Raw genomic sequence first — 227,570 nt, 5'->3', positions numbered from 1 at the left:
CTATGCCTCGGCCGACATGCTCGCCTCGCTGGCCGCGTCGAGCAACCTCGCGGCGCGCACATCCGGCAAGGACGCCAACGCCATTCCGACCTGGGCCTCGACCCATCCCAACAGCGCCGACCGGGTCCGCCGCGCCGCTTCGCTTGCACAGCAAACTGGCCGCCCGGAGACTACGCCGCCCCAGGACACGGCATTCCTGCGGATGCTCGACGGCATGCCTTACGGCGACGATCCCAAGGAAGGCATTATCGACGGCCAGACCTTCCGCCATCCCGGCCTCAAGCTGAAGTTCACCGCGCCCAGCGGCTATGCCATCGCCAATGGTAGCGATGCCGTGACCATCGTCGGCCAGGGCGGACAGGCGGAGATGCGTCTCGCGCAAGGCAGCGATCTGGGCCAGGCGATCACGCAGCGTTTCCGCCAGCTCGGCACCGGCACCCCCTCTGGCCAGTTGCAGAACGGGACGGCCAACGGCATCCCCTATGCCTATGTGACGACCCGCGCCGCCGCCAATAATCGCGCGGTGGATGCGACGGTGGTCGCCTATCGCTTCCCCGCCGCGACCTATACCTTCACGCTGGTCACCCCCGCCGGCAGCGGCATCGGGCCTTTCCAGCCGCTGCTCGCCTCCGTCGCGCCGCTCTCGACCGCCGAAGCCAATGGCATTCGTGGCAAAAAGATCAGCATCGTCACCGTTCGTCAGGGCGATACGATCGACAGCCTGTCGGCGCGCATGGCCTTTCCCGATTACAAGCGCGAACGGTTTATCACGCTCAACGGCCTCGACCCGGAACAAGCGCTGACACCAGGCCGTTTGGTCAAGTTGGTCGTGAATGGGTGACGGACGCGCTCGACGCCGCTAAACCGGCGGCGTCATGAAGCGCCCTGCCCTGTCCGTCGTCGTCCCCTGCTATAACGAAGCCGCCTGTCTGGACGTGCTGCACGCCCGCATCTCCGGCGCGGCGCGCGCGGCGGTGGGCGAGGATTATGAGATCGTCCTGATCAACGACGGTTCGAAGGACGATAGCTGGCCGGTGATGCAGCGGCTCGCCGCCGCCGATCCGCATCTGGTCGCGATCAACCTGTCGCGCAACCACGGCCACCAACTGGCGCTGACGGCGGGCCTCGACCTGTGCGCGGGCGAGCAGATCCTGATCATCGACGCCGATCTTCAGGACCCGCCCGAGCTCCTCACCGACATGCGCGCGACGATGGCGGCGCAGGGGGCGGACGTGGTCTATGCCGTGCGCCGCAAGCGGGCGGGCGAGACATTGTTCAAAAAGGCGACGGCGGCGATCTTCTACCGCATGCTCGACCGGCTGACCGACACGCCGATCCCGCTCGACACCGGCGATTTCCGCCTGATGAGCCGCCGTGCGCTCGACGCGTTGCAGTCGCTGCCCGAACAGGCGCGCTTCATTCGCGGCATGGTCGCCTGGGTCGGCTTCCGCCAGGTCCCCTTCCCCTATGACCGCGCCGAACGTCATGCGGGCGAGACCCATTATCCGCTGGGCAAGATGATCGCGCTCGCCTTTGACGCGGTGACCGGTTTCTCGACCGCGCCGCTTCGCTGGGCCAGCCATATCGGCTTGGCGCTGACGGCGGCCTCGCTGTTGCTGCTGGTCTATATCGCGATCGGGTGGCTGACGGGGACGGCAGTGCAGGGCTGGACCTCGACCATGCTGGTCACCGTCATTCTGGGCGCGGTGCAGATGTTCGTGCTGGGCATGATCGGCGAATATCTGGGGCGGCTCTATATCGAATCGAAGCGGCGCCCGCTCTATCTGGTCGCCGATGTGGCGGGGCCGGTGCAGGGCCATGCCCGGCTAGGCTATAGCGCGCATGAGGGAGCCAAGGACCCGGCCTGACCGCCATCGCACGGGTCCGGCGCGGGCGCTTCCGCTCCTGCGGGACTCCCCCGGCGTTCGTCGGGGTGGTGGTAGCAGGCTAACTTTCGCACGGGAATCTTGACTCCGGAACGCACGCGGCGGGGGTCGGGGCGTGGCCTTCGAATTCGCTCAGGCTGAACGGATTTTTGTGTCCAGGCCCATTCCCGAACGCCGTTCAGCCTGAGCGAAGTCGAAGGCCACGGGACGCTCCCAACGAAAAAGGGCCCGGGGTTTCCTCCGAGCCCTTGTCCGTCATCCGAAGATAAGGATCAGTCGCGATCGCCGGTCAGGAAGGCCGGAGCGGCGAATTCGGACGAACCGCCCTGCTCGCCGCCTTCGCGACGGGGACGGTCGCCACGGTCGCGACGCGGACCGCTGCGGCCTTCGCCACCGCGTTCACCACCACGATCGCCACCGTCACGGCGCGGACCGCGACCGCCTTCACGGTCACCGCGCGGACCACGGTCACCGCGCGGTTCACGCGGTTCGCGGGCCGGACGATTGTCCTCCAGCTCGGCACCGGTTTCCTGGTCGACGACGCGCATCGACAGGCGGACCTTACCGCGCGGATCGATCTCGAGGACCTTGACCTTGACTTCCTGGCCTTCGCTCAGGACGTCCGAGACCTTCTCGACGCGCTCGTTCTTGATCTCCGAGACGTGGACGAGACCGTCCTTGCCGCCCATGAAGTTCACGAACGCACCAAAATCGACCAGGTTGACGACCTTGCCGTTGTAGATCTTGCCGACCTCGGCCTCTTCGACGATGCCCTTGATCCAGTTCATCGCGGCTTCGATCTGCGCACCGTCCGACGAGCTGATCTTGATCACGCCCTCGTCGTCGATGTCGACCTTGGCGCCGGTGGTGGCGACGATCTCGCGGATCACCTTGCCGCCGGTGCCGATCACGTCGCGGATCTTCGACTTGTCGATCGTCATCGTCTCGATGCGCGGGGCATGGGCGGACAGCTCGGTGCGGGTCTCGCCCAGCGCCTTGTTCATCTCGCCCAGGATGTGCGCGCGGCCTTCCTTGGCCTGCGCCAGCGCGACCTTCATGATCTCCTCGGTGATACCGGCGATCTTGATGTCCATCTGGAGCGAGGTGATGCCCTCGGAGGTGCCGGCGACCTTGAAGTCCATGTCGCCCAGGTGATCTTCGTCACCCAGGATATCGGACAGGACCGCGAAGTCCTTGCCTTCCAGGATCAGGCCCATGGCGATGCCCGAGACCGGACGCTTCAGCGGAACGCCCGCATCCATCAGCGACAGCGAGCCGCCGCAGACGGTGGCCATCGACGACGAGCCGTTCGACTCGGTGATGTCGCTGGTCACGCGGATGGTGTAGGGGAATTCCTCCTTCGACGGCAGCACCGGGTGCAGCGCGCGCCATGCCAGCTTGCCATGGCCGATCTCGCGACGGCCCGGCGCGCCGAAGCGGCCCACTTCGCCGACCGAATAGGGCGGGAAGTTATAGTGCAGCATGAAGTGCTGGTACGACAGGCCGTTCAGACCGTCGATCATCTGCTCGGCATCGCGGGTGCCCAGCGTCGTGGTCGCGATCGTCTGGGTCTCGCCGCGCGTGAACAGCGCCGAGCCGTGCGAACGCGGCAGGAAGTGGACCTCGGCCTCGATCGGGCGGATCTGCGTGGTCGAGCGACCGTCGATGCGGCGGCCGTCCTTCAGGATCGCGGTGCGGACAATCTCGGCTTCCAGCTTCTTGACGAGCTTGGCAGCGACGAGCTGTTCCTGCGGGGTGCGCTCGGCCATGGCGGCCTTCGCCTTGGCGCGGGCCTCGCCCAGCGCGGTCTGGCGCGCCTGCTTGTCGGTCAGCTTATAGGCGGCGGTGATGTCCTTGCCGACCAGCTTCTTCAGCTCGGCCTTCACGGTCTTCTGGTCGTCGCCGACCTTCAGCTCCCACGGATCCTTGGCGGCCTGCTCGGCGAGATCGATGATCGCGTCGATGATCTGCTGCGACGCCTTGTGCGCGAACATGACCGCGCCCAGCATGACCTCTTCGGAGAGCTCCTTGGCTTCCGACTCGACCATCATCACCGCATTGTGGGTGGCGGCGACGACCAGGTCCAGGTCACCGGCCAGCGCCTCGGCGTCGGTCGGGTTCAGCTGATACTCGCCATCGACATAACCGACGCGCGCCGCGCCGATCGGACCCATGAAGGGCACGCCCGAGATGGTGAGCGCGGCCGACGCGGCGACCAGCGCCAGGATGTCGGGCTCATTCTCGCCGTCATAGGAGAGCACCTGGCAGATGCAGTTGATCTCGTTGTAGAAACCTTCGGGGAACAGCGGGCGGATCGGACGATCGATCAGGCGGCTGATCAGCGTCTCACGCTCGGTCGCACCGCGCTCGCGCTTGAAGAAACCGCCGGGGATGCGGCCCGCCGACGAGAACTTTTCCTGATAGTGAACGGTCAGCGGGAAGAAGTCCTGCCCTTCCTTCACATTCTTCGCGGCCGTCACGGCGCACAGCACCACCGTCTCGCCCAGCGTCGCGATCACCGCGCCGTCGGCCTGACGGGCCACCTTGCCGGTTTCGAGGGTCAGCGTCTTGCCGCCCCACTCGATGGCCACTTTCTTGGTATTGAACATGGAATATCCTTCACTCCGACGGGCCTATCCCGCCGGGGCCTATGGGTTGAGCCAAAATTGGCTCTGGAGGTCGACCGAATTGCCGATCCTCCGATCCTACCCGACCCTGTCGTCGGGTTTCATGACATAGAGGCTTTGGGGATGCGCCTTTGCGGCATCCGGTCGGCCCGGTGCTTCATACACCAGCCGATAAAAAAAGGGCACCCCCGCAGGGGTGCCCTTTTTCGTGGCTTTCGCCCGTGGCTTACTTGCGCAGGCCGAGCTTGGCGATCAGCGCCAGATAGCGGTCGCCATCCTTGTGACGCAGATAGTCGAGCAGCGAGCGGCGCTTGTTGACCAGCATCAGCAGACCGCGACGCGAATGGTTGTCTTTCGCATGGGTCTTGAAGTGGCCGGTCAGGTTCTGGATCCGCTCGGTCAGGATCGCGACCTGGACTTCGGGCGAACCCGTGTCACCCTCGGCGCGGGCATGATCCTTGATGATTTCCTGGCGGCGTTCAGCGGTGATCGACATCGTGGTCCTTTCTTAATCGAGGTTGAAACCGCGAACGACCCGGACATTTGCGTCCAGCGCCTCCACCAGCGCCACCGGGCGGTCGCCCAGCATCGCGAAATATTGGCCATCATCCACGGCAATCCCGGCCAGCACACGCCCCTGACGGAGCGCCCCTGCCTGGTCGGGGTCGAGCGCAAGAGCCGGGATGTCGTCCAGCCCCGCCCTCAGCGGCAGGAGTATCTCTTCAAGCCCGCGCGCCTGCCCCATTTCGTTCAATTTGTCCAGCGATATCGCCGAGGCCAGGGTGAACGGCCCCGCCTTGATCCGGCGGAGCATGGTGACATGGCCGACCGTACCCAGCGCCAGCGCGATGTCGCGCGCGAGGGAGCGGATATAGGTGCCCTTGGAGACATGCGCGGTGAGGGTGATGTCCTGAAGCTCCTCCCCGGAACGGGGAGGGAGACCATCCGCAGGATGGTGGAGAGGGGCTTCCGCAGGCGACTCGCCCAGTGGCGCGCCCCCTCCACCATTCGCTGACGCGAACGGTCCCCCTCCCCGTTCCGGGGAGGATATGAGCGAATGAATCGTCACGCTGCGACTCGCCAGCACCACCTCTTCCCCGGCCCGCGCCAGGTCATAGGCGCGCTCGCCATCCACCTTCAGCGCGGAATAGGCGGGGGGCACCTGCTCGATCGAGCCGGTGAAGCGCGGCAGCACCGCCTCCAGCGCCGCGCGAGTCGGGCGGACATCGCTCTCGGCGACCACCTCGCCCTCGGCATCCAGCGTCGATGTCTGCGCGCCGAAGCGGATGGTGAAGTCGTACACCTTGTCGCTGTCGAGCATCCGCCCGGCCAGCTTGGTCGCCTCGCCCACCGCGATCGGCAGCACGCCGGTCGCCAGCGGGTCGAGCGTGCCGCCATGGCCGACCTTGATCCCCTTGCCATAGCCGCCCTGGCGCAGCACGCGCTTGACCGCGCTCACCCCTTGCGTCGAGCCGAGCCCCAGCGGCTTGTCGAGTATGATCCATCCATGCATCGGACGGGCGTTAGTCGGGCTTGGCCCCTATCTCAAGGACGGCGCCTCAAGCACCGTGCCGCCCGCCAGCGCCTCGCCGAAATGGCGGCGGCACAAGGCGATGTAACGGTCATTGCCGCCAATCTCGGTCTGTGCGCCCTCGGCGATCGCCTGGCCCTGGCCATCGACGCGCAGGTTCATCGTCGCCTTGGCGCCGCAGACGCAGACCGATTTGATCTCGCTGAGCGTGTCGGCGAGCGCTAGCAACCGCGCCGATCCAGGGAAGAGCTGGCCCTTGAAATCGGTCCTCAGGCCATAGCAGAGCACGGGAATCCGGTGCCGGTCGGCCAGCCGGGCCAGTTGATCGACCTGTTCGGGCGTCAGGAACTGCGCCTCGTCGACCAAGATACAGGCCAGCGGCGTCTGCCCGTGCCGGTCGAGCGCGCAGGCCTCCAGATCGGTGGTGGCCTGGAACGGCGTCGCGGGCTGCGACAGGCCGATTCGCGAGGCGATGGTGCCATAGGCGAAGCGATCGTCGATCGCGGCGGTGAACAGCATCGTGCTCATCCCCCGCTCGCGATAGTTGAAATCGGCCTGCAGCAGCATGGTCGATTTCCCTGCATTCATGCTGGCATAGTAGAAATAGAGCTTGGCCATATCCCGCCCTTATCGGAAGGGAGCCGCCATTTCGAGCATGGGACGAACCGGCATGTGGGTTGGCACGCGGATGGCGATGGCGGTGGCGGCCATAGGGATGGGTGGCGCCGGATCGGCGACTGCACCCGGCTCGTTCGCCTATGGCATCGACCCCGCCCATGCACGCGTGCAAGCAAAGGTCGGCTTTTTCGGCTTGGGCAGCAAGACGGCGCGTTTTCCCCGGCTGGAGGGTCGCATCGCCTTGTCGGACCGGGACGCGCAAGCCGTGACGCTGGACGTGCGGATCGATGCACAGGCGCTGGAGGCGGGGGATTCGCTGACCCGCTCCCGCCTGCGCGGGCCCGACTTCTTCGATGTCGAGCGATACCCCCGCGTGATCTTCCATGGCTCGACCATGACCCGGACCGGACCGCATAGCGCGCAGGTCGCAGGGACGATCACCGCGCGCGGCGTCACCCGCCCGGCGACACTGGCGGTCGACTTCTCACGCGACTTCGCCGCGATGACCGGGCGCGAGCCGGTGCATATCGCAGCGTCGACGCGGATCGACCGGCGGGATTTCGGGATGACCGCCTATCCGCTGATCGTCGGGCGACAGGTGACGATTACGATCGATGCGGACCTGATGCCCGGGCAGGATTAGGGTGGTTCCCGCCTTCCGTTCTTCTCGAGTCAGGTTCGCGCAGAGGCGCGGAGGACGCAGAGAGGCTGCCCCCAACGCTTCCACCCCGGCGAAGGCCGGGGTCCAGTTGCCATGGACGGGCGGCGGCGTAGTACATCTGCCCTCCCCCGCCTCGGCGCAGCGCGCCATCTATGACAAGGAGACTGGGCCCCGGCCTTCGCCGGGGTGGGCGACGTTTAAAGGTGGGGCGCTTCTTCTCTGCGCCCTCTGCGCCTCTGCGCGAACCTTTCCCTTGGCCTTCGACTTCGATCAGCCTGAACGGAGGCAGGGTGTCAGTCCTCGGAGGGCTCCCCCTCCTCCAGATCGCGCGCCACCTTGGGCGAGCGGAGGAGCGAATCGATATGGCTTCCCTCGTCGAAGCTCTCGTCCGCCAGGAACTTCAGCTTGGCGGCATATTTCATCTTCACCCGCGTCGCGACCTCGCGCTGGAGATAGGCGGTGTTGGTGCGCAGCGCCTTGATCACCACCTCCTCGTCCTTGCCGAGCAGCGGCTTCACGAAGACGGTGGCGTGGCGCAGGTCGGGGGACATGCGCACCTCGGTCACGCTGACCATATGCTTCGCCAGCGTCTCGTCATGCACGTCGCCGCGCGCGAGGATTTCGGACAGGATGTGACGCACCTGCTCCCCGACGCGGAGCAGGCGGACCGAGGGTTCGGCGGGGTTTTTGGCTTGGACCATGATAGTTCTTCTTCAAACGGAAATCGCGGCCGCCCGACGGGCGACCGCGATCATGTCCGGCAGAGGCGGGCGGCAGGAGCGATCCCACCACCCTGCCCGCATCAGAGCGAACGCTCGCGCAGTTCGACCTCGAAGGTTTCGAGATAGTCGCCCGCCTTGATGTCGGTGAAGTTCTGCGTGAACGTCACACCGCATTCCAGGCCAGCGCGAACTTCGGCGACATCGTCCTTGAACCGGCGGAGCGAGTTGATCTCGCCCTGGTAGATGATGACGTCGTTGCGCGTGATGCGCGCCTTGAGCGCCTTGCGGATGACACCCTCGGTGACCAGCAGACCGGCGGCCTTGCCGGTCTTGCCCGCCGAGAAGACCTCGCGGATTTCGGCGCGGCCGACGACCGTTTCGAACGCCTCGGGGCCCAGCTCGCCAGCCATACCCGCGCGGATCTCGTCGATAAGGTCATAGATGACGTCGTAGTATTTGAGCGCCACCTTGTTCCGCTCGGCGATCTCACGCGCCTTGGCGTTCGCACGGACGTTGAAGCCGATGATCGGCGCACCGCTGGCGGCGGCGAGCGTCACGTCCGACTCGGTGATGCCACCGACGCCCGAGTGCAGGATACGCGCCTTGATGAGGTCGGACGCGATCTTGTTGATCGACGCCAGGATCGCCTCGACCGTGCCCTGCGTATCCGCCTTGACGACCAGCGGATATTCCTTGGCCTGGTTCGCCTTCAGCGCCGAGAACATCGACTCCAGGCTGGCCGGGGCCGAGGTGGTGCGCTTCTGGAGCAGCACGCTCTGGCGATACTCGGCGACCTCGCGGGCACGCGCCTCGTTCTCGACGACCTGGAGGAGGTCGCCCGCCTGCGGCACGCCGGACAGGCCGAGCACCTCGACCGGCATCGCAGGCCCTGCTTCCTTCACCTGACGGCCCTTGTCGTCGACCAGCGCACGGACCTTGCCGCTTTCCGCGCCAACGACGAACACGTCGCCGACCTTCAGCGTGCCGCGCGTGACCAGCACGGTCGCGACCGGACCACGGCCCTTGTCGAGCTTGGCCTCGATCACGCTGCCTTCGGCCGGACGATCGGGGTTGGCGGCCAGTTCGAGCAGTTCGGCCTGAAGCTGGATCTTCTCGATCAGCGTATCCAGACCGATCTTCTTGAGCGCCGAGACTTCGACGTCCTGGGTTTCGCCGCCCATTTCCTCGACCTGCACGTCATGCTCGAGCAGACGCTCGCGGACGCGCTGGGGATTGGCGTCGTGCTTGTCGATCTTGTTGATCGCCACGATCATCGGCACGCCGGCCGCCTTGGTGTGGTTAATCGCCTCGATCGTCTGCGGCATCAGCCCGTCATCGGCCGCGACCACCAGCACCACGATGTCCGTGATGTCGGCACCACGCGCGCGCATCTGGGTGAAGGCCTCGTGGCCCGGCGTGTCGAGGAAGGTGATCTTCGACTTGTCCTTCAGCGTGACCTGATAGGCGCCGATATGCTGGGTGATGCCACCCGCCTCGCCACGCACCACATCGGTGCCGCGCAGCGCGTCGAGCAGCGAGGTCTTGCCATGGTCGACATGGCCCATGATCGTCACCACCGGTGCACGCGGCTTCAGCGATTCCGCTGCATCCTCGCTGGTGTCGAGCGCCAGATCGATGTCGCTGTCCGAGACGCGGACGATGTTATGGCCGAACTCGGTCACCAGCAGCTCGGCCGTATCCTGGTCGATGGTCTGCGTCATGGTGACGGGCATGCCCATCTTGAACAGCGCCTTGACCAGATCCGCGCCCTTCTCGGCCATGCGGTTGGCCAGTTCCTGGACGGTGATCGCTTCAGGCACCTGCACGTCGCGGACCTGCTTGACCTGCGGCTCGCGCGGGCCACCAAAGCCACGCTTTTCCTTCTCGCGGGCACGCTTCAGCGCAGCGAGCGAGCGGGCGCGAGCGCCGTCCTCGTTCAGCGCGCGGTTGACGGTCAGCTTGCCGCCGCGACGCTCGTCACCCTTGCGGTCGCGCTGCTGCGGACGGCCCGGAGGCGCGTTGCGCGGCGTCGGCTGGCCCGAGGGCATCGAACGCGGTGCGCCACCCGACGGAGCGGAGGCGGTGGTGTTGGTCGGCGCGCTGGCGGCCGGAGTCGCGGCTGCGGCGGGCGCAGGCGCGGGCTTGGGCGCAGGCTTCGGAATCTCGGGACGCTGCACCGGCGAGAAACGGCGCGGCGCGGGCATCGAGGGATCGCGACCCAGGACCGGCGGCGTCGGCACCACCGGAGCGGGCGCAGGCGCGGGCTTCGCCGCTACCGGAGCAGGAGCGGGCGTCGGGGCCGGCGCGGGGGTAGGAGCCGGTGCCGGGGGGTGCCTCGACCTTGGGCTCTTCCGCCTTGGGCTGCGGCGCCGGGATTACCGGACGCTCGACCGGACGGAAGGGACGCGGCTGAACCGAGATGGTCGGCGCGGCCGGAGCCGGGGCGGGTTCCGCCGCAGCGACAGGCGCAGGTGCCGGGGTCGGCTCGGGCGCAGGCGCAGGCTCGGGTGCCGGTTCCGGCGCGGGCGGCGGGGCGGCGGCAGCCTCGGCGGCGGCACGTGCACGCTCTTCGGCCCGCACACGCTCGTCTTCGGCGCGCTGCTGACGCTCGGCGTCCTCGCGACGACGAATCTCTTCCTGCATGGCGAGGCGCTGTTCCTCGGCTTCACGCAGCAGGCGCGCCTGGCGCTCCTGTGCCGTCTCGTTCGACGGCACCGGGCGACGCGGTGCGACCGGCGCCGCGGCGACGGGCGCTGCGGGTACGGGTTCGGGGGCCTGCGCGGGGGCGGTCGTCTCCGGCGCTCCCCCCTGCGGGCCCAGGACGCGACGGCGCTTCGTCTCGACGATCACGGTGTTCGAGCGGCCGTGGCTGAAGCTCTGCTTCACCTTGCCGGTCTCGACCGTGCGCTTCAGCCCCAGGGGCTGGCGCATTCCGAGTTTCGGCTTGTCGTTGTCGGTCTCGCTCACTCAAAATCCTCGTGTACGGTCACGGCCGGTCGGTCACCAGTAAGGTCGGACGCCGATGCGCCTTGCGAGGCCGTTTCGCAAGGCGTTGCCACAGGGTCGGGTCCGATAAAATGCAGCCAGCGGTCGAGCGCTTCGCTCACCCGCTTTGCCGCGTTACGATCTGTCAGGCCGATGTGTACCACATTTTCGCGGCCCAACGCCAATGACAATATGGGGCGTGTGGCGGGCAGTGCCAACCCCTTCAGATCGGAACCTTCACGGTCCGATCCGACGCGCCACGCCTGCGCCAGCTTGCGACAGCCATCCTCACCCGCATCGGCGGCGTGATAGAGCGCGTGCAACTGGCCCGAGCGCGCCGCCGTCGCGATCTTGTCCGATCCGGTCAGCAGCATGCCCGAGCGCGACTCGAGGCCCAGCCGGTCGAGCGCGTTGCGCTCCAGCGCGGCGGTGATCAGCGCGGGCAGGTCGTCGGGGATCGCAAACTCGCCGGTCTTGAACGCGCGCGCCAGTGCTCCCTTCAACCGCCCCTTCGCGATCGCGGTTTCCAGCTCGGCACGAGTCACGCCGATCCAGCCGCCCCGTCCCGGCGCCTTGGCGCGGACATCGGGCAGCACCCGCCCATCGGGCGCGAGCGCCAGACGAATCAGATGCGGACGCGCGTCATGCTCGCCCGACAGGATGCAGCGGCGGACCGGTCCATCGATCGAGTCGCGGGCCGCTTTCGCCGAAGCTCTGGGGCTCCGGCCCTTGGGGGCCGGAGCGGTGTTTACACCACCGCGCTCATTGTCCCGGTTCCGCATGCGCGTCTCCCCGGGTGCTAGGAGCATCACGGTCGGCGATCAACTGACCGCCCGCCCCGTAATTTTCGGTGGAGACCTCCTCGATCACGATCTGGACGGCGGCCGGGTTCTTGCCCAGCCGCTCCACCAGCGAACGAGTCACGTCGGCGACGATCTCGGCCTTTTGCTGCTTGGTGGCGGTGCCCGCCATACGGATCGAGACGAACGGCATCAGGCTTCGTCGCCCTCCGCATCGGCAGCTTCGGCGGCCACGGGCTCTTCCTCATCGGCGAACCAGTGGGCGCGCGCGGCCATGATGATCTCGTTGCCCTGCTCGTCGCTCAGGCCATATTCGGCCAGGATGCCGCCCTTGGGGGCCGGACGCGGGGTATCGTCGCCACGACGACGCGGCTCGGCGCGCTTCTTCTCGACCAGTTCGTCGGTCGCCAGGTCGGCGAGATCGTCGAGCGTCTTGATGCCCGCCTTGCCCAGCGTGACCAGCATCGCCTCGGTCAGATAGGGAATGTCGGCCAGCGCGTCCTCGACGCCCAGGCCACGACGCTCGTCGCGTGCAGCCTGTTCGCGGCGGTCCAGCGCTTCCTGCGCACGGCTCTGGAGCTCCTGCGCCAAGTCCTCGTCGAAGCCCTCGATCGCGGCCAGCTCGTCGAGCTCGACATAGGCGACCTCTTCCAAAGCACCGAAGCCTTCGGCGACCAGCAGCTGGGCCAGCGTCTCGTCCACGTCCAGTTCGTTCTGGAACATCTCGGAGTTGGCCACGAATTCCTTCTGGCGCTTCTCGGACGCGTCGGCCTCGGTCAGGATGTCGATCGCCTTGGCGGTCAGCTGGCTGGCGAGGCGGACATTCTGGCCGCGACGGCCGATGGCGAGGCTGAGCTGATCGTCGGGGACGACGACCTCGATCCGGTCCTCTTCCTCGTCGATCACGACGCGGCTGACGTTCGCGGGCTGAAGCGCGTTCACCACGAAGGTCGCAGTGTCGGGCGACCAGGGGATGATGTCGATCTTCTCGCCCTGCATCTCCTGCACGACCGCCTGGACGCGGCTGCCCTTCATGCCGACGCAGGCGCCGACCGGGTCGATGCTCGAGTCGTGCGAAATCACGCCGATCTTGGCGCGGCTGCCCGGATCGCGCGCGGCGGCCTTGATCTCGATGATGCCGTCATAGATTTCGGGCACTTCCTGCGCGAACAGCTTCTTCATGAAGTCGGGGTGCGCGCGGGACAGGAATATCTGCGGGCCACGGTTTTCGCGGCGCACGTTCAGGATCAGCGAGCGGATGCGGTCGTTCACACGGACGACTTCGCGCGGGATTTGCTGGTCGCGACGGATCACACCCTCGGCGCGGCCCAGATCGACGACGATGTGGCCGAACTCGACGCGCTTGACGACGCCGGTGATGATCTCGCCCTGGCGGTCCTTGAACTCGTCATACTGACGGTCGCGCTCGGCGTCGCGGACCTTCTGGAAGATGACCTGCTTGGCGGCCTGCGCCGCGATGCGGCCGAATTCGATCGGGGGCAGCGGGTCGACGATGAAGTCGCCAATCGCGGCACCCTTTTGCAGCTTCTCGGCGCCCTTCAGGTCGATCTGCTTATAATAGTCGTCGACCTGCTCGACCACCTCGACGACGCGCCACAGACGCAGATCGCCCGAATTGGGATCGAGCTTCGCGCGAATGTCGTTCTCGGCACCATAGCGGGCACGGGCGGCGCGCTGGATCGCGTCCTCCATCGCCTCGATGACGATGCCCTTGTCGATCATCTTTTCCGACGCGACCGCATTCGCGATCGCGATCAGTTCCGCCTTGTTGGCGGAAATGGCGGTAGCCATCAGTGCCGTCCTTCCGTCGTGGCGCCGTCCGTGTCGGGCGCGTCCTGATAATAAACCTCTTCCGCGCCATCCAGGGACAGCGGCACCGTCGCGGCGATCAGCCGGTCGGTCATGACGAGCTTGGCGTCCTCGATCGCGGCGAAAGGCAGTTCGTGGCGAACCTCTTCCCCATCGACGATGATGACGGTCTCGCCCTCGACCCCGGCCAGATCGCCCTTGAACTGCTTGCGGCCGTTCAGCTTCTCGGCGAGCGTGATCCGCGCCTCATGCCCCGCCCAGTCGGCGAAATCCTTCAACCGGGTCAGCGGACGGTCGATACCGGGCGAGGAGACCTCCAGCCGGTACGCATGGTCGATCGGGTCGCGGCCCTGCTCCTCCAGCGCGTCCATCACGTCCGAGATGCGGCGCGACAGATCAGCACAGTCGTCGATATTGAGCTGGCGTGTGTCGGGACGTTCGGCCATCACCTGGAGCGTCGGGTCCGACGTGCCGCCATACATCTTCACGCGCACGAGCTCGAAGCCGAGCGCTTTCGCCTCGGGTTCGATGAGTTGCGTCAGAAGGGCGATGTCCGCCATGAAAGCTCCAGATGTGCCGGATCGGTGCCGCGGAACCCGTCCTGCAGCCTCTTTCACCCGACGATGTAAGAGAATGTCGCAGTATATACGCGCAACGCTCTTGCGAAACAAGCACGCATATCGAAACGTTAGCCCGGATGATCGGGACCGTTCCAGGCCCCGGACGGGAGAGACGACCATGAAATTGCCGCTGCTCGCCACCCTTCCGGTGGCGCTGATCGCCTGTTCGGGCAATGGCCCCGCCCCCGACGAGACGGGCGGCACGCCCCCCGTCACAATATCGCCGGGCAGCACGCCCTCCCCCTCGCCCTCCGCATCCGCCACGCCGCCCGCGACGGTGGTCGACGGCCAGCCCTTCGGCCGGACCGTCATCGCCGATTTCGACGCGCCCTGGGCGATGACCTTCCTGCCCGACCGGCGGATGCTGGTGACCGAGAAAGACGGGCGGATGCTGCTGGTCAGCGCGGACGGGCAGCAGCGGCAGGTGATCGCGCGCATCGGTGTCGATTCGGCGGGCCAGGGCGGCCTGATGGACGTGGTCCTCGCCCCCGATTTCGTCCAATCGGGCCATGTCTATTTCAGCTATTCGGTCGCGACCGAAGGCGGCAAGCATGTGGTGCTGGCGCGCGGTCGCTTGCAGGAGGCCAACGGCGCCGCGCAGCTGACCGGGAGCGAGACCTTGTGGGGCGCGAGCCCCGCCGTCACCGGCGACGGCCATTATTCGGGCCGCATCGCCTTCTCGCCCGACGGCCAATATCTGTTCTTCACGGCGGGCGAACGGCAGAAATTCACCCCTGCCCAGGATCCCAAGGCGACGCTGGGCAAGGTCCTGCGCCTGACCCCTGACGGCAAGCCGGCGAACAATCCGCTGGCGGCGCAGGGATTCGATCCGGCGGTCTGGTCCTATGGGCACCGCAACCTGCTCGGCATCGCCTTCGACGCGAGCGGCAATCTTTGGGAACAGGAAATGGGCCCCAAGGGCGGCGACGAGCTCAACCTGATCCTGCCGGGGCGCAATTATGGCTGGCCCAACGCCTCCAACGGATCGCATTATGACGGACGCGACATTCCCGACCACCGGGCGGGCGATGGCTATGAGGCGCCCAAGGTCTGGTGGAACCCGGTGATCTCGCCGGGCGGGCTGATGATCTATTCGGGATCGCTGTTCCCGCAATGGCGCGGCGACGCCTTTATCGGCGGCCTGTCGAGCAAGTCGCTGGTCCGCGTCGACCTGAACGGCACCAGCGCGACCAAGGGCGATCAATGGGACATGGGCGCGCGCATTCGCGAGGTCGAGCAGGGGCCGGACGGCGCCATCTATGTGCTTGAGGATGGCGGCGATTCGCTGGGACGCCTCATCAAGCTGACTCCGGCCACCGCATCCTGACCGCTTTGCCGCCCCTTCCCACCCGTCGGGGCGGCCATATTGGTCCGACAATTCACTTGACCGCCACCGACGGCAGGTCGATCCTGTCCGCGGGAGGAGAGGGACGATAAAGCTTCGCTCCACCAATATGGGGGAGACGAGCCAGATGCCATCGCCGCACAGAATGTCGCCCGGACGCGCGCGCGCCGTCGAGGCGCATTCGCGCGATGCGCGACTGTCGCGCGGCCTGTCGGGCACCAATTTGGAGCGCGCGGGTGACTATAATCTGCGCACCGTGCTCCAGGTGATTCGCCTTCACCGCGAAACGACCCGAATCGCCATCGCCAACCAGACCGGGCTGACCCCGCCGACAATCGCCAACATCACCGGGCGGCTGACCGCGATGGGGCTGATCCGCACCGCCGGGCGGCTGCACAACGGGCGCGGCCAGCCGGCGCTGAAGATTGAGCTTTGCCCCGATGGCGCGTTCGGCATCGGCCTGACCATCGATCGCGACCATCTGGCGATCGCGATCCTGGACCTGAGCGGCACGGTGCGCGCCCGCGCCACGCGGGAGATCGGTTTCGCGAGCCCCGACGACGTGCTGGCCTTCATCCGCGACACGCTCGACCCCGCTTTGGTCGAAGGAGGGATCGACCGATCGCGCGTGCTGGGGGTCGGGGTGGCGATGCCGGACGGGCTCGATCGCTCGCTGCCCAATCAGACGCGGGGCTATGATGCCTGGGTCGGGGTGGACCTGAACGCGCTGCTCGCCCCGCTCCTGCCCTGGCCGATCCACCGCGACAATGATGCCGCCGCCGCCGCTTTGGGCGAGGCGCAATATGACCAGGACTTCGAATGCCCCAGTTTCTTCTACCTGCTGATCACGGCGGGCCTGGGGGGCAGCCTGGTCATCGACCGCAGCTATCATCGCGGCGCGCATCGCCGGTCGGGTGAGATCGGGCTGATGCCAGACCCCACCGCCGACCGCCCCGGCGCGGTGGTGCAGGACACGGTATCGCTGGCGGGGCTCCAGGTACGGCTGGCCGCGGCGGGACACAGGCTGGAATCGCCCGAGACGCTGGGCGAGCGCGACGATCCGAAGCTGTCCGCCATACTCGACCCGTGGATCGCGGATTCGATCGCCTCGCTCGTCCAGCCGTTCGTCGCGGTCACCACCCTGTTCGATCCGCACGCCATCCTGATCGGCGGGCGGCTCCCTGCATGGCTGCTCGACCGGCTGGCGGAGGGGTTGCGAAAGGCGCTTGCGGGGATCGAACTGCCCGCCCGCCCGATCATCCGCGCCGCCCGCACCGCGCAGGACGCCCCTGCGATCGGCGCGGCTATGCTGCCCTTCATGGACCGGCTGCTGCCCTCCGACTCGATCCTTATCCAGGCCGGGCGCGGGTAAACGCCCCTCTCATTCCCCTCCTCCGTTCAGCCTGGACGGAGGTAAAAGCCAAGCGCGCAGCGTCAAAAAAAGGCCCGCCTCCCATCGGGAAGCGGGCCTCAAAGGCATCTCGCATGTTCGGGGCTATCAGCCCGCCATGTCCTCCAACTCACGACCGCGCGTTTCGTTGACCATCGCGCGGACAAAGAAGAACGAAGCCGCCGCAAAGAAGGCATAACCGAAATAGGTCACGCTCAATCCCGGCGACACGGCCAGCGCCGGGAAGCTGACCGAGATGGCGGCATTGGCGATCCACTGCGCAAAGCCCGACACCGCCAGGCCCGAGCCGCGAATCTGGTTCGGGAACATCTCACCCAGCATGACCCACATGACTGGGCCCCAGCTGGCGTTGAAGAAGATGACGTAGAGATTCGCCGCGACCAGCGCGATCACGCCATTGTTGCCGGGCAGGGTCACGCCGCCGTTCGCGCCGGTGACGGCGGTCGAGAAGGCATAGGCGACGATCGCCAGCGTCACCGCCATGCCCGCCGAACCGATCAGCAGCAGCGGCTTGCGCCCGATCTTGTCGACGGTCGCGATGGTGAACAGACACGCCGCGATCGACAGCACACCCGACAGGATGTTGGTCTGAAGCGCATAGTCTTCCGAAAAGCCGACCGCTTCCCACAGGGTCGCGCCATAATAGAAGACGACGTTGATGCCGACCAGCTGCTGGAAGATGGCCAGGCCGATACCGGCCCACAAAATGGGGCGGATCTTGCCCGTGGTCTTGTCGACCAGATCTGACAGCTTGGGCTTGTGGTGATCGGCGGCCAGGGTCGCGCGAATCTCGGAGACCTTGCGGGTCGCCTCCGCCTCACCGAACAAGCGGGTCAGCACGGTATGCGCCTCGGCATCGCGGCCCTTGGCGACCAGGAAGCGCGGGCTTTCCGGGATGATCGACAGCGCCGCGAAATAGACCGCCGCCGGGATCGCCTGAAGCCAGAACATCCAGCGCCAGGCGGGATAGCCCAGCCAAAATTCGGCGGTCGAACCACCGGCATAGCGCGCCAGCGCGAAGTTCGCGACGAAGGCGCCGGTCAGGCCGGTGATGATCATCACCTGCTGTACGCTCGACAGGCGTCCGCGAATCGCGGCGGGGGTGACTTCGGAGATATAGACGGGCGAGATGACGCTGGCCGCGCCGACGCCCAGGCCGCCGATGATCCGCGCGAAGATGAAGACGGCCGAACTGCCCGCCGCACCGGCCAGCAGCGCGCTGACCAGGAACAGCGCCGCGGCCAGCATCATGACGTTGCGACGGCCGATCGCGTCCGCCAGGCGGCCTGCACCGAACGCGCCGATCGCCGATCCGACCAGGATCGCGCCGACATTGACGCCCACGCCCAGGCGGCCGAGGTCGAATGCGGCCTCCAGCCCCTTCTGGGTGCCGTTGATGACGCCTGAGTCATAGCCGAACATGAAACCGCCGATGGTCGCAACGGCGACGATCGCGGTGATGAAACCATGATTGACGCTGCCAGCGTCCAATCCCCTTGTCGTATCGGTCACCTCGGGCCCTCTCCTGATCCGTGCATGGCGTCTTCGCCTATCCGCACGGCAATGTCCTGTCACCGGCGCAATATGCCACCGGTTATCAATGGTAACGCTATCTTAAAACACCGCGCCGTCAAGCATGTGGATTCGCGCCCCATCCCCGATTGCGACGGAATGCGCCCCCGCATCAGATTTCACGCGGGCGGCGGCGCGGCGCGGCATCCGACTGGCGGCGAATCAGGCTGTAATCGAGCAGCCGATGCGTGGCGGCATCGAGATTCTTCTGGCGGATGACGGTCGCCATCATCTCCACCGCCGCGCGCGCCATGTCGGCGATCGGCTGGTGAATCGTGGTCAGTTCGGGCCAGATCGTCGTCGACAGGGTGGTATCGTCGAACCCGCAGACCGTCAGGTCGCTGGGCACGTCCAGCCCGCGCCGATGCGCCACCGCGACGCTGGCCGCCGCCATGTCGTCATTGGAGGCGATGATCGCGGTCGGCGGCTCGGGCAGGTCGAGCAGCCGTTCGGCGGCGTCCAGCCCGGAGCGATAGGTGTACAGACCCGGTACGACCAGATTCTCGTCGAACGGCACACCCACCGCCTCCAGCGCGGCACGGAATCCTTCGTATCGCCGCGCACTGGCGGTCAGGTTGGGGTTGCCGCAGATAAAACCGATCCGGCGATGGCCCAGCGTCATGACGTGCCGGGTCATCTCCTCCGCCGCCGCCCGGTCGTCGATCTGCACCGCCATGGTGGTGTCGGGCATGTCCTCGGGCGCGCGGCCGGTCGCCACCACCACCGAGGGGACCCCCGCCTCGCGCAGCAGCGTCAGCACCGCCTCCGCCTCGCACAGCGGCGGGGGAAGGATGACGCCGTCGATCCCGCCGGCGATCAGGTGGCGCGCCACCTCCACCTCGTGATCGCCGATCTCGCACTTCTCGACCACCATCTGCACGTCCAGCCGCGACGCCTGGTCCAGCGTGCCGAGCAGGAATTCGCTGAGGAAACCCTGGCTGGGGTTGCTGTAGAGCATGCCGATGCGGATCTGCGCCGCCCCCGCCAGGCTGCGCGCGGCAGGATTGGGGGCATAGTTCAGCTGGGCGATCGCCGCCTCCACCTTTTCACGGGTGGCGGGGCGGACATTGGCCTCGTTGTTGATCACGCGGGAGACGGTCATCAACGAAACACCGGCGGCGCGGGCGACGTCGCTGATCGTGGGAGCGCTGCTGCCGCGGCGCGAAGTCCTGATGCTCATAACGTTTACGCTTCCAACTTTCGGGCGCGAGACGCAATGCTTTGCGGCACGGCGCGCATGTTTCTGTAACGAGCACCCCTATGGTAACGCTTGATTCCTCCCGGCCGGGCGACTAGGGGCGGCCTCAGCATCAAGAGTCGGGCCGTCGCCCGGCACCAACCTGCCTCCCGGCAAGGTGGTGCCTCTCCGACACGGAGGGGGATGTGGCCAGACCGGCAACAACGGGACGATCAGCCACCTTCTCCTTCATCCGCCTCGCCAGACCGGACGAAGGATATGCAATGACCGTGGCCCCCCAGCAATTTGCGAGCGACAATTACGCGGGCATCTGCCCCGAAGCCTGGGCCGCGATGGACGAAGCCAATCGCGGCTATGTCCCCGCTTATGGCGAGGACCCCTATACCGACCGCGCCGCCGACGCCTTTCGCACGCTGTTCGAGACCCAGTGCGAGGTGTTCTTCGCCTTCAACGGCACGGCGGCCAATTCGCTGGCGCTGGCCGCGCTCTGCCAAAGCTATCACAGCGTCATCTGCTCGGCCTCCGCGCATGTCGAGACCGACGAGTGCGGCGCGCCGGAATTCTTCTCGAACGGCTCCAAGCTGCTGGTCGCGCAAACCGAGGACGGCAAGCTGACCCCGGAGGCCGTGCGCGCGCTCGCCACCGGCCGGTCGGACATCCATTTCCCCAAGCCGCGCGCCGTGACCATCACCCAGCCGACCGAGACCGGACAGGTCTATACGCTGGCCGAAATCCACGCCCTGTCGGCGACATGCCGCGAACTGGGGCTTAGGCTGCACATGGACGGGGCACGCTTCGCCAATGCCTGTGCCGCGCTGGGTTGCTCGGCCGCCGATATGACGTGGCGGGCAGGCGTCGATGTGCTGTGCTTCGGCGGCACCAAGAACGGCATGGCCGTCGGTGAGGCGATCCTGTTCTTCGACCCCGCGCTGGCGGAGGATTTCGATTATCGCTGCAAACAGGCCGGACAGCTGGCGTCCAAGATGCGCTATCTGGCCGCCCCGTGGATCGGGATGCTGGAAAGCGGGGCGTGGCTGTCCAACGCCGCGCACGCCAATGGCTGTGCGCAGCGGCTGGCCACGCGGGTCGCCGGGCTGCCCGGCATCGCCCCGATGTTCCCGGTCGAGGCGAATGCGGTGTTCCTCAGCGCGTCGCCCGCCATTCTGGACGCATTGCGGGCGCGAGGCTGGCGATTCTATACGTTCATCGGCGGCGGTGCGCGCTTCATGTTCGCTTGGGACGCCGACCCGGCGCGGGTCGACGAGCTCGCCGACGATATTGCTGCCGTGGCGATGGAGACGTTGCAGGCGGCGTGACGCGGATCCAGCCGGGGGGCGCGCGTCGTCCGGTCAAATGCTTGATAAGTCTGAAATACTGTCGCATTATCCCGATCGTTGAGGGAGGAACATCGGAATGAACCGTCATTGGGCAGCGGTCGCTATGACCGCCATCATCCTGTCTGCCGTGCCGGCGGGCGCACAATCGACCGAAACCCCTCCCCAGCCCAAGGAAAAGAAGACGTGTCGCCGGCTGATGCCGACGGGCTCTTTCCTGCCCACGCGCGTGTGCAATACCGAGGCGCAATGGCGTGAGTTCGACGGCGTCAATCAGCAGGGCGTGGGGGAATTCCGCCGCGCCCTCAACATGACCAGCACCAACGAACGCAACCGGCCCCGGTAACGGGTGCTACGGGCTGGCGGCGGGGCGGCATTCGATCAGATCGCCGCGTTGCAGGTCCGACGGGGGCATGGGATAACGGCCCGCATGCCCACCCGAGCCGAAGACTATGGGCGATCGGCAGGCGCCAGCGCGATTTCCACCCGGCGATTGCGCGCACGGCCTGCGCTGTCGTCGCTGCCGTCGGGGCGCGCATTAGGAGCGATGGGCCGCGTCTCGCCCAGCGCGATGACCGTCATGGCAGTGCGCGCGATACCCTTGCCCGCCAGATAGTCGCGCACCGCCTCAGCCCGTTTGCGCGACATGCGGCGATTGGCCTCGTCATCCCCTTCGCTGTCCGAATGACCGCGCAGGACGAGACGGCCGCTCCTGACCCTGGGATCGGCGGCGACCCGGTCGAGCGCCGCGCGCGCCTCACGATCCAGCGCGTCGCCTCCTTGTGGGAAACCGATGGTCGACAGGCTCCCCCCCGGATTGGCCGCGACTTCGCCCGGCAGCGTATCGGGCCCGGCCGGGGTGCGAGAAGCCGTGTCGGCCGAAGGCGACGGGTCGGGGACGGGCAACTCGATCGATGCGCCATTGGCCCCCGCCGCACGGGCAACCGTGGTGTCGCGGGAATCGCAACCGGTCAGCGCCAGCCCGGCGATCGCCACCAAGGCCATCGGTCGCATCCGCATTCCCATTCGCCCGCCCCATCGATCCTGCCCGTTCGGCGCGGGACCATAGGGAGGCGATTGCTGCGGCGCAAACCGGTCATCACGTCCCGGCGGGTGGGATCACGCCGCGTTCCTCGCTCAGGATCCGCCATCCCGCCAGGAACAGCGCGGCGACCACCGGGCCGACGACGATGCCGCTCAGCCCCAGCAACTCGATTCCGCCCAGCGTGGTCAGCAACACGATCCAGTCGGGCAGACCGGTGTCGCGACCCACCAAAATGGGACGCAGGATATTGTCGGCCAGTCCGATGACCAGCACGCCCGAGGCAACGACCACCGCCCCCTGCCAGATCGCACCGGTCGCCAGCAGATAGATCGCCACCGGCCCCCAGATGATCGCCGGACCGATCGCGGGCAGCAGCGCCGCGATCGCCATCAACAGGCCCCAGAGAAGGGCGGCAGGCAGTCCGACGATCCAAAAGGTGATCGCGCCCAGCCCACCCTGCACCAGTCCGACGATGACCGACCCCTTGATCGTGGCGCGGACGACCGCGACGAAGGTTTCGACCAGCCGCTTCGCCACGCCATGATCGAGCGGGAGCGCGCGGACGAAATCGGGGCCCAGCCGGTCACCGTCGCGGATCAGGAAGAAGGCGACATACAGCCCGACGCCAAAGGCCAGCGCGAAGGCGAAGGCGTTGCGCCCGATCGACAGCGCCTGGGTCGCAATCTGGCTGACGCTGCTGCTGAGCGTGCGCGAGATGCGCGATTGCAGCCCTTCGAAACTTCCGACACCCGAACTGTCCATCGCCTGACGGAGGCGGTTGGGCAAGGCGTCGCGGACCTGTTGGAAATATTGCGCGAAGTCGATCTGGCCGCTGCGCATCTTCATATAGACGCCCGATGCCTGATCCACGACCATGCTGCCGATCAACAGGGTCGGCACCACCACCGCGAAGGTGATGATGAGCATGGTCAACCCCGCCGCCAGATTGCGCCGTCCTCCGGTCTTCTCCAGCAGCCATTGGAACAGCGACCGGAACAGGATCGCCGCCAGTCCTGCCCAGAGCAGCGCGAGCAGAAAGCCCGAGATGACCGCGATCAGGCCGATCGTAATCAGTGCGAGGAAGAGGATGAATCCCCCTCGCTCGATCCTCTGGCGGTCGATGTTCATATGGCCCTCCCCTAAATGCATCGCGGCGTAACCGTCACGATCACGCAACGGTTCCGCGATACCATATTGGCGAGATGGCGGGGATAAAGGGGCAGAAGAGGGTGTTGCCCTGCCCCGCACCCCGACGCCCCGTTCAGCCTGAGCGAAGTGCGTCGCTATTCCTCCCCTACAAGGGGAGGTGGCAGCCCGAAGGGCTGACGGAGGGGTGTCGCGCTCTCAATAGGGTGACACCCCTCCACCATGCTGCGCATGGTCCCCCTCCCCTTGCAGGGGAGGAAGGATATGGTCCGTTACTCCGCCGCGACCGCCTCGACGCTGTCGTCAAGCGGATGCGCCAGACGGGTCAGCATTTCCTTCGGGCAGACCTGCCAGAAATGCCCGGCGACCCGGTCCCAGTCCTCCAGCAGGCCCTTCGACCATTTGCTGTCGGTCGCGGCGGCATGCTGTTCGACCAGATCGCGCAGCACCCCTTCCCAATGGGCGGAGGCCAGGCGCTGCCACACGATATTCTCGGGGTTGGCGCGGCGGGCGAAGCGGTCCTCTTCGTCATAGATGAACGCCATGCCGCCGGTCATGCCCGCGCCGAAATTCGCGCCGACCTGACCCAGCACCACCGCGACGCCGCCGGTCATATATTCGCAGCCATTCGCGCCGCAGCCCTCGACCACCACGGTCGCGCCCGAGTTGCGAACCGCGAAACGCTCGCCCGCCTGGCCCGCCGCGAACAGCTTTCCGCTCGTCGCGCCGTACAGGACGGTGTTGCCGATGATCGTGTTGTTCTGGCTGGCCAGCGGCGAGCTGACCGCCGGGCGCACGATGATGGTGCCGCCCGACAGGCCCTTGCCGACATAGTCATTGGCATCGCCGAACACTTCCAGCGTCACGCCCTTGCACAGGAACGCGCCCAGCGACTGGCCCGCCGACCCGCGCAGCCGCACGGTGACATGCCCGTCGGCCAGCTTGCTCATGCCGAACTTGCGGGTGATCTCCGACGACAGGCGCGTCCCGACCGCGCGGTGCGTGTTGCGCACCGAATAGGTCAACTGCATCTTCTCGCCGCGCGAGAAGACGGCGCTCGCATCCTTGATGATCTGCGCATCCAGGCTGTCGGGCACTTCGTTGCGGAAGGTCGACAGGCTGAACCGCCGCTCGGCATCGGTCGCATCGACCTTGGCGAGCACCGGGTTGAGGTCGAGATCGTCGAGATGCTCGGCACCACGGCTGACCTGACGCAGCAGCTCGGTCCGCCCGATCACCTCGTCCAGCGACCGCACGCCGAGGCGCGCCAGGATGTCGCGGACTTCCTCGGCGATGAAGGTCATCAGGTTGATGACCTTTTCCGGCGTGCCGGTGAACTTGGCGCGCAGGCGCTCGTCCTGCACGCAGACACCGACCGGGCAGGTGTTGCTATGGCACTGGCGCACCATGATGCAGCCCATCGCGACGAGGCTCAGCGTTCCGATGCCGAACTCCTCGGCACCCAGGATCGCCGCGATCACGATGTCGCGCCCGGTCTTCAGGCCACCATCCGCCCGCAGGCGGATGCGACCGCGCAGGCCGTTGAGGGTCAGCGTCTGGTTGACCTCCGACAGGCCCATTTCCCAGGGCGTGCCGGCGTACTTGATCGAGGTCTGGGGCGACGCGCCCGTGCCGCCGACATGGCCCGACACCAGGATGACGTCGGCATGGGCCTTGGCCACGCCCGCCGCGACCGTGCCGATGCCCGCCGAGCTGACCAGCTTCACGCAGACGCGCGCGCGCGGGTTGATCTGCTTGCAGTCATAGATGAGCTGCGCGAGATCCTCGATCGAGTAGATGTCGTGGTGCGGCGGCGGCGAGATCAGCGTCACGCCCGGCGTCGCGTGACGCAGCTTGGCGATGAACTCGGTCACCTTGAAGCCGGGCAGCTGCCCGCCCTCGCCGGGCTTGGCGCCCTGCGCGACCTTGATCTCGATCTCGTCACAGGCGTTCAGATATTCCGCCGTCACGCCGAAGCGGCCGCTCGCGATCTGCTTGATCGTAGAGTTGGCGTTGTCGCCATTGTCGTAGGGCTGATAGCGCAGCTTGTCCTCGCCGCCCTCGCCCGACACGGCCTTCGCGCCGATCCGGTTCATCGCGATCGCCAGCGTCTCATGCGCTTCTGGGCTCAGCGCGCCCAGCGACATGCCCGGCGTCACGAAGCGCTTGCGGATTTCGGTGATCGCCTCGACCTGATCGACCGGCACGCCCTCGTTCGGGAAGTTGAACTGGAGCAGGTCGCGCAAATAGACCGGCGGCAGGTCGCCGACGCCGCGCGCAAATTGCAGATACGTCGAATAGCTGTCGGTCGCGACCGCCGTCTGCAACAGGTGCATCAGCTGCGCCGAATAGGCATGGGTCTCGCCGCCGTCGCGCTGGCGATAGAAGCCGCCGATCGGCAGCGTCGCGACATGCTGATCCCAGGCCGCCTCGTGACGGACCATCGCCGAGTAATGGAGCGAGTTATAGCCCTCGCCCGAAATCTTGGCGGGCATGCCCGGGAACAGGTCGTTGACCAGCGCACGGGACAGGCCGACCGCCTCGAAGTTGTAGCCGCCGCGATAGCTGGAGATCACCGCGATCCCCATCTTCGCCATGATCTTGAGCAGACCGTCCTCGATCGCGGTGCGATGGTTGGCCAGGCACCTGTCGATGGTCATGTCGCCGAACAGGCCACGGCCATGGCGGTCGACGATCGCGGCTTCGGCCAGATAGGCGTTCACCGTGGTCGCACCGACACCGATCAGCACCGCATAATAATGGGTGTCGAGGCATTCGGCCGAGCGGACGTTGATCGACGCATAGGAGCGCAGCCCCCGGCGAACGAGATGCGTATGCACCGCCGCCGCCGCCAGCACGCCCGCGATCGCGACCCGGTCTTCGGAGACATGCTCGTCGGTCAGGAACAGCTCGGAGCGCCCTTCGCGCACTGCCTGTTCGGCCTGGTTGCGGATGCGCTGGATCGCGGCGCGCAGGCGGTCGGGACCGCCATCCGCCTCAAAGGTGCAGTCGATCTCGGCCGCCGAACGGCCGAAATGTGTCTTCAGCCTATGCCAGTCCGCCCCAGTCAGGACCGGGGACGGCAGGACCAGCACCCGCTCGCGCCGATCCTCGGTGTCGAGGATGTTGGCGAGATTGCCGAACCGGGTCTTGAGCGACATCACATAGCGTTCGCGAAGCGAGTCGATCGGCGGGTTCGTGACTTGGCTGAAGTTCTGGCGGAAGAACTGGCTGATCAGGCGCGGCTTGTCGGAGATGACGGCGAGCGGCGTGTCGTCGCCCATCGAGCCGATGGCTTCCTTGCCGCCCTCGGCCATGGGGGACAGGATCAGCTCCATATCCTCCATGGTCTGGCCTGCCGCGACCTGACGGCGCAGCATTTCGGCGCGCGGCATCCGCACCAGCGCTTCCTCTTCGGACGGCGCGGGGAGCTGGTCCATGGTCAGGAACTCGCCGATCATCGCGGCATAGTCCTGCTCGCCCGCAATCTGGTCCTTGATCGCGCGGTCGTCGTACAGCTTGCCCTCAGCCAGATCGACCGCGATCATCTGCCCCGGCCCCAGCCGGCCCTTGGCGGTGACGGTCGCCTCGGGCACCACCACCATGCCGCTTTCCGACCCGACGATCAGCAGCCCATCGGCGGTCAGCGTGTAGCGAAGCGGGCGCAGCGCGTTGCGGTCCATGCCCGCCACTGCCCAGCGGCCATCGGTCATCGCCAGCGCGGCGGGGCCGTCCCACGGCTCCATCACCGAGGCGAGATACTGGTACATGTCGGCATGCGCCTTGGGCGCGTCGAGGTCCTTCTGCCACGCCTCGGGCACCAGCATCAGCTTGGCGGTCGGCGCGTCGCGGCCCGAGCGGCAGATCGCCTCGAACACGGCGTCGAGCGCGGCGGTATCGGACGCGCCCGCCGGGATCACCGGCTTGATGTCTTCCGAATTGTCGCCGAACGCGATCGAGGCCATGCGGATCTCGTGGCTGAGCATCCAGTTCTTGTTGCCACGGATCGTGTTGATCTCGCCATTATGCGCCAGGCAGCGGAAGGGCTGCGCCAGCCACCATTGCGGGAAGGTGTTGGTCGAATAACGCTGGTGGAAGATCGCCACGCGGCTCTCGAACCGGTGATCCTGCAGGTCGGGATAGAAGACCGACAGGCTCTCCGCGAGGAACAGCCCCTTGTAGATGATCGAGCGGCAGGACAGCGAACAGATATAGAAGCCGCTGATCTGTGCCGCGATCACCCGCTTTTCGATGCGACGGCGGACCAGGTACAGATTCTTCTCGAACTCGGCGGCATCGACCTCGTCGGGCATCGGCCCGGCGATCATGATCTGCTCGATCTCCGGCCGGGTCGCCTGCGCCTTCAGCCCGATGACCGAGACGTCGACCGGCACCTGGCGCCAGCCGTAGATGGTGTAGCCCGCCTCGATGATGACGCTCTCGACGATGGTGCGGCAAGTCTCCTGCGCGCCCAGGTCGGTGCGCGGCATGAAGATCATGCCGACCGCCAGCCGGTTCGGCAGCACCTTATGCCCCGACGCGGCGATGGCGTCGTCGAAGAAGCGATGCGGCAGGTCGACATGCAGCCCCGCGCCGTCGCCGGTCTTGCCGTCGGCATCGACCGCGCCGCGATGCCACACCGCCTTCAGCGCGTCGATCGCCGACTGGACGACCCGGCGCGAGGGCTGGCCATCGGTGGCCGCGACCATGCCGACGCCGCACGCATCGCCCTCGAATTCGGGGCGGTACATGCCATGCTCGGCGAGATATTGGCGTTGGTCGGTCATCACTTCTTGTCCTGCTGGGTCGCTTCGATGTCCTTGGCCATCGCGGCGATATCGTCCTGCATGTTGGTCATCGCCTGGCTCATCAGCTTGCGCTGCCAAGCGGCGATGTCGGGGTCGGCCATGATCGAGAAGGAGTTGGCCACATAGGCCTGGCCGCTCGGGGTCGCGAAAAACCGCTTCAGGTCATCCAATTGGGCGACGTCGAAGCGGCGGGCATAGGCCCGCGACATCGCATCGACCATGCCGGGAAGCGATTCCCGCAACATCGTTCCGGTCCGCGCATCCTGCTTCGCCAGGAACCGGTCGAACACGGCCTTCGCCTTCAGGTTACCCAACGCCTTTTGCATGCCCGGAGACTGCATGATGCCCTGACGCATATTGGCCTGCATCGGGGTCAGCATCGACTGGATCATGGCTTCGCGGGTCGCGGGCGGCATGATCTGGTCGAGCAACTGCCGGGCCGAGGCAAGGCGCGCCGCATCGGGTTCGGCGGCCACGACCGCCGGGGCGGCCTGAGCAAAGGCCACGCTAGGCGTGAGGATCGCGGTCAGCGCGATCAGAAGAGCGCTGCGCATCACGCTGCCACCTTCTCACGCGCACCCGTCTTGGCGCGAGCCTTCAGCCACTGGTGCATCGCCTTGGCCACATCGCGGCCGTCACGGATCGCCCACACCACCAGCGAGGCACCGCGCACGATGTCACCGGCCGCGAACACGCCGTCCAAGCTGGTCATCAGCGTGCGGCCGTCGACCAGCACCGTGCCCCAGCGGCTGACGCCCAGTTCGGCGGTGCCGAACAGGCTGGGCAGGTCCTCCGCGTCGAAGCCCAGCGCCTTGATGACCATGTCCGCCTCGAGCAGATGGTCGGCACCCGGCTCGGCCTCCGGCGCCCGGCGGCCGCTGGCGTCGGGCGCGCCCAGGCGCATCTTGGCGGCGCGCACACCCGTCACCGTCTCGCCACCCTCGAAGCCCAAAGGCGCGGAGAGCCAGACGAACTCGGCGCCTTCCTCTTCCGCATTGGCGACTTCGCGCTGCGAGCCGGGCATGTTCGCACGGTCGCGGCGATAGAGGCACTTCACCGACTTGGCGCCCTGGCGGATCGCGGTGCGGACGCAGTCCATCGCGGTATCGCCGCCGCCGATCACGACGACATTCTTGCCCTCGGCATTGAGCGAGCCATTCTCGAACGCCTCGACCGTATCGCCGAAGCTCTTGCGGTTGGACGCGGTCAGATAGTCGAGCGCGGCAATCACGCCATTGGCGCCCCCACCGTCCACATCGACATTGCGCGCCTTATAAACGCCGGTCGCGATCAGCACCGCGTCATGACGGCGGCGCAGATCCTCCAGCGTGGCATCCTCGCCAACCGCAAAGCCCTCATGGAAAACGATGCCGCCCGCCTTCAGCCGCTCGACCCGGCGCATGACGACGGGCTTTTCCAGCTTGAAGCCGGGGATGCCATAGGTCAGCAGCCCGCCCGCCCGGTTGTGCCGGTCATAGACATGGACCTCGTAACCCGACACGCGCAGATATTCGGCCGCCGTCAGGCCCGCGGGCCCCGCGCCGATCACCGCGACCGATTGGCCGCGCGCGGGTCCGGGGACCAGCGGCTCGACCCAACCCTCTTCCCAGGCGGTGTCGGTGATGAATTTCTCGACCGATCCGATCGTGACCGCGCCGTGGCCCGAAAACTCGATGACGCAATTGCCCTCGCACAGCCGGTCCTGCGGGCAGATGCGGCCGCAAATCTCGGGCATGGTCGAGGTGGCGTTGGACAGCTCATAGGCCTCGCGCAGCCGCCCTTCGGCGGTCAGGCGCAGCCAGTCGGGGATATGATTGTGCAGCGGGCAATGGACCGAGCAGTAGGGCACGCCGCATTGGGAGCAGCGCCCCGCCTGATCCTCCGCCACCGGGGGCGCATAACGCTCGGCGATCTCGCGGAAATCGTCCGCGCGGTCCGATGCGGCACGTTTGGCCGGATAGGCCTGATCACGTGCCACGAATTTCAGCATAGAATCGTTCGCCATATGCGCCTCCAAGGAGCCGGATATTGCGCAAACGATCCCATGTCACGGCGGAATCGACATTTAGGTAAGCAATGATGCCACAGTTTTAGGGGAACCGCACCGTCAAACCCCCTTATTGCGAGCGGCCCGCAATAAATTGTGGCCGATACGGTATCAATGCATGGTCAGCAGGGCGAGCGCGACGCTCCCAGCCACGATTCGGTACCAGGCGAAGGGACCGAATCCATGCTTGCCGACGATCCCGACAAACCAGCGCACCACCAGCAGGGCGACGACGAATGCCACCACGAACCCGATCGCGATTTCCAGAGGCCCGACGCTATTACCTGCGCGCATCGTGTCGAGATGCCCGGCCGTCTCCACGACGCTTGCGCCCAGCATGGTGGGAATGGCGAGGAAGAAGCTGAACTCCGCCGCCGTCCGCCGCTCGACGCCCAGGGTCAGCGCGCCCAGGATCGTCGCGCCTGATCGGCTGACGCCCGGGATCATGGCCAGACATTGCAGGAAGCCGACGCCCAGCGCCGTCCTGGCGGGGACCGCCGCGATGCCGCGCGTATTGCCCGGCTTGACCAGCCGCTCGATCACCAGGATCGCGACGCCGCCGACGATCAGCGCAATCGCGACGACCTTGGGCTGGAGCAGCAGCGCCTCGATATGTTTCTTGGCCAGCACACCGATCACGGCGGCGGGGATGAAGGCGATCAACAGGTTGCGCACGAAGCGGATCGAACCCGGATCGCGCCGCGCCAAGCCGACCAACACCGTCCAGAAGGTCCGCCAATACAGGACCACGACCGCCATGATCGCGCCCAGCTGGATGACGATGTTGAACATCTGCCACCGCGCATCGTCATAGCCGAGCAGCGCGCCCGCCAGGATCAGATGCCCGGTGGACGACACCGGCAGGAATTCGGTGACCCCCTCGACAATGCCGAGGATGATGGCCGCTATCAGATCGTTCACGCGAGTCCCCAAAAAATAAGCCCCGCCGCCATAGGGCGGCGGGGCCGTCAGCGAAACGACAAACAGGCCGAACGTGGGACGACTTAGGCCGCCAGCGTCTCGGTCCGTCGTCCGAACCGGCCCGCCTTGCGGAAGCGGACGAGATATTCGGGCGCGATCGCCGCAAGCGGTTCGGCGGTAACGCCCAGTTCGGCCAGACCCGGCGCACCGGCGGCGACGACATTGTCCTGTTGCAGCATCAGCCATTGATCCCGGCTGATCGGCGAGCCCGGCAGCCGGGCCAGCATCGCCCCCGCAAAGTCCGGCAACTCGACGAAATTGGGCTTGCGGCCCAGCGTCTTGGCGATCCAGCGGACGAGTTCACCCATCGCAATCACGTCCGGCCCGCCCAGCTCGTAGGTGCGGCCGCCATGCGATTCGGGATCGCGCAACGCTGCGGTCACCGCCTCGCCCACGTCACCCGCAAAGACCGGCTGGAATTTCACGCCCGCGCGCAGGATCGGCACGATCGGCGCCGAGACCATGCCCGCGAAGCGGTTCACGAACTGATCCTCGCGCCCGAACACGATCGAGGGACGAAGGATGGTGGCGTTCGGGAAAGCCTGGCGCACCGCCGCCTCGCCCTGCCCCTTGGAGCGGGCATAGGCCGCCGCGCCATTCTCGTCCGCGCCGATCGCCGAGACATGGACCAGCGCGCCAGCACCGGCGTTGTGCGCCGCCTCCGCCACCGCACGCGCACCATCGACATGGATGCGTTGCATGTTGCCGCCCATCACGCCGACCAGATTGACGACGGCATCCGCCCCCTCGACCGCGCGCGCCACCGTTTCCGGGCGAGCGATGTCGACCGCGACGAACTGGGTCTGACCGAGCCCCCCTTGCGTGCGCAGGAAATAGGCCTGGCGCGGATCGCGCTGCGCTATCCGCACCCGCGTCCCGTCGCGCATCAACTCGCGTGCGACATAGCGGCCCAGAAAGCCCCCGCCGCCGATCAGCGTCACCAGCTTGTTCGTCATGACCGTCCTTATTCGCCAGATTTTTTGTGCACCGCCCCTTTGCCTCGCAAAAAAGCCGTTGACAAGGATTCGAACCCTCCCCTAAAGGCGCGGGCCTACCCCGTGCCCAGATGGCGGAATTGGTAGACGCACCAGCTTCAGGTGCTGGCGATCGCAAGGTCGTGGAGGTTCGAGTCCTCTTCTGGGCACCACCCCCCTCTCATGCGGAGGGATCGCAGAAAACCGTGACTATCAGCCGCTCAGGCGGTACATCACGGGGTACATGCGAGCATGGGTCTTTCAGTGGAATATCAGCACGTACAGGCCGACAAACGTACCGGCCGCTTGAGCTATCGGCGGGTCTATCCGCCTGAGCTTCGCCCCTTCATTCCAGGCAGTCCGATCGAGTTGAAACGCTCGCTTGCGGGGACTGATTTGAGCAATCCTGCGACGGTCGCACGTTACAGCGAGGCCGCTCGCCTATGGTTTGACACGGTCGAAAAGGCCGAGAAGCTTGCGACGCAGAAGTACGACAAGCCCACCCCCGCCCAGATTGCGCACCTTGCTCACGTCTTTGAGGTAGACTGGCATCAATACGAAGAGGCCAACCTAACAACGGGCGGCGGCGAATATGCCGATCAGGTTTTAGCGGGATGGGAAGAGCTTCTATCCGACTTCAAGCGCTGGAAGATCGATCGCGACCACGAGGCTCTAGTTGAGAAGTGGGGGGCGTCGGCACGGGCCCTTTTCGAAACCTCAGGCATCATGATCGCGCCCGACGACATTCATTCGGTCGAGGCGCTGAGCTTCGCGCTCAACGATAAGGCCATTGCGCTTCACCCGGACTCCGTGCGCCGCATGAAGGGTGACGTGGTGGCAGTGCCCATGATCCCTGAGAGCCCTGCGGAACTCGCTAGTCCGCCTCCAGCACCCCGAGCACGTAACGGCCAAAGCTTCGAGCAAATGTAAGCGTGGCCTGCGGGCCGCCTTGCCCGTTTTGCCGTGGCTGGGATGTTTGTCGCCTTTGACGAGGGCGATAGCGGTGCGGGAAGTTTTCGGGTCCGAGACTGGTCATACGAGCGCTCGTATGACTGGTCGCGTGGAGGTGGTCGGCCGGGTGTCGGGCCGGCGGAGTTGGTCGGACGAGGAGAAGCTGGAGATCCTGGCCGAGGCGTTCCGGCCTGGCGTCCGAGTTCGCGATGTTCTTGAGCGGCGCGAGATATCGAGCGGGCTGGTGTATACGTGGCGCAAGCAGGCGCGGCTGGGCAAGCTGGGCGGCATAGCGCCCGCGCTGCCAACATTCGCCGAGGTGTGTGTGGCTGAGGTTCCTGCACCACAGCCGGCGACATCCACGCCCGGCCTCATCTGCATCGAATTGGCGGGTGGCGTGCGGGTGAGCGTGGACGGCTCGGTGGACGCCGGCGCGCTGGCGCGGGTGCTGTCGGTGCTGAGGTGAGTCCGACGCCGTTGCCGACGCGAGTGTTCCTGGCCTGCGGCGTGACCGACATGCGCAAGGGCTTCGATGGGCTGGCGGTGCTGGTCCAGCAGGTGCTGCGCGAGGATCCGCATTCCGGCGCGCTGTTCGCGTTCCGGGGCAAACGCGGTCATCTGGTCAAGCTGCTGTGGTTCGATGGCCAGGGGCTGTGCCTGTTCTCGAAGCGGCTGGACCGGGGCCGCTTCGTCTGGCCGGTGACCGCGACCGGCGCGGTGACGCTGACGCCGGCGCAGCTGTCGATGCTGCTGGAGGGCATCGACTGGCGCCGGCCCGAGCGCACGTTCGTGCCGACACTGGCGGGCTGAAAACGGCGGTTTCGCGTGGCTTTTGCTCGCCCGTCGGCATGCGATCTGCTATGCAATTCTGGTGTCGGAAGCGCCCGTTTCCTCAGCTGATGTCATCGCGCGGATCGCCGCGCTGGAGGCTTCGCTCGCCCGGGCCAATGCCGCGCTCGTCGCCCGCGACCTGCTCATCGACACCCTGCGCGGGCAGATTGCCTGGCTGCGGCGGATGCAGTTCGGCGCCTCATCCGAGAAGCTGGGCCGCGAGGTCGAGCAGCTCGAACTGGCACTGGAAGAGCTGGAAACGGAGCGGGATGTTTCCGCAGTTGAGACCGCCGCGCCCGACATGATGCCCCGACCGGCGCCGGTCCGCAGCCTGCCCGGTCACCTGCCGCGTGAAGAGATCATCCACGAGCCCGCGTCCGGCGTCTGCACCTGCCCGGACTGCGGCGGTGCGCTGCGCCGGCTGGGCATGGACGCGCACGAGATGCTCGACATCGTGCCGGTGCGCTGGCGGGTCGTGCGCAACGTCCGTCCCAAATACAGCTGCCGGGCCTGCGAGAAAATCGTCCAGGCACCCGCGCCGATCAGCGCCGTGGCGCGGGGCAAGGCGACCTTCGCGACGCTGGCGCACGTCGTCGTCGCCAAGTTCGACCACCACCTGCCGCTGTACCGCCAGGCCGAGATGATGGCTGCGCAGGGTCTCGACATCGACCGCTCGACGCTCGCGGGCTGGAGTGGGCAAGCCGCAGCGCTGCTCGACCCGGTGGTCAGCCGCATCCGCGATGCGGTGCTCAAGGCCGACAAGATCCACGCCGATGACACGCCGGTGCCGGTGCTCGATCCCGGCCGGGGCAAGACTGCGACCGGGCGACTATGGGTTTACGCAACCGACGACCGGGCGTCGGGCAGCACGGCGCTGCGCGCGACATGGTATCGCTTCACGCCCGACCGCACCGCTGCACACCCGCTGTCGCATCTCGCCGGCTTCCGCGGCTTTCTCCAGGCTGACGCCTATGCCGGGTATGACGGCCTTTACCGGGGCGGCGCGACCGAGGTGGCGTGCTGGGCCCACTTCCGTCGCAAGGTGTTCGACCTGCACGAGCGTGTCCCCACGCCGCTGAGCACCGACATCCTCGAACAAATCGGCGCGCTCTATGCCGTCGAGGCCGAGGTCCGCGGCCAGCCGCCGGATGCACGCCATCATGCCCGGCAGGAACGAAGCAGACCGCTGGTCGACGCCTTGCGCGAGGTGCTCGACGCCGGCTTACGCCGCCTGTCGCCTAAGTCCGACATGGCCAAGGCCATCGCCTATGGCACCAGGCGCTGGCCGGCGCTGTCCCGCTTCCTCGAAGACGGACGGTTGGAGATCGATAACAACATCGCCGAACGCGCGCTGCGCGGCATCGCTGTCGGTCGCCGCAACTGGTTGTTCGCCGGCTCAAAAGCAGGCGGTGAACGAGCTGCCGCGATCTACACCGTCATCCAGACCTGCAAGGCCAACGGCGTCGACCCGCAAGCCTATATCGCCGACGTCATCGCCAAGGTCGCCGACGACTGGCCCGCAAGCCGATGGGATGAGCTCATGCCGTGGAACTGGTCTCGCGAACCTGTCAGATTGGCGGCATGACTGCCGAAACCGTCGCTCGCCTGCATATCGTCCTCAACGACATCGACCCCGCCATCTGGCGCCGGGTCGACATGCCGGTCACCGCCAGCCTCAAGATGCTCCACGACGTCGTCCAGGCTGCGATGGGCTGGGAGAACTATCATCTCTGGCACTTCGAGGCCGGCGACCGACGCTACGGCGTGCTGGACCCGATGTGGCCCGACAGCGGCATGGCGGCCACCAAGAACGTGAAGCTCGCCGCCCTCCTCGACCGGGGCATGAAAGAACTCGTCTACACCTACGACATGGGCGACGACTGGCGGCACACCATCACCGTGGAAACGGTCGGCCCCGGCGAGCCTGACGTCAAATACCCGCGCTTCGTCGCCGGCGAACGGCGCTGTCCACCCGAGGATGTCGGTGGCTTGCCCGGATACGAGATGTTCCTCGACGCCATGGGCGACCCCACTCACGAGGAACACGACCGACTGCGCAACTGGTATGGCGGCCCTTACAACCCTGACGACATCGACGAACGCTTCACCCGGCGCGCCGTCGCCGCCATCGCCATCCGCCGCCATGCTGGCAAGCTCGCCTACCAGAAGAGCCGGCCGCAATAACAAGGCGGCCTACCGGCCACGCTTACGAGCAAATCGCTCAGGCCATCTTGGATAGCCCTGCCCACAACATGGGCGCGTCCCTGAAGCAAGCGTCGAACACGGCCTTGCGGTCCTTCCGGGATGCCTTTGGCCTGCTCGCCCCTAATCAGATTACCAAAGCTATGGTCACTGATTGGATAGCGCTACTGTTCCAGCGCCCCTCCAAGCTTCCGGCTTCTCAGCGCACTATGCCCCTCCGGGACGTGGTAGCTCTTTACGATGGTCAGAAAGACTTGCCGCGACTGACGGCCAAGACCGTTCGGACCCTCTTGGGCATGCTTTGCTCCCTCTGGAACAAGGCCCAGGAGGACGGGAAGATAGATGAAAGCATCCCGAACCCCTTCGCTGCCCGAAAGTCCCTTTCGACCCATCGGGCGGACGATCCTATCGAGCTGTCGATAGACGAACTGAATGCCATATTCCGTCTCCCTGTGTTCACGATCGGGGAGCGCCCTAAGCGCGGGAAGGCCGAAGCGGCCTATTGGATACCCATGCTTCTTCTATGGACCGGGGCGCGCCCTGAGGAGATTGCGCAGCTCATGGTGGCAGACGTTTATATGGACCCTGACGATCCGGGAGGCCGTTGGCTGCTAAGGATCACTGATGAGGGCGTTCACCCCCATAAGGGGCGTCGAGGCCTCAAGACGACAAAGTCGCAGTCAGGGCGGCGCACATTCCCAATCCCCAAACCGCTCCTTGAGCTGAACTTTATGGCCTATGTGGATCATATCCGCGCATCGGGCGAAACGGCTCTATTCCCGGCATTGCGAACCAAGGGGGCCAGCAAGCTCCTCTTCCCCGGCTGGGGCGAATGGTGGTCGAAGTACCTTCAGGACAAAGGGGTCTTGCCTGCAAACGCCAAGCGCCGCGCGGCCCGTGAGTTCCGCCACGTTTGGACGACTGTCGCAAGGCGCTGCAAGGTGCCCGAGGACGCGCGAGAGTACATTCAGGGGCACCGGTCGGGCGGGAAGAGTGCAAACGTCCTGTATGGCTCTCAGAGTCCATTAGGAGCCCGTATCGATGAGATACGCTTCGATGGCCTCGATCTGTCCCATGTAAAACCGTGGCATCCCAGGAGCTAGAGACCCTCCACAAATGTAAAACGTCATCGCGCGTCCAGCCCGTTCCCGTATCGAGAGCGAAACGACACTTTGGCTCTACGAGGCGGCTCATGACGACAATGACGGAAGACGATAAGGTGAAATTGCAGTCGCTGGACAAGGCGTTGGAATACGTTATCGACATTTTCGGCCCTCGCACACCGCTACGCCAACTCAAGCTCTTCTGTTCATTAGTAAATGACCCCGTCCCGCCCCGTACGGTCCAAGAACTCAGCGAAGGTATTGGGGCACCTCAAACCACGGTTTGGGCCGATATGCAGCGTTTGGGGACTACCGACCGTCACGGAGCACCAGGGCTTGGGTTGGTAGCCGCAATCCCAACAAGTTACGCTTTACAAACAGCTTTCGTTGTAAACCGCACGGGCATGGCCGTTGCGGGTAGGATCGCGGAGCTATTAGCGTCACACTCCGCCTGACCGGCTCCCCGAAAATCATGCCATCGCCAAGCTCGCTAGGTCCCGAGCCGCCCTGCAAGCCTCACCGCTGGCGAGCGGGAAGGATGGGATGCAACGGCTAGGCGCTCAGCGGCCCTTGGAGCAACTTGCTGCCGACTTGGAGGTCAGTGCGGCGCATGTCGGGGGTGAGGGGGAAGATGATAAGGCGTAACTGGCCGAAGGTACCGGCGCTCTATACCCCCGGCGTTTCAACGCGCCGTATCAGCCATCCTTAAATTTAATTGTATCCTTGCCCTCACGATCAACAATGTATCCCCATTTGCTAGCGGCTTCTGCTAAATACTGGCGTGCAGACCCCGGCGCGAGCTTAAGATCGGTGTCAACATCGCTGAAACGTATCGCGCTTTTATTGGACCCCGACGAGCGCCTACCCATCCAGCTCTCAATTAGCGATATACAATCTTTTCTATCGTCAGTCAGTTGCTCACCCTGATCTAACTTTACAGGCTGTTCAACTGGCACCGCACGAGGTCCAAGTTGCCTGATACTTTTTCGAATTCGATTACACGCCGCCCCGAGAGCGGCCACAAGGTTCTTATCCTGACGATCCGCATCATATTCAGCGGGCGTGATACCTAATAGGTCAGTTGGCAAATGTAAGTCGTCCGAGTTACGAGGAGTAACTATGAAGCACCTCTCGTGCCCGTAACGCCCCGAAAACAGCCCTAATTCAAATATCACGTTATCGCGAACTGATGATACCGTCTCCTTACGCATTAACGTAAGATCATCAGGCGCCAATACGAATATTGCAAAATCGTTTACATCCAATTGGTCAACTAAGGCTGCCATCGTCGTCCTGGAGGGCTGGAATACGCCTTGCGTCCAGACGGTGGCCTCTACGTCATATTCAAGCGACTCTTGAACGGCATAGGCAAGATCGACCTGCTCCACCGAGGAGCCTATAAATACGCGCGGTTTCATTCCTGTAAGCTAACGTCCAGCCTATCCATTTAGCAAGCCTCAATGGCCGCCCCGTAATAATTCACGCAAGCGTCAGCCAAAGCCCAAAAAAATTCATCCTGCCACACAAGCATGCCACCTATATCACACCAGATTCATACCGGGTTGATACCACAAGTGGTCAACAACGGGCCATAAACGCAATAATCATTCAAAAGCTTTTGAATGTTCATTAATCCATAATGCTCCCTTATGTATGGCATATAATGCTATTGCCTTGGGATCACGGCCCAAGCATATTAATGAATATACATGATCTCATACTACTTTGAAATTGTCTTTTGCCAAATTTTAGATTGAGACAGCAATGATAGGATACGGATATGGTGGAAACGATGAACGTGAATGGTACGACCTACAAGAGGTATGCTTAAATGGACACGTCATCACTAATTATGCTGAGAGTCAGCCAGAATCTAGGGTCAGGACCCATTGATGTGAGCGTCGCGATCTGATTCAGGCTCCGCAAGGAGACCGAGATGAGTGACCTGTTTTGGCTGACGGACGAGCAGATGGAGCGGCTGCGGCCCTTCTTTCCCAAGAGCCATGGCAAGCCGAGGGTGGACGACCGGCGGGTGCTGAGCGGCATCGTATTCGTCAATCGCAACGGGCTTCGCTGGCGAGATGCGCCTAGCGAGTATGGCCCCCACAAGACGCTGTACAATCGGTGGAAGCGTTGGGGCGAGGCCGGCGTGTTCACGCGAATGATGGAAGGTCTGGCTGCAGCTGGCGCCGAGCCGCAGACGGTCATGATCGACGCAACCTATCTGAAGGCGCACCGCACGGCATCAAGCCTGCGGGTAAAAAAGGGGATCTTGGCCGCCTGATCGGCCGCACCAAAGGCGGTATGAATACCAAGCTACATGCCGTCGCCGATGCAAACGGGCGCCCCTTAAGCTTTTTCATGACCGCGGGCCAGGTCAGCGACTACACCGGCGCGGCAGCGCTGCTGGATGACATGCCGAAGGCGCAGTGGCTGCTCGGCGACCGCGGCTACGACGCCGACTGGTTCAGGGACGCCCTCCAGGCCAAAGGCATCCAGCCCTGCATCCCGGGCCGGCGATCACGCAACGAGCCGGTCAAATACGACAAGCGCCGCTACCGGCGCCGCAGCCGCATCGAGATCATGTTCGGCCGCCTCAAAGACTGGCGTCGGGTCGCTACCCGCTACGATCGCTGCCCCACTGCCTTCTTTGCCGCCGTCACCCTCGCTGCCACCGTCATCTTCTGGCTGTGATCAACGAGTCCTGACCCTAGGGGGAGACCCCGCCGATAAAAGAAATTGGAAAGCCCAGTGATGCTCGAAAAGAAGCCATGGGAAATGAATTGGGATGGCGTCCAAGCGGAAGCAGCACCAACGAGCAAAGCAGCCCCCAACGGCCCGATGGACCTGAACGCTCCAGCGAGGCCCCCAAAAAGCGCAGCCGAGCAAGCGGCATACGCCAAGATCGCCGCAATCCGGTCGATGCGCCGTGCAAGCAATCGGGCTCATGAACTCTACGATCGCGACATGTCCGCGACCGGCGCGGCGGGCCTCAAGGAATACAATCCATTCCGAACGGAAAATCAGCGTTTCGACGGTGCCGTGGCCGCTGTGCCACTCTTGGCTCGGCAAGCCTTCCGGGTAGCGGGGTCCGGCTCAGACTCCAATGCAGAGCTCAAACTAATAACGGATGCCCTCCCAAACCGGTGGGCAACTGATGCCTCCAACCGGCAGAGGTTCGAAAATCTGGGCTCGGTCTTCAGCGACATGATCGGGAATTATGGCTACCAAGCTGGCTACTCCCCCGAGCAGATTGCAGCTCTCCGCGCTGAGGACGGTTACCGCCCCACGGCACGAAAGGGGCTTCCAAAGCCCCCGCCCAGTTCGCGCCGCACCACATCGGGACGCGTCGTGGTCGATATTACCGGAAAGCGCGTAAATTGAGCGTCGTAGTCCGGCTCCCCAACGGCCAAGAGATCGAGGTGGACACTGACGATGAAGCGGCCGCCGCCTCAGCCGGTCGAGCTTATTGGGGAAGCCTGTCCGAAGAGGAGCGTTCGGCACCTCCCGCCCGCCAGGAGCCGTCCGCCCCCGCGAAGCCCCGTACGGCCCTCCAAACGGCCGGAGACTTCCTCGGGGACACGATAGACAACGTCCTACCCAACTGGGGCGATGAGGTCGCAGCGATCCCTGACGCCGCCAAGGCGCTCTTCAAGGGCCAGGATGTCGGCGAAGCGTTCGACAAGGGACGCCACGAGTTCCGCGAGCATCAAACCCAGTACGACGAAGAGCATCCATGGCTTGCCTGGGGATCGACTCTAACGGGCCTAGGAGCCTCACTGGCGCTTCCTGCGGGCCGTCTGGCCTCTGGGGCCGGGATGGCGGCTAAAGTCGCTCATGGGGCCGCTGTTGGCGCTGGGTACGGTGCTGTGGGAGGCCTAGGCGCCGGAGACTCTGTTTCCCAGCGTGCAAACAACGCCGCGACTGGAGCCGCATTCGGTGCCGCCATGGGCGGGGCGGCTTCACCGCTTATCGCCGGGGCGTCGTCAGTAGCGAAGAAGCTGGGGCAGTTCGTGCCCGGCGCGGACTTTGTGACCCGGAAGCTGCCCAACGTCCCTCGCGCCGTCATGAGGCGACCGCTCAGGACCAAGGAGGAGGTTGCTCGCGACCAAGCCTTCAGCCTCCTCAACAAGAAAATGGGGGAGGGCAACCTCGCTACCGGCTTTGGCCGGACGGGGCCCCAGTCAACTCCGCAGGCAGTCTTTGATGAAGTGGCCTCCCGCCAGGCAATGAACGTTCCTGCGATGCCGGGCGACGTTTCTGAGCCTATGCGTGCCGTGACGAGCTGGGCTTCCCGTGGCGCGGGCCCTGGGCAAACCCTAGTCCGCAACGCCCTGGATGCTCGGAAGGCTACCGAGGCCAATCGCGTCCGACAGCACCTCACAGAGACCTTAGGGCCCACCACGGACTATCTTGAACAGGCGGAAGCCCACTCAGCCCGTGCCCGCCGTGAGGCCGCGCCAATGTACGCTGAGGCCTACGCGCAACCCATGGTCCTTACGCCGGAAATGCGTGGGATCATTCAGACGCCCGCGTTCCAGGACGCCGTACCGCACGCTGTGCGTAACATCCGGAATGCCCAGCGAAATCCCGAGGCCATGGGCTTCGTGATGCGGAACGATGGCACCCTCGACCCCGAGGCCTATCAGTACCTTTCGACCGAAGGGTTCGACCAAGTCATCCGTGCGATGCGAGATAACGGCCGTGCAGCGGCGCATATTGATCCGCTGACGGGCCGAGTCATCAACAATACCAACTCGGTCCACATCAACGCCCGCGCCGCCGACCTTCGCAACGAGCTTGCAAGTCAGAACGGAGCCTATCGAGATGCGACCGGGACGTACGCGGACGAAATGGCCCTGAAGGATGCCCTTCTCAGCGGTGCAGACGTAACGAAGCTCTCCGGCAGTGAGCTACGCCAAGTTGCCGCGAACCTACCCGCAAATGCTCGCGAAGCGTGGTCCATCGGGGCACGCTCCCGGTTAGCGGACGAAGCCTCAACGTACGGTGCCAACTTCGAGACGGGAAGCACCGCTCGCCACATCCGGAAGGCTCTAGGCGACGAACAAAAGCAGGCGGCCTTGTCTGATATGTTTGGGCCACAGGCCGATGTCCGAAGCCTTCAGTCCCGGTTGGAAGCCGAGCACCAAGGCAACATCCTGTGGAGTGAAGTCCAGGGCAATTCAAAGACCGCTCAGCGCCAACAGGTCGATAAGGACATGGAAACGACTTTGGGCCTTCCCCTCCCTTCCAGCTTTGGTTGGCGTGGCCTTGTCGGCATGGCCGGGGACGCTCTCCAAGCCGCAGGCATCGGCAATGCTCGACAGGGCATCAAGGATCAGGTGGCCCAGGTGGTGACGGAGCAGAACCCTGACAGGCTTGCCAGCATCATGGAGGGGCTGAGAGCCCAAGCGCAGCGAGAAGCGGCGGCGGGGGCCTCAATGCACCGTGGGGCCGTACTGGCCACAAAGGCCGCGCCACGCCTCAACAGCGTCCCGGAGCCCGGAATGTTCAGCGCTGACGGCACCCGGTGGCATCAAGGCGCAGACGGAATGATGTACAACGACGACGAGACCTTCGGGTACGATCCGGGCGCCCTACGCTAAACGCGCTACCGACCCTTCCAACCACCTCAAACACTTAACGCCGCGCTGGGGCCCACACGCCTCGGCCGGTTCCATTCTAACACCCATTCAATCCAAGGATTACCCTATGCGCATCTCCGATGGCGCCTCCCTCTTCGAGCTTCTCGAACTCAGCGGGGGTAATAGCCCCGAAATGGAAAACTTCCGGAAATGGCGCGACCGCATCGTCCTTCCCGCTATCTTCGCGACGGGTGGTTACGTGCTGAACTCCGAGTTTCGTGATCGGGCCGTTGTGTCTGACATGTGCCGTATGCCGCTCCCGCCTGAAGCAGGGGCCATGCTAACCGCGCTTGCTGCGGACCCTTCACCATATCGTACCCACGATAACGACAAGTGGTGGGCGGCCGACGAACTGGTCCCCGAGGGCGATACGGATACCCTAGAAATCTGATTGCACCTTCCGGCCCTCAGGCTCCCTAGCGGGCGCTTGGGGGCTTCCTTTTCACCTTTCAGGGCAGACGATGCGAAAAGGGCCCGAGGTTTCCCCCAGGCCCAGTGCGGTCTTCCAGCGTACGCTTAGCTCATCGCAAGTTCGATGAGTTTCCGAAGGTCCTCAGCAGTCAGCACAACGCTTTGCGGACCGTACTCACTCGTCTGTCGAATAGCTACGACCCCCTCCCCCATCAAAACGGCATCCCCGTCAATCAGATCGATAGTATCCGACATATAAGACCTGTCCCTGTCATCTCGGAAAGTGAACGCCTCACCGATTCAGCGGAACTAAATCAGTCAAAGTACTTTCGTCAACGGGACAACAAGCAATTATAAATATTACTTTTGGCTAGTATTACTGGCTGTGGATTGTCTACTTCCGGCAACTATCCCCTCATCTCGTTAGCCGCGCCGAGCGTTCGGGGCGCAGCGCGTTGCATGTTTGCCGTGCCCGCCCCTTGTCCAAGGTACATGAGGAGGGTACAAGCCTCGCCAAAGAAGCCTATTTTGTCGCGGAAAACTGCGGATTTCAGAGGTGGGGACCCACTCCTCTTCTGGGCACCATTTCTTCGCATAGCGATGAAATCGCTCGGGGATCATCCAACGGATGGTCCCCGAGAGCGTCTGCTACGGAAAATAGTCCGTCGTCAGGCCATAAAGTCCCGGAAAACCGTCTATACTGAGAGCGGCGACTGCTACAGCAAGCCGCTACGCGATCTTTCCAGAGCCTGACCGGATCAGGTTGGCGAACTGCTCATTACGACCTGTCGCCCCATGCTGCGATCCATGTCCCGCATAGTCGAGAGGCGATGCTCCGCCTCAGTGGTGCACCCATCGCGGAGCGGCCGGACGCGATCGCTACCGCACGGCGGAGCGCTGGCGAAACTCTCGGTACCATCGCTGATCCGGAACGGGAGCGCTTGGCGGGCGCCATTGGCCGTCCCCGACAGACGCCTCGTCTCCGGCCGGCGCGGCGAGACCAGCGCTGTCCGGCGAGGCTTATTTCGCCATCGCGTTGACGTTGCGTGATACGCTGCTGTCGGTCAGTTGCTCGGGATGCGGTGCGATGGGGGCTTTGCGCGTCGCCACCACGACCTCGCCATCGCCGAGATCGAAGCGACGCCGGGTCACGCGATAGACACCGCCTTCCACCGTCCGCAACAGGATCGCGCTATGCGGATAGGCATCGCGGCCCCGGTCGCGAACGATCACCGCGCCCGCCACGCCGATCCGGTCGAGGATCGCCGCCGCCTGCTCCGGGGTCCGAGCGATCAACTGATAGCCTCGGCCCATGAAATCGCTGCCCGACAGCCATTGCGATGCGCGCGCCGACCACAGCCTGTGTCGCCCACGATCCTGATAAGCGGCTTCGGCGATGATCGCCCCCTCGCCGCCCGCACGCCCATCGACCAACCAGATGCCAGGCGAGATGCGCATCGTCGTGACGATGGCGGGGGCGCCCATATCGCGCTTCGGGACCAGACGGGTCAGCGCCGTCACGGGGGGGATCAGTATGGCCATGCCCAGCGTCACCGCAGCGATGCGCCCCAGGCGCCCGTGCCGCCAGACGATCAGGATCGCCATTGCGATCAGCGTCACCGCCCAGGGAATGACCGGCAGGATATAGCGCGGATCGAGCGCGACCGGGATGATCGACTGGAACGCCAGGGTGGCGACGATGACGGCCAGCGCGAGCCGCACGACCGGCCTCGCACGCGCATCACGCCATCCGAACGCCGCTCCCGCTACCATCAGGACGACACCGAGCCATCCCAGATCGGCGATCAGCGCCCCGATATTGGTCGACAGGGCAGTCCAGGCATAATCGAGCCCCGGCGCATAGTTGAACCCCCCTGCCGAAATCCGGAACGACACCGCATACCAGGGCGCAACGACCATCAGGGTCGCGGCCGCCACCACCCATAATCGCCGGTCGCGCAGGATCGCCCAGCGCCGCGCCAGCAGGATTTCGATCGCGGGCACCAGGGCGATCAGGGCGCCATTGCCCTTCACCAGCGGTGCAAAGGCCGCCAGGGCGCCGAACAGCGCGAACCGCCGCCAGCCCGGGACTTCCGTTGCCCGGAGCCAGGCGATCGCGCCCAGTCCGACGACCAGCGCCACCGGCTGATCGAGCAGGAAATTCCACGCGCTATCGATCACCAATGGCGAGACCAGCATGGCGAACGCCGCCGCCAGCCCGAGCCGCCAAGCGCCGATCCGGTTCAAGGCCCACAGGATCAGGACAGCAGGAAGGCCCGCAACGAACGCACTGAAGATGGCCGCGGCGAACGGCGAAGGCCATAGCAAGGCGAAGAAGGGCGCCAGCATCGCATACCAGCCCGGCGGCCAATGCCCGATCGAAAGCTTGGGGTAATGGGCATAAAAGTCACGCGCGAACGCCATCGGGCTGGGCAATCCAGCGCGCAGCCAGTCCGCAAGGAACAGCGTGTTGACATAATGGGCCGATTCGTCGGGGCCCAGAAAGCTGTGCGTGATCCCGCCGGTCGCCCATGCCAGCGCCAGCGACGCCAGCCCCAGCATCACGGCCACGCCGACCGCCCCCGCATATCGAACCATAGACCTTCGATCCCCCGTCACATGACGAGCGATAAAGCGGTGCGGTCCGGCGATATAGGGAAATCTGGATGCCCCGTGAGGATTCGAACCTCAATTAACGGAGTCAGAGTCCGTGGTCTTACCTTTAGACGACGGGGCATCGAACAGGGGCGTGCCTCTAGGCGGGCGAATCAAGCTTGTCAACCGGATTTCCGCCGATCGGGGTCGCGGCGTCTTGTCGCGCGGACGCCGACTCGCTACCTTGGTCTTCAAGCACCGGCGGACGCTCATGTCCGTGACGGATAGAACAGAATAAGCGAGATACGGCGATGGGGGATGTTCCCACCCGAAGGCCGTACCGGCAGGCCAAACCCCCTGCCCGTTCGGCACCGCCCCGGCCCCAGCGCGGCCGCTGGTCCGATGCGCAGGCCTATGCCGCGCTCGACCTGGGCACCAACAATTGCCGCCTGCTGATCGCGCGGCCGCAGGGCGGCGGCTTTGCGGTGGTCGATGCCTTTTCGCGCATCGTTCGGCTGGGCGAAGGGCTGGCCACGACCGGACGGCTGTCCGACGCCGCGATCGACCGTACCATCGCCGCGCTGCGCGTCTGTGCGGACAAGCTGAAGCGGCGCAACGTCACCTTGTCGCGCGCGGTCGCGACCGAGGCGTGCCGCCGTGCCGCCAACGGCCCCGCCTTCATCGCGCGCGCGCTGGCGGAGACGGGCATTCACCTCGACATCATCTCCGCTGAAGAGGAAGCGCGGCTCGCCGTGCTGGGCTGTCATGCGTTGATCGAGCCGGGGGAGGACCCCGCGCTGGTCTTCGACATTGGCGGGGGATCGACCGAACTGGTGCTGGTCGACACGCATGGGCCGCTCCCGCGCATCCTGGACTGGCATTCGGCCCCCTGGGGTGTCGTCTCGTTGACCGAAAGCGCGGGCGGCGGCGAGGGAGAGGCGGGGCGGCTGGCCGCCTATGCCCGGATGCGCGGGATCGTGGCGGACAGCTTCGCCGATTTCGCCGCGCGCCTGCCGCGCGAGCTGAAGCGGCCCCGGCTGCTCGGCACCAGCGGTACGGTGACGACGCTGGGCAGCGTCCATCTGGGGCTCAGCCAATATGACCGGGCCGCGGTCGACGGGCTGATCGTACCCACTGCGGCGATGCGCGAGATCAGCGCCAGCCTGTCGCGCAAGAGCCTAGCCGCGCGCGGCAAGGTGGCGTGCATCGGCCCCGAACGCGCCGATCTGGTGGTGGCGGGCTGCGCCATCCTGGAGACGATATTGGACCTTTGGCCCGCCGAGCGGCTAGGGATCGCAGACCGTGGGATTCGCGAGGGAATCCTGCGCCGTTTGATGGGAATCGCCAGACCGTGAGCAGAGGAAATTCGGGCCTGCACCAGCGCGTGCGCACCGCCCGGAACCGCACCGCCCAATCGACCCGCTGGCTGGAGCGCCAGCTGAACGATCCCTATGTCCGCCGCGCCAAGGCGGAGGGGTTTCGCAGCCGCGCGGCCTATAAGCTGATCGAACTGGACGAGCGGTTCGGGTTCTTGCGCGGCAAGAAGCGGATCATCGACCTGGGGCTGGCGCCGGGCGGCTGGAGCCAGGTGGTGCGGCGCAAGCTGCCGAACGCCAGCGTGGTCGGCATCGACCTGTTGCCGGTCGATCCGATCGACGGCGTCACCATCTTCGAGATGGACTTCATGGACGATGCCGCGCCCGACACGCTGATGGAGGCGCTGGGCGGCACGCCGGATCTGGTGATGTCGGACATGGCGGCCAACACCGTCGGCCATCCACAAACCGATGCGCTGCGCACCATGGGTCTGGTGGAAACGGCCTTCGCCTTTGCCTGCGACGTGTTGTCGCCGGGCGGGGTGTTCGTGTCGAAGGTGTTTGCGGGCGGCGCCGACTCGCAACTGGTCGCCGAGATGAAGCGCCACTTCGCCACCGTGAAGCACGCCAAGCCGCCGTCCAGCCGCAAGGGTTCGGTGGAATGGTTCGTCGTGGCGCAGGGGTTCAAGGGGCGGAAGGCCGTGGCGGTGGAGGATTGAGCGTAGTGCGGTGGGGTCCGCTAACGCTCACCTGCGGGCATTTAGAACTACCGGCGCGTTGGACATAATTTTACGGGCTTAAGCGTTCCCCGATACGGCCTGCTCGAGAGGGATTGAAATCAACCTTTCTTGGCCGACCATCAGACTTCGTCTCTGCAACTCGCACATATGCTTGCAGAAGTACGCCATAGGTAGTCCCACCGACCTTCGTTTGTGCCTCTTCCGGGGAAATATCGAAAGCGTAAACGATTTCGGGGCCTTCCAAGCCTTGGTCAAAGTCTATTGCCATGAAGAACTGCCTAACCCTGCTACTATCCATGCAAAGGTCGATCAGCGTCCCTTGGCGTATTGACGCGCTGCGCAATTCAAGATGCCCTTCCTTGGACCGCCATGCATGTGCGTCGACCTTGACGAGTTCGATCGAGCTCTCGTCCGGTTTGACCCTGCATTCTTCAAGGACTGCCGCCGCCTCCAAATCCTTGGCCAACTGCTGCAGCACGCGCTGCGCGCCGCCTCGCGCCATACCATCAAACGTAGGGTCGGACTTACTCTCGATGGCCCTTGATTGGGCTACGCGCGCAACGCGGCGGAGGGTCTCTGGATCAAGATGCGGCATAGTTTTCTCGTACATCAATATAAGGCACGCATCCAAAAATTCATGTGCGATCGGCCTCCAGCACCAAGCCTCGCCGAATGCGGCCGGCCCGCTTCACGCCCAAAGTAGACATTGGCTCCATTCCTACCTCCGTTCAGCCTGAGCGAAGTCGAAGGCCACGAGATGACGTTCGTGACGGAGGTTCGGGGTGTGCACTTCGACTTCGCTCAGTGCGAACGGAGGGTGGCAAGCGGGCCGAACGGAGGCAGGGCAAGCCCCCCCCTCACAACAACCCGTTCACCGCCTCCATGAAGCGCATCAGGCTGATCGGCTTCGACACATAGGCGTCCGCCCCCGCCGCACGGATTCGGTCCTCGTCGTCGCGGCCGGCATAGGCGGTGACGGCCATCACCGGGATGCGGCGCAGGTCCTCGTCGGCCTTCAGCTCGAGGATCAGTTCGTATCCGGTCACATGCGGCATCTGAATGTCCATGATGATCAGGTCGGGCTGTACCTCGCGCGCGCGCGCCACCGCCTCGCGCCCGTCGCGCACCGGCTCGGCGATGAAGCCGTGGGCGCGCAGCAGGTCGCAGAAGAGTTTCAGATTGAGTTCGTTGTCCTCGACAACGAGCACCTTTCTTGTCACGCGGGCTCCACCATTAGCGAGGGGACGATAGGCAATGCCCGGACCGGATACAATCGAGCGCGCGATGCCGCTGGCGCTTCAGGCACTGGTCTGGACGCTGCAAAGCCCGTCGCGGGCCGAGCGGCTGCTGGCGCTGACCGGCCTGTCGGTCGAGGAACTGCGCGGCGGGGCGGGCGAGCCGGGCGTGCTCGCCGCGATCCTGTCGTTCCTGGAAGGGCATGAGGCCGACCTGGTCGAATGTGCCGATTCGCTGGGCGTCCGCCCGGAGGCGCTGGTCGCTGCGCGTCGCATGCTGGAGGGCGCATGAAACCGCTGCTGATCTGTGATTGTGACGAGGTGCTGGTCCATATGGTGCGGCATTTCCGCACTTGGCTGGACGAAGCGCATGACATCGATTTTGCGCTGGATCGTCACGACTTTTTCGGGGCGATGACGCGGCGGGACGGCGGGCCCGCGCTCAGCCAGAGCGAGGCATGGGATCTGCTGCACGGCTTTTTCCCCGGTCAGATGGACCGCCAGACGCTGGTCCCCCATGCTGCCGAAGCGCTGGCCGAGCTGGCGAAGACCGCCGACATCGTCATCCTCACCAATTTGATCGAGGAATGCCGCCAGCCGCGCATCGAGCAACTCGCGCGTTTCGGCATCGCGCACCATGTCCAGTGCAACAATGGCGGCAAGGGCGAACCGGTGGCCCGGCTGGTCGCCGAGCATGGCAATCCCGTCACCGTCTTCGTCGACGATCTGCCGCAGCATCACGCCTCGGTCGCGGAACATGCGCCGCAGGTTCACCGGCTGCACATGGTGTCGGAGCCGGAAATGGCCCCGCACGTCCCCCCGGCTCCCGATGCCCATGCGCGGATCGACGACTGGCGCCGGGCGGAGGCTTGGATTGCCGCACGATTTGCCGGGGGGCACGCCGCCACCGCTTGACCGGTACCGCCCGCCCGCGCCATGTCTCGCCCATGACCACCCATATCGATCGCGCGCTCGAGCAGCTCGGCCTCGCCTTGCCGGAGGCTGCCGCCCCCGTCGCCGCCTATGTCCCCGTCGTCGAGGCGGGCGGGCTTCTCCACATTTCGGGCCAGTTGCCCTTCGTCGATGGCCAGCTCGTCACCGGGCGGCTGGGCGAAGGCGTCTCGCTGGAGGACGGGCAGAAGGCGGCGCAGGCGTGCGGCCTGATGCTGGTCGCGCAGATCAAGAAATATCTGGGCGGTGACCTGTCGCGCGTCGGCCGCATCGTGAAGCTGGGCGTATTCGTGAACTCGGCCGCCGACTTCACCGACCAGCCCAAGGTCGCCAATGGCGCGTCGGAGCTGATGGTTTCGCTGTTCGGCGAATCGGGCCGCCATGCCCGTTCGGCCGTCGGTGTGCCGGTGCTGCCGCTGGGCGCCGCCGTCGAGGTCGATGCGATCGTCGCGCTCGCCTGATCGCAACCGTCGCCCCGGCGCAGGCCGGGGCCTTTGGCGATGAGGGGCCTGCCGTTCGCGATTCCCGGCCTTCGCCGGATCGAGCCATCGATGGGCAGCCCCTTGTCCCGCTCCACTTCGAACCGCATATTCGACGGCGATGACCACCGCCATCGCGCGTATCCTGTCCGGCGTCGCCGCCCTGTCTCCCGAAGAGTGGGACGCCTGCGCGGGGACGGCCAATCCCTTTATCGGCCATGGCTTCCTCACCGCGCTGGAGGATTCTCACAGCGTCGGCGGGCGGTCGGGATGGACCCCCGCCCCGATCGTTATCGACGGAGCGGATGGCCGCCCCGCCCCCATCGCCCCCGCCTATCTGAAGGCGCATAGCCAAGGCGAATATGTCTTCGACCATGGCTGGGCCGATGCGTGGGAGCGGGCCGGCGGGCGTTATTATCCCAAGCTCCAGATCGCGGCGCCCTTCTCGCCCGTGCCGGGCCCGCGGCTGTTGCTGCGCGATCCCGCGCTCGCCCCCGCGCTGATCGCCGCGATCGAGGCGGTAACCGACCAGAACGAGCTGTCCTCGGCGCATGTCACCTTCGTCGCGCCCGAGCAGCTGCCGCATTTCGAGGCGGCGGGCTGGCTGATCCGGGAGGGGGTGCAGTTCCACTGGCGCAATAAGGGCTATGCCCGCTTCGACGATTTCCTGGACGCGCTCGCCAGCCGCAAGCGCAAGGCGATTCGCAAGGAACGCGCCGCCGCGGTCCAGGGGCTGACCATCCGCCACCTGAGCGGCCCCGACATTCGGCCGGAGCATTGGGACGCCTTCTGGACCTTCTATCAGGATACGGGCAGCCGCAAATGGGGCCAGCCCTATCTGACCCGCGCCGCCTTTGACCGGATCGGCGAGCGTCTGGGGGACAAGGTGCTGCTGATCCTGGCCGAGCGGGACGGCGTGCCGATCGCGGGGGCGCTCAACCTGATCGGGGAGGATACGCTCTTTGGCCGCTATTGGGGCGCGACCGAGGAGGTGCCCTTCCTCCATTTCGAGCTTTGCTATTATCAGGCGATCGACGCGGCCATCGCGCGCGGGCTGTCAACGGTCGAGGCCGGGGCACAGGGCGAGCACAAGCTGGCGCGCGGCTATGGTCCGGTGCCGACCTGGTCGGCGCACTATATCCCCCACCCCGCCTTCCGCCGTGCCGTCGCCGAGTTCGTCAACCGCGAGCGCGAGGCGATAGAGGCGGAAAGTGCGTTTCTGGACGAACTCACCCCGTTCCGGCGGGGCTAGAGCGGTCTCCGATCAGCCTGGTCGAAGATCGCCCTGGTCCTTAGTCCCCGTTCTTGTCCGGCGGCGTGCTGCGCCGCGCGGGCGGGGCGCGGCGGTCATCGCCGGGCGAGGGACGGCTGAGCAGTTCATAGGCCGCCGGATCGATAATCGGGCGGCGATCGTCGATCCGGTAGAGGACATCGCGTCCCGACCGCCAGATCGGCGTCAGGCCGCGCGTCAGGCTTTCATCATAGCGCGGCGGATGGACCAGCCAGACATAATCGAACGCATCGCGCGGCAATAGCTTGAGCGCGGTATCGACCGGGCGCCACCACTGGCCCCGGCACCGCCGCTGGGTCACGATCTCGGACGGATCATGCGCGAACCGTTTGGCGGGGGCGTAGCGCACCGTCAGCAATTGCCCACCCGCCATCGACCATTGGTCGTTGGCATAGGCCAGCTTGCGCTCCAGCGCGAGGCCGGCGACATGCTCCAACCGGCTCGACGGCCAGACATCGGCGCAATATTGGCGGCCGACAAAGGTCAGCAGCCGGGCGCGCGGCGGCACATGATCGAGCGCGGCGAGCACCCGGTCATAGTCGTTGCTGTACATCACATAGCTGACCGTGGTCGCGCCGATCCGCACCACGAAGAACAACAGGCCGACCACCGCGAGCGTCGATGCCCCGCGCAGCGACAGCCCCCGCCGGGGCCGCAGCGCGATCAGCGCGATGGCGAGGACGTACGGCGCCAGCCGCATATCGGCATAGGCCGAACCGAAGACGATGCGCGGCAGCAGCAGATAGACCACCGCCAGGAACGCCGCCGACAGCACCAGATTGCGCGAATATTCGACCCGCTCGTCGCGCACGCCCTTGAGCAGCACCAGGAACAGCACCGTGACCGAGGCGAGGTCGAACGCCATCCAGCGATCGCGCAGCGCCATCGTCACCCAGTTGATCTTCCACCGCCAGTTGAACCAGTCGGTGGTCTGGCCGGTGACATCGGCCCCCGATCGCCACAGCACCATCAGCACCATGGGCAGCGCCAGCGGGATACAGCCGATCCCGGCATGGAAAGCCGAGACGATCCAGCCCTTCACGCCCCGCGCGCCCTTGGCCCGGCGAACATCGTGCTGGCGGATCAACTCGGCGGAAAAGGCCAGCACGCCGAGCACGCCCCAGCCAAAGGTATGCGCGACCCACAGGATGCAGGACAGCGGCACGAAGAGCCATGCGCGCCGCCGCACCGTGCCCAGCCGCCCCATGCGCAGCCAGAGCGCGAACAGGTTGAGCGCCAGCGCCATCGCCAGCGCGAAATTCACGAAACCGAACTGGAAGGGATAGCTATAGGCCAGCGGCAGCGCGAACAGCGCGGTCGCGGGGATCCGCCCCTGCACCTCGCGCGCGATCCAGAGCAGGCCGGTGACGGTCAGCACCGGAATGGCGATGACGATCAGCTTGACCGCCAGCTCCAGCCCGAAGATCGGCGTCAGCGGCTCGATCAGCAGGTCGATGCCCAGATTGCCGATCATCTGCCATTCGAAATGATACCAATTGGCCAGCCAGGGCTGATGGGCATATTCCAACTGGACCCGGTACCGGCCCATATGGCCCGGCAGGTCGACCAGCGGCGGCACCGTCGGCCAGAGCAGCGGCAGCGCGGCGAGCAGGGCCATCGCCACCACGAACCACCGCGTCTGCCACCAGTTGAGCTTTCCCCCATTCATGGCGAAAGTGCCTAGCGGACCGAAGGGGCGTCCGACAAGCATCGGTCGCGCCGAACGCGATAGACGGCGGAATCGCGGTCGGACCATGTGCGGATCAGGTCGGGCGACTTCGCCCGCCCCGCCGGGAAACCGATCGTCCACACCGCATCGAAGGCGCAGCGATCGAAGTCGCGGATCGCGGCGTCGAAATCGACCCATCCGCCCAGACTGCCCGGCGCGAACACCAGGCTGGAGGGATCGCCGTCATAGGGCGCGGCCCCGGCGACCCGGGGCCGAATCAGATGCTGGCCGGGCACGCTCCACTGGGTATTGGTGAACACACGCCGCCGCGCGATCGCGATCCCCGCAATATGCCAGCGCCGGGTGCCGCCCCAGCCGCCTTCCGCTTCGGCATCGGTCAGCACCAGCACCCGGCCGCCCGGCGGCAAGGCCGACAGCGCCCGCCAGTCGCGCTCCTGCGCCGCAGCCAACTGGGCGAAGGCGATGGTGGTGCCGATAATACGAACGAGGAAGAAGCCGGTCGTCGCCGCCGCGATGCGCCCATGATCGCGGCCGGGCGACACGCGCACCGACAGGATCGCCAGGATCACCGCCGGACACAGCATCCGCATGTCGAGATAGGCGCCGCCGCGATAGACATAGGGCAGGATCAGGAAGATCAGAAAGCCCAGCCCCGCCGGTATCGCCAGAAGCGGCAGGACCGACAGACGGCGCGACCGGATCACCGCATAGCCGAAGAGCAATATGACGATCAGCGCCGCGATGTCCCAGATCGCCCATTGCTCGCGGAACAGCGTCAGGATCCAGCGCATCTTGTAGACGATGAACCAGCCGCCGGTATCGCCCGCCACCTGGTCCCCGCCGCCCTTCAGCATCAACAAGGCTGGCGAGGCCATCGGCGCCACCGCCAATCCGGCCCGCAGCATCGCCTGCCTCCAGGACCGCCCCGCGCCGCTCAGCCGCATCGCCTCCATCGCAAAGACATTGGTCAGCAACAGCGCCCAGCCCAGCGCATGGGTCAGCCAGATCACCGGCGCGATCAGCGCGAAGAGCAGGATTCGCCAGCCGGCGCTCCACCGCCGCGCCAGATACAGCCACAGCGCCATGGCGAGCAGTACCAAGGCCTGGGCCAGGCTGAAATTGACGAACCCCATCTGGAGCGAGGGGCCATAGGCCAGCGGAAGGGCGAGCATCGCGGTCGCCGGAATCCGCCCATGCGCAGCGCGCGCCAAGGCGAAAATTCCCGCGACCGTCAGCGGCGGGATCGCCAGTACGACCAGCTTGGCCGCCGGTTCGATGTCGAGGGCAAACAGCCGGTGGAGCGCCAGCACCAACCCCTCGACCCCCAAATTGCCGACCGCGGCCCAATGCACGTCATAATGACGCCCCAACGGTCCGCGCCCCGCCTCGGCCAGGATGCGATAGCTGCCGATATGGTCGCCCATGTCACTCAGCGGCGGCACGGCGGGCCAGAGCAGCGGCACCGCCGATACGATCACGCACAGCCACAAAAAGAGGCGGGACTGCCACCACAGCCCCGCCTCTTCGTCAGTTCTTCCGTCCCGTCGGCGATCCATGGCGATGGCTCCTGTCAGGACGGGATCGGATCAGGCCCGGTCGCGACGGCCCAGCAGGCGCAGGCGCAGCGCGTTGAGCTTGATGAAGCCCGCCGCGTCGCGCTGGTCATACGCGCCCTGATCGTCCTCGAAGGTGACGACCTTTTCCGAATACAGGCTGTAAGGCGACTTGCGCCCCGTCACGATCGCCTGGCCCTTGTACAGCTTCAGGCGGACGGTGCCGGTCACCTTCTCCTGGCTGTAGTTGACGGCGGCCTGGAGCATCTCACGCTCGGGCGAGAACCAGAAGCCGTTATAGACCAGCTCGGCATAACGCGGCGCCAGTTCGTCCTTCAGATGCGCGGCGCCGCGATCGAGCGTGATCTGCTCGATACCGCGATGCGCCAGCGCATAGATGGTGCCGCCCGGCGTCTCGTACATGCCGCGGCTCTTCATGCCGACGAAGCGGTTCTCGACCAGGTCGAGGCGGCCGATGCCATGCTTGCGGCCCAGTTCGTTCAGCTTGGTCAGCAGGGTTGCGGGCGAGCACGCCTCACCGTTCAGCGCGACGCCGTCGCCACGCTCGAAATCGATGGTGATCGTCTCGGGGACGTCGGGCGCGTCCTCCGGGTTGACGGTGCGCGAATAGACGTAATCGGGGACCTCATCCCACGGGTCCTCCAGCACCTTGCCCTCGGACGAGGTGTGCAGCAGGTTCGCGTCGGTCGAGAAGGGCGCTTCGCCGCGCTTGTCCTTCGACACCGGGATCTGGTGCGCCTCGGCGAATTCGATCAGCTTGGTGCGGCTGGTCAGGTCCCATTCGCGCCACGGTGCGATGACCTTGATGTCGGGGTTCAGCGCATAATAGCCCAGCTCGAAGCGGACCTGGTCGTTGCCCTTGCCGGTCGCGCCATGGCTGACCGCGTCGGCGTTCACCATCTTGGCGATCTCGATCTGGCGCTTGGCGATCAGCGGCCGCGCGATCGAGGTGCCCAGCAGGTACAGCCCCTCGTAGAGCGCGTTGGCGCGCATCATCGGGAAGACGTAATCCTTGACGAATTCTTCGCGCAGATCGTCGATGAAGATATGCTCGGGCTTCACGCCTGCCATCTCGGCCTTCTTGCGCGCGGGCTCCAGCTCCTCGCCCTGGCCCAGATCGGCGGTGAAGGTCACGACCTCGCAGCCATAATGCTGCTGCAGCCACTTGAGGATGACGCTGGTGTCGAGGCCGCCCGAATAGGCGAGGACGACGCGCTTGATATCTTCGCTCATGGCAAAGTCCTTGATGAAGAGGGGATGGATTTGCCCCGCGCCCTATGCGCTGTGGCGGCCGCACGCAACCTTCGCTTGGGGTCGTTCCCCCACTCGTTCATTGCCCCGACAGCCAAAGGCCGTCAGGAGCGGCCATGATGTCCCGTTCAGGAGTGTCCCGCATGACCCGTTTCCTCGTCGCCGGCCTGATCGCCGCCACGCTCGCCGTGCCCGCCGCCCCCGTCCTGGCGCAGCAGGACACGCGCGCGTCGGCCGCCGCCAAATTCTCCCGCGAGTTCAAGGCGCGCGATACCAATCACGACGGCGCACTGACCAAGGCCGAGGTGAAGGCCGCCATCATGAAGATGGGCAACGGCCAGAAGAAGATCGACGACGTCCATGCCGGACGCCTCGCCGATCTGTGGTTCGGCAAGGCCGATGCAAACAAGGACGGGAAGGTGACCGAGGCGGAGGCGCAGGCGCTGCTGTCGCGCACCTTCGATGAATATGAAGCGGCCAAGGCGGCCCAGCGGTCGCAGCAACCGGCGGGTCCGAAGGGGCGGTAAGCGCCCCAACCCACGACCCTGCCGCCGCCGTTCAGCCTGCCAACCTCCGTTCAGCCTGAGCGAAGTCGAAGGCCACGCCCCACCCTCCGGGTAAGCGATTCCCGTGCACGTCGACTTCGCTCAGTGCGAACGGAGGGTGGTCCCATTTTCTACCCCGGCCTGCGCCCTGTCGGTGCGGTTTCTCGCCAACATAAAAAAGGCCCGGTGCGTTGCCGCACCGGGCTTAGGTCGTCCGCAGGAGGAACGTCGTGGGGTGCGGGGGTCTCTCGCCCCGCTCCCGATCAGTTGTAGGCGCGCTCGCCGTGCTCGCCGAGGTCGAGGCCTTCCTGCTCGACTTCCTTCGAGACCCGCAGGCCGGTCAGGGCCTTGGCGACGAACATGGCGATGACGGTGCCGATGGTGGCCCAGACGATCGTAGTGGCGACCGCGCCGAGCTGCACCAGCAGCTTCGGCCCAATCGCATAGTCGGCCGCGCCCGGACCGCCCAGCGAGGGGGCGTAGACCACGGCGGTACCGATCGCGCCGATCATGCCGCCGATGCCGTGCACGCCGAAGGCGTCGAGCGCATCGTCATAGCCGAGCTTGGGCTTCAGGACCGACACCGCATAGAAGCAGACCACGCTGGCGATGGCACCCAGCACGATCGCACCGAACGGACCGGAGTTACCAGCGGCCGGGGTCACCGCGACCAGGCCGGCGACAATGCCCGAGCAGAAGCCCAGCGCCGAACCCTTATGCCCCGCCAGACGCTCGGCGAGCATCCAGAACAGGCCGCCGGACGCCGTCGCGACGAAGGTGTTGATCATCGCCAGACCCGCCGAGCCATTGGCCTCCAGCGCGGAGCCCGCGTTGAACCCGAACCAGCCGACCCACAGCAGGCCGGTGCCCACGCCGGTCAGCGTCAGCGAGTGCGGGGGCATCGGGGTCGTCGGGTAGCCCATGCGCTTGCCCAGGATCAGCGCGGCGACCAGCGCCGAGACGCCGGCGTTGATGTGCACCACCGTGCCGCCCGCAAAGTCGAGCGCGCCCGCCTTGAAGAACAGGCCCGACGATGCCCACACCATGTGCGCGATCGGGAAATAGACGATGGTCAGCCACACGGCGGTGAACGCCATGACCGCCGAGAACTTCATCCGCTCGACGACCGAGCCGAGCACCAGGGCAGCGGTGATCGCGGCGAAGGTCATCTGGAAGCAGATGAAGACATATTCGGGGATTTCGACGCCGGCGGTGAAGGTCGCCGCCTGGCTGGCAGGCGTGACGCCCGAGAGGAACGCCTTGCCCAGCCCGGAGATGAAGTTGGACGCGCCCCCCGACACGTCCGGCCCGAAGGCCAGGCTATAGCCGTACATCACCCAGATCAGCATCGCGAGACATGCGGCCGCGCCGATCTGCGTCATGGTGGACAGCATGTTCTTCGCGCGGGTCAGACCGCCATAGAACAGCGCCAGACCCGGCAGGATCATCATCATGACCAGCACGGTCGAGGTGAGCATCCAGGCGGTATCGCCCTTGTTCACGGTCGCGGCCGGCGCGGCGGCGGCGGGCGACTGGAGCGCGGCGGCATCCTGGGACCAGGCGGGCAGCGCGGCGAAGAGCGCCAGGCCGAGGCCCGTCGCACCGGTCGCCAATTTGGTGACATGCTTCATCGAAATCCCCCCCTCTCTCAGAGCGCCGATTCGTCGGTTTCGCCGGTGCGGATGCGCACGGCCTGGCCGACATCGAGCATGAAGATCTTGCCGTCGCCGATCGCGCCGGTGTTGGCGGCGGCCTGGATCGATTCGACGACGCGGTCGGCGATCTCGGACGCGCAAACGACCTCGATCTTGATCTTGGGCACCATGTTGGTGCTGTATTCGGCACCGCGATAGATTTCGGTCTGGCCCTTTTGCCGCCCGAAACCCTTCACCTCGGTCACCGTCATGCCCGCCACGCCCAAAGTGGTGAGCGCCTCGCGCACCTCGTCGAGCTTGAACGGCTTGATGATAGCGATGATCAGCTTCACCTGTGCCCCCTTTGCGTTTCCCGCCCACAAGCGTTGCAAAGGGTGTGCCAGTTACGTTTTCGCGACATTTTCGCGCTATGATGGGGCGGCGCGATCCGTTTCGCCTGCCGGACGGCATCAATTTTTAGGCATTGGCAAGGATATGCTTAAATTTTGGGCAGCCTTTCCTCCCCTGTAAGGAGGGGGGACCCGCTATCGAGAGCGTGACACCCCTCCGTCAGGCCTGCGGCCTGCCACCTTCCCCTTCCAGGGGAGGAAGGGAAATCACGCCGCCAGCGCGGTGCCGCCGACGGTCAGCCCTTCGACCAGCAGGCTCGGCTGGCCGACGCCCGCAGGCACGCTCTGCCCGCCCTTGCCGCAGACCCCCACGCCCTCGTCCAGCGCGAAGTCGTTACCGATGCCCTTCACCTTGGTCAGCACGCTCGGCCCGTCGCCGATCAGCGTCGCGCCCTTGATCGGCGCGCCCAGCTTGCCATTCTCGATCCGATACGCCTCGGTGCAGGAGAAGACGAACTTGCCCGACACGATGTCGACCTGGCCGCCGCCGAAGGACTTGGCGAAGATGCCGTTCTTGACCCGCGACAGCAGCTCGGCCGGGTCGTCCTGCCCGCCCTTCATGAAGGTGTTGGTCATGCGCGGCATCGGCGCATGGGCAAAGCTCTCGCGGCGGCCATTGCCGGTCGGCGCGACGCCCATCAGCCGCGCGTTGAGCCGGTCCTGCATATAGCCCTTGAGGATACCGTCCTCGATCAGCACGACCTCACGCGTCGGCGTCCCCTCGTCATCGATCGACAGCGAGCCGCGCCGGTCGACAGGGCTGCCGTCATCGACCACGGTGACGCCGGGCGCCGCGACCCGCTCACCGATGCGTCCCGAAAAGGCCGAGGTGCCCTTGCGGTTGAAGTCACCCTCCAACCCATGCCCGATCGCCTCGTGCAGCAGCACGCCCGGCCAGCCGGGCCCCAGCAACACCGTCATCTCCCCCGCGGGCGCGGCAACCGAGTCGAGATTGACCAGCGCTTGGTTCAACGCGACGTCGATGCCGCGCTCCCACGTCTCGCGCGCGACCAGTCGGTCGTACAGGTAACGACCGCCAATCCCGAAACTGCCCGTTTCGCGCCGCCCATTCTGTTCGACCACGACCGAGATGTTGAGCCGGACGAGCGGGCGGACGTCGGTGGCGACGAAGCCGTCGGGGCGAACGATCTCCACCACGCTCCAGCTTCCCGACAGCCCGACCGACACCTGCACGACGCGGGGATCGCGCGCACGGGCAGCGGCGTCGATCGTCTGGCAGAGCGACACCTTCTCGGCGAAGGGCATCAGGTCGAGCGGATCGGTCGCGGTATAAAGATGGCGATTGGTCCCCTGCGGCGGGGGCGCGGCGGTGCCCTTGGCGGGGTCGATCAGCGCCATGGTCTCCGCTGCGCGCTTGATCGCCGCCTCCGAAAGCTCATTGGCATGGGCGAAGGCGGTCATCTCGCCCGATACCGCGCGCAGGCCGAAACCCGAATGCGTGTCGTAGCTGGCCGTCTTTAGCCGCCCGTCGTCGAAGCCGAACGCTTCGGATCGCTTATATTGCAGGTACAGCTCGCCATCGTCCGCCCGCGACAGCGCATTGGCGGTCAGCCGAAGTGCGGCCTCCGGATCGAGCGTGTCACGGTAGAGGAACGAGCGGGGATCGGTGGCGGATGTCATGCCACCGATATAGGGGGCTCAGCGGCCCGCGCCATCCCCATGGTCGGGAAGCTGCGACTGATCCGCACCATCCGCCGGGCCACCGATCAGCACGAAGCGGCGATCGCAATAGCCGCAATCGACATAGCCGGTCTCATCGATCTGCAGCCAGACGCGCGGATGGCCGAGCGCAGCGCCCCCGGGAATGTCGGTGGCACCGTCGCAAGCGACGCGGGTCTGGGTGACGCGGGTGGTTTCGGGCGGCGGCAACATAGGGTTGGGCGATAGCAAGGCGTAGAGCCCCGTGCAATTGCCCAAAACAGGGCAAAACCGGCTTGGCCTCTCTGCGTCACGCGCCTATCGCTGGCACCATGACCTCCTCGACAGAAGCCGCCATTTCGATCCAGGGCATCGCCAAGACCTATCAGGGCGGCAAGCGCGCGCTCGACGGGGTCAGCTTCGACGTGCCGCGGGGGCAGATCTTCGGGCTGCTGGGGCCGAACGGTGCGGGCAAGTCGACGCTGATCAACATCCTGGCGGGCCTTGTCATGAAGACCGAAGGATCGGCATCGATCTGGGGCTTCGACATCGACCAGCATCCGCGCAACGCCAAGGCGTCGATCGGCATCGTCAACCAGGAAATCCTGTTCGACCCCTTCTTCACGCCGTTGGAGACGCTGGAGATCCAGGGCGGGCTGTACGGCGTGCCCAAGGGGCAGCGCCGCTCGATGGAATTGCTGCGCGCGGTGCATCTGGAGGACAAGGCGAACGCCTATTCGCGCACCCTGTCGGGCGGTATGAAGCGCCGCCTGATGGTCGCCAAGGCGATGGTGCATTCGCCGCCGGTGCTGGTCCTGGACGAACCGACGGCGGGCGTCGATATCGAGCTTCGCCAGCAGCTCTGGGCCTATGTCCGCCAGCTCAACGAACAGGGCGTGACGGTGGTGCTGACCACCCATTATCTCGAAGAGGCCGAGGAGCTGTGCGACCGGATCGCGATCATCAACCATGGTCGCCTGGTCGCCAACGAGCCGACCCGCGAACTGGTCGGCAAGGCGCAGGAAAAGATCGTCGCGGTGACGGTGGACCGCGATGTCGCGGCGGTGCCCGACCATGCCAGCTTCGGCAAGATCGTGCTGAAGGGCAGCCGCACGCTGGAGATCACCTATGCCAAGGACAAGGTGAATGCGGGCCAGGTGCTCGCGGCGGTGCAGGCGGACGGATATGGGATCGTCGATGTCTCCACCAAGGAAGCCGATCTGGAAGACGTGTTCCTGTCGTTGACGCGGAGTGTTGGGGCGTAGGGTTTCCCTTGGCCTTCGACTTCGCTCAGGCTGAACGGGGTTCTGGGGGAGAAGAAATTTTGGGTTCGCGCGGAGGCGCAGAGGACGCGGAGGTGTACCACTCCACTCATTCTACAGTCCGCTCCAACAGGCCATGATAGGTAAGGGATGCGCAATCCACGCACCGAACAGCTCTGCGTCCTCCGCGCCTCTGCGCGAACCCAAATATCCCGACCTCCGTTCAGGCTGAGCGAAGTCGAAGCCCACGCCCCGCCCTCACCGCTCGTCCCGCACCCGCTCCAGCACCCAATCCTGATTCACCACGATGATCGAGCGCACCGGCCGGCCATCGGCATCACGCGACGGATCATAGCGGTATCGCTGCTCGATCAGCCGGCACGTCGTCTCGTCGAGCGCGGCGTTGCCGCTGCTCTGAGTCACCACACAGCCGCTGACCCGACCATCGACATTGACGAAATAGCGGACCTGCACCGTCCCGCTCGCGCCCGCATCGGCGGCAGCCTCGGGATAGTCGGAGTCCTTGATTCGCCCCTTGATCCGCCGGGGCGGGGTTTCCTCACCATAGCCGTCACCGTCGCCCGACCCGCCGCTGCCCGTGCCGTTGCCGATCCCGCCCGCACCGGTGCCCGGACCGGGCTTGTCGGACGCGCCCTGGCTGGCATCCGCCCCCGTCCCCGCGACCGGCGCGACGATGACGGGCGAAACGGGCAGCAACACCACGACCGGCGGGGGTGCCACCACTTGGGTCGCCTGCGACCGGATATTGGGCGGCGCCGCCGCGCCGCGCGGGCGGTGGGTTTCGACCTTTTTGGGCTGAATCCGGAGCGGTGGCGGCGGAGCGGGAGGCGCCACGTCAAAGCTGTCGAGCGCTTGCGACGGGGCCGGGAGGCTCGGGGCGAAGCCCAGCCCCAGAATGAGCGCATAGCCCATGCCGCCCACGATCAGCCCCGTGGGAATCGCGGCGCGCAGACGGTCGCGCCAATCGGGCCGGGCCAGCGTCATAGCGCAGGAGGTGGGAAGCCCCTTCCCGCAAGACAAGCGCTTACCCCCTGTCCCAACCCTCTCGTCCGTGCCAGAGGGTACGCCATGACCCCAGCGCCCCAAGGAGCCCGCGCATGACCGATTCCGATATTCTGATCGTCGGATCGGGCGCGGCCGGGCTGACCGCCGCGCTCAATCTGGCGGACCGGTTCAAGGTGACGGTGCTGGCCAAGGGCAAGCTGAACGAAGGCTCGACCGCCTGGGCGCAGGGGGGCATCGCCGCCGTGCTGGAACCCGGCGACACCTTCGACAGCCATATCGAGGATACGATGGTCGCGGGCGCGGGGCTGAACGACCGCGCCACCGTCGAATTCGTGGTCGAGAATGCCCCCGCCGCGATCGAGCGCCTCCAGAAACTGGGCGTCCCCTTCGCAACCGAGGGCAATATGCTGCACCTGACGCGTGAGGGCGGGCATTCGCACCGGCGCATCGTGCATGTGGCGGACGCGACCGGATGGGCGGTGCTCGACGCGCTGTTGAAGGCGGCGGACGCGCATCCCAACATCACCATGGTCCCCGATCAGGTCGCGATCGACCTGGCGACCAGCCGCCACGAGATGCGCTATTCGGGGGCGGGCCATGTCTGGGGCATCTATGCGGTTGACCGGCGGACGGGCCGCGTCGTGGTGCACAAGGCGCGCGCGACGATCCTGGCGACCGGGGGCGCGGGACGCACCTATCAATTCTCCACTGCGCCCAAGGGGGCGACCGGCGACGGCATCGCGATGGCGTGGCGCGCGGGCGCGCGCGTGTCGAACATGGAATTCATGCAGTTCCACCCGACCTGCCTCTACAACACCCAGGTCAAGAATTTCCTGATTACCGAGGCGGTTCGCGGCGAAGGCGGGCATCTGAAGATCCCCGAAACCGGGCACCGCTTCATGCCCGATCTCGACCCGCGCGCCGAACTCGCGCCCCGCGACATCGTGGCGCGCGCGATCGACCATGAGATCAAGCGGCTGGGCCTGGACTATGTCCATCTCGACATCAGCCACCAGTCGCCCGCCTTCGTCCGCGAGCATTTCCCCAATATCCACGAAAAGCTGCTGTCGCTGGGAATCGACATGACCGTGCAGCCGATCCCGGTCGTGCCCGCGCAGCATTATACCTGTGGCGGCGTGATCGTGGACCGCGACGGGCGCACCGACCTGCCCGGCCTCTATGCGGCGGGCGAGGTGACCCAGTCGGGGCTGCACGGCGCCAACCGGCTGGCCTCCAATTCGCTCCTCGAATGCTTCGTCTATGGCGAGGCGTGCGCGAACCATATCGCGGCGCATTGGGACGAGCTGCCCCCCGCCCCCGCCATCCGCCCCTGGGACGAGAGCCGCGTCACCGATTCGGACGAAGAGGTGGTCATCAAGCAGAACTGGACCGAAATCCGGCGCTTCATGTGGAATTATGTCGGCATCGTTCGCACCACCAAGCGGCTGGAGCGCGCGCAGCACCGCATCCGCATGCTGACCGACGAGATCAACGACTATTACGGGCATTTCCGCGTCACACCCGACCTGATCGAGCTGCGCAACCTGCTCCAGACCGCCGAGCTCATCGTGCGCTGTGCGCTCCACCGCAAGGAAAGCCGGGGGCTGCATTACACGCTGGACTATCCCGAGACCTTGCCCGAAGCGGTCGACACGATCCTGATTCCGTGAAGCAAGCCTTGATTCCTCCCCTTGCAGGGGAGGAATTCAGAATGTTTCGCGTCTTGTCGTGCAGGTGCGACCTTTCGTCGCAAGCCCCGTGCGGGGGGATTTCCCCCACCCGGTCAAGACGTAAGGATACCCCTGTGTTGCGGGGTATTGCGGTGGCGAAGCGAGTATTGAGCGGCGGGCTGCGTTCATGGCCTGCCGGATTTCTTCTCTTGGGGCTCGCAGGCTGTGGGGCGGATTCACGCCCCGGTGCGACGTCCCATGCTCCCAGCATGCCCGATCCCCAGGTTTCGGTGTCGATGCCGCTTCCCCCGCCCGCCCCAGCCGCGCGCCCGCCGCGCCCGCCGGGCTGGTCAGCACGATCGATCGGCTGTCCGCCGGTTTTTCGGGCAAGAAGGGCATCGCCATCCGCGCGGTCGATGACGGCTGGACGGTCGAGGTCGGCGGCCGTCAGCGCCTGCCGCAGCAATCGGTATCGAAGCTCTGGGTCGCGATCACCCTGCTCGACCTTCGCGACCAGGGCCGCGCGCGGCTGGACGAACCGGTGGTGGTCCGCCACGAGGACCTGACCCTGTTTCACCAGCCGATCGCGATGCTGGTCAAGGGCGATGGCTATCACACCACGGTCGGCGAACTCCTGACCCGCGCGCTGACGCAGAGCGACAATACCGCCAACGACCGGCTGCTGACCTTTGTCGGCGGACCGCAGGCAGTACGCACGATGATCGCCAACAAGCGGCTGGGCGACATCCGCTTCGGTCCGGGTGAGCGGCTGCTCCAGGCGAAGACCGCCGGGCTGACGTGGCAACCCGCCTTCGCGATGGCGGGGGCGTTCCAGGCGGCGCGCAACCGGCTCGATCCGGCGGCACGGACCGCCGCGCTCGACGCCTATGTCGGCGATCCGCCCGATGGCGCCGCCCCGATCGCGATCGCCGATGCGCTGGCCCGGCTGGCGCGGGGCGAGTTGCTGTCCGAAACCTCGACCCGCATCCTGCTCGACACGATGGAGGCCTCGCGCACCGGCCATGCCCGGCTGCGCGCCGCCGTGCCGTCCGGGTGGAAGATCGCGCACAAGACCGGTACCGGCCAGGATCTGGGTCGTCGCAATGCGGGCTTCAACGATGTCGGCCTGCTGACCGCCCCCGATGGCCGCCGCTTCGCCATCGCGGTGATGATCGGCGACACGACCGAGGATATCCGTCAGCGCCAGTTGCTGATCCAGAATGTCGCCGCCGCCGTCGCCAGCTACGCGGGTCCCCCACGCGGGCCGGTCGCCGTCGCGAACTGAGCCCTGTCCCTACCCGTCAAGGCCGCGATCCTGCTGCCGTTGAGGGGAGGACGACCTTACCGCGTGATTCCGCCCGAATGGGGCAATGTGGCCTCGTCCGCGCTAGGGGCCTTGCCGAACAGCGCACGGTCCGCCGGGCCGAACGCCCAGCGCCAGAGTATGAACAGATAGGTCGCCGCGATCGTGGGCTCGCCGAACAGCAGTTCCGCCCATTCCAGCCGCTGCGGCAACAGCGTAAAGATGGCCCCCACCGCCGTCGCCGCCGCCGCCGCCCAGACGAGCGGCCAGCGAAAGGGGGAAACCGGGGCCTTCAGCATGCCCGACAGGACGCGCGCCTTGATGACCGATGTCATGGTCACGCTGGCCGCCAGCGCCACCGCCGGCCCCGCTGCGGCCCAGGTTTCCGGCCAGCTCAGGGCACGCATCCCCAGGATCAGCGCGAAGCTCAAGCCGATCTGCACCCCCAGCATCGCGATCGAGATCATCAGGTTGCGGTGGCGTGCGGTATAGACCAGCGCCGATTCGCACACCGCGCCGGTCGAGGCCAGCACCTCGGCGAACAGCAGAAAGGCCAGCGCGGCGGTGCCCGACACGAATTGCGGGCCGACCACGCCCATCACGCCTTCGCCCGGAATCGATCCCATCAGCGCCAGGCACCCCTGCGCCGCCATGATCCAGAAGGCGACCTGTCGCACCTGCCGCGCGATCGCGCCCATATCGCCATTGGCCAGGCTCTGGGTGATGACCGGGCCCAGGATCGGGTCGAAACTGGTCTTCAGCTTTTGCGGCAGCGAGGCGACCTGCTGCGCCATATAATAGATGCCGACGATGCGGGGTTCGAACATCACGCCCAGGATGAAGCGGTCGACATTGCGCGTGCCCCATTCCAGTGCGTCCGCCCCCGCCAGCGGCGCATTGGCGCGGGCGAGCGCGAACACGGCGGCGAGCCGGGGGCTCCAGCCATGGGGCAGGCCATAGCTGCGCAAGAACGGCACCAAGCTGGCGATCAGCGCCGCCGTCATCGACGCGACATAGGACAGCACCAGGCCGTCGCGGATCGTGAAGAAGGAAAAGACCCAGGCGGCGATCGAGATGGTCCAGGGCTCGACCACCGCGCGCGCGGTAACGGTCGCCTTGACGTTCAGGCGATAGGCGAGCGCGGCGAGGCTGACGTCCGACCAGGCGATGGCGACGATGATGCAGGGCAGCCATCGGTCCAGCCCGGTGATGGCGCTGTTGGGATAGAGTAGCTCGGGGAAGGACCATAATAGGCCGCTGGCCACAACCGAGGCCAGGAAGGCCAGCGCCATCGCGTCCCACACGACATGGACATGCGGCCGATCGGTCGAGGACAGCGCCTGCGCCAGCCCACGCTTGAGACCCAGCGTCGCGATCAGCGCCGCCAGTTCGACGACGACCACCGCGATGGCGAAGCGCCCGACCAGATCCGGGCCATAGATCCGCCCGGCGATGAACAGGAAGGGGATGCGCGCCGCCAGCCGCAGGATGAACCCTGCGATATTGGTCCGCCCGCCCTTGGCGAGCGCATCGATGTCCTTGGTTTCGGCCATCAGCGGCAGAGCGGCTGGAAAAGGCGGGACGCGACGGTCAATGCGCCGCGCCCCAGCTCTTGCCGAACCCGATCTCGACGCCCAGCGGCACCGACAGCGACACCGCCGGTTCGGCCGCGCCCGCCATCACTTCGCGGATGACCGCGCCCGCCGCTTCGGCATCCGCCTCTGGCGCTTCGAACACCAGTTCGTCATGCACCTGGAGCAGCATCCGCACATGGCCGAGGCCAGCGGCGGCGAGCGCGGGTTCCATGCGGACCATGGCGCGCTTGATGATGTCGGCGCTGGTGCCCTGGATCGGTGCGTTGATCGCGGCGCGTTCCGCTCCCTGCCGCTCGCCCTGGTTGCGCGAGGCGATGCGCGGGAAATGGGTCTTGCGGCCGAACAGCGTGCTCGTGAAGCCCTTCTCGCGCACGCTCGACAGCGTCTCGGCGATATAGCGGTTGATGCCGGGGAAACGCTCGAAATAGCGGTCGATCATCGCCTGCGCCTCGTCCGCCGACACGTCGAGGCGGCCCGCCAGGCCCCAGCGCGAAATGCCGTAGAGGATGGCGAAGTTGATCGTCTTGGCCCGCCCGCGCGTGTCGCGATTGACCTCGCCGAACAATTCCTTGGCGGTCAGGCTGTGGATGTCGTCGCCGTTCGCGAACGCCTCGCGCAAGGCGGGCACGTCCGCCATATGCGCGGCGAGGCGCAATTCGATCTGCGAATAGTCGGCGGCGATCAGGACATGGCCGTCCTCGGCGATGAACGCCTCGCGCAGCTGCCGCCCAACCTCGGTGCGGATCGGAATGTTCTGGAGGTTGGGTTCGGTCGAGGACAGGCGGCCGGTCTGCGCGCCGGTCAGGCTGTAGCTGGTATGGACGCGGCCGGTCTTCGGGTTGATCTGCGCCTGGAGCGCATCGGTATAGGTGCTCTTCAGCTTGGAAAGCTGGCGCCATTCCAGGATCTTGCGCACGATCTCCGCCGCCTCGCCGCCGTCGCGGGCCAGGCGTTCGAGTTCGGTCACGTCGGTCGAGTACACACCCGACTTGCCCTTGCGCCCGCCCTTGAGGCCGAGCCGGTCGAACAGGATCTCGCCCAGCTGCTTGGGGCTGCCGATGGTGAAGGGCGTGCCCGCCATCGTGTGGATCTCGCCCTCCAGCGCGGCGATCTGCCCGGCGAATTCGGTCGAGAGCTGCGACAGGCGCTCGCGATCGACCTTGATCCCGCGCCGCTCCATGCCCGCGATCACGGGGACGAGCGGGCGGTCGACCATCTCATAAACGCGCGTCGCCTGCTCCATCGGAAGCCGTGCCTTGAAGCGCTTCCACAGCCGCAGCGTGACGTCGGCATCCTCGGCGGCGTAGCGGGTGGCGGTTTTGAGATCGACTTCGTGGAAGCCGAGCTGCTTCTTGCCGGTACCGACCACTTCCTTGAAGGCGAGGCAGGTGTGCGACAGATGGGTCGCAGCCAGCTCGTCCATGCCATGGCCGTGCAGCCCGGCGTCGAGGTCGAAGCTCAGCACGATCGTGTCGTCATGCGGCGCCACGGAAATGCCCCGCTCGCCCAGCACGATCATGTCGAATTTCAGGTTCTGGCCGATCTTGAGGACCGACGGGTCCTCGCACAGCGCCTTGATCCGATCGAGCGCTTCGGCGACCGGAATCTGTACCGGCATTTCCGAAAGCAGGTCGGTGCCGCCATGCCCCAACGGGATGTAACATGCCTTGTTGGGCGCCAGGCACAGGCTGACCCCGACCAGTTCGGCCTGGGTCGCGTCGGTCGAGCTGGTCTCGGTATCGATCGCGATAAAGCCCTGGTGACGTGCGTCCGCCACCCATTGGTCGAGCGTCTCCAGGTCCTGCACCGTGGTATAGCCGTCGAGATTGCACGGCTCGTCATCGTCCATCGGCGCGGCGGGCGCGGCTTCTCCGGCAGCGGGGGCGGGCGCGGCGTCATCGGTGATCTGGCCCATCTTGGCGATCAGCGAGCGGAAGCCATGATGCTCCAGGAACGCGCGCAGCGGCGCATCCGGGATGGTCGGATGCAGCGCCAGTTCCTCCAGCGGCTGCGGCAGCGGCGCATTGCACTCCAGCGTGACCAGCCGCTTCGACAGCCGCGCATTCTCGGCATGTTCGATCAGATTGTCGCGCAGCTTGCCCTTCTTCATCTCGGGCGCGGCGGCGAGGACGGATTCCAGGTCGCCATGCTCGACGATCAGCTTGGAGGCGGTCTTCGGACCCACGCCCGGCACGCCCGGCACGTTATCGACGCTGTCGCCCATCAGCGCGAGCACATCGCCCAACTGCTTGGGGCCGACGCCAAACTTCTCCTGCACGTAAGATTCGCCCAGACGCCGGTTGTTCATCGTATCGAGCATGTCGAGGCTGCCATCCTCGACCAGCTGCATCAGGTCCTTGTCGCCCGATACGATCGTGACCTGCCACCCCTCGGCCATCGCGGCGCGGGCATAGCAGGCGATCAGGTCGTCGGCCTCCAACCCGGCTTCCTCGATGCAGGGCAGCGAGAAGGCGCGGGTGGCGTCGCGGATCATCGGGAATTGGGGGACCAGATCGGGCGGGGGCGGGGGCCGGTGCGCCCGTTATCCAGTTATGTCGTTTTTTTTTTTTTTTTTTTCAAGCAGAAGACGGCATACGAGATTCATGAGCGTCTCGTGGGCTCGGAGATGTGTATAGAGACAGACTTGTCGAGGACCACCGCCATATGGGTCGGCCCATCGGCGGCATTGATCTCGTCCACCAGCTTCCAGAGCATGGTGGTATAGCCGTAAACCGCCCCCACCGGCTCGCCATGCTTGTTGGTCAGCGGCGGCAGGCGGTGATAGGCGCGGAAGATATAGCCGGAGCCGTCGACGAGATAGAGATGGGGCATGACCAGCGCGGTTTAGCGGAACAGAGAGAGGCTAAACAGCCCCTGTTATCACCCCGTTCCCCGAATGTTGCCGATGGGCCACGCTGGATATGATCTTTCCGCCCCCGCAAGGCCGGATCGAAAAAGCCCCTCCCGAATGCGTCGAGAGGGGCCCCCCAATCATCAATGCCGGAAGTGGCGCATGCCGGTGAACACCATCGCCAGCCCGGCTTCGTCCGCGGCCGCAATGACCTCGTCGTCGCGGATCGAGCCGCCCGGCTGGATCACCGCGGTCGCCCCCGCCTCGACCGCCGCAAGCAGGCCGTCGGCGAAGGGGAAGAAGGCGTCCGACGCGACCGCCGAACCGATGGTGCGCGGCTCGGCCCAGCCCGCCTTGTCGGCGGCGTCCTTGGCCTTCCACGCGGCGATGCGCGCCGATTCCAGACGGTTCATCTGGCCCGCGCCGACGCCCGCGGTCGAACCGCCCTTGGCGTAAACGATCGCGTTCGACTTCACATGCTTGGCGACCGTCCAGGCGAAGCGGCAATCGGCCAGCTCCTGCTCGGTCGGGGCGCGCTTGGTGACGACCTTCAGCATGTCGTCGGTCAGGCGGCCATTGTCGCGGCTCTGGACCAACAGACCGCCCGCGATCGACTTCAGCATCAGGCCGGCACGCGATGGATTGGGCAGTTCGCCCGACAGCAGCAGACGGAGATTCTTCTTCTTGGCGAAGATCGCGCGGGCCTCTGCCGAAGCGTCAGGTGCCACCACCACCTCGGTGAAGATGCCCGAGATGGCTTCCGCCGTCTCGGCGTCGAGCGGACGGTTGCAGGCGATGATGCCGCCGAACGCCGACACCGTGTCACAGGCGAAGGCCGCCTGATAGGCCTCGAGCAGCGTCTCGCCGCTCGCCACGCCGCACGGGTTGGCGTGCTTGACGATGACGACCGTGGGCGGGCCGTCGATGAATTCGCTGACCAGCTCCAGCGCGGCATCGGCGTCATTGAGGTTGTTGTAGCTCAGCGCCTTGCCCTGCAGCTGCTCGGCCTGGGCGATGCCCTGCCCACCCCGCTGCGGCAGATAGAGCGCGGCGACCTGATGCGGGTTCTCGCCATAGCGCAGGGTTTCGGGATGCTTGGTGAAGGCGAGCGGCAGGGTGGTCGGGAACGCCTCGCCCTGATCGGCGAAGGCGAACCATTGGGCGATCGCCGAGTCATAGGCGGCGGTGGCGGCAAAGGCCTTGGCGGCGAGACGCTGGCGGGTCTTCAGCGTCGAGGCGCCGTCATTCGCCGCGAGTTCGGCGAGGAAATCGGCATAATCGTTCGGGTCGGTCAGGATCGACACGTAACCGTGATTCTTGGCGGCCGAACGGACCATGGACGGACCGCCAATGTCGATATTCTCGATGATTTCGGGGCGTTCGGCGCCCTTCGCGACCGTCTGCTGAAAGGGGTAGAGGTTCACGACCACCAGGTCGATCGCACCGATGCCATGCTCGGTCATCGCGGCGGCATGGGCGGGATCGTCACGCACCGCGAGCAGGCCGCCATGGACCATCGGGTGCAGCGTCTTCACCCGGCCGTCCATCATCTCCGGGAAGTTGGTAACCTCCGAAATGTCGCGCACCGGCAGGCCCGCATCGCGGATCGCCTTGGCCGTGCCGCCGGTCGAGACCAGATCGACTCCGCGCTCGGCCAGCGCACGCGCCAGGTCGATGACGCCGGTCTTGTCGGACACCGACAACAGCGCGCGGCGAACCGGCACCTGATCAACGGAGGGAGCGGTGGGGAGCGAAACGGCCATCGGGCAGCGGGTCCTGATACTGGGAGGAGTTTGCGGACCCGATAGACTCCGATTCGCCGAAGCGCAAAATGTGATTCGGGAAAGACCCATTCCTCCCCTGTAAGGAGAGGGGGGCCATGCGCAGCATGGTGGAGGGGTGTTACCGGTTGCGAGGGCAGGCTTTACTTGCCGGGCGGGACACCCCTTCGTCAGGCCTTCGGCCTGCCACCCCCCTTGCAGGGGAGGAATTTGAGTCTTTGCGCCTCCGCGCGCACGCCCCCCCCTTAAAGCGCGCGCTTAAAGGCCCAGCTGACATGCGCGCCGCCTGCCGGGGTCTCGCCGGTCACGACAAGCTGCTGAGTCGCGACCGGACGACCGGTGCCGTCGATCCACAGCGATTCCTCGATCGCCAGCGTGCCGCCGCGACAGCGGAACTGCCACAGCGCGCCATCGTCGAGGCGCAGGATCGCCTGGCCACTCTCGGCCGTCACCATCGCCTCCACCCCGTCGCCGAGATGGAAACGCAGGCTGAAATGGGTGCTGCCCGCCTGGCGCTTACGCCCCTCGGGCAGCAGCGCATCCTCGCCGCGCAACTCGCGCCCGTCGCCGGTCAGCAGCAGCTGGCGGCGATGGGTGAAGCCATAACGGCGGACATAACCGTCATGGCTCGCCTCGATCCGGCTAGCGGCGTCCGATTCCTGACGGCTCAGTTCCACCTCGGCCACGCCGCGGCCCAGCGTGCCATCGGCATGGATGGCGGTGGAGTTGCTGTCGCCCAGCGTCAGCGTCGAATGCGCCGCCGTGGTGCGAAGGCCGTGCGCCAGGCTGGCGGGCACCTGCGCCACGGTTGCCCGCGCGCCGCCGCAATTGACGACGATCCGCTGCGCGCCGTCCGAAAACTCGAACGCCAGGGTCGAGGCACAGCCACCCTCGATCGCGCGAGCGATCGGCGGGGGCGCGGCGTCCATGACCAGCACCGCCTGCGCCGCCGCGAGCCGCTGATAACCCCAGTCACCCGCCTGGCGCAGCGGCCGGGTGCGCACGCCCGACGCTTCGATCACGGCGGCGATCTTTTCCGGCGTTTCGGGGCCCGAGCCCTGCCAGCTCGACAGCGCGCGGTCGCCATGCATGACGCCGAGCAGCGCCGAGATCATCTTCTGCAACCGCGCCTGGAATGGATCGGGGAAGGCCAGGCCACGCGCGTCATAGACCTCACGCATCATGGTCAGCAGCATGACCGCGTCGAGCTGCACCGACGGGCTGCGCGCGATGACGCCGCCATCGGCGAACAGCCCGGTATCGAGCGCCCGCGACAGCCCCGTCTCGCCGAACGCCTGGCGCGGATCGCCCCCGGCCAGCAACAGCCCCGCCGCGATCACCCCGCACCAAGACGCGATCCGCGCGACGCCCGCCGGTGCCTTGTCGGCACCGCGATCCAGATGCCGCGCCCCCCGCGCCATCGTATTCAATACGCGCGAGCGATAGACGAGGTCGGTGGAGGACAGGATCAGCGGCGCATGCGCGGTCCAGAACAGGATGCGCCGTCCCCACAGATCGGGCCGCCACGCCGTGGCATCGACCGTCTCGGCAAAGGCGTCGAGCCAGCGGCCCATCAGATATTCGGCGATCGGCGCGCCCTGTTGCCGGGTGGCGACCGACGACAGGTCGCGCAGCCAGGCAAAGCTGTGCAGATGGTCGGCGAAACCCGTCGACCAGTCGGGCCGTGCGAAGTCGATCGATTCGACCCCCCGCTCTTCGCCACGCCAGTCGAGCACCCCTCCGAGCAGCGCATGACCGCGCTCGATATCGCCCAGGATCGGGTCCTCGGGCACCGCCATCAGCTTCAGCGGATGCCGCCCCTTCAACCGCAGCGAATGGAGCGGCGTGCGCCAGGTCAGGCGGTGGAGATGCTCGCTCAACCGATCGGCGAGCGACAGGCCCCCGGTCTGGACGCGGACGAGGCGCTTGCCCTCTTCGATGCTGTCGGCGGCGGGCGGGGCGACATCGCCCCCGATACGGTCACGCATGTCGTTCGATCGCCCGCTCAGCCGCGCAGCGCGGCGATATTGGCGGCGTAGTGCGCCGGGCCGCCCCGGAACGCCGCCGTCCCCGCGACCAGCGCATCCGCACCCGCCTCGATACAGCGCTTCGCATGAACGGCATCGACGCCGCCATCGACCTCCAGATCGATTTCGCGGCCCGAATGGTCGATCATCTTGCGGATCGCGGCGATCTTCTTGAGCTGGCTGTCGATGAAGCTCTGTCCGCCGAAACCGGGGTTGACGCTCATGACCAGGACCAGGTCGACCATGTCGATCAGATAATCCAGCATCTTGGCGGGCGTGGCGGGGTTCAGCACCACGCCGGCGCGCTTGCCCAGCCCCTTGATATGCTGGATCGTGCGATGGATGTGCGGCCCCGCCTCCGGGTGCACCGTGATGGTGTCCGCCCCCGCCTCGGCAAAGGCGTCCAGATAGGCGTCGATCGGCGAGATCATCAGATGCACGTCGAAGGGCTTGGCCGTGTGCGGGCGCAGCGCCTTCACCACCGCCGGGCCGATGGTGATGTTGGGCACGAAATGCCCGTCCATCACATCGATGTGAATCCAGTCGGCGCCGGCGGCGTCGATGGCCCGGACTTCTTCGCCCAATTTGGCGAAATCGGCGGAGAGGATGGAAGGAGCGATACGCACAGGAAGCATGGTTTTCCCCTCTACTCCCATATCGCGCCCAAGTCAGCCTTTGCGTTGCAGCCTGGCGATGAAGAACCCGTCGAGCCGCCCTTCCTTTGCGAGCATCGTCGGCAGGGTGCGGATCGTGCCCCTCTCCGTGATGCCGGGCCAGTCGCCAGCGATCGGGACCAGCGTATAATCGGGGCGCGCTTCGAGGAACGCCTCGATCTGCCGCTCGCCCTCTTCGGGCTCCAGCGAGCAGGTGGCATAGACCATGGTCCCACCGGGCTTCAGCCAGTCGGCCGCGCGCGCCAGGATCACCCGCTGCAATTCCGCCATCTCGGCGATGATCGCCGGGCGAACGCGGTAGAGCACGTCCGGATGACGGCGGAAGATGCCGCTGGCGCTACACGGCGCGTCGACCAGGATCGCGTCGGCCGGGGCCGGGGGCGCCCATTCGCGCAGGTCGGCGGTGACGATCTCGGCGGATTGCCCGGTCCGCTCCAGATTCTCGCTCAGGCGGGCGAGGCGCGATTCGGATTGGTCGATCGCGGTGACCTTCCAACCGGCGGCGGCGAGTTGCAACGTCTTGCCGCCCGGCGCGGCGCACAGGTCGAGCACATCGCCCTTCCCCTCGCCCAGCAGACGCGCGGGGATCGAGGCGGCGAGGTCCTGTACCCACCAGGCGCCTTCGTCAAAGCCCTGCAATTCCATCACCGAATGGCCCGAGGGCAGACGGACATGACCGGGCAGCAGGCTGACCCCGCCCAGCTTTTCGACCCATTCGGCGGTCGCAGCCGGATCGGCCAGCGTCAGGTCGAGCGGCGGCGGTGCGGCGATGGCATGGGCGGCGGCCTCGACCATCTCGTCACCCCAATTCGCTTCCCAGCGCGCTTCGGTCGCGTCGGGCAAAGCGGGGATTTCGGGGAGCAGCACGCCGCTTTTGGTGATGGTGCTGAATACGCCGTGGACCAGCTTGCGCGGGCCGCCATCGACCAGCGGCAATACGGTGGAGATCGCCGCATGGGGCGGCGTGCCCAGCGCCAGCAACTGCACCAGTGCGATACGGAGCGCGAAACGCGCCTTGGCATCGTCGGGCAGCCGCTGCTTGGTCGCCGAGTCGATCAGCGCGTCGAGATCGGGCAGGCGTCGCAGCGTCTCCGCCGCGATGGCGTGCGCGAGGCCCCGATCCGGTCCCCCCGGCAGCGCACGGGTCGCCGAGGCGAGCGCGGCCTCCAGCGGCTCACCCCGGCGCAGCACCGCATCGAGCAGGCGGATGGCGGCGCGGCGGGCGGCGGTGCCCAGCGGCTCGGTGGGGCGCTGCTGTCGTCCGCGCCGGTCCTCACCCTTGGGCGCACCCCGGCGATCGGGACGGCCACGGGTCGGCGATTGGGGAGGACGTGTCACTTGGCAAAACTCCTGTCAGCCCCGACATGGGCTGCAATCATTGCCCCTTAGTCGAAAGGACCGCCCATGGGCCAGCGCCCCGACCATGTGAAGCCGCCCGCCTATCTGTCGCAGAATACCCCGGTGCCGCAGCCAGAGGCCAAGCCGGAGCCGCAGGATGACCCGTTGGGGAAGAATCCGGTGCGCTATGGGGATTGGGAATTGAAGGGCGTCGCGGTCGATTTTTGACGGCCCTTGCGGTCGGCGTTGGAGGCGTGGGCTTCGACTTCGCTCAGCCTGAACGGGGTCTGGGGACATGCCCACTCTTCAACAGCCGTTCAGCCTGAGCGAAGTCGGAGGCCACGCCCCGACCTCGCCTCAGACCAGAAATTACCGGCGGACTAACGTTCCCGCACCCTGCTTGGTGAAGATTTCCAGCAGCATCCCGTGCGGCACCCGCCCGTCCAGAATCACCGCCGCATCCACGCCCGCCTCGACCGCGTTGACGCAGGTTTCCAGCTTGGGGATCATCCCCCCCGAAATCGTCCCGTCGGCCCGAAGCTCCGCGATCCGCACGGGGTTGAGGTCGGTCATCAACTCGCCCTGCTTGTCGAGCACGCCCGCGACATCGGTCAGCAAGAAGAAGCGCGACGCGCCCAGCCGCGCGGCGATCGCGCCCGCCATGGTGTCGGCGTTGATGTTATAGGTATGCCCGTCCAGGCCGATGCCGACCGGTGCGATCACGGGGATGATGCCATCGGCGCACAGGCTTTCGATCAGGCGCGGATCGACCGAAACCGGCTCTCCGACGAAGCCCAGATCGACATGCCGCTCGATGCCCTTCAGCGGATCGGCCTCGCGCCCCTGCACCTTCTCGGCGATGACCAGGCCCGCATCCTTGCCCGAAATGCCGACCGCGCGGCCCCCGGCGGCGGCGATCCAGCTGACGATTTCCTTGTTGATCGATCCCGCCAGCACCATTTCGGCGATCTGCGCGGTTTCCTTGTCGGTCACGCGCAGGCCGTTGACGAACTGCGACTCGACGCCGAGGCGCTTGAGCATCGCGCCGATCTGCGGACCGCCGCCATGGACCACGACCGGGTTGATGCCGACCGCCTTGAGCAGCACCATATCCTCGGCAAAGTCGCGCTGACGCTCGGGATCGCCCATGGCGTGGCCGCCATATTTCACCACGAAGGTCTTGCCCGCATAACGCTGAAGATAGGGCAGCGCCTCGGTCAGCGTCTCGGCCTTGGCGAGCAGGGCGGCGTCGGGATCGTGGTTGGTCATGAGCGGCCCTTTATCGCGGGTCGGGACCGGGGAAAACCGGCAATATGGATCAGCCGCGATCCAGCCGCCGCCCGATCCCCACGAACACATAGATTAGCGGCGGCACCAGCACGGCCGACAGCGTGACCTTGGCGATCATCTGCCCCACGATCAGCTGCCCGATCGGAAAGGCGCCGTAAAAGGCGATGGTCACGAACAGCAGCGTATCGACGATCTGGCTGAGCATGCTGGCCACCGCCGCGCGCAGCCAGAGCAGCTTGCTGCCCTCCTTGCCCTTGAGCGCGGCGAAGATGGTGACGTTCAGCGTCTGCGACACGCCGTAAGCGATGATCCCGCCCAGCCAGATCCGCCAGGTCGACCCCAGCACCAGCTGGATCGCGTCGCGATTGGCGGGGATCATTTCGGGCGAGGGCGGCAGTATCCACACGACCCAGGACAGGCCAAGCGACACGAGCAGCGGCACGAAACCCACCCGCACCAGCCGCCCGGCGGTGGCGGCGCCGTGCAGTTCGGCGACCGCGCTCGACGTGACGACCAGAAGCAGGAAGGCGAAGATACCCGCCTCTACCGCCAGCGGCCCCAGCGCGACCTGCTTGTTACCCAGTACGCCGGCGATGCACACCATGCCGCCATAGAAGATCGACAGCGCGAACAGTGAGGGGGAGATCAGGCGGGGGCGGAAAACGGTGTCGGGTCGGTCCATCGGCGACTGCTAGCGCGAAATCGGTCCGGGGCAAAGGGATAGCCGCTCCACGCTCCTCCCCTTTATGGGGAGGTGGCGCGTGCAGCGCGTCGGAGGGGTGTCACCCTCTCGATAGCGGGACACCCCTCCGTCAGGCCTGTCGGCCTGCCACCTCCCCTTCCAGGGGAGGAATGAAGGAACTCAATCGCTTGCACCTGTCCTCATGACGCGCTCTATTCCCATCGAAACCAGAATAAGGGGGACAGAAGATGCGGTTGGCGAAATGGATCGGCGGAGCGCTGGCGGGTTGCGCCCTGCTGCCTGCCATCGTGGCGGCGCAGGATCGGCCGGACCAGAAGGCGTTCTTCGACCTCTACAAGCAACTGGTCGAAACCAATACCAGCCTGTCCGTCGGCAGCTGCACCCAGGCATCGGCGCAAATCGCGGACCGTCTGAAGGCGGCGGGCTATCGCGATGCCGACATCACCCTGTTCTCGGTGCCTGAACATCCCAAGGACGGCGGCATCGTCGCGGTGCTGCCCGGCACCGACAAGAAATTGAAGCCCATGCTGCTGCTCGGCCATCTCGACGTGGTCGAGGCCAAGCGCGAGGACTGGACCCGCGATCCGTTCAAGCTGATCGAGGAGGACGGGTTCCTGTACGGTCGCGGCACCGTCGACGACAAGGCGATGAGCGCGATCTGGGCCGATACGCTGATCCGCCTCAAAAAGACCCCGCCCAAGCGGACGATCAAGATGGCGCTGACCTGCGGCGAGGAGACGACCTTCGCGTTCAACGGTGCCGAGTGGCTGGCCAAGAACAAGCCCGATCTGATTGCCGCCGAATTCGTCCTGAACGAGGGCGGCGGCGGGCGGCTGGACGCCGATGGCAAGCGCGAATTGCTGGCGGTGCAGGTCGGCGAAAAGGCCGCGCAGAACTATACGTTCCTGGCGACCAATCCCGGCGGACACAGCTCGCAACCGACGCCGGAAAACGCGATTTACGAACTCGCCGATGCGGTGAAGGCGGTGCAGGGTTATGAATTTCCCGTCGTCCTGACCGACACGACCCGCGCCTTCCTGACCGCGACCGCGCAAAAGGTCGGTGGGCAATTGGGCGATGCGATCACCCGGCTGCTCGCCGATCCGAACGACAAGGCGGCGGACGCCATCGTCAGCCAGGACAAGGCGCTGCACTCGACGCTGCGCACCACCTGCGTGGCGACGCTGCTCCAGGCGGGCCATGCCGAAAACGCCCTGCCCCAGCGCGCGACCGCCAATATCAACTGCCGCATCTTCCCCGGCGAGACGGTCGAGGGGACGCTGGCCAAGCTGAAGGAACTGGCCGGGCCGAAGATCACCGTCACCGCCAACCAGCCGGTGCGGCCGACCGCCATCCCGCCCAAGCTGGACCCCAAGATCATCGGCCCGATGAAGGCAATCGCCGCCAGGCATTTTCCCGGCGTGCCGCTGGTCCCGATGATGTCGACGGGCGCGACCGACGGCATATTCTTCCAGGTGATCGGCATCCCCGTCTACGGCGCGCCGGGCATCTTCATCGAAAAGGACATGTCGGGCATCCATGGCCTGAACGAGCGGATTCGGGTGACGTCGCTCTATAACGGCCGCGACTATCTCTACGATCTGGTACGTGCCTACGCCTATTGATGGCAGGACGGGATGATGGCGGGGGGAGCCGGTGGCCGCCAGGGACGGCGACCTTCTCCCCCACCCTGCTGAATCCCCGTCTCCTGCCGGGAGCGGCCTTCGATGATCGTCGTTCAAAACTTCATGCTCGCCCTGATCGGCATCGGCCTGCTGTTGGCGATCGGCTTCGTCCTGGAGCGCCGTTTCGGCGTGCCGCCGGATAGCAGCTACCGAGTCGCCTGCGCGGGCGTGTGTCTCGTTTTCATCGCCAAGCTCGATCGGGACAGTGGCGGGGAGCGATGGCTTCGGATCGGGCTCGCCTTGTCCGCGCTGATCAATATCGCGCTGTTCGCGACGCCGATCTTCGACCGACCGGCCTCACGCGGCGAGATTCTGTTCTTTGCCTTTCCCGATCTCGTGATCGTGATGATCGCCCGCATCGTCACCTATCCGGTGACCGACGGCCATCAGCGTGCCGTGCGACAACAGCTCGTCGTCGGGCTGCTCCTCGCCATCGCCTTTTGCGCGCTGGTGATGGCGTCGGCCCTTGTCCCGCGGACGTGACGCGACCCATGGGGGGCATCGGCTTGACTCTTAAATCTACATATGTCGTATTGCGGCCATGCTTCGCAATAGACCGCCCTCGCAACAGATGCGTGCCCTGTTGGCCGCCATGATGACCGATCCGGCGGCGTGGCGGCATGGCTATGAGTTGATGAAGGATACCGGGCTGTCGTCCGGCACACTCTATCCGCTGATGATGCGAATGACCGAAAAGGGGCTGGTCGAGGCGGAGTGGCGCGATCCGTCGCAGCCGGGGCGCCCCGCACGGCATGTCTATCGCCTGACCGCCGCCGGTATCGCGCTGGCGCGGTCACAGGAGGCTGGCGGCGAACCAACCACCCAATGGTCACCCGCATGAGCGCGTCGCTACCCCAGCGGATCGTGGCGATCGCGGCACGCTGCCTGCCGCCCGATGAATGGGCCTGGGGGCAGGCGATGCGCGCCGAACTGGAGGCGGCGGCGGCGGATGGACGTGCCCTGCCCTTTGCGCTGGGTTGCCTGACGACGGCATGGCGACGCCTGCCTTTGCATCGCAACGGCCGATCGCTCCTGGCCCGCCATGGGCTGACGATCGGGCTGATCCTGCCCTTTGCCGCCTTTCACTTCCAATGCGGTCTTCGCGGGGCCTATTTCCTGATCTCCGGTCATGACCCCTATTATGCCGTGCTGACCCATGGGGGTGCGGCGCAGCGGGCCAGGGCCGAACTCTATCGCGATATGACACCCGCCGTGACGGCCCTGCTGTTGCTGCTGGGGCTGGCGCATATGGCGATCGCCTGGACCGTGCTTCAGCGCCGCTGTCATCAGGCCGCAATGCTTTGGCTGATAACGGCGGCGATCGTCGGGGCCGTCGTCATCGTCATCGCCCCGATCGCCACGACGACGGGGCTCGTGGTGCAGGCTGTCGCGCTGTCCATCGAGTTGATCGCCATTCCCCTTCTCGCCCATCGGCGGAGCGAATCCACCCCCTGACCTAGATGGAGGTTCCATGACGTCACTGCTTCTGCTCGCGGCCTTGGTCGGGGGCGATATCACCCCTGCGCGGATGGAAGGCGACAGGCTTCGCCCCGGCTCGGTCTGCTACACCATGACCGCCGACGGGAAAGCCATGGGTACGACCGCCCAGACGATCGCCGCGACCCGCATCGGCGGCAGGCCGGTCTGGGACATCGTCATTCATCAGAAGGTCGCGAACGGCGTGTTCGACATGCGCGATCATTTCGTCGTCGACCGCCGGACACTGCTGCCGCTGCACATGGACAGCCAGCGCGGCGTCGCGCGGACCGATCGCGGCTGGCACCGGATCACGATCGACTATGCCAAGGGTCGGATCACCGGCACGCGCGAGACCGCGACCGCGACGACGCCGATCGACGTGGCAGCGGATCATCCGGTCTGGGATGGCAATTTATGGGGCGTGACCTTCGCCGCGCTGCCGCTTCGCCAGGGCGGGCGCTACACCCTTCCCTTCTGGCAATATGACAAGGGCTTCGGCCAATTCACCCTACAGGTCGTCGGGCGCGAGGCGGTGACCACCCCCTCCGGCCGGGTGGCCGCCTGGATCGTCGAGGCGGGGGACGATCCCGCGCACCCCATGCGCTACCGCATCGAGCAACGTCCCCGACAGGAACTGGGCTATGTCGCCGGGTCGCATGGACAACAGCTGGGCGGAACCTGTTCCTGACGGGCAATGCCTTGGCCACAAAGCTGGCGCGCGGCTGAACGCCCCCGCCACGATCAGTTCAGAATCATGGGGCTATCACCTGATCATCCGGGAGCGGATCGATATCTTGAGGTGTCGCGATGACCATGCGCAAAACTGCTTTGCTGTTCGCCCTTGCCGGAGGCGCGCTGTTCGCCTCCACCGCCGCCAGCGCGCAAGCCTGGGGCTATGATTCCTATATGGCGAACCAGGCGTATCAGGATGCCCGGTACCGGGCCTATCAGGCGGGCCGGGATCAGCGCGCTGCGGACGAAGCCGCCTATTATGGCGATTACCACGCGGCCAACGCCTATGCGCGCGATGCCTCCATCCGCCGGTCGGAGGCCAAGCAGGCCGCCCGCTTCGCGCATGAGGAGAAGAAGGCGGCATATTGGGGTTCCTACCGGCATCACGGCTGGGGCTGGTAGACCGCTTCGTCCCCGCACGACCGGGCCCATAACGAAAAGGGGGCCGACGCTGGCTTGGCGTCGGCCCCCTTTTCCGATGTCATCGCGCCGGGCGATCAGCCGTCGTAATCGGCACCCAGATTCTGGTTGCGCGGCGGTGCGGCGGCGGTCAGACGCAGCGCCTCGGCCGAGGCCTGCAGGCTGCCGACATCGTCCGCCTCGTCCTCGTCGTCGATCTGGACGCGCTGCAGGCTGTTGACGACCGATTCTTCCAAATGGGTCGGACGAACGGTTTCCTCGGCGATCTCGCGCAGCGCGACCACCGGGTTTTTATCGCGATCGCGATCGACGGTCAGGTCGGCCCCGCCCGAAATCTGACGAGCCCGCTGCGCCGCGAACAGCACCAGATCGAAACGGTTGGGAACCTTGTCGACGCAATCCTCGACGGTGACGCGCGCCATGCGTGTGTCCTTCGCAAATAATGCTGGGATGAAAGCGAGCCACCTAACAGCAAAGGGCGGACAAGTCAAAAGCCTTGGCCAAAGCGCGGCAGCGTGCAACGCGCGTGTCGCCTCGATCGTTACGCATCGCACCGGACCATGCCATCAAGGAGCCCGTCATTTCGCCAAACCCGCCCCCCGAACAACCGGTCTTCCGGGTCGGTGACGACGCGCTGACCCTGCTGGACACGGGGCCCCGGCGGCTGAAGGCGGTGCTGGACCTGATCGACGGTGCGCGGGACAGCCTGCGCATTCTCTATTACATCTATGCCGATGACGAGACCGGACGGCGGGTGCGCGACGCGATGATCGCCGCCGCCCGGCGCGGCGTGACGGTGTCGGTCGTGGTGGACGGTTTCGGCGCGGGCGCAGACGAGGCGTTCTTCCGCCCGCTGGTCGAAACCGGTGCGCGACTGTCGCGGTTCGAGCCGCGTTTCGGCCGACGCTACCTGCTGCGCAATCATCAGAAGCTGGCCCTGGCGGATGCGGAGGGCCCCGCGCCGCGCATCATCATCGGCGGCTTCAATATCGAGGATGACTATTTCGGCACCCCCGCCGACCAGAGCTGGCGCGATCTGGGCCTGTTGGTCGAAGGGCCGACGGCGGCGCGGATGGCGGCGTATTTCGACGCACTGCTCGCCTGGACGGAGGATCCCAAGGGGCGGCTGCGCGATCTGAACAAGGCGCTGGCGCATTGGAGCGAGTCCCGGGGAACTTTGCGCTGGCTGATCGGCGGGCCGACGCGGCGGCTGTCCCCCTGGGCGCGGACGGTGCGCGACGATATGCGGCGGGGGCGCAGGATCGACCTGATCGCGGCCTATTTCACCCCCAGCCCGACCATGCTTCGCCGCCTCGACCGTGCCGGACGGCGCGAGGCGGAGGTGCGGATCGTGACCGCCGGCAAGTCGGACAATCAGGCAACGATCGCGGCGGCGCGCTTCACCTATGCCGGTCTGCTGCGCAAGGGCGTGCAAATCTTCGAATATCAGCTCACCAAGCTGCACACCAAATTATATGTCATCGACGATGCGGTGCATATCGGCTCCGCCAATTTCGACATGCGCAGCCTGTTCGTGAATCTGGAACTGATGCTGCGGGTGGAGGACCGGGCCTTTGCCGATCATGTCCGCGCCTATGTCGATGGCGAGGTGGCGCGGTCGGAACCGATCACGCCGGACTGGTACAAGTGCCAGACCGGCTGGTTCCAGCGGCTGCGGCAGTTCGGCGCCTATCTGCTGATCGCAGTGATCGATCCGTCGGTATCGCGCGGGCTGAATTTCGGGATCGAGTCGCCGGACGGGGATTAAATCCTCCACGGCACGGGGGGGCTTGCTACCCAGCGACTCCTATGGGGAAGCCCCCCTCCGTCAGGCCTTTGGCCTGCCACCTCCCCGTACCGGGGAGGATTATGTTCAGTCCTTCCACGCCCAGTAAAGCTGCGCCGGGGGCACGTTCCACCATTCCATATCATGGTCGATATTGTCCCAGTGGGGAACCAGGAAGTCCTTCACCTTGGGGCTGAACTGATAGACCAGGAAGGCGCCGCCGGGACGCAGCACGTCATGCGTGCCCTGCGCGATCGCGGGACCGACGCCGGGCGGCAGGGTGGAAAAGGGCAGGCCCGACAGGACGTAATCGGCATGATCGAAACCATGGTCGCGCACGATCTTCTGCACGTCCGCCGCCGATCCGTTCACCGCGGCGAAGCGGGAATCGACGATCGTGTGACGCAGATAGTCGCAGAAATCGGGATTGGTATCGATCGCGATCAACTTCGCATCCGGCGCCATCCGCTCCAGGATCGGGCGGCAGAAGGTGCCGACGCCCGGACCATATTCCACGAACAGCTTGGTATTGGCCCAGTCGACGGGAGCGAGCATCTTGCGGATCAGCTTGCCCGAGGATGGGATGATGGAGCCGACCATCACCGGATGCTTCAGGAATTGCTGAAAAAACATCTGGCCGGGCGACGGATAACCCGTGGCTTCGGTGCGGGACTTGCGCGCGGCGGTGGTCGAGCTGGGCATCGAGTTCCTGTCGTTCGTGATCCCCGCGTGGAGGAAACGCGAGGGAAATTCCCTCGTCGCACAGGTGCCGAACGACTTTCAAGCTATTGGGTTGCGACGAAGCGGTGCATTCCGTCGCAAAGCCGATGCGGCAAATGGGGGCGGACATGGATCGGACGGGGCAGATCGCGGTGATTTTCGTGTCACAACGAACGGCAGAGGATGCACAGGGTTATGCCGATGCGGCGGCGGCGATGGACGGCCTCGCGGCCCAACAGCCCGGCTATCGCGGAGTGGACAGCGTGCGGGATGCCGATGGCCTAGGCATCACCATCAGCTGGTGGGCCGACGAGGCGAGCGCGCTGGCATGGCGCAACCATCCGGACCATACCGCGATCCGGGACCGTGGACGCGCGCGGTGGTATTCGCATTATGAGGTCGCGGTGACGACCGTCGCACGCGATTACCGCTGGGAGGCCTAGGCCCCACCCCCATCCCAGCGCGGACCGGGATGGGGACCTGGCGGCGTTACCGTTGCTTGCCCTCCCTCGACGTCAGCATCCCCGGCGCGATGAAGCCGATCGGCTGAATCGCCGCCGCGTCCTGTTTCAGCTTCGCCGCGATCTGTTCGTAATCGCGTTCCATCTCGGGCGTGACGCTGGCACGCGCTTCGGTCAGCGCCTCGTCGAACGCCGCCATGTCGACCTGCGCCGCGCTTAACGACCTGCGCAGCGCGATCAGACCCGCCCGGCGCACCACATCGCCCAGATCGGCACCGGTGAAGCGATCGGTCCGTGCCGCCACGTCGTCCAGATCGACGTCCGGGGCGAGCGGCATCTTGGCGGTCTGAATCCCCAATATCCGCCGCCGCCCCGCCTTGTCCGGCACGCCGACATAGATCAGCTCGTCAAACCGCCCCGGCCGCAACAGCGCGGGATCGACCAGATTGGGGCGGTTGGTCGCGCCGATCACGACGACCGATTGCAATTCCTCCAGCCCGTCCATCTCGGCGAGGATGGTGTTGACCACCCGCTCGGTCACCTGCGGCTCGCCCAGGCCGCCGCCGCGCGCGGGCACCAGCGAATCGAGTTCGTCGATGAAGATGACCGTCGGTGCCACCTGCCGTGCGCGTGCGAACAGGCGGGTGATCTGCTGCTCGCTCTCGCCATACCATTTGGACAGCAGGTCGCTCGACTTGGTGGCGATGAAGTTCGCCTCCGCCTCGCGCGCCACCGCCTTGGCGAGCAGCGTCTTGCCGGTACCGGGCGGGCCATAGAGCAGGAAGCCCTTGGCGGGCCGTATGCCCAGACGCCGGAACGCATCCGGGTCCTTGAGCGGCAGTTCGACGCCTTCCTTCAGCTTCATCTGCGCGGTGTCGAGACCGCCGACATCCTCCCAGCGGACCGAGGGCGCCTGCACCATCACCTCGCGCATCGCCGAGGGCTGGACGCGCTTCAACGCCTCCAGAAAATCCTCGCGCGTGACCGAAAGCGTGTCGAGCACCTCCGACGGAATGGTCCGCTCCTCCAAGTTGAGGCGCGGCATGATCCGCCGCACCGCCTCGATCGCCGCCTCACGGGTCAGCGCGGCCAGGTCCGCCCCGACAAAGCCGAAGGTCGTCCGCGCCAGCTCGGCGAGATCCACCTTGTCGCCCAGCGGCATGCCGCGCGTGTGGATGCCGAGAATTTCCCGCCGCCCGCGCTCGTCGGGGACGCCGACCACGATCTCACGGTCGAACCGACCCGGCCGCCGCAACGCCTCATCGATCGCCTCCGGCCGGTTGGTCGCGGCGATGATGACCAGATTCGCCCGCGACTCCAGCCCGTCCATCAGGGTCAGGAGTTGCGCGACCAACCGCTTTTCCGCCTCGCCCTGCACCCGGTCGCGCTTGGGCGCGATCGAATCGATCTCGTCAATGAAGACGATCGAGGGAGCGGACTTGGTCGCCTCCTCGAAAATCTCGCGCAACCGCTGTTCCGACTCGCCATAGGCCGAGCCCATGATCTCGGGCCCGTTGATCAGGAAGAATTGTGCATCCGATTCATTGGCGACGGCACGGGCGAGGCGCGTCTTGCCGGTACCGGGCGGTCCGTGGAGCAGCACGCCCTTGGGTGGCTCGACCCCCAGCCGCTCGAACAATTCGGGGTAGCGCAGGGGGAGTTCGACCATCTCGCGCAACTGGTCGATGGTCGCACCCATGCCGCCGATATCGTCATAGGTGACGTCGGCGCGGCGGGCCTCGCGCGGTTCCTCATATTCGGGGCGAAGCTCGACCTCGGTATTCTCGTCGATATGCACCACGCCCTTGGGGCTGGCCGCTACGACCGCGAGGCGGATTTCCTGAAGCGCATAAGCGGGCGCGTTCATGAACTGCGCCACGCCCGGCGGCATGTTGGTCACCCGCTGCTGCCCCGCGGTCGCCACCACATCGCCCTGACAGAGCGGTCGGTTGAAGAAGGTCCGCTTCAGCGCCTGGGCCGAGCCCTGCAGCCGCAGATTCTCCTGCGCGGGGGCGAAGACGACGCGGGTGGCGGGTTTCGAATCGACCCGGCGCACCTCGACGAAATCGCCCGAGCCGACGCCCGCATTGGCACGCTGCAACCCGTCGATTCGCAGCAGGTCGAGCCCTTCATCCTCTGGATAGGGGGCAACGGCGCGAGCCGGGGTCGCCTGTTTGCCCACGATCTCGACTACATCGCCTTCGGTGATGCCCAGCGCGGCCATCAGGTTGCGCGGCAAATGGGCCAGGCCGCGCCCGGAATCCTCGGGGCGGCTGTTGGCCACCTGTATCTTGCGGGTCGGCGCGTCGCTGTCGGCCATGATCGTCCCTTGGCAAAGTGTCTGAGACACGAAAGCGCGAGACGTGGGGGCGGGTTCCTGCCGGTGAAAGACCGGACCGCCGAACCGAGACAAAAAAAAGGGCCGATCGAAACGACCAGCCCGAAAAGTTTTTAGGAGAGGATGCCTGAAAGGCCCGTTCCTTTTGCGCTGCGACACGTTATGTTGCAAGTGCGAAAAGCTTGGTTATGATTGCAGTTTATGCAATCCTGTGCCCAAGCGATGGTAAGATAAAGGTTGCGTGATGCGCAGGCTCCCTCCGCTGGGTGCGATCGAAGCGTTTGTACAAGTCGTCCGGCTGGGCTCGATCAAGGCCGCGGCCGAGGAATTGGCGCTGTCCGCGCCGGCGCTCAGCCGCCGGGTGCAGACGCTGGAACGATTCGTCGGCAAGCCGCTCTTCGCCCGGCGTCATCAGGCGATGGTGCCCAATGAGGACGGCCAGACGCTGATGGAGCAGATCGCCCCGTTGCTCGATCAATTGTCCGATGCGGTGGAGGCGATGTCGAGCGGGCAGGAGGTATTGCGCCTGCGGCTCGGCGTGCTACCGCTCTATGCGGCGCAGCGGTTGTTCCCGCATATGGGGCAATTGCGCGCGGCGCATCCCGAACTGCATCTGGACATCGATACGGCGGGCCACGGCATTGCGCGCCTGGGCGAAGGGCTGGACGCCGTCATCGCGCTGGGCCGCGAAATCGATCCGTCGCTTTATGCCAAGCGGTTGGATTTCAACAAGGTTTACGTCATCGGCGCCAAGCGGCTGGCCGAGGGTCCCAATGCCTTGCTCCATCCCGAACAGATGAACGGGATGACCGCTTTGCTGCACCGCGAAATGCCCGACGCCTTCACCGCCTGGTGCCAGGCGGCGGGGCTGACCAACATCAAGCCCAAGGCGATCGACTTTTTCGACTCCGGGGGCCTGATGCTGGAGGCGGTGGCGCAAGGGCTCGGCGTCGCCTTCATGCATGCCAGCCATTTCGAACATGCCCAGGACCCGCGACTGGTCCGGCTGTTCGATATCGAGGTGGACAGCCCCTATAGCCACTGGTTCGTCTGTCGCCCCCGCGCGCTCCAGCAGAAATCGGTGCGGCTGTTCCACGACTGGCTGATCCAGACGCTCTACCCTGCGGCAGCGTAAGCCTGTTCCCCGACATGGCCCCGGCAGACGCTGGGGCCGTTACCGATCGACAGTTCTCAGGCGTGTCACTGCCCTGGCTGTGCGAGATGACGCGTGATGAGGTAACGACAAAAAGCCGCGCGTCCATCCGGACGGCGGCTTCACGCCTTCAAGCCATTCACGAGGCGGCGTGCGCGCCGCCCCCGCGAATTACTTGATCTTGGCTTCCTTGAACTCGACATGCTTGCGCACGACCGGGTCGTACTTGTTGAAGCTCAGCTTCTCGGTCTTGGTGCGCGGGTTCTTCTTGGTGACGTAAAAGAAGCCGGTATCAGCCGAGCTGACGAGCTTGATCTTGACGGTGGTCGGCTTGGCCATGACCTGGTTCCTGTATGCGTGAAAAAGCGAAAGCGGCAGCCGGAGCCGCCGCTATATAAGGGCGGCGCATGGCCCAAAGGCACGTCCGAGTCAAGCATTTCGCCCGATTTAAGCCCCTCTTTACGCGCGCGGCGCTATATTCCAAGGCGGATCCGCCCCCTGACAGGGCGAATAGGCGGACAGGCAAAGGCCGGGGGGAAGCGATGGAGCAGGACGAATCATCCGATCGGGCGATTCCTTCGGAAATACGGGACGAGCTCTGGGCCCGAATCGCCGCGCTCGACGTCAGGGCACCCTATGCCCCCGCCGCCGACCTGGCCAGTGGAATCGACGCCATTCGCCGGCTGGCCCATGCGCATGGCCTGGCTCCTGCGGTCACCGTCACCCATTTCATCGACCGCGCGCTGATGCGTGACGGCGCCGCGGGGCCCGTCCATGGCTGGTTCGCGATGCTGACCGACGCGGTCGCCAGCGAGCGCCAGGATCTGGAGACCGCGAACCGATTCGCCGAGGCGTGTTCGGTACGAATGGCGGGCTGATGGACGCCTTCATGATCGTTCTGGTCGCGACCCTGGCGGGGCAGGCCTGCGGACGATCGAGCCTGTTGGCGGCGCAACTGACGGAGCGGAGTGGACGGCCGGTCGCGGTGCTGGCCGGGCTGGTCCTGGCACAGGCATTGCTGGCGGGGGTCTGGATTCGGCTCGGCACCGTGCTCGCCGCGCGATTCACACCCGAGACGCATGGTCTGCTCCTGGCCATCGCACTGATTTTTACCGGGATCGGGATGATGGGGCCCCTGCCCCGGTTCGCGACGCCTTATGGCTGGCCCCGGCTGGGCGCTTTCGGCGGGGCATTGATCGGCGGCGGAGCGATCCTGTTCGCCGATTCGGGATCGTTGATCGTGGCCGCCGCCGCCGCACGCTCCCCCCTGCCCTGGGCGGCGCTGCCCGGTGCGGCGATCGGGCTGGCCGGGGCGGTGCTGCCTGCGATCATCCTGGGGGAGCGGGGCTGGCGCCGCCTGCCATTGCGGGCCGTGCGGGTTGGATTGGGCGTGCTGATGGGGCTGACTGGCGTGGTGATCGCGCTGGCGGTGAAGGGATTGATCTAGAGTATCGATCACTCAGGCCATGCTTTGTACATGGACGCGGCGGAGCCATTCCGCCATCGAATCGTTAACGCAACGATCCAGACAGCGGGAGCATGTCCATGTCCGATATCAATCCGGCGCTCGATACGCCGACCGACCTGAACCGCAACGCGACCGCCAGCGTCGCCGATGCCCTGAACGGCGCGCTGGCCGATTGCTATGCGCTGTACCTGAAGACCAAGAATTTCCACTGGCATGTCTCGGGCCCGCATTTCCGCGACTATCACCTGATGCTCGACGATCAGGCCGCGCAGATCCTGGGCGTGACCGACGCCATTGCCGAGCGGGTGCGCAAGACCGGCAACGTCACGCTGCGCTCGATCGGCGACATTGCGCGCCGCCAGACGATCGTCGACAATGACCGCGAGTTCGTCTCCGCCGCCGACATGCTGGTCGAGCTGCGCGACGACAATATGAAGCTGGTCGAGCGCTTTCGCACCGTGAAGGACGCCGCCGAAGAGGCCAAGGACAATGCCACCAGCGGCATCGTCGACGAATGGACCGACCAGGCCGAGGAGCGCGCCTGGTTCCTGTTCGAGGCCGGCCGCAAGGGCTGAGGGCCTGGAGTAACCTCCGAACAGAACGACAGGCGAAAGGCCCCGGTGAAAGCCGGGGCCTTTTTTATGGGTCAGATCAGAGGGGCAGGGACGAAGCGCCGTCGCGCATCCAGAGCTCGGTCTTGGTCAGGACGTCCAGATCCCCGGCATCGCGACGCGCGACGATATAGTCGATCAGGCCGCGGAACTTGTCCGGATCGGTCTGGCCGGTACCGGTGGCAGAGATGCCATGGACATAGAATTCCGAGGTTTCCCCGCGCAGGATGGTCAGATCGATATCCGCCTTCAACTGATCCAGCGATTCGTTCGACATGGCATTGGCAGGGGCGAGGACACCGCCGCGATCGGGAATGCCGAAACGGGACAGCCAGCTTCCGCGCCCCTGAGTCGTTCGCGCCATCTTGAACCCCGCCGCCTTCAACGCCAGCGGCAGCTTGGTGTAGGAGAATTCGCCCGACAGATCGGTGAAGTTGAATGCCTTGACCTGGGCGATGACCGGAGCGCTGAGCGTGATCTGGGTCGCGCTGTCCACGCTGACCACGGTGGTGCCGATCGGGACGTTATAGCCGCCCACGAACATGCCGGGCTGGATGCCCGAAGTGTCCGCCATGGTGGCGATCACCGTGCCATTGGTCCTGACGGAAAAGCTGCGCGGCCGGGCCGGGCTGTCCTGGTAACGGCCATTAGGATAGCAGCAGAAATCATTGCCGCGCGGCATGCCATTGGCCTGTGCCCAGTCGCGCACCTTTTGCAGGTCGGCCACCGCAGCGGCCAGCGTCGGGTGGCCGATCATCGTACCGTCGTCATAGGTGCCGTTCAGATAGCAATCCCAGCCGGCATCATACATTTCGCGGATCTGCGCGAGGGTCAGCCTGCTGGGGCCGCCGAGCAGGCCGGGGGCGACATGGAAGCCGCCCTTGACGTTGCGGGCCCGCATATAGGGAAAGGCTTCGGTATATTGCGTCCGCAGAAGATCGTCGAAGCCGATTATGATGGTCGGGCGGCCACCGGCCCGGGCCACCAGCGCATCGACGCCGACGCGCGGCGCATCGGGCACCTGTGTCGACACGCTGTTCGCCATGCCGAACCGGCCGGGCCCCGCGCTTTGCAGCCCTGCAATCTCGCTCGAATGGATCGATCCCCACATCGTGCCATAGAAAAGCGGCTGTGGCGTCTGATAGAGCGGCGCCAACAGCGCCGTCTGGCCGCGAAACTCCTGCCCGTCGCGCAAAAAGGCCAGATCGAAGGCGGTGGCGGTGCCATAGACCGGATCCCATCCCAGGTCGACGAACTGCGCGATCGTTCCCAGCTTGGCGGGGTCGTGATAGCCGATATCGGACTTGCGCAATCCCGGTCCACCCAGGCGCGATCCCGTCCCCTGCATCTCTACCGAGCCGCTGCCCTGAGCCCGAGCCGATCCGCTGGCGAGCAGCGCTCCGTTGGTTGCCGTAAAGCCGCTCGTCGTATCGAAGCTTTCCAGCAAAATGGGGGAATCGAGCACCACCGCAAGCGCGACGGCGGTGACGTTCTGCCCATTCATCAGGCCGGTGACGACCAGGCGGGTACCGAGATCCTGCGCGCGGGCGACATAGGTTGCACCCGAAGCGTCGGCAATCGGCGTGCGCGTCCGATCGACGGTCAGCGCCTCTCGGAACCACTGAACGCCGGTCAGCCCATTGGGCACGGAATAGGTCTGGCCGACCGACCCGTCCTTCGTCGCCAGCATATAGAGCGGCGGGGTCGCGACAGGGGTCGGCGTCGGCGTGGGTGTTGGTTGCGGCTGGGTATCATTTCCCCCCTCCACCACGCAGCCGGCACAGGAAAAGGCCGCCGCGCCGATCAGGAATTGGCGCCGAGTCGTCATGAATTTTCCCCCGTGAGCAGTTGGTTACTGCCCCCTCCCCTTCCGCACATGCCCCAAAGAGGGACGATGTTGCAATGCCGCGATCGGGCACCGATCGGATTTCGATACCATGATGGGACAGATCACATGTCCCTTTTTGCCCTTTCGCCTGGGAACGGCGCGCCGACGGGCAAGGCGACATTCGCGCCCATATGGACCGCAACGGCAATCCGTAACCGGAACACCAACTCGCCCCGCCGGTTAACCCCTTTCATCAAGGTCGGAAGGATGCCCCATGCTCAAGCTCGCCATCACGTTTCTCGTCGTCGGATTGATTCTCGGCGCGCTCGGTTTCGGGGGTGTCGGCGGGGCGTTTGTCGGGATCGCCAAGATCCTGTTCTTCATCGCGATCGCATTGTTCGTGATCTTTCTGGTGCTCGGGCTGGTCGCGGGCAAGTCGGTGAAGAACGCGATCGACTGATCCGCCGGTGCGCGACTTTGCCGCGTTGCTCGACGCGCTGATCTATACGCGATCGCGCAACGCCAAGCTGAAACTGGTCGCGGATTACCTCGCCGCCACGCCCGATCCCGACCGGGGCTGGGCTATGGCGGCGTTGACGGGCGATCTCGACCTGCCGGGCGTCAAGCCCGCGCTCATCCGCGCGTTGATCGAGCAGCGGGTCGATCCCGTACTATTCCGCATGAGCCGCGATTATGTCGGCGACACGGCAGAGACGGCCGCCCTGCTCTGGCCCACACCCGACCGGCCGCTTGATCCCGAGCCACTATCGGTCAGCGCGGTGGTCGAGCGGTTGCGCCACCTGTCGCGGTCGGACGCGCCCGCCGTGCTCGCCGACATGCTCGACCGATCGAGCGCGGAGGAGCGCTTCGCACTGCTTAAGATGGCGACCGGCGGCCTGCGGATCGGCCTGTCCGCGCGGCTGGCCAAGACCGCTTTCGCCCAGCATTTCGGCCTGGATGTCGAGGCGGTGGAAGAGGTCTGGCACGGCCTGTCCCCGCCTTATGCCGAACTGTTCGCCTGGGGTGAGGGCAAGGGGGCACAGCCGACCCCCGCCGATGTGCCGGTCTTCCGTCCCTTCATGCTCGCCCATCCGCTGGAGGATTTGCGGGTCGACCTGACCGACTATGCCGCCGAGTGGAAATGGGACGGCATTCGCGTCCAGATCGTCCATGTCGCGGGGCAGACCCGACTCTATAGCCGCACCGGCGACGACGTGACCCACGCCTTTCCCGATGTGGCGAACGCCTTCGACGCGATCGGCGCGGTCGATGGCGAACTGCTCGTCAAGGGCGAGCATCAGGGGGGTACGCTGGAGGATGGCGGGGGTGCCGCCAGCTTCAATGCCCTCCAGCAACGGCTCGGGCGCAAGACGGTGTCGGCGAAGATGCTGACGGATTATCCCGCCTTCGTCCGGCTCTACGATATTCTCGTCGACGGGACCGAGGATGTCCGCGCCCTCCCCTGGACCGAGCGGCGGAAGCGGCTGGAGGCGTTCGCCGCGAAACTCGACCCCGACCGTTTCGACGTCAGCGCGGTGATCGAGGCGGAGGATTTCACCGCGCTGGAGGCCTTGCGCGCCACCGCCCGCGACGCCGCGATCGAGGGGGTGATGCTCAAGCGCCGCGATTCGCCCTATAGCGGCGGGCGGCGCGTGGGCCTGTGGTACAAGTGGAAGCGCGATCCGCTGACCGCCGATTGCGTGATGATGTATGCGCAGCGCGGCAATGGCCGGCGGTCGAGCTATTATAGCGACTATACCTTCGGCTGCTGGACCGAGGATGGCGAGTTGCTGCCCGTCGGCAAGGCCTATTCGGGGATCACCGATGAGGAATTGCGCGCATTGGACCGCTTCGTTCGCGCGCATACGGTCCATCGCTTCGGGCCGGTTCGCGAGGTAGACAAAACGCTGGTGCTGGAGATCGCGTTCGATTCGATCCACGAATCGAAACGGCACAAGTCCGGCGTCGCGATGCGCTTCCCCCGCATCGCCCGTATCCGCACCGACAAGCCCGCCGCCGAGGCCGACCGGGTGGAAACGCTGAAGCGGCTGGTGACGTAGGGAACTCTATTCCTCCCCTGCAAGGGGAGGAAACGGGTTTAGTCCCCGACGCGCTCAATGTCGGCACCCACCGCCGACAGCTTTTCCTCCAGCCGCTCATAGCCGCGGTCGAGGTGATAGACGCGGCTCACCGATGTCTCGCCCTCGGCTGCCAGACCCGCCAGGATCAGGCTCATCGAGGCGCGCAGATCGGTCGCCATCACGGGCGCGCCCGTCAGCCTGGCGACGCCCTTGACCATTGCGGTGCGGCCATGGACCTGGATGTCCGCACCCATCCGCGCCAGCTCGGGCACGTGCATGTAGCGGTTCTCGAAGATCGTCTCGGTCAGCGTGCTGGTGCCGTCGGCCTTGCACAGCATCGCCATGAACTGCGCCTGCATGTCGGTCGCGAAGCCCGGGAACGGCGCGGTCGACAGGGTCAGCGGCTGGAGCGGGCCATCGGCCTTCACGCGGATCGAGTCGCGGCCTTCCTCGACGGTGACGCCAGCCTCGGTCAGTGCGGCGAGCGTCGCGCGCATATCCTCGGCACAGGCCCCGACCAGTTCCAGGTCGCCACCGGTGATCGCGGCGGCACAGGCATAGGAGCCTGCCTCGATCCGGTCGGGCATCACCGAATAGGTCGCACCGTGCAGACGCTCGACGCCCTCGATGGTCAGCGTCTCGGTCCCGACGCCATCGATCCGCGCACCCATCGCGATCAACAAGCGGCAGAGATCGACGATCTCGGGCTCGCGCGCAGCATTGCCCAGCACGGACGTCCCGCGCGCGGTGACGGCGGCCATCAGGGCATTCTCGGTCGCGCCGACCGACACCACCGGGAAGGTATAGCGCCCACCCGACAGGCGCCCGCCGGGCGCGCTCGCCTTGACGTAGCCAGCGGTCAGCTCGATCTCGGCGCCCAGCGCTTCCAGCGCCTTCAAGTGCAGGTCGATCGGGCGGTTGCCGATCGCGCAGCCACCAGGCAGCGACACCCGCGCCTCACCCGCCCGCGCCAGGATCGGGCCCAGCACCAGGATCGACGCGCGCATCTTGCGCACGATGTCATAGGGCGCCTCGGTCGAGAAAAGCTGACCCGCCCGGATCGTCATGACCCGGCCGAAATCCTCGGGCCGCGTCCCCTCGACCCGCGTCGACGCACCGATCTGGTTGAGCAGATGACCGAACCCGTCGACATCGGCCAGACGCGGCAGGTTGCGCAGCGTGACCGGCTCATCGGTCAGGATCGCGCAGGGCATCAGGGTGAGCGCGGCGTTCTTCGCGCCCGAGATCTTCAGGCGGCCCGACAGCCGGTTGCCGCCGCGAATGAGGATACGGTCCATAGGCCCGTCCTCCTAGCGGACCCGTGCGCCACCGCCAAGGGTCCCGCACTCGATCGCGTTCAAATCCTCCGGCGACTCGTCCGGCGCGGCATCCCTCGACGGTTAAACCAGAAAAGGGCCGGTTGATCGATATTAATGCGGGCTCGCACCCTCCGTGGCTAGGGCTGAGACTCAATCAGAGCCAGAATGCGATTGCGGTTGCGATGGCGACGCCTGAGAGGAAGTTGACGGCGAGTTTGTCGTAGCGGGTGGCGACACGGCGGAAGTCTTTGAGACGGCAAAAGGCGTTCTCGATGAGGTGCCTGCCACGGTATCGGTCCTTGTCGTATCGGATGGCTCGCTTCCGGTTACGTCGCCCCGGAATGACGGGAACGGCTCCAGCGTCGCGGAGCGAGCGGCGCAGCCGGTCGGCGTCATAGCCCTTGTCAGCAAGGAGGTAGCGTATGCGATCGGCTCGTTCGAGGAGCGCAGGTGCCGCTTTCACGTCGCTGACGTTGCCGGCCGTCAGCATCAATGCATAGGGGCGGCCGATAAAGTCGGTGAGCGCATGGATCTTGGTCGTCCATCCGCCGCGCGAGCGACCGATCGCCTGAATCTGGCGCCCCCTTTTCCGCCGAATGCCGCGCGTTGCGCCTTGATGTAGGTGCTGTCGATCGCTGTACTCTTCGTGACCACGCCGGCATCCACCAGCGCGTCGAGCAGCTTGAGCCAGAAGCCACGGCGCGACCAGCGGTTGAACCGATTGTAGATCGTCGTCGACGGCCCGTAATCGGCCGGGCAATCGCACCAGCGGCAGCCGACCTTCAGCACATGCACGATGCCCGAAATCACCCGCCGGTCGTCTACCCGCCGCGCGCCGGGCTGGTTCCTGGGTAGATGCGGCTCGATTGCTACCCATGCTTCATCCGACAACCAGAACAGCGCCATGCCTCACTCCTCCTGATCTACGAACCAGTGAATCAGGAAAACCATCACCCCTCAAGAGGCTGATTGGGTTTGGACCCTAAGGCACGTGTCCGCTCGGGGGATGAGGTGTCAGTGTCAAATTTCGGCCTTGCTGACAGACTGGGAAGATGGGTTGAATTAACCCCGTTGGAGCGTGAAGCCCTGTCCCAGCTGGAGGAACGGCCGCGCCAGGTCCGACGCGGATCGGTGCTGATGGACGAACAGTCGCGCAGCGAGGAATTGTTCGTCCTGCTGCAGGGCATGCTGATGTGCTATGTCCTGCTCGACGACGGCAGCCGCCAGATCGTGCGCTTCCTGTTTCCCGGCGACCTCTTTGCCATGTCGACCCTGGTCTATGGCCGATCGCCCGACACGGTGGTGGCGGCGTCGAACGCGGTGGTCTGTGGCTTCGACCGATCGCACGTCACCCGGCTGGCGACCGACCATCCCCGCCTGTTCAGCCTGATCCTCGTCCTCAACCAGATCGAACGGGTCGTCACCACCGATCGCCTCGCCGGACTGGGCCGGACCTCGGCCCGTGCGCGGGTGGCGACGCTGCTGCTGTCGCTGCGCGGTCAGATGCGTCAGGCGGGGATGGCGGTCGGCACCTCCTTCACGCTCGGACTGACCCAGGAAGAGATGGGCGACGCGATCGGGCTGACTGCGGTGCATGTGAACCGCATGCTGCGCCAGTTGGAGGATGAAGGGCTGATCAAGCGCGAGGGCGGCCGGGTGTCGGTGCTGGACGAGGCGCAACTGGCGCAAGAAGCCGCCTATATCGACCGCTTCGCCAATCTGGACCTGAGCTGGCTGCCCCCGGCACGCTGACGCATTCGTCGCATCGGGCGGGCGGCGGCAGGAACGCCTTCCCGTCAGCAAAGGATCGAGGGAAAGCCCCTTACGCCTTTTCGAGCGTGCATTGCAGCGGATGCTGGTTCGCGCGGGCGAAGTCGATCACCTGCGCCACCTTGGTCTCCGCCACCTCATAGGAAAACACACCGCAGACGCCCACGCCGCGCTGATGGACGTGCAGCATCACGCGGGTCGCATCGTCCATGCTCATGCGGAAGAAGCGCTGGAGGCACAGCACCACGAATTCCATCGGCGTGTAGTCGTCGTTGAGCATCAGCACGCGGTACGGCGTCGGCTGCTTGGTGCGCGTCCGGGTCCGCGTCGCGACGCCCAGGCCGTTGCCGTCGTCATCCCCATGGTCGGGGCCCTGGCCGGGTCCGCGTCCCGGCCCATTGCCGGTCATTCCCAAAGGATGGGTGAGAAGGTCGCTGTTCAGGGCCATGATGATGTAAAATATGGCATGGTGGGGGGTGCGCACAAGTCCCCCAGGATAAGGCCATCGCAGAAATCGCCTTCTCCGGCCCCTTATGGCCCGCTCAATGGAAATCGCGCGAGCGGGGGAGCAGCCGAACGTCGCGCGGATGGATGCCGCGCTGGGCGGGGGCACCGCGCGGATCGGGCGAGCGCGTGGGGATGGCAGGTATATCCTCCAGCCGCGCCAGCATCGCGCTGCGATCCTCGACCCCGGCGGTCATCACATGGATCACCCCCTCCTCGCTCCGCTGGACGACGCCGTGGATCAGCATCAGCCGCGCCGCCATCACCGCCCGCCGGTTCACCTCGAAATCGCGCGCCCAGAGCAGCGCGTTAACGATCCCCGTCTCGTCCTCGATCGTGACGAAGATCGCATTGCCCTTACCCGGCCGCTGGCGCACCAACACCACCCCCGCCACCTTCACCCGGCGTCCGTCGCGCAGATGCGGCAGGTCGGCGGCGCACAGGATGCCTTCGGCCGCCAGTTCGCTGCGCAGGAACGCCATCGGATGGCCTTTCAGCGACAGGCGGGTGGCGCGGTAATCCGCCGTCACCTGTTCGGACGGCGTCATGGGGGGCAGCGTCACCTCGGGCTCGGCGGCCATTTCGGGGGCCTGCATCACGGCGAACAGCGGCAGTTGCGCCGATTTCATCCGCCGCGCCTCCCACTGCCCTTCCCGCCGCCCCCGCCCCAACGAGCGATAGGCATCCGCCTGCGCCAGCAGGTCGAGCGCCCGGCGGGGAAGCTGTGCGCGGATCGCGACCGACTCGATCGTCTCATAGGGGGCATGGTCGGCGATACCGTCGCCCCAGCTTTGGCGAAACCCATCCACCTGTCGAAAGCCCAGCCGCAGCGCGAAGGCGCCATCCTCGCGCCGCTCCAGTCGATTGTCCCACCCGCTGTGATTCACATCGACCGGCCGCACCTCGACCCCGCCATTCTCGCGCGCATCGCGAACCAGCTGGGCGGGGGCATAGAATCCCATGGGCTGGGCGTTGAGCAGCGCGCAGGTGAACATCGCGGGCTGATGGCATTTCAGCCAGGCCGAGACATAGACCAGCCGCGCGAAGGACAGCGCATGGCTTTCGGGAAAGCCATAGGAACCGAAGCCCTCGATCTGCTTGAAGCAGCGCTCAGCGAACTCCGCCTCATAGCCGCGTGCGACCATGCCGCCGATCATCTTGTCACGGAAATTCTGGATGGTCCCGACATTGCGGAAGGTGGCCATGGCGCGGCGAAGCTGGTTGGCCTCGTCGGGGGTGAATCCCGCCGCCGTGATGGCAAGCTTCATCGCCTGTTCCTGGAACAGCGGCACGCCATAGGTCTTGCCGAGCAGCGTTCGCAATTCGTCCGCCGGACCTTTGGTCGGGGAAGGATAGCTGACCGGCTCCTTGCCCGCCCGGCGGCGCAGATAGGGATGGACCATGTCCCCCTCGATCGGCCCCGGCCGGACGATCGCGACCTGTACGACCAGGTCGTAGAATTCCTTCGGCTTCAACCGGGGCAGCATATTGATCTGGGCCCGGCTTTCCACCTGGAACACGCCGATGCTGTCGCCCTTCTGCAGCATCTTGTAGACGCGATCATCCTCGTCCTGCGCCAGCGTGTCGAGCCCCGGGCGCGGCAGCCCGTTCGCCTCCATCAGGTCGAACGCCTTGCGGATGCAGGTCAGCATCCCCAGCGCCAGAATGTCGACCTTCATGATCTTCAACTCGTCGATATCGTCCTTGTCCCATTCGATGAATGTCCGCCCCTCCATCGCGCCGTTATGGATCGGCACCGTCTCGTCGAGCCGCCCCTGCGTCAGCACGAAGCCGCCGACATGCTGCGACAAGTGGCGCGGCGCCCCCAGCAGCCGGTCGACCAGCGTGCGCAGCCGCGCGATTTCGGGATTGTCGGGCGAGAAGCCGGTTTCGTGGAAGCGCTTTTCCTCGAACTGCTTGGAGAAGCTGCCCCAGACGGTGCTGGTCAGCCTTTGCGTCACATCCTCGCTCAGGCCCAGCGCACGGCCGACCTCGCGCACCGTGCTGCGCGGGCGATAATGGATGACCGTCGCGGCGATGGCGGCGCGGTGGCGGCCATAACGGTTATAGATATACTGGATCACCTCCTCGCGCCGTTCATGCTCGAAATCGATGTCGATATCGGGCGGCTCGTTCCGCTCGGCGGAGACGAATCGCGAGAAGAGGAGGTCGTGCCTGGTCGGATCGACCGACGTGACCCCCAATATCCAGCACACCGCCGAATTGGCCGCCGAGCCGCGCCCCTGGCAGAGGATCGGCGGTTTCAGGCCGCGCGCATGACTCACCACGTCGTGTACGGTCAGGAAGTAATGCGCATATTGGCACTCGCCGATCAGAGCCAGTTCCGCGGCCAGCGTGGCTTGCAGCGTGGCGGGCACACCGTCTGGAAAGCGCTCCGCCGCCCCCCGCCGCACGAGTTCCTCCAGCCAGTCCTGCGCCTCCCATCCTTCGGGCACCGGCTCGTCGGGATAGTGATAGGACAGATGCTTCAGCCGAAACTCTATCCGGTCGAGCATCGCCATGCTCTGTGCGACCGCGTCCGGGCGATCGGCGAAGAGCCGCGCCATTTCGGCGGCGGGCTTCAGATGCCGCTCGGCATTGGCGGCCAGCCGTCGCCCGGCGCTGCGGATGGTCAAGCCTTCGCGGATACAGGTCAGTATATCCTGTACCGGACGGTCGCCAGGTTCGGCGAACAGCGCGTCGGTGGTGGCGAGCAAGGGCACGCCCCGCGTCTCGGCCAGCGCCGCCTGCGCCATTAGCCGCCGCCGGTCCGCGCCCCCTCTCGGCATCGTCACGCCCAGCCACACCCGCCCCGGCGCCGCCGCGACCAGCCGGTCAAGCGTCGCCTCCAACCCCGGATCAGCGCGCTTCGGCGGCAACATCGCATCCGCCATCGGCTCGCAGGGGCGCGCGCTGGAGTCCGGCAGCGCGATCAGCAGCAGATCCTCCGCATGACGCGTCAGGTCGCCCAGCCCCAGGATGCAGCCCCCCTTTCGCGCCCGTTTGTTGCCCAATGTCAGCATCCGGGTCAGCCGTCCCCAGCCGGTACGATTGACCGGATAGGCGACGATGTCCGGCGTCCCGTCGCTAAAGACCAGCCGCGCGCCGACGACCAATTCAAAGGCGCCGATGTCCTTGCCATGCGTCTCACGGATTTCGCGCAAAGCCCGATGCGCGCGCACCACCCCCGCCACCGTGTTGCGGTCGGCGATACCGATTCCGTCCAGCCCCAGCACGATAGCCTGCTGGACCATCGCCTCCGCCGAACTCGCGCCGTCGAGAAAGGAATAATGCGTCGCCGCGACCAGTTCGGCGAAGCGGGGTTGGGCAGACACTTAACCCTTTCCTCCGCTGTAAGGAGAGGGGGACCATGCGCAGCATGGTGGAGGGGTGTCGCCGCCAACGAGGCTGGGGAACCTCACCACCGGGGGCACCCCTCCGTCAGCGCGATGCGCTGCCACCTCCCCTTGCAGGGGAGGAATGGGAACGACTCCCTCATGCGAACAGGCCGTGGACATACCAGCGCGGCCGTTCGGTTTCGGAATAAAGGCCGTGGCGGAAGATCCAGAAGCGCCGCCCGCGCACATCCTCGACCCGGTAATAATCGCGCGTCGGCGGCGCCATGTCGGCGCGGCGCCACCACTCGCCCGCGATCCGCTCGGGCCCTTCGGCGCGCGCCACGTCATGCAGCTTGCGCCGCCAGCGAAAGCGCGCCGGGGGCCCGTCGGGCGTCTCGGCGGCAAGCGATTCGATCGGCTGGGGCGGGTCGAACATATGGATCGGGCGCATCGGGGGCTCGCCCGCCTCGGGCCGGGTCCATTCCGCGCGGGGCGGCGCCTCGGTCGCGGGAAGCAGCAATTCGGCCTGTTCGGGCATATGGCTGTCGCGCGGATGGATACGCCGCACCCGTTCACGCCCCAGCCGCGTCCCCAATTGGTCGATCAGCGCCGCGACGGCCGCCTCGGCCTGATGCGCACGCCCCTCGCCCCCCTCCAGCCGAAGCTGCACCGCATCCATCTTCTCGGCCAACCCGACATCCAGCCGGATCAGGTCATAGCCGAAACCGGGGTCGAGCGGATCGGCCAGCGCCTCGATCCGCTCGCGAAACAGGCGGAGCAGCATGGCCGGATCGCGGGTCGGCTGCCCGGTCTCGACGCGCAGATCCTGAACCTCGCCATCCGCGCGGAACAGCCGCGCATCCCAGCGCCGCCCGCCCTCATGCCGTTCCTCCAGCGCCCGCGCCGCTTCCCCCGCCAGTTCCTCCAGCACGCCCAGCATATGCTCGGTCCGGGCCACCGGCTCGGCAAAGCGGCGCTCGACCGCGATCGGCGCGGCCACGACACGCGGGGTCAGCGGGCTCTCCTCCTCGCCGGTCAGCCGCCGCAGCGCGGTCGCCGCCTCCCGCCCGAAGCGCGCGGCGATCGTCGCCATCGGCCGCGCCAGTACGTCGCCGACCAGCTTCAGCCCCGCCGCGATCAGCGCGGCGGTCGCCTCCTCATCCAGGTCCAGCGCGGCGACGGACAGGCGGCGGATCGCCCCCATCTCGTCCGGGGCGGGCGCCCCGGCATGCCGTGCCAGCGCGCGTGCCGCCTCGGGCGTGTCGCCATAGGCCAGCCGAACCGTAATTCCCCGCCGCGCCATCCGCGTCTCGATATCCTCGGCCAGCCCCCGCTCCCCGCCGAACAGATGATCCACGCCGGCGCTGTCGATCACCAGCCCGTGCGGCGGATCGAGCGCCACCGCCGGGCTATAGCGTCGCGCACCCTCGGCCAGTCGCTCCAGCCAGTCCGCATCGGCGGCGGGATCGTGTGGGAACACTTCGATCTCCGGCACCCGCGCCCGCGCGTCGGCCAGGGTCAGCCCGACCGACAACCCCGCCGCGACCGCGCCCCTGTCGAGCGCGGCCAGCCGAATCGCACCGCCCACCGATTCGGCGAAGACGATCGGGGCCTCATCGCGCCCGACGAACAGATGCGGGCGACGGGCCCGCAACCGCTCGATCGGCAACCAGGGGAAGACGAGCGCCAGATAGCGGCGCGGGGTCGAAGCTTTGCGTGTCACGGTTCCACTCCACGCGCCACCGGGCGCCTGCGGGCCCTCCCCTTCGGCGCAGCAATTCCAGATCATAGGCGGGCGCGCCCGGCGCATCGGCCGCCAGAGCGCGCGACGGGGCGGGCGCGACGCCCCAACGGGTGGCGGCCGCGCTGGGCACCGGCTGTCCGCCGACGCGCAGCAGGATCATCAACACGCCCGAAGCCTCGGCGGCCAGCATCAACCGGCGCGACGCGGTCAGCTCATAGCTCCGCATCGTGCCCCAGCCCTCCACGATCACCGTGCCCAGGCCCGGACAGCGCGCGCCATCCGCCGCCGCGCGCAGCAACGCCGCATCGTCGGCCACGATCACCACGACCAGATCGGCGGGTCGAGCCCCATTGCGATCAGCCCAGGCCCATGGAGTCGCCCCCCTTCCCGCTCGGCAGATTCGGTGCGCAGCCATAGCAGGGGCCGCGCCGCCGCCGTCAGCACGCATCCCATGGCAAAGCCCGCGCCGCTGGCCCCTTCGTTTTCGGAAAACACATGAATTTCATGAAGTTGTGCCCGCGCCAGACGGGGCAGCCCATCCTCCGCCGCCGCCACTGAACCGGGCGCCACCTCGCCCGCCAAAGCGGCGGCGCGGCGCAATCGGTCGATCAGGGCGAAGGGCTCCTCCATATATGTTCTTGTAATGTTCTATTGAAAAAGCCGCCAGCCGGAAAAATTTTGAAAAAAGGGCTTGCCGGTTCGAAAACCCCCATCTAATAGCCCGCCTCACCCCAGCCGGTCAGCCGGTTCGGAACGCCAGAGCGGGCGTAGCTCAGGGGTAGAGCACAACCTTGCCAAGGTTGGGGTCGAGGGTTCGAATCCCTTCGCCCGCTCCAGCGACTTGTTCCACAAGTCGCCTTCGTCGCAGTCAGCGGCGCTTTTTCCAGCTTCTACGGGTTATGGCGACACCGATCGCCGATGATCGCCTGTGTCGCTCGAAAACTCCTCTTCGCCTTTGTCGGGACTCAGGAATTTCGAGTTTATGGCCATCGGGTACGAGGAGTAAGTCGATGCCCCCGACCTCGGCTTTCCACCCTAGCGAGACAACATCCGACGCCACGGCGGAATCAAGCCGCTGTCAGGTGAATCGCCAATCGCGCAGCGGACGCGTATCGCCGTTTCATGCCAATTCGCCCCGCCACACCTGACGACGCCCCCGCCATCGCCGCGATCATCCTGCCGGTGATCCGCGCGGGCGAGACCTATGCGCTGGATCCGACCATGACGGAGGAGGATGCCCTGGCCTATTGGTACGCACCGGACAAAAGGACCTTTGTGTTCGCGCAGGAGGGCGCGATCCTCGGCACCTATTTTCTGCGGCCCAATCAGGCGGGCGGCGGGGATCATGTCGCCAACGCCGGATATATGACCAGCCCCGCCGCGCGCGGCCGTGGCGTTGCCAGGGCGATGGCGCTGCATTCGCTCGACGCGGCGCGGGCGCGCGGCTTCACCGCGATGCAATTCAACTTCGTCGTCAGCGCCAATGCCCCCGCCGTGCATCTGTGGACCTCGCTGGGCTTCGCGACGGTCGGCCGGGTGCCGGGGGCGTTTCGGCACCCGGCATTGGGGCCGGTCGATGCGCTGGTGATGCACCGACCGCTCTAGAGATCACGCCTCGCGCGCGACCTGGAATCCGGCAAAGGACTGGCTGACCGGCATCAGCTCCAGCCGGTTGATGTTGAGATGCGGCGGCAGTTCGGCCACCCAGAGCAGCGTCGCGGCGATATCCTCCCCCGTCATCGGGTTGGACCCCGCATAAAGCGCATCCGACGCCGCCTGATCGCCGCCGGTGCGGATGGTGGTGAACTCGGTTTCGACCATGCCCGGCTCGATCGAGGTCACCCGCACCCCCTTGCCATGCAGGTCGGCGCGCAGGTTGAGCGAGAATTGCTTCACGAACGCCTTGGTCCCGCCATAGACGTTGCCGCCGGTATAGGGGTAATTGGCCGCGACCGAAGACAGGTTGATGATCCCTCCCCGCCGCTCGATCAGGCGGGGGAGCAGCCGGTGGGTGATGGTGATCAGCCCGTCGATATTGGTCGCGATCATCGTCCGCCACTGGGCCAGGTCGCTGTCCTGGGCGGGCTTGGTGCCGAGCGCGAGACCGGCATTGTTGATCAGCAGGTCGATCTCCGCGAAATCCTGCGGCAGGCTGGCCAGCCCTGCATCGAGCGCGGCCTCGTCGGTGATGTCGAAGGCGAGCGGGTGAAACGCCTCGCCCAGTTCGTCGGCCAGCGCCTGCAACCGGTCGGCGCGGCGCCCCGTCCCGATCACTCGCCATCCGGCCGCGACGAAGGCGCGCGCGGTCGCGGCTCCGATTCCGGCGGTGGCACCGGTGACAAGTGCGGTTCGGGTCATGGGCTTACTCCTTGGTCGCAGGCGCATCGGGCGCGAAGAGGGGTGTCCGGCCAAAAGGCGAAACGCAGCTTTGCGCTCCCGCCCCTTTGCCCAGGCGTTCGGCTTTCCCACATAAGGTCCCACGCCGTTCGCGGCCACGTCAATCAGGACCCCCGATGCCCCGCCCGATCCGAATCGATTTCGTCTCCGACATTTCCTGCCCCTGGTGCATCATCGGTTTGCGTGGGCTGGAGATCGCCTTGGAGCGGATGGGCGATACGGTCGCGGCGGAGATTCACTTCCAGCCTTTCGAGCTGAACCCCGCCATGGCGCCCGAAGGCGAGAATATCGTCGAGCATATCGGCCGCAAATATGGCGCGACGCCCGAACAGTCCGCCGCCAACCGCGCGACGATCCGCGAACGCGCGGCGGCGGTCGGCTTCACCATGGCGATGGGCGATACGTCGCGAATCTATAACAGCTTCGATGCGCATCGCCTGCTCCACTGGGCGGCGATCGAAGGGCGACAGGCCGCATTGAAGCACGCGCTGTTCGACAGCTATTTCACGCGGGGCGAGGATATTTCAGACCACGACGTGCTGCTCGCCGCTGCGGTGCGTGCCGATTTGTCGGAGGATGACGCCCGCGCCATCCTGACGTCCGACCGCTATTCGGCCGAGGTGCGCGAGGCCGAGCGGCTGTGGCAGGGTCGCGGCATCCAATCGGTGCCCGCCATCGTTATCGACAATCGTTACCTGATCTCGGGTGGGCAACCGCCCGAAGCTTTCGAACAGGCACTGCGCCAGATCGCCGCCGAAGCCTGAACCCATCAAAGGAGTCCCCCATGGCCGACACCCGTTACGCCAAGACCGAGGAAGCGCTCGCGAAGCTGACCCCGGAGCAATATTATGTGACCCAGCAGAGCGGCACCGAACGCCCCGGCACCGGCGAATATCTGCACACCCGCGAACCAGGCCTCTATGTCGACATCGTCTCGGGCGAGCCGCTGTTCGCCTCCGCCGACAAGTTCGATTCGCATTGCGGCTGGCCCAGCTTCACCCGGCCGATCGAGCCCGCCCATGTCAACGAGCTGCGCGACACCACGCACGGGATGATCCGCACCGAGGTCCGCTCGGCGCATGGCGACAGCCATCTGGGCCATGTCTTCCCCGACGGCCCGCGCGATCGCGGCGGCCTGCGCTACTGCATCAACTCGGCGTCGCTGCGCTTCGTGCCGCTCGGCGAGATGGAGGCGCAGGGATATGGCGACTATGTCGATCAGGTCCGTAGCGCAACGAACGAGGAATGACGTCTTCCTCCCCTATAAGGGGAGGGGAACCAGCGCAGCTGGTGGAGGGGTGTCCCCGCTGGTAAGGATAGGAAACCTCGCCACCGGTGACACCCCTCCGTCAGGCCTTTGGCCTGCCACCTCTCCTTGCAGGGGAGGAAGAGGCAGGTGACGCATACGGCACCTTTTACCCTTCGAATCGTTTGCCTGCCGCAACGATAAGCTCGTGGGGGGACAAGGGGTTATGAACAGGGCGATAATCTGGGCATCGATTCTCGCCGCTGCGCCTATCGCGGCGACGGCTCAGCAGACCACCGACCCCGTGCCCGTCGCCTCCCGCGCCACGCCCGAAGCCGCCACCGGTGATACGCTGCGGCCCCCCACCCGCCGCCGTCCCGTCCGCCCCTCGGACATCGCGCCCTCCGCGCTCACCGCCGACCCGCGCCGCACGCCGCCGCCGGGGATCATCGGCGACTGGCACGAGATCCGCACCAGGCTGAATCAGCGCGGTATCACCGTGACCGCCCGCTATGCATCGGAAAGCGCCGCCAATGTGACCGGCGGCCGCAAGACGCTGTTTCGCGAAACCGGGCAGTTCGATGCGGGCGCGCTGTTCGATCTAGAAAAGGTGATGGGACTGAAGGGCGGGGCGTTCCAGGCCACCCTCACCTATCGACGCGGCCGCAACCTGAGCGACGACGCCAATCTGGGCACGCTGCAACAGGTGCAGGAGGTCTATGGTCGCGGCCAGACGCTGCGCCTGACCCAATTCTGGTACGAGCAGCGGATCGGCGAGCGGTTCGAGCTGAAGCTGGGCCGCACCAATCCGGGCGAGGATTTCGCCATCTTCTCCTGCCACTTCATGAATCTCAGCTTCTGCGGCGCGCAGCCGGGCAATTTGGTCGGCGACTATTGGCAGAACTGGCCGGTCAGCCAGTGGGGCGCGCGGCTGCGTTATGAGCCGCGCGACGATCTGTACGTCCAGGGCGCGGTCTATGAGATCAATCCGCGCAACCTGGATACCGACTTCTTCATCGGCCATTTCAAGGGGGCGACCGGGGTGCTGGTTCCTGCCGAGATCGGCTGGATCAACAATGCCAGCGCTGGGCGGATCGGGTCGTACAAGCTGGGCGGCTGGGTCGCGACGGCGGATGCGGCGGACGTCTTCCTGGACATCAACCGTCGTCCGATCGCGATCACCGGGCTAGCCCCGCTGGAGCGGAGCAGCCGCTACGGCGTCTATATGAATATCCAGCAGCAGCTGACCGGCGCGACCAAGGACGGCAAGGCCGAAAACGGCCTCAGCGTCTTCCTCAACGCGACCCAGGCCGACCGTGCGACCAGCGTCACCGACAATCAGGTCGCGGCAGGCCTGTTCTACAAGGGGCTGGTCCCCGCCGTGCCGGGCGACGTGCTGGGCTTCGGCGTGGCGCGGACGCATGTGAACGGGCGGGTGGCGCAGGGCCAGCGACTCGATCCCACCCGGCCCGCGGTGCAGGGATCGGAATATGCCGCCGAGGTCTATTACAGCATCCATCCCGCCGAATGGCTGGAGATGCGGCCCAACGTCCAGTTCGTCCACCATCCCGGCGGCTATTCGCAGACCGACGACGTCACCATATTGGGGCTGAAAGCCGCCTTCACCCTGTGACCCCCGCGATTCACGACCCGTTCAATAGGCCGCACGCATGACGGTCGGCCAAAGGAGTTTGATATGATCCGTTCGATTGTGGCGTCCGCCCTGTTGGCGCCGACCGCCATGGCGATGATCGCCGCCCCCCTCCCCGCCCTTGCGCAAGCCAGCGGCGATCTGGCGGCGGTGCAGCGTCACCTGCAATCGGTGCAGACGATGACCGCCGACTTCACCCAGACCGATCGCGCCGGCAAAGTGCTGACCGGCACGCTGACCATGAAGAAGCCGGGCCGGATCCGGTTTCAATATGAAAAGGGCGTGCCCCTGCTGATCGTGGCGGATGGCGGCGCGTTGACCTTCATCGACTATTCGGTGCGCCAGGTGCAGCGCTGGCCGATCAAGAACTCGCCGCTCGGCGTGCTGCTCGACCCCAGCCGCGACATCGGCCGCTATGCCAAGGTGGTGCCCAGCGCCGATTCGCGACTGCTCTCGGTCGAGGCGAACGACCCCAAGCATCCCGAATATGGCAAGATCACTCTGGTCTTCGCGCGCGATGCCTCGGCGCCTAGCGGGCTGATGATGCAGGGTTGGGTCGCGCTCGACAGCCAGAACAACCGAACCACCATCCGCCTGTCCAACCAGCGATTCGGCGTACCGGTGGACGATAAGGCGTTCCGATTCAACGACCCGCGGAGAGGCGCGGCGCGAAACTGAACGCTCGCGGACCGTTTCATTCATCCGGGCGACAGGTTTCCTGTCCTATCAGGGCTTTGCGGTTGAGGGGCCTTCGAGATTCCCCCCTGTTGCTCGGACGAGCATCCTCATCCCGCCTGCGTGACGAACGCTAGGTCGGCCCTCGCTCCATGCCCCCGGAGCGGGGGCCTTTCCTTTTCTGCACCTCTTCTTCTCGACCCCGGCGAAGGCCCGGGCCATGTCGCTGATGGCGCGCATCGCATTGCGTGGAAGGCAAAAACGCCGCGCCCCCGATAGTCCGTCGTATCTGGACCCGGGCCTCCGCCGGGGTGGTACGGAGATATGCAACGCCACCCCATGAAGCGGGTAATCTTGTCTCCCCCTCGCCCCGCCGCTACATCGACGTCCGTGAAAATCGCCTCCTGGAACATCAACTCGGTGCGTTTCCGCGCCGCCATCGTCGAGCAATTCCTGAAGGAAGCCGAGCCCGATGTGCTGTGCCTGCAGGAGACGAAGGTCGTCGATGACGACTTCCCGTTCGATCTGTTCCGCGCGGCGGGTTACGAGCACATCATCATCCATGGCCAGCGGATGCATCACGGCGTCGCCATCGCCAGCCGGGTCCCGATCACCGAGGACGACCGCCTGGACTGGCAGGCCAATGCCGAGGCGCGGCATGTCGGCATCCGGCTGCCGAACGGCGTGCGGCTGGAGAATGTCTATATCCCGGCGGGCGGCGACGTGCCCGACCGAGAGGTGAATCCGAAATTCGGGCAGAAGCTCGATTTCCTGGGCCGCATGATCGACTGGTCGGAGAAGCTCGACTGCCCGACCATCCTGACCGGCGATTTTAACATCGCGCCGCTCGAGTCGGACGTATGGAGCCACAAGCAGCTGCTCGACGTGGTCAGCCACACCCCCATCGAGGTGGAGACGCTGGCCAGGCTTCAGGCGTCGAACGACTGGGTCGATCTTGGCCGCCATTTCACCCCGGCGCCGCAGCGGCTCTACACCTGGTGGAGCTACCGCGCGAAGGATTGGGCGGCATCGGATCGCGGGCGGCGGCTCGACCATATGTGGGCGACGCGCGACGTCGCGGCAAAGGCCGTGTCGCACCAGGTGTTCGAGGGGTGCCGGAGCTGGCTCAAGCCGTCCGACCATATCCCGATCATGACGGAATTCGATTTTTGACCGCTGACCCCAAGGCCGCCGCCCGCGCGATCGACGCGCTGCGCCGGGGCTGGCCGATCGCGATCGAGGGGCAGGCGCTGCTCGCGGTCGAGACGGCCGATCCGCTGCGCTTGTCCGCCTTCGATCCCGAAGCGCGTGCGCCGGTTCTGATCTCGGCCGGGCGTGCGGCAACGCTCAAGCTGATCAACCAGCTCGAAGCGGCGGACCCCGATGCCGCCGTGCTGGTCGAACGTGCGCCATGGATCGATTTCGCCGCCGCCACCGCGCTGGCCGATCCGCAATTCGATCTCGCGACGCCGTTGAAGGGCCCCTATCGCGCGCTCCCGCTGCCCGATCCGGCGATCGCGGCGGCGGCCATCCGGTTCGCGCGGATCGCGGGGATGCTTCCCGCCTTCTTCGTCGGCGGGACGGGGGTGGAGGCGGCGCTTTCGCTGGCCGACATCGCCGCGCACGAAGATGCCGAGGCGCTGGCCATCGCGACCCGCGCCCGCCTTCCCGTCGCTGGCGCGGAGGATGCGGAAATCGTCGCTTTCCGCTCGCCCCATGCGGCGGGCGAGCATGTCGCGCTGCTGATCGGCCAGCCCGACGGCCAACCCCCTCTGGTGCGGTTGCACAGCGAATGCCTGACCGGCGATGTGCTTGGCAGCCTGAAATGCGATTGCGGGCCGCAGCTTTATGCCGCGATCCAGGCGATCGCGGACTCGGGCTGGGGAATCCTCCTCTATCTGCGGCAGGAGGGACGCGGGATCGGCCTGGTCAACAAGCTGCGCGCCTATCAGCTTCAGGACCAGGGGTTCGATACGGTCGATGCCAACACCCGCCTGGGCTTTGCGATCGATGCGCGCGATTTCGGCGTGGCGGCGCGGATGCTGACCCTGTTGGGGCAGGACAAGGTGCGGCTGTTGACCAACAATCCGGCCAAGGTCGCCGGGCTGGAGGCGGCAGGGGTCCGGGTGATCGAGCGGGTGGCGCACAGCCTGCCGCCCAATCCGCATAACGAACGCTATCTGGCGACCAAGCGGGACCGGACCGGGCACCAGCTTTAGGAAAGTCCTCCTTCCCCCCTTCCGTTCAGCCTGAGCGAAGTCGAAGGCCACGGGATTGGCCTTTGTGGCCCAGCGCGGAACGTGCGCTTCGACTTCGCTCAGCGTGAACGGAAGTTGGGGTTGGCGGTTCAGAACCCCAATTCCCGCCGCACATCCGCATAATCCTGGGCGATCGCCGCGACGCCGATGTCGCGCAGCCGCTGGTCATGCCCGACCGCGCAATGGCTGCCCATGCACATGCCGATGACATGGCCGCCGCTGGCCACCGCGCCGGTTGCACCGACGGGGGAGTCCTCCAGGATCGCGCAATCCTCGATCCGCACGCCCAGCCGGTCGGCGGCAAAGAGATACAGGTCGGGCGCCGGCTTGCCCCTCGTCACATGCTCGCGCCCGCTATAGACGTGATCGCTGAACGCCTCGCGCAGTCCCAGATGGCGTAGATGCCGGTCGAGCCAGACGGTCGGGCTGGACGATACCACCGCCTTGGGGAAATCGGCGGGGAGCGAGCGGACGAACTCCACCGCACCGGCGATCGCCGCCACGCCCTCTTCCATCGCGCGGATATCCTCGACGCGACGTGCTTCGTAAAAGGCATCCGGCAGGGCATAGCCGATCCGCCCCTCGACCGCGGCGACGAAGTCCTTGCCCGCCAGGCCCATATAATGATGCATCGCCTCTTCGGGCGTATGCGGGTGGCCGTTGGCGGTCAGCCATTCGGCGAGATGGCGATTGCCCTCATATTCGCTGTCGATCAGCACGCCGTCGAAATCGAACAGCAACGCGGCGAACTTGCTCATTGGCGTGCTCCGAACAGCGCGCTGCCGACCCGGACATGGCTCGCCCCCAGCATCGCGGCGACCTCATAATCCTCGGACATGCCCATGCTGAGCTTTTCCAGCCCCATCTCCCGCGCCATCTTGGCGAGCAGCGCGAAATAGGGTGCCGCATCCACCCCGTGCGGGGGAATCGCCATCAGGCCGATGACGCGAAGCCCGGCCGCCCGCGCCTGTTCCAGCATGGCGGGCGCCTCCGCGATGGCGCAGCCCCCCTTCTGCTCCTCCTCGCCGATATTGACCTGAAGGAAGCAGTCGGGCCGACGCCCGCTCTTGTCCATCGCCTCGGCCAGCGCGGCGATCAGCGAGGGGCGGTCGACGGTGTGGATCACATCGAACAGCGCGACCGCGTCGGCGGCCTTGTTCGACTGCAACTGGCCGATCAGGTGGAGTTCGACACCCGCATAGCCTTCGCACAGCGCAGGCCATTTGGCAGCCGCCTCCTGCACGCGATTCTCGCCGAATACGCGGTGCCCCGCGTCGAGCAACGGGCGGATCGTCTCGGCATCATGGGTCTTCGACACCGCGATCAGGATGGGCATGGCATGATCCCCCAGCTTCGCGGCACGCCGAAGCTGGTCGGAGACGGTGGAAAGGCGGGAAACGCTGTCGTCGGTCATGCCTCGCGCTATAGTCGCGAGGATGGCCGACCGATACCCCGTGACATGGTTGATGACCGACGAGCGATTGGGCGACGGGCTTTGGGCGGCACTTCGGCGCCTGCCGCCGGGTTCGGGCGTGGTCTTCCGCCATCACGCCACCCCGCATGCCGAGCGCAGGGTGATTCACCGCAGGCTATGGCGGATCACGCGCGCACGGCGAATGCTGTTGCTGGTCGCGGGGGGCGGTCTGCCCGGCGATGGCGTGCACAAAGGCGGCAAGGGCCGGGGTCTACGAAGCTGGCCCGCGCATGACCGCGCCGAGGCGATTGCGGGACGGAAGGCAGGCGCGGACCTGCTGTTCGTCTCCCCCCTCTTTCCGACCCGTTCGCATCCCGGTGCGCCGAGTCTCGGCCCCGATCGGGCGATACGAATCGGGCGGGGGCTGGGTCTGGCGCTGATCGCGCTGGGCGGAATGGATGCCCGCCGTTTCCGTCGCTTGCGCGGGCGCTTCGACGGCTGGGCCGCGATCGATGCCTGGGGTGGGGCTTCCCGGTCGTGACTATGTCATGGGACGGTCGATCCGGCGCGCTAAGGTCACCGCGAAGGTGAAAGGAATGCGATGATATTCTCGCTGATCCTGGCGGCGGCTGCCCCCGCGTCGATACCGATTCCCGCCGGGCTGGCCGCCTATGTCCGCGATCGCAAGCTGACCCGCTACGACCATGCGCTTCGTGATCTGAACGACGATGGTCGCCCCGAGGCGTTGGTCTATGCCCGGCAGAGTCGCGAGGGAAACAGGGATGTAAGCCTGTGCGGCTCGGGCGGATGCGATCTGATCATCCTGTCGCTCACGCCCAACGGCTATCGCGTCCTATCCGACATCCGCGTCGCACGCCCGCCGATCCGCGTCCTGCGCACCAGCTCGCATGGCTGGCATGACCTGAGCGTGCTGGTGGCCGGCGGCGGCATCCTGCCCGGTTACCGCGCGCGGCTGCGATTCGATGGGAAAAGCTATCCGACGAACTCCAGCGTACCACCCGCCCGACCTATCAAGGGGGCAGAGCAAGGGACGACTGTCATAAACGCCGAATGACGCCGATCGAACCAGGGTAGCCGCCGTCCACCGGATCAGAAGCGAAAGGCCGTACCCAGATACACCGCCTGGCTGTTCCGGCGATCGTCGTCCATCCGCGCCAGACGTTCGCGATCAGAGCGATAGCGGACGCCCGCCGTCACATCGAGGTTGCGGGTCAGCGAATAGGAGCTGCTCATGTCGAGCGAATAGCTGGACGGCATATCGACCAGCTTGTTCACGCCCTCGATCGGGCGATCGCTCGATGCCTTCACACGGCCGGTAAAGCGATTCGCGCTATAGCTGACCGCCACATCGGCACTCTCGCGGCTGCCCGGCAGGCCCGCCAGATCGACCCGCGCCAGTTCGCCGGTGACGGCCAGGCGCTTCCAGCCCACCGCAACACCCAGATTATAGGAGATGGGCGCCAGTCCCACCGTCGGCGCGGTATTGGCGGCGATGCGTTCGTCGTTGGTACGGCTGGTGCGGGCGCGGACCGCCACGGTGACCGGGCGATTGGCCCCACGCTGGCTTTCCGCCGGGGTGAAACGCAGATCGCCTGCGTCCAGACCGCTCCGCGCGAAGATCGCCGCGAGTCGGGGATCGGCCGCCGCGGGCGTGAAGCCGCCGCGCCCCATCAGGCTGAGGCTGCGCTTGGGGGCCCGGCCATTCTGATCCACCGCACCGATGGCGGGCGCGACCAGCGCAGTCGTGGCGGCAAGCGCCCCGATTGCGATTCCGATCACCACACGCCCGAACGACACGGTCCACCCCTTTATGAGACCTCTTTGATACATAGCCTCTAACATGAAATCGGCGGCGAGCGATCCCATTGTTACGCTGGCATCCGCGATTCTTGTCCGAGTGTTGCGCATCTTCCACAGAATCGGTCTTCGGCGCGTGATTCGCCGGAATGCTTGCCGGGGTGGCGGGGCCCCTGTAGAGGCTATAACCAACCCTTATTCCCAGTCAGGACAATGCCGATGCTTCGCCGTTCCGCCACCGCGTTCGCGGTTATCGCCGCCCTGTCGCTCGGCGCCTGTGCCGGCAAGAAGGATCGTCCGCAGGGCGATCTGGCCGCGTCGAAGGTGACGACGATCGGCGTGAACTCCTATCTGTGGCGCGCCAGCCTCGACACGCTCAGCTTCATGCCGCTGGCCGAGACCGATTCCAATGGCGGCGTGATCGTCACCGACTGGTACGTCAATCCGCAGACGCCGACCGAGCGGATGAAGGTCACCGTCACCATCCTCGACCAGGATCTGCGCGCCGATGCGCTGCGCGTCACCGCGCTGCGCGAGGTGAACCGCGGCGGCCAGTGGGTCGAAGCGCCCGTTCAGGCCGCGACCATCCAGAAGCTGGAAGACATCATCCTGACCAAGGCGCGCGACCTGCGCCGTGCGTCGATCACGAACTGATAAAAGACGAGAAGAATGGCCTCGCGTTTCAACGCCCTGAAATCGGATTCGACCTGGCAGCGGATCTGGGAGGAGCGGCGCACCTTTGCCGCCGACGATCACAGCCCCAAGCCGCGTAGCTATGTCCTTGAGATGTTTCCCTATCCTTCGGGGCGCATCCATATGGGGCATGTCCGCAACTATACGATGGGCGACGTGCTGGCGCGCTATCGGCGGATGATCGGGCATGAGGTGCTCCACCCGATGGGCTGGGACGCGTTCGGCATGCCCGCCGAGAATGCCGCGATGGAAAAGGGCGTCCATCCGGGCGGCTGGACCCGCGACAATATCGCGACGATGAAGGCGCAGCTGAAGCGGCTTGGCTTCGCGCTCGACTGGACGCGCGAGATCGCGACCTGCGAACCCGATTATTACGGGCATGAGCAGGCGCTGTTCCTCGACCTGTATGCGGGCGGCCTGGTCTATCGCAAGGAATCGGCGGTCAACTGGGATCCGGTCGACATGACCGTGCTCGCCAACGAACAGGTGATCGACGGGCGCGGCTGGCGTTCGGGGGCGCTGGTCGAGAAGCGCAAGCTGAACCAGTGGTTCCTCAAGATCACCGACTTCGCCGACGAGCTGCTGGAGGGTCTGACGACGCTCGAGCATTGGCCCGACAAGGTGAAGCTGATGCAGGAGAACTGGATCGGCCGCAGCAAGGGCCTTCAGTTCCGTTTCACGCCGGTCGCCCCCTTCGCGACCCCGATCGAGGTCTATTCGACCCGCCCCGACACGATCTTCGGCGCCAGCTTCGTCGCGATCGCGGCGGACCACCCGATCGCCCGCGAACTGGCCGAGACGAATGCCGAGGCGGCCGCGTTCATCGAACGTTGCAAGGCGGGCGGCACCACCGCGGCCGAGCTGGAAACGCAGGAAAAGCTGGGCTTCGACACCAGCTATCGGATGCAGCATCCGATGGACGAGAGCATCACCCTGCCCGTCTATATCGCCAACTTCGTGCTGATGGACTACGGCACGGGCGCGGTGATGGGCGTGCCCGCGCATGACCAGCGCGATCTCGACTTTGCGCGCAAATATAGCCTGAGCGTTACCCGCGTCGTCGCGGACGGCGATAACACCGATCCCGTCTTCGAAGGCGACACCGCCTATACTGGCAGCGGCCAGCTGGTGAACTCCGGCCCGCTCGACGGGATGGACGTGGAGGCCGCCAAGGCCGCCGTCATCGCTCGCGCCGAAAGCGAAGGCTGGGGCCAGGGCCAGACCGTGTACCGCCTGCGCGACTGGGGCGTCAGCCGCCAGCGTTACTGGGGCACGCCGATCCCGATCATCCATTGCGACGATTGCGGCGCGGTGCCGGTGCCCAAGGACCAGCTGCCGGTGACGCTGCCCGAGGACGTCAGTTTCGATGTCCCCGGCAATCCGCTCGATCGCCATGCGACGTGGAAGCATGTCGACTGCCCCAATTGCGGCAAGCCCGCCCGGCGCGAGACCGACACGCTCGACACCTTCGTCGATTCGTCCTGGTATTTCATCCGCTTCGCCAGCCAGCCCAAGGATCGCCCGTTCGATCCCGAGGTCGTGAAGAAGTGGCTGCCCGTCGGCCAGTATATCGGCGGCGTCGAGCATGCGATCCTGCATCTGCTCTATGCCCGCTTCTGGACGCGCGCGTTGAAGCATATCGGCCTGATCGATGTGGCGGAGCCCTTTGCGGGCCTGTTCACGCAGGGCATGGTCACGCACGAAAGCTATAAGTCGTCGGACGGCCGCTGGCTCGCGCCCGGCGAGATTCGTGACGGCATCGAGATCGCGACCGGACAGCCGATCACCGTCGGCCGCGTCGAGAAAATGTCCAAGTCCAAGAAGAACACCGTCGATCCCGAGCCCATTGTGGATCAGTACGGCGCGGACGCGGTCCGCTGGTTCATGCTGTCCGACAGCCCGCCCGAGCGCGACCTGCCCTGGTCGGAATCGGGCATCGAGGGTTCGTGGCGCTTCGTCCAGCGCTTGTGGCGTCTGTTCGACGGTTCGGAAGCTGCCGAGGGCGAGGACAAGGCTCTGGCGCGCAAGCTGCACCAGACCATTGCGGGCGTGGCGGCGGACATCGAGGCGCTGGCCTTCAACAAGGCGGTCGCCAAGCTGTACGAGCTGGTCAACGCGATCGAAAAGGCCAAGCCCTCCGCCACGCGCGCTGAAGCGATCCGCACCACCATGCTGCTGGTCGCGCCGATGGTCCCGCATCTGGCCGAGGAAGCCTGGTCGGGCATGGGGCAGGACGGCCTGATCGCCGACGCTGCCTGGCCGGTGGTCGATGAGAGCCTGCTGGTCGAGGACGAGGTCACCGTTGCGGTGCAGGTCAACGGCAAGCTGCGCGACACGCTGACCGTCGCCAAGGGGCTGCCCAAGGACGTATTGGAGGCGACCGCGCTGGCGTCGGACAAGATTGTCCGCGCGCTCGACGGCGCAACGCCCAAGAAGGTGATCGTGGTGCCCGACCGTCTGGTAAATATCGTCGCATGACCCGCCCCCTCCCCCTTCCCCTGCCCCTCTTCTGTCAAATCGCCGCCGGTCTGGCGCTGACGCTGGGCCTGTCGGGCTGTGGACTGCACCCGCTTTACGCGGGGGGCAGTTCGGGCCCGGTCGCCAGCGCCCTGTCACAGATCGAGGTCGCACCGATTCAGGGGAAAGCGGGCTGGCTGATGGCCAACGCGCTCAGCGACCGGCTGGGCGGCAAGAACGGTACGGCGCGCTATCGCCTGGACGTGAAACTGGACGACCAGATTCGCGGGCTTGGCGTGCGGCGCGACGACTCTGTGGTGCGCGAGCGGCGTATCCTGCGCGCGCGCTACCAGCTGGTCGACCAGACGAGCAATGCGGTGCTGGTCGATGCTACCGCCGGGTCCGATGCCGGGATCGACGTGGTCCGATCCGAATATGCGACCATCGCGGCGGAGAATACCGCGCTGGAACGGCTGTCGGTCATCGTCGCGGACGAAATCGTCGCGCGACTGGCCACCTATGCCCGGTCGCGTCCCGGCGAGTCGATGGTTTCCGCGCGGCCGTGAGGGCTCACGGATCGTGAAAGCCAGCGCCAACCAGATTCGCCAGGCGCTGAGCCGTCCATCCGCCGATATTCGCCTCTATCTGCTGCACGGCCCCGATGAGGCGGGGGCGAACGAATTGGCGCGGTTGCTCGCTACCGCAATGGGTCGTGAAGCCGAACGGATCGATCTCGATTCGGCGACGCTGAAGAGCGACCCCGCTAGGCTGACCGATGAGGCCGCCGCCATGTCGCTGTTCGGCGGACCGCGCCATATCCGCATTGCCAGCGTGGGCGAGGAAGGCCTGGCGGCGTTCACTGCGCTGCTGGAAGCGGAATCGGCAGGTAATCCGGTCGTCGCCATCGCCCCGACGGTCAAGACGACCGCCAAGATCGTCAAGCTCGCGCTCGATTCACCGCGCGCCATGGCCTTTGGCTGCTACGCCCCCACCGCCGCCGATGCCGAGCGACTGGCGAACACCATCGCGGGGGACTTGGGTCTACGCTTGGCGGCGGGCGTCGCTGCGCGGCTGGTGGAGGCCGCTGGGGCCGATCGGTCGGTCATGACCCGCGAGTTGGAGAAGCTGTCGCTCTATCTGGACGCCGCGCCCGACCGTCCGCGTGAGGCCGATCACGCCGCCATCGACGCGATCGGCGCCGATCTGGGCGAAGTCGAGATGGGCGATGCGGTCGAGGCCGTCGTCGAAGGGCGGGTCAGCGATCTGGGCGGCGAATTGGCCCTGCTGGACGAAGGTGGCGCATCACCCATCCCGTGGCTCCGCGCGCTTGCCCGGCGGCTGGTCGCGCTGGCCGAGATGCGGGCCGATATCGACGCGGGGGAACCGGTCGACGCGGTGATGAAACGCCACCGTGTCTTCTTCCGCGACGAGGCTCGCACTGCCCGCGCGCTGCGCCGCTGGACCCCGGCGATGCTGGCGCGGGCTCTGGCCCGAATCCGTGCCGCCGAACGTGCGGTCATGGCGCCGGGCAATGCCGGAGCGGTCCTGGCCGAGTCGGAAGCGACGATCATTGCGCAGGGAATCGCGCGGCGGGGGTGAGAGATTCGCTTAGATTCCGGCTTCGCTCAGCCTGAACGGGATATGGGGTCAATCTGCCTCATACCAACAGCCGTTCGGGCAGAGCGAAGTCGCAGCCCACGCCCACCCCGCTCAAAAATCAAAAACGAGCTGCGCCTGTCTGCGAAACAGACCGGCGTCCCGCTTTCAAATACCCTCACCGGTCAGTCGCTGGCACACCATGTCGAGCTGATCGAGCGTCGAATAGCTCAAGGTCAGTGTACCGCCCTTTTCGCCATGCGCGATCCGTACCGACAGGCCGAGCAGATCGGCCAACTGCCCCTCCAGCGCCGCGATATCGGCGTCGGCGGCATCCTGCCCGGACGGCTTGGTTGAGCCCTTGTCCCCCGAAGCCGCCTTACGCCCGCCGCCCTTGGCCTCGCGGGTCAGCTTCTCGGTCTCGCGGACGCTCAGGCCCCGTGCGATGACCTGATCGGCCAGCGATTCGACCTCGTTCGCGCCCAGCAACGCGCGGGCATGGCCCATCGACAGGGCGCCGCTGACGACCTGGCTCTGCACCGTGTCGGGCAGTTCGAGCAGACGCAGGAGATTGGCGACATGGCTGCGCGACTTGTGGACGATCTTGGCCAGCGCCTCTTGCGTATGGCCGAACTCGCCCGCCAGCCGCTGATAGGCCTGTGCCTCTTCGATCGCGTTGAGGTCCTGCCGCTGGATATTCTCGATCAGCGCTACTTCGAGCGTCTGGGCATCGTCGAAATCCCGGACGACGACCGGCACCTCGTGCAACCGGGCCCGCTGCGCCGCCCGCCAACGCCGCTCACCCGCGACGATCTGATAATCCTTGCCGTGCGGACGGACGACGATGGGCTGGATCAGCCCGCGTGCCGCGATCGACGCGGCAAGTTCGTCGAGTGCCGCTTCCTCGAAATGACGGCGCGGCTGATCGGGGTGCGGCGACAGCGAACCGACCGGCAGCATCCGCACGCCGCCCGGCGTTGGCTGATCGCCGGGGCGGATCGGTGCCTCGCGCGCCATATCGCCGAGTAGGGCACCCAATCCACGACCCAGACCGGGCCGAGGGCGCTTGGCCGCAGGTTCGGCGCTCATGCCGCTGCCGCCCCCGGCTGCGTGCCCAGCGGCAGCCGCGCGATCAACTCACGGGCCAGCGCAATATAGGCCTGGCTCCCCACGCAACGATAATCATAGATCAGCGCAGGCAAGCCATGGCTGGGCGCCTCCGACAGCCGGACATTGCGCGGTATTACCGTATCGAACACGACCCCTCCCAAAACGGCGCGCACATCTGCCGACACCTGGTCGGTCAGCCGGTTGCGCCGGTCATACATCGTCAAAGCCACGCCAAGGATTGCCAGCCCCGGATTGAACCGGGCCCTGATCCGCTCGACCGTGGTCAAAAGTTGCGAAAGCCCCTCCAGCGCGAAAAACTCGCATTGCAGCGGCACGAAAAGCGAATCGGACGCGACCATCGCGTTGATCGTCAGCAGCCCCAGCGAGGGCGGACAATCGATCAGGACAATGTCCCAATTCCCCTGCGACCGCCGCATCGCCTGATCGAGCCGATGGGTCCGATTCTCGAAATCGACAAGCTCCAATTCCGCACCGGACAGATCGACCGTGGCCGGCACCACGTCCAGCCTCGGAACCTGCGTATGCACGACCGCATCGTCGATCCGCGCCTCGCCCAGCAGGACATGATAACTGGAGAACATGCGCTGGCTATTAGAGATACCCAGACCGGTCGAGGCATTTCCCTGAGGATCGAGATCGATCAACAAGACGTTCAGGCCCGTCGCGGACAGTGCGGTAGCCAGATTGATGGCGCTGGTGGTCTTGCCCACCCCACCCTTTTGGTTCGCGATGGCAACGCAGATCATCGGGCCCCTACTCGGTCGAGGATCACGATCGACGAGTCCGCCGATGTGATGCTATGTTCCACGTGAAACACGAAGCGCCATTGCCGCTTAAGGGTCTTGATTTCGCGCTCGTCCAGGCGGCCGCGCGGTAGCAGCCACCGCGTATCCTGTTTGCCGCAGTGAGCGGCCGCGCGCAAAAGATTTTCGACTGTTGCCACGGCACGAGCAGAAATAATGTCGGCCTTGACCTGCACCGCCTCGATCTTGGACGCATGGACGGTCACGCGATCCGCCACGCCCAGGGTTTCGGCACATTCGCGAAGGAAGTCGGCGCGACGCTTGCGGGGCTCGACCAGTGCGACACGACCGGGCCAGGCTAGTGCCACCACCATGCCGGGAAAGCCCCCGCCGGTGCCGATGTCCACCCACTGGCCGTCCGAGCGCTCCGCCAGCGGAATCAACTGCACCGAGTCGAGCGCATGCCGCGACCAGATGCTGCCGATGGTCGATGGCGCGATCAGGTTCTGCTGGTCGTTCTCGACGATCACCAGATTGAGAAAGTGGTCGATACGCTCAGCCGCCTCTTCGCCGAAACGCTGCACGACCCAGTCGCGCGCCTGCTCTTCGGTCATGCCGCCATCTTTCGTACGTGGAGAAGGACCGCCGACAGGGCGGCGGGGGTAATCCCCCGAATGCGCGAGGCCGCCGCCAGAGTGGCAGGACGGGCCATGCTCAAGCGGTCGATCATCTCCTGCGACAGGCCGGGGATCGCCATATAGTCGATCATGGGGGGCAGCAGGATCTGCTCATCGGCACGAAGCCGTGCGACCTCCTCCGCCTGTCGTTCGACATAGGGGGCGTAGCGCGCATCCTCCAGTGTCTCCGCCACGATCGCGGGATCGCAACCTTCGGACGCCTCTGGTGCGACATGCGCGAGCGTGACACCATCGAAGCGTAGCCATTCATAGGCCGTCCGCCGCGCGCCATCCTGGGCGATCGCGGCACCGCTCCGCGCGAGATCGGACGCGGTACGGCCCACCGCAAGCCGCTCGCGCAACAGGCTCTGCTGCTCCTGCCGCCGGCGTCGATGCGCCAGCCTTTCGGGCGAAAGACACCCCGCCGCTTCCGCCATTCCGCCAAGCCGTGTCTCGGCATTATCGGCCCGCAACGACAGCCGATATTCGGCGCGCGCCGTCAGCATTCGATAGGGTTCGGTCACGCCCTGAAGGACCAGATCGTCGATCATCACCCCCAGATAGCTGGATGCCCGGTCGAGAATGACCGGGCTCAGGTCGCAGGCATGCGCCGCGGCATTGAGTCCGGCGATCAGCCCCTGCCCCGCCGCTTCTTCATAACCGGTGGTGCCATTGATCTGCCCCGCGCAGAACACACCCGCCAGCGCGCCCAGTGCGAGCCGGGCGTCGAGCGAGCGCGGATCGATATGGTCATACTCCACCGCATAGCCCGGCAGCGTGATGACGGCACGTTCCAATCCCGGCATGGAGGCGATCATCGCCTCCTGCACATCGGTCGGCAGCGAGGTCGACAGGCCGTTGGGATAGACAAGCGGATCGTCCAGCCCCTCGGGCTCGAGGAAGATTTGATGGCTGTCGCGATCGGCGAAGCGCTTGATCTTGTCCTCGATCGACGGGCAATAGCGCGGCCCGTTCGCCTCGATCGCACCGGTGAATAGCGGGGATCGGTGAAAGGCCGCCGCGATGATCGCATGCGTCTGTTCGGTCGTCCGGGTAATCGCACAAACGATTTGCGGCAGCGGCCGCTCGCCCGTCATCGGCGACATGGTCCAGGGATCGAGATCGGAGGGCTGTTCGTCCAGCTTGGCCCAGTCGATGGTCCGGCCGTCCAGACGTGGTGGCGTGCCGGTCTTCATCCGTGCCATGGGCAGCCCCAGCGCACGCAACTGCTCGGCCATCCGCGTGGCGGCACGTTCGCCGATCCGCCCGCCCAGATGCCGCTCGTCCCCCCGGAACAGCCGTCCGCCCAGGAACGTCCCGGTCGCGAGCACCACTGCGCGAGCCGACAGGATCGTGCCATCGCCAAGCTGCACGCCCGTCACCCGGTCGCCATCCAGCACCAGCGCTTCGGCCTCGCCCTCAACGATGGTCAGGTTCGATTGCGCCGCCAACATCGCCTGGATCGCCCCGGCATAGCGTCGCCGGTCGGCCTGGACGCGCGGGCCCTGGACCGCGGTTCCCTTGCTACGGTTGAGCATCCGATAGTGGATCGCGCCCTGATCCGCCGCGCGGCCGATCAGCCCGTCAAAACTATCGACCTCGCGCACGATATGGCCCTTCCCCAATCCGCCGATCGCCGGATTGCAGGACATGGCGCCCAGGCCATGACGGTCGAAGGACAAAAGGGCCGTCCGCGCACCCCGGCGCGCAGCCGCCGCAGCGGCCTCGGTTCCCGCGTGACCGCCACCGATCACTACGACATCAAACATGGCTTCGCCCTACCGGAAGCCGGGGTCAGCGTCAAAGCGATCTATGGTAAACGTTCCACGTGGAACAATTATTTGCCCAGGCAGAACCGTCCGAACAAGGCGTCCAGCATAGTCTCCGTCGCGCTAACCCCAAGCAATTCCGCCAGTGCCTGACGCGCAATCCGAAGCTCTTCCGCCATCAACAAAAGGTCACCCGCAGGAGCAGCCAGCAGCGCCTCGGTCGCCCGGCGGCACTGCTCCTGCTGATGACGTTTGAAGCCGATGCTATCTTCGCGGGGGAGAAGCGTCGCCGCTGCATCTGCGATCACGTCCCACACCGCCGCCACGCTCGCCGCATCGTCACGTCGAACGGCCAGCCGCCGCCCCTCCGGCAGTGCCTCCCGGCCGACGAGATCGGCCCGGCTATGAAGCCAGATCGCATCCGCACGGGGGGGCGTCGTGTCCGCCATCCATAGCAAAATGTCCGCCTGTCGGATCGCCTCCTGCGCGCGGGTGACGCCGATCGCTTCGATCACATCGTCCGTATCCTCCGCCAACCCGGCGGTGTCGGTCAGGATATAGGCGATGCCGCCCCGCAACACGCTCGCCTCGATCCGATCGCGTGTGGTGCCCGCAATCGGGGAGACGATCGCCGCCTCCCGCTCCACCAGCAGATTGAGCAGGGTCGACTTGCCGCTATTGGGGGGGCCCGCCAGCACGACGCGAATACCGTCATGCAAGCGATCGACCGGGGGCCGCTCCACGACCTCCAGCATCGCCGCCGCGAGCGCATCCATGTCCTGTCTGATCCGCGCCGCCACAGCCGTATCGAGCGGGACGTCATCCTCTTCGGCGAAATCGAGCATTACCTCGATCATGGCGGACAGCGCCGACAAGCGGTCCATCCATCCCCGCAGCGCCTGACTGACCCGCCCCTCGACTGCGCTGATCGCGGCGCGGCGCTGACGTTCGGTCTGGGCTTCGAGCAGATCGGCCAGCCCTTCCGCCTCGGCCAGATCGATCCGGCCATTGAGCAGCGCGCGGCGGGTGAACTCACCTGGCTCGGCCCGACGGACACCGGGCTGCGCGGCAAGCGCCGCTTCAACCGCCGCGACCACAGCACGCCCGCCATGACAATGAAGCTCGACCAGATCCTCCCCGGTCGCCGTCGCCGGTCCGGGGAAGCATAGCATCAAGGCGGAATCGAGCAGCGCCCCCTCCCCGTCCCGCAACGATCGCAGTCCTGCCCGACGTGGTGCCGGCAAGCGTCCGCCCAGACGCTCGGCCACGGCGAACGCCACCGGGCCGCTGACGCGGATCACCGCGATCGCGGCGGGCGGCTGTCCACTGGAGACGGCGAAGATTGTGTCGGTCATGCCTTTAATCCTTGGGGGCGATCAGCCCTTTTGCCCCTCGAACATGCGACGCCACATCGCCATGCTCGCCTCGCCCATCGGCGCCCAGCTGCGCATCATCGCCTCGACCATTTCGGGCTTCACCCCCGACTGCATCGTGTCGAGCATCATCTGGACATAGCGTTCATGGATCGGCGTCAGGTCGGGCAGCCCCATGGCGCGGCGCGCTTCTTCGGGCGTGCAGTCGATTTCCACATTCACTTTCATGGTGCCATTCTCCTCACGCGACCAAGTGAGGCATAAGGCGTTATCGTCGCGACGACCACAGGAGACCAGCATGACCGGAACCAAGACCATCGCCGCCCCACACGGCGAAGGCCCGTTCAACGCTTATTATGCCGAGCCGGAGGGCACAGCTTCGGCCGCGATCATCGTCATTCAGGAGATTTTCGGGATCAATGCCGGCATCCGCCGAAAGTGCGATACGCTGGCCGAAGCGGGCTATCTGGCGGTCGCCCCCGATCTTTTCCACAAGATCGCGCCCGGTATCGAACTGGACCCGGACGTTCCCAACGAGATGCAGCAGGCACTCGATCTGATGGGGCAATTCGACCAAGATGGCGGCATTCGCGATATCGAGGCGACGATCAAGGCGATCCGCGAAGAGCATGGCCCAGACTTCAAGGTCGGCGTGGTCGGCTATTGTCTGGGCGGGCGTCTCGCCTTCATGACCGCGGCACGGACCGATGTGGATGCCAGTGTCGGCTATTATGGTGTCGGCATAGACGGGTTGCTCGGTGAGAAACACGCCATCGCCAAGCCGGTGCTGCTCCATATCCCGGAGGAGGATCATTTCGTCGACAAGGACGCGCAGAAGCGGATGCATGAGGGGCTGGACGATCACCCCAAGGTCACGCTGTACGACTATCCCGGTGAGGATCACGGCTTCGCCACCGAATTCGGTCAGCGCCGGTCGGACGAGTCCGCCAAGCTGGCGGACGAACGCACCATGGCATTCTTTGCGGAGCATCTCCGCTAAACAATTCTACCCTCACCCTTCCCACCCGCTTTCAGCGGGCGGGCCCCTTCCCTCTCCCAATGGGAGAGGGAGGGAGGCGCGAAGCGCCGGAAGGGTGAGGGTAGCTAGCCGTTACGCGGCCTTGGCCAATGCCTCGGCGATCAGTTTGCGGCTGTTGTCCACACCGTAGAGCGCGATGAAGCTGCCCATGCGCGGCCCTTGCGCCGATCCCAGCAACGTCTCGTACAGCGCCTTGAACCAGTCGCGCAGCGACGGGAAGGCGTCGGTCTTGCCGATCTCATAGACGATGTTCTGGATATCCTCGGCACTCGCCCCCGCCGGGAGCGCCGCCAATTGCGCGTCGAGCTGGCGCAGTGCCTCGGCCTCATGCGGCTCGGGCGCGCGGCGCTGGAGCGTCGGGGCGACGAAGTCACGCGCATAGGCCAGCGCATGGTCGATCAGCCGGTCCAGCTCGGGATATTTCTCCGCCGAGGCTTCTGGCACATAATTGGCAAGATAGCCCCAGACCTGCTCCTTGGTCGCCTCGCCCATCACGCCCACCAGGTTGAGCAGCAGGCCGAACGTCACCGGGAGCTCACCCTCGGGCAGTTTGCCGTCATGGATGTGGTGCACCGGATTGCCCAATTGCTCCTTGAGCGACTGGTTGGGATAGTTGACCCGGAACTGCCAATATTCGTCCACCGCGCGCGGGATGACGCCCATGTGCAGCTGCTTGGCCTTTTTGGGTTCGCGGTAAGCGAAGAACGCCAGGCTCTCTTCGGGGCCATAGGTCAGCCACTGGTCGAGGCTGAGGCCATTGCCCTTGGACTTGGAGATCTTCTCGCCATGTTCGTCGAGGAACATCTCATAGTTGAAGCCCTCGGGGGGGCGACCGCCAAGTACTCGGGCGATCTTCGACGACTGGGTGACCGAGTCGATCAGGTCCTTGCCCGCCATCTCGTAATCCACGCCCAGCGCGACCCAGCGCATCGCCCAGTCGACCTTCCATTGCAGCTTGGACAGGCCGCCCAGCGCCGACTGGACGATCCGCTCTCCCTCGTCGTCGAAGGCGATCAAGCCCGCCTCGGCGTCGATCACCTCGACCGGCACCTGAAGCACGATACCCGATTTGGGGCTGATCGGCAGAACCGGCGAATAGGTCGCGCGGCGCTCGGCGCGCAGCGTCGGGAGCATCACATCCTGAATGCCCTGATAGTGTTTCAGCACCAGCCGCAGCGCGTCGTCGAACTGGCCCGAATGATAATATTCGGTGGAGGAGGCGAATTCATAGTCGAAGCCGAAGCGATCGAGAAATTGGCGCAGCAGTGCGTTGTTGTGCGCGGCAAAGCTGTCGAACTTCTCGAACGGATCCGGCACCTGGGTCAGCGGCTTGCCGAGATGCTCGCGCAGCATCTCTTGGTTCGGGACGTTGTCGGGCACCTTGCGCAATCCGTCCATATCGTCCGAAAAGGCGATCAGCCGGGTCTTCTGGTCCGACAGCGCATGAAAGGCGTTGCGGACCATGGTGGTGCGCAGCACTTCGTTGAAGGTGCCGATATGCGGCAGGCCCGATGGGCCATATCCGGTTTCGAACAAGATCGGCTCACCACCAGGCTTGCCGTCAGGATAGCGTTTGAGGAGCTTGCGAGCCTCCTCATAGGGCCAGGCCTTGGACTCGAGAGCGGTGGAGCGAAGTTCGTCTGTCATGGATTTGCCTCTGGCAAGGCAGGGCGCGATGCACAAATGCATTTTGCACGATCCACCCAATATCCCGCTTCGATCCACCGCTTCCCATCACATTATTCACAGACTTATCCACAGAGGCTCTTGTTCCACGTGGAACAGAGCAAGAGGGATTTTGCAGGCGATTAAAAGCGGTGCGCCCCGTTGCCATCCTGTTCCGGGTCGCCGATATCCTCGCTTGTGACCGCGCCTCCCTACCCCGCCCTGCACGCCAGCCATAGCGGCGTGTGGATATCCACCCAGGGACAGACGCGCGCCGTCTCGCGTGGCGAAGCGATCGGACTGGCCGCCGAGACGCCGGTGATCCTGCTCAACGCGCCGCTGATCGGGCAGCGCCTGGGCTATGCCGAACTGTCGGGCCTCGACCTGCTCGAACTCTTCGCCTTTTTGCGACCCGCCCGGTTCGCGGTGCCGACCCCGCATGGCCTCGCCCGTGCCTGTGGCCTGGAACCGCCGCGGAGTGACGCGGAGGTGGCCACCTTTCTGCTCCAGGCGACCGAGACGTTGCTCGCCACCCCCGATGGTGCCTGGCCCGAGCGCGAGGGGGCATGGACCGCCGCGCAGAGTCTCGCCCGGCTGCGCTGGCCATGGGCGCCGCTGATCGGCCCGCGCCTCACTCGCCCCAAACGCAACGAGCGATGGCTGTTCAGCGCCCTGCTCGAATGGGAGGAGGACGCCCCACGCCCCGCCCCGCGCACCATCGATCTACCCCCGCAAGACGCGGAAGACCGCTTGCGCCATCTGACGGGCGAGGGCGCGGAGGAACGCCCCGGTCAGCGCGCCTATGCCGCCGCCGTCACCGCCGCCTTCGCGCCGCGCGCGGTGCGTGACACACCCAATATGGTGTTGGCCGAGGCAGGCACGGGCATCGGCAAGACGCTGGGCTATCTCGCCCCCGCCAGCCTGTGGGCCGAGCGGGCGGGCGGCGCGGTGTGGATCTCGACCTATACCAAAGCGCTACAACGCCAGTTGAGCGGCGAGACCGCGCGTATCTTTCCCGATGCCGTGCTGCGCAAGGAACGCGTCGTCACCCGCAAGGGGCGGGAAAATTATCTCTGCCTGCTCAATCTGGAGGATGCGCTGCAAGGCGGCTTTGCCGGACGCGCGGCGGTGCTGGCGCAACTAGTCGCGCGCTGGGCTGCCTATACCAGCGACGGCGATATGGTGGGCGGCGACCTGCCCGGCTGGCTGACCACCCTGTTCCGTCGCAACGGGTCGGCCGCGCTGACCGACCGGCGCGGCGAGTGCGTCTATGCCGGGTGTCCGCATTATCGGAAATGCTTCATCGAGCGGGCTGCCCGCGCCTCGGTGCAAGCGGATATCGTCATCGCCAACCATGCGCTGGTCATGGTCAACGCCGCGCGTGGGCGCGAGACTCAGACGCGGCCGACCCGCTATGTCTTCGACGAGGGACATCACCTGTTCGATGCGGCGGATTCGATGTTCGCCACCGCGCTGACCGGGGCGGAGACGATCGAGTTGCGGCGCTGGATTCTCGGCCCCGAAGCCGGATCGCGCGGACGCCGCCGCGGTCTGGCCGCACGGCTATCCGATGTCGCCAGCTATGATGAGGGCGGCAACCGCGCGATCGGCGATGCGGTGCAGGCCGCCCATGCGCTGGCGAGCGAAGGCTGGCTCGGCCGACTGGCAGAGGGGCAGCCCTTCGGCCCGATCGAGACGCTGCTGGCGGCGGTGCGAGGCCTGGCCTTCGCTCGTGCCGAACAGCCGGGCGATGCGGGCTATGGTCTGGAGACCGAACTCGCCGACCCCTCGCCCGAACTGATCGACGCCGCTGGACCTGCCGCCCATGCGCTCGACGCGCTGCTGCGCCCGCTGGTGACTTTGGGGCAGCGGCTGGAGGCGGTGCTGCATGAGGCACCGGACTGGCTCGACGGACCGGCGCGCGCGCGAGTGGAGGGTGCGATCGCCTCGATCGCGTGGCGCGCGGAGACGGTGGCCGCCTGGCTATCGCTGCTGGCGCGGATCGGCGGGCCGGTCGATCCCGATTTCGTCGACTGGCTGGCGGTCGATCGGGTGGAGGGGCGCGAATATGATATCGGGCTCCATCGCCATTGGCTGGACCCCACCCGGCCTTTTGCCGAAATCGTGCTGAAACCCGCGCATGGCGCGGTCGTCACCTCCGCAACCTTGCGCGCCGGAGGGGATTGGGATGTGGCCGAGGCGCGAAGCGGAGCACCGCATCTGGCGCGAAGCCCCGCTCATTTCGTCGCGGAAAGCCCGTTCGATTATCCCGACCGTGCCGAGGTCCTGATCGTCACCGATGTGAAACGTGGCGACATTCCCCAACTCGCCAACGCCTATGCGCGACTGATCGAGGCGGCGAAGGGCGGGACGCTGGGGCTGTTCACCGCCATCCGACGACTGCGCGGTGTCCATGGCCGCATCGCCGACCGGCTGGCGCGCGAGGGGCTGGCCCTTCATGCCCAGCATGTCGATCCGATCGATACGGGCACGCTGGTCGATATTTTTCGCGACGATCCGTCCGCCTCGCTGCTGGGTACCGATGCGCTTCGCGACGGTGTGGACGTGCCGGGCTCCTCGCTGCGGCTGGTGGTGATGGAGGGGGTGCCATGGCCCAAGCCCACCGTCCTTCATGCGGCGCGCAAACTGGCGGGGGGCGGCAGCGCCTATGACGACCGGATCGTGCGCGCGCGTATGGCACAGGCGTTCGGGCGGTTGATCCGGCGCGCGGACGATCGCGGTGCGTTCGTGCTTCTGTCTGCCGCCATGCCGTCGCGGTTGCGCGACGCCTTTCCGCCGGGGGTTGCGGTCACCCGGGTGACGCTGGACGAAGCGGTCGCGCGGGTCGCGGCGCGGCTTTCCTCCGACGCCGGGATCGGGCATGGAAACAGCGAAACGCTGCCCGCCGCCGCGACGGAGTATCCGGTCCGATGAAGACGCTGACGCTGCTTCGCCATGCCAAATCGAGCTGGGACGATCCGGTCTCCCGCGATTTCGACCGGCCCCTCAACGCCAAGGGCCGCCGCGCCGCCGCGATGATCGGACGGCATCTGAAATCGCTCGATCTGCAATTCGACCATATCGTCGCCTCCCCCGCCATTCGCGTGATGGAGACGCTGGACGAAGTGTGGGGCGGCTATGGCCGGACGCTGGCGCCAGTGTGGGACAAGGCGATGTACCTCGCCTCCGCCCCCAGCCTGCTCGACCGGGTGCATGCCCTGCCGGATGAGGCGGATCACGTCCTGCTGGTCGGGCATAATCCGGGGCTGGAGGATCTGGTCCTCGAACTGGCGCTGGACAGCGAATTGCGCGAGCGGGTGGAGGACAAATATCCCACCGCCACCGTCGCGCAGATGACCTTGCCGATCACCCGCTGGGACGAGGTTCAGCCGCATAGCGCAACGCTGGTGGCGTTCATCCGGCCGCGCGATCTGGACCCGACGCTGGGGCCGGATACGCCTTAGCGGGGCGTCCCCTCGCCCCTGCCGCTCCACAGGTTCCGTTGAATCAGGACTTGCCCTCGAGCTTCGCCTTCAGCCCGGCCAACGCGCCGAAGGGTCCGGCCTCGTCCTCGCTGATGACCCCTGCTTCCTTGAGCGCCGTCGCGGCATTGGGGCTGCGCGGGAACGGGTCCAGCGACAGCGCCATGGTTTCCGCCGCTGCCTCACCCAGGTCGATCGTGCCGCCTTCGATCTCAATCGTGTCGAGCGAGTCTTCGGACAGTTCGATTTCCTCCTCCGCCCCATGGGCGGTCGGCTCGACGAAGCGAAGCGCCACCGGCTCGTCGACCGTCGCGGGAACGGGATCGCCCGTGACCGAGCAGGGCTGAACCACCGAACCCCGCACCGTGCCGGTGACGAGGATGCCCATCGCGTCGCGTCGCACCACCAGCTCCGCGTTCAGTGCGTCGATCGCCAGCAGCCCGAACCGTCCGGCCAGCGCACGGCGTTCGTCGTCATTGGCCTCGATCGCGATCGGCTTTTCCCGCTCGCCGATCGTATCGATCTTTTCGGGGCGGCTCCATTCGGGGGTCACGGTAATTCTCCAAGCATCAGTCGGGCGAGCGATACGTCCGCCAGCCCGCTATGTAGGGTACGAAGCGCCTCGCGAACATGGGCGATGGCGTTCGGATCGGCGGGGACCTCTCCGCGATACAGATTGCGGAGCAGCGCGGCGTCGAACGCCTCCCCCTCCCCCGCCAGCCCCGCGCGATAGGCGGTCAGGCGGCCGCCGAGCATCGCCATCATCCGGCCGATATGCTTGCCGACCACGATGTCGCCGATGCCCAGCTCGCGAAGCTGTCCGTCCATGTCGGTGACGAAGCGCTCGGTCAACCGCGCCGCCGGGCCTGCGCCTTCGGGCATGGCCTCCAGACGGATCAGCACCACCGACAGGACGGCCGCGATCATGTCGAACCGGCCATCGACCGTGTCGGGCACCGCACCGGCCAGATACCAATGCGGTTCGCGCGCCCGCAGCACCACCGCATTGTACAGCGGCAGGGCTTGATCGCCATCGCGTCCGAAATAGCGCGCGATTCCCCGCTTGAGCGTTCCCAGAACCATGCGCCCCTCCGTCCTTGCCGCACGATCAGCCGCGCGCGAATTGCTTGTATGCGCCTTTCCCTTCGCATATCGAGGGGGTGACGGTCGAGCGGATCGGTCGCCTGTATACCTGCCTGTGCGGCCGATGATCCGGCCCGGAGATGATGATGAGCGTTTCTTCCACCCGCGCCGCCCTCGGGCTCGGCCTGGCGATGGCCTTGGCCGCGTCCGCCTGTACGCCGCTGCGGTCGCATCAGGGTTATGTGGTCGATGTCGATCTCGTCAACTCGATCCAGCCGGGCGTCGACAACCGCCAGTCGGTGCTCCAGACGCTGGGCACTCCGACGATCAGCAGCCAGTTCGGCGGGACCGACTGGTATTATGTCGCGCGCGACAGCCGCAATCTGGGCTATACCCTGCCCCATCCCTCGTCGCAGATCACGCTTCAGATCAGCTTCGACAAGGCGGGCAATGTGACGACGATCCGTCGCGCCGGGCTGGATCAGGTCGCGGACATCTCGCCCTATGGCAAGACCACGCCGACCCTGGGTCGCGAGCGCGGCTTCTTCCAGGATCTGTTCGGCAATATCGGCGCGGTGGGTGCACCGGGCGCGGGTGCTGGCCAGGGCGGTGGCATGGGCGGCGGACGCACCCGGCCGTAAGGGGCTGGAGCGTCTCTCACTCCCTTTCCATTCCCGCTGAGCGACGTCGAAGCGCATGGTGCGCGTTTCGCCAACGGACACCCTTGGCCTTCGACCCCGCTCAGGCTGAACGGAGGGGGAGAAACTGTTCGAACTGGGGCGCTCCCCCGTTTGGCCGCGTCGCGTGGTAAGCAACGACGCGGCCGTGCCGTGCTTGGACCGGCACGATCCCGAAAGGGGGTGGGATCGGGCCTGCTAACGCCTCAAAACGAAAATGGGTTCGCAAGCGGGCCTATTTCCCGCCGGCGAACCCATCAAACCGTAGCGTCGGCGGGGTTGGTGCCCCCGCCCCGCCCTTACTGGTTCATCGAGTCGAAGAAATCCTCGTTGGTCTTCGAGTTCTTCATCTTGTCGAGCAGGAACTCCATCGAGTCGATCGTGCCCATCTGCATCAGGATGCGGCGCAGCACCCACATCTTGGACAGCTTGTCCTTTTCGACCAGCAGCTCTTCCTTGCGGGTGCCCGACTTGCCCACGTCCATCGCCGGGAAGATACGCTTGTCCGCCACCTTGCGGTCGAGGACGATTTCCGAGTTGCCGGTGCCCTTGAACTCTTCGAAGATGACCTCGTCCATGCGGCTGCCCGTGTCGATCAGCGCGGTGGCAATGATCGAGAGCGAGCCGCCCTCCTCGATGTTGCGCGCCGCGCCGAAGAAGCGCTTGGGCCGCTGGAGCGCGTTCGCATCGACACCGCCGGTCAGCACCTTGCCCGAGGACGGGACCACGGTGTTGTAGGCGCGGCCCAGACGGGTGATCGAGTCGAGCAGGATGACCACATCCTTCTTGTGCTCGACCAGGCGCTTGGCCTTTTCGATCACCATCTCGGCGACCTGGACGTGGCGCTGCGCCGGTTCGTCGAAGGTCGAGGAGACGACCTCGCCGCGCACCGAGCGCTGCATGTCGGTGACTTCTTCCGGACGCTCGTCGATGAGGAGGACGATCAGGAAGACTTCGGGGTGGTTGTCGGTGATCGCCTTGGCGATGTTCTGCAACATCACCGTCTTACCCACGCGCGGCGGTGCCACGATCAGCGTGCGCTGGCCCTTGCCCTGAGGCGAGACGATATCGATGACACGCGCCGACTTGTCCTTCTGGGTCGGGTCGGCGGGGTCGAGGATCAGCTTCTGCTCGGGATAGAGCGGCGTCAGATTGTCGAAGTTGACGCGGTGGCGGACCGCTTCCGGATCGTCGAAATTGACGCTGGTCAGCTTGGTCAGCGCGAAATAGCGCTCGCCGTCCTTGGGCGCGCGGATCTCGCCTTCCACCGTGTCGCCGGTGCGCAGGCCGTGCTTGCGCACCTGATTGGGCGAGACATAAATGTCGTCCGGCCCGGCCAGGTAATTGGCTTCCGGCGAGCGCAGGAAGCCGAAACCGTCGGGCAGCACCTCGATCGTGCCCAGGCCCATGATCTGGTCGCCCTTCTCCGCCTGCTCCTTCAGGATGGCGAACAGCAGGTCCTGCTTGCGCAGCGTGGACGCGCTCTCGACCCCCAATTCCTCGGCCAGCTGCACGAGGTCGGCGGGGGTTTTCTTCTTGAGGTCTTTCAGATGCATGATCGGTCCGGATGGTCGGAGGGCGTCGGTCGGCGATGATCGCGGCGAAACGAGGCTGTCGATAAGGAAGCGTACCCGACGCGAGGACCGCGCCGTACAGGTGCCGAGTTAGGATTCGAAGACCCCCAAGTCAATGGGGAATGGAGACGCGGGCGAAGCACCCGCGTCTCCGGCTCCTGTTCAGAACGGTTTGATGACCACCAGCACGACGATGATCGTTGCCGCCAGCGCGGGCACTTCGTTGATCATGCGCAATTGCTTGCCGGTCAGCTTCGTCTCCCCGCGCGCCAGCTTCTTCGCATAGCCGACCATCCAGCCATGATAGCCGCTGAGCAGCAGCACGAAGAACAGCTTGGCATGGAGCCAGCCCAGTCCGGGCACGCCCGAGAACAGCCCCAGCGACACCGCCAGCAGCAGCCCAAGCACCCAGACCGCGATCATCGCAGGCGTCAGGATGATCGAACGCAGCTTGCCCTCGCGCTCGACCCAGCGCGCGGCGTCCGTCGCATCACCCGCGACCAGAGCCTCCTGATGATAGACCAGATAGCGCGGCATCATGAACAGCCCCGCCATCCAGAAGATCACGAAGATGATATGCGCCGCCTTCATCCATTCATAGGCAGCCCCCAATAGTCCGATCATAGGTCCTTCCTCACACGGGCGATCAGCCGCTCGACATGCGCGATCGGCGTGTCGGGCAATATGCCATGCCCCAGATTGAAGATATGCGGCCGGTCGCCAAAGGCGGCGAGGATGCGATCGACCGCTCCGTCCAGCGCCTCGCCCCCGGCGATCAGCGCCAGCGGGTCGAGATTGCCCTGCACCGGCAAGCCCTTGGGCAGATAGGCGTCCGCCCAGACCGGATCGACCGTCTCGTCCAGCCCGACCGCGTCCACCCCCGTCTCGCGGGCATAGGCGGGCAGCTTGCCACCGGCGCCCTTGGGGAAGCCGATCACCGGCACGCCGGGGCAGCGTTTGCGGAAGCCGTCGACGATCGCGGCATTGGGCGCGATCACCCAGCGCTCGAACTGCGCCGGGGACAATGAGCCCGCCCAACTGTCGAACAGCTGCACCGCCTCGACCCCGTTGGCGACCTGCCCCGCCAGATAGTCGACCGTCATGTCCACGATGGCCTGGATGATCGCCCCGAACCCGGCCGGATCGGCATAGGCGAAGCGCCGCGTCTCGCCCTGGTCCTTGGACCCCTGCCCCGCCACCATATAGGTCGCGACCGTCCAGGGAGAGCCCGCAAAGCCCAGGAAGCTGGTCTGGGACGGCAATTGCGCCTTCACCCCTGCCACGGTGGCATAGACCGGGTCGAGCCGCTCAGGGACGCGCTCCAGGGCATTCAGCGCATGATCGACCAGCGCAGGCGCCAGACGCGGCCCCTCGCCCACCCCGAAGCTCAGATCCTGGCCCAGCGCCCATGGGACCATCAGGATGTCGGAGAACAGGATCGCGCCATCGAACCCGAACCGCCTGATCGGCTGCACCGTCACCTCGGCCGCCGCCGCCGGATCGGTGGCCAAAGCCAGGAAGCCCCCCTTCTCTGCCCGCAATGCGCGATACTCCGGCAGATAGCGCCCGGCCTGTCGCATGAGCCACATCGGTGGCGTTGCCTGCCGCTCACCCGAAAGCACGGCGAGCAGGGGTTTTTGAATCGCAACGTCGGTCAGGAGACCCCCCTTCTTCTAAATAAGAAGATTCTAAGAATGGATTGTTGAAGTGGTTGGCACGTTGGTTGTCGGGATTATGCGGCTCTCCCCGATATGCCAACACGTTGACTCATGGGGAATCGCCGATTCAACGGGATTCGGATTCATGACCCCCGTAACTCACAGGCTGTGGAAAAGAATCGGGCCTGTGAGATTCATTGTGGACGAATCGGTCGTTATCCACCGCCGGTCCGCCGCTTGGCCGGTCGGCGAAGTTACGCTACCGATTCTTCCCATGTTATCCACAGAGTCATTAGGCCGGTCATGACGACGCGGCTCCACCTCCACCTTTTGTCCGATTCCACGGGCGAAACGCTGGAGAACATCGCCAAGGCGGCGCTGGCGCAATATGACGATGTGGAAACCGTCCGGCACTTCTGGCCGATGGTCCGCACCGAAAGCCATCTGGAGCGTATCCTTCAGGAGATCGCGCAGAATCCGGGGCTGGTCATCTACACGCTGGTCAACCCGGCGACCCGACGCATCCTGGAAAGCCGGTGTCATGCGCTGGGCCTGCCCACCGTCGCGCCGCTCGACCCGGTCAACGCCGCATTGTCGGGGCTGTTGGGCGTTCAGGCCAAGATGCGGCCCGGCCGCCAGCATGTCCTGGACGCCGCCTATTTCGCGCGGGTCGATGCGATCCAGTTCACCATCGCGCATGACGACGGCATCGCGTGGGAGGAATGGGAGGAAGCCGATATCGTGTTGGCCGGGGTCAGCCGCTCGTCCAAGACGCCGACCTCCATCTATCTCGCCAATCGCGGCTTCAAGACCGCCAACATCCCGATCGTGGTCGAAAGCCCCCCGCCCCCGTCGCTGTTCACGCTAAGAAATCCGCTGGTCGTCGGGCTGACCACCAGCGCGGATCGGTTGATCGCGATCCGGCGCAACCGGCTGCTCTCGCTCAACCAGGCGCCCGACACCGACTATGTCGCGCAGGAGGCGGTGAACCGCGAACTCACCTTCGCCCGCCGGATGTTCGCCGATAATGACTGGCCGGTGATCGACGTGACCCGCCGTTCGATCGAGGAAACGGCGGCGGCGATCATCTCCCTCGTGAATCAAAGAAAGACCGACGCATGATCATCCTTGCCTCGCAAAGCGCCTCGCGCCGGGCGATGCTCGACGCCGCCGGGGTCGCCTATGAAGCCCTGCCCGCCCGCGTCGACGAAGCGGCGGTCAAGGCGGCGATGGCGGGTTCGTCCCCCCGCGACCTGTCCGACGCGCTGGCCGAGATGAAGGCGGTGAAGGTGTCGGCAAATGCCGGGCCGGTTCCGGTGCTCGGGTCGGATTCGATCGTCGCGCTGGCCGACGGCACGCTGCTCGACAAGCCCGAGAGCCGCGAGGAAGCGGCCGAGCATCTCGCGCGGATGAGCGGTGGCAGCCATGAATTGTGGAGTGCCGCCGTCATCGCCGAGCATGGCCGCCCCGTCTGGCGGCATGTCGAGCGCGCCAGGCTCCATGTCCGCCCCCTCTCCCCGGCCTTTATCGCACGCTATCTGGATCAGGAATGGCCCGCCATATCGGGTTGTGTCGGCTGTTTCCGGATCGAGGGACCGGGCGTCCAGCTCTTCTCGCGGATCGAGGGGAGCCATTTCACCATTCTGGGCATGCCGTTTCTCCCCATACTGGGCTATTTGCGCGAGCGCGGATGGATGCCCGCCTGATGGCCAGGACCTATGCGGAGGTGATCGGCGATCCGATCGGCCACACCAAATCGCCGGTTATCCACAGCTTCTGGCTCGAGGCACTGGGGATTGATGCGGAGTATCGCGCCACCCACGTCACGCCCGACGCACTGCCCGGCTATTTCGCGACGCGGTCCGCAGATCCCGACTGGCGCGGCTGCAACATCACCGTGCCGCACAAGGTCGCGGCGCTGGCGCATGTCGAGGATCGCGAGGATGTTCGCACATCGATCGGCGCGATCAACACGGTCATCCGGGAGGAGGATGGTGCGCTGACCGGCACCAACACCGACGCGGCCGGATTTGCGGCGCCGCTGGCCGGACTCGATCTCGCGGCCAAGCCGGTGACGGTGATCGGGGCAGGGGGGGCGGCCCGCGCCATCCTGTTCGCGTTGTCGGATATGGCGGTCGGCCCGGTGACCCTGTTCAACCGTGATGTCGCGAAGGGGGCGGATTTGCTGTCGTCCTTCGGGCTCGAGGGGCAGGCGCTGCCGATCGGGGAAGCGGTTCCGCCATCGGCGCTGCTGGTCAATGCGACCAGCCTGGGGATGACGGGCCAGCCGCCGCTCGCCCTCGACCTGTCGGCCTTGCCCGCAGAGGCGGTGGTCTATGACATCGTCTATGCGCCGCTCGAAACCGGGCTGTTGGCGGCGGCGCGGGGTAGGGGCTTGGCCAGGATCGATGGGCTGGAGATGCTGATCGGCCAGGCGGCGGTGGCGTTCCGGCTCTTCTTCGGGGCGGAGCCGCCGCGCGACCGGGACGACGAATTGCGCCGTCGCCTGCTGGCATGATCGTTCTCGGCCTCACCGGTTCGATCGGTATGGGCAAATCCACCGTCGCGCAGATGTTTCGTGACGAGGGGGTGCCGGTGTTCGATGCCGATGCCTGTGTCCATGAACTGCAAGGACCGGGTGGGCGGCTGGTCGCGGCGATCGAGGCGGCTTTTCCAGGCACGACCGATTCGGGGGGCGTGAATCGCGCCGCGCTCGGTCGTGCCGTGCTGGGCGACGATTCCGCGATGCGACGGCTGGAGGCGATCGTCCATCCGGCAGTTCAGACGGAGAGGGCGGCCTTTTTGGCGCGCCATGCCGCCTCGGCCCTGGTGGTGGTGGACGTGCCGCTGCTGTTCGAAACCGGCGGGGATAAGGCTGTGGATAAGACGTTGGTCGTATCGGCAGAACGGGCCGTGCAGGAGGCAAGGGTGTTGGCAAGACCCGGCATGACCAAAGCCAAGTTCGCCGCGATTCTGGGGCGTCAAATGCCCGATGTGGAAAAGCGCGCGCGCGCCGATCACGTCATCGCGACCGACATTCCGCTGGCCGAAACAAAGGCGGCGGTGCAGCGGCTGATCGCTTGCATGAGGGGCGATGAAGGCCGATAGTCGGCTCATGAGAGAGATCGTTTTCGACACCGAAACGACAGGGTTCAAATTTTCGGAAGGCGACCGGCTGGTCGAAATCGGCTGTGTCGAACTGGTCAACCGGGTCGAGACCGGTCGCACCTATCACGCCTATTTCAACCCCGAACGGTCTATGCCGCCAGAGGCGCAGGCGATCCATGGATTGTCCGATGCGTTCCTGAAGGACAAGCCGGTCTTTGCCGCGGGCGTGGCTGAGTTTCTGGACTTTATCGGCGACGCGCCGCTGATCGCGCACAACGCGACCTTCGACTTCGGCTTCATCAACGGCGAACTGGGTGCGCTGGGCTTTGCGCCGGTGTGCGAGAAGACCCGCATGGTCGACACGCTCGTCATCGCGCGACAAAAGCACCCCGGCGCCAAGCATACGCTGGACGCGCTCTGTTCGCGCTATGGCATCGACCGGTCGCACCGCGTGCTCCACGGGGCGCTGCTCGACGCGCAACTGCTGTCGCAGGTCTATGTCGAGCTGATGGGCGGGCGCCAGATCGGTCTCGGTCTCCTGGCGGAGACGGCGATCGATTCCGGCCCGACCATCGTCGCCCGCGCGCCGGCAAAAGTCCGTCCGCCCCGCATCTTCCGCCCCAATGACGCGGAACTTGCCGCCCATGCTGCGTTTCTAAAGGGGATCAAAGATCCGATTTGGGGGGCCGAGGCGTCCGGTTGACGCCACGGGACAGGCCAAAAGGACCGTCCCACCACGTGCATAAGGAGAAGACGATGGATATCCGGATTTCTGGTCATCAGGTCGAAACGGGCGACGCGCTGCGGACCCATGTGACGGACCGGCTTCAGGGTATCGCCGAGAAATATTTCGCCCGTGCCATGTCGTCCGAGGTGACGTTCGGCAAGGGCCCGCACGACATCGGCTTCAAATGCGATATCGTGATGCATGTCACTCGCGGCCTGGTGCTGAAAGGCCGTCACGACGCGCAGGACGCGCATCTTTCGTTCGACGGCGCGGCGACCAAGATCGAGAAACAGCTTCGCCGCTATTCCCGCCGCCTGAAGGATCGCAATGCCGGGCAGGCAATCGAACTGGCCGAAGCCGGGGCCTATGATGCGGGCTATACCCTGTTCGCCGAACAGGTCGATGAGGACGAGGCGGGCGATGCGCCCCTGATCATCGCCGAAACGCGGGTCGATATTCCCGATGCCAGCGTGTCGGACGCGGTCATGATGCTCGATTTGCGCAATACTGCGGCGCTGTTGTTCAAGAATTCGGGCACCGGTTCGTATAATATGGTCTATCGCCGGGGCGACGGAACCATCGGCTGGGTCGAACCGCAAAGAGCCTCGTCGGCGGGATAACCCCTATCGTTCTTCCGCGCGGGCCGCTAATAGGCGGGCCGCGCGGGGGCGCACCGGAAAGACCATGAACGATTTCAGCGATCTGTTGCGCCATGAAACGGTGCTGGCGGGTGTATCCGCCGCCAACAAGAAGCTCTTGTTCCAGACTCTGGCTGCTGCGGCCGCCGAACCTGCGGGACAGGATGCCAAGCTGTTGGCCGATGTTCTGACCGAACGCGAAAAGCTGGGCTCGACCGGCTTTGGCGGGGGCGTGGCGATTCCACACGGGAAGGTGGCGGGACTGGACCAGATCGTCGGCGTGTTCGCCCGGCTGGCCCAGCCGGTGGATTTCCAGGCGGTCGACGATATGCCGGTCGACCTGGTCTTCGCGATGTTTTCCCCCGCCGATGCGGGATCGGCGCATCTCAAGGCGCTGGCCCGGGTGTCGCGCCGTCTTCGCGACAAGGGTTTCGTCGCCAAGCTGCGTGGCGCGGGGTCTCCCGATGCGATCTGGGCCTTGCTGACCCAGGACGAGGCGCGTGACGCCGCGGCCTGAGGGCGAGGCGGCGCATTTCCGGGCGCTGGAGGCTCTTTATGCCGAGGCTCCGATCAATCGCCTGTTCGACTCCCGTCTTGAAATTCCCGAGCCGGGGATCGCGCGTATTCGCTTCAAGGTGGACGAGCGGCATTACCACGCCGCCGGGGCCGCACATGGCACCAGCTATTTCAAGATGCTCGACGATGCGGCCTTCTATGCCTGCAACAGCCTGGTCACCGATCGTTTCCTGCTGACGACGCAGTTCAACCTGCTGCTGACGCGTCCGGTCAAGGCCGGGGAGGTGATGGCCGAGGGACGCTGGGTCAGCGGGCGGCGGCGCGTCTTCGTCGCCGATGCGCGGCTGATCGACGCCAGTGGAGAAGAGGTGGCGCGGGGCACCGGGACCTTCATGCGCTCGCAGATCGCGTTGGCGGGCCTACCCGGCTATCGGACGGCCTGAACGCGATGGACGGTCGTCTGCCCAGCGGAATGCTGGTCACCGCGCTGCTTCGGCGGATGAACGATAGCGGCGGCATGGGCATGGTGCTGGCGCGAGGCGATGCGCAGGCGGGCGGCATATTGGTGATCGCCATCGACCCCGACCGGACCGAGCGCGTGCTGGAGCGCGGAATCGGTCCCGATGGCCGTATCGCGCTGATCGATACCACCCCGAAAGACGACGTCGCGGGCTATTGGCAACGCCGCCGATCGCGCGATCCGGACCTTTGGGTCGTGGAACTGGATGGCGCTGCGGCAGAACGGTTCACCGCTGAAACGATCCTGAACGATTGACGAACGAGGCCGGATCGGCCACGAGCGCCCCCATCTTAATATCGCGTTGTGCTTATCGGGTGCGATCCGGTGGGTTACGCAGTCGGGGGGAAGCCCGGACGAGCGCCTTTGGGCAATGCTCGGGTCCGTGATCCAACCGCATGTTTGTTCGAGTGAATGACGGTATTCAAACGAGTCGCGGCGTCTGCGGCCATGGCTCTTTCCCTGGCGGGTCTCCTCGCCACCAGCACGCCCAGCCTGGCCAATGTCGCCGGCGGTGTTGCACCAGCCACTGCAATGGCTGTTTCCGGGATCAACGCGGCCGACCTGCCGCTGGTTCCCACGAGCGCCCGGGCCACCATGTCCCCGCTCCCCAATTTTTCCGAAGTTTCTGAAACGGATGAAGACGGCGACGACGATTTCGAGTCGCTGGCCGAGGCCGTTGCGGCCCAGGACGACATGGCGTCGAGCGAAGAGCTCCGCTGTCTCGCCGGTGCCATTTATTTCGAATCGCAGGGTGAACCGCTCAGCGGACAACTCGCCGTGGCGCAGGTCATCCTGAACCGCACCAAGTCGGGCCGTTTCCCCACCGGGGTGTGCGATGTCATCAAGCAGCGCGGGCAGTTCAGCTTCGTGCGCCACGGTGAGATCCCGTCGGTCAGCCCCTCGCGCAGCGCCTATCGCACCGCCGTCGCGGTGGCGAAGGTCGCACTGGCCCAGGCTTGGGACAGCACCGCCGGCAAGGCCCTGTATTTCAACACCCCCGGCAACCGCCCTGGCGTGCGCGTGCAGAAGGTCGCGGCGATCGGCAACCATATCTTCTATCGCTGATCCTCCAGCCCCGCCGATGCGGGGCTTTGCTTTTGTTCGCCAAATGTTCTAAGCGGGCGGTATGTTGGACATGCCGCCCGCTTCGTGCGTCGACGATCCGCTGTCTCCGCTCTGCGCCGCCGATGTCGCGCGTGGCGTGACCCGGATGCTGCTCCGCCACGATCTCATCACCATTCCCGAAGTCCCGCTGGAGGGCGGCCGTCGTGCCGATCTGATGGCGCTGGATGCCCGGGGCGGGATCGTCGTGGTCGAGATCAAGGTGTCGCGGGCGGATATGCTGGGTGACGGCAAATGGCCCGATTATCTGGCGCATTGCGACCGTTTTTACTGGGCGGTGCCCGCCGGATTCGACTGGTCGCCGCTGGAAAGTCCGGCCTTTCTGCCGGAGCGGACGGGGATCATCGTCGCCGACCGTTACGACGCCGCGATCGTGCGGGAGGCGCATAGTGTTCCGCTGCCCGCACATATCCGCAAGAGGACGACGCTGAACTTCGCAAGGCGGGCAGGGCGGCGGATGATCGGGCTGACCGATCCTGACGCGGGGATGTGACGGCGGTTTCGCGTGCTTTCGGCTTCGCTCAGGCGGAGCGTAGCGTTGGTATCACGCCCCACCAATCTCCATGACCCGTTCAGCCAGAGCGCAGTCGTAGGCCACGTCCCACTCAACCCTACCGCGTCAAGACCAAGGTCACGATCGACCGCGGCGGCGCGACCTCGCCCGGAACCGCTTCCGCCTTGTGAGTCGCATCGGTCAGGAAGGTCTGCCGCCGCCACTCACCCGGCACCGCGACGGTCAGCGGACGCGGCGACAGCCCCGGATTGACATGTACCAGCACCAGCCGGCGGCCGTCCGGGGACAGTGCGCCCACCGTATCCTGATCGTCCACCGGGATCAGCCGGTCACCGGGACGGATATGGCGGCTGAACTGCGCCATCGCCCAATATTTGCCGGTAACGTGGATCGCATGGGGCTGATCGGGTGCGCCCATCAGATCCGCCTTGACGATTCCCCAGTTGGAGCCCTTCTCGCCTTTGCGCGTGCTCAGATCCTCCACCGCCTGCCAGAAAACCCAGGCGGCGGGCTCCAGCCGCTTGAGATCGCCGACGACATGCTCGGCAAAGGCGAGGGGGGTCGCCATACCGGTGAAATCCTCCGGATCGCGCGACAACGGCGTGTCGTTCTCGCTCATCCACAGCTTGATGCCCGAGGCGCGGGCGATGTCGCGCACCGCCGTCTGGTGGACGGTGCCATAGCTGTGGACGTTGAGCTGCCCGATCCGGGTACGGGTGGCGGCGGGATAGGCGGCCCAGTCCTCGACGAACAGGTTGGATGAGGTTTCGTCGGGCGCTGCGATGACGGTGGAAAGATTGCGCGTCTTCAGCGCGGCGGCGGTGGCGTCGATCATCTGCGCCTGCCGCGCGGGCGACCAATGCGCGCCTTCCTGCGTATTGGCGGCGAACCAATAGTCGGTATTGGGTTCGTTGACCGGTGACAGGGTGCGGAAACGAATGCGGTGCCGCCGTTGCAGCTGATCGGTGACCTGGACGAGATAGGAGGCGAAGGCGGTTTCCTGACCGGGACGCAGATTGTCGTCAGTGCCCTTTTCGGCGCCCGACACGCGCCCGCTGACCGTCATGAACCAGGGGGGCGAGTTGGAAAAAGCCTCGAAGATCGGTTGCTTTACCCGTGCCGTGATCGCGTCCAGCCACCAACGCTGATTGGCGTCCTGAGTCCAGTCCCACATGGCGGGATCGTCGGCATGCCACCAGTCCTTGCCGGTCGCCCCGGCCGGTTGCCGCCAGAAGCCGGGGACCGCGCGCCCGACCTTCATATAGGGCGCGGTGTCCGCCGCATTGCCGCCGCCGATATTGTAGCGCGCGATCGTCCAGCCTAGCCCTTGTGGGCCATAGAAGAGATCGACCAGCCGCGTCCGTTCCGCCTCCGGCCAACCGCCGGTGACATGCGCGAACCACGCCAGTGCGGTGCCCCAGCCCTCGAACACCGTCGACGGCCGGTCGATCGCGGGACGCAGCGTGATCGGTACGGCGGGGTCGGCATGGGGAGCGGGAGGGGCCGTGGTGCCATGTTGCGCCATGGCCGGAGCCGCAAGACTTAGGGCGAGGACGAGGGTCGCGCCCCAGCCCGCCCGTCCGCCTCGCACGGCCCGATTTGTCTGTGCAACCCGCCGCCCCTGCCGCTTCATCGACCTGCTCCCGATAATAGGTCAGGCTATAAGACCCGGCGGCGTGAATTCGTCAATGCCTGTCGACGCCCAAAAACCTTAAACAATTTCAGTATCTAAGACGAAAAAGGCCAAAAATTGCGCTCAAAATGACGATAGGGTCCATATTTCCTGTTGCGGCCGAAACGGCATATTCCTATAAATCAGACAAATAATCGACGCGTCTCGAACGAAGATGCGGTTTCAAAAGGGGGGATGCACGATGAAGATCGTCAGTGTTTTGCTGTGCGGCACGTCCATGGCGGCGGTCGCACTCACGCCGGCCTTGGCCCATGCGCAGGTGCAGGCCACGGCCCAATCCGCTCAGGCGCTGACCGCTGACCAGGCCGCGACCCGATCCGATGTCAGCGATCAGGATATCGTCGTCACCGGCGTTCGCGAGAGCCTTCGTTCGGCGCAGGCGATCAAGCGCAATGCCGACCAGATCGTCGATTCGGTCCAGGCGCAGGACATCGGCAAGCTGCCCGACGCCAACACCACCGAAGCGCTGCAGCGTATCACCGGCGTCCAGATCCAGCGCCGCTATGGCGAAGGCGCGACCGACTTCGATCACCGTACCCAGCCCGCCGTGACCGTGCGCGGCCTGACCCAGGTGCAGAACTTCCTCGACGGGCGCGCGGTCTATTCGGCCTCGGGCGGCCGCGCCTTCGATCTGGAAGGGGTTCCGCCCGAACTGCTCGCCGGTATCGATGTCTACAAGAACGCACCCGCCAATATCATCGAGGGCGGCATCGGCGGTGCGGTCAATCTGCGCACCCGCAAGCCGTTCGACGCGGCGGGCCAGGTCATCTCGCTGACCGCGCGCGCCAATTATTACGACCGCGTCGACAAGTTTGGCGGATCGATCTCCGGTCTGTACAGCAATCGTTACGACAGCGCGATCGGTGAGATCGGCATCCTGGTCAACGCGGTCTATTCCAAGAGCCAGTATCGCCAGGACGGCCTGCTCGCGGGCCCCTTCGCCGAGGCGCAGCCGGGCACCATCGCCAATGCTCCCGCCAATGCCAAGATTCCCTATGGCTTTGAAATCTATGACGATACCGGCGACCGCCGGCGCTTCGGCATCGCCGCCGCGTTGCAGTGGCAGGCCAATGACGATGTGTTGGTGACGGCGCAGTATCAGGGGACCAAATATTGGTTCAACCGCACCGGCGCCTATTATTACGATTACAACAACCGCTCCAACCAATATAATTCGGCGGGGCAGGTCACCTCCTATGGCACCAGCGCGGCGCCGGGGGCGAACTTCACCTTCAACAACGAAGGATATGCGACCAGCGGCGCGCTATCGCCCCAGACCTTCGAGACGGGCCGTTTCGACCAGCAATTGTGGAGCGCCAGCCAGAACTATACCTTCAATGTCGGCTGGCAGGCGACCGATCGGGCCAAGGTCAATTTCGACGTCCAGTATCTGAAATCCTATTATAACGCCGATCGCAACGGCCATGTCCTGTCGCTCTACAGCGCGTCGGGTCAGAATGCGCTGACCGCGCCGCACCCCTCGACCGTGGTGTTCGACCTGCGCGGCAAATATCCGCGTTGGGACGTGACCGATCCCTCGGTGCTCAACAATCCGGCCAATTATACGCTGCCCTTCATCGCCGACTCGCTCCAGCGCAACGATGCCGAAACGCTCGCGCTCGCCTATGACATCGAATATGAATTCGAGGGCGGCGTCCTGCAAATGCTGCGCGGCGGTGCGCGCTATGCGGATAATACGATCGATCTGCGCGGCACGTGGAACGGTGTCGGCCTGTACCAGGGTTATGCGCCGGGTGCGGACGCCCCCAGCGGCACCGCCCTGATCCCGCTGTCGCGCTTCCCGCAATTGTCGATGCGCGGACCCTCGTCCAACTGGTTCGACGGCAACACGGTGAAGGGCGGTATCCTCTACCCGGCCTTCCCGCAGGGTGACGGCGTCTGGGCACAGACCAAGGCGCTCTATGCGCTGTTCGGCGCCAAGACCAAGGACAGCTTCACCCCCGGCGACCTGAACAACCAGACGGAAAAGACCTATACGGCCTGGGGCATGGCCGATTACGAGTTCGAGGCGGGCGGCGTCCGCTTCGACGGTAGCGCGGGCGCCCGGATCATCCGCACCGACCTGACCTCGAACGGCACCCAGTTCAATTCCGACGGTACCAATGCGCCGCTGGCGTTGAAGAACCGCTATAACCGTGTCCTGCCCAGCGTGAATCTCCGCGCCCGCCTGACCGACGAGTTCCAGATGCGCTTTGCCTATTCCAAGGGGCTAGCGCGTCCCAACTTCGACCAGCTGTCGACCAACATCACGCTGAACAATCCGAACCAGGTCAATCCCGCGACCGGACGGCCCAGCGCCAGCTCGGGCAATCCGCGGCTCAGCCCGATCGACTCGGACAATCTGGACCTGACCGCAGAATGGTATTTCGCGCCCGCGGGCTCGCTGACCGGCGGCCTGTTCTACAAGAAGGTCAACGGCTTCCTCGCAAGCGGCCGGATTGTCGGCATCTATGGCGGTCGTGCCTATGACGTGAACACGGTGGTCAATTCGGGCAGCGGCACGGTGAAGGGGGCGGAGATCGGTTATCAGCAGTTCTTCGACTTCCTGCCGGGTCTGCTGAGCGGACTAGGTATCCAGGCGAATTACACCTATGTCGACTCCAACGTCGCCAATCCGTTCGCGGGAAACAACGCCAATGCTCCCGCGTCGCTGCCGCTCGAAAAGCTGTCCAAGCACAGCTATAATCTGATCGGCCTGTACGAGAAGGGGCCGGTGACCGCACGTGTCGCGTGGAACTGGCGGTCGAGCTATCTCGATGCCACCACGGGCAGCGGTGCGAATGGCGAGGCGCAATATGCCAGGCCCTATGCCTCGCTCGATGCGTCGCTGAACCTCAACCTGACCAAGAATCTGGCGGTGTCGATCGACGCGGTGAACCTAAACAACCGGATGAACGTGCTGTATATCGGGACGCCCGCCGCGCCGCTGCAATATCAGCTCAACGACCGGCGCTTCGGTGCGTCGATCCGCGTCCTGTATTAAGGCCCCAAACTCGGCATGGGGGCGCGACCGTCCCCATGCCGGTCTTTCGACTGGGGTAGCGGACGAATGAGGCAATCACCCGATAGCGGCCCGGCTCATGGGGAGGACGCGGCGATCCGGCGGATCGTCATCCTGGGGGGTGGCACCGCCGGTTGGATGGCGGCGGCGGCCTTTTCGCGTGTCCTGGGCGCGAACGGACCCGCCATCACCCTGATCGAATCGGAAGAGATCGGCACGGTCGGCGTTGGCGAGGCGACCATCCCGCCGATTCAGGCCTTCAACGTACTGCTCGGTATCGATGAGCGTGAATTCGTGGCGGCCACCCATGGCAGCTTCAAGCTGGGTATCGAATTCGTCGACTGGCGGCGGACCGGGCATCGCTATTTCCACCCCTTCGGCACCTATGGCCATGATTTCGGGCTGATCCCATTCGAGGCGATCTGGCAGCGCATGGCACAGATGGGCCGGGCGGAGCCGCTGAACAGCTATGCGCTGGCAACTTTGGGCGCGCGGGCCAACCGGTTCACCACGCCGCGCCCCGGCAATACGCCGCTGGGGCATATTGGCTATGCCTATCATTTCGACGCGGGGCTCTATGCCCGCTTCCTCCGGGGCCGAGCGGAGGCGCAGGGCGTCACGCGGCGCGAGGGGCGGGTCGGCCATGTCGAACGCCGCGCCGATGGCCTGATCGATGCGATCGTGATGCAGGACGGCACCCGGATGGCGGGCGATCTCTTCATCGACTGTTCGGGTTTCCGCTCGCTGCTGCTGGGGGAGACGCTGGGCGTCGGGTTCGAGGATTGGGGGCATTGGCTGCCCAATGACCGGGCAATCGCGGTCCCATGCGCGCGAAGCGGCGCGCTCACCCCCTATACCCGCTCGACCGCGCATGGGGCGGGGTGGCAATGGCGCATTCCGCTTCAGCATCGCACCGGCAACGGCATCGTCTATGCCAGTAGATATTTGTCTGAGGATGAAGCGACCGCAGGATTGCTCGCCGGGCTGGACGGGGCGGCGATGGGTGAGCCGCGTGCGCTCCGTTTCCGGGCGGGACGGCGCGAGCGTCTGTGGCAGGGGAATTGCGTCGCGCTCGGCCTTGCCGGGGGATTTCTCGAACCGCTCGAATCGACCAGCATCCATCTGATCCAGGTCGGTATCGCGCGGCTGCTCGAAATGCTGCCGACAATGCGGTTCGAAGCGGCGGACCAGCGCCGCTATAATCGGCTGATGGTCGAGGAAATGGCGGATATACGGGATTTTCTGATCCTGCACTTCCACATGACCGAGCGCGACGACACGCCCTATTGGCGGTATCTGCGCCATATGGAAGTGCCGGGATCACTGCGGGACCGGCTGGCGATCTATCGCGCGACCGGCCGAATCCATCGTGAGGGCGAGGCGCTGTTCACCAAGACGAGCTGGCTGGCGGTGATGGACGGGCAGGGGCTGAAGGCACAGGGATTCGATCCGCTGGCACTGGGCATGGCGGAGGATGAGGCCGCCGCACGGCTGGCGCATATCGCACAGGTCACGCGGAAATCGGTCGCGTTGATGCCGGATCATGACGCATTTCTCCGACAACATGGCTATGGCATGATCAACGGCGCATAAGCGCGGAGACATAAAGGGGAGTGCGATGAAGTGGCATCTGGCGGCCGGTGTGGCCGCATGGGGGCTGACCGGCCCGGTCCTGGCGCAGAACGGGCCGCAGGTCGCCCCTGTCCAGGTCGATCCCAACCGCCCCGATTGGGAAAACCCCGCCATCAATGCTCGGGGCACACGGCCCGCCAGCGCCACCGCCTTTCCCTATGAAAGCCGCGCGCTCGCGCTCGCCGGGGATCGCACCCGGTCCAGCCGCTTCCTGAGCCTGGACGGCCCGTGGTCCTTTTCCTTCTCCCCCTCGGTGGACGGCACGCCCAAGGGGTTCGAGCGGCCCGATTATGATGTGTCCGGCTGGAAGACGATCCCGGTCCCGGCGATGTGGCAGGCCCACGGCTATGGTCAGCCCAAATACAACAACATCACCTATCCCTTTCCCGCCAACCGCCCGCTGGTGCCGCATGAGGATAACGAGACGGGGGCCTATCGCCGCGACTTCACTTTGCCGGACGGGTGGCGCGGGCAGGATGTGATCCTTCAGATCGGCGCGGCGGGGTCGGCCTATCGCGTCTGGGTCAATGGGCAGGAGGCCGGTTACTCGGAGGATTCCAAACTTCCGACCGAATATGATGTCACCCGTTTCCTGAAGCCCGGCCGCAATGTCGTGGCGATCCGGGTCCATCGCTGGTCGGACGGCAGCTATCTGGAGGATCAGGATTTCTGGCGCGTCTCGGGGATCGAGCGTTCGGTATTCCTGCGCGCGGTGCCGAAGGCCCGGATCGACGATCTGTTCGTCCATGCCGGGCTCGACAAGGCCTATCGCGACGGCACGCTGTCGACCGAGCTGACGCTGCCCGCATTGCCCCAGGCGATGACCGCCCGGATGACGCTGCTCGATGGCGAGCGCATGCTGGTGACGCGAGAGGTGACGCTGGCGAAGGGGGCGACGTCGGCCACGCTCGATACAACCGTGCCCGACGTGCGCGCATGGTCGGCGGAGACGCCCAACCTCTACACGCTGCTGGTCGAACTGGTCGATGGACAGGGCCGGGTAGTACAGGCCACGCCACAGCGGGTCGGTTTCCGCACCGTCGAGATCAAGGACGGGCAGGTCATGGTCAATGGCCGCCGCATCGTGATCCGCGGCGTCAACCGACACGAGCATGACCCCGTCACCTTCCACGTCATCTCCGAAGAGTCGATGCGCCGTGACCTGGAGTTGATGAAGCGGAACAACTTCAACGCGATCCGCACCTCGCACTATCCCAACGATCCGCGCTTCCTGGCGCTGGCGGACGAATATGGCTTCTACCTGATGGACGAGGCCAATATCGAGAGCCACGCCTATATGGAGCAGGGCAACCGCCACGCCGGTGAGCGGGCCAGATACCAGATCGGCTTCGACCCGGCCTGGGAAGGCGCGCATGTCAGCCGCGTGATGAACATGGTCGAGCGGGATAAGAACCATCCTTCGATCATCTTCTGGTCGCTGGGCAACGAGGCAGGGATCGGACCCAATTTCGAAAAGGCCGCTGCCGCGATCCGGCGCCGCGATTCCTCGCGGCTGATCTCCTATCTCGGCTGGGGCACGCTCGACTGGAGCCATCAGCCGAATAGCTATGTCGACATCTATGCCCCCATGTATGACGACATAGAGAAGATGGTCGACTGGGCCGAGGACCCGACCCGGACCCAGCCGATGATCCAGTGCGAATATGCCCATATGCAGGGCAATTCGGGCGGCAATTTCCAGGATTATTGGGACACCATCTACGCGCACCGAAAATTGCAGGGCGGCTTCATCTGGGATTGGGTGGACCAGTCCATGTACCGTTATACCAAGGATGGACGGCGTTACTGGGGTGACGGCGGCGAATATGGCCCGAATCCGGGCGGCGATATCGAGTTCGGCGATGGGCTGAACCAGCCCGACCGGACGCCCAATCCGCAACTCTACGAGGTGCAGAAGGTCCAGTCGCCGATCCGCTTCGACGGTTACGATCCGAAGACCGGCCGCCTCACTGTACACAATCGTCATGACTTTATCGATCTGTCGGGTTTCACCTTCGACTGGGTGGTGGAGAAGAACGGCGTCGCGGTGGCGAAGGGCGATCTGCCCGCGCTGACCACGGCGGCTGGACAGGTGCAGACGGTAGCGCTTGCCCCCAAATTCGCGCGCGAGCCCGGTGCGGAATATCTCCTGACCGTTCGCGCCCATGCCAAGGACGGCACGATCCGTGCGGTCCCGGCGAATTACGTGGTCGGTTGGGAGCAATTCGCCCTGAGCGATGCGCCCGCTCTACCGGTGGCGCGTAAGGGCCAGGTCGCGGTGGCCGACACCGCCGACAATGTCACCCTGTCGGCGAACGGCGTGGAACTGGTCATCGATCGCAAGACCGGGCTGGTCGCGCGCTATGCGGCGGGCGGGCGGCTGCTGGCACAGGGCGGCAAGCCCAATTTTGTCCGGGCGGAAACCGACAACGACACCGCCAATGGCACGGTCGCGCAGCAAGGCCCGTGGTTCACGATGAACGGCCGCTATCAACTCCGCAGTATCGTGGTCGGCCCCGATCGCAGCGTGACCGTCGATCACGAAATGGGCGCGGGCGCGGCGCGCTTCGTCACGACATACACGATGGCGGGGGACGGCGCGGTGGATGTCGACGGGCGGTTCGTGCCCTTGAAGGCGGACCTGCCGCCGCCGGTCCGTATCGGCCTGTGGTACACCATGCCCACCGCCATGAAGACGGTGCAATGGTATGGCCGCGGCCCCCATGAAAGCTATGTCGATCGCAAGACATCGGCCGCGATCGGATTATGGCGCGGCGCGATCGCCGAGCAGAACCATGATTATATGCGGCCTCAGGATACCGGCAACAAGGTCGATGTCCGCTGGATGGAGCTGTCGGGTGAGGGGACGGGGCTTCGCGTCCGTGCGGCCAAGCCGCTCATGATGCAGGCGCTCGCCTTCCCCTATAGCGACCTGTACCGCCGTGAGCCGGGCACGTGGAAGTCGACCGACATCGTCCCCCATGGCGAGACGACGTTGATCGTCGATGCGGCCCAATGGGGCGTCGGCGGCGACACGACATGGAGCCATGTCGGCCAGCCGCACATGAAATATCGCACCACGCTGGAGCCGACGCGTGTCGCCTTTCGCCTGGAGCCTTTTAGCGGCGAAGGCACCATGCCCGAAAAGGCCCGGCCCGCACGCGCGACCGAGCCGCAATAGGGCTGTTCTTTACTCGGACAATAAGCCATCATGCCGTTTCAGGCAGAGGAGAATCCATGAAAAGGGCAACGAAATTCCTGTTCGCGGCGGCGGTGGCCACGCTGTTTGCGGGCACCGCGACGGCGCAGACCGCGCCCGCGAGCACGGGCGACACGGTCGCGGTGCATGGCGACCGGCCCGGCGCCGTCTACAATCGCCGCATCTTCGGCCAGTTCGCCGAGCATCTGGGCACCGGCATCTATCCGGGTATCTGGGTGGGCAAGGGCAGCAAGATCCCCAACATCAACGGCTATCGCCGCGACGTGATCGACGCGTTGAAGGCGATCCGGGTGCCGGTGATCCGCTGGCCGGGCGGCTGTTTCGCCGACGAATATCATTGGCGCGAAGGTGTGGGACCGCAGGCCAAGCGCCTGACCAAGGTCAACACCAACTGGGGCGGCGTGACCGAGGACAACAGCTTCGGCACCAACGAATTCATGAACTATAGCGAGATGGTGGGCGCGGAAGCCTATGTCTCGGGCAATGTCGGTTCGGCCGCCCCGTCCGAGATGGCCGAGTGGGTCGAATATATGACCTTCCCGTCCAAATCGACCTATGCCGAGGAGCGCCGCCGGAACGGTCGTGACAAGCCGTGGAAGCTGGCGATGTTCGGCATCGGCAACGAGCTATGGGGCTGCGGCGGCAATATGCGCCCCGAATATGCGGCCGACGTGACGCGCCGCTATTCCACCTTCCTGAAGGTCCCCGCGGGTGAAAAGCTGATGCGCATCGCCAGCGGTGCGAATGGCGACGATTACAACTGGACCGAAGTGATGATGCGCGACGCGTCGAGTGCGTTCGACGGCATCGGCGTTCATTATTACACCGTCCCAGGCGCATGGGAAAAGAAGGGCGCGGCCACCGGCTTCGACGAGGAAGCCTGGGCGCGCACCCTCTCCAAGACGCTGAAGATGGAGGAACTGCTCACCCGTCACTCGGCGATCATGGACAAATACGACCCGAAGAAGCGGGTCGCGCTGCTCGTCGACGAATGGGGCACCTGGTATGATGTCGAACCCGGCACCAATCCGGGCTTCCTCTACCAGCAGAACTCGCTTCGCGATGCGATGGTCACCAGCCTGAACCTCGACATCTTCGCCAAGCACGCCGACCGCGTGCGGGGCGCGAACATCGCCCAGATGATCAACGTGCTGCAGGCGATGATCCTGACCGACGGCGCGCGTATGGTGAAGACGCCGACCTATTGGGTGTTCGACATGTACAAGGACTATCAGGACGCCACCGTCCTGCCGGTCGATGTCCAATCGCGCTGGTATAACAAGGACCAGTGGGTGATGAAGGCGGTCAGCGCCTCGGCGGTCCGCGACAAGGCGGGCGTGGTCCATGTCGGCCTGACCAATGTCGATCCCAACCAGCCGGCGACCGTCTCGGTCAAGCTGGACGGCGTGACGGCGGGCCAGGTGTCGGGTCGTATCCTGACCGGTACGACGATGGATGCCCACAACACCTTCGACGCGCCCAACCAGGTCGCGCCGCAGCCGTTCAACGGCGCGACGCTGTCGGACGGCACGTTGACGGTGCAGATCCCGGCCAAGTCGGTCGTGATGCTGGACCTGCGCTGATGAAAGCCCGCGCCGGAGCGTTGCTGCTCACCGCCGTCCTGCTTGCCGGGACAGCGGGGTCCGCCGCGCCCCGGCGCGAGGCACGATGGAACACGCCCGGGGCAGGCAACCCCTTGCTCCCGGGCTATTTCGCCGACCCCTCCATCGTTCGCGATGGAGGGCGTTGGTATATCTTCGCCACGATCGATCCCTGGGGCGATGATCGTCTGGGTCTCTGGACGTCGAACAATGGCCGCGACTGGACCTTCTCGCAGCCCAACTGGCCAACCAAGCAAGCCGCGACCAGCCCGACCTCTGGCGATTCGAAGGTCTGGGCGCCCTCGGTGGTCAAGGCCCCCAATGGCCGCTGGTATATGTATGTCTCGGTCGGCAGCGAGGTGTGGGTCGGATCGGCTCCCTCGCCGGCGGGGCCCTGGGCCGATGCCAATGGCGGCAAGCCGCTGATCGCGCGCGACTTCGCGCCCCAATATCACATGATCGACGCGGAAGCGTTCGTCGACGACGATGGCCAGGCCTATCTCTATTGGGGATCGGGGCTGAACTGGGTCAACGGGCATTGCTTCGTGGTGAAGTTGAAGCCCGATATGGTCCATTTCGACGGCGCACCGAAGGACGTGACCCCCGCCCATTATTTCGAAGGCCCCTTCATGGCGAAGGAAAAGGGCCGTTACCTGCTGACCTATAGCGACGGCAACACGACCAAGGACACGTACAAGGTGCGCTACGCGGTCGGCACATCGCCGATGGGGCCTTTTACCGAGGCGGCGAACAGCCCGATCTTGGAAACCGACGCGGGCAAGCAGATCATCAGTCCCGGCCATCACGCGATCCTCGCGGACAAGGGCCGGTCCTATATCCTCTATCACCGCCAGGCCCTGCCCTTCGTGATGGGCGGCGAGCGGGTGCTGCGACAGGTGTCGATCGACCCGCTGACCGCGCGCGCGGACGGGACGCTGGAGAAGGTGCGGCCCAGCCATGATCCGGTGATCCCGGCCTTTGCGGCAAAGCGGACGCGCGGGCTGCGCTGGACGGGCAAGGGTGCCGATGCGCTGGCGGCGGACGATAATTACGCGACCGCCTGGCGGCCCGAGGCCGGGAAGGCACCGCTACTCACCGCCGATCTCGGAGCGATCCGCGATGTGCGGGAGAGCCGGATACGCCCGGCCTTTGCGATCCAGCCGCGGGATTTGCGGATCGAGGCGTCGCAGGATGGCCGGACGTGGCACGAGGTGGCGGCCGAAAAAGGGGTGAGCGGGTCCCCCATCATCCTGCGCCATGCGGGCAAGGCGCGGTTCCTGCGCATGACGGTGCAGGCGAAGGAGCCCGCGATCCTGGAGTGGTCGATCTTCTAGAAGAGACACCGGGTTCGCGCGGGAGGCGTGGAGGACGCAGAGAAGCGATAGGCTGGTGATCCTGCCATGCTGATGCCCCAGGCGCGGCACCTCCGCGTTCTCCGCGCCTCCGCGCGAACCGTCACACTCCCTTCGGCAGGGCAAACGCCATCGTATAGTCCCCGTACCGCGTACCCAGCGCGCCATGACCCCCGGCGGTGATGACGACATATTGCCGCCCGTCCCGTCCGCGATAGGTCATCGGCGTCGCCTGCGCGCCCGCGGGCAGCCGGGCGCGCCACAGCACCTTGCCGCTCTTTAGGTCATAGGCCCGCAGATACTGGTCGGTCGTCGCGCCGATGAAGACCAGCCCCGATGCGGTGATGATCGAGCCGCCCAGATTGGGTACGCCGGTCTTGATCGGCACGCCCAGATGGCTGCCGAACAGGCCGGTATCCTGCGCGGTGCCCAAAATCTTCTTCCACACCACCTTCTTGGTGTTGAGATCGACGGCGGTCAGATGGCCCCAGGGCGGCGCGTTGCACGGTGCGCCGAACACCCCGATCCAGGCCGCGACCACGGCGACATAGGGCGTGTTATACTGGGTCTGGAGATTGGGTTCGCGCGCATTCTCGCCGCCCTTCTTCTTGGCCATATACTTCTTCACGCGCGGATCGTCGCGGCGCATCAGCCAGATCTTGAACGGCATCTCCATCGTGTTGACGGTAAAGACCTGCCGCACCGGATCGAGCGCCGCGCCGCCCCAGTCGGTGACGCCGTCAAAGGCCGGGTGGCCGATGATCGGCTTCAGTCCCGTCGGCTGATAGATGCCGGTCCCCTGGGCACGACGAATGTCGATCCGGCAGAAAAGCTGGTCGATCGGCGTCGCGCCCCAGGTCGATTTCTCGGTCGGTGCGGGCGGCGTGAAGGAGGGCAGGCCGACCGACCAGGGCTGGGTCGGCGACACCTTCACCCCCGGCGTCGCGCCGTCCTGCCGCGCAGGCCGCTCGACGATCGGCGTGATCGGCGCGCCGGTCAGCCGGTTGAGGAAATAGACCTGACCCATCTTGGTGGTCTGGATCAGCGCGGGAATCGTCTGTCCATTGGGTGCGCGATAATCGAACAGCGACGGGCCGATCGGAATATCCATGTCCCACATGTCGCGGTGGACGAGCTGGCGGACCCAGCGCAGCTTGCCGGTCGCGATCTCCAGCGCGACGATCGCCGAGCCGAACCGGTCGTCGAACGGCCGCCGCCAGCCGATCCAATAGTCGGGCGAGGCATTGCCGGTGCCCAGATAGACCAGGCCATTGCCTGGATCGGCGGTCATCGCGCCCCAGACATTGGGCGTGCCGCGCGTATAGGTTTCCCCGGCGGGCAGCGGCGGGATCGCATCCTGTGACCGGCCCACATCCCACGCCCAGACGCCCGCGCCCGTGATCGGATCATAGGCGCGCACCACGCCACTGGGGATATTGCGGTTGACGTTGTCGACGATCCGCTCGCCGACGATCAACCGGCCATTGGCGACGACGGGGGGCGAGGTGCTGATCTGATCGGCGGGCCCCGACACGCCCATATTCTGGCGCAGGTCGATGGCGCCATTCGTCCCGAAGCCGGGGCAGGGCTTGCCGGTATCGGCGTCCAGCGCCATCATCCGCGCGTCGAAGGTCGGCGCGAAGATGCGGCGGGGGCAGGGCGTGCCCGCCGGTGCCTGATAGAAGGCGACCCCGCGACAGACGAGATAGCTGTTGCCCTGACGGCTGACCTGATCCTTCCAGCTCCATTTGGTGCGCCCGGTCGTCGCGTCGATCGCCTGGACGATCGAATGCGGCGTACAGGTATAGAGGGTGTCGCCGATCTGGATCGGTGTCGCCTCCGAATGATATTCGCGCTTATGCTCGACCGATTCCGCCCGGTCGGGCAGGTCGCCGGTCCGCTGGGTCCATGCGAGTTCCAGCTTGTTGACATTGGCGGGCGTGATCTGGGACAGAGCCGAATAACGCTGGCCCGATAGCGTGCCGCCATAGTCCGTCCAGTCGCCCACCGGTGCCTGCGCCGCGATCGGCAGGCCGGGGTCCTGCGCATCGGCGGCACGGGTCTTGATGACCGGCACGGCGAAGAGCAGCGCAATGATCCCGAGCGCGGCCGGCATGGCGCGCGTCCGCGTGCGCGGCGAGCGGATCGCATGGCCGATCCAGGGCAGCGCGACCAGCAGCAGCAGGACCGTCGGCGCAATCACCCGCGGCACGAGCTGGAGCCAGTCCAGCCCGACTTCCCACACCGCCCAGATCAGCGTGGCGACCCAGATTGCGACATAGAGCCACCGGCCACGCGGGTCACCACGCCCGATAAGCGCCCCCGACAGGATCATCGCCAGACCGGTCAGGACATAATAAGGCGATCCCCCGAGCAGCGTGAGATAGCCCCCCGCCACGGCGAAAAACCCGCCCAGCAGGGCCAGCACCCAAGCCAGAATCTTTGCAAAGGCGCGACCCAACACGGGCTATCCCCCTATGGCTGTAACAAAATGTTGCTGTGGCATGAACGCAGCCGAGCGGGCTTTGTTCGCATCGGATCTTGATGTGAGGCAAATTTTCAGCCGAACCCGGACGGTTGGCCGACGAAAGGATGGAGATAGTGATGGCGGCATTGCCCTCTTGGTCGGTCGACGGGCCGTTCTCACCGTGGCTGACGCGCTGGATCGCGCCCGATGGCTGGGTGCATCGCCGCTTCGACCGGTCGCGGATTGAGGGTGTGGCGCGGCGCGGACGCTTGCTGTTTCAGACCGGCCGCGCCGACATGGTCGAGAAATATGGCGATGCGATCGACCATTTCCGGGCGCGAGGCTGGGACGTCACCGCCTTTGACTGGCGCGGGCAGGGGGGATCGGGACGACTGGCGAGCGACGATACCGGTCACATCGACAGCTTCGACCGGCTGACGGAGGACCTGTCAGCCTTTTATGCCGATTGGGTGGCGGAGGAAGACGGACCGCATGTCGTGCTAGGCCATTCGATGGGTGGGTTCGTCACCCTGGCGGCGCTGGCGGCGCGTCGCATCGCGCCCGATGCGGCGGTGCTGGTCGCGCCGATGCTCGCGCTGCGTTCCCCGATCGGGCAATGGGCCGGGGCGAGGGTCGCCCGGTGGCAGGTCGGGCGTGGTGATCCGCGACGACCCGCCTGGCAAAGGCTGGAGACGGAGGCCGCCGCCACCGCGCGCCAGAAACGGCTGACGCATGACCTGACGCGCTTTGCCGACCAACAGGCGTTTCGACGGCAATGGCCGGACTTATGCCTGGGTTCGCCAAGCTGGCATTGGGTGGCGGAGGCGTTTCGCGCGACCGCGGCGTTGCGCGGCGATCCCGCGCTGACGCGGATCGAGACGCCGGTGTTGATGCTGGTAGCGCTGGCCGACCGGCTGGTCGATGCGCGTGCCGCCGGACGGGTAGCGGCGCGATTGCCGCAAGGCGAAATGGTCGCCTTTGGCCGGGGTTGCGCCCATGAGATATTGCGTGAGGCCGAGCCGATGCGGAGCAACGCCTTCGCTGCGATCGATGTTTTCCTGACGCGGCGGGTTACGGGGTCGGCGTGATCCGCCTCACTTCGCGCCGCAACGGACCGGCCCGCCACCCGTCCCAGTCATCCGGCATTTGGGCGTCCCCGCGACGGTGACCCGACCCAGACCGTTATTGCCGATCGTCGCGGTGTAGCGTGCGCGGGCATCGACCTCACCCGGACCGTCCAGCACCACGAGCAGATCGCCTGCCTCCAGCCCATCGGCCATGATCGTGGCGGGGCCGCTGGCGGTCAAGCGTGCCTTTCCGACCCGCCCGCCACCGATCGCCAGCCTCGCCGATCCGAGCAGCGTCGCGGCCAGTTGCTCGCCATCCGCGCGGTCGATGCGCACGTCGCCCGCACCGTTGACCGCCAGTGACATTTGCGGGCCGCGCATCGCCTGCGCCGTCACCTGCGCCCCGCCGATGACGGTAATCGCCGACAGCGGCGGGGCGGCGATGGTCAGCGTGACCGGGCCCCGCATATTGCCGGTCCTTCCCGCGCCACGATCGCCGGTCCGGTGTACCACCAGCGTCGCCCCGGTGATCTGGGCTTCGACCTGGCGTAGCGTCTCCGCATCGCCCGACATCCTGGCGTGCGGCGAGGATGCGGTGGTCAGGGTGACGATGAACGGACCCTCGACCCGCAATTTGTCGAAGCTGCTCAAATCGATCCGTCGCTCGGCCGCCTGCGCGGTCGCGGGCATGGCCAGGGCAGCAATGAGAAGGGCGCGGGCGAGCATGGCGTTCGGTTTCGCACCATAGGATCGTCGCGACAAGCGGCCCGCCCGCGTCAGTGCGGGGAAAGCGCAAGGCCGCAGGTCGCGCTTTATCGTCCGCAGCGTGCGCTACCTGACCCCATCTTGCTGACGGTGCAGGTCGATTGCGGCCCCAGATCGGCGCTGCCCGATCCCATCAGGCTGACCTTGGCCGGGCCATTGACCCGCGCGACGACATCGCCCGATCCGGCGATCGAGACATCGGCCTGTCTGGCTTGCAAAGCCGCACCGCGCATATCGCCCGACCCGGCGATCGACACTTTCAGCCGGTCCGCCGTGCCGCTGGGGTTGATCGTGCCAGATCCTGCAATGCCCAGATCGGCCGCACCGACTCGCATTGCGCCGATGGTCAGGTCGCCCGATCCCGCGACGCCGGCATGGAAGTTCGGCCCTTCCACCCTGTCGATCGTCATGCGGCCCGATCCCGAAACCCCTGCATCGGCGAGACGCGGCAAGGTGACGAGGATTCGCGCACCCTTGCCGCTGCCCCAATGCACGCCGTTTTTGCGCCCGATGCGCAGCGTGTCGCCGTCGCGCTCGATCCGCAGCTGGTCCAGCACATCGGACGGCCCCTCGGCCCGCACCGAAAAGTCGCCGCCGACCCGTATATCGACGGGGTCGCTGCCGCGCAGATCGATGCCGGTAAAGTCGCGCACGGCATAGCTGCGGCTGTCGCCCGAGCCCTGCGCGGGAACACCCCGCCCCTCGTCCGACCGGCTAGAGGAACAGGCGGTGGCCGGGATGGCCAGTGCGAGGATGGCGAACAGGGGCAGACGGATTGCGGGCTTCACCATGACGATCTCCTGTATTGCTTGTACAATACACTAGAGGACGTGCGGCACGCAAATGAAAAGGGGCGGCCCCGGATGGGACCGCCCCTGATCGTCAGGTCGAGACCGACGGCGTCAGGCCGCAGGCTTTTCCTTATTATAGATGGCGGCCGCGGCGCGCAGGATTTCCAGGATCTTCTCCTGGGCGCGGGGCTCGTCCACCTCTTCCATCGCGGCGAGTTCGCGGGCGAGGCGGCTGGTGGCCGCTTCGAAGATCTGCCGCTCCGAATAGCTCTGCTCGGGCTGGTCGTCGGCGCGGAACAGGTCGCGGACCACTTCGGCGATCGACACCAGGTCGCCCGAGTTGATCTTGGCTTCATATTCCTGGGCACGGCGCGACCACATGGTCCGCTTGACCTTGGGCTTGCCCTTCAGCGTTTCCATCGCCTCGCGCATGGTCTTGTCCGAGGACAGCTTGCGCATGCCGACCGACTCGGCCTTGTTGGTGGGAACGCGGAGCGTCATGCGCTCCTTTTCGAACCGCAGCACATAGAGTTCGAGCTGCATCCCTGCGATTTCCTGCTTTTGCAGCTCTATAACGCGGCCCACGCCATGTTTGGGATACACGACATAGTCACCGACGTCGAAGTGGAGCGCCTTGGCAGCCATTGGGGGCCTTTCCGGATCAGGGCCTTCACGCGAGCGCCGAACGAGCGGAAATGGGTCCACTGATCAAGTCGGCCTCGGGAAGGAAGGGTCGAACACATCAAAGGCGGGCGGTCGCGAAAACAGCTAGGCCCGTCGCGGAACCATATAGCATGGTCGCAACAAAATTACCAGCATATGTGCAGGGTAACGGGAACCATTCAGCGCCGCACCGAAACATTCCTCCTCTGCAAGGGGAGGAATGACCCTGGATCAGTCGCCCTTGCCGGGCACGTCCCGGTTAGTCGCCCTTGCCGGGTTCCGGGCTGAAGAACTGTTCGTACTTGTTCTCCACGCCCTTCATCGCATCGGCGTCGGGCGGGGTCTGGTCCAGCTTGCGCGTGACGTTGGGCCATTGGGCGGAGAAGGTGTTGTTCAGCTCCAGCCACTGCTCCAGACCGCTCTCAGTGTCGGGCAGGATCGCCTCGGCCGGGCATTCCGGTTCGCACACGCCGCAGTCGATGCACTCGGACGGGTTGATGACGAGCATATTCTCGCCCTCATAGAAGCAGTCGACGGGACACACCTCGACACAGTCCATATACTTGCAGCGAATGCAGGCATCGGTGACGACGTAGGTCATGACAACTCCCAAGGTACGAACGCGTGCTGCTATGCCGCATGCGACGATCCGTCAACGCTTGAAACCGGCGAAGTGACCAGATCGCAGTAGCAGGCGCGTCCTTCGGCGGGTGGTCCGCGCCGGACGGGGAGCGATTCCACCCGCAGCACGCGCACCTGGCCATGATGCGCGAAGGTCAGGATGCTGCCGATCCGTACCGGCGCATGGGCGCGGTCGATCGCGCGCCCATCCATCCGGAAATGCCCGTCGCACGCCATCGCCTGCGCCGTATCCCGCGACTTGGCGATCCGCGCCCACCAGAGGAAACGGTCGAGCCGCATCGACTCGGGGGCAGGGGCGCGGTTCGTCATGGGGTCAGGCGGTCCTTTCCAACGGAGAAATCCAAAACATATTGTCCGCCCCGGCGGAGGCCAGGGCCCAGTCGCCATGCAGCCGGGTGGCGAGCCATGACCTTCATCGCAACTGGACCCCGGCTTTCGCCGGGGTGGCGAGGTGAAGGGGACTCACGAAGGCCGTCCCCAGTCGGCGAGCGCGGCAAAGGCGTTGCCGGGGCGCGCCTCGACGCGCGGCGCGGGACGGGCAGGGGGGCGGCCGCGCCAGATCCAGCGGGGGGCCTGGTCCTCGGCGTCGCCACGCACCTTGCGGAAACCCAGATCGCCCATCAGCCGATCGAGCGTCGCGGGTTCCAGCCCGATCGAGGTCGCCAGCGCCGGGTCGGGTGCGAACGGTCCGCGCCCCTGTCGCGCATCATGGGTGGCGCGCGCGATTCGCTCGACCAGATCAATCCGCACCGCCTGCTCGCCCAAGGGCCGAAAGCCCGAGGCCACGGTCCGCCCCGGCTCGTCCCGGCGCAAGGTGGTCGCGCCGATCCGCACCAGTTCGGGGCTCTGACCCCAGAGAGTCATCAGCGTGCGCCGCCACGCCGCGGCGGCAGGCTTGAGCAACCGCGCATCGAATATGTCGAGCGTCCCGATGGTGATTCCCAGCCCGCGCAGCCGCCGCCGTTCCTCGGGCGACAACGCGTCGATCATCAGCCGCAACGGCTGGCGCGGCACGATCCCGCCCGCATCCTCCAGCGCGGCGGCGACGGCGCGCAAAGCAGGCGAGGCCTTCGCCTCCCGCGCCAGCCCAGCCAGGCGAACGATCGCGGGCACCTGCTTTTCAAGCGAGCGCGCCACCCAGCCGTCGAGCCGCGCCTTCACCCGCTCGCGAAGCGGCTGGCTCAGGCAATCCAGATCGCGCTCCAACCGGACCACCGGCCGCCCCAACGACGGGCCGGCGGTCAGCCTCGCCACGCCATGCCCGTCCCAGACCAGCCGATCCTCGACGATCGCAATCGCCTCCTGCCCGGCGGCGATCAGCGCCTCGGCCCGACGCGACCGTTCGGTGCCCAGCCGCTTTTCGGCGGCGGCGAGCAACAGCCTTTTGTCATTGGCCCGCGCGCCCGCCTCGACGGTGAAGCGGAACCCCTCCAGCCGCCCGATGGGGTGATCCTCGACCAGCACCTCGCCCTCGGGGCCGATGGTGACGGGCAGCGCCCCGGCATCCGCGCCGATGCGGCGGATCAGCGCAGTGGTGCGCTTGTCGACGAAACGCTGGGTCAGGCTGGTATGAAGCCCATCGGACAGACGCTCCTCGATCTCGCGGGTTCGCTCGGCCCAATGCTTCGGGTCGGCCAGCCAGTCGGCCCGCTGCGCGATATAGGCCCAGCTCCGGATCGCGGAGAGCCGCCCCGCCAGCGTCTCGACATCGCCCGCCATGCTGTCCAGCCGCGCGATCTCGTCGGCGAACCATTGGTGCGGGACATGGCCCAGCCCTTCGGACAAATGGCCGAACACGCGCGAGACGAAGCGGGCATGCGGATCGATGCCGACCTTGCGAAAATCGGGAATGCCGCACGCCGCCCACAGCCGCGCGACCATGGCGGGCCGCCGCACCCGGTCGCGGACCCAGGGTTCGTCGGCCAGCCGCTTGAGCACCTGTAGATCGGTGGCCAGCGGCGCGGCGCGCAGCACGCCGGGCTCGGGCTTGCGCTCCAGGCTCTTGATCAGCGCGTCGATGCTCGACAGGTCGGGATCGCCGTCGCGCCAATAGAGATGGTCGAGCCGGGGGAAGCGATGCTCCTCGATCGCCAGCATCTCTTCAGGCAGGAACGCGTCGGGGCCTTCCTCGGCCAGCGCGCCGAAGGTGCCGTCGCGGTGATGCCGCCCGGCGCGCCCGGCGATCTGGGCCATTTCGGCGACGGTCAGGCGACGGCGGCGGCGGCCGTCGAACTTGTGCAGCCCGGCAAAGGCGACATGCGCGACGTCCATGTTCAATCCCATGCCGATCGCGTCGGTGGCGACGAGATAATCGACCTCGCCCGCCTGGAACATCTGGACCTGGGCATTGCGGGTGCGCGGGGACAGCGCCCCCATCACCACCGCCGCGCCGCCGCGCAGGCGACGCAGCATTTCGGCGACCGCGTAAACCTCCTCTGCCGAAAAGGCGACGATCGCCGAGCGCTTGGGCAGGCGGCTGATCTTCTTGGCGCCCGCATAGGACAGGGTCGAGAAGCGCGGCCGTGCGACGATCTCCGCCTCGGGCACCAGCGCGCGGATCATGGGTTTCAGGGCCTCGGAGCCCAGGATCATCGTCTCGTCCCGGCCACGCGCGTGCAGCAACCGATCGGTAAAGACATGACCGCGCTCGGGATCGGCGCCCAGTTGCGCCTCGTCCAGCGCGACGAAGGCGACGTCGCGGTCGGGCATGGATTCGGCGGTGCACAGGAACCAGCGGGCGTCGGGCGGCACGATCTTTTCCTCGCCCGTCACCAGCGCGACCTTTTCCGGTCCCTTAAGTGCGACGACACGGTCATAGACCTCGCGCGCGAGCAGGCGGAGGGGAAAACCGATGATGCCGCTGCTATGCGCGCACATCCGCTCGATCGCGAGGTGCGTCTTGCCGGTGTTGGTCGGCCCGAGAACGGCCGTCACGGCGCCCGATACGCGGCTGGTCATATCCCCTACATCGGGCCTCTCGCGCCCGGTTGCAACGGCATGAAGCAAGATGGGCCCGCCGCCGCGATATTTGGCCCGGTCCGGTCACGTTTTATCGCAGCGTCGGGGCAGCAGGGCGTAGCGCGTTTGACTTTGCCCCCGCCCCCCTACACCCGATCAGAGTGCGCCGGGGGGATCGGCGACATGGATCGACGATAGACGGACGCACCCTTTAGTCATGTTCCTGGCCAGCGACGACGCATTACTCGTATCCGGCGGTACCGCAGCGCGGCCGTTGAAGACGGCCTTTCCGCTCGCCCCGACCGGACGGCTGGCCTGGTGGCGACAGGCGATGCGCGGGGTCGACTGGGTGCCCGATCTGGGCGCGCAGATCGGCAGCCGCGACTGGTGGCGGGGCCTGGCGACCTGTTCGACCCTCTGCGTCGCGACGATCGCCATGGCACCGGGCTTTCATCATCGCATTCCCGCCCGCGCTCCCGCGCCGCTGACCGGCGATGCGTGGAAGAATGCACGCGCGCAGGCGATAACCCCGCTGGCCCTGGGGGCCGATAGCGGCCGGCGCATGGCGGCGGGCGATCTGGTCGAGCATCTCGCCGAAGCGCCCGAACGCCCCAGCGTCGACCTGTCCGCCACCATGGGATCGGGCGACTCGCTCGCCCGCGTGCTGCAACGTGCCGGGGTTTCCCGCGATCAGGCCCGCGCCGCCGCCGATCTGGTCGACCAGGCGACCGAGGGCGAGGCGATCGCCTCCGGCACCCGCATCGCGCTGACGCTGGGGCGGCGTCCCAGCCGGATGGTGGCGCGCCCGCTGGAGGGGATGAAGCTGCGCGCGCGTTTCGATCTGGCGGTGACCTTGACCCGCACGCCGCAGGGGCTGGCGATGACCAGACAGCCCATCGCGATCGACCGCACCCCGCTGCGCCTGCAAGGGCTGGTGGGGGCAAGCCTCTACCGCTCGGCGCGGGCCGCCGGGGCTCCGGCCAAGGTGGTGGAGGCCTATATCAAGGCGCTGTCGTCGCATGTCTCGGTCGGGCGGGACGTGCGGCGGTCGGACAGCTTCGACCTGATCATCGCGCGCGAACGGGCGGCGACCGGCGAGACGCGGCTCGGCCAGTTGCTGTTCGCCGGGCTCGATCATGGCGGGCGCAAGGTGCAACTGGCGCGGCTGGCCGATGACGATGACGGCCAGTGGTACGACGTCAATGGCCAGAGCGAACGGCGCGGCAGCATGGGAATGCCCGTCGCGGGGCGCATCACCTCGTCCTTCGGCAAGCGGATGCACCCGATTCTGGGCTTCATGCGGATGCACAAGGGGACCGACATCGGCGCCCCTTATGGCGCGCCGATCCACGCGATCATGGACGGCGTCGTCCAGTTCGCCGGGCGGTCGGGCGGCTATGGCAATTTCATCAAGCTGTCGCACAGCGGCGGCGTGGCGAGCGGTTACGGACATATGAGCCGCTTCGCCGTTCGGTCCGGCGCGCATGTCAGGCAGGGGCAGGTGATCGGCTATGTCGGATCCACCGGCATGTCGACCGGCCCGCACCTTCACTGGGAGGTGTGGAAGAACGGTGTGACCGTCAATCCCCGCACCCTGAACCTGTCGAGCGTCGCGACATTGTCGGGCGCGAAGCTGCGTGCCTTCCGCCGCGAGGTTCAGAGCCTGCTCGCGGTGCAGCCGGGACGGTAGCAGGCCCGGCCTTCGGTCCGCCCCTTATTTCCCCGCCGCCCGCCACCGCGCCACGGTGTCGTTCAGCACGGCTTCGCCCCGCGACGGCGTCGCCCAGAGCGAGGTGACCTTCATGTCGTTGGAGGCGGGGCGCTTGCCCTCCTCCAGAGTGTCGAGGCTGGCGCGCATCGGAAAGGCTACGCCTTCGCCCGACAATATGGCCTCGCGGTTGCGCAGGGCCGAGATGGTGTCGAGCAGGCCGCGACCGCCCTCGGGCATCGCCGCGCGGACCATCGCCTGATCCCGCTCGTTGTTCAGGCGCATCGCGATGATGGTGCCGCATTGCGACAGCACGCTTTCCGACAGGTCCGACGGCCGCTGGGTCACCAGTCCCAGCGAGACGCCATATTTGCGCCCCTCCTTGGCGATGCGCGACAGGACGCGGCCGACCGCCGAGCCCCGCTCGGCATCGGCGGGGATATAGCGGTGCGCCTCTTCGCAGACCATCAGGACGGGGCGGCGCTCTTCGGGCCGTGACCAGACGGCATGGTCGAAGATCATCCGCGCCAGCACCGCGACCACCACGCTCGTCACGTCGGAGGGGACGCCCGACACGTCGATGATCGAGATGGGCCGTCCGCCGCCGGGCATCCGCAGGATACGGCTGAGAAAGCTCGCCATCGTATCGGCGACCAGCATCCCCGAGAACATGAAGGCATAGCGGGGATCGCCCTTCACCTCCTCGATCTTCGCCTTAAGGCGCAGATAGGGCGCGGTATCGCCCGCGCGTTCCAGCTTGCTCATCTCCTGCGACAACAGGCTGGTCAGGTCGGACAGCAGATAGGGGATCGGCGTGTCGACGGTGACGCGGGGCAGGTCCTGCGCCGCGCGGTTGCGCATCCGCGCCGCCAGAAGGCAGCGTGCCAGGACATCCATATCGCCCTGGCGATCGTCCGACCCGGCGGTGACGAGGATTTCGCAATGCTCCTCGAAATTCATCAGCCAATAGGGCATCCGCAGATTGCCGACATCGTGGATCTGGCCGCTGTCGTGAAAGGCGCTGGCATATTCGCCATGCGGATCGATCATGACGATATGACCCTGCGGCGCGAGTTCGCAGATACGGTGCAGGATCATCGCGGTGGCGGTCGACTTGCCGGTGCCCGTCGAGCCCAGCACCGCGAAGTGGCGACCCAGCAGCGCATCGACCACCAGGGTCGCGGGCACGCTGCGCGCGGGATGGACGGTGCCGATCCGTATCGTCGCGATGTTGCGATTGGCGTGAATGCCCGCCAGTTCCGCATCGGTGATCGCATGGATCGTCGCGCCCGGCAGCGGATAGGAGGTGACGCCGCGGCGGAATCCGTACATCTCGCCGGTTTCGGCGTGACGCATGCCCTCGCCCATCAGGTCGATCTCAGTCGCGATGGCGGCGGCGTCGCTGGCCGGGTCGAGCGACAAGGCGCGGATCGAGCCGATGATCCAGCGATCGTCGCGGCGGATCTTGACCGGCATCGCGACCTGCCCCGCCGCTGCCAGCACCGGGTCGTCATGGCCCGCCAGAGCGCTCACCGCTTCGCGGTCGAGGACGATGCGTCCGCTCGCCCCGGCAATGCCCAGAAGCCAGCCGATGACGGGCGCATCGGGGCGGGATGGCATGGGGTGTTCGAAGACGAGCGAGGGGGAGTCCATCAAGACGAAATGGTCCGATCCGGGGAAAAGGGCGATCCTTCTATCCCGGTGAACCTTAAAATGCCGTATCTACAGTCGCCTAGACGCGGCGAGCGATCCAGCCGGCGGTCCAGCCCAGCAGGATCGAAAGCGCGACGGCCGTCAGGCCATAGGGGATGGCGGCGCGATCGGCGGCACGCGCGACGAACCGCTCGAACCCCGACTTGCGGATGTCGATGTCGCGCACGGCGGCGGCCAGGACGCGACCGTCGCGGATCAGAAAAGTCTCGGCGGTGAAACGCCCCACCGGAACCCGCGCCGGAATCGTCACCCGCGCGCGGTAGAGCACGTCGTCGGTGATCTCGACGGCGCGCGGTGCCTCGACATACAGACCGGCGCGGCGGCGCTGATCGACCAGACCTTGCTGAAATCGCGCCTGGACGTCGGCGGGGGCGTTGGAGGCGGGGGATAGCTGAAGGCTGTCGAGCCCGAGTTCGTAAATGGCGCGCGTCCGGTCGTCGACGATCCGTTCGATCGGGCGGGACGAGGCGATGGCGTAGAAGGACGGTGCCGACTGATAGCGCAGTCGCCCGGCATTGACCCACAGCCCGGCGATCTTCTCCTTCTCGCGGATCAGGATCGACTGGGTCGGGCCCTTGACCACCACCACGATATCGGTCGGGCGGTCATTGCTGGGCGGGCGGCCGCCGGGATAGAGGATCGCGCCGAACAACAGCAGTTCGGCTCCGGTGAAGCTATAGGCGATCTGAATATCGCGCTGCGACACGTCGGGGACCAGCACGGGCTTGGCCTGCGCCATCAACAGCGGCGACAGCAGCGCCAGCGCGGCGGCGGCGATCCTCATGGCGGCCGGCCTCATAGCGGCTGGACCGTGAAGATTTCCTCGGGCCGCCACACCAGGCCCAGCAGGATGCGCAATCCCACCAGCAACACGATGACGGCCAGGGCAAGGCGGAGATATTCGGGCTTCGCATTGGTGGCGAGCTTGGCTCCGACCTGCGCCCCCGTCACCGATCCGACCAGCAGCAATCCGGCGAGCACGATGTCCACCGCCTTGGTGGTGGTGGCGTGGACCATGGTCGCGGCGGCGGTGACGAACAGCGTCTGGAACAGCGAGGTACCCAGCACGACATTGGTCGCCATGCCGAGGATATAGATCATCGCGGGGACCAGGATGAACCCGCCACCCACGCCCAGCAGGATGGTCAGGATGCCGGTGAAGAACCCCAGCATCAACGGGGCCAGCGGCGAGATATATAGGCCAGAGGCATAGAATCGGGTGCGGAAGGGCAGGGCCGCGACGATCGGGTGATGCCGCCGCCGGGCCGCACGCTGGGGCAGGCCCCGGCGCTGCGCCAGGATCGCGCCTGCCGCCTCGCGTGCCATGACCAGCCCGATCCAGCCGAGCATCAGGACATAGACGATCGCGATGACCGTATCGATCTGACCACTGGCTTGGAGCAGGCGAAAAATCCATGCGCCCGCGAACGACCCGATGATGCCGCCCGCGACCAGCACGCCGCCCATCTTCACGTCCACCCCGCCGCGTCGCCAATGCGCGGACACGCCGGATACGCTGGCCCCCGTCACCTGGCTGGCGGCGGAGGCGGCGGCAACGGTGGGCGGAATGCCATAGACGATCAGCAACGGCGTGGTCAGGAAGCCGCCACCGACGCCGAACATCCCCGACAACAGACCCACGCCTGCCCCCAGCGCGATGATGACGAGCGCATTGACCGACAAATTGGCAATCGGAAGATACAGGTCCACGCCCGCGTTATAGACGCACGCGTCTTTCCGAACAGTATCGACGGCTCAGAAATCGCCCGCCAGCGACAGGGCAGCGCCGGAATTGGGCGAAGCCTGCCCCGCCACCCGCTGTCGCCAGTCGAGCGACAACCGCAGGCGGCGATTCGCGACCGGCACCGCGATGCCCATTGTCGGCCCGACATCCAGCCGGTGCACGTCGCGCTGCGCCCCGCCCCAGGCCCCCAGCCCCAGGTCGATCATCGGGCTCAGTGCTGTGCTGACACGCACCGCGCCATCGGCAAAGGGCTCGATCCGCTCGCGTGCCACCGCGCCACCCTGTGCATAAGCCGCCAGGACAAGGCCGGGGGCGCCCGGCTGGGGGCCGATTCCGGCCACGGCCAAAGCGGCGGGGGCGTCTCGGCCCGAATCGAGGGCGATGCGCTGTTCGACCAGCAACCGGACGGGCCCATGCCGGACGGGACGCCAATCGATCCCCACCGCCATCTCGCGCCCGATACCCTGCCACGGCGTCGACAGACGCAGGCTGGCGGACAGGTCGCCCCGCTTATCGATCCGCCGCAGCACACGGACGCCGGCCTGCGTGCCCCCCAATTGCCCGCCGGGCAGCAATGTCCGCCCCCCGTCGCAAACGATCGCCCATAGGCTGGCACTCCATCGCCGTGCCGGGGCGGGGGTTTCGGGCAGCGCCGGGATCGGCGATGGCGGGATGACCGACGGTGGCGATGCGATGACGGGTGCATCCTCAGGCGGGGTCTCCTCCACCATTTCCACTGAAGGCGGTATGACCATCGTCGGCCTTCGCACGTTCGGCCGAGGCGAATGTCCGCTCGCAAGCCCCATCGGTCGCGAGTCGGGACGGAGCGGGGCAAGGTCCGTCATTGCCACCTTGCTCGCCCGCGGCTTGGCCGGTCGTTCGGGCCTGACCGCCATCTCGACCACCGCATCGGAGGGCAGCAGAAAGGCCAGGCGGCCGAGCGTCCACAGCCCGACAATGGCTCCCAGAAATCGCAAGGGTCGACCGCTCATGGTTGCGGCGACAGGTCGGGGAAGTGATGGCTCGTCTTGTCCCACTTGGCGGTACCGCCGCGAAGGATATGGATATAGCGGATCAGCGCACGGGGAATCGCCGCCAGCGCCACGAAATTGCCGATGATGAATCGCGGCAGGGACCAGAACGCCTCGCGCCAGCCATAAGCGCGTCCCGTAAACGTCATTCGGACCACCAGTCGCCAGGTCAGCAGCATGGCGTTGATCCCGAACAGCATGCGCAGACCGGGATGAACCGGCGGCAAGGGGCTGTCGGTGACCCAGTGGACCAGCACCGCCACCGCATCGGCGGTCATGCCCAGATAGGCCGCCGCCAGCACCAGCATCGCCACAGGCCCACGCCGATCCCGCAGGCGCCACCAATGATCCCCCATCGCCAGCGCGCGGCCCCAGCCGGTGCGGTCCCATCCGATCAGTGCGATGCCCGTCATCCAGCGCGCCTTTTGCCGTACCGCCGCCAGCAACGTGGCCGGGAAATAGGCACGGACCGCCACCACCCCGGCCCGCCGTCCATCGGCCACGCGGGCGAAGAGTCCCTGACCGCCCAGCTCGGCGATGCGCAGACCCAGCTCATAATCCTCGGTCAGGCTGGTCGCGTCGAACGGATCGCCGCCTCGCGTGGCGGCGATCCGTTTCAGAATGTCCGGCGATATGGCGCAGCCCGTACCCGCCAGCGGCAGGCCCGCGCCGATCCAGGTCCGCACGACCAGTTGCTTGATATGGCTTTCCGCAAACTCGTCCGCATAGTGGCCCGATACGAGTCGCGATCCCGGTACGACCAGCGGCAATACCGGAAGCTGGACCACCGCCCGCCCTTCGATCAGCGAGTCGAAGACGGCCAGTTCGTCGGGATGCACGACATCCTCGGCATCGTGCAGGACGATCGCCTTGGCATCGAATCCCTCCGTCACCGCGTCACGCCACAGGGCATGCCAAAGCGTGTTCAGGCAATCGGCCTTGGTCGTGGGACCGTCACGCGGACCGATGACCAGCCGGATGCGATCGTCCCGCTCCGCGACATGGGCGGCGGCGGCGATGGTGCCGGGATCATTGGGGTAAAGCCCGACATAGATGCGATAATCCGGGTGACGAAAGCGGGCGAGCGCGGTCGACAGCATCGCGCCGATCACCGCCGCTTCGTCCCAGGCGGGGATGAAGACGATCATCCGCCCCGGCTGAACGGGCGGGGTCAGGGCATAGCTGCGGATCGGGGTCGCCGGGCCCTTTACCAGGCGTCGCGCCAGATAGAGCAGGTCGACCAGAAGGTCATCCAGTCCCCCGATCAACAGCCCGGCCGCCGCGAACAGCAGCAACTCACGCGCCACGATTTCGATCACCCCCGTGACCCCACCCATCCGGCATCCCCCCTTTGCCGAATGGGATTGTGCCTGTCCGAAATGGACCGATCAACCGCGACGTGATCGACCGTTTCGGGACAGTTACGGATGCCGGGTATCGGCGCCTTGCCGATTCTCCCTGGAAATCATTGCCACGGAAGCAAGCTGTTGGTTGCGCATCGTGTTGCGGTGCAACATATGCGTGATGAAAGGATTCTCATGCCCCGGACATTCTCCCCCGGCATCGTCCACGCTGCGCTGGCGGTGGGCGGTTTCGCGATCGGCACTACCGAATTCGCCGCGATGAGCCTGGAGCCGGACCTCGCGCGCGGGCTGCATATCGATGCGCCGACCGCGGGGCATGTCATCAGCGCCTATGCGCTGGGCGTCGTGGTGGGTGCGCCGATGCTGGCGGTGCTGTCGGCGCGGATGGCGCGGCGGACCCTGCTGATCGCGCTGATGCTGATGTTCGCGATCGGCAACGGCCTGTCGGCGATGGCGCCCGATTATCACTGGATGCTCGCCTTCCGCTTTCTCAGCGGCCTGCCGCACGGAGCCTATTTCGGTATCGCCGCGCTGGTCGCCGCCTCCCTCGTCCCCGATGAACGGCGGACGGTGGCGGTGGGGCGTATCATGCTGGGCCTGACCGTGGCGACGGTGGTGGGGGTGCCGCTGGCGCAGATGCTGGGTCAGTGGCTCAACTGGCGCTGGGTCTTCGGCGTCGTCGCCGCGCTGGCGCTGCTGACCGCGACGCTGGTCGCCATCGCCGCGCCGCACGACCGGCCCGAGCAGGGGGCGACGATCCGGCGCGAACTGGCGGCGCTGGGCCGGGGCCAGGTGTGGCTGACGCTGGCGATCGGGGCGATCGGCTTTGGCGGCATGTTCGCGGTCTATACCTATCTCGCCGCGACGCTGACCGAGGTGACGGGGGCGTCCACCGCGACGATCCCGCTGGTGCTGGCGGTGTTCGGCATGGGCATGACGATCGGCAATATCGTCGTGCCGCGCTTTGCCGACCGGGCGTTGATGCCGACGGCGGGCGGGTTGCTGCTCTGGTCGGCGGCGATGCTGGCGCTCTATCCGCTGGCGGCGGGAAGCCTCTGGACGATCCTGCCCAATGTCTTTGCCATCGGCCTGGGCGGTGCGCTCGGCACCGTGCTCCAGACGCGGTTGATGGACGTGGCGGGCGAGGGGCAGGGGCTGGCCGCCGCGCTCAACCATTCGGCGTTCAACACCGCCAACGCCATTGGCCCATGGGCAGGCGGCCTGGCGATCGCGCAGGGTCTGGGCTGGACCTCGACCGGCTATGTCGGCTGTGCGCTGGCGCTGGGCGGCTTTGCGATCTGGCTGGTCGCGATGCGATTCGCCGGAGACACGCTCAGCGGGCCAGCGGATCGATCGAATCGTCCGGTGCTGTCGCACTGAGGCTTTTCGCCACCGCGTCCACCTTCTCCATGACGCGAAGAATGTTGCCGCTGGTCAGCGCGGCGAGGTCGGCATCGCTCCACCCGCGCCGGACCAGTTCGGCCAGCACCAGCGGATAGCCATCGACTCCCGTCATGTTCTCGGGCCCGGTGCTGTTGATCCCGTCATAATCGCCGCCGAAGCCGACCGCGCCGCGCCCCGCCACCTGGGCGATGTGCGCGATATGGTCCGCGACCATCGCCGCCGTCACGCGTGGGGGCGGATTGGCGGCATCCCAGGCGATCAGCGGCGCGGGACTGCGCGGGCCATAGACATTGGCGGCCACCCCGACCGACTTGGCATAGGCGGTGCGCGTCCGATCCCAGGCGCGCCAGTCGCTCGACAGGAAGGAGGGATAGCAATTCACCATCACCACGCCGCCGCCCGCGCCGATCCGGCGGAGCAGATCGTCGGGGATGTTGCGCGGCGCATCCGCCAGCGCGCGCGCGTCGGAATGGGAGGCGATGACCGGCGCCTTGCTGGTATCGAGCACCGCCGCCATCGTCGCGTCCGAGACATGCGCGACATCGACGATCATGCCGATTCGGTTCATCTCGGCGACGACCGCGCGGCCGAACGGGGTGAGGCCGTTGGCGATCGGGGCATCGGTCGAGGAATCGGCCCAGGCCAGGCTGTGGCCATGGGTCAGCGTCATATAGGCGACGCCCAGCGTCCGATACTGACGCAGCACCGACAGCCGCCCGTCGATCTGGTGGCCACCCTCGACCCCGATCAGCGACGCGACTTTGCCGGAGCGGGCGATGCGGCGCATATCCTCTGCCGTGCGGGCCATCGCCATCCGGTCCGGATGCGCGGCGACGAGGCGATGGACGCGGTCGATCTGCTCCAGCGTCATCTCCACCGCGCGCGGACCCGTGACATCGGCCGGAATCCACACCGACCAGAACTGCCCGCCAACACCGCCGCGCTTCAATCGCGGCAGGTCGGTCTGAAACGGATGAGGCAGGTCGGTGGTGCCGGTGTCGAGTGCGGGCGACTCGGGTGGAACGCCGGAGTCGCGCAATTCCCAGGGCAGGTCGTTATGCCCATCGACGATCGGCGCCCGGGCCAGGACCGCTTCGACGCGCCGCGTGACGGCGGCATCGGCCATGGCGGCCTGAGCAAGAAAAAGCACGATCATAGCGTGGGCCTCCGTTCGAAATGGGTGAGCGCGGGGTCGAGCGGCGCGTCGCTTGGCACGACGTGCGCGACCCGGGCGGCGGGCGGACCGTCGGCGGCCTCGGCGATCATCCGGGTCAGGGCCGCGTTATCGCCTTGGACCAGCGCTTCGACCGAACCGTCCGCGCGGTTGCGGACCCAGCCGGTCAGTCCCAGCGAATCGGCGCGGGTCCGGAACCACTCACGATAGCCCACGCCCTGCACGCGCCCGGTAATGCGGAGATGACGACCGACCATACGCTGACTGTCGCGTGGGAGGGGGACAAAGGGAAGTCCCCTATTCCTCCTGTGCATGGGGCGCTGGCAGGGTGGAATGTCCCGACCATCCTCGACCCCGTGGGCGGGTTCGACCTGGCACGCCCCTCCCGCCATGCGCCCCAGGTCCCATCCCCTTGCAGGGGAGGAATCCTGGTTCGCGGGGAGGCGCAGAGCTCGCGGAGAAGACGTGTCTGTTCTTCTCTGCGTCCTCCGCGCCTCTGCGCGAACAAAGGCCTTAGACCTTCTCGGTCAGTTCGGGCACGACGGTGAAGAGGTCGCCGACCAGGCCGATATCGGCGACCTGGAAGATGGGGGCGTCCTCGTCCTTGTTGATCGCGACGATGACCTTGGAGTCCTTCATGCCCGCCAAATGCTGGATCGCGCCCGAGATGCCGACCGCGACATAGACTTCGGGTGCCACGATCTTGCCGGTCTGCCCGACCTGATAGTCGTTGGGGGCATAGCCCGCATCGACCGCCGCGCGGGATGCGCCAACGGCCGCGCCCAGCTTGTCGGCGAGCGGATCGATCAGCGCGTGGAATTGCTCTTCCGAGCCCAGCGCGCGGCCGCCCGAGACGATGACCTTGGCGCTGGTGAGTTCCGGCCGGGCATTCTCGGCCTTTTCCGCGCCGACGAAGCGGGACTTGGCCGCATCGCCGGTCGAGCCGACCGCCTCGATGGTGCCCGAGCCGCCCTCTGCCGCCGCCTTTTCGAAGGCGGTGGTGCGCACCGTCAGGACCAGCTTGGCGTCGCTGGTCTTCACGGTCGCAATCGCATTGCCCGCATAGATGGGCCGGGTGAAGCTGGCCGGCCCCTCGACCGACAGGATGTCCGAAATCTGCATCACGTCGATAAGGGCGGCGACGCGCGGCGCGATATTCTTGCCCGTCGTGGTCGAGGGGGCGAGGAAGGCGTCGTGATGCCCCATTAGCTCGGCCACCAGTGGCGCGACATTCTCGGCGAGCGCGTTGGCGTAGGCCGCGTCGTCGGCGACATGGACCTTGCCGACGCCTGCGATCTTCGCGGCGGCCTGCGCCACGCCGTCCACACCCTGACCGGCGACGATCAGGTGCACCTCGCCCAGCTTGGCCGCCGCCGTGACGGTCGCCAGCGTGGCATCCTTGACGGCCCCGCCGTCATGCTCGACCCAAACCAGCGTCTTCACTTGGCCACTCCCAGTGCTTTCAGTTTCTCGACCAGCTCGTCGACCGAGCCGACCTTGACGCCCGCCTGGCGCTTGCCCGGCTCGGCGACATGGGTGATCGTCAGCCGGGGCGCGATGTCGACGCCGTAATCGGCGGCGGTCTTGGTCGCCATCGGCTTGGACTTGGCCTTCATGATGTTGGGCAGCGAGGCATAGCGCGGCTCGTTGAGGCGCAGGTCGGTCGTCACGATCGCGGGCAGCGTCAGCGCCACCGTCTCCAGACCACCATCGACCTCGCGGGTGACGTCGGCGCTCTGTCCGTCGATCTCGACCTTGGACGCGAACGTGCCCTGCGCCCAGCCGAGCAGCCCGGCCAGCATCTGGCCGGTCTGGTTGTTGTCGCCGTCGATCGCCTGCTTGCCCAGGATCACCAGGCCGGGCTGCTCCTCTTCCACGACCTTGGCGAGCAGCTTGGCGACGCCCAGCGGCTCGGGCGCCTGATCGGCGGTGATGAGGATCGCCCGGTCCGCGCCCATCGCCAGCGCGGTGCGCAGCGTGTCCGCCGCCTTGGGCTCGCCGATCGAGACGACGACCACTTCGGTCGCCGCCCCCTTCTCCTTCAGCCGGATCGCCTCTTCCACCGCAATCTCGTCGAACGGGTTCATCGACATCTTCACGTTCGCCAGATCGACGCCCGTCCCGTCCGCCTTCACCCGCGGCTTCACGTTATAATCCAACACCCGCTTCACGGGCACGACGATCTTCATCGCGATTCCTTCCCGGCTGGATAGCCCATCATGCCGCCGTCTTTGGCGGGCTTGCGACCGCATCGCAAGAGTTACGCCCGACCAACGAGAAAGGGGCCCGGACGTTTCCGCCCGAGCCCCCCTATATCGGTCCATCAGGGCCGAAGGTGCGGTTTAGGCGACCTTCTGCACCTCGGCGACGATCTTCTTGGCGGCGTCGCCCAGATCGTTGGCGGGGACGATGGCGAGACCCGAATTGGCGAGGATTTCCTTGCCCTTCTCGACATTCGTACCCTCGAGGCGGACGACCAGCGGAACCTGCAGGTTCACTTCCTTCGCCGCCGCGACGATGCCGTCGGCGATGATGTCGCAGCGCATGATGCCGCCGAAGATGTTGACCAGAATGCCCTTCACCGCCGGATCGCTCAGGATGATCTTGAACGCCGCGGTGACCTTCTCCTTGTTCGCGCCGCCGCCGACGTCGAGGAAGTTGGCCGGGAACATGCCGTTCAGCTTGATGATGTCCATCGTCGCCATGGCGAGGCCGGCGCCGTTGACCATGCAGCCGATGTCACCGTCGAGCTTGATGTACGCCAGGTCGTACTTCGACGCCTCCAGCTCCATCGCGTCTTCTTCGGTGGTGTCGCGCAGTTCCATCAGGTCCTTGTGACGGAACATGGCGTTGCCGTCGAAGCCGACCTTGGCGTCGAGCACCATCAGCTTGCCGTCCTCGGTGACGGCGAGCGGGTTGATCTCGATCTGCTCGGCATCGGTGCCCAAGAACGCGGCGTACAGCTTAGACGCGACGTTCGCAGCCTGCTTGGCGAGGTCGCCGGTCAGCTCCAGCGCGGCGGCGACGGCGCGGCCGTGATGCGGCATGAAGCCGGTTGCGGTGTCGATGTCGATCGAGTGGATCTTCTCGGGCGTGTCATGCGCCACGGTCTCGATGTCCATGCCGCCTTCGGTCGAGGCGACCATCGAGACGCGGCCGGTCGCGCGGTTGACGAGCAGCGCGAGGTAGAATTCCTTGGCGATGTCGACGCCGTCGGTCACGTACAGGCGGTTGACCTGCTTGCCCGCTTCGCCGGTCTGGATGGTGACCAGCGTGTTGCCCAGCATGTCGGTGGCGTGCGCACGGACTTCCTCGGCGGTCTTGGCGAGGCGGACACCGCCCTTGGCGTCGGGGCCGAGTTCCTTGAACTTGCCCTTGCCGCGGCCGCCTGCATGGATCTGCGCCTTGACGACGTAGAGCGGTCCGGGGAGCTTGGACGACGCCTCGACGGCCTCCTCGACGGTCATCGCGGCGAAGCCGGCGGGGACGGGCACGCCGAACTTGGCGAGCAATTCCTTGGCCTGATATTCGTGGATGTTCATACGCTAGCCTTCCGCCTCTCGGGTGGTTCTAGGGAAATTGGTTGCGGCTAAAGCACAGGCCGGGCGGTAAATCCACCCCGAAACCGCTTTATTGCAATTGCATCGCAAATGCGATTTGCAATCGGTCAGGGCGTTCGATGGCGGCGATGAAGGGAATTATGCGCAAAATCATCGCATATGCGTTATAGCACCGTCATGCATTGGGCTTTCGGTATCCTCCTGTTTCTCGGCACCGTGATCTTCATGGAGGGATTCGCCTATGCGGCGCATCGCTGGATCATGCATGGGCCCGGCTGGTTCCTGCATGAGAGCCACCATCGCCCGCGCACCGGCAATTGGGAATTGAACGACCTGTATGCGGCGATCTTCGCGGTGCCCTCCTTCGTGATGATCCTGGGCGGCGCGCAGCTGGGATGGTGGCCGGGCTTCACCTGGATCGGGGCGGGGATCGCGGCTTATGGCGCCATCTATTTCGGCTTTCACGACGTGATCGTGCACAAGCGCCTGCCGAGCCGCTATCTGCCCAAATCCGAGTATATGAAGCGCATCATCCAGGCGCACCGGCTGCACCATGTCGTCGAGACCAAAGATGGCACGGTCAGCTTCGGCTTTCTGGTCGCGCCCAAGCCCGAGGCGTTGAAGGCCGAATTGAAGCGGCGGTCGCGGGCGGGGGTGCGTCGCCCGGCAGGTGCGCCGCCCGAGCGGGATGCGGCGTTGTCGGAAAAGTAACCTTCTTTTGGATAAGATGAAGGCACTATGGAAAAACCGGTCTTTACCCCGCCGTTCGAGCCGGTTGCCGGCCAGGATCTTCGCCGTTCGCTACGCCATGCGGTGCGGATGCGCGCGCATTTGCGCGACAAGGGACAGACTCGGTTCGAGATCGACGTGGTCGACCTGTCGCCCGAAGGCTTTCGTGCCGAAACCAGCTTCACTCTTTGGCCGGGCACCATCGTCTGGCTGACCGTGCCGGGCTTGGCGCCACTGGAGGCGGTGATCGCATGGCGCGACCGGTTCCGATATGGTTGCGCCTTTTCGAAGCCGCTTCACCCGGCGGTGTTCGAACATATCGTCGGCTTGGGGAATCGCTGAGGGCCGACCATCGCCCCTGCTTTGTGCGAAGAGCGTGCGCTTCGGGAATGACTATTATCCGTGCGGCCCGAGCGACCTCGAAGGCCGCGGGACTGATGTCCGGACCGCCTGATGCCGGGCGATGGGGGCCGGGCGATGATGATTGCCGACGGCCCCGCTCAAACCTTAATCGAACAGGCTCGAAACGCTCGTCTCGTCCGCGATACGCTTGATCGCCTCGCCCAGCAGCGGGGCGATGGGCAGGTGGCGAATCTTGCCGGTGGTGTTGATCGACTCGTGATTCCCGATCGAGTCGGTGATCACCAGCTCGCGCAGCTCCGAGCCATCGACGCGCGCCACCGCGCCGCCCGACAGGACGCCATGGGTGACATAGGCGACGACATCCTGCGCCCCCGCCTGACGCAGCGCGGCGGCCGCGTTGCACAGCGTCCCCGCCGAGTCGACGATGTCGTCGATCAGGATGCAGAAGCGCCCTTCGACGTCACCGATGATGTTCATCACTTCCGACTCGCCCGCACGCTCGCGACGCTTGTCGACGATGGCCAGCGGCGCGTTGTTGAGGCGCTTGGCAAGCTGGCGCGCGCGGACCACGCCGCCCACGTCGGGCGAGACGACCATGAGATTGTCGTTCTTGAACCGCGCGAGAATGTCCGCCGACATGACCGGCGCGGCATAGAGATTGTCGGTCGGGATATCGAAGAATCCCTGGATCTGACCGGCATGGAGGTCGACCGACAGGACGCGGTCGGCGCCCGCGACCGTGATCAGATTGGCGACCAGCTTGGCCGAGATCGGCGTGCGCGGGCCGGGCTTCCGATCCTGGCGCGCATAGCCGAAATAGGGGATGACCGCCGTGATCCGCCGCGCCGACGCACGCTTCAGCGCGTCGATCATGATCAGCAATTCCATGAGGTTGTCGTTCACCGGATAGCCGGTCGACTGGATCACGAACACGTCCTCGCCGCGGACATTTTCCTGGATCTCGACGAAGATTTCCTCATCGGCGAAACGGCGGACAAGGGCCTCGGTCAGCGGCACTTCCAGATAGGCCGAAACCGCTTTGGCCAGCGGCAGGTTCGAATTGCCGGTCATCAACTTCATGCTACTACCCCGTCCCCGCAGACAGTCTCTGATCGCGGCCCCTTTAATCGCGCTGTCACAATAGCGCAAAGGCGATTCCCGGATTATGGCGCGGGGCATGACCGTGACCCGTTTCGCTCCCTCGCCCACCGGGCGGCTGCATGTCGGCAATATCCGCACCGCGCTGCACAACTGGATATATGCGCGAAAGGCCGGCGGACGCTTCCTGCTGCGCATCGACGACACCGATGCCGAGCGGAGCGAGGAACGCTATGTCGATGCGATCCGGGCGGATTTGGCGTGGCTGGGGCTGATCCCGGATGCGGAGGTCCGCCAGTCGCAGCGTTTCGCGCTGTACGAGGCGCGCTTCGCCGAGCTGGTCGCGAGCGGCCATGTCTATCCCGCCTATGAGACGGCGCAGGAACTGGACCTGAAGCGCAAGATTCAGCTCGGGCGGGGTCTGCCGCCGGTCTATGATCGCGCCGCGCTGGCCCTGAGCGACGAGGATCGTGCCAAGCTGGAGGGCGAGGGCGTTCGCCCGCACTGGCGGTTCAAGCTCGATCACGGCGCAGCCATCGAATGGGACGATGCGGTGCGCGGAGCCCAGCGCTTCGATCCGGCGACGATGAGCGATCCGGTGATCCGCCGCGCCGACGGCACGTGGCTCTATATGCTTCCCTCGGTGATCGACGACATCGACATGGGCGTGACCCAGGTGGTGCGTGGCGAGGATCACGTCTCCAATACCGCGCTCCAGATTCAGATGTTCCAGGCGCTGGGGGCGGAACTGCCCCGCTTCGCCCATGCCGCTTTGCTGACCGGCAATGAGGGCAAGCTGTCCAAGCGACTCGGCTCGCTGGGCGTCGATCACTTTCGCGAGATCGGCATCGAGCCGCAGGCGGTGCGTGCGCTCCTCGCACGGATCGGGACCAGCGATCCGGTCGAGCCGGTCGCCGACATGGCCCCCCTGATCGCCGGATTCGACTTTTCGCGCTTCGGTCGGGCACCGGCGCGGTTCGACGAGGCGGAGCTGGCGCAACTGAACGCGCGCATCCTCCACCAGACGCCCTATGACGCGGTCGCCGATCGCCTGCCGACCGGCATGGGCGCGGCGGAATGGGAGGCGGTGCGCCCCAATCTTTCCACCGTCGCGGAGGCCGCCGACTGGTGGCAGGTGATCGAGGGACCGGTCGAGGCCCCCGAACCTGCCGAGGACGACCGCGCCTATCTGGCCCAGGCGGCGCAGGTTGCGGGCGAAATCGACTGGGCGGGCGACCCCTGGCATGCGCTGACCGCCGCGCTGAAGGACGCGACCGGGCGCAAGGGCAAGACGCTGTTCCTGCCGTTGCGACTCGCGCTGACCGGGCGGGCGCAGGGGCCGGACATGGCCGCGCTGCTGCCGCTGATCGGGCGCGAGCGGACGGTCGCGCGTCTGTCGGCCTGATTTACCGAACGGCCTTTCATTACCGCATCCCCTCGCCCACATAGGGCGGGCAACACGTAAAGGAGCGTCTTTTGGCCACGTTGGGAATGTCGCCCGCCGAGAAGGAGGCCGTTACCGCCTTCCGCCGCGATGTCGTAGAGCCGTCGATGACCAAGCTGGTCATCCTCGATTTCTGGGCGGAATGGTGCGGGCCGTGCAAGGCGCTGGGCCCTACGCTGGAGAAGGTGGCGGAGGCCTATGCCGACAAGGGCGTCGTGCTGGCCAAGATCGACACCGACAAGAACCAGTTCATCGCCAACCAATTCCAGATCCGCTCGATCCCAACCGTCTATGCGATGTTCCAGGGACAACTGGTCGCCGACCTGACCAGCGCGCGCACCGAAAGCGCGCTGCGCACCATGCTCGACCAGTTGCTCAAGCAATTGCCGATCCAGTCGGAGGCGGCGGATGCAGCGGCGGAGCTGGAACCGTTGATTGCGATGGGCGAGGAAGTGCTCGAGGCCGGCGACGCCGAACGCGCGCTGTCGATCTTCGACCAGCTGCTCGACATGGCACCCGATCACCCCGCCGTGCTGTCCGGTCGCATCCGGGCGCTGATCGCCGCCGGACAGGTGGACGAGGCGGAAGCGGCGGTGGATGCGCTGCCCGAGACGCTGGCGAACGACCCCGCCATCCACCGCGCTGTCGCCGCCGTGGCGCTGGCCCGCTCGGCACCTCCGGCGGCGGACTATGCCGGACTGGCCGATGAAGTCGCCGCCAACCCCGACGATCATGAGAAGCGGTTCGCGCTGGCGAATGCGCAGATGGCGGCGGGGGACCGAGACGGTGCGGCGGACAATCTGCTCCACATCGTCGCGGCCGATCGCAGCTGGAACGAGGATGCCGCGCGCCAGCAACTCCTCAAGCTGTTCGAGGTCGTCGGCATGACCGATCCCTGGGTGTCGCAGCAGCGGCGGCGCCTGTCCGCCATCCTGTTCGGATAAGAGCGGATGGCGCGGCTCTCGATCTTTCCGCTGGCGGGCGCGATCCTCTTTCCGGGGATGCCGTTGCCGCTGCATATCTTCGAGCCGCGCTACCGGGCGCTGGTATCCGACGCGATGGCGCGAGACCGGCGGATCGGCATGGTCCAGCCATCGGGCGAGGGGGACAAGCCTTCGCTCTATGCGACCGGCTGTGTCGGCCGTATCGCCGAGGTCGAGGCGATGGAGGATGGCCGCTATAATCTGGTCCTGGAGGGCGTGTCGCTGTTCCGCATCATTCGCGAGCTGGAGGTGACGACGCCCTTCCGCCAGGTCGAGGCGGAGTTGCTGCCCGTGGTGGACGAAGACCTGTTGTCGCTCGGTCGCCGCGCCTCGCTGGAACAGGAGTCGCGTCGCTTCGCCGATCTGCAGGGCTATGCGGTCGACTGGGATGCGGTCGGTCGGCTGGACGAAGAGAGCCTGGTCAACGGCATCGCCCAGATCGCGCCGTTCGACATCGCCGCCAAACAGGCACTGCTGGAGGCTCCCGACCTGGAACAGCGGGCCGAGCTGATCATCCAATTGATGCAATTTTTCGGTCGCCATGACGGCGAGGATCGGGTGACGCTGCAATGAGCCTGGACCCGTGGCTGCTCGAACGGCTGGTCTGCCCGGTGACGCGGACGCCGCTGCGCTATGACGAGCCCGCGCAGGAACTGGTGTCGGAGGCGGCGGGACTGGCCTATCCAATCCGCGACGGCGTGCCGGTGATGCTGGTCGAGGAAGCGCGGGAAATCTGATACCCGCCTTAGTTCAACCAACCCCCACCTCCGTTCGCACTGAGCGAAGTCGAAGTGCACGTTCCGCGTTGGCGGATAGGGTTTCCCTTGGCCTTCGACTTCGCTCAGGCTGAACGGAGGATGGGAACGGTCAAACGAGTCTGCCGACCAGCGCCACCAACACGATGATCAGCGCCGCGACGCTGGAATAGAAGGTCAGCGCAAAGCCGAACGCCCGCGCCGCTGCACCCCGCGTATAATTCGCCCAGAACAGCGTCCGCCCCACCGAGAACAGCGCGGCGAGCGCCGGGATCATCGCCCCCGACCCTTCCACCACCCAGGCGAGCGCCAGATAGGCGGGAATCGCCAGCACCACCTGTTCCAGCGTGTTCCGCAGCACCGCCTGCGCGATGACGACCCGCGGCGAATCCCCGCTCCCGCTGGCTGCCGCATCGATGTCGGCGGGCGATTCGAAGCGGAGCGCCGCGACATGTCCGATCGCCGCCGCCAGCCAGAGCGCCGCCACCGTCGCCGCCGCCACCGCGCGGAGCACCCGGTCCGTGGGCGACAGAACGGGCGCGATACTCCAGCCGATCGCCAGCGTCAGGACGATAACGGCTAGGGCTGCCCCCATGCCGCGCGCCACGCCGGTCTGGCGGCGGTCGCGAATTGGAGCCCGAACGGGGCGGGTGGGGCGATCAGGATAATCAGGCCCAGGGATCATAGCTGCCGAAACTCCAGACATGGCCTTCCGGGTCGCGCGCCGCATAGCCTCGCCCGCCATGGGGCTTGTCCGCCGGCTCGGCTATGATCGTCGCACCGCCAGCACGGGCCTGGGCCGCATGGGCGTCGACATCCGCGACGACCAGATACAAGTCCATCGTCACGCCGCCGGCCTGGGTCGGCGTCTTCGATCCCGCCACGGCGGCATGGGGCGTGAACAGCGCGCTCGACACCATCACCATCCGCTCCTGCCATACCAGTTGCGCGTGATGGATGACGGTCGGATCGTCGGGATCGGCAAACACCGCCTGTCGCGCGAACCCGAAGGCGTCACATAGAAAGTCGATGGCGCGCGGCGCATTCTCGTACCGGAGGCAGGGAATGATATCGTGCCGCATCGCCATCTCGCTCGATTGGGTTACACCATCACGCCCTGCAACAACCGGGGCAGCTGTCCGGTTTCGCCGCGCGCCTCGGCCATGAAGCGGTTCTTGATCGGCGGGATATGGTTGATCGCGGTGATGCCCAGCCGCCGGATCGCACTGGCGGTCTTTCCGGGCACGCCGAAGATGCGGTTGAAGCTGTCGGTCGCCACCGACACCATCAGCGTGTCGAGCCCGCGCCATTGCTGGTAGCGCTGGAGCAGCGCCGCATCGCCCAGATCCATCCCGGTCCGCTTGCCCTCGACCAGCACCTCGACCAGCGCGGCGACGTCGCGATAGCCGAGGTTCACGCCCTGCCCCGCGATCGGGTGGATGCCATGCGCCGAGTCGCCGACCAGCACCAGCCGGTCGCCGGTCATGGTCGCGGCGCGGTGGAAGCCCAGCGGATAGGCCGAACGCGGGGAGGCATGGGACAGGGTGCCCAGGAATCCGCCCATGCTCTTCTCCGCCTCCGCCAGGAAGGCCCGGTCGGAGAGCTTGAGCATCGCATCGCCGTCGCGCCCCGGCACCGACCATACGATCGCCGAGCGATGCCCGATTTCGTCGTCCGGCAAGGGCAGCAGCGCGAAGGGACCGGTGGGGTAAAATATCTCGAACGCGATATTCTCGTGCGAGGCTTCGTGGTGGAAGGCGCTGATGATCGCCTTATGGTCATAGGACCAGCGCGCGACCTTGATTCCCGCCGCGTCGCGAGTCGGGGATTGCCGCCCCTCCGCCGCGACCAGCAGGGGCGCGCGGACGGTGGTGCCGTCGCTAAGCTGTGCGATGACGCCGCCCGGACCACGCTCGACCGACAGGGCGCGGGTCTGCATCCGCAGATCGACCAGATCAGCCTCATTGGCGGTGGCATGGATCGCGCGGCGGAGCAGCTTGTTCTCGAACATCGTGCCCAGCGCGCCGTCATCGGCGTCGGGGATGAAGTCGAGCGCGCCGGGCTCCAGCCCGTCGCTGACCCGAATATGCCGAATCTCGCAGCCCTGGCCCGCCAGCTTCGCGCCGATCCCGATCGCGTCCAGCATCCGCCAACTGGCCGAGGCGACGGCGGAGGCGCGTCCGTCGAAACCGGGGGCCAGGATCACCGCCGGATCGGCGGGATCGACGATGATCGAAGACAGGCCATGCGCGGCCAGCCCGACGCCCAGCGTCGCGCCGACCAGGCCGCCGCCGAGGATGATGACGTCGCAATTCATAGCTTCGCTCCTAGACCTTCCTATCGCGCCAAACAATGTGGCAGGCGCTCGCGCCTTGACGTGGGAACCATCAGAGGCGATGAATTTTCCCGCATTTTCGGACATTCCTGAAGGACAACACCCATGGCCAGCCGCGCGCAGCCGGTTCTATGGCGCGAGACGGTGAAGGCGGGGGCGGTGCGCAGCGGCGCGCTGGTCACGGCGATCGCCCTTTTTGCCGTTACGCTGATGCTGGTGCTGGCGCTGGCCAGCTACCGGGCGAGCGACCCGGCGCTCAACACCGCCTCGGGCGCGGTGCCCGCCAACTGGATGGGGCTGCCGGGCGCGTGGGTGGCCGATATCGCGCTGACCCTGTTCGGGCCCGCCGTCGCGCTGATCCTGCCGGTGGGTCCGATCATCGCGACCCGGCTGTGGCGCGACCGACCGGCGGGACGCTGGGTGCGGATGCTGCGGCAGGCGGTGATCGGCGTCGCGCTGATGGCCTGTGCCTTGTCCTTCGTGTCCGACTCGGCGGTGCTGGCGCTGCCCGCCGGATGGGGCGGGGTGATCGGCCTGTCGGCCGTCGGGCTGGTCGACTGGGTGCTGGCGTTCAGCGGACAGCCGGCGGTCGTCACCTGGGGTTCGGTCGTGGCGGGGCTTGCCTTCGGCCTGGGCGGTGCACTGATCTGGGGACGCAGCCTAGAACTCGATCTGGCCGAACGCGGTCTGGCGCGGTTGCGCCGTCGCCGCGCCGCCATGTCGGGCGACGAGGCCGATGGCGTGCCCTGGGACGATGAAGACGAGTCGCTTTACGACGACGAAGAGGATGAGGAGCCGCTGACGCTGGCGCGCAAGGCGGTGCCGGCGCGCGAGGATCGCCCTGCCCCCGTCATCGCCGACCGCCAGGTCGCACCCGCCCCCGCCCGGCCCAAGGCGGCGGCCGACCGCGATGCGCCCTATCAGCTTCCCGGCCTCGACCTGCTGACGCCCGCGCCGCCGACGCCGGCGGGCACGATCGACAAGGCGGGGCTGGAGCGCAATGCGCGGCTACTGGAGAATGTCCTCGACGATTTCCGCGTCCAGGGTTCGATCGTCGAGGTTCGCCCCGGCCCGGTCGTCACCATGTACGAGCTGGAGCCCGCGCCCGGCATCAAGGCCAATCGCGTCATCGCGCTGGCCGACGACATCGCGCGCAACATGTCGGCGATCTCGGCGCGCGTCGCGGTGATTCCGGGGCGCAACGTCATCGGCATCGAACTGCCCAATCAAAAGCGCGAGATGGTGTCGCTGCACGAACTCGTCGCGTCGCAGAGCTTTGCCGACCAGGCCGCGCAATTGCCGATCATCCTGGGCAAGAATATCGCGGGCGACTCGGTCGTCGCCGACCTCGCGCCGATGCCGCACCTGCTGGTCGCGGGTACGACGGGTTCGGGCAAGTCGGTCGGCCTCAACGGCATGATCCTGTCGCTGCTCTACCGACTGACGCCCGAGCAGTGCCGGATGATCATGATCGACCCCAAGATGCTCGAACTGTCGATGTATGACGACATCCCGCATCTGCTCTCCCCGGTCGTCACCGATCCGGCCAAGGCGGTCCGCGCGCTGAAATGGGCGGTCGAGACGATGGAGGACCGCTATCGCCAGATGTCCTCGGTCGGCGTGCGCAGCCTGGCCAGCTTCAACGACAAAGTGCGCGCCGCCAAGGCCAAGGGGCAACCGTTGGGGCGCAAGGTCCAGACCGGCTATCACCCCGAGACCGGCCAGCCGGTTTATGAGGAAGAGAAGCTCGAATACGAACCGCTGCCGCAGATCGTGGTGATCGTCGACGAGCTGGCCGACCTGATGATGACGGCGGGCAAGGAAGTCGAATTCCTGATCCAGCGGCTGGCGCAAAAGGCGCGCGCGGCGGGTATCCACCTGATCATGGCGACGCAGCGCCCGTCGGTGGACGTCATCACCGGCGTCATCAAGGCGAACCTGCCGACCCGGATCAGCTTCCACGTCACCTCAAAGATCGACTCGCGGACCATCCTGGGCGAGCAGGGCGCCGAACAGCTGCTGGGGCGTGGCGACATGCTCTACATGCCTGGCGGCAAGGGCATCGTGCGGGTCCACGGCCCCTTCGTCTCGGATGACGAGGTGCACCGGGTCGCCGATCACTGGCGGGCGCAGGGGCAGCCCGACTATATCTCCTCGGTCACAGAGGAACCGGCGGAGAGCTTCGCGCTCGACGGTGCGCCCACGGGCGAGGATTCGGCCGAGGACCAGCAGTATCGTGCCGCGATTCAGCTCGTGTGCGAGAGCCAGAAGGCCTCGACCTCTTGGCTCCAGCGGCAATTGCGCATCGGCTATAACTCGGCGGCGCGGCTGATCGAGCGGATGGAGACCGACGGCATCGTAGGGCGCCCGGATCATGTCGGTCGGCGTGAGGTGCTTCGCGATACGGAGGGGCATCCGATTTAGGGATTGGGGGCGCACGCTCAAAGGGCACTTCGACTTCGCCCCGTGCGAACCGAGGTTGGGGAATCACCCCTAAACCCATTCAGTCTGAGCGAAGTCGAAGGCCACGGGATAACGCCAGCCCCTACGACCCCACCGGCTTCAACGTCGCCGAGTCGATATGCCAGCGCAGTTGCTCCGCGCTCGCGCCCGGCACGCCGTTGACCCGGCGTACGACATATTGGCCGACGAAGCGCTGCCGTCTTCCGTCGTTCAACTGCGCATCGACCGTCACCGGGACGGTCGCATAGATCGATCCCGCCGCCCCTTCGCTGGGCGGCATCGCGCCGATCGTCACGCTAGTCGCGCGGGTGTCGGCAAAGCCCTTTTGGAAATCGGCGAAGCGCTGGCCCGGACGCCCATTTTCGCCCCACTGGCTCCAGGCGGTGGCATAGTCATGCGCGTTGATCGCCGAATAGTAGCGACGGACGACCGCTGCGGCGGCGGCATCGCTTTGGGGGGCGACCGAACAGCCGGTGGTTTTTGCGGCATCCTCGCCCAGCAATGCGCAACTCCGCGCGATCTCATCCTCGATGATCGCACAGCTATTGGCGGCATTGCACGGCGGATGGGTGGCGGGGGAGACCGAGGTACAGATCTTGACCAGCCGGTCGGCCGCCGCCTGTCCCCGCTCGGCGGAACAGGACAAGATGCCGTTCGGATCGGGCGAGGGTGCGGTCTTGATCGGCGCGGGGAGGGCGGCCTGCTCAGCCTCGGGTCCCGGCGTCGACGGGGCAACGCGCGCAGGGCTGGCGGTGACGGCGGCGCCGTCGTTGCGGGCAGGATCGCCGCCGCTGCCACAGGCGGTCAGCGGCAGCAGCAACGAACCCGCCAGCCAGCGGGCGATCCGGGGAGCGGCACGAGTCACGGCGAAGTCTCCAAAGAAGCGATCGGGATCAACGCCCCGTCATCGCCTCCGGCTCCTCGTCCGGCTGCATCCGGCGCTTCGCCTGCCGTCGGAACCGCCAGTGCCTCGATGGTCAGATGGTGGGCGATCCCGATGCGGTTTCGGCCTCCGGCGCGGCGGGGGTCGGAGCACCTTCGGCCGGGGGTGCGTTCGTCGCTGGGGCCGTCACGGGAGTCGTCACGATCAGCGCCGGGGCGGTGACGGGCGTGACCAGCGCAGCATTCTCGATCAGGTCGAGCGCCCGGCGGGCCGCGACATAACGCTGCGCGGCATGCTGCCAGGCTTGGGCGGTCGCGGCACCGGGCAACCGCGCGACCTCGGCCCGCGCGGCCTCCACCTGCCCGCCGTCGAGCAGGCGACGCGCGCGATCCAGCCGGTCGGCGGGGTTGGACGAGGGGGCGGTGGCCTCGCGGATCACGATCAACCGGCCGATTTCCTGCCGGAGCCCTTCCCACCAACCATCGGATTCGTTGACGACCAGATCGGGCGCCAGCGTGTCCAGCCCCTGGCGCAGCGTCTCCAGCGTCACCGGCTGGCGCGCATTGCCGATCAGCACGGCGACCGCGCGCGGCTCGTTCGCGCCGAAGCGGATGCGCAACTGCTCTTCGAGATAGCCCAGCGGCTGGCCACGATCGACCGCGCGGCGGGCGGCGGCGGCCACCAGGATCGATTCGGCGCGGCCCGCCTGCGCCCCCGCCGCCGAGGCATCGGTGGCGATGGTGGCGGCGCGCGTCTCCAGCGCGGCGAGTTGCGCGGCCAGAGCGGCCTCGCGCGTGGCAAGCGCGATCGGGTCGGCGGCGGCGCGCGCCACATCGCCGCCGGACGATCCGCCATTGGGGGGGCTGCCCGGCTTGGCGGTGGACACCGCGTTCGTTCTGGCGGCCTGGGTGCCGCCGAACCAGGACAGGTTGCGCATCGCATAGGCCATCAGAATCAGTCCGGCAGCAAAGGCGAGCAGGATCAGCGCGACGGTCGCACCCGTACGGGGGCCGCGCGACGGCGGTCGGTCGGATGGCGCGAAATTGTTCATGCCTCGCTTATCCCCGTGGCGGCTGTCCGGGTCAACGCCCGCGCGGCGGCGACCATCGCTTCGTCGCGGGGGGCCTCCGCCACCGCCACGGCGCGCCAGCCCGAGCCCGCCGCCTCCGCCACCTTGGCACTGATCGCGACGATGGCGATGCCGGTGCGCAGCACCCCCGCCGCATCGACACGCTCGGCCAGCCGCGCGGCGGCGCGGGCGGAGTGGAGCAGCACGGTCTCCCCGGTCAGCGTGGCGAAGGCGGACGTCGCCACCGGCACCGGATCGGCGGCATAGACGACCCGCACCATCGCCCCCGTCTCCACCCGGTCGCGTCCCGCCAGATGAAGCAATCGGGCCAGCCCCATCGCCCGCGCCTGTGCGACTACCGTCGCGGCGTCGCTGGTCCCTGTCAGCACCACCGACAGCCCCGCCTTCCGCGCCGCATCGGCGGTGGCGGCACCGACCGCGACGACGGGGCGATGCCTCAGTCCGTCCAGCCCCCGCCCGGCCAGCCGCACCGCCTGCGCGCTGGTGAACAACAGGGCGTCGATGCCGTCGGGATCGGGCGGGGTCCAGTCGCGCGCATGGGTCGCGAAAAAGGGCAGCGACCGTGCCTCCAGCCCCGCATCGCGCAGGGCGGCGATCGTCGCGGCATGGCCGGGTTCGGGCCGGACGACGACGACCGCCATGCGGATCAGCCTCCGGCGAACAGGCGGCGCACCTTGGGCGGTGCGCGGTCGAGCAGGTCCATCGCCAGCCGCGCCCCCAATTCCTCGTCCAGGGCCCCCTCGACCCAGCCCGTCACCCGTGCCGAGCCATCCTCGGCCAGCAATTCGGCGCGCAGCGTCAGCATCTCGCCCGACAAGGAGGCGAGCGCGGCGACCGGGCTGTGGCAATCCGCCTGCAACGCGGCGAGCAGCGAGCGTTCGGCCATGACGCAGCCATGGGTCTCGGCATGGTCGATCGAGCCGATCAGCATGGTCGCCGCGGCATCGTCGGCGCGCGTCTCGATCCCGACCGCGCCTTGGGCGGGGGCGGGCAGCATCTGGTCGGTCGGCACCGCATGCCCGACCTCGCGCCCCAGCCGGTCTAGCCCGGCGGCGGCGAGCAGGGTCGCGTCCAGGTCTCCGTTCGCAACGGCGGCCAGCCGCGTGTCGACATTGCCGCGTAGCAGCGTGATGGCCAGATCGGGGCGGTGCGACAGCAATTGTGCACGGCGGCGCGGGCTGCTGGTGCCGACCACCGCGCCGGGGGGCAGTTCGGCGATGGTCTCCACCCCGATCAGCCGGTCGCGGACATCTGCGCGCGGCAGCATGGCGGCGATGTGCAGCCAGTCGGGGCGGATCGTCTCCACATCCTTCATCGAATGGACCGAGGCGTCGATCTCCCGGTCATAGAGTGCGCGATCCAGTTCCTTGGTCCACAGCGCCTTGCCGCCGATCTCGGCCAGCGCGCGGTCCTGGACCCGGTCGCCGGTGGTCTTGATCGGCACAATCTGGATCGCGTCGGCGTCCCAGCCTTGCGCATCGGCCAGCGCCGTGCGCACCATATGCGCCTGGGTGAGGGCCAGCGGCGAACCGCGCGTACCGAGCCGAAAACGAACCATGATGCCGCCTTTGCCGCAATACGGCCCCCTTCGACAATATCCCGCAAGGCGCGTATGGGGTGGCCCATGCTGATCCTGGGACTGGAATCCTCGTGCGACGAGACGGCCGCCGCACTCGTCACCGATGACGGGCGCGTGCTGGCGCATCGTCTGCTGGGGCAGGAGGCGGCGCATGCCCCGTTCGGCGGCGTCGTCCCCGAAATCGCCGCGCGCGCGCATGTCGAGGCGATGGAGCCGCTGGTCGCCGCCGCCTTTGCCGATGCCGGCGTGACCCTGGCCGATGTCGACGCGATCGCCGCAACGGCGGGGCCGGGGCTGATCGGCGGGGTGATGGTCGGCCTCGTCACCGGCAAGGCGCTGGCCCATGCGGCGAGCAAGCCGCTGATCGCGGTCAACCATCTGGAGGGGCACGCCCTGTCGCCGCGCCTGTCGGACCGCGAGCTGGCCTATCCCTATCTGCTGCTGCTGGTCTCCGGCGGGCATTGCCAGTTGCTGCTGGTCGAGGGCGTCGGACAGTATCGCCGGATGGCGACGACGATCGACGATGCGGCGGGCGAGGCGTTCGACAAGACGGCCAAGCTGCTGGGTCTCGGCTATCCCGGCGGCCCCCGAGTCGAGGCGGCGGCGCGGGAGGGCGATCCCTTTGCGGTGCCGCTTCCCCGACCGCTGAAGGGCGCGGCCGAGCCGCATTTCTCCTTCGCCGGGCTGAAGAGCGCGGTCGCGCGGGCGATCGGGCATCATTCCCCCGAGGATATTGCCGCGTCGTTCCAGCAGGCGGTGGTCGACTGCCTGCTCGACCGCACTCGCCGGGCATTGGCGGACGTGCCGCCGGTCACCGCGCTGGTGGTCGCCGGTGGGGTGGCGGCGAACGGCGTGATCCGGGCAGCGCTGGAGGCACTCGCCGCCGAGCACGGCCTGCGCTTCGTCGCGCCGCCGCTCTGGTTGTGCACCGACAATGCCGCGATGATCGCCTGGGCGGGCGTCGAGCGGTTCCGCGAGGGGCTGACCGATCCGCTCGACACGCCTGCACGGGCGCGCTGGCCGCTCGACCCGGCGGCGGAGGCGGTGCGCGGCGCGGGGGTGAAGGCATGAAGATCGGGGTGATCGGAGCGGGTGCCTGGGGCACCGCGCTGGCGCAGGTGGCGGCCTATGGCGACCGGCCGGTGCGGATCTGGGCGCGCGATCCGGCGGTGGCGGAGGCGATCAACACCACCCATGCCAACCCGCTCTATCTGCCGAACATCGCGCTATCGTCGAGTATCGAGGCGGTCAGCGATCCCGCCGCCATGGCCGAGATGGACGCGCTGCTGGTCGTAACCCCCGCGCAGGCGGTGGGTTCGGTGCTGGCGACGATGCCCGTGGGGTCCAAGCCGTTGGTCCTGTGCTCCAAGGGCATCGAGGCGGGGTCGCGGCGGCTGGTCGGCGAGGTGGCGCGGGCGATCCATCCGGATGCGCCGATCGCGGTGCTGTCCGGCCCGACCTTCGCGCATGAGGTGGCGGCGGGGCTGCCCACGGCGGTGACGCTGGCATGTGAGGAGCCGGAACTCCGCAAGGCCTTGTCCGCGCGAATCGCCGCGCCGCATTTCCGGCCCTATGCCACCGACGACGTGACCGGCGCGGAGATTGGCGGCGCGATCAAGAATGTGCTCGCCATCGGGTGCGGCGTGGTGGAGGGCGCGGGGCTGGGCCAGAATGCCCGCGCCGCACTGATCGCGCGCGGCTTTGCGGAGATGACCCGGTTCGGGCTGGCGCGCGGCGGTCGGGCGGAGACGCTGGCCGGGCTGTCGGGGCTGGGCGATCTGGTGCTGACCTGTTCCTCCACCGCCTCGCGCAATTTCTCGCTCGGCGTCGGGCTGGGGCAGGGGCGGTCGGCGGCGGAGTTGCTCGCCGACCGGCGGACCGTCGCGGAAGGCGCCTTTACCGCGCCCGTGTTGCGCCAGGCGGCGGCGGAGGCGGGTGTCGACATGCCGGTGTGCGAGGCGGTGTGCCGCTTGCTCGACGGCGCGGCGGTGGGCGAGGTGATCGGCACGCTGCTGGCGCGGCCGCTCAAGGCTGAGGGGGCTTGATCCCTCCACCGTTCCGTTCAGCCTGAGCGAAGTCGAAGGCCAAGGGGCGGGATGTGCGGAGGGAAGGTCTTAGCGCAACACCTGTCGCGCGAGCGACCCGCAGGCCGCGTCTTGCGCCTTGGGTCCCGAATCGCCCGTGATCGCCCGGCCGATCGATTGGAAGATATTGCCGACCGATTTCACCTCCTTGGGGATGACCAGATCGGGCTTCTCCAGCGTCCCCGACACCGTCGCCGCGCCCGCCAGCCGGAGCGTCGCGTCATGTTTGGGCGCGCCGGTCAGGCGCAGCGCCAGCCGCTCGTCGGGGAAGCTGATCGTCCCCGTACCGTCCAGCCGACTGCGCGAGGTATCGACGATCAGCGGATCGGCGCGGCCCGTGCCGTTTTTCATGTCGACGCCCAGGATCAGGCAGCGCAGGCTTGCCCGCTTGCTATCTCCGATGAACGCCGCACCCGCATCGAAGCCCAGGGCCGCGGCATAGCGATCGGGCAATGAACCATTTGCGACGACCAGGCCGATGCGACCGTCCGACCGCCCGACGGCGTCGCGCACCGTTTCGCCGCTGCCCGCCAGTTTCGCGCGGGCGGCGACCTGGCCGGTAATCTCGGTCTGGCCGGACAGCGACAGGACGCTGGCCCCGGTCAATCGCAGGTCGAGCGCCAGATGCGGCATTTTGCGTCCGTTGCGCTGGTCGATCACTGCCCGACCCGTCACCACGCCTTCGCGCAGGGCCATGCGGATGTCACCGATGGTCAGCAACTGGTGATCCATCGTCATCCGCCCGGCCAGGCCGGTGATCGGCGAGGAGCCCTGCGCGCTGACCACCCGGCCGACGCGAAAGCGGATGGTGCCGTCGGTCGTGTCGATCTTGGAGATGTCGATCCGCGTATTGGGCACCAGCCGCGGCCCGATCCGCCGTTCGAGCGCGGCGGCCTCTGCCCGGCCTTCCGCCGAAGACAGGTCGTCAAAGTCGAGCTGCCGCGCGGTCACTTCGCCGTCCAGCACCGTGCGCCCCGCCTTCTTGTCGACGGTCAGATGCCCGGCCAGGTCGGAGCGGCCGATCCGTCCCTTCAGATCGGTGATGGTCCAGCGGGGGCGTTCGTGGCGGACATGGGCGGATAATGCGACCGGGCGGGTCTGGAACAGCCCCGCCTCGATCACCGCGTCGATCCGCTTCAGGTCGTCGGCCTTGGCCGTCAGGTCCAGCGTCATCGCATCGGTATCGAACGGGCGATCCATCGTCCCGCGCGCCGTCATCGACAGCGTGTTGCCCGTGATCGTCGCGGCAAAGGGCCAGCGCCCCGGTTTGACCGCCGCGCCGGTGAACATGATCCGCACCGGCGCGCCGCGCACCGATCCCGGCCCATCGGCCCGGACGCCCTTGTCGGGGTCGGCGGTGATATGCAGCACGGCGTCGCGATCCTGCTTGGCATCGCGGTAGCTGATGGTGCCATCGGTGATGGTCAGCCCCTGCAAATCGGTGGAGCTGCCGCCCTCCTCTGGTTCGCCGGGGCGCGACCAGTTGGTGCGGCCTTGCTTGTCGCGAACCAGCGCGAGATGCAGGCCCGAGACGCGAATATCTTCGGGTACGAAGGACCCTTTCAGCAACGGCCAGACCGAGAAGCGGATTTCGGCGCGCTCCATCCGTGCGAAATCCCCCGTCCCCGCCCAGTCGGCCTGAGGAATTTGGAGCTTTTCGACCGCAATGACGGGGTGGAAGCCGATACTGTCGACGCGGTGGACCGACCCGATGGTGACCGGCCGTCCGAACCGCTCGGTCGCCTCGCGCGTCACCGCGCCGCGAAGCACGCCCCAAGGAAAGATTGCGAGGATCGCCAGAAGCAGCAGCGGCACAGCCACCAACACCCCCAAGGCGATCCGTCCCCAATGTCGCTGCCGCGTCCCCGCACGATCCGTTGCTTGTCCCATGTTAAGCGGGACGCGCGACCCGGTGCTTCGTTCCGGCAGCGTCAGGAGTTGGTGCGCGATGATTGCCCCGACCGTCCCCGCGCCCTAGATAGAGGACAAAGACCTTCAGGAGCTCCCTGCGTTGATCCTCATCCTTCAGATTCTCCGAATTCTCCTCGATGTCGTCTGGTGGGTGATCATCGTGCAGGCGATCCTGTCCTGGCTGATCGCCTTCAACGTCATCAACACCTCCAATGATTTCATCCGGTCGATCTGGTATGCGCTGCAACGGATGACCGATCCGCTCTATCGCCCGATCCGGCGGATCCTGCCCGATTTCGGCGCGCTGGACCTGTCGCCGATGGTCGTTCTGCTGATCGTCATCATCCTGGACAAGGTGCTGGATACCGCGATCGCCCAGCAGATGTACGGGGGCGCGGTCGTCGTCGGCTGAGCCATGCCCGCCTGGGCCCTGCGGGACGACGGCATCCAGATCGCGGTGCGGGTGACGCCGCGCGGCGGTCGGGATGCGCTGACCGCCGGGACGGAGGAGCATTTCGCGGCGCGCCTGTCTGCCCCGCCGGTCGATGGCGCGGCCAATGCCGCGCTGGTCCCGCTGGTCGCCCGGCATTTCGGTGTGCCCAAGCGCGCGGTGAGGATCGTTGCGGGCGAAACCGCACGATTGAAGCGCCTGCATATCGCCGGGGATCCGCAAATGCTGGCGCGCATCGCCGAGGCGCTTTATGGCGATGCGCCATGACCAGCGCCACGATCATCGACGGCAAGGCGTTCGCCGCCGGCCTCCGCACCCGCATCGCCACCCAGGTCGCGACCTTCCGCGAAGCCGCCGGCCGCGTGCCCGGCCTGGCGGTCGTACTGGTGGGCGAGGATCCCGCCTCCAGCGTCTATGTCCGTTCCAAGGGCAAGGCGACGCGCGAGGCGGGGATGGAAAGTTTCGAGCATCGCCTGCCCGCCGATACCGATCAGGCGACGCTGCTGACGCTCGTCGAACAACTCAATGCGGATCCGACGGTGGACGGCATCCTCGTCCAGCTTCCCCTGCCGGGCCAGATCGATGCGCAGGCGGTGATCCAGACGATCGATCCCGACAAGGATGTCGACGGCTTCCACCCCGTCAATGCCGGGCGGCTGGCGACGGGTGTCGAGGGCTTCGTGCCGTGCACCCCGCTCGGCTGCCTGATGCTGCTCAAGAGCATCCATCCCAGCCTGTCGGGCATGGACGCGGTGGTCGTCGGCCGCTCCAACATCGTCGGCAAGCCGATGGCGCAGCTGCTGCTGGGCGAAAGCTGCACCGTGACGGTCGCGCACAGCCGCACCCGCAACCTGGCCGAGGTGGTCGGCCGCGCCGATATCGTGGTGGCGGCGGTGGGCGTGCCCGGCCTGGTCAAGGGCGACTGGATCAAGCCGGGCGCCAGCGTCATCGATGTCGGCATCAACCGGATCGAGACCGGTCTGGTCGGCGATGTCGAATATGACGTGGCCGTCCAGCGGGCCGGCGCGATCACCCCGGTGCCCGGCGGTGTCGGCCCGATGACGATCGCGGTCCTGTTGCGCAACACGCTGGTCTCGGCGGGACGGCGCGAGGGCGTCGCGATCGACCAGACGGCACTGTAAGCCGGTGCTCGAACTCTTCATCTCTTCGCTCATCACCTTCTTCGTGGTGATCGACCCGCCGGGTTGCGCGCCGATCTATGCGGGGCTGTCGGCGGGGGCCACGCCGCAGCATCGCCGGGCGATGGCAATCCGAGCGGTCTTCGTCGCCTCGGTCATCCTGTTCGTCTTCGCGCTGTTCGGCGAGGCGTTGCTGCACGGCCTGGGCATCGAGATGGCGGCGTTCCGCATCGCGGGCGGCATCATGCTGTTCCTGATCGCGCTGGAGATGGTGTTCGAGAAGCGGACCCAGCGGCGCGAGGACCGCGCGGCCAAGATCGCTGACGATCCGCACGAGGCGGAGGATGTGTCGATCTTCCCCATGGCGATGCCGATGATCGCGGGTCCGGGTTCGATCGCCACCGTGATGCTGCTGATGAGCCGTAATCAGGGGCTGGAGGCGTCGATCGTCGTCCTGGCGGCGATGGGGACGATCCTGCTGCTGACGCTGGTCGCGCTGCTGGCGGCGGGGCCGCTGATGCGGCTGCTCGGCGCGAAGATCGAGGCGGTGATCACCCGCGTGCTGGGCGTCCTGCTGGCGGCGCTGGCGGTGCAGTTCGTGATCGACGGGGTGACCGCGTCCTTGCGTTGATTTTTCGCGCGGAGACGCGGAGGCGCGGAGAAGAAGGCTGATTTACCGCCTTTGGCGGTAGACCCTCGAAACAGTCGGAGAGGAAGCGAAAGCTATCCAGTACTGCGCCCCCTCCGCGTTCTCCGCGCCTCCGCGAACCTTAAACCCGCAATCCGCGAGCGGTTCGACCGCGAGGGCGCGAAGACTCTCAATCGATCCGGTACAGCCGCAGCGGCGACCCCTTGGGCAGTGGCAGCGGGGTCAGCCAGTTCGGCACCCAGCCATGCGCCATCCGGTCGTAGAATCCCCCTGGCGCACGCGCGCGGTAATTGGTCGACTCGGCCATGTCGGGGCAGATCAGCAACAGGGTCGCGCCATGCCGCTTCATGATCGCCCGCGCCTGCGCCTCGCTGCCCTGAAAGGCGTGCTGCACGTCCAGGATCGCGTTGCCATTGCGGTGATAGGGGCCTGCGATCGCATCGTGATGGGTGGTGACGATCAGACGTGGCCCCAAGTCGACGAAGGTGAATACCGTCGCCTTGGGATAGGCGTTGACCCGCGTCAGCACCGAGGTCCGCACGCACTGCCCGGTCGCGCGATTGACCCGCGCGGCATAGGCGCTGGGCTGCGCGGCCGGCAGCTTCTTCAGGACCAGCGCGGCGACGACGCCGGTGGGAATCAGGATCACCGCGACCGTCAGCGGCACCCGCAACAGGGGTGAGCGCAACCGCTGGATCAGCGGGAGGAGCATCCACACCAAAGCCGCGACGCCCGGTACCGCCAGCATCTGCGCCGCCGGGGCCGCGCGCGCCTGCCACAACAGCATGGCGCAGGCGAAGGCGGTGAACAGCGCGACCGCGCTCCACCCGATCGTCCGACGCCGCCATGCCGCCAGGGCCGCACCGATCAGGCCGATGACCGGCATGATCGCCATGGGCAGCGCGACGCGAAGCGGATGCTTGTAGATCGGCTTGGCCTCGCGGACATTGTTCAGCCAGTTGCGCTGGAGCTCGGGGCTGACCTGTTCGGGGCGGGTCAGGCATTGCGGGAACAGGCTGGCGAACCCGCCCGCGATGATCGCCCCCGCCGCGACGGCGAGGCCAAGCCGCGCCCCCCGCGATTCCGGATTGATCCGCGCCAGCACGAACAGCAGCGCCCCCGCCACCACCGTCACCGACAACCAGACCGGAGTCAGCGCGTCGCAGCGCATCGCGTAATTGGCGTTGGAGGCAAAGGCGGCGAACCCCGCCGCGCTTCCCCCACCCAGCGTCAGCGCATAGACCGCCAGACGCGGCGCTTCCGCCCGGTCCCATACCCAGCGCAAGCATAATATGGCCCCCGCCATCGCGGCATAGGGCAGCATTTCCAGCCCGATCGCCAGCGACACCGCGCTGGCCAACCCGACCATCGCGCCGCCGCGCCGTCCTTGCGGATCGCACAGCCCCGCCACGGTGACGGCCAGCATCGCCAGCTGCCAGCCATGATGGTCGATACGCATCGGCATGTACATCAACTGCGTCGCGCTGGCGCAGAGCAGCAGGACGATTCCCAGCGGCCAGACATAGGGCTCGATCAACCGGCGGATGGTCGCCGCGATCGCCAGCATGGTGATCGACAAGGGGATGATCGGCGCGAGTCCGCAGGCGAGCCGTTCCGCCCAGGCGGGGGTGGTGAACAGGCGGAAGAACAGGATCAGGGCCGCGATGGGCAGGTCGACGATGCGGCTCCAGTGGATGTCGAATCCGACCGGCGGGTTCATCCGATACTGGCGCAGATCATACCAGCTTTGCCCCGCCATCCAGGCGCGAACCTGCATCAGGCGCATATTGTCGTCGGTATCGCCCAGCGACCACCAGCGTATCTGACCCCACCGGTCATACATGTACCAGGCGGCGACCGCGACCCAGGCGACCAGTACCCAGCGTCGCCAGTGCTGGTCGATCTCACGCTGCAGACGTTCCAAAGACGCTTCCCTCATACCCGCCCGCGGCTTAAGGCGCAGGACTTGGAGCCCGCTCTATCGCGGGCGGCGTAAAGGGCAAGGTCGGGGCAAAGGCGGCGGCGTGGCGACTCTTCAGCACCAGATCGATCGATGGCGGTCCAGCGGGATGCTGGGCCAGATCATCCGCTTCGGCATTGCGGGCGGCCTGTCGACGGTCGTCTATTCGGCGGTCTATCTGCCGCTGACCGCCTGGGTGCTGCCGCACAGCCAAGCCGTGCTGGCCGTTCCTCCGGCCTTTCTGGTCGCGGTGATCTTCGGCTTCTTCCTGCACAGCGCCTGGAGCTTCCGCGGGCACGGCACCCGCGATTCCAGCGGCAAGCAACATCTGAAATTCCTGGTGGTGCAGGGCTTTGGCCTTGCGTTGAATGCGCTCTTCACCTGGATCGCAACCGGGCTCCTGCATCAACCACCCTGGGTCGCGCTGATCCCGGTGGTCACGATCACGCCGATCGCGACCTTCGCGCTCAACCGCCAATGGGTCTTCGGATAAGTTCATGGACCGTATCGTTTACGACCGCATGGCCGCGCATGATTCCACCCATTGGTGGTACCGCGCCCGCCGCGACATCCTGGCCGATTATCTCGATCGCTATGGCAAGCTGCCCAAGGATGCGCGTATCCTGGAGATCGGCTGCGGCACCGGGCACAATCTGCCGATGCTGGCCAGCTTCGGCACGGTCGACGCGATCGAGATCGATCCCGCCGCGCGCGCGATCGCATCCCAGCGGCTCGGCCGTCCGGTCGGCGATGCGCCGCTTCCCGAACTGCCGGGGATCGAGCGGGGCGGCTATGACCTGATCGCGGTGCTCGACGTGGTCGAGCATATCGAGGACGATGTCGCCGCGCTCGCCGCGATGAAGTCGTGCCTGAAGCCCGGCGGCAAGATCCTGATCGCGGTGCCGGCGCATCAATGGATGTGGTCGGCGCATGACGTGGTGAACCATCACCATCGTCGCTATTCCAAGACGACCCTGGTCGCGGCGATCGAGAAGGCGGGGCTGAAACCCCACAAGCTCGGCTATTTCAACTCGCTGCTGTTCCCGCTGGCCGCCGCCGCGCGCATCGCGGGGCGGATCAGTGGCCGCGACGACAGCGACGACTCGCCGCCCCCCGCGCCGCTCAACAAGGCGTTCGAGGCGATCTTCCGGCTGGAGCGGCACTTGGTCGGGCGCGTGCCGATGACGCCGGGGGTTTCGATCGTGACTCTGGCGGAACCGGTTTGAGCTAGGCGTTCGGGAGTGGCCTTCGACTTCGCTCAGGCTGAACGGAGCGAAGTCCTTTGGGCCGCACATCCAAGCGGCCATTCAGCTTGAGCGCAGTCGAAGGCCACCCGATTCCTTCATAAATAAGGTTCCGCTCCTCAGCCTGGCTGGGTAGGGAAGCCCCATGCTGGACTTTCATCGCGCCGATCTGGCCCGACTGGCCGCGCGGGACCGATTGCGGGGGCTGGCCTCGCAGAGCGGCAAGGACTTCGCTTCCAACGACTATCTCGGCCTGGCGCACCACCCGCGCCTTGCCGCCGCCATTGCGCGAGCGATGGAAGAGGGCGTCCCCGTCGGCTCGGGCGGATCGCGCCTGTTGCGCGGCAATCGCCCGGAGCATCAGGCGCTGGAGGCCGAAGCCGCCACATTCTTCGGGGCGGAGGCGAGCCTCTATTTCTCGTCGGGCTATACCGCCAATGCCACGCTTCTCGCGACGCTGCCGCAACGGGGCGACCTGATCGTCCATGACGCGCTGGTCCATGCCAGCATGCATGAGGGGATGAAGCTGTCGCGCGCCGACAATGTGGCGGCGGCGCATAACGATGCCGATGCGTTCGACGCCGCGATCCGCGACTGGCGCGGGCGGGGCGGGAAAGGCACCGTCTGGATCGCGGCCGAGAGCCTGTACAGCATGGACGGTGACACCGCACCGCTGGCGGAGCTCCATGCGGTGGCCGAGCGGCATGACGCGATGCTGATCGTCGACGAGGCGCACGCGACCGGCGTCTTCGGCGATCGCGGGCAAGGGCTGGCGATACCCGGCGAGCGGGTGGTGACGCTTCATACCTGTGGCAAGGCGATGGGGTGCGAGGGCGCGCTGGTCACCGGGTCGGCACTGTTGCGCGACTATCTGGTCAATCGCGGGCGGGGCTTCATCTTCTCCACGGCTCCTTCGCCGCTGATGGCGTGTGCGGTGCGGGAGGCTTTGCGAATCCTGGCCGACGAGCCCGAGCGCCGCGCCGCGCTTCACCAGCGGATCGCGCTGGCGGGCGAGCGGCTGTCGAAGCACGGCGTCGCGGCGCAGGGCACTCCGATCCTGCCGCTGATCCTGCGCGACAATGGCCGCACCATGCGCACCGCCGAGGCGTTGCAGGCGCGTGGCTATGACATACGCGGCATCCGCCCGCCGACCGTGCCGGTGGGTTCGGCCCGGTTGCGGCTGTCCATCACCCTGAATGTCGAGGAGGCGGACATCATCGCGCTCGACGAAGCGTTACAAGAGGTTCTGGCATGAGCGCCGTCATCGTCACGGGCACCGATACCGAGATCGGCAAGACCATCTTCTCCGCCGCGCTGACGGGCGCGCTGGGGGCGAGTTACTGGAAGCCTGTCCAGGCAGGCACCGACGAGCAGGGGCATGGCGATGCCGAGACGGTCGCCGCGCTCAGCGGGCGTCCGGTCCTGCCGTCGGCCTATCGGTTGAAGACGCCCTGCTCCCCCCACCGCGCCGCCGAGATCGACGGTGTGACGATCGAGATGGAGCGGCTGGCCCTGCCGCCGGTCGACGGGCCGCTGGTGGCGGAAGGGGCGGGGGGCGTGCTGGTCCCGGTGACGCGACACATGCTGTTCGCCGATCTCTTCGCCCATTGGCAGCGTCCGGTGGTGCTGGTCGCCCGGACCGGGCTGGGGACGATCAACCACAGCCTCTTGTCGATCGAGGCGTTGCGGTCGCGCGGCGTACCCGTTCTGGGCATCGCCTTTGTCGGGGATGCGGTCGAGGATAGCGAGGCGACGATCGCCGCGATCGGTGGCGTGAAACGGCTCGGTCGCCTGCCGCGTCTGGCGAATCTCAACCGCGAGACGTTGGCGCAGGCCTTCGCCGCGAACTTCGATGCCAGGGATTTCCGATGACCTCGCCTGTCTGGCATCCCTTTACCCAGCATGGACTGGGCGAGCCGATCCCCAAGGTCGCCTCCGCGAGCGGCGCGGTGCTGACCACGGCTGACGGGCTCGAGGTGATCGACGCCATCTCCAGCTGGTGGGTGACGACGCACGGCCATAACCATCCGCGCATCGCGGCCGCCATCGCCGACCAGGCGCACCGGCTCGACCAGGTCATCTTCGCGGGATGGACCCACGAGCCCGCCGAAGAGGTGGCGGCCGAGTTGGTGCGGATCACGCCTGAGGCGCTGACGCGAGTCTTCTTCTCCGATTCCGGTTCGACCGCGGTCGAGGTCGCGTTGAAGATGGCGCTGGGATATTGGCTCAACCGGGGCGAGCCGCGTCATCGCATCCTGGTCCTCGAACACAGCTATCATGGCGACACAATCGGCGCGATGTCGGTCGGCGCGCGCGGCGTGTTCAACCGGCCCTATGCGCCACTCTTGTTCGATGTCGGCACCATCCCCTATCCCGTCGATGCCCAGGCGACGCTCGATGCGCTGGAGGCGGAGTGCCGGGCGGGCGCGGCGGCGTTCATCGTCGAGCCCCTGGTGCTGGGGGCCGGCGGCATGTTGTTCTACGCCCCGGAGACGCTTGCGGCGATGCGCGACATCTGCGCGGCGCATGGCGTCCTGTTCATCGCCGATGAGGTGATGACCGGATGGGGCCGCACCGGCACGCTGCTGGCGAGTGAGCAGGCGGGGGTGGTGCCCGACATTCTCTGCCTGTCCAAGGGGCTGACCGGCGGCGCGGTCCCGCTGGCGGTGACATTGGCGACCGAAGCGATCTTCCAGTCGCACTGGTCGGAGACGGATCGGTCCAGGCAATTCTTCCACTCGTCCAGCTACACCGCCAATCCCATCGCCTGCGCGGCGGCGGCGGCCAATCTGGCGATCTGGCGCGACGAGCCCGTGCAGGACCGGATCGACGCGCTGGCGGCGGCGCAAGCCCGGCATCTGGCGGCGGTCGGCGGCGAGGGGGCGGTGCGCAATCCCCGCGCGCTCGGCACCATCACCGCTTTCGAACTGGGCGCGGGGCAGGATTACCTCTCCGACCTGGGACCCCGGCTGCTCGCCCATTTCCGCGAGCGAAACCTGCTCGTCCGGCCGCTGGGCAACACCATCTATGTCATGCCGCCCTATGCGATCACCGCGGAACAGCTCGGTAAAGTCTGGACCGGCATCCATGAGGCGATCGGCCGCTTCGGGGGTTAGGACGGGGAAGCTTTGACTTTACGACCAATCATTTGCTTTATCCGGCAGCGATAAAAAAGGGAGCAGGCATGAGCGTGGCGGCGGCAAGAGCGATGGGAGCTCTGGCATCGATAACGGCGCTGGTCTGGAGCCTCGCCGCCTCCGCGCAGACGGCACCCGCCACCCCGACGGTCACGCCCCCCGCGACCCCCCTCGGCCCTATCAATGCCGATCTGCCGCCGGGTGGCGACAGCTATCGCCGCGCGATCGTACAGACACCGGTGGTCACGCCCAACTGGACGCTGTCCGCCTGGGTCCAGCCGCGCGGCGTCATGGGCAAGGGCACCACCATGCTGATCGGCGGCTTCGGCGATCCGACGCGGGGGCCGCGCCGCTATCTGGCGCTGGTCGACGGACAGCCCGCGCTCGTCACCGAAGCGGGGGTGGTGCAGGGCGGCGGCACGGCGGATCGCAACAAATGGACCCATATCGCGGCCAGCTATGACGGGAAGGTCGTTCGCCTGTTCGTCAACGGACGGCAGGTGGTCCAGCGCGGCCTGTCGCTGGAACCGGTGACGGGCGTGGCGACGCTGGCGCCGCGAAGCTATCAGCCGGTCTTCGCGGGCAAGGTCATCGACTTCCGCATGGTGCGCGAGGTGGTCGATCCGCTGACCATCCGCGTCGCCGCGCGGCGCGCCCCCGATCCGGCCAGGATGGCCCTCCAGACCGGCAGCCCGAACTGGCCCTATCAGGTTCGCCAGATGCAGGGGCAGACGGCGCCGCAGGATGCCTGGACCCTTCCCCAGTCCAAGGCCCCGATCCCGACCGGCGGCACGGCCAGGCCCGAGCCCAAGGATCCCGCGCTGGTCTCCACCGCGACCGGGCAATGGGCGGTGAATGGCTGGCGGCTGATCGAGGCGGCCAAGGTCGGCCCCGGCGGCGCGGACCTGTCGCAGGGAAGTTTCGACGCGAGCAAATGGTATGCCGCGACCGTGCCGGGCACGGTCCTGACCACGCTGATCGATCGCGGCGTCTATCCCGATCCGGCGGTGGGGCTGAACAACCTGTCCATCCCCGAGACGCTGGCGCGGCAGGATTATTGGTATCGCACCGAGTTCGATACGCCGCCCGAGGCCGCCGGGCGGCAGATGTGGCTGACCTTCAACGGCGTGAACTATTCGGCCGAAGTGTGGGTCAATGGCCGGATGGCGGGGACGATGAAGGGCGCGTTCATCCGTGGCCGTTTCCCCGTGACGCTGGCCGCCGGGCGCAACGCCGTCGCGGTGCGGGTCTCGCCGCCGCCGCATCCGGGGCTCGCGCATGAGGAATCGATGACGGCGGGCGTCGGCGAGAATGGCGGCGTCCAGATGCTCGACGGCCCGACCTTCGTCGCGACCGAGGGCTGGGACTGGATTCCCTCGGTCCGCGATCGCAACACCGGGCTGTGGCAGGGGGTGACGCTGGCCGCGACCGGCCCGGCGGTGATGGGCGACCCGCAGGTCGTCACCACGCTCCCCAAGCCCGACAATTCCGTCGCCGATGTCGAGATCGCGGTGCCCGTCACCAATAACGGCCAGGCCCCGGTGACGACGACGGTGCGCGCGGTGTTCGACGATGTGGTCGTCGAAAAGCCGGTCACCGTGGCACCGGGACAGACGATCCGCGCCCTCCTGTCGCCCGCCGAGTTCCCGCAACTGTCGGTCAAGAATCCGCGTCTCTGGTGGCCCAATGGCTATGGCGATCCGGCGCTGCACGATCTGGCGCTGACGGCGGCGGTCGATGGCGCGCTGTCCGATTCGAAGGCGCTGCGCTTCGGCATGCGGCAGGTCAGCTATGACCTGTCGTTGTTCGACGATGACGGCAATCTGGAGCGGGTGACGCTGGACCTCAACCGGGTGCGCGGCAGCCAGCGGGTGGTGGACACCAGCCATGCTGGTATCCGCAAGACGGCAAATGGCTGGGCGATGAGCTTCACCCCGGGCGGCGACCAGTCGGCGGCGGTGACGAAGGTCGCCGACGATCCGCGTCTGGCCCCCTATCTCGTGCTGCGCGTCAACGGCGTGCGGATCGCGGCGCGTGGCGGCAATATCGGCATGGACGATTATAGGAAGCGCGTCGACCGCGCGCATCTGGAGCCGTTCTTCCGCCTCCACCGCGACGCGCATCTGAATATCGTCCGCAACTGGGTGGGCCAGAATAGCGAGGAGAGTTTCTTCGATCTGGCCGATGAGTATGGGCTGATGGTCCTGTCCGACTTCTGGGAGTCGACCCAGGACTACAATATGGAGGCCGAGGATCCGCAACTCTTCCTCGCCAACGCCGCCGATGTGGTCCGCCGTTTCCGCAACCATCCCTCGATCGTCGCCTGGTTCGGGCGCAACGAGGGCGTGCCGCAGCCGATCCTTAATAGCGGGCTGGACACGCTGCTGCGCGCCGAGGACGGGACGAGGCTCTATATGCCCTCATCCAACGCGGTGAACCTGCAAGGCTCGGGGCCGTATAACTGGCGGCCGCCGGTCGAATATTTCACCGACCATGCCAAGGGTTTCTCGGTCGAGGTCGGCACCCCCTCGCTGCCGACGCTGGAGGCGTGGAAGCGTGCCATTCCGGCCGAGGCGGATCGCTGGCCGATCGGCGATGTCTGGGCCTATCATGACTGGCACCAGACCGGGAATGGCGCGGTGAAGAGCTTCACCGACGCGCTCGAACGCCGTTTCGGTCCCGCTACCGGCCTGGAGGATTTCGAGCGCAAGGCGCAGATGATGGAGTATGAATCCTATCGCGCCATCTTCGAAGGGATGAATGCGGGCCTGTGGACCGAGAATTCGGGCCGGATGCTGTGGATGACGCAACCCGCCTGGCCGTCCTCGGCGTGGCAGATCTTCTCATCCGACTATGACACCCACGCTGCCTTTTACGGGGTGAAGAAGGCCGCCGAGCCGATCCATGTCCAGATGAACCTGCCCGACCACCGCGTCGTCCTGGTCAACAACACCCGCGACGCGCTGAAGGGCGTGCAAGTGCGTGCCAAGATCGTCGGACTGGATGGCCGGGCCGAAGGCGAGCAGGAGGCGAAGGTCGCCGCCAATGCCGAGGGGGTGACGCCGGTGCTCAACCTCGACCTCGGCTCGGCGATGAAGCGTGGGCCGGTGCTGGTCCGGCTGGAGGCGAGCGATGCGGGTGGGCAAATCCTGTCGACCAACAGCTATTGGCAGGCGCCGGACGATGCGGGCTACCGTGCGCTGACGACGATGGGCGCGGCGACCGTCACCGCGACGACCAGCCTTCAGGGGCAGGGCGAGGAGACGATCGCCAACATTACCCTGACCAACAGCGGCACCGTCCCCGCGATCGAGACCAAGCTGACCGTGATGAACGCGGACGGCAGCCAAGTGCTGCCCGCCTATTTCAGCGACAATTACATCACCCTGTTGCCCGGAGAGACCCGCGTGATCGAGATTCGCTATCCCACGGCCAAGGCGGACAAGCCGAGCGTCACGCTTCGTGGCTGGAACGTCACCGCGACCGCGGCGGAGCTGCGCCCATGAGCCGCCTGTCCCTGGCCGCATTGTTGGTGCTGACCCTCGCCACGTCCGCCTCTGCGCAACAGAAGGAGACGGACGGCCAGCGCTGGGCGCGCGAATGGGAAGAGCGGTTGCACAACGACTTCGCCTATCTGGCGCGCTACCGGGACGACAATGCGAAGCTCGGCGCGCCCGTCGCCGGACAGCCGCGCGTGGTCTTCATGGGCGATTCGATCACCGAGGGCTGGGTCGGCAAGATGCCGCAATTCTTCACCCCCGGGCGGGTCGGACGCGGGATCAGCGGGCAGACGACCTCGCAGATGCTGCTCCGCTTTCGACAGGATGTGATCGACCTGCATCCGACGGTGGTTCAGATCATGGCGGGCACCAACGATATCGCGGGCAATACCGGCCCCACGACCGATGCGCAGGTGCAGGGCAATATCATGTCGATGGTCGAGCTGGCGCAGGCCAACGGCATCCGCGTGATCCTGGCCTCGATTCCGCCCGCCGATCACTTCGAATGGAAACCCGGCGTGAAGCCTGCCCCGCGCATCGCCGCGATGAATGCATGGGCGAAGGATTACGCGGCCCGCATTGGCGCGACCTATGCCGATTACTGGTCGGTCCTGCACGTTGGCGACGCGCTGAACCCTGCATTCGGGACCGACGGCGTGCATCCCAATGCGGCGGGCTATGCCGCCATGGCCCCGGTCGCCGATGCCGCGATCAAGCGCGCTTTGGCCAAGCCTCAGCCACGCAAGATGCGGTAGTTCAGACGCGCGGTCGCGATCGGTTTCCCGCGATCCTCCTGCCACGCCGTCGCCTCGACATTGGCGACCCGCTGGCCGAGGCGCAGGATGGTGCCGACCGCGCGCGTCGGGTGATCGCGGCCGGTGCGCAGATAATCGGTCGTCACCGTCACCGGCTTGATCCGGCCGCCGCCCTCGCTGGCCAGCCTATGGGTGAGCGCGGCGATCCCCGCCACCTCCAGCAGCCCCGCGATCGCCCCGCCCTGGAGCAGTCCGGGCCAGCCCATGACATGGTCGCCGAACGGCATGACCAGGTGCGGAGCATCATCCACCCAGTCGATCGAGCAACCGAGCAATTCCGCATAGGGTGGCAGGACCATCGCCTGCCCGATGGCGGTGCGGGGCGCGCTCATGGCTTCATCCCCATGAAGGTGCCCGCGACATGCGCGACGGGATCGCCCGGATCGCCGTCATGCGCGATGCCCCGGACAAAGGCGACGCTGCGGGTGATGCGATAGCATTCGCCCCGTCCGATCACCGTCCGCTCGGGGACTGCGGGGCGGAGATAATCGACGCGCAGGTCCAGCGTCACATGCGCCTCGAAGCGCCCACGCTTCAGCCAGACGGCGACGCTGGTCGCCATGTCCATCATCGCGACGATCGGGCCGGAGGCGATGACCCCGCTCGCCGGATCGCCGATCAGCCGTCGGTCATAGGGCAGCGCGAGTTCCGCCCAGTCTTGCCCATGCGCGTGATAGGCGATCCCCAGATGCCGGCCATGCCCGCCGCCCAGGCCGCCCATCGCGACGAAGCGTTCCATATCGAACCCCATGGTCCGATGGTCTACACGAGCGCAAAGCCAGTGCAAAAGGAGAGCGATATGCGGGACCGGGTGGCCATCGAGGTGGCGGGCGGCGTTGCCGATGTCCGGCTGGCGCGGGGCGAGAAGCTGAACGCGATCGACCGTGCGATGTTCGATGCGCTGGCCGAGGCGATCGCGACTCTCGCGGCCCGCACCGACCTGCGCGCCGTCGTGCTGTCGGGGGAAGGGGAGGGGTTCTGCTCCGGCCTCGACATGGCGGCGATGGCGGGGGCGATCTGGCGGGGCTGAACCTGTCGGCCCGCGACTTCGACCCGGCGAATCTGGTGCAGCAGGCGGCGTGGGGCTGGCGGACGCTGTCGGTGCCGGTGATTGCGGCGGTCCACGGCGTCGCCTTTGGCGGCGGGACACAGATTATGGCCGGCGCGGACATCCGGATCGCGCACCCCAGGACGCGCTTCGCGATCCGCGAGGTGCATTGGGGGATCGTTCCCGACATGGGCGGCTTCGCCCTGTGGCCCGGCGTGCGCGAGGATATATTGCGCGAATGGGTCTATACCGCGCGCGAATTCGATGCGGCTGAGGCGCTGGCGGCGGGGTTCGTCACGCGGTTGGCGGAGGACCCGAGGGCCGAGGCGCTGTCGCTCGCCCGCAGGATCGCCGAGCGCAGCCCCGATGCGGTGCGCAGCGCCAAGCGACTGTTCGGCGCGATGGCGACCACCGAACCGGCGACGATGCTGGCGATGGAAAGCGCCGAGCAGGTAGGTCTGATGAAGGGCGCGAATCACCGCGAGGCGGTGCGGGCGAATATGGAGCGGCGGCGGCCGGATTTTCGCGATTCGTAATACTCACAATTCCTCCCCTTGCAGGGGAGGATTTGTGAAGCCTCTGCCGGGGGGCAACGAAAAAGGGGAGCCTCTTTCGAGACTCCCCTTCAAAACCATCCGGTTCGCGGGAAGATTACTCCGCGGTCGCCTTCAGGATCTTGCCCGGATTGCGGGGCGGCTCACCCTTGGGGAGCGCGTCGACATGCTCCATGCCGCTCTCGACCTGGCCCCAGACGGTGTACTGGCGGTCGAGGAAGCGCGCGTCGTCGAAGCAGATGAAGAACTGCGAATTGGCCGAGTTCGGGTCGTTGGTCCGCGCCATCGAGCAGGTGCCGCGCACATGCGGCTCGGCGTTGAATTCCTGCTTCAAGTTCGGCTTGTCCGAACCCGACATGCCGGTGCCGGTGGGGTCGCCGCCCTGCGCCATGAAGCCGGGGATCACGCGGTGGAACACGACGCCGTCGTAAAAGCCTTCATTGGCGAGCCCGCCGATGCGCGCGACATGCTCGGGCGCGAGGTCGGGGCGCAGGGTGATGACGACATCGCCGCTGTCGAGCGTCAGGGTCAGCTTGGAAAAAGTCTCGGCCATAAGGGTCTTCCTTGGTTGATGCCCCGCAGGTAGGGATTCCTGTGCCCGCTGGCAAATCCAGGCGCCTCTCTATAGAGGCGTGACACCGCGTTCATCCACGATCGAGGGAGGCCGAGATCAGCGACACCGAACTCCCCGAACTGGAAACCGAGACGCCGCTGCCCGAGACGCAGCTGGACGAGGACGACCGGCTGAAGCCCGAATATGTGACGGCCGTGCTCGACGCGCTGGAGGCGGGCAACGACGAGGGTGCGCGCGCGCTTGTCGAGCCGCTGCACCCCGCCGACATCGCCGACCTGTTCGAGCTGGTCGGGGACGAGGAACGCGTCAACCTGGCGCGTGCGGTCGCGGATTTGCTGAACGGCGACGTCTTCGCCGAGATGAACGACTATGTGCGCGAGCAGCTGATCCAGGCGCTCGAACCGCATGAAGTCGCCGACATCGCCTCCGAACTCGACACCGACGACGCGGTGGCGATCATCGAGGACATGGACGAGGACGAGCAGCGCGCGGTGCTGCGCGCGCTCGACCCCGACGATCGCGCTGCGATCGAGGAGGCGCTGTCCTTCCCCGAGGAGTCCGCCGGCCGCCTGATGCAGCGCGAGCTGATCGCGGTGCCTGAGCATTGGACGGTGGCCGAGACGATCGAGTTCCTGCGCGACGACGAGGAACTGACCACCGATTTCTGGGAAATCTTCGTCGTCGATCCCGGCCACCGCCCGATCGGCACCTGTCAGCTTTCGTGGATTCTTCGCGCGCCGGGCCAGATCGTGATCGGCGATGTGATGAAGCGCGAGCAGACGCTGATCCCGGTCGACATGGACCAGGAAGAGGTGGCGCTGCGCTTCCAGAAATATGCGCTGATCTCGGCCGCGGTGGTCGATGGCAGCGGGCGGCTGGTCGGCATGATCACGGTCGACGATATCGTCCACATCATCCAGCAGGAAGCGGGCGAGGACGTGCTGCGCCTGTCGGGTGCGGGCGAGGGCGACATCAACGAGCCGATCCTCGACAGTTACAAGAGCCGCGTCCGCTGGCTGCTCGCCAACCTGATCACCGCGATGGTCGCCTCTTCGGTGATCGCCGCGTTCGAGGGGACGATCGCGCGGATGGTGGCGCTGGCGACACTGATGCCGATCGTCGCCGGGGTCGGCGGCAATGCGGGGACGCAGACGCTGGCGGTGACGGTGCGCGCGCTGGCGACGAACCAGCTGACCCAGTCGAACACCGCCCGCGCGATCATGCGCGAAATCCGCGTGGCGATGATGAACGGCGTGACGGTCGCGGCGGTGATCGGGGTGGGGGTCAGCCTCGTCTTCGCCAATCCGGCGCTGGGCATGGTGATCGCGGCGGCAATGATGACCAATATCCTGGTCGCGGGGCTGGCGGGCGTGCTGGTGCCGGTGACTTTGGATCGATTCGATGCCGACCCGGCGGTGGCGTCGTCGGTGTTCGTGACGATGACGACCGATTCGATCGGGTTCCTGGCGTTCCTGGGACTGGCGACCGCGGCGGGGCTGACGGGCTGACGCAATTCCTCCCCTGCAAGGGGAGGTGGCAGCGTGCAGCGCTGACGGAGGGGTGTCCCGCTATCGAGAGGGCGACAACCCTCCACCATGCTGCGCATGGTCCCCCTCCCCTTGCAGGGGAGGAATTTCGCCACCCGATCAAAACTATGGCGGTCATGCTTCACCATGCTTATGGTGCACCCCCGCGCAGCCGGGGGGCCGCGTATATCCACCACCCGCCCCAAAGCGGCCCAGTTAAGCAGCGCGCATGAATCGTTTCGCCATCGGTATCGCGGGTATTCTTGTCATTCTGGGCATCGCGGTTGCCCTCTCCACCGATCGCCGCGCCATCCGCCCGCGCGTCGTCGGCGCGGCTTTCGCATTGCAGGCCGGGATTGCGGTGCTCGTCCTCTATGTCCCCTGGGGCAAGAAGGTGCTGCAATGGCTGTCGGGCGGCGTGGCTGGGCTGCTCGGCTATGCCAATGAGGGGACGAAGTTCCTGTTCGGGGCGCTGGCCTCCGACCCGCTGGGCCGGAATTTCGCGATCCAGGCGCTGCCCGTCATCATCTTCTTCGCCGCGCTGGTGTCGATCCTTTATTATCTGGGGATCATGCAGCTGGTCGTGCGCTGGCTGGGCGGCGCGATCGAGAAGGTGATCGGTGTGTCGAAGGTCGAATCGCTGTGCGCCGCCGCCAATGTGTTCGTCGGCCAGTCCGAATCGCCGCTCGTCATTCGCCCCTATCTGGCCGGGCTGACCCCGGCGCAGCTTTTCACCGTCATGACCAGCGGCATGGCGGGCGTGGCGGGCACGATCCTGGCGGCCTATGCCTCAATGGGCATCTCGATCGAGTATCTGCTCGCGGCCAGCTTCATGGCGGCGCCCGGCGGCATCCTGATGGCCAAGATCATCATGCCCGACCGGATCGAACCGCCCGCGGGGCAATTGCCGCTGGGCGATGTGATCGAGGACGAGAAGATCGCGCTGGCCGAGGCGACGCATGACGAGGAAAAGCCCGCCAACATCATCATGGCGGCCGCGCAAGGCGCGCAGACCGGCGTGAAGCTGGCCGTGGCGGTCGGTGCGATGGTGCTGGCCTTCGTCGCGCTGGTCGCGCTGGCGAACGGGTTGCTCGGCGGCCTGGGCAATCTGATCGGCATTCCGGGGCTCAGCTTCCAGGCGCTGCTGGGTTATGTGTTCCAGCCGATCATGGCGCTGCTCAACGTGCCGTGGAACGAGGCGGGGATCGCGGGCGGGCTGTTCGGCGAGAAGATCGTGCTCAACGAGTTCGTCGCCTATATCGACCTGGGCAAGCAGGCGGGGCAGCTGTCGCCGCGCACCGTCGCGGTCGTGACCTTCGCGCTGTGCGGTTTCGCCAATTTCTCCTCGATCGCGATCCAGATGGCGGTGACGGGCAGCCTCGCCCCCAACCAGCGCCCGACCATCGCGCGCCTCGGCATCCGCGCGCTGATCGCGGGGAGCCTGGCCAATCTGATGTCGGCGGCGCTGGCGGGGTTGTTGATCGCCTGACGCCCATTCGGGGTTGATCCAGCGCGACAGGGCGTTATGGCGCGCCCTGTCGGTCGCCAGCGTGGCCGACCAACACAACAGGATCATAATGCCCCGATCTAGTCCCTTGTCCGGCGACGAGGACAGTAGACGCTTCGGCGTCCACGTCTTTGCCGACCGTCTGACGGGCCTGACGGGGTCGCCGATAGCGGCCCGCTAAAAGCCGTTCCTCGCCGACCTTCCGCCGGGCTCGACCATATGAACCCGAAGGAGGTCCGCCATGACCCGCACCATGTTCCGCGCGCATATCCGCGCCCAGTCCCTCGCCACCGTGATGGCGAGCGTCCCGCGCGAGCGCGCACGCCTGCTCCGCGCGCTTGCGTCCACCCGTCCGCAGACGATCCGTCGCACCCGCCCATCGGTCTGATACTGCGACCCCGGCACGTCTGACGGTCCATCCTCCCCATCCTGGATGGGGAGGATCGGGGGCTCAACGCGTCGGGACGGGCTCCGCGCCCGTATAGTCGTAGAAGCCGCGCTTGGTCTTGCGGCCATACCAGCCCGCCTCGACATATTTGATGAGCAGCGGGGCGGGGCGGAATTTGGGATCGCCGGTCCCCTCGAACAGCACGCGGGTGATCTCCAGGCAGGTGTCGAGCCCGATGAAATCCGCCAGCGTCAGCGGGCCCATGGGATGGTTGAGCCCCAACTGGCACGCCGCATCGATATCGGGGATGGTCGCCACGCCTTCGCCCAGTGCGAAGATCGCCTCGTTGATCATCGGCATCAATACGCGGTTGACGATGAAGCCCGGCGCGTCGTTTGCGTGCACCACGCGCTTGCCCAGTTCCTGTGCGAACGCCTCGACCCTGGCGACCGTCTCGTCCGAGGTGGCGAGACCCCGGATCAACTCGATCAGCCCCATGACCGGCACGGGGTTGAAGAAATGCACGCCGACGAACCGCCCCGCATCGGGTGCCGCCTGCGCCAGCCGGGTGATCGGGATGGAGGAGGTATTGGTCGCCAGGATCGCGGTGTCGGATAGCCCCTTGCCGACCTCCTCGAAGATCGCGCGCTTGACGGCCTCGCGTTCGGTCGCGGCCTCGATCACCAATTCGCACGACCCCATGGCGGAGAGGCTGCCGACCGGCTCGATCCGCGACAGCAGCGCATCGGCGTCTGCCCGAGTCGTCTTTTCCTTGGTCACCAGCCGGTCGAGCGCCTTGGCGATTCCCGCCTTGCCCGCTTCGGCCCGCTTGGCGGAGACATCGGCCAGCTTGACCGAATAGCCCGCCGCCGCCGACACTTGCGCAATGCCCGCGCCCATCTGGCCGGCACCGATCACGCCCACTGACTTCATCGCGACACTCTCCTTATTCTTTGACAGTCGCCCTATCCGTTTCGGAACGTCACCGCCAGCAAAGGGGTTGGTCCATCATGATTCGCAGTGCCGCTTTTACGATCCTGGCCGGGCTGGCGATGCCCGTCATGGCGGCGACACCCGATACGCCGGTGCCCGCCAGACTGAAGCTGTTCGGCGACTGGATCGTGACATGCGACAATGGCGGGGGGTGCGAGGCGGCGTCGCTGTCGTCTGAGGACGGCGCGTTGCAGGATGCGGGCTTGCTGGTCCGTCGCGCGGCCGATGGGACGCTCGCCGTGAAGGTGGCGGACATGACCGGCAAGGCGAAGGCGGCGACGATACGGATCGACGGACGATCGGTCGCCACCGTCACGCTGCCCGAACAGGCCGAGGGCTGGCTGCGCGGGGCATCGGCCGACACCCTGCTCGCCGCGATGGTCAAGGGACGCCGCGCCGCCATCCTGACGCCGGAGGTCAGACCCGTCTCGCTGAACGGGGCCACCGCCGCCCTTCGCTATATGGACGATCGGCAGAAGCGGGCCGGGACGAGGAGCGCACTGGTCGCCCGGGGAAGCGCCCGCTATCGCGGTCGGGCGCCCATCCTGCCGGTCGTGCGGGTGGTGACGCCGCCGTCGGGCGCGGCCCCGGCGATTCCCAATGCGGCGCTCAACGATATGCGACGGCGGCTCGACTGCCGGAACAGCCTGGGCAGCCCGGTCAGTGCCGAGGCCTATCGGCTCGACAGGCGATCGACGCTGGTGCTGCTATCCTGTGGTGCGGGGGCGTATAACTATCTGGTCAAGCCGCTGATCTGGCAGGGCGGGCGACTTGCACCTGCGATGTTCGACTTCGCCTTCCCCTTTGCCGACGAGGCGAAGCCAGGTGGCGCGGTGACCCTGGTCAACAGCGAATGGTCGCCGACCGGCCGCCTGTCGAGCTGGGGCAAGGGACGCGGCCTGGGCGATTGCGGCGATCGCCAGCTTTTCGGTTGGGACGGGACACGCTTCCGCCTGCTCGAAGCGGCGAGCATGACCGAATGTCGCGGCGCGATCGACACGCTGACCGTCTGGCGGACGCGTCCCATGGCCATGGCGGCGCGATAGGCAAGGGAGACAGGATCATGCTCGAACATCTGCCCGCCTGGTTGGGCAAGGCGATGAGCGGCTGGCGCGCCGGGGTCGAATCGATCGCGCTGGTGCGGCCCGAACTGGCGCCGCCCGCCGCCCTGTCGCTTCACAGCCCGGCCTTTGGCGACATGGCGCGCCTGCCCGAGCGCTTTACTGCCGATGGGGAGGGGGTGTCGCCGCCGCTGGTCTGGGGCGATCCACCGAGCGGAACAGCGATGCTCGCGCTGCTGGTCGAGGATGCCGATGCCCCCACGCCACAGCCGCTGGTCCATGCGATCCTGTGGAAGCTGCCGCCCCATGCCGGGGAATTGGCCGAGGGCGCGATCGCGCCGGACGGAACCGGAACCCCCGATGGCGGGGATGTCGGGCGTAATTCCTATCTGGGCGAAGGCTGGTTGCCGCCCGATCCGCCGCGCGGCCATGGCGAGCATCGTTACGTGTTTCAGCTCTTCGCGCTGGATCACATGGTCGAGATGGACGGCACGACGCCGGGGCGCGGTGCGCTGGTCGAGGCGATGACGGGGCATGTGCTCGCCGCCGGGGTGCTGACCGGCACCTATTCGCGGGAAGAGGAAGCGCCGGTGGGCCCGGTCGGCGCGGTGGTTCCCGCCTAATCGTTCGGAAAGGGGCGGTCGGGCATCGGGGCAGGATCGCCCGACCGCGCCTTGAAAGGCCGCGTCACGCGTCAGGCGATCGGAAAGATCGGCGCGGCGCTGGTGATGGCAAGACCGGCGAAGACGATCGCGCCGAAGCAGGAAACGAGGATCTGGCGAGCCTGGAACGAGTTGAACATGGTGAAACTCCCTTGATGATCCGGTCATCCAACCATTTGGCGACCGATGCCATACGCTTTGCAGGGAGCGTGCCAGTTCAATAAGTGACGGAAATCAGGGGTTTTTAATTTCCGGCAGGTCAGGTTTGGGAATCTGCGCCAGGGATGGTGCGGATTTTACGCCATGACGTGGCGGAAAATCAGCTATCAGCAACGGCGCGGTCGCGACCCTCGTTTTTCGCGCGATACAAAAGCGCATCGGCCCGTGCGAAAAGCGTTTCCTGCGTGTCGTCCGGACGAACGGCGGTGATCCCGGCCGAGAAGGTGATCGGCCCCAGCGCCGCTCCGGTCTCCCGCACCTTCATCTGCCGTCCGCGCAGTGTATCGCGGGCCCGCTCGACCAGCGTGAAGGCTTCCGCATCGGTCAGGTGCGAGATGAGGATGGCGAACTCCTCGCCGCCATGACGGCTGACCAGATGCCCCTTGCATTCCTCCGCCAGGATATTGCCGATCGCCAGCAACACCCGATCGCCCACCCCATGGCCCTGTTCGTCGTTGATCCGCTTGAAACGGTCGACGTCGCACAGGACGAGGTGACAGCGATGCCGCGCCTGGAAACACTGGACGAGCGCTTCGTTGAAGCCCAGTCGGTTGGCGAGCCCGGTCAGCGGATCGCGCCGGGCCGCCGCCCGCGCCTCGGTCAGCTTTTCGCGAAGCGTCTCCGCCTCGGCCGTCGCCCGTTGCAGCCGGTGTTCGGAGGCATGGATCCGCTTCAGCATCTCGCCGGTCAGCGTCGCCAGCGTGGACAGGCCGATCGCGTCGCCGCGCTGAAGCTCCGCCGCGTTGCGCGCCAAGTCGACGCCGAAGGCCGAGGTATCCTCCTGAATCGCGCGAATGACTGCCGCGAAGGTCTCCACCTGATCCTGGGTCTGTTCGGCGAGCGCGGCGGTCTGCGCCTCGGCGGTGGGAACGGCCAGGCGGATCGGGGCGGGGCGTGGCGGTGGTGCGGCCACGGCGCCGGGCTGGCTCGCGGCCTGTGGCCCACCCAGTCGCGAGATGTCGTCGCGATGCAGCCGCACGCCGCCGTCGATCAGGGCGGCCACGGCGCGCGCCAGATTGCCATTCGGCTCGGTCATGATGGCATGGACGAACGCGTAATGCGCCGGATCGGGCGACAGGCGGTGGTCGCTTAGGAAGCGGCCGATCCGCCGATACAGGTCGTCGGTCGCGTGGGCCGTGCCGCCCGCGCCCGCTTCAAACGGATCCCCCAAAGCCATGGAACGCCCCCCCGGCATGTTCAGGTCAGCGACGGCTCTTGAGATCGCGCACAGCCGCCAGCGTCGTGGCGACATGTTCGGCCGGATTCATGTCGTCGTGGACAAAGGCGATCTTGCCGTCGCGACCGATGACATAGCTGGTCCGCGAGGTGATATCGCGCCCTTCCATCTGGCGGCCGAGCGCGACGTCATAGCCCTTGACGATGGCGGGCCCTGCGCTGGCCACAGGGAACTTGCCCGCGCATTCGGCCTTGGAAAAGGCGGCGAGCTTGTCGACCGGGTCGGCGGACATGCCGATCACGCGGGCACCGGCGGCGCGGAAGGCGTCGATCTTCTCGGCAAAGGCGCGCGCCTCGGCGCTGCATCCGCTGGTGAAGGCGGCGGGGAAGAAATAGAGGACGACCGGTCCGTGGCGCAGCTGGTCCTTCAGGTTCAGCGTGAAGACCTTGCCCGCCACCGCGCCGCGCGTGGTGAAGTCGGGCGCTGCCGCTCCCGGGCGGAGGGCAGCCGCGGCGGGAACGGCCGCCATCGCCAGAAGAACGCCGAGCATCACGCGCATCACTCTACCCCTACAAAACTTCTCCAAGAAGTACCGCGTCATGGAGATGGCGTCCATTGCTGATACATCCAAGCTACCCTATCGATTGACCCATGTCCGTACATTCTGCCGATATCGATCTGGCAATAAGGCTGGCCGACGCCGCCGGTTCCGCCATCCGCCCCTATTTCCGTCGTGAAATGGGCCTGGAAATCAAGGAGGATCGCTCTCCCGTGACGCTCGCCGATCGCGAGGCGGAGGCGGCGATGCGCCGCATCCTGGAGGCGGAGCGCTCGGGCGACGGAATCCATGGCGAGGAATATGGCGTCAAGCCCGGCGTGACGGGGCGGCAATGGGTGCTCGACCCGATCGACGGCACGCGCAGCTTCACGGTGGGGCGGCCCATTTTCGGCACGCTGATCGCGCTGGTCGACAATGGCTGGCCGGTATTGGGCATCATCGACCAGCCGATCGGGCGGGAGCGCTGGCTGGGCGTTACGGGCCACCCTACCCTGTTCAACGGCCAGCCCGCCCGCACGCGCCCCTGTACCGAGCTGGCGGGCGGGACGATCGCGACGACCAGCCCGCATCTGTTCGACGATGAGGACGTGCCCCATTTCATGGCCTTGGTCGGCGCGATCAGCGGGAACAGCCCGCGTCAGGGTCCCGTCTATGGCGGCGATTGCTATAATTACGGCCTGCTGGCGAGCGGGCATATCGATGTGGTCTGCGAATCGGGGCTGAAACTCCACGACTTTGCCGCACTCGTGCCGGTGGTCGAGGGTGCAGGCGGGCGGATGTGCGATTGGAACGGCGACCCGCTGACCGTCGACAGCGCGGGCCATGTGCTCGCCATCGGCGATCCGGCGCGCACCGAAGAGGTGCTGGAGGCGCTGCGCAACGTGCCGCATTCGCACGATCATGGGCACGATCACTGAGCATCCCCTGACCGGCACGGCCGGGGGCTATCTGAAACGCGGCCCTGCAGATTTTCCGGGCGAAGTTTTAGAAAATGCCGAGGAATTTCTTGCGCTGCGCCTTGGCTTCGCCGGGATTGCCGCGGCCCTTTTCGTCCTTGGCGGTGGTGCCGCGACCCACATCGTCGCGCGGCTGGCCCTTGGTCGTCCGCTGAGCCCCCGCCCGCGCGCCTGCCAGCACCGGCCCGCACGCCGCCGCCTTGGCATCGCCGACATCGACAAAGGCGAGCACCCCCGCCAGCGGCGTCGCCACCACCGCCAGGCCAAGCCCCGCGCCGGCGCGGGCGAGCAGGTCGCCGCTGATCGGGTCGATTCCCGGCGAGACGAAATGGCCGGTCAGCCCGACCGGGGACTGGCCGGAGAAGAGGCTGAACTTCTTGGCGTCGGCGCGAATGGCGAGGTCGATCGCCTCGTTGCGGAAGCTGAATCCGCCGCGACCGACGATGACGTTCTTGGACGTGTCGATCAGAATCGGGTCCGCCGCCGCCACGCCGCTGCGCACGGTAAAGGCGATCAACCCGCAATTGATCCGAACCGGTTCTTTCAACCGTTCCTCGAACATCTTCTGGACGAAGGTGCCCAGGTCCAGCTCCGCCAATTGCGCGTTGCGGGTCCAGAGCGAACCGGCGGGGAGGATGAAGGCCATGCGGCCGTCGGCGCTGGCCAGAGAATCATGGATCGTATCGCCGCGCCCGGCCAGCTGGATGCGGCCCTTGACCGTGCCGGTCGTTCCCGCTTCCGCCACGCCCCATCCGGCGAGCAACCGACCCAGCGGCGTCGGCGACAGCCGGATGTCATAGCTGATCCGGCTGGGGCGCGGGCGGGTGTCGAAGACCAGATCCGACGCCACGTCACCCCGCGCCATCGCAAAGCGCAGCGGCGACAGGGTCAGCCTCCCGCGATCCAGCGCCAGCGTCATGTCGACATCGGAAATCGGCACGCGGCGCGACCGGACGGTGCGGATCGTCCATTTCAGATCGGCATCGAATCGCTGCATCGTCGCCACGGGCAGCGCGGCATCGGGCAACAGCCTCTGCGCCCCCGCGCCCGTCGCGGCGGCGGCGGCCTGTGCCCCCCTGGTCGCGACGATGTCGGGATTGTAGCCGATAAAGGGCGCGGCATCGACGATGTCCAGCTTCCTCGTCGCCAGTTCCGAATCGAGGTGCAGCCGCTCGCCATTGGTGACGGTCAGCCTGCCCGCCAGATCGCTGTCGCCGAAAGTCCCCGTCATCCGGGTGAAGCGATAGGCCTCGCCGTCCTTCACCAGCTGCGCGCGCAGGTCATAGGTACGCGTGCGCGGGATGACGACGCCGATCACGTCGAGCAGGGTGGACAGGTCCTTGCCCCGCGCCCGCGTCTTCAGCGGGACATTCTCGATGTCGGCGATCGAGGGCAAGGTACCCGATAGGTCGACCACATTCCCCGCCGCCCGCATCCGCGCGATCAACTCGTTCCTGCCGCGATTGGCGGTGGCGTCGGGGGACAGGAGTTGCGCGGTCAGGGTGAAGGGGGTGGCGCGGATCACGCCCTTGCCCCGCACGCCGACCGCCTTGCCGATCCGCGCGTCCCGCGACCGGATGTCGTCCAGTGCGAGGTCCGCCGTCACCCGCATCCGGGGATCGCGATAGCGCACCGTCGTCCCGGTTACCGCCGCCACATCGATGCGCGGGAATTCCAGTGGCTTGCCGCCCTTCTTCTCGCTGAACGTCCATGTGCTGGTTCGGTGGTCGGGCGTCCACTCCAGATCGATCGCGCCGTTCGTCAGCTCCAGCCAGGTGAAGCGCCGTTTGCCGAACAGCAGCGACAGCGGCGCGATCCGCGAATCGATCCGGTCGGCGGTGAACAGGTTGGGGCGGCTGGCCCAACCGGGGTTGGAGATCGCGATCTTCTCGGCGACGAACTTGATTCGCCACGGCGCGAAATAGAGCTGGAAGTCGCCGCCCACCTTCACCGTGCGATGCGTCTGCCGCCCGACGATCGATTCGAACGGATGGCGCAGGAACCGCCCCTTGGTGACGAACAGCACCAGCCAGATCGCGGCGACGAGGGCAAACAGCCCGACGACGATCCGCAACACCCATTGCCGCCATCCCGCACGGGCGGCGGTGGGGTCGGCGGGGGTGTCGGCCGCGGGCACCTGATCCATGACAGCCCCAAGCGCGCGAAGCGAGGCGGTGGTTCCCTGTGCCCCGTCTCAGCGCGCAAGGTTGCAATCCGCCCCCGCTTGGGCTAAGCGCCCCGCTTCCCGAGCGAGGTGTCACGAACGGCCCGGCCATCAGGGCTGCCGCGGCCGTTTCTGCCTTGCTCAAAGCGAAAGGACCAAAATGCCCAAGCTCAAGACCAAGAGCGGCGTCAAGAAGCGCTTCAAGCTCACCGCGACCGGCAAGCTCAAGCACGGCGTGGCCGGCAAGCGCCACCGCCTGATCAGCCATAACGGCAAGTATATCCGCCAGAACCGCGGCACCTCGGTCCTGTCCGATGCCGACACCAAGACCGTGAAGGCCTGGGCGCCTTACGGCCTGAACTGATTTCTGGAAGGATAGAGAGATATGGCACGCGTCAAGCGGGGCACGACCACCAAGGCGAAGCATAAGCGGATTTTGGAACAGGCGAAGGGCTATTATGGCCGTCGCAAGAACACCATCCGCATCGCGCGCCAGGCCGTCGAAAAGGCCGGTCAATATGCATATCGCGACCGCAAGGTTAAGAAGCGGACCTTCCGTGGTCTGTGGATCCAGCGCATCAACGCCGGTGTCCGGGCCGAGGGCCTGACCTATTCGCAGTTCATGCACGGCCTGAAGCTGGCGGGCGTCGAACTGGACCGGAAGGTCTTGGCCGACATCGCGATGCACGAGGGCGAAGCCTTCTCGGCGATCATCGCCCAGGCGAAGGCCGCTCTGCCGCAGGCTGCGTAATCCGCAACCGACGGTTAGCGCCGGAAATCAGAAAAGGGCGTCGATGGGTTTCCATCGGCGCCCTTTCTGTTTGGGCAAAGCCGCACGGATGGGGTGAAGCGGTCTCGTCGAAACGATTGGCCCCGCCGTCCGGCGGCGTTGGCCGCGTTCATAGAGTCGCAGCCGCCCAGGCCTAGCGATCCTGCCCCTTCGCCCCCACATGGTCGGCGACATGGCGCTTCATCTGACCAAGGTCGCGTTCGGGGCGGCCAGTATCGATCATCTGGCGGAACGGCTGAAGATGCGGGCGCAGGAAGGGCCGGTCTTTCTGACCACGCGCTATCTGCCCAAACGGCATGAGGAAGTGGCGGGGCAGGGCTCGCTATTCTGGATCCTCAAGCATCAACTGGTCGCGCGCTCGCCGATCCTGTCCTTCGGCGAGGCCGAAGGCGGGCGGTGCGCAATCCATATCGATCCGGCACTGGTGCTGGTGCAGGCCTTGCCCCGCCGCGCGCATCAGGGATGGCGCTATCTGGAAGCGACCGACGCCCCGCCCGATCTCACCGGCGCCGCCAGCGGCATTGAGGCGATGCCGCCGGTCCTGGTCGGCAAGCTGGTGGAACTGGGGCTGATCTGATCCCCCCTTTCGGGGAGGATCGAGGATTTAGAGCTTCGGCCCGGACACCGCCGCGCGGGACTTTTTGGGGGTTTCGGCGAACAGCTTGGCGATGGCGGTGTTGCGGGCGTCCTGCGACGCATATTCGCGTGCGGTCAGCCCGGCGACATTGTCGGCCTGATCGGGATCGGCCCCGGCGCTCAGCAATTCGCGGACCATGCCGATGTCATGACGCTGCACCGCGCGGATCAGCGGGGTTTCGCCGGAGGCGTTGCCGATATTGGGATTGGCCTTGGCCGCGGTCAGGATGCGGATCATCTCCGGCTGGCCGCCCGATACCGCCAGCAGCAGCGGGGTATTGCCGCGCCCGTCGCGCAGATTGGGGTCGGCGCCCTTTTGCAGCAGGAAGCGCAGATAGGTCTCGTCGCCGCGCTTGATAACGATGTGCAGCGCGCCTTCGCCGCTGGTCACGTCGCGGGTGTTGATGATGCTGGCGCCGGGACGGTCCAGCATGTTGGTCACGTCGTTGCCCTTGGCCTCGCGGACCGCCTGGAGGAATTTATAGCTTTCCGACTGCATCATCTGGGCGGTCGCGGGCACGGCGATGACACCCAGAAGCGCAGCGGCGAGCAGGGGGCGAAGGGACATGAAAGGTGATCCTGAGCAATGGAGCATGGCTTGCAACCGGCGATTTATCACAGCAAGGCTATCGACGTCATGACCCGAATATTCCTGTCCGCCCTGCTGCCGCTCGCCTTTGCGCTGGCCGGTTGCGGTTCCTCCCAGCCGGAGGCGCCGCCGCCGCTGGCGGGGACGAAGATCGGCGGCCCGTTCCGCCTGACCGGGGCGGATGGACGGACCGTCACCGACCGCGACTATGCCGGGCGGTATCGTATCGTCTATTTCGGCTATAGCTTTTGCCCCGATGTCTGCCCCACCGACATGCAGGCGATCGGTGCCGGCCTGAAGCTGCTGGAGAAGAGCGCGCCGGCCAAGGCGGCGCGGATCGTGCCGATCTTCATCACGGTTGATCCGGCGCGCGACACGCCGCAGGTGGTCGGCCGTTTCGCCACCACCTTCCACCCGCGCTTCGTCGGACTGACCGGCACCGAGGCGCAGATCGCGGCGGTGGAGAAAGCCTATGCCGTCTGGGCGCAGAAGGGCGATCCCTCGCCCGGTGGTGGTTACCTGATGAACCATAGCAAACAGGCCTATCTGATGGGCCCGGACGGCACGCCGATCGCGCTGTTGCCTTCGGACGAGGGGCCCAAGGCGGTGGCCGACACGCTGGACCAATGGGTCCGGTGATGGAGCGCTTCTGGGAAAAGCCGATCGAAAGCCTCGACCGCGCGCAATGGGAGGCGCTGTGCGACGGCTGCGGCAAATGTTGCATCCACAAGCTGGAGGATGAGGAGACGGGCGAGTTGGTCGCGACCAACGTCGCCTGCCGCCTGCTCGACCGGCGGAGCGGGCAATGCTCCAACTATCGCCATCGCCGCGCCTATGTCAGCGAATGCGTGCGTCTGACCATGGGCAATGTCCGGTCGATCGACTGGTTGCCCACCACCTGCGCCTATCGCCTGCGCGCGGCCGACGAGCCCCTGCCCGACTGGCATTATCTGGTCTGCGGCGACCGGGAGGCGGTGCACCGCGCGGGCCAGTCGGTGCGCGGCTGGACGATCAGCGAGGATGACGCCGGCGATTTCGAGAATCACATCGTGGACCGCGAATTGTGATCGACGAAGTCGTCCGCCATCCGACTGCCAAGACCATCCGCCTCAGCGTCGATCCCGCCACCGGCACCGCCAAGCTGATCGTGCCGCGCCGCGCGGGCCTGAAGTCCGCGCTCGCCTGGGCCGAGGACAAGAAGGACTGGATCGCCGAACAGCGCGCGCGGTTGCCGACTCCGCGCCCCTTTGTGCCCGGCGCGTCCATCCCGTTCGGTGACCGGGTGCTGACGCTGGAATGGCAGGAGGGGCGCGCCCGCGTCATCCAGTGCGAGGGGGACCGGCTCTGCGCGTCCGGCCCGATCGAGACGCTGGAGCGTCGGGTCGAGGCCTGGCTGAAGCGTCAGGCGCTGGAAGTGCTGGCGCGCGAAACCGCGGAGATCGCGCGGGCGGCGGGTGTCACCGTGACCAAGGTCAGCGTCGCGGATCCCAAGGCGCGCTGGGGCAGTTGCGCCTCGACGGGGGCGATCCGCTATAGCTGGCGGTTGATCCTCGCGCCCGCCTTCGTCCGCCGGGCGACCGTCGCGCATGAGGTCGCGCACCGGGTCCATATGAACCATGCGCCCGTCTTCCACGCGCTGGTCGCCGAATTGCTGGGCGAGGACCCGGCGCCCGCCATCGCCTGGCTACGACGGCATGGCGCGGGGCTTCACTGGTACGGACGCTCGTCCTGACGATCGCGCGCTGACCCGCGCGGCGGGTTGGGATTGGCTCGACCGTCGCGCGGGGCCGCACCATTGCCGCGCCCGGTCACCCGGTCGATCCACGCCTGGTCGAGCCGCTGTTGCGGGGCCGGATTCTGTGAGGGCGGTTGACCCGAGGGCGGCGGGGGAACGGGCGCGCCCGGCTGCGGCTGCTGGAGGGGGACGGGCGCGGCGGGATCGCGACGGGTGGGAATCTCCATCGTCTCCTCGTCGTCCTGCGCTTCCCCGGCGACCGGCGGGGGCAGCGGATTGCCATCGGCATCGACCCCGCTCACGCCATTGTCGGGCTGGCCGAAATAGCTCTCCTCATCGGGCTCCAACTGCCATTCGGGCAGCGTCACCTGGGTCTCGAACTGCTCGATCGGGCGGCTGGCGATGGCGACCCGCATA

The 227,570-nt window shown here is 66.5% G+C and carries 214 protein-coding genes, 3 tRNA genes, 3 pseudogenes and 1 riboswitch (2 of these 221 running past the window's edge); of the genes and pseudogenes, 115 read left to right on the top strand and 105 right to left on the bottom strand.

Translation table 11 applies throughout. The annotated features are described in order from the left end of the window. Both ACWPWT_RS05130 and ACWPWT_RS05125 read left to right on the top strand, forming a co-directional pair. Positions 1–841 carry the 3' portion of a M48 family metalloprotease gene (locus ACWPWT_RS05130; protein WP_454278814.1) on the top strand. Its footprint begins 575 nt before the window's first position, so only the last 841 of its 1,416 coding nucleotides appear in the window; its start codon lies off the left edge, out of view; it ends in the stop codon at positions 839–841. 34 nt (positions 842–875) lie between these two features. Next, positions 876–1,868, top strand: a complete 993-nt coding sequence (locus ACWPWT_RS05125) for a glycosyltransferase family 2 protein (protein WP_454278813.1) — start codon at positions 876–878, stop codon at positions 1,866–1,868. Between the two features lie 290 nt (positions 1,869–2,158). Here ACWPWT_RS05125 and pnp read toward each other — a convergent pair whose 3' ends face one another. From pnp to ACWPWT_RS05105, 4 genes are all read right to left on the bottom strand, one after another. Next, a complete protein-coding gene (gene pnp, locus ACWPWT_RS05120) occupies positions 2,159–4,495 on the bottom strand; it encodes a polyribonucleotide nucleotidyltransferase (protein WP_454278812.1) in 2,337 nt (778 codons plus the stop codon). Between the two features lie 244 nt (positions 4,496–4,739). Then, the gene (gene rpsO / locus ACWPWT_RS05115; RefSeq protein WP_261268525.1) at positions 4,740–5,009 is read right to left on the bottom strand and encodes a 30S ribosomal protein S15; all 270 of its coding nucleotides are present in this window, start codon (positions 5,007–5,009) and stop codon (positions 4,740–4,742) included. A gap of 12 nt (positions 5,010–5,021) precedes the next feature. Then, a complete protein-coding gene (gene truB, locus ACWPWT_RS05110) occupies positions 5,022–6,026 on the bottom strand; it encodes a tRNA pseudouridine(55) synthase TruB (protein ID WP_454278811.1) in 1,005 nt (334 codons plus the stop codon). Positions 6,027–6,053: 27 nt separating this feature from the next. Further along, a complete protein-coding gene (locus ACWPWT_RS05105; protein ID WP_454278810.1) occupies positions 6,054–6,662 on the bottom strand; it encodes a thymidine kinase in 609 nt (202 codons plus the stop codon). A gap of 52 nt (positions 6,663–6,714) precedes the next feature. Here ACWPWT_RS05105 and ACWPWT_RS05100 point away from each other — a divergent pair, with 52 nt between their 5' ends. Then, complete coding sequence (locus ACWPWT_RS05100) at positions 6,715–7,305, top strand: YceI family protein (RefSeq protein ID WP_454278809.1); 591 nt, start codon at positions 6,715–6,717, stop codon at positions 7,303–7,305. 311 nt (positions 7,306–7,616) lie between these two features. Here the strand turns inward: ACWPWT_RS05100 and rbfA are convergent, their stop codons facing one another. The 6 genes and pseudogenes from rbfA to rimP all read right to left on the bottom strand — a co-directional run bounded on the left by rbfA (position 7,617) and on the right by rimP (position 14,220). After that, the gene (rbfA, locus tag ACWPWT_RS05095; RefSeq protein ID WP_454278808.1) at positions 7,617–8,024 is read right to left on the bottom strand and encodes a 30S ribosome-binding factor RbfA; all 408 of its coding nucleotides are present in this window, start codon (positions 8,022–8,024) and stop codon (positions 7,617–7,619) included. A gap of 101 nt (positions 8,025–8,125) precedes the next feature. Further along, positions 8,126–11,012 (bottom strand): annotated as a pseudogene (gene infB, locus ACWPWT_RS05090) (translation initiation factor IF-2). After that, entirely contained in the window at positions 11,009–11,812 is an 804-nt protein-coding gene (locus ACWPWT_RS05085; protein ID WP_454278807.1) for a DUF448 domain-containing protein, read from the bottom strand. The pseudogene infB and the gene ACWPWT_RS05085 overlap by 4 nt, the downstream one beginning before the upstream one ends. After that, on the bottom strand, positions 11,793–12,023 hold the full coding sequence (locus ACWPWT_RS05080; RefSeq protein WP_261268519.1) for a tautomerase family protein: 231 nt from the start codon (positions 12,021–12,023) through the stop codon (positions 11,793–11,795). Before ACWPWT_RS05080 ends, ACWPWT_RS05085 begins: the two co-directional genes overlap by 20 nt. Next, complete coding sequence (nusA, locus tag ACWPWT_RS05075) at positions 12,023–13,642, bottom strand: transcription termination factor NusA (protein WP_454278806.1); 1,620 nt, start codon at positions 13,640–13,642, stop codon at positions 12,023–12,025. The genes ACWPWT_RS05080 and nusA overlap by 1 nt, the downstream gene beginning before the upstream one ends. Next, a complete protein-coding gene (gene rimP, locus ACWPWT_RS05070) occupies positions 13,642–14,220 on the bottom strand; it encodes a ribosome maturation protein RimP (RefSeq protein WP_261268517.1) in 579 nt (192 codons plus the stop codon). The genes nusA and rimP overlap by 1 nt, the downstream gene beginning before the upstream one ends. Before the next feature lie 178 nt (positions 14,221–14,398). On the opposite strand from rimP, the gene ACWPWT_RS05065 reads away from it, so the two are divergent. Both ACWPWT_RS05065 and ACWPWT_RS05060 read left to right on the top strand, forming a co-directional pair. Continuing rightward, the gene (locus ACWPWT_RS05065; protein WP_454278805.1) at positions 14,399–15,607 is read left to right on the top strand and encodes a PQQ-dependent sugar dehydrogenase; all 1,209 of its coding nucleotides are present in this window, start codon (positions 14,399–14,401) and stop codon (positions 15,605–15,607) included. A 163-nt stretch (positions 15,608–15,770) separates the two neighbouring features. Then, entirely contained in the window at positions 15,771–16,997 is a 1,227-nt protein-coding gene (locus ACWPWT_RS05060; RefSeq protein ID WP_454278804.1) for an ROK family protein, read from the top strand. A 126-nt stretch (positions 16,998–17,123) separates the two neighbouring features. Here ACWPWT_RS05060 and ACWPWT_RS05055 read toward each other — a convergent pair whose 3' ends face one another. Both ACWPWT_RS05055 and ACWPWT_RS05050 read right to left on the bottom strand, forming a co-directional pair. Next, positions 17,124–18,548 carry a sugar porter family MFS transporter gene (locus ACWPWT_RS05055; RefSeq protein WP_454278803.1) on the bottom strand — a complete coding sequence of 475 codons (1,425 nt, stop codon included), beginning with the start codon at positions 18,546–18,548 and terminating at the stop codon, positions 17,124–17,126. A 172-nt stretch (positions 18,549–18,720) separates the two neighbouring features. Next, positions 18,721–19,788 (bottom strand): LacI family DNA-binding transcriptional regulator, encoded by a 1,068-nt coding sequence (locus ACWPWT_RS05050; RefSeq protein ID WP_454278802.1) that lies wholly within the window; start codon positions 19,786–19,788, stop codon positions 18,721–18,723. A gap of 122 nt (positions 19,789–19,910) precedes the next feature. After that, positions 19,911–20,021: riboswitch (SAM-I-IV-variant riboswitch) on the top strand. A gap of 48 nt (positions 20,022–20,069) precedes the next feature. Between ACWPWT_RS05050 and ACWPWT_RS05045 the strand changes: the two genes are divergently transcribed. After that, positions 20,070–21,122 (top strand): threonine aldolase family protein, encoded by a 1,053-nt coding sequence (locus tag ACWPWT_RS05045; protein WP_261268512.1) that lies wholly within the window; start codon positions 20,070–20,072, stop codon positions 21,120–21,122. A gap of 124 nt (positions 21,123–21,246) precedes the next feature. Next, the gene (locus ACWPWT_RS05040) at positions 21,247–21,486 is read left to right on the top strand and encodes a hypothetical protein (protein ID WP_454278801.1); all 240 of its coding nucleotides are present in this window, start codon (positions 21,247–21,249) and stop codon (positions 21,484–21,486) included. Positions 21,487–21,590: 104 nt separating this feature from the next. Here ACWPWT_RS05040 and ACWPWT_RS05035 read toward each other — a convergent pair whose 3' ends face one another. The 7 genes from ACWPWT_RS05035 to ACWPWT_RS05005 form a co-directional block, all read right to left on the bottom strand. Further along, positions 21,591–22,154, bottom strand: coding sequence for an OmpA family protein (locus tag ACWPWT_RS05035; protein WP_454278800.1), 564 nt, complete (start codon positions 22,152–22,154; stop codon positions 21,591–21,593). Positions 22,155–22,239: 85 nt separating this feature from the next. After that, complete coding sequence (locus tag ACWPWT_RS05030; protein ID WP_261268509.1) at positions 22,240–23,313, bottom strand: AI-2E family transporter; 1,074 nt, start codon at positions 23,311–23,313, stop codon at positions 22,240–22,242. 290 nt (positions 23,314–23,603) lie between these two features. Next, on the bottom strand, positions 23,604–28,118 hold the full coding sequence (gltB, locus tag ACWPWT_RS05025; protein WP_454278799.1) for a glutamate synthase large subunit: 4,515 nt from the start codon (positions 28,116–28,118) through the stop codon (positions 23,604–23,606). Then, complete coding sequence (locus ACWPWT_RS05020; protein ID WP_454278798.1) at positions 28,118–28,693, bottom strand: DUF2059 domain-containing protein; 576 nt, start codon at positions 28,691–28,693, stop codon at positions 28,118–28,120. The genes gltB and ACWPWT_RS05020 overlap by 1 nt, the downstream gene beginning before the upstream one ends. Then, positions 28,693–30,144 carry an NAD(P)-dependent oxidoreductase gene (locus ACWPWT_RS05015; protein WP_454278797.1) on the bottom strand — a complete coding sequence of 484 codons (1,452 nt, stop codon included), beginning with the start codon at positions 30,142–30,144 and terminating at the stop codon, positions 28,693–28,695. The genes ACWPWT_RS05020 and ACWPWT_RS05015 overlap by 1 nt, the downstream gene beginning before the upstream one ends. Before the next feature lie 153 nt (positions 30,145–30,297). Continuing rightward, positions 30,298–31,107, bottom strand: a complete 810-nt coding sequence (locus ACWPWT_RS05010; RefSeq protein WP_454278796.1) for an undecaprenyl-diphosphate phosphatase — start codon at positions 31,105–31,107, stop codon at positions 30,298–30,300. Between the two features lie 83 nt (positions 31,108–31,190). Then, positions 31,191–32,123, bottom strand: coding sequence for a complex I NDUFA9 subunit family protein (locus tag ACWPWT_RS05005; RefSeq protein WP_454278795.1), 933 nt, complete (start codon positions 32,121–32,123; stop codon positions 31,191–31,193). A gap of 104 nt (positions 32,124–32,227) precedes the next feature. On the opposite strand from ACWPWT_RS05005, the gene ACWPWT_RS05000 reads away from it, so the two are divergent. The 7 genes from ACWPWT_RS05000 to ACWPWT_RS04970 all read left to right on the top strand — a co-directional run bounded on the left by ACWPWT_RS05000 (position 32,228) and on the right by ACWPWT_RS04970 (position 37,228). Next, positions 32,228–32,314: transfer RNA gene (locus ACWPWT_RS05000), tRNA-Leu, on the top strand. A 91-nt stretch (positions 32,315–32,405) separates the two neighbouring features. Continuing rightward, positions 32,406–33,071, top strand: a complete 666-nt coding sequence (locus tag ACWPWT_RS04995) for a hypothetical protein (RefSeq protein WP_454278794.1) — start codon at positions 32,406–32,408, stop codon at positions 33,069–33,071. Positions 33,072–33,201: 130 nt separating this feature from the next. Then, positions 33,202–33,558, top strand: coding sequence for an IS66-like element accessory protein TnpA (gene tnpA, locus ACWPWT_RS04990; protein WP_454278793.1), 357 nt, complete (start codon positions 33,202–33,204; stop codon positions 33,556–33,558). After that, positions 33,555–33,902, top strand: coding sequence for an IS66 family insertion sequence element accessory protein TnpB (gene tnpB, locus ACWPWT_RS04985; protein WP_304537245.1), 348 nt, complete (start codon positions 33,555–33,557; stop codon positions 33,900–33,902). The genes tnpA and tnpB overlap by 4 nt, the downstream gene beginning before the upstream one ends. A gap of 43 nt (positions 33,903–33,945) precedes the next feature. Further along, the gene (gene tnpC, locus ACWPWT_RS04980) at positions 33,946–35,508 is read left to right on the top strand and encodes an IS66 family transposase (RefSeq protein WP_454279886.1); all 1,563 of its coding nucleotides are present in this window, start codon (positions 33,946–33,948) and stop codon (positions 35,506–35,508) included. Further along, positions 35,505–36,107: a plasmid pRiA4b ORF-3 family protein gene (locus ACWPWT_RS04975; RefSeq protein WP_454278792.1), complete on the top strand. Its 603-nt coding sequence runs from the start codon at positions 35,505–35,507 to the stop codon at positions 36,105–36,107. Before tnpC ends, ACWPWT_RS04975 begins: the two co-directional genes overlap by 4 nt. Positions 36,108–36,349: 242 nt before the next feature. After that, complete coding sequence (locus ACWPWT_RS04970; RefSeq protein ID WP_454278791.1) at positions 36,350–37,228, top strand: hypothetical protein; 879 nt, start codon at positions 36,350–36,352, stop codon at positions 37,226–37,228. Between the two features lie 695 nt (positions 37,229–37,923). Here ACWPWT_RS04970 and ACWPWT_RS04965 read toward each other — a convergent pair. Continuing rightward, positions 37,924–38,646 carry a TIR domain-containing protein gene (locus ACWPWT_RS04965; protein ID WP_454278790.1) on the bottom strand — a complete coding sequence of 241 codons (723 nt, stop codon included), beginning with the start codon at positions 38,644–38,646 and terminating at the stop codon, positions 37,924–37,926. A gap of 518 nt (positions 38,647–39,164) precedes the next feature. On the opposite strand from ACWPWT_RS04965, the gene ACWPWT_RS04960 reads away from it, so the two are divergent. The 4 genes from ACWPWT_RS04960 (at position 39,165) to ACWPWT_RS04945 (ending at position 43,264) form a co-directional block, all read left to right on the top strand. After that, a protein-coding gene (locus ACWPWT_RS04960) for an IS5 family transposase (RefSeq protein ID WP_454278138.1) occupies positions 39,165–39,922 on the top strand; the annotation gives its coding sequence in 2 pieces (ribosomal slippage) (positions 39,165–39,498 and positions 39,498–39,922; 759 coding nt in all). Between the two features lie 60 nt (positions 39,923–39,982). Next, positions 39,983–40,612, top strand: a complete 630-nt coding sequence (locus ACWPWT_RS04955; protein WP_454278789.1) for a hypothetical protein — start codon at positions 39,983–39,985, stop codon at positions 40,610–40,612. Positions 40,613–40,650: 38 nt separating this feature from the next. Further along, complete coding sequence (locus tag ACWPWT_RS04950; RefSeq protein ID WP_454278788.1) at positions 40,651–42,834, top strand: hypothetical protein; 2,184 nt, start codon at positions 40,651–40,653, stop codon at positions 42,832–42,834. Between the two features lie 106 nt (positions 42,835–42,940). Beyond that, positions 42,941–43,264, top strand: a complete 324-nt coding sequence (locus tag ACWPWT_RS04945) for a hypothetical protein (RefSeq protein WP_454278787.1) — start codon at positions 42,941–42,943, stop codon at positions 43,262–43,264. 1,040 nt (positions 43,265–44,304) lie between these two features. Here the strand turns inward: ACWPWT_RS04945 and ACWPWT_RS04940 are convergent. Both ACWPWT_RS04940 and ACWPWT_RS04935 read right to left on the bottom strand, forming a co-directional pair. After that, positions 44,305–45,882 carry a glycosyltransferase family 39 protein gene (locus tag ACWPWT_RS04940; RefSeq protein ID WP_454278786.1) on the bottom strand — a complete coding sequence of 526 codons (1,578 nt, stop codon included), beginning with the start codon at positions 45,880–45,882 and terminating at the stop codon, positions 44,305–44,307. A gap of 65 nt (positions 45,883–45,947) precedes the next feature. After that, positions 45,948–46,021 (bottom strand) — tRNA-Gln (locus ACWPWT_RS04935). Positions 46,022–46,190: 169 nt separating this feature from the next. On the opposite strand from ACWPWT_RS04935, the gene ACWPWT_RS04930 reads away from it, so the two are divergent. Continuing rightward, the gene (locus ACWPWT_RS04930) at positions 46,191–47,234 is read left to right on the top strand and encodes a Ppx/GppA phosphatase family protein (protein WP_454278785.1); all 1,044 of its coding nucleotides are present in this window, start codon (positions 46,191–46,193) and stop codon (positions 47,232–47,234) included. Further along, the gene (locus ACWPWT_RS04925) at positions 47,231–47,914 is read left to right on the top strand and encodes an RlmE family RNA methyltransferase (RefSeq protein WP_454278784.1); all 684 of its coding nucleotides are present in this window, start codon (positions 47,231–47,233) and stop codon (positions 47,912–47,914) included. The genes ACWPWT_RS04930 and ACWPWT_RS04925 overlap by 4 nt, the downstream gene beginning before the upstream one ends. Before the next feature lie 70 nt (positions 47,915–47,984). Here ACWPWT_RS04925 and ACWPWT_RS04920 read toward each other — a convergent pair whose 3' ends face one another. After that, on the bottom strand, positions 47,985–48,530 hold the full coding sequence (locus ACWPWT_RS04920) for a hypothetical protein (RefSeq protein WP_454278783.1): 546 nt from the start codon (positions 48,528–48,530) through the stop codon (positions 47,985–47,987). A 262-nt stretch (positions 48,531–48,792) separates the two neighbouring features. Next, positions 48,793–49,155, bottom strand: a complete 363-nt coding sequence (locus ACWPWT_RS04915; RefSeq protein ID WP_454278782.1) for a response regulator — start codon at positions 49,153–49,155, stop codon at positions 48,793–48,795. 34 nt (positions 49,156–49,189) lie between these two features. Here ACWPWT_RS04915 and ACWPWT_RS04910 point away from each other — a divergent pair, with 34 nt between their 5' ends. The 4 genes from ACWPWT_RS04910 (at position 49,190) to ACWPWT_RS04895 (ending at position 51,852) form a co-directional block, all read left to right on the top strand. Then, positions 49,190–49,462, top strand: coding sequence for a DUF3572 domain-containing protein (locus ACWPWT_RS04910; protein ID WP_454278781.1), 273 nt, complete (start codon positions 49,190–49,192; stop codon positions 49,460–49,462). Then, positions 49,459–50,085, top strand: a complete 627-nt coding sequence (locus ACWPWT_RS04905) for an HAD family hydrolase (protein ID WP_454278780.1) — start codon at positions 49,459–49,461, stop codon at positions 50,083–50,085. The genes ACWPWT_RS04910 and ACWPWT_RS04905 overlap by 4 nt, the downstream gene beginning before the upstream one ends. Positions 50,086–50,117: 32 nt before the next feature. After that, complete coding sequence (locus ACWPWT_RS04900; RefSeq protein ID WP_261268496.1) at positions 50,118–50,582, top strand: RidA family protein; 465 nt, start codon at positions 50,118–50,120, stop codon at positions 50,580–50,582. Between the two features lie 139 nt (positions 50,583–50,721). Further along, positions 50,722–51,852 carry a GNAT family N-acetyltransferase gene (locus ACWPWT_RS04895; protein ID WP_454278779.1) on the top strand — a complete coding sequence of 377 codons (1,131 nt, stop codon included), beginning with the start codon at positions 50,722–50,724 and terminating at the stop codon, positions 51,850–51,852. A 40-nt stretch (positions 51,853–51,892) separates the two neighbouring features. Here ACWPWT_RS04895 and ACWPWT_RS04890 read toward each other — a convergent pair whose 3' ends face one another. The 3 genes from ACWPWT_RS04890 to ACWPWT_RS04880 are packed head-to-tail and all read right to left on the bottom strand — an operon-like array spanning position 51,893 to position 56,388. Then, entirely contained in the window at positions 51,893–53,560 is a 1,668-nt protein-coding gene (locus ACWPWT_RS04890; protein WP_261268494.1) for a hypothetical protein, read from the bottom strand. 11 nt (positions 53,561–53,571) lie between these two features. Then, on the bottom strand, positions 53,572–55,137 hold the full coding sequence (locus ACWPWT_RS04885) for a hypothetical protein (RefSeq protein WP_454278778.1): 1,566 nt from the start codon (positions 55,135–55,137) through the stop codon (positions 53,572–53,574). Between the two features lie 30 nt (positions 55,138–55,167). Further along, positions 55,168–56,388: an argininosuccinate synthase gene (locus tag ACWPWT_RS04880; protein ID WP_261268492.1), complete on the bottom strand. Its 1,221-nt coding sequence runs from the start codon at positions 56,386–56,388 to the stop codon at positions 55,168–55,170. 161 nt (positions 56,389–56,549) lie between these two features. Between ACWPWT_RS04880 and ACWPWT_RS04875 the strand changes: the two genes are divergently transcribed. Further along, complete coding sequence (locus ACWPWT_RS04875) at positions 56,550–56,933, top strand: EF-hand domain-containing protein (RefSeq protein WP_261268491.1); 384 nt, start codon at positions 56,550–56,552, stop codon at positions 56,931–56,933. 281 nt (positions 56,934–57,214) lie between these two features. Here ACWPWT_RS04875 and ACWPWT_RS04870 read toward each other — a convergent pair whose 3' ends face one another. From ACWPWT_RS04870 to ACWPWT_RS04855, 4 genes are all read right to left on the bottom strand, one after another. Then, positions 57,215–58,582, bottom strand: a complete 1,368-nt coding sequence (locus ACWPWT_RS04870) for an ammonium transporter (protein ID WP_454278777.1) — start codon at positions 58,580–58,582, stop codon at positions 57,215–57,217. A gap of 17 nt (positions 58,583–58,599) precedes the next feature. Further along, a complete protein-coding gene (locus tag ACWPWT_RS04865) occupies positions 58,600–58,938 on the bottom strand; it encodes a P-II family nitrogen regulator (protein WP_042488306.1) in 339 nt (112 codons plus the stop codon). 264 nt (positions 58,939–59,202) lie between these two features. Beyond that, on the bottom strand, positions 59,203–60,636 hold the full coding sequence (tldD, locus tag ACWPWT_RS04860; protein ID WP_454278776.1) for a metalloprotease TldD: 1,434 nt from the start codon (positions 60,634–60,636) through the stop codon (positions 59,203–59,205). Between the two features lie 18 nt (positions 60,637–60,654). Next, positions 60,655–60,888 carry a zinc-finger domain-containing protein gene (locus ACWPWT_RS04855; protein ID WP_261268488.1) on the bottom strand — a complete coding sequence of 78 codons (234 nt, stop codon included), beginning with the start codon at positions 60,886–60,888 and terminating at the stop codon, positions 60,655–60,657. A gap of 98 nt (positions 60,889–60,986) precedes the next feature. On the opposite strand from ACWPWT_RS04855, the gene ACWPWT_RS04850 reads away from it, so the two are divergent. Beyond that, positions 60,987–61,919, top strand: coding sequence for an ABC transporter ATP-binding protein (locus ACWPWT_RS04850; protein ID WP_261268487.1), 933 nt, complete (start codon positions 60,987–60,989; stop codon positions 61,917–61,919). A gap of 255 nt (positions 61,920–62,174) precedes the next feature. Here the strand turns inward: ACWPWT_RS04850 and ACWPWT_RS04845 are convergent, their stop codons facing one another. Next, positions 62,175–62,921, bottom strand: a complete 747-nt coding sequence (locus ACWPWT_RS04845; protein ID WP_454278775.1) for an energy transducer TonB — start codon at positions 62,919–62,921, stop codon at positions 62,175–62,177. Positions 62,922–63,034: 113 nt separating this feature from the next. Here ACWPWT_RS04845 and nadB point away from each other — a divergent pair, with 113 nt between their 5' ends. Continuing rightward, on the top strand, positions 63,035–64,612 hold the full coding sequence (gene nadB, locus ACWPWT_RS04840) for an L-aspartate oxidase (RefSeq protein ID WP_454278774.1): 1,578 nt from the start codon (positions 63,035–63,037) through the stop codon (positions 64,610–64,612). A gap of 187 nt (positions 64,613–64,799) precedes the next feature. Beyond that, positions 64,800–65,897, top strand: coding sequence for a serine hydrolase (locus ACWPWT_RS04835; protein WP_454278773.1), 1,098 nt, complete (start codon positions 64,800–64,802; stop codon positions 65,895–65,897). Positions 65,898–65,953: 56 nt separating this feature from the next. On the opposite strand, the gene ACWPWT_RS04830 is transcribed toward ACWPWT_RS04835, so the two are convergent. The 6 genes and pseudogenes from ACWPWT_RS04830 to ACWPWT_RS04805 form a co-directional block, all read right to left on the bottom strand. Next, on the bottom strand, positions 65,954–67,468 hold the full coding sequence (locus tag ACWPWT_RS04830) for a lipopolysaccharide biosynthesis protein (RefSeq protein WP_454278772.1): 1,515 nt from the start codon (positions 67,466–67,468) through the stop codon (positions 65,954–65,956). A gap of 37 nt (positions 67,469–67,505) precedes the next feature. Beyond that, positions 67,506–70,342 (bottom strand): annotated as a pseudogene (polA, locus tag ACWPWT_RS04825) (DNA polymerase I). A 162-nt stretch (positions 70,343–70,504) separates the two neighbouring features. Then, positions 70,505–72,124 (bottom strand): bifunctional phosphoribosylaminoimidazolecarboxamide formyltransferase/IMP cyclohydrolase, encoded by a 1,620-nt coding sequence (gene purH / locus ACWPWT_RS04820; protein WP_454278771.1) that lies wholly within the window; start codon positions 72,122–72,124, stop codon positions 70,505–70,507. Positions 72,125–72,387: 263 nt separating this feature from the next. Further along, the gene (locus ACWPWT_RS04815; RefSeq protein ID WP_454278770.1) at positions 72,388–74,130 is read right to left on the bottom strand and encodes a heparinase II/III family protein; all 1,743 of its coding nucleotides are present in this window, start codon (positions 74,128–74,130) and stop codon (positions 72,388–72,390) included. Positions 74,131–74,147: 17 nt separating this feature from the next. Next, entirely contained in the window at positions 74,148–74,804 is a 657-nt protein-coding gene (rpe, locus tag ACWPWT_RS04810; RefSeq protein WP_454278769.1) for a ribulose-phosphate 3-epimerase, read from the bottom strand. A 33-nt stretch (positions 74,805–74,837) separates the two neighbouring features. Continuing rightward, positions 74,838–76,181 (bottom strand): RsmB/NOP family class I SAM-dependent RNA methyltransferase, encoded by a 1,344-nt coding sequence (locus ACWPWT_RS04805; protein ID WP_405051342.1) that lies wholly within the window; start codon positions 76,179–76,181, stop codon positions 74,838–74,840. Between the two features lie 66 nt (positions 76,182–76,247). Between ACWPWT_RS04805 and ACWPWT_RS04800 the strand changes: the two genes are divergently transcribed. Continuing rightward, positions 76,248–76,409, top strand: a complete 162-nt coding sequence (locus tag ACWPWT_RS04800) for a DUF1674 domain-containing protein (RefSeq protein ID WP_307101913.1) — start codon at positions 76,248–76,250, stop codon at positions 76,407–76,409. A 141-nt stretch (positions 76,410–76,550) separates the two neighbouring features. On the opposite strand, the gene argB is transcribed toward ACWPWT_RS04800, so the two are convergent. Together argB and ACWPWT_RS04790 are read right to left on the bottom strand one after the other, a co-directional pair. After that, positions 76,551–77,450, bottom strand: coding sequence for an acetylglutamate kinase (argB, locus tag ACWPWT_RS04795; RefSeq protein WP_454278768.1), 900 nt, complete (start codon positions 77,448–77,450; stop codon positions 76,551–76,553). Positions 77,451–77,499: 49 nt separating this feature from the next. Further along, the gene (locus ACWPWT_RS04790) at positions 77,500–78,153 is read right to left on the bottom strand and encodes a queuosine precursor transporter (RefSeq protein ID WP_454278767.1); all 654 of its coding nucleotides are present in this window, start codon (positions 78,151–78,153) and stop codon (positions 77,500–77,502) included. A gap of 248 nt (positions 78,154–78,401) precedes the next feature. Here ACWPWT_RS04790 and ACWPWT_RS04785 point away from each other — a divergent pair, with 248 nt between their 5' ends. From ACWPWT_RS04785 to ACWPWT_RS04760, 6 genes are all read left to right on the top strand, one after another. Next, positions 78,402–79,799, top strand: a complete 1,398-nt coding sequence (locus ACWPWT_RS04785; RefSeq protein WP_454278766.1) for a M20/M25/M40 family metallo-hydrolase — start codon at positions 78,402–78,404, stop codon at positions 79,797–79,799. A 102-nt stretch (positions 79,800–79,901) separates the two neighbouring features. Next, positions 79,902–80,342, top strand: a complete 441-nt coding sequence (locus ACWPWT_RS04780; protein ID WP_454278765.1) for a hypothetical protein — start codon at positions 79,902–79,904, stop codon at positions 80,340–80,342. Between the two features lie 88 nt (positions 80,343–80,430). Next, the gene (locus ACWPWT_RS04775) at positions 80,431–80,700 is read left to right on the top strand and encodes a PadR family transcriptional regulator (protein ID WP_261268474.1); all 270 of its coding nucleotides are present in this window, start codon (positions 80,431–80,433) and stop codon (positions 80,698–80,700) included. Next, entirely contained in the window at positions 80,697–81,314 is a 618-nt protein-coding gene (locus ACWPWT_RS04770; RefSeq protein ID WP_454278764.1) for a hypothetical protein, read from the top strand. The genes ACWPWT_RS04775 and ACWPWT_RS04770 overlap by 4 nt, the downstream gene beginning before the upstream one ends. A gap of 16 nt (positions 81,315–81,330) precedes the next feature. Then, positions 81,331–82,026, top strand: a complete 696-nt coding sequence (locus ACWPWT_RS04765; protein ID WP_454278763.1) for a DUF3108 domain-containing protein — start codon at positions 81,331–81,333, stop codon at positions 82,024–82,026. Positions 82,027–82,145: 119 nt separating this feature from the next. Further along, positions 82,146–82,472 (top strand): hypothetical protein, encoded by a 327-nt coding sequence (locus tag ACWPWT_RS04760; protein ID WP_261268471.1) that lies wholly within the window; start codon positions 82,146–82,148, stop codon positions 82,470–82,472. 95 nt (positions 82,473–82,567) lie between these two features. On the opposite strand, the gene rpoZ is transcribed toward ACWPWT_RS04760, so the two are convergent. Further along, on the bottom strand, positions 82,568–82,912 hold the full coding sequence (gene rpoZ, locus ACWPWT_RS04755; RefSeq protein WP_058734009.1) for a DNA-directed RNA polymerase subunit omega: 345 nt from the start codon (positions 82,910–82,912) through the stop codon (positions 82,568–82,570). Between the two features lie 158 nt (positions 82,913–83,070). Here rpoZ and ACWPWT_RS04750 point away from each other — a divergent pair, with 158 nt between their 5' ends. Next, positions 83,071–84,258, top strand: a complete 1,188-nt coding sequence (locus ACWPWT_RS04750) for a phospholipase D-like domain-containing protein (RefSeq protein ID WP_454279885.1) — start codon at positions 83,071–83,073, stop codon at positions 84,256–84,258. 105 nt (positions 84,259–84,363) lie between these two features. On the opposite strand, the gene ACWPWT_RS04745 is transcribed toward ACWPWT_RS04750, so the two are convergent. Continuing rightward, positions 84,364–84,978, bottom strand: a complete 615-nt coding sequence (locus ACWPWT_RS04745; RefSeq protein ID WP_261268470.1) for a class I SAM-dependent methyltransferase — start codon at positions 84,976–84,978, stop codon at positions 84,364–84,366. A gap of 146 nt (positions 84,979–85,124) precedes the next feature. Between ACWPWT_RS04745 and ACWPWT_RS04740 the strand changes: the two genes are divergently transcribed. After that, positions 85,125–85,439 carry an antibiotic biosynthesis monooxygenase family protein gene (locus tag ACWPWT_RS04740; protein WP_261268469.1) on the top strand — a complete coding sequence of 105 codons (315 nt, stop codon included), beginning with the start codon at positions 85,125–85,127 and terminating at the stop codon, positions 85,437–85,439. A gap of 46 nt (positions 85,440–85,485) precedes the next feature. On the opposite strand, the gene ACWPWT_RS04735 is transcribed toward ACWPWT_RS04740, so the two are convergent. After that, the gene (locus tag ACWPWT_RS04735) at positions 85,486–87,777 is read right to left on the bottom strand and encodes a CDC48 family AAA ATPase (RefSeq protein WP_454278762.1); all 2,292 of its coding nucleotides are present in this window, start codon (positions 87,775–87,777) and stop codon (positions 85,486–85,488) included. Positions 87,778–88,039: 262 nt separating this feature from the next. Between ACWPWT_RS04735 and ACWPWT_RS04730 the strand changes: the two genes are divergently transcribed. After that, a complete protein-coding gene (locus ACWPWT_RS04730) occupies positions 88,040–88,930 on the top strand; it encodes a LysR substrate-binding domain-containing protein (RefSeq protein WP_454278761.1) in 891 nt (296 codons plus the stop codon). Positions 88,931–89,119: 189 nt separating this feature from the next. Here the strand turns inward: ACWPWT_RS04730 and rpmG are convergent, their stop codons facing one another. Beyond that, positions 89,120–89,287 carry a 50S ribosomal protein L33 gene (rpmG, locus tag ACWPWT_RS04725; protein ID WP_007407030.1) on the bottom strand — a complete coding sequence of 56 codons (168 nt, stop codon included), beginning with the start codon at positions 89,285–89,287 and terminating at the stop codon, positions 89,120–89,122. Between the two features lie 203 nt (positions 89,288–89,490). Here rpmG and ACWPWT_RS04720 point away from each other — a divergent pair, with 203 nt between their 5' ends. From ACWPWT_RS04720 to ACWPWT_RS04710, 3 genes are all read left to right on the top strand, one after another. Beyond that, positions 89,491–89,826, top strand: a complete 336-nt coding sequence (locus ACWPWT_RS04720) for a hypothetical protein (protein WP_454278760.1) — start codon at positions 89,491–89,493, stop codon at positions 89,824–89,826. Then, complete coding sequence (locus ACWPWT_RS04715) at positions 89,826–90,395, top strand: hypothetical protein (RefSeq protein WP_454278759.1); 570 nt, start codon at positions 89,826–89,828, stop codon at positions 90,393–90,395. The genes ACWPWT_RS04720 and ACWPWT_RS04715 overlap by 1 nt, the downstream gene beginning before the upstream one ends. Before the next feature lie 98 nt (positions 90,396–90,493). Then, the gene (locus ACWPWT_RS04710; protein ID WP_405051341.1) at positions 90,494–90,991 is read left to right on the top strand and encodes a Dps family protein; all 498 of its coding nucleotides are present in this window, start codon (positions 90,494–90,496) and stop codon (positions 90,989–90,991) included. 76 nt (positions 90,992–91,067) lie between these two features. Here the strand turns inward: ACWPWT_RS04710 and ACWPWT_RS04705 are convergent, their stop codons facing one another. Then, the gene (locus ACWPWT_RS04705; RefSeq protein WP_454278758.1) at positions 91,068–92,855 is read right to left on the bottom strand and encodes a hypothetical protein; all 1,788 of its coding nucleotides are present in this window, start codon (positions 92,853–92,855) and stop codon (positions 91,068–91,070) included. A 274-nt stretch (positions 92,856–93,129) separates the two neighbouring features. Here ACWPWT_RS04705 and ACWPWT_RS04700 point away from each other — a divergent pair, with 274 nt between their 5' ends. After that, positions 93,130–93,315, top strand: a complete 186-nt coding sequence (locus ACWPWT_RS04700; protein ID WP_261268462.1) for a DUF1328 domain-containing protein — start codon at positions 93,130–93,132, stop codon at positions 93,313–93,315. Positions 93,316–93,322: 7 nt separating this feature from the next. After that, positions 93,323–94,915, top strand: a complete 1,593-nt coding sequence (locus tag ACWPWT_RS04695; protein ID WP_454278757.1) for a cisplatin damage response ATP-dependent DNA ligase — start codon at positions 93,323–93,325, stop codon at positions 94,913–94,915. A gap of 38 nt (positions 94,916–94,953) precedes the next feature. Here the strand turns inward: ACWPWT_RS04695 and murA are convergent, their stop codons facing one another. Beyond that, entirely contained in the window at positions 94,954–96,234 is a 1,281-nt protein-coding gene (murA, locus tag ACWPWT_RS04690; protein ID WP_261268460.1) for a UDP-N-acetylglucosamine 1-carboxyvinyltransferase, read from the bottom strand. 175 nt (positions 96,235–96,409) lie between these two features. After that, a pseudogene (locus ACWPWT_RS04685) lies at positions 96,410–97,161 on the bottom strand (IS5 family transposase). Between the two features lie 165 nt (positions 97,162–97,326). Between ACWPWT_RS04685 and ACWPWT_RS04680 the strand changes: the two are divergent. Then, entirely contained in the window at positions 97,327–98,007 is a 681-nt protein-coding gene (locus ACWPWT_RS04680) for a Crp/Fnr family transcriptional regulator (RefSeq protein ID WP_261268459.1), read from the top strand. A gap of 70 nt (positions 98,008–98,077) precedes the next feature. Here ACWPWT_RS04680 and clpS read toward each other — a convergent pair whose 3' ends face one another. The 5 genes from clpS to ACWPWT_RS04655 all read right to left on the bottom strand — a co-directional run bounded on the left by clpS (position 98,078) and on the right by ACWPWT_RS04655 (position 104,241). Further along, a complete protein-coding gene (gene clpS / locus ACWPWT_RS04675) occupies positions 98,078–98,434 on the bottom strand; it encodes an ATP-dependent Clp protease adapter ClpS (protein WP_261268654.1) in 357 nt (118 codons plus the stop codon). 133 nt (positions 98,435–98,567) lie between these two features. Next, complete coding sequence (locus tag ACWPWT_RS04670; protein WP_454278756.1) at positions 98,568–101,864, bottom strand: error-prone DNA polymerase; 3,297 nt, start codon at positions 101,862–101,864, stop codon at positions 98,568–98,570. Positions 101,865–102,024: 160 nt separating this feature from the next. Beyond that, a complete protein-coding gene (locus tag ACWPWT_RS04665; RefSeq protein WP_454278755.1) occupies positions 102,025–103,590 on the bottom strand; it encodes a Y-family DNA polymerase in 1,566 nt (521 codons plus the stop codon). Continuing rightward, positions 103,481–103,933, bottom strand: coding sequence for a hypothetical protein (locus ACWPWT_RS04660; RefSeq protein WP_454278754.1), 453 nt, complete (start codon positions 103,931–103,933; stop codon positions 103,481–103,483). The genes ACWPWT_RS04665 and ACWPWT_RS04660 overlap by 110 nt, the downstream gene beginning before the upstream one ends. Continuing rightward, a complete protein-coding gene (locus ACWPWT_RS04655) occupies positions 103,930–104,241 on the bottom strand; it encodes a hypothetical protein (RefSeq protein WP_454278753.1) in 312 nt (103 codons plus the stop codon). Before ACWPWT_RS04655 ends, ACWPWT_RS04660 begins: the two co-directional genes overlap by 4 nt. Before the next feature lie 131 nt (positions 104,242–104,372). On the opposite strand from ACWPWT_RS04655, the gene ACWPWT_RS04650 reads away from it, so the two are divergent. Both ACWPWT_RS04650 and ACWPWT_RS04645 read left to right on the top strand, forming a co-directional pair. Continuing rightward, a tRNA-Gly gene (locus tag ACWPWT_RS04650) sits at positions 104,373–104,447 on the top strand. Between the two features lie 286 nt (positions 104,448–104,733). After that, positions 104,734–105,216: an N-acetyltransferase family protein gene (locus tag ACWPWT_RS04645; protein ID WP_454278752.1), complete on the top strand. Its 483-nt coding sequence runs from the start codon at positions 104,734–104,736 to the stop codon at positions 105,214–105,216. A gap of 3 nt (positions 105,217–105,219) precedes the next feature. Here ACWPWT_RS04645 and ACWPWT_RS04640 read toward each other — a convergent pair whose 3' ends face one another. Further along, entirely contained in the window at positions 105,220–105,969 is a 750-nt protein-coding gene (locus ACWPWT_RS04640; protein ID WP_454278751.1) for an SDR family NAD(P)-dependent oxidoreductase, read from the bottom strand. 155 nt (positions 105,970–106,124) lie between these two features. On the opposite strand from ACWPWT_RS04640, the gene ACWPWT_RS04635 reads away from it, so the two are divergent. From ACWPWT_RS04635 to ribA, 6 genes are all read left to right on the top strand, one after another. Continuing rightward, a complete protein-coding gene (locus tag ACWPWT_RS04635; protein WP_454278750.1) occupies positions 106,125–106,772 on the top strand; it encodes a DsbA family oxidoreductase in 648 nt (215 codons plus the stop codon). A 20-nt stretch (positions 106,773–106,792) separates the two neighbouring features. After that, complete coding sequence (gene msrB, locus ACWPWT_RS04630) at positions 106,793–107,257, top strand: peptide-methionine (R)-S-oxide reductase MsrB (protein ID WP_454278749.1); 465 nt, start codon at positions 106,793–106,795, stop codon at positions 107,255–107,257. A gap of 223 nt (positions 107,258–107,480) precedes the next feature. After that, on the top strand, positions 107,481–108,887 hold the full coding sequence (locus ACWPWT_RS04625) for a carbohydrate porin (RefSeq protein WP_454278748.1): 1,407 nt from the start codon (positions 107,481–107,483) through the stop codon (positions 108,885–108,887). Positions 108,888–108,950: 63 nt separating this feature from the next. Beyond that, on the top strand, positions 108,951–109,583 hold the full coding sequence (locus ACWPWT_RS04620) for a LolA family protein (protein WP_454278747.1): 633 nt from the start codon (positions 108,951–108,953) through the stop codon (positions 109,581–109,583). A 336-nt stretch (positions 109,584–109,919) separates the two neighbouring features. Then, complete coding sequence (locus ACWPWT_RS04615) at positions 109,920–110,753, top strand: exodeoxyribonuclease III (protein WP_261268450.1); 834 nt, start codon at positions 109,920–109,922, stop codon at positions 110,751–110,753. Next, positions 110,750–111,799 (top strand): GTP cyclohydrolase II, encoded by a 1,050-nt coding sequence (gene ribA, locus ACWPWT_RS04610; RefSeq protein WP_454278746.1) that lies wholly within the window; start codon positions 110,750–110,752, stop codon positions 111,797–111,799. Before ACWPWT_RS04615 ends, ribA begins: the two co-directional genes overlap by 4 nt. A 128-nt stretch (positions 111,800–111,927) precedes the next feature. Here the strand turns inward: ribA and ACWPWT_RS04605 are convergent, their stop codons facing one another. Together ACWPWT_RS04605 and ACWPWT_RS04600 are read right to left on the bottom strand one after the other, a co-directional pair. After that, positions 111,928–112,596, bottom strand: coding sequence for an HAD family hydrolase (locus tag ACWPWT_RS04605; RefSeq protein ID WP_454278745.1), 669 nt, complete (start codon positions 112,594–112,596; stop codon positions 111,928–111,930). Further along, positions 112,593–113,252 (bottom strand): YggS family pyridoxal phosphate-dependent enzyme, encoded by a 660-nt coding sequence (locus ACWPWT_RS04600; protein ID WP_454278744.1) that lies wholly within the window; start codon positions 113,250–113,252, stop codon positions 112,593–112,595. The genes ACWPWT_RS04605 and ACWPWT_RS04600 overlap by 4 nt, the downstream gene beginning before the upstream one ends. 52 nt (positions 113,253–113,304) lie before the next feature. Between ACWPWT_RS04600 and ACWPWT_RS04595 the strand changes: the two genes are divergently transcribed. Beyond that, positions 113,305–113,793, top strand: a complete 489-nt coding sequence (locus ACWPWT_RS04595) for a thiamine phosphate synthase (RefSeq protein WP_454278743.1) — start codon at positions 113,305–113,307, stop codon at positions 113,791–113,793. Between the two features lie 60 nt (positions 113,794–113,853). Continuing rightward, positions 113,854–114,327, top strand: a complete 474-nt coding sequence (locus tag ACWPWT_RS04590) for a hypothetical protein (RefSeq protein WP_454278742.1) — start codon at positions 113,854–113,856, stop codon at positions 114,325–114,327. A 35-nt stretch (positions 114,328–114,362) separates the two neighbouring features. On the opposite strand, the gene ACWPWT_RS04585 is transcribed toward ACWPWT_RS04590, so the two are convergent. After that, positions 114,363–115,070: a hypothetical protein gene (locus ACWPWT_RS04585; protein WP_261268445.1), complete on the bottom strand. Its 708-nt coding sequence runs from the start codon at positions 115,068–115,070 to the stop codon at positions 114,363–114,365. Positions 115,071–115,289: 219 nt separating this feature from the next. Between ACWPWT_RS04585 and ACWPWT_RS04580 the strand changes: the two genes are divergently transcribed. From ACWPWT_RS04580 to holA, 4 genes are read left to right on the top strand one after another with little or no spacing between them, the layout of a single operon-like run. Continuing rightward, a complete protein-coding gene (locus ACWPWT_RS04580; RefSeq protein WP_261268444.1) occupies positions 115,290–115,724 on the top strand; it encodes a DUF3576 domain-containing protein in 435 nt (144 codons plus the stop codon). A 15-nt stretch (positions 115,725–115,739) separates the two neighbouring features. Continuing rightward, entirely contained in the window at positions 115,740–118,241 is a 2,502-nt protein-coding gene (gene leuS / locus ACWPWT_RS04575) for a leucine--tRNA ligase (RefSeq protein ID WP_454278741.1), read from the top strand. After that, the gene (gene lptE / locus ACWPWT_RS04570) at positions 118,238–118,786 is read left to right on the top strand and encodes an LPS assembly lipoprotein LptE (protein WP_261268442.1); all 549 of its coding nucleotides are present in this window, start codon (positions 118,238–118,240) and stop codon (positions 118,784–118,786) included. The genes leuS and lptE overlap by 4 nt, the downstream gene beginning before the upstream one ends. Before the next feature lie 13 nt (positions 118,787–118,799). Further along, positions 118,800–119,819 (top strand): DNA polymerase III subunit delta, encoded by a 1,020-nt coding sequence (gene holA / locus ACWPWT_RS04565; RefSeq protein ID WP_454278740.1) that lies wholly within the window; start codon positions 118,800–118,802, stop codon positions 119,817–119,819. A gap of 165 nt (positions 119,820–119,984) precedes the next feature. Here the strand turns inward: holA and ACWPWT_RS04560 are convergent, their stop codons facing one another. The 6 genes from ACWPWT_RS04560 to ACWPWT_RS04535 all read right to left on the bottom strand — a co-directional run bounded on the left by ACWPWT_RS04560 (position 119,985) and on the right by ACWPWT_RS04535 (position 125,737). Further along, positions 119,985–120,905, bottom strand: coding sequence for a ParB/RepB/Spo0J family partition protein (locus ACWPWT_RS04560; RefSeq protein ID WP_261268440.1), 921 nt, complete (start codon positions 120,903–120,905; stop codon positions 119,985–119,987). Next, positions 120,902–121,693: a ParA family protein gene (locus ACWPWT_RS04555; RefSeq protein ID WP_261268439.1), complete on the bottom strand. Its 792-nt coding sequence runs from the start codon at positions 121,691–121,693 to the stop codon at positions 120,902–120,904. The genes ACWPWT_RS04560 and ACWPWT_RS04555 overlap by 4 nt, the downstream gene beginning before the upstream one ends. Continuing rightward, positions 121,690–122,304, bottom strand: a complete 615-nt coding sequence (rsmG, locus tag ACWPWT_RS04550) for a 16S rRNA (guanine(527)-N(7))-methyltransferase RsmG (RefSeq protein WP_261268438.1) — start codon at positions 122,302–122,304, stop codon at positions 121,690–121,692. Before rsmG ends, ACWPWT_RS04555 begins: the two co-directional genes overlap by 4 nt. Beyond that, a complete protein-coding gene (gene mnmG / locus ACWPWT_RS04545; protein ID WP_454278739.1) occupies positions 122,301–124,136 on the bottom strand; it encodes a tRNA uridine-5-carboxymethylaminomethyl(34) synthesis enzyme MnmG in 1,836 nt (611 codons plus the stop codon). The genes rsmG and mnmG overlap by 4 nt, the downstream gene beginning before the upstream one ends. Positions 124,137–124,204: 68 nt before the next feature. After that, complete coding sequence (gene mnmE / locus ACWPWT_RS04540) at positions 124,205–125,491, bottom strand: tRNA uridine-5-carboxymethylaminomethyl(34) synthesis GTPase MnmE (protein WP_454278738.1); 1,287 nt, start codon at positions 125,489–125,491, stop codon at positions 124,205–124,207. 21 nt (positions 125,492–125,512) lie between these two features. After that, positions 125,513–125,737 carry a DUF6489 family protein gene (locus ACWPWT_RS04535; protein WP_261268435.1) on the bottom strand — a complete coding sequence of 75 codons (225 nt, stop codon included), beginning with the start codon at positions 125,735–125,737 and terminating at the stop codon, positions 125,513–125,515. A gap of 70 nt (positions 125,738–125,807) precedes the next feature. On the opposite strand from ACWPWT_RS04535, the gene ACWPWT_RS04530 reads away from it, so the two are divergent. Next, entirely contained in the window at positions 125,808–126,509 is a 702-nt protein-coding gene (locus ACWPWT_RS04530) for a dienelactone hydrolase family protein (protein ID WP_261268434.1), read from the top strand. Between the two features lie 111 nt (positions 126,510–126,620). Here the strand turns inward: ACWPWT_RS04530 and ACWPWT_RS04525 are convergent, their stop codons facing one another. After that, on the bottom strand, positions 126,621–128,195 hold the full coding sequence (locus tag ACWPWT_RS04525; RefSeq protein WP_454278737.1) for a lysine--tRNA ligase: 1,575 nt from the start codon (positions 128,193–128,195) through the stop codon (positions 126,621–126,623). Positions 128,196–128,411: 216 nt separating this feature from the next. Between ACWPWT_RS04525 and ACWPWT_RS04520 the strand changes: the two genes are divergently transcribed. Further along, on the top strand, positions 128,412–131,147 hold the full coding sequence (locus ACWPWT_RS04520; protein ID WP_454278736.1) for an ATP-dependent DNA helicase: 2,736 nt from the start codon (positions 128,412–128,414) through the stop codon (positions 131,145–131,147). Next, positions 131,144–131,677, top strand: a complete 534-nt coding sequence (locus ACWPWT_RS04515) for a SixA phosphatase family protein (RefSeq protein WP_454278735.1) — start codon at positions 131,144–131,146, stop codon at positions 131,675–131,677. The genes ACWPWT_RS04520 and ACWPWT_RS04515 overlap by 4 nt, the downstream gene beginning before the upstream one ends. A 43-nt stretch (positions 131,678–131,720) precedes the next feature. Here ACWPWT_RS04515 and ACWPWT_RS04510 read toward each other — a convergent pair whose 3' ends face one another. After that, positions 131,721–132,248 (bottom strand): YceD family protein, encoded by a 528-nt coding sequence (locus tag ACWPWT_RS04510; RefSeq protein WP_454278734.1) that lies wholly within the window; start codon positions 132,246–132,248, stop codon positions 131,721–131,723. After that, on the bottom strand, positions 132,245–132,778 hold the full coding sequence (locus ACWPWT_RS04505) for a ubiquinol-cytochrome C chaperone family protein (protein WP_454278733.1): 534 nt from the start codon (positions 132,776–132,778) through the stop codon (positions 132,245–132,247). Before ACWPWT_RS04505 ends, ACWPWT_RS04510 begins: the two co-directional genes overlap by 4 nt. 140 nt (positions 132,779–132,918) lie before the next feature. Between ACWPWT_RS04505 and ACWPWT_RS04500 the strand changes: the two genes are divergently transcribed. Further along, positions 132,919–133,419 carry an outer membrane protein assembly factor BamE gene (locus ACWPWT_RS04500; protein ID WP_405051340.1) on the top strand — a complete coding sequence of 167 codons (501 nt, stop codon included), beginning with the start codon at positions 132,919–132,921 and terminating at the stop codon, positions 133,417–133,419. A gap of 335 nt (positions 133,420–133,754) precedes the next feature. Here the strand turns inward: ACWPWT_RS04500 and rho are convergent, their stop codons facing one another. The 3 genes from rho to hemE form a co-directional block, all read right to left on the bottom strand. After that, positions 133,755–135,011, bottom strand: coding sequence for a transcription termination factor Rho (rho, locus tag ACWPWT_RS04495; RefSeq protein ID WP_042486922.1), 1,257 nt, complete (start codon positions 135,009–135,011; stop codon positions 133,755–133,757). 180 nt (positions 135,012–135,191) lie between these two features. Continuing rightward, positions 135,192–135,653, bottom strand: a complete 462-nt coding sequence (locus ACWPWT_RS04490) for a CopD family protein (protein ID WP_454278732.1) — start codon at positions 135,651–135,653, stop codon at positions 135,192–135,194. Then, complete coding sequence (gene hemE / locus ACWPWT_RS04485) at positions 135,650–136,672, bottom strand: uroporphyrinogen decarboxylase (RefSeq protein WP_454279884.1); 1,023 nt, start codon at positions 136,670–136,672, stop codon at positions 135,650–135,652. The genes ACWPWT_RS04490 and hemE overlap by 4 nt, the downstream gene beginning before the upstream one ends. Before the next feature lie 318 nt (positions 136,673–136,990). Here hemE and ACWPWT_RS04480 point away from each other — a divergent pair, with 318 nt between their 5' ends. From ACWPWT_RS04480 to ACWPWT_RS04430, 11 genes are all read left to right on the top strand, one after another. Next, on the top strand, positions 136,991–137,809 hold the full coding sequence (locus tag ACWPWT_RS04480) for a pyruvate, water dikinase regulatory protein (RefSeq protein WP_261268426.1): 819 nt from the start codon (positions 136,991–136,993) through the stop codon (positions 137,807–137,809). Further along, positions 137,806–138,393, top strand: a complete 588-nt coding sequence (locus tag ACWPWT_RS04475) for a Maf family protein (protein WP_454278731.1) — start codon at positions 137,806–137,808, stop codon at positions 138,391–138,393. The genes ACWPWT_RS04480 and ACWPWT_RS04475 overlap by 4 nt, the downstream gene beginning before the upstream one ends. After that, positions 138,393–139,205: a shikimate dehydrogenase gene (aroE, locus tag ACWPWT_RS04470; RefSeq protein ID WP_454278730.1), complete on the top strand. Its 813-nt coding sequence runs from the start codon at positions 138,393–138,395 to the stop codon at positions 139,203–139,205. Before ACWPWT_RS04475 ends, aroE begins: the two co-directional genes overlap by 1 nt. Beyond that, entirely contained in the window at positions 139,202–139,795 is a 594-nt protein-coding gene (gene coaE / locus ACWPWT_RS04465; protein WP_454278729.1) for a dephospho-CoA kinase, read from the top strand. Before aroE ends, coaE begins: the two co-directional genes overlap by 4 nt. 7 nt (positions 139,796–139,802) lie before the next feature. After that, on the top strand, positions 139,803–140,498 hold the full coding sequence (dnaQ, locus tag ACWPWT_RS04460) for a DNA polymerase III subunit epsilon (RefSeq protein ID WP_261268422.1): 696 nt from the start codon (positions 139,803–139,805) through the stop codon (positions 140,496–140,498). 53 nt (positions 140,499–140,551) lie between these two features. Continuing rightward, complete coding sequence (hpf, locus tag ACWPWT_RS04455) at positions 140,552–141,142, top strand: ribosome hibernation-promoting factor, HPF/YfiA family (RefSeq protein WP_261268421.1); 591 nt, start codon at positions 140,552–140,554, stop codon at positions 141,140–141,142. Positions 141,143–141,206: 64 nt separating this feature from the next. Further along, positions 141,207–141,677 (top strand): PTS sugar transporter subunit IIA, encoded by a 471-nt coding sequence (locus ACWPWT_RS04450; RefSeq protein ID WP_261268420.1) that lies wholly within the window; start codon positions 141,207–141,209, stop codon positions 141,675–141,677. Continuing rightward, entirely contained in the window at positions 141,661–142,119 is a 459-nt protein-coding gene (locus ACWPWT_RS04445) for a PaaI family thioesterase (protein WP_261268419.1), read from the top strand. The genes ACWPWT_RS04450 and ACWPWT_RS04445 overlap by 17 nt, the downstream gene beginning before the upstream one ends. Before the next feature lie 5 nt (positions 142,120–142,124). Continuing rightward, the gene (locus tag ACWPWT_RS04440) at positions 142,125–142,451 is read left to right on the top strand and encodes a DUF1491 family protein (protein ID WP_454278728.1); all 327 of its coding nucleotides are present in this window, start codon (positions 142,125–142,127) and stop codon (positions 142,449–142,451) included. A 156-nt stretch (positions 142,452–142,607) separates the two neighbouring features. Further along, positions 142,608–143,261: a cell wall hydrolase gene (locus ACWPWT_RS04435; protein ID WP_261268417.1), complete on the top strand. Its 654-nt coding sequence runs from the start codon at positions 142,608–142,610 to the stop codon at positions 143,259–143,261. 61 nt (positions 143,262–143,322) lie between these two features. Next, entirely contained in the window at positions 143,323–143,811 is a 489-nt protein-coding gene (locus ACWPWT_RS04430) for an MmcB family DNA repair protein (protein WP_454278727.1), read from the top strand. Between the two features lie 118 nt (positions 143,812–143,929). On the opposite strand, the gene ACWPWT_RS04425 is transcribed toward ACWPWT_RS04430, so the two are convergent. Further along, positions 143,930–145,357, bottom strand: coding sequence for a glycoside hydrolase (locus tag ACWPWT_RS04425; protein ID WP_454278726.1), 1,428 nt, complete (start codon positions 145,355–145,357; stop codon positions 143,930–143,932). A 349-nt stretch (positions 145,358–145,706) separates the two neighbouring features. Here ACWPWT_RS04425 and ACWPWT_RS04420 point away from each other — a divergent pair, with 349 nt between their 5' ends. The 5 genes from ACWPWT_RS04420 (at position 145,707) to ACWPWT_RS04400 (ending at position 156,334) form a co-directional block, all read left to right on the top strand. Continuing rightward, positions 145,707–148,529: a TonB-dependent receptor gene (locus ACWPWT_RS04420; protein WP_454278725.1), complete on the top strand. Its 2,823-nt coding sequence runs from the start codon at positions 145,707–145,709 to the stop codon at positions 148,527–148,529. 66 nt (positions 148,530–148,595) lie between these two features. Next, positions 148,596–150,140, top strand: coding sequence for a tryptophan halogenase family protein (locus ACWPWT_RS04415; RefSeq protein WP_454278724.1), 1,545 nt, complete (start codon positions 148,596–148,598; stop codon positions 150,138–150,140). A 25-nt stretch (positions 150,141–150,165) separates the two neighbouring features. Beyond that, complete coding sequence (locus ACWPWT_RS04410; RefSeq protein ID WP_454278723.1) at positions 150,166–153,360, top strand: glycoside hydrolase family 2 TIM barrel-domain containing protein; 3,195 nt, start codon at positions 150,166–150,168, stop codon at positions 153,358–153,360. A gap of 56 nt (positions 153,361–153,416) precedes the next feature. After that, positions 153,417–154,982, top strand: a complete 1,566-nt coding sequence (locus ACWPWT_RS04405) for an alpha-N-arabinofuranosidase (protein ID WP_454278722.1) — start codon at positions 153,417–153,419, stop codon at positions 154,980–154,982. Beyond that, complete coding sequence (locus ACWPWT_RS04400) at positions 154,982–156,334, top strand: family 43 glycosylhydrolase (protein ID WP_454278721.1); 1,353 nt, start codon at positions 154,982–154,984, stop codon at positions 156,332–156,334. Before ACWPWT_RS04405 ends, ACWPWT_RS04400 begins: the two co-directional genes overlap by 1 nt. 121 nt (positions 156,335–156,455) lie before the next feature. On the opposite strand, the gene ACWPWT_RS04395 is transcribed toward ACWPWT_RS04400, so the two are convergent. Further along, positions 156,456–158,816, bottom strand: coding sequence for a membrane-bound PQQ-dependent dehydrogenase, glucose/quinate/shikimate family (locus ACWPWT_RS04395; RefSeq protein ID WP_454278720.1), 2,361 nt, complete (start codon positions 158,814–158,816; stop codon positions 156,456–156,458). Between the two features lie 140 nt (positions 158,817–158,956). Between ACWPWT_RS04395 and ACWPWT_RS04390 the strand changes: the two genes are divergently transcribed. Next, positions 158,957–159,907 (top strand): alpha/beta fold hydrolase, encoded by a 951-nt coding sequence (locus ACWPWT_RS04390; RefSeq protein WP_454278719.1) that lies wholly within the window; start codon positions 158,957–158,959, stop codon positions 159,905–159,907. A gap of 6 nt (positions 159,908–159,913) precedes the next feature. Here ACWPWT_RS04390 and ACWPWT_RS04385 read toward each other — a convergent pair whose 3' ends face one another. From ACWPWT_RS04385 to ACWPWT_RS04360, 6 genes are all read right to left on the bottom strand, one after another. Continuing rightward, the gene (locus tag ACWPWT_RS04385; protein WP_454278718.1) at positions 159,914–160,612 is read right to left on the bottom strand and encodes a GIN domain-containing protein; all 699 of its coding nucleotides are present in this window, start codon (positions 160,610–160,612) and stop codon (positions 159,914–159,916) included. 86 nt (positions 160,613–160,698) lie between these two features. After that, the gene (locus ACWPWT_RS04380; RefSeq protein WP_454278717.1) at positions 160,699–161,442 is read right to left on the bottom strand and encodes a head GIN domain-containing protein; all 744 of its coding nucleotides are present in this window, start codon (positions 161,440–161,442) and stop codon (positions 160,699–160,701) included. 111 nt (positions 161,443–161,553) lie between these two features. Then, complete coding sequence (locus ACWPWT_RS04375) at positions 161,554–162,087, bottom strand: CarD family transcriptional regulator (protein ID WP_042486954.1); 534 nt, start codon at positions 162,085–162,087, stop codon at positions 161,554–161,556. 277 nt (positions 162,088–162,364) lie between these two features. Then, positions 162,365–162,706, bottom strand: coding sequence for a ferredoxin FdxA (fdxA, locus tag ACWPWT_RS04370; RefSeq protein WP_125959090.1), 342 nt, complete (start codon positions 162,704–162,706; stop codon positions 162,365–162,367). A gap of 29 nt (positions 162,707–162,735) precedes the next feature. Further along, positions 162,736–163,056: a S4 domain-containing protein gene (locus ACWPWT_RS04365; protein WP_261268405.1), complete on the bottom strand. Its 321-nt coding sequence runs from the start codon at positions 163,054–163,056 to the stop codon at positions 162,736–162,738. 153 nt (positions 163,057–163,209) lie between these two features. After that, positions 163,210–165,705 (bottom strand): helicase-related protein, encoded by a 2,496-nt coding sequence (locus ACWPWT_RS04360; RefSeq protein ID WP_454278716.1) that lies wholly within the window; start codon positions 165,703–165,705, stop codon positions 163,210–163,212. Positions 165,706–165,922: 217 nt separating this feature from the next. Here ACWPWT_RS04360 and ACWPWT_RS04355 point away from each other — a divergent pair, with 217 nt between their 5' ends. After that, a complete protein-coding gene (locus ACWPWT_RS04355) occupies positions 165,923–167,395 on the top strand; it encodes a M23 family metallopeptidase (RefSeq protein ID WP_454278715.1) in 1,473 nt (490 codons plus the stop codon). 24 nt (positions 167,396–167,419) lie between these two features. On the opposite strand, the gene ACWPWT_RS04350 is transcribed toward ACWPWT_RS04355, so the two are convergent. The 5 genes from ACWPWT_RS04350 to ACWPWT_RS04330 form a co-directional block, all read right to left on the bottom strand. Next, complete coding sequence (locus tag ACWPWT_RS04350; protein WP_454279883.1) at positions 167,420–169,066, bottom strand: ATP-binding protein; 1,647 nt, start codon at positions 169,064–169,066, stop codon at positions 167,420–167,422. Between the two features lie 79 nt (positions 169,067–169,145). Then, on the bottom strand, positions 169,146–169,910 hold the full coding sequence (locus tag ACWPWT_RS04345; protein ID WP_454278714.1) for a TIGR02186 family protein: 765 nt from the start codon (positions 169,908–169,910) through the stop codon (positions 169,146–169,148). Positions 169,911–169,921: 11 nt separating this feature from the next. Continuing rightward, positions 169,922–170,836 carry a sulfite exporter TauE/SafE family protein gene (locus ACWPWT_RS04340; protein ID WP_261268401.1) on the bottom strand — a complete coding sequence of 305 codons (915 nt, stop codon included), beginning with the start codon at positions 170,834–170,836 and terminating at the stop codon, positions 169,922–169,924. A gap of 45 nt (positions 170,837–170,881) precedes the next feature. Further along, positions 170,882–171,847 carry a hypothetical protein gene (locus ACWPWT_RS04335; protein WP_454278713.1) on the bottom strand — a complete coding sequence of 322 codons (966 nt, stop codon included), beginning with the start codon at positions 171,845–171,847 and terminating at the stop codon, positions 170,882–170,884. An 11-nt stretch (positions 171,848–171,858) separates the two neighbouring features. Continuing rightward, the gene (locus tag ACWPWT_RS04330; protein ID WP_454278712.1) at positions 171,859–173,238 is read right to left on the bottom strand and encodes a glycosyl transferase family protein; all 1,380 of its coding nucleotides are present in this window, start codon (positions 173,236–173,238) and stop codon (positions 171,859–171,861) included. Positions 173,239–173,439: 201 nt separating this feature from the next. Between ACWPWT_RS04330 and ACWPWT_RS04325 the strand changes: the two genes are divergently transcribed. Then, positions 173,440–174,645: an MFS transporter gene (locus ACWPWT_RS04325; protein WP_261268398.1), complete on the top strand. Its 1,206-nt coding sequence runs from the start codon at positions 173,440–173,442 to the stop codon at positions 174,643–174,645. On the opposite strand, the gene ACWPWT_RS04320 is transcribed toward ACWPWT_RS04325, so the two are convergent. From ACWPWT_RS04320 to sucC, 5 genes are all read right to left on the bottom strand, one after another. Further along, positions 174,599–175,825 (bottom strand): dipeptidase, encoded by a 1,227-nt coding sequence (locus ACWPWT_RS04320; protein ID WP_454278711.1) that lies wholly within the window; start codon positions 175,823–175,825, stop codon positions 174,599–174,601. The two genes, ACWPWT_RS04325 and ACWPWT_RS04320, sit on opposite strands and share 47 nt — an antisense overlap. Beyond that, positions 175,822–176,100: an acylphosphatase gene (locus ACWPWT_RS04315; protein ID WP_261268396.1), complete on the bottom strand. Its 279-nt coding sequence runs from the start codon at positions 176,098–176,100 to the stop codon at positions 175,822–175,824. Before ACWPWT_RS04315 ends, ACWPWT_RS04320 begins: the two co-directional genes overlap by 4 nt. 256 nt (positions 176,101–176,356) lie before the next feature. Then, entirely contained in the window at positions 176,357–177,286 is a 930-nt protein-coding gene (locus tag ACWPWT_RS04310; protein WP_454278710.1) for an electron transfer flavoprotein subunit alpha/FixB family protein, read from the bottom strand. Next, on the bottom strand, positions 177,283–178,032 hold the full coding sequence (locus ACWPWT_RS04305) for an electron transfer flavoprotein subunit beta/FixA family protein (RefSeq protein ID WP_454278709.1): 750 nt from the start codon (positions 178,030–178,032) through the stop codon (positions 177,283–177,285). The genes ACWPWT_RS04310 and ACWPWT_RS04305 overlap by 4 nt, the downstream gene beginning before the upstream one ends. 153 nt (positions 178,033–178,185) lie before the next feature. Continuing rightward, entirely contained in the window at positions 178,186–179,385 is a 1,200-nt protein-coding gene (gene sucC, locus ACWPWT_RS04300) for an ADP-forming succinate--CoA ligase subunit beta (RefSeq protein WP_007405207.1), read from the bottom strand. A gap of 195 nt (positions 179,386–179,580) precedes the next feature. Here sucC and ACWPWT_RS04295 point away from each other — a divergent pair, with 195 nt between their 5' ends. Both ACWPWT_RS04295 and ACWPWT_RS04290 read left to right on the top strand, forming a co-directional pair. Further along, the gene (locus ACWPWT_RS04295) at positions 179,581–180,114 is read left to right on the top strand and encodes a sterol desaturase family protein (protein WP_454279882.1); all 534 of its coding nucleotides are present in this window, start codon (positions 179,581–179,583) and stop codon (positions 180,112–180,114) included. Positions 180,115–180,141: 27 nt separating this feature from the next. Then, the gene (locus tag ACWPWT_RS04290; RefSeq protein WP_261268393.1) at positions 180,142–180,474 is read left to right on the top strand and encodes a pilus assembly protein PilZ; all 333 of its coding nucleotides are present in this window, start codon (positions 180,142–180,144) and stop codon (positions 180,472–180,474) included. Positions 180,475–180,639: 165 nt separating this feature from the next. Here ACWPWT_RS04290 and ACWPWT_RS04285 read toward each other — a convergent pair whose 3' ends face one another. Next, a complete protein-coding gene (locus tag ACWPWT_RS04285; RefSeq protein ID WP_454278708.1) occupies positions 180,640–181,575 on the bottom strand; it encodes a ribose-phosphate pyrophosphokinase in 936 nt (311 codons plus the stop codon). 97 nt (positions 181,576–181,672) lie between these two features. Here ACWPWT_RS04285 and gltX point away from each other — a divergent pair, with 97 nt between their 5' ends. The 4 genes from gltX to ACWPWT_RS04265 all read left to right on the top strand — a co-directional run bounded on the left by gltX (position 181,673) and on the right by ACWPWT_RS04265 (position 184,757). Then, the gene (gene gltX, locus ACWPWT_RS04280; protein WP_454278707.1) at positions 181,673–182,998 is read left to right on the top strand and encodes a glutamate--tRNA ligase; all 1,326 of its coding nucleotides are present in this window, start codon (positions 181,673–181,675) and stop codon (positions 182,996–182,998) included. An 86-nt stretch (positions 182,999–183,084) separates the two neighbouring features. Beyond that, positions 183,085–183,981: a tetratricopeptide repeat protein gene (locus ACWPWT_RS04275; RefSeq protein ID WP_261268650.1), complete on the top strand. Its 897-nt coding sequence runs from the start codon at positions 183,085–183,087 to the stop codon at positions 183,979–183,981. Positions 183,982–183,987: 6 nt separating this feature from the next. After that, positions 183,988–184,593: an LON peptidase substrate-binding domain-containing protein gene (locus tag ACWPWT_RS04270; RefSeq protein WP_454278706.1), complete on the top strand. Its 606-nt coding sequence runs from the start codon at positions 183,988–183,990 to the stop codon at positions 184,591–184,593. Next, positions 184,590–184,757, top strand: a complete 168-nt coding sequence (locus ACWPWT_RS04265; protein WP_454278705.1) for a Trm112 family protein — start codon at positions 184,590–184,592, stop codon at positions 184,755–184,757. The genes ACWPWT_RS04270 and ACWPWT_RS04265 overlap by 4 nt, the downstream gene beginning before the upstream one ends. Positions 184,758–184,887: 130 nt before the next feature. On the opposite strand, the gene ACWPWT_RS04260 is transcribed toward ACWPWT_RS04265, so the two are convergent. The 3 genes from ACWPWT_RS04260 to ACWPWT_RS04250 form a co-directional block, all read right to left on the bottom strand. Further along, a complete protein-coding gene (locus tag ACWPWT_RS04260; RefSeq protein WP_454278704.1) occupies positions 184,888–185,370 on the bottom strand; it encodes an MAPEG family protein in 483 nt (160 codons plus the stop codon). A gap of 73 nt (positions 185,371–185,443) precedes the next feature. Beyond that, on the bottom strand, positions 185,444–185,857 hold the full coding sequence (locus ACWPWT_RS04255) for a VOC family protein (RefSeq protein ID WP_454278703.1): 414 nt from the start codon (positions 185,855–185,857) through the stop codon (positions 185,444–185,446). Between the two features lie 20 nt (positions 185,858–185,877). Beyond that, positions 185,878–187,092, bottom strand: coding sequence for a UbiH/UbiF/VisC/COQ6 family ubiquinone biosynthesis hydroxylase (locus tag ACWPWT_RS04250; RefSeq protein ID WP_454278702.1), 1,215 nt, complete (start codon positions 187,090–187,092; stop codon positions 185,878–185,880). Positions 187,093–187,215: 123 nt separating this feature from the next. Between ACWPWT_RS04250 and ACWPWT_RS04245 the strand changes: the two genes are divergently transcribed. Beyond that, positions 187,216–189,534 (top strand): DNA translocase FtsK, encoded by a 2,319-nt coding sequence (locus ACWPWT_RS04245; RefSeq protein WP_454278701.1) that lies wholly within the window; start codon positions 187,216–187,218, stop codon positions 189,532–189,534. A 121-nt stretch (positions 189,535–189,655) separates the two neighbouring features. On the opposite strand, the gene ACWPWT_RS04240 is transcribed toward ACWPWT_RS04245, so the two are convergent. The 4 genes from ACWPWT_RS04240 to hemC all read right to left on the bottom strand — a co-directional run bounded on the left by ACWPWT_RS04240 (position 189,656) and on the right by hemC (position 193,104). After that, positions 189,656–190,438, bottom strand: a complete 783-nt coding sequence (locus ACWPWT_RS04240) for a hypothetical protein (protein ID WP_454278700.1) — start codon at positions 190,436–190,438, stop codon at positions 189,656–189,658. A 112-nt stretch (positions 190,439–190,550) separates the two neighbouring features. Continuing rightward, positions 190,551–191,507: a hypothetical protein gene (locus ACWPWT_RS04235; protein WP_454278699.1), complete on the bottom strand. Its 957-nt coding sequence runs from the start codon at positions 191,505–191,507 to the stop codon at positions 190,551–190,553. After that, positions 191,504–192,187 (bottom strand): uroporphyrinogen-III synthase, encoded by a 684-nt coding sequence (locus ACWPWT_RS04230; RefSeq protein WP_454278698.1) that lies wholly within the window; start codon positions 192,185–192,187, stop codon positions 191,504–191,506. Before ACWPWT_RS04230 ends, ACWPWT_RS04235 begins: the two co-directional genes overlap by 4 nt. Before the next feature lie 5 nt (positions 192,188–192,192). Further along, positions 192,193–193,104 carry a hydroxymethylbilane synthase gene (hemC, locus tag ACWPWT_RS04225; protein ID WP_454278697.1) on the bottom strand — a complete coding sequence of 304 codons (912 nt, stop codon included), beginning with the start codon at positions 193,102–193,104 and terminating at the stop codon, positions 192,193–192,195. A gap of 66 nt (positions 193,105–193,170) precedes the next feature. Between hemC and tsaD the strand changes: the two genes are divergently transcribed. Together tsaD and ACWPWT_RS04215 are read left to right on the top strand one after the other, a co-directional pair. Next, on the top strand, positions 193,171–194,196 hold the full coding sequence (gene tsaD, locus ACWPWT_RS04220; protein ID WP_454278696.1) for a tRNA (adenosine(37)-N6)-threonylcarbamoyltransferase complex transferase subunit TsaD: 1,026 nt from the start codon (positions 193,171–193,173) through the stop codon (positions 194,194–194,196). Next, positions 194,193–195,170, top strand: coding sequence for an NAD(P)H-dependent glycerol-3-phosphate dehydrogenase (locus tag ACWPWT_RS04215; protein ID WP_454278695.1), 978 nt, complete (start codon positions 194,193–194,195; stop codon positions 195,168–195,170). Before tsaD ends, ACWPWT_RS04215 begins: the two co-directional genes overlap by 4 nt. A gap of 69 nt (positions 195,171–195,239) precedes the next feature. On the opposite strand, the gene ACWPWT_RS04210 is transcribed toward ACWPWT_RS04215, so the two are convergent. Further along, positions 195,240–197,099, bottom strand: coding sequence for an AsmA family protein (locus ACWPWT_RS04210; protein ID WP_454278694.1), 1,860 nt, complete (start codon positions 197,097–197,099; stop codon positions 195,240–195,242). Positions 197,100–197,220: 121 nt separating this feature from the next. On the opposite strand from ACWPWT_RS04210, the gene ACWPWT_RS04205 reads away from it, so the two are divergent. Genes ACWPWT_RS04205 through ACWPWT_RS04190 form a run of 4 tightly spaced genes read left to right on the top strand, consistent with a single transcriptional unit; the run spans position 197,221 to position 199,341 of the window. Next, positions 197,221–197,532 carry a YggT family protein gene (locus tag ACWPWT_RS04205; protein WP_261268378.1) on the top strand — a complete coding sequence of 104 codons (312 nt, stop codon included), beginning with the start codon at positions 197,221–197,223 and terminating at the stop codon, positions 197,530–197,532. A gap of 3 nt (positions 197,533–197,535) precedes the next feature. Continuing rightward, positions 197,536–197,838: a DUF167 domain-containing protein gene (locus ACWPWT_RS04200; RefSeq protein ID WP_454278693.1), complete on the top strand. Its 303-nt coding sequence runs from the start codon at positions 197,536–197,538 to the stop codon at positions 197,836–197,838. Further along, positions 197,835–198,713 carry a bifunctional methylenetetrahydrofolate dehydrogenase/methenyltetrahydrofolate cyclohydrolase FolD gene (gene folD, locus ACWPWT_RS04195; protein ID WP_454278692.1) on the top strand — a complete coding sequence of 293 codons (879 nt, stop codon included), beginning with the start codon at positions 197,835–197,837 and terminating at the stop codon, positions 198,711–198,713. Before ACWPWT_RS04200 ends, folD begins: the two co-directional genes overlap by 4 nt. Before the next feature lie 4 nt (positions 198,714–198,717). After that, positions 198,718–199,341, top strand: coding sequence for a MarC family protein (locus ACWPWT_RS04190; protein WP_261268375.1), 624 nt, complete (start codon positions 198,718–198,720; stop codon positions 199,339–199,341). A 187-nt stretch (positions 199,342–199,528) separates the two neighbouring features. Here ACWPWT_RS04190 and ACWPWT_RS04185 read toward each other — a convergent pair whose 3' ends face one another. Next, a complete protein-coding gene (locus ACWPWT_RS04185; protein WP_261268374.1) occupies positions 199,529–201,298 on the bottom strand; it encodes an AcrB/AcrD/AcrF family protein in 1,770 nt (589 codons plus the stop codon). Positions 201,299–201,428: 130 nt separating this feature from the next. On the opposite strand from ACWPWT_RS04185, the gene ACWPWT_RS04180 reads away from it, so the two are divergent. The 7 genes from ACWPWT_RS04180 to ACWPWT_RS04150 all read left to right on the top strand — a co-directional run bounded on the left by ACWPWT_RS04180 (position 201,429) and on the right by ACWPWT_RS04150 (position 209,955). Further along, positions 201,429–201,812: a GtrA family protein gene (locus ACWPWT_RS04180; RefSeq protein WP_261268649.1), complete on the top strand. Its 384-nt coding sequence runs from the start codon at positions 201,429–201,431 to the stop codon at positions 201,810–201,812. A 4-nt stretch (positions 201,813–201,816) separates the two neighbouring features. Next, positions 201,817–202,545 carry a class I SAM-dependent methyltransferase gene (locus ACWPWT_RS04175; RefSeq protein ID WP_261268373.1) on the top strand — a complete coding sequence of 243 codons (729 nt, stop codon included), beginning with the start codon at positions 201,817–201,819 and terminating at the stop codon, positions 202,543–202,545. A 163-nt stretch (positions 202,546–202,708) separates the two neighbouring features. Next, a complete protein-coding gene (locus ACWPWT_RS04170) occupies positions 202,709–203,818 on the top strand; it encodes an 8-amino-7-oxononanoate synthase (protein WP_454278691.1) in 1,110 nt (369 codons plus the stop codon). Next, complete coding sequence (gene bioD / locus ACWPWT_RS04165) at positions 203,815–204,435, top strand: dethiobiotin synthase (RefSeq protein ID WP_261268371.1); 621 nt, start codon at positions 203,815–203,817, stop codon at positions 204,433–204,435. Before ACWPWT_RS04170 ends, bioD begins: the two co-directional genes overlap by 4 nt. After that, on the top strand, positions 204,432–205,679 hold the full coding sequence (locus tag ACWPWT_RS04160) for an adenosylmethionine--8-amino-7-oxononanoate transaminase (RefSeq protein WP_454278690.1): 1,248 nt from the start codon (positions 204,432–204,434) through the stop codon (positions 205,677–205,679). Before bioD ends, ACWPWT_RS04160 begins: the two co-directional genes overlap by 4 nt. Before the next feature lie 68 nt (positions 205,680–205,747). Further along, the gene (locus ACWPWT_RS04155; RefSeq protein ID WP_454278689.1) at positions 205,748–209,206 is read left to right on the top strand and encodes a glycosyl hydrolase 2 galactose-binding domain-containing protein; all 3,459 of its coding nucleotides are present in this window, start codon (positions 205,748–205,750) and stop codon (positions 209,204–209,206) included. After that, the gene (locus ACWPWT_RS04150) at positions 209,203–209,955 is read left to right on the top strand and encodes an SGNH/GDSL hydrolase family protein (RefSeq protein WP_454278688.1); all 753 of its coding nucleotides are present in this window, start codon (positions 209,203–209,205) and stop codon (positions 209,953–209,955) included. The genes ACWPWT_RS04155 and ACWPWT_RS04150 overlap by 4 nt, the downstream gene beginning before the upstream one ends. On the opposite strand, the gene ACWPWT_RS04145 is transcribed toward ACWPWT_RS04150, so the two are convergent. Continuing rightward, a complete protein-coding gene (locus ACWPWT_RS04145) occupies positions 209,934–210,347 on the bottom strand; it encodes a PaaI family thioesterase (RefSeq protein ID WP_454278687.1) in 414 nt (137 codons plus the stop codon). The two genes, ACWPWT_RS04150 and ACWPWT_RS04145, sit on opposite strands and share 22 nt — an antisense overlap. Further along, entirely contained in the window at positions 210,344–210,754 is a 411-nt protein-coding gene (locus ACWPWT_RS04140; protein ID WP_454278686.1) for a PaaI family thioesterase, read from the bottom strand. Before ACWPWT_RS04140 ends, ACWPWT_RS04145 begins: the two co-directional genes overlap by 4 nt. Before the next feature lie 60 nt (positions 210,755–210,814). Here ACWPWT_RS04140 and ACWPWT_RS04135 point away from each other — a divergent pair, with 60 nt between their 5' ends. Together ACWPWT_RS04135 and ACWPWT_RS04130 are read left to right on the top strand one after the other, a co-directional pair. Beyond that, positions 210,815–211,045, top strand: coding sequence for an enoyl-CoA hydratase-related protein (locus ACWPWT_RS04135; protein ID WP_454278685.1), 231 nt, complete (start codon positions 210,815–210,817; stop codon positions 211,043–211,045). Positions 211,046–211,080: 35 nt separating this feature from the next. Further along, a complete protein-coding gene (locus ACWPWT_RS04130; RefSeq protein ID WP_454278684.1) occupies positions 211,081–211,599 on the top strand; it encodes an enoyl-CoA hydratase-related protein in 519 nt (172 codons plus the stop codon). Positions 211,600–211,714: 115 nt separating this feature from the next. Here the strand turns inward: ACWPWT_RS04130 and ACWPWT_RS04125 are convergent, their stop codons facing one another. Beyond that, on the bottom strand, positions 211,715–212,170 hold the full coding sequence (locus ACWPWT_RS04125) for a peptidylprolyl isomerase (RefSeq protein WP_261268364.1): 456 nt from the start codon (positions 212,168–212,170) through the stop codon (positions 211,715–211,717). Positions 212,171–212,286: 116 nt separating this feature from the next. Between ACWPWT_RS04125 and mgtE the strand changes: the two genes are divergently transcribed. From mgtE to ACWPWT_RS04110, 3 genes are all read left to right on the top strand, one after another. Beyond that, a complete protein-coding gene (gene mgtE / locus ACWPWT_RS04120; RefSeq protein ID WP_454279881.1) occupies positions 212,287–213,699 on the top strand; it encodes a magnesium transporter in 1,413 nt (470 codons plus the stop codon). Positions 213,700–213,946: 247 nt separating this feature from the next. Beyond that, the gene (locus ACWPWT_RS04115) at positions 213,947–215,206 is read left to right on the top strand and encodes a NupC/NupG family nucleoside CNT transporter (RefSeq protein WP_454278683.1); all 1,260 of its coding nucleotides are present in this window, start codon (positions 213,947–213,949) and stop codon (positions 215,204–215,206) included. Between the two features lie 259 nt (positions 215,207–215,465). After that, positions 215,466–215,612: a hypothetical protein gene (locus ACWPWT_RS04110; RefSeq protein ID WP_261268362.1), complete on the top strand. Its 147-nt coding sequence runs from the start codon at positions 215,466–215,468 to the stop codon at positions 215,610–215,612. Between the two features lie 63 nt (positions 215,613–215,675). Here the strand turns inward: ACWPWT_RS04110 and ACWPWT_RS04105 are convergent, their stop codons facing one another. Further along, on the bottom strand, positions 215,676–216,545 hold the full coding sequence (locus ACWPWT_RS04105; protein WP_454278682.1) for a 3-hydroxyacyl-CoA dehydrogenase NAD-binding domain-containing protein: 870 nt from the start codon (positions 216,543–216,545) through the stop codon (positions 215,676–215,678). Positions 216,546–216,622: 77 nt separating this feature from the next. Here ACWPWT_RS04105 and ACWPWT_RS04100 point away from each other — a divergent pair, with 77 nt between their 5' ends. Next, positions 216,623–217,651, top strand: coding sequence for a DUF1176 domain-containing protein (locus tag ACWPWT_RS04100; protein ID WP_454278681.1), 1,029 nt, complete (start codon positions 216,623–216,625; stop codon positions 217,649–217,651). A 17-nt stretch (positions 217,652–217,668) separates the two neighbouring features. Further along, positions 217,669–218,289 (top strand): YbhB/YbcL family Raf kinase inhibitor-like protein, encoded by a 621-nt coding sequence (locus tag ACWPWT_RS04095; protein ID WP_454278680.1) that lies wholly within the window; start codon positions 217,669–217,671, stop codon positions 218,287–218,289. 358 nt (positions 218,290–218,647) lie between these two features. Here ACWPWT_RS04095 and ACWPWT_RS04090 read toward each other — a convergent pair whose 3' ends face one another. After that, positions 218,648–219,724: a GGDEF domain-containing protein gene (locus ACWPWT_RS04090; RefSeq protein ID WP_261268358.1), complete on the bottom strand. Its 1,077-nt coding sequence runs from the start codon at positions 219,722–219,724 to the stop codon at positions 218,648–218,650. Between the two features lie 25 nt (positions 219,725–219,749). After that, positions 219,750–220,283, bottom strand: coding sequence for a peroxiredoxin (locus ACWPWT_RS04085; protein WP_261268357.1), 534 nt, complete (start codon positions 220,281–220,283; stop codon positions 219,750–219,752). 92 nt (positions 220,284–220,375) lie between these two features. On the opposite strand from ACWPWT_RS04085, the gene ACWPWT_RS04080 reads away from it, so the two are divergent. Continuing rightward, a complete protein-coding gene (locus ACWPWT_RS04080; protein ID WP_454278679.1) occupies positions 220,376–221,200 on the top strand; it encodes an inositol monophosphatase family protein in 825 nt (274 codons plus the stop codon). Positions 221,201–221,267: 67 nt separating this feature from the next. Here the strand turns inward: ACWPWT_RS04080 and ACWPWT_RS04075 are convergent, their stop codons facing one another. Continuing rightward, positions 221,268–223,385, bottom strand: a complete 2,118-nt coding sequence (locus tag ACWPWT_RS04075; RefSeq protein ID WP_454278678.1) for an AsmA family protein — start codon at positions 223,383–223,385, stop codon at positions 221,268–221,270. A 178-nt stretch (positions 223,386–223,563) separates the two neighbouring features. Between ACWPWT_RS04075 and rpmI the strand changes: the two genes are divergently transcribed. From rpmI to ACWPWT_RS04060, 3 genes are all read left to right on the top strand, one after another. Further along, positions 223,564–223,767 carry a 50S ribosomal protein L35 gene (rpmI, locus tag ACWPWT_RS04070; protein ID WP_007406658.1) on the top strand — a complete coding sequence of 68 codons (204 nt, stop codon included), beginning with the start codon at positions 223,564–223,566 and terminating at the stop codon, positions 223,765–223,767. Positions 223,768–223,788: 21 nt separating this feature from the next. Further along, positions 223,789–224,154, top strand: a complete 366-nt coding sequence (gene rplT, locus ACWPWT_RS04065; protein WP_261268354.1) for a 50S ribosomal protein L20 — start codon at positions 223,789–223,791, stop codon at positions 224,152–224,154. Between the two features lie 211 nt (positions 224,155–224,365). Further along, positions 224,366–224,770 carry a DUF1489 family protein gene (locus tag ACWPWT_RS04060; RefSeq protein ID WP_454278677.1) on the top strand — a complete coding sequence of 135 codons (405 nt, stop codon included), beginning with the start codon at positions 224,366–224,368 and terminating at the stop codon, positions 224,768–224,770. A gap of 27 nt (positions 224,771–224,797) precedes the next feature. Here ACWPWT_RS04060 and ACWPWT_RS04055 read toward each other — a convergent pair whose 3' ends face one another. Next, positions 224,798–225,397 carry an ankyrin repeat domain-containing protein gene (locus tag ACWPWT_RS04055; RefSeq protein WP_454278676.1) on the bottom strand — a complete coding sequence of 200 codons (600 nt, stop codon included), beginning with the start codon at positions 225,395–225,397 and terminating at the stop codon, positions 224,798–224,800. 69 nt (positions 225,398–225,466) lie between these two features. Between ACWPWT_RS04055 and ACWPWT_RS04050 the strand changes: the two genes are divergently transcribed. The 3 genes from ACWPWT_RS04050 to ACWPWT_RS04040 are packed head-to-tail and all read left to right on the top strand — an operon-like array spanning position 225,467 to position 227,150. Beyond that, entirely contained in the window at positions 225,467–226,057 is a 591-nt protein-coding gene (locus tag ACWPWT_RS04050; protein ID WP_454278675.1) for an SCO family protein, read from the top strand. Then, the gene (locus ACWPWT_RS04045) at positions 226,057–226,485 is read left to right on the top strand and encodes a YcgN family cysteine cluster protein (protein ID WP_261268350.1); all 429 of its coding nucleotides are present in this window, start codon (positions 226,057–226,059) and stop codon (positions 226,483–226,485) included. Before ACWPWT_RS04050 ends, ACWPWT_RS04045 begins: the two co-directional genes overlap by 1 nt. Next, positions 226,482–227,150 carry a M48 family metallopeptidase gene (locus ACWPWT_RS04040; RefSeq protein WP_454278674.1) on the top strand — a complete coding sequence of 223 codons (669 nt, stop codon included), beginning with the start codon at positions 226,482–226,484 and terminating at the stop codon, positions 227,148–227,150. Before ACWPWT_RS04045 ends, ACWPWT_RS04040 begins: the two co-directional genes overlap by 4 nt. Here ACWPWT_RS04040 and ACWPWT_RS04035 read toward each other — a convergent pair. Next, positions 227,126–227,570: the 3' portion of a transglycosylase domain-containing protein gene (locus tag ACWPWT_RS04035; RefSeq protein WP_454278673.1), read on the bottom strand. It continues 1,772 nt past the right edge of the window; 445 of the gene's 2,217 nt are visible here — the last part of the coding sequence; its start codon lies beyond the right edge, outside the window; it ends in the stop codon at positions 227,126–227,128. The genes ACWPWT_RS04040 and ACWPWT_RS04035 overlap by 25 nt on opposite strands.

Source organism: Sphingomonas sp. Marseille-Q8236 (genome assembly GCF_965112005.1).
This window is presented reverse-complemented; position numbering and strand designations above follow the sequence as displayed.

Coding starts and splice junctions, on each gene's coding strand:
- leuS (WP_454278741.1), top strand. CDS start 115,740: ATGGCCTCGCGTTTCAACGCCCTGAAATCGGATTCGACCTGGCAGCGG.
- ACWPWT_RS04785 (WP_454278766.1), top strand. CDS start 78,402: ATGCGGTTGGCGAAATGGATCGGCGGAGCGCTGGCGGGTTGCGCCCTG.
- ACWPWT_RS04050 (WP_454278675.1), top strand. CDS start 225,467: ATGACCCGAATATTCCTGTCCGCCCTGCTGCCGCTCGCCTTTGCGCTG.
- ACWPWT_RS04715 (WP_454278759.1), top strand. CDS start 89,826: ATGGACGCCTTCATGATCGTTCTGGTCGCGACCCTGGCGGGGCAGGCC.
- ACWPWT_RS04180 (WP_261268649.1), top strand. CDS start 201,429: ATGCTGGGCCAGATCATCCGCTTCGGCATTGCGGGCGGCCTGTCGACG.
- ACWPWT_RS04400 (WP_454278721.1), top strand. CDS start 154,982: ATGAAAGCCCGCGCCGGAGCGTTGCTGCTCACCGCCGTCCTGCTTGCC.
- ACWPWT_RS05040 (WP_454278801.1), top strand. CDS start 21,247: ATGACCGCCATCATCCTGTCTGCCGTGCCGGCGGGCGCACAATCGACC.
- rpe (WP_454278769.1), bottom strand. CDS start 74,804: ATGCTTCCTGTGCGTATCGCTCCTTCCATCCTCTCCGCCGATTTCGCC.
- ACWPWT_RS04710 (WP_405051341.1), top strand. CDS start 90,494: ATGTCCGATATCAATCCGGCGCTCGATACGCCGACCGACCTGAACCGC.
- ACWPWT_RS04605 (WP_454278745.1), bottom strand. CDS start 112,596: ATGAGCAAGTTCGCCGCGTTGCTGTTCGATTTCGACGGCGTGCTGATC.
- rho (WP_042486922.1), bottom strand. CDS start 135,011: ATGCATCTGAAAGACCTCAAGAAGAAAACCCCCGCCGACCTCGTGCAG.
- ACWPWT_RS05085 (WP_454278807.1), bottom strand. CDS start 11,812: ATGCGGAACCGGGACAATGAGCGCGGTGGTGTAAACACCGCTCCGGCC.
- gltB (WP_454278799.1), bottom strand. CDS start 28,118: ATGACCGACCAACGCCAATATCTCGCCGAGCATGGCATGTACCGCCCC.
- ACWPWT_RS04375 (WP_042486954.1), bottom strand. CDS start 162,087: ATGGCTGCCAAGGCGCTCCACTTCGACGTCGGTGACTATGTCGTGTAT.
- msrB (WP_454278749.1), top strand. CDS start 106,793: ATGGCCGACACCCGTTACGCCAAGACCGAGGAAGCGCTCGCGAAGCTG.
- ACWPWT_RS04200 (WP_454278693.1), top strand. CDS start 197,536: ATGCCCGCCTGGGCCCTGCGGGACGACGGCATCCAGATCGCGGTGCGG.
- ACWPWT_RS04085 (WP_261268357.1), bottom strand. CDS start 220,283: ATGCGCGTGATGCTCGGCGTTCTTCTGGCGATGGCGGCCGTTCCCGCC.
- ACWPWT_RS04765 (WP_454278763.1), top strand. CDS start 81,331: ATGACGTCACTGCTTCTGCTCGCGGCCTTGGTCGGGGGCGATATCACC.
- dnaQ (WP_261268422.1), top strand. CDS start 139,803: ATGAGAGAGATCGTTTTCGACACCGAAACGACAGGGTTCAAATTTTCG.
- ACWPWT_RS04855 (WP_261268488.1), bottom strand. CDS start 60,888: ATGTTGCCGCCGCCCGAAACCACCCGCGTCACCCAGACCCGCGTCGCT.
- fdxA (WP_125959090.1), bottom strand. CDS start 162,706: ATGACCTACGTCGTCACCGATGCCTGCATTCGCTGCAAGTATATGGAC.
- ACWPWT_RS04800 (WP_307101913.1), top strand. CDS start 76,248: ATGGGCCAGCGCCCCGACCATGTGAAGCCGCCCGCCTATCTGTCGCAG.
- ACWPWT_RS04745 (WP_261268470.1), bottom strand. CDS start 84,978: ATGCCCAGCTCGACCACCGCCGCGCGCAAGTCCCGCACCGAAGCCACG.
- aroE (WP_454278730.1), top strand. CDS start 138,393: ATGGCCAGGACCTATGCGGAGGTGATCGGCGATCCGATCGGCCACACC.
- ACWPWT_RS04490 (WP_454278732.1), bottom strand. CDS start 135,653: ATGATCGGACTATTGGGGGCTGCCTATGAATGGATGAAGGCGGCGCAT.
- ACWPWT_RS05015 (WP_454278797.1), bottom strand. CDS start 30,144: ATGGCGAACGATTCTATGCTGAAATTCGTGGCACGTGATCAGGCCTAT.
- ACWPWT_RS04330 (WP_454278712.1), bottom strand. CDS start 173,238: ATGGGTGGGGTCACGGGGGTGATCGAAATCGTGGCGCGTGAGTTGCTG.
- ACWPWT_RS04600 (WP_454278744.1), bottom strand. CDS start 113,252: ATGACCGACGACAGCGTTTCCCGCCTTTCCACCGTCTCCGACCAGCTT.
- ACWPWT_RS04770 (WP_454278764.1), top strand. CDS start 80,697: ATGAGCGCGTCGCTACCCCAGCGGATCGTGGCGATCGCGGCACGCTGC.
- ACWPWT_RS04615 (WP_261268450.1), top strand. CDS start 109,920: ATGAAGCGGGTAATCTTGTCTCCCCCTCGCCCCGCCGCTACATCGACG.
- coaE (WP_454278729.1), top strand. CDS start 139,202: ATGATCGTTCTCGGCCTCACCGGTTCGATCGGTATGGGCAAATCCACC.
- ACWPWT_RS04210 (WP_454278694.1), bottom strand. CDS start 197,099: ATGGGACAAGCAACGGATCGTGCGGGGACGCGGCAGCGACATTGGGGA.
- ACWPWT_RS04045 (WP_261268350.1), top strand. CDS start 226,057: ATGGAGCGCTTCTGGGAAAAGCCGATCGAAAGCCTCGACCGCGCGCAA.
- rpoZ (WP_058734009.1), bottom strand. CDS start 82,912: ATGGCGCGCGTCACCGTCGAGGATTGCGTCGACAAGGTTCCCAACCGT.
- ACWPWT_RS04260 (WP_454278704.1), bottom strand. CDS start 185,370: ATGGGGGCAGCCCTAGCCGTTATCGTCCTGACGCTGGCGATCGGCTGG.
- ACWPWT_RS04790 (WP_454278767.1), bottom strand. CDS start 78,153: ATGGACCGACCCGACACCGTTTTCCGCCCCCGCCTGATCTCCCCCTCA.
- ACWPWT_RS05100 (WP_454278809.1), top strand. CDS start 6,715: ATGTGGGTTGGCACGCGGATGGCGATGGCGGTGGCGGCCATAGGGATG.
- ACWPWT_RS04380 (WP_454278717.1), bottom strand. CDS start 161,442: ATGGTGAAGCCCGCAATCCGTCTGCCCCTGTTCGCCATCCTCGCACTG.
- mnmG (WP_454278739.1), bottom strand. CDS start 124,136: ATGTTTGATGTCGTAGTGATCGGTGGCGGTCACGCGGGAACCGAGGCC.
- ACWPWT_RS04175 (WP_261268373.1), top strand. CDS start 201,817: ATGGACCGTATCGTTTACGACCGCATGGCCGCGCATGATTCCACCCAT.
- ACWPWT_RS04705 (WP_454278758.1), bottom strand. CDS start 92,855: ATGACGACTCGGCGCCAATTCCTGATCGGCGCGGCGGCCTTTTCCTGT.
- ACWPWT_RS04880 (WP_261268492.1), bottom strand. CDS start 56,388: ATGAGCGAAGATATCAAGCGCGTCGTCCTCGCCTATTCGGGCGGCCTC.
- ACWPWT_RS04775 (WP_261268474.1), top strand. CDS start 80,431: ATGCGTGCCCTGTTGGCCGCCATGATGACCGATCCGGCGGCGTGGCGG.
- ACWPWT_RS05050 (WP_454278802.1), bottom strand. CDS start 19,788: ATGAGCATCAGGACTTCGCGCCGCGGCAGCAGCGCTCCCACGATCAGC.
- ACWPWT_RS04735 (WP_454278762.1), bottom strand. CDS start 87,777: ATGGCCGACAGCGACGCGCCGACCCGCAAGATACAGGTGGCCAACAGC.
- ACWPWT_RS05105 (WP_454278810.1), bottom strand. CDS start 6,662: ATGGCCAAGCTCTATTTCTACTATGCCAGCATGAATGCAGGGAAATCG.
- rpmG (WP_007407030.1), bottom strand. CDS start 89,287: ATGGCCAAGCCGACCACCGTCAAGATCAAGCTCGTCAGCTCGGCTGAT.
- ACWPWT_RS04780 (WP_454278765.1), top strand. CDS start 79,902: ATGATCGTCGTTCAAAACTTCATGCTCGCCCTGATCGGCATCGGCCTG.
- ACWPWT_RS04235 (WP_454278699.1), bottom strand. CDS start 191,507: ATGAACAATTTCGCGCCATCCGACCGACCGCCGTCGCGCGGCCCCCGT.
- ACWPWT_RS04525 (WP_454278737.1), bottom strand. CDS start 128,195: ATGACAGACGAACTTCGCTCCACCGCTCTCGAGTCCAAGGCCTGGCCC.
- ACWPWT_RS04415 (WP_454278724.1), top strand. CDS start 148,596: ATGAGGCAATCACCCGATAGCGGCCCGGCTCATGGGGAGGACGCGGCG.
- ACWPWT_RS04385 (WP_454278718.1), bottom strand. CDS start 160,612: ATGCTCGCCCGCGCCCTTCTCATTGCTGCCCTGGCCATGCCCGCGACC.
- hpf (WP_261268421.1), top strand. CDS start 140,552: ATGGATATCCGGATTTCTGGTCATCAGGTCGAAACGGGCGACGCGCTG.
- ACWPWT_RS04345 (WP_454278714.1), bottom strand. CDS start 169,910: ATGAGGATCGCCGCCGCCGCGCTGGCGCTGCTGTCGCCGCTGTTGATG.
- ACWPWT_RS04830 (WP_454278772.1), bottom strand. CDS start 67,468: ATGGCCGAAACCAAGGACATCGATGCGCTCGCCAAGGGCGGGCGGACC.
- ACWPWT_RS05020 (WP_454278798.1), bottom strand. CDS start 28,693: ATGCGCAGCGCTCTTCTGATCGCGCTGACCGCGATCCTCACGCCTAGC.
- ACWPWT_RS04930 (WP_454278785.1), top strand. CDS start 46,191: ATGGGGGATGTTCCCACCCGAAGGCCGTACCGGCAGGCCAAACCCCCT.
- ACWPWT_RS04965 (WP_454278790.1), bottom strand. CDS start 38,646: ATGAAACCGCGCGTATTTATAGGCTCCTCGGTGGAGCAGGTCGATCTT.
- ACWPWT_RS04270 (WP_454278706.1), top strand. CDS start 183,988: ATGGCGCGGCTCTCGATCTTTCCGCTGGCGGGCGCGATCCTCTTTCCG.
- ACWPWT_RS04295 (WP_454279882.1), top strand. CDS start 179,581: ATGCATTGGGCTTTCGGTATCCTCCTGTTTCTCGGCACCGTGATCTTC.
- ACWPWT_RS04895 (WP_454278779.1), top strand. CDS start 50,722: ATGACCACCGCCATCGCGCGTATCCTGTCCGGCGTCGCCGCCCTGTCT.
- gltX (WP_454278707.1), top strand. CDS start 181,673: ATGACCGTGACCCGTTTCGCTCCCTCGCCCACCGGGCGGCTGCATGTC.
- ACWPWT_RS04875 (WP_261268491.1), top strand. CDS start 56,550: ATGACCCGTTTCCTCGTCGCCGGCCTGATCGCCGCCACGCTCGCCGTG.
- ACWPWT_RS04060 (WP_454278677.1), top strand. CDS start 224,366: ATGGCGCTTCATCTGACCAAGGTCGCGTTCGGGGCGGCCAGTATCGAT.
- ACWPWT_RS04155 (WP_454278689.1), top strand. CDS start 205,748: ATGAGCGTGGCGGCGGCAAGAGCGATGGGAGCTCTGGCATCGATAACG.
- ACWPWT_RS04320 (WP_454278711.1), bottom strand. CDS start 175,825: ATGATCGTGCTTTTTCTTGCTCAGGCCGCCATGGCCGATGCCGCCGTC.
- ACWPWT_RS05125 (WP_454278813.1), top strand. CDS start 876: ATGAAGCGCCCTGCCCTGTCCGTCGTCGTCCCCTGCTATAACGAAGCC.
- ACWPWT_RS04100 (WP_454278681.1), top strand. CDS start 216,623: ATGATTCGCAGTGCCGCTTTTACGATCCTGGCCGGGCTGGCGATGCCC.
- ACWPWT_RS04515 (WP_454278735.1), top strand. CDS start 131,144: ATGAAGACGCTGACGCTGCTTCGCCATGCCAAATCGAGCTGGGACGAT.
- ACWPWT_RS04410 (WP_454278723.1), top strand. CDS start 150,166: ATGAAGTGGCATCTGGCGGCCGGTGTGGCCGCATGGGGGCTGACCGGC.
- ACWPWT_RS04920 (WP_454278783.1), bottom strand. CDS start 48,530: ATGCCGCATCTTGATCCAGAGACCCTCCGCCGCGTTGCGCGCGTAGCC.
- ACWPWT_RS04955 (WP_454278789.1), top strand. CDS start 39,983: ATGCTCGAAAAGAAGCCATGGGAAATGAATTGGGATGGCGTCCAAGCG.
- ACWPWT_RS04230 (WP_454278698.1), bottom strand. CDS start 192,187: ATGGCGGTCGTCGTCGTCCGGCCCGAACCCGGCCATGCCGCGACGATC.
- rpsO (WP_261268525.1), bottom strand. CDS start 5,009: ATGTCGATCACCGCTGAACGCCGCCAGGAAATCATCAAGGATCATGCC.
- ACWPWT_RS04720 (WP_454278760.1), top strand. CDS start 89,491: ATGGAGCAGGACGAATCATCCGATCGGGCGATTCCTTCGGAAATACGG.
- sucC (WP_007405207.1), bottom strand. CDS start 179,385: ATGAACATCCACGAATATCAGGCCAAGGAATTGCTCGCCAAGTTCGGC.
- ACWPWT_RS04305 (WP_454278709.1), bottom strand. CDS start 178,032: ATGAAGATCGTCGTGCCCGTGAAGCGGGTGTTGGATTATAACGTGAAG.
- ACWPWT_RS04975 (WP_454278792.1), top strand. CDS start 35,505: ATGACTGCCGAAACCGTCGCTCGCCTGCATATCGTCCTCAACGACATC.
- clpS (WP_261268654.1), bottom strand. CDS start 98,434: ATGACCGGCAATGGGCCGGGACGCGGACCCGGCCAGGGCCCCGACCAT.
- ACWPWT_RS04885 (WP_454278778.1), bottom strand. CDS start 55,137: ATGGATCGCCGACGGGACGGAAGAACTGACGAAGAGGCGGGGCTGTGG.
- ACWPWT_RS04355 (WP_454278715.1), top strand. CDS start 165,923: ATGTTCCTGGCCAGCGACGACGCATTACTCGTATCCGGCGGTACCGCA.
- pnp (WP_454278812.1), bottom strand. CDS start 4,495: ATGTTCAATACCAAGAAAGTGGCCATCGAGTGGGGCGGCAAGACGCTG.
- ACWPWT_RS04530 (WP_261268434.1), top strand. CDS start 125,808: ATGACCGGAACCAAGACCATCGCCGCCCCACACGGCGAAGGCCCGTTC.
- ACWPWT_RS04835 (WP_454278773.1), top strand. CDS start 64,800: ATGGCCTGCCGGATTTCTTCTCTTGGGGCTCGCAGGCTGTGGGGCGGA.
- ACWPWT_RS04160 (WP_454278690.1), top strand. CDS start 204,432: ATGACCTCGCCTGTCTGGCATCCCTTTACCCAGCATGGACTGGGCGAG.
- ACWPWT_RS04505 (WP_454278733.1), bottom strand. CDS start 132,778: ATGGTTCTGGGAACGCTCAAGCGGGGAATCGCGCGCTATTTCGGACGC.
- ACWPWT_RS04145 (WP_454278687.1), bottom strand. CDS start 210,347: ATGAGCGCGCCCCGCACCGCCATCGGGCAGGCGATGGTCCTGCCACCC.
- ACWPWT_RS04140 (WP_454278686.1), bottom strand. CDS start 210,754: ATGGAACGCTTCGTCGCGATGGGCGGCCTGGGCGGCGGGCATGGCCGG.
- rimP (WP_261268517.1), bottom strand. CDS start 14,220: ATGGCGGACATCGCCCTTCTGACGCAACTCATCGAACCCGAGGCGAAA.
- ACWPWT_RS04105 (WP_454278682.1), bottom strand. CDS start 216,545: ATGAAGTCAGTGGGCGTGATCGGTGCCGGCCAGATGGGCGCGGGCATT.
- ACWPWT_RS04430 (WP_454278727.1), top strand. CDS start 143,323: ATGTTGGACATGCCGCCCGCTTCGTGCGTCGACGATCCGCTGTCTCCG.
- murA (WP_261268460.1), bottom strand. CDS start 96,234: ATGGACCGTATCCTCATTCGCGGCGGCAACCGGCTGTCGGGCCGCCTG.
- ACWPWT_RS05065 (WP_454278805.1), top strand. CDS start 14,399: ATGAAATTGCCGCTGCTCGCCACCCTTCCGGTGGCGCTGATCGCCTGT.
- ACWPWT_RS04500 (WP_405051340.1), top strand. CDS start 132,919: ATGATGATGAGCGTTTCTTCCACCCGCGCCGCCCTCGGGCTCGGCCTG.
- ACWPWT_RS04150 (WP_454278688.1), top strand. CDS start 209,203: ATGAGCCGCCTGTCCCTGGCCGCATTGTTGGTGCTGACCCTCGCCACG.
- ACWPWT_RS04890 (WP_261268494.1), bottom strand. CDS start 53,560: ATGAATGGGGGAAAGCTCAACTGGTGGCAGACGCGGTGGTTCGTGGTG.
- truB (WP_454278811.1), bottom strand. CDS start 6,026: ATGCATGGATGGATCATACTCGACAAGCCGCTGGGGCTCGGCTCGACG.
- ACWPWT_RS04900 (WP_261268496.1), top strand. CDS start 50,118: ATGACCACCCATATCGATCGCGCGCTCGAGCAGCTCGGCCTCGCCTTG.
- ACWPWT_RS04110 (WP_261268362.1), top strand. CDS start 215,466: ATGACCCGCACCATGTTCCGCGCGCATATCCGCGCCCAGTCCCTCGCC.
- ACWPWT_RS05045 (WP_261268512.1), top strand. CDS start 20,070: ATGACCGTGGCCCCCCAGCAATTTGCGAGCGACAATTACGCGGGCATC.
- ACWPWT_RS04555 (WP_261268439.1), bottom strand. CDS start 121,693: ATGATCTGCGTTGCCATCGCGAACCAAAAGGGTGGGGTGGGCAAGACC.
- hemC (WP_454278697.1), bottom strand. CDS start 193,104: ATGGTTCGTTTTCGGCTCGGTACGCGCGGTTCGCCGCTGGCCCTCACC.
- ACWPWT_RS04655 (WP_454278753.1), bottom strand. CDS start 104,241: ATGGAGGAGCCCTTCGCCCTGATCGACCGATTGCGCCGCGCCGCCGCT.
- ACWPWT_RS04580 (WP_261268444.1), top strand. CDS start 115,290: ATGCTTCGCCGTTCCGCCACCGCGTTCGCGGTTATCGCCGCCCTGTCG.
- rbfA (WP_454278808.1), bottom strand. CDS start 8,024: ATGGTCCAAGCCAAAAACCCCGCCGAACCCTCGGTCCGCCTGCTCCGC.
- ACWPWT_RS04625 (WP_454278748.1), top strand. CDS start 107,481: ATGAACAGGGCGATAATCTGGGCATCGATTCTCGCCGCTGCGCCTATC.
- nadB (WP_454278774.1), top strand. CDS start 63,035: ATGACCGATTCCGATATTCTGATCGTCGGATCGGGCGCGGCCGGGCTG.
- ACWPWT_RS04420 (WP_454278725.1), top strand. CDS start 145,707: ATGAAGATCGTCAGTGTTTTGCTGTGCGGCACGTCCATGGCGGCGGTC.
- ACWPWT_RS04405 (WP_454278722.1), top strand. CDS start 153,417: ATGAAAAGGGCAACGAAATTCCTGTTCGCGGCGGCGGTGGCCACGCTG.
- bioD (WP_261268371.1), top strand. CDS start 203,815: ATGAGCGCCGTCATCGTCACGGGCACCGATACCGAGATCGGCAAGACC.
- ACWPWT_RS04285 (WP_454278708.1), bottom strand. CDS start 181,575: ATGAAGTTGATGACCGGCAATTCGAACCTGCCGCTGGCCAAAGCGGTT.
- ACWPWT_RS04740 (WP_261268469.1), top strand. CDS start 85,125: ATGGATCGGACGGGGCAGATCGCGGTGATTTTCGTGTCACAACGAACG.
- ACWPWT_RS04940 (WP_454278786.1), bottom strand. CDS start 45,882: ATGGTTCGATATGCGGGGGCGGTCGGCGTGGCCGTGATGCTGGGGCTG.
- ACWPWT_RS04450 (WP_261268420.1), top strand. CDS start 141,207: ATGAACGATTTCAGCGATCTGTTGCGCCATGAAACGGTGCTGGCGGGT.
- ACWPWT_RS04255 (WP_454278703.1), bottom strand. CDS start 185,857: ATGCGGCACGATATCATTCCCTGCCTCCGGTACGAGAATGCGCCGCGC.
- ACWPWT_RS04245 (WP_454278701.1), top strand. CDS start 187,216: ATGGCCAGCCGCGCGCAGCCGGTTCTATGGCGCGAGACGGTGAAGGCG.
- ACWPWT_RS04730 (WP_454278761.1), top strand. CDS start 88,040: ATGCGCAGGCTCCCTCCGCTGGGTGCGATCGAAGCGTTTGTACAAGTC.
- lptE (WP_261268442.1), top strand. CDS start 118,238: ATGACCCGCCCCCTCCCCCTTCCCCTGCCCCTCTTCTGTCAAATCGCC.
- ACWPWT_RS05005 (WP_454278795.1), bottom strand. CDS start 32,123: ATGACGAACAAGCTGGTGACGCTGATCGGCGGCGGGGGCTTTCTGGGC.
- ACWPWT_RS04080 (WP_454278679.1), top strand. CDS start 220,376: ATGTCCGTACATTCTGCCGATATCGATCTGGCAATAAGGCTGGCCGAC.
- ACWPWT_RS04910 (WP_454278781.1), top strand. CDS start 49,190: ATGCCCGGACCGGATACAATCGAGCGCGCGATGCCGCTGGCGCTTCAG.
- ACWPWT_RS04350 (WP_454279883.1), bottom strand. CDS start 169,066: ATGGACTCCCCCTCGCTCGTCTTCGAACACCCCATGCCATCCCGCCCC.
- ACWPWT_RS04620 (WP_454278747.1), top strand. CDS start 108,951: ATGATCCGTTCGATTGTGGCGTCCGCCCTGTTGGCGCCGACCGCCATG.
- ACWPWT_RS04905 (WP_454278780.1), top strand. CDS start 49,459: ATGAAACCGCTGCTGATCTGTGATTGTGACGAGGTGCTGGTCCATATG.
- ACWPWT_RS04075 (WP_454278678.1), bottom strand. CDS start 223,385: ATGGATCAGGTGCCCGCGGCCGACACCCCCGCCGACCCCACCGCCGCC.
- ACWPWT_RS04945 (WP_454278787.1), top strand. CDS start 42,941: ATGCGCATCTCCGATGGCGCCTCCCTCTTCGAGCTTCTCGAACTCAGC.
- ACWPWT_RS05035 (WP_454278800.1), bottom strand. CDS start 22,154: ATGCGACCGATGGCCTTGGTGGCGATCGCCGGGCTGGCGCTGACCGGT.
- ACWPWT_RS04815 (WP_454278770.1), bottom strand. CDS start 74,130: ATGCGTGACCGTATCGGGGGCGATGTCGCCCCGCCCGCCGCCGACAGC.
- ACWPWT_RS04635 (WP_454278750.1), top strand. CDS start 106,125: ATGCCCCGCCCGATCCGAATCGATTTCGTCTCCGACATTTCCTGCCCC.
- ACWPWT_RS04215 (WP_454278695.1), top strand. CDS start 194,193: ATGAAGATCGGGGTGATCGGAGCGGGTGCCTGGGGCACCGCGCTGGCG.
- ACWPWT_RS04365 (WP_261268405.1), bottom strand. CDS start 163,056: ATGACGAACCGCGCCCCTGCCCCCGAGTCGATGCGGCTCGACCGTTTC.
- ACWPWT_RS04275 (WP_261268650.1), top strand. CDS start 183,085: ATGTCGCCCGCCGAGAAGGAGGCCGTTACCGCCTTCCGCCGCGATGTC.
- ACWPWT_RS04095 (WP_454278680.1), top strand. CDS start 217,669: ATGCTCGAACATCTGCCCGCCTGGTTGGGCAAGGCGATGAGCGGCTGG.
- ACWPWT_RS04640 (WP_454278751.1), bottom strand. CDS start 105,969: ATGACCCGAACCGCACTTGTCACCGGTGCCACCGCCGGAATCGGAGCC.
- ACWPWT_RS05030 (WP_261268509.1), bottom strand. CDS start 23,313: ATGAACATCGACCGCCAGAGGATCGAGCGAGGGGGATTCATCCTCTTC.
- ACWPWT_RS04265 (WP_454278705.1), top strand. CDS start 184,590: ATGAGCCTGGACCCGTGGCTGCTCGAACGGCTGGTCTGCCCGGTGACG.
- ACWPWT_RS04535 (WP_261268435.1), bottom strand. CDS start 125,737: ATGAAAGTGAATGTGGAAATCGACTGCACGCCCGAAGAAGCGCGCCGC.
- ACWPWT_RS04845 (WP_454278775.1), bottom strand. CDS start 62,921: ATGACGCTGGCCCGGCCCGATTGGCGCGACCGTCTGCGCGCCGCGATT.
- ACWPWT_RS04170 (WP_454278691.1), top strand. CDS start 202,709: ATGCTGGACTTTCATCGCGCCGATCTGGCCCGACTGGCCGCGCGGGAC.
- ACWPWT_RS04475 (WP_454278731.1), top strand. CDS start 137,806: ATGATCATCCTTGCCTCGCAAAGCGCCTCGCGCCGGGCGATGCTCGAC.
- ACWPWT_RS04125 (WP_261268364.1), bottom strand. CDS start 212,170: ATGGCCGAGACTTTTTCCAAGCTGACCCTGACGCTCGACAGCGGCGAT.
- ACWPWT_RS04325 (WP_261268398.1), top strand. CDS start 173,440: ATGCCCCGGACATTCTCCCCCGGCATCGTCCACGCTGCGCTGGCGGTG.
- ACWPWT_RS05060 (WP_454278804.1), top strand. CDS start 15,771: ATGTCGCCCGGACGCGCGCGCGCCGTCGAGGCGCATTCGCGCGATGCG.
- ACWPWT_RS05080 (WP_261268519.1), bottom strand. CDS start 12,023: ATGCCGTTCGTCTCGATCCGTATGGCGGGCACCGCCACCAAGCAGCAA.
- argB (WP_454278768.1), bottom strand. CDS start 77,450: ATGACCAACCACGATCCCGACGCCGCCCTGCTCGCCAAGGCCGAGACG.
- mnmE (WP_454278738.1), bottom strand. CDS start 125,491: ATGACCGACACAATCTTCGCCGTCTCCAGTGGACAGCCGCCCGCCGCG.
- ACWPWT_RS04135 (WP_454278685.1), top strand. CDS start 210,815: ATGCGGGACCGGGTGGCCATCGAGGTGGCGGGCGGCGTTGCCGATGTC.
- ACWPWT_RS04250 (WP_454278702.1), bottom strand. CDS start 187,092: ATGAATTGCGACGTCATCATCCTCGGCGGCGGCCTGGTCGGCGCGACG.
- folD (WP_454278692.1), top strand. CDS start 197,835: ATGACCAGCGCCACGATCATCGACGGCAAGGCGTTCGCCGCCGGCCTC.
- nusA (WP_454278806.1), bottom strand. CDS start 13,642: ATGGCTACCGCCATTTCCGCCAACAAGGCGGAACTGATCGCGATCGCG.
- ACWPWT_RS04315 (WP_261268396.1), bottom strand. CDS start 176,100: ATGGTCGGTCGTCATCTCCGCATTACCGGGCGCGTGCAGGGCGTGGGC.
- ACWPWT_RS04645 (WP_454278752.1), top strand. CDS start 104,734: ATGCCAATTCGCCCCGCCACACCTGACGACGCCCCCGCCATCGCCGCG.
- ACWPWT_RS04760 (WP_261268471.1), top strand. CDS start 82,146: ATGACCATGCGCAAAACTGCTTTGCTGTTCGCCCTTGCCGGAGGCGCG.
- rpmI (WP_007406658.1), top strand. CDS start 223,564: ATGCCCAAGCTCAAGACCAAGAGCGGCGTCAAGAAGCGCTTCAAGCTC.
- purH (WP_454278771.1), bottom strand. CDS start 72,124: ATGGCCGTTTCGCTCCCCACCGCTCCCTCCGTTGATCAGGTGCCGGTT.
- ACWPWT_RS04390 (WP_454278719.1), top strand. CDS start 158,957: ATGGCGGCATTGCCCTCTTGGTCGGTCGACGGGCCGTTCTCACCGTGG.
- ACWPWT_RS04055 (WP_454278676.1), bottom strand. CDS start 225,397: ATGTCCCTTCGCCCCCTGCTCGCCGCTGCGCTTCTGGGTGTCATCGCC.
- ACWPWT_RS04700 (WP_261268462.1), top strand. CDS start 93,130: ATGCTCAAGCTCGCCATCACGTTTCTCGTCGTCGGATTGATTCTCGGC.
- ACWPWT_RS04290 (WP_261268393.1), top strand. CDS start 180,142: ATGGAAAAACCGGTCTTTACCCCGCCGTTCGAGCCGGTTGCCGGCCAG.
- ACWPWT_RS04560 (WP_261268440.1), bottom strand. CDS start 120,905: ATGAGCGCCGAACCTGCGGCCAAGCGCCCTCGGCCCGGTCTGGGTCGT.
- ACWPWT_RS04425 (WP_454278726.1), bottom strand. CDS start 145,357: ATGGCGCAACATGGCACCACGGCCCCTCCCGCTCCCCATGCCGACCCC.
- ACWPWT_RS04115 (WP_454278683.1), top strand. CDS start 213,947: ATGAATCGTTTCGCCATCGGTATCGCGGGTATTCTTGTCATTCTGGGC.
- ACWPWT_RS04850 (WP_261268487.1), top strand. CDS start 60,987: ATGACCTCCTCGACAGAAGCCGCCATTTCGATCCAGGGCATCGCCAAG.
- ACWPWT_RS04090 (WP_261268358.1), bottom strand. CDS start 219,724: ATGGCTTTGGGGGATCCGTTTGAAGCGGGCGCGGGCGGCACGGCCCAC.
- rplT (WP_261268354.1), top strand. CDS start 223,789: ATGGCACGCGTCAAGCGGGGCACGACCACCAAGGCGAAGCATAAGCGG.
- ACWPWT_RS04480 (WP_261268426.1), top strand. CDS start 136,991: ATGACGACGCGGCTCCACCTCCACCTTTTGTCCGATTCCACGGGCGAA.
- rsmG (WP_261268438.1), bottom strand. CDS start 122,304: ATGACCGAAGAGCAGGCGCGCGACTGGGTCGTGCAGCGTTTCGGCGAA.
- ACWPWT_RS04435 (WP_261268417.1), top strand. CDS start 142,608: ATGACGGTATTCAAACGAGTCGCGGCGTCTGCGGCCATGGCTCTTTCC.
- tsaD (WP_454278696.1), top strand. CDS start 193,171: ATGCTGATCCTGGGACTGGAATCCTCGTGCGACGAGACGGCCGCCGCA.
- tldD (WP_454278776.1), bottom strand. CDS start 60,636: ATGACATCCGCCACCGATCCCCGCTCGTTCCTCTACCGTGACACGCTC.
- ACWPWT_RS04440 (WP_454278728.1), top strand. CDS start 142,125: ATGGACGGTCGTCTGCCCAGCGGAATGCTGGTCACCGCGCTGCTTCGG.
- ACWPWT_RS04870 (WP_454278777.1), bottom strand. CDS start 58,582: ATGAAGCATGTCACCAAATTGGCGACCGGTGCGACGGGCCTCGGCCTG.
- ACWPWT_RS04360 (WP_454278716.1), bottom strand. CDS start 165,705: ATGACCAGCCGCGTATCGGGCGCCGTGACGGCCGTTCTCGGGCCGACC.
- ACWPWT_RS04590 (WP_454278742.1), top strand. CDS start 113,854: ATGATATTCTCGCTGATCCTGGCGGCGGCTGCCCCCGCGTCGATACCG.
- ACWPWT_RS04185 (WP_261268374.1), bottom strand. CDS start 201,298: ATGAGGGAAGCGTCTTTGGAACGTCTGCAGCGTGAGATCGACCAGCAC.
- ACWPWT_RS04595 (WP_454278743.1), top strand. CDS start 113,305: ATGACCGACGAGCGATTGGGCGACGGGCTTTGGGCGGCACTTCGGCGC.